The 230,686-nt window shown below is 61.1% G+C and carries 200 protein-coding genes, 4 tRNA genes, 2 pseudogenes and 1 riboswitch (2 of these 207 only partly in view); of the genes and pseudogenes, 94 read left to right on the forward strand and 112 right to left on the reverse strand.

Going from position 1 to position 230,686, the window contains the following annotated elements; all coding sequences use genetic code 11:
* The gene (locus ACYQ47_RS29985; protein ID WP_459909376.1) for an IS3 family transposase occupies positions 1–860 on the forward strand (it extends 339 nt beyond the left edge of the window). Within the gene, positions 1–860 belong to an annotated coding region that runs on past the window's edge; the region does not span the whole gene.
* A gap of 397 nt (positions 861–1,257) precedes the next feature.
* On the forward strand, positions 1,258–1,665 hold the full coding sequence (locus ACYQ47_RS29990) for a hypothetical protein (protein WP_244827705.1): 408 nt from the start codon (positions 1,258–1,260) through the stop codon (positions 1,663–1,665).
* Between the two features lie 1,384 nt (positions 1,666–3,049).
* On the opposite strand, the gene ACYQ47_RS29995 is transcribed toward ACYQ47_RS29990, so the two are convergent.
* The 14 genes from ACYQ47_RS29995 to ACYQ47_RS30060 form a co-directional block, all read right to left on the reverse strand.
* Positions 3,050–3,433, reverse strand: a complete 384-nt coding sequence (locus tag ACYQ47_RS29995; protein ID WP_244827704.1) for a MerR family transcriptional regulator — start codon at positions 3,431–3,433, stop codon at positions 3,050–3,052.
* 84 nt (positions 3,434–3,517) lie between these two features.
* The gene (locus tag ACYQ47_RS30000; protein ID WP_244827703.1) at positions 3,518–3,925 is read right to left on the reverse strand and encodes an integration host factor subunit alpha; all 408 of its coding nucleotides are present in this window, start codon (positions 3,923–3,925) and stop codon (positions 3,518–3,520) included.
* Between the two features lie 72 nt (positions 3,926–3,997).
* Entirely contained in the window at positions 3,998–6,430 is a 2,433-nt protein-coding gene (gene pheT / locus ACYQ47_RS30005; protein ID WP_459908354.1) for a phenylalanine--tRNA ligase subunit beta, read from the reverse strand.
* Between the two features lie 78 nt (positions 6,431–6,508).
* Entirely contained in the window at positions 6,509–7,522 is a 1,014-nt protein-coding gene (pheS, locus tag ACYQ47_RS30010; protein WP_244827701.1) for a phenylalanine--tRNA ligase subunit alpha, read from the reverse strand.
* A 202-nt stretch (positions 7,523–7,724) separates the two neighbouring features.
* Entirely contained in the window at positions 7,725–8,084 is a 360-nt protein-coding gene (gene rplT / locus ACYQ47_RS30015) for a 50S ribosomal protein L20 (protein ID WP_050454097.1), read from the reverse strand.
* Positions 8,085–8,113: 29 nt separating this feature from the next.
* Positions 8,114–8,311 carry a 50S ribosomal protein L35 gene (rpmI, locus tag ACYQ47_RS30020; protein ID WP_244827700.1) on the reverse strand — a complete coding sequence of 66 codons (198 nt, stop codon included), beginning with the start codon at positions 8,309–8,311 and terminating at the stop codon, positions 8,114–8,116.
* Positions 8,312–8,540: 229 nt separating this feature from the next.
* Positions 8,541–9,068 carry a translation initiation factor IF-3 gene (gene infC / locus ACYQ47_RS30025; protein WP_074168877.1) on the reverse strand — a complete coding sequence of 176 codons (528 nt, stop codon included), beginning with the start codon at positions 9,066–9,068 and terminating at the stop codon, positions 8,541–8,543.
* A 47-nt stretch (positions 9,069–9,115) separates the two neighbouring features.
* Positions 9,116–11,023, reverse strand: coding sequence for a threonine--tRNA ligase (gene thrS, locus ACYQ47_RS30030; RefSeq protein WP_244827699.1), 1,908 nt, complete (start codon positions 11,021–11,023; stop codon positions 9,116–9,118).
* A 284-nt stretch (positions 11,024–11,307) separates the two neighbouring features.
* A tRNA-Val gene (locus ACYQ47_RS30035) sits at positions 11,308–11,384 on the reverse strand.
* Between the two features lie 124 nt (positions 11,385–11,508).
* Positions 11,509–13,731, reverse strand: coding sequence for a RelA/SpoT family protein (locus ACYQ47_RS30040; RefSeq protein WP_250464417.1), 2,223 nt, complete (start codon positions 13,729–13,731; stop codon positions 11,509–11,511).
* 30 nt (positions 13,732–13,761) lie between these two features.
* Entirely contained in the window at positions 13,762–14,112 is a 351-nt protein-coding gene (locus ACYQ47_RS30045; protein WP_244827697.1) for a RidA family protein, read from the reverse strand.
* A 60-nt stretch (positions 14,113–14,172) separates the two neighbouring features.
* Complete coding sequence (locus tag ACYQ47_RS30050; RefSeq protein ID WP_459908359.1) at positions 14,173–15,093, reverse strand: alpha/beta fold hydrolase; 921 nt, start codon at positions 15,091–15,093, stop codon at positions 14,173–14,175.
* A gap of 173 nt (positions 15,094–15,266) precedes the next feature.
* Positions 15,267–15,908, reverse strand: a complete 642-nt coding sequence (locus tag ACYQ47_RS30055; protein ID WP_459908361.1) for a CoA transferase subunit B — start codon at positions 15,906–15,908, stop codon at positions 15,267–15,269.
* Positions 15,909–15,910: 2 nt separating this feature from the next.
* Entirely contained in the window at positions 15,911–16,615 is a 705-nt protein-coding gene (locus tag ACYQ47_RS30060; RefSeq protein ID WP_244827694.1) for a CoA transferase subunit A, read from the reverse strand.
* Positions 16,616–16,809: 194 nt separating this feature from the next.
* Between ACYQ47_RS30060 and ACYQ47_RS30065 the strand changes: the two genes are divergently transcribed.
* Positions 16,810–17,355 (forward strand): LuxR C-terminal-related transcriptional regulator, encoded by a 546-nt coding sequence (locus ACYQ47_RS30065; RefSeq protein WP_250464414.1) that lies wholly within the window; start codon positions 16,810–16,812, stop codon positions 17,353–17,355.
* A 10-nt stretch (positions 17,356–17,365) separates the two neighbouring features.
* Here ACYQ47_RS30065 and ACYQ47_RS30070 read toward each other — a convergent pair whose 3' ends face one another.
* Together ACYQ47_RS30070 and ACYQ47_RS30075 are read right to left on the reverse strand one after the other, a co-directional pair.
* Positions 17,366–17,797: an acyl-CoA thioesterase gene (locus ACYQ47_RS30070; RefSeq protein WP_250464412.1), complete on the reverse strand. Its 432-nt coding sequence runs from the start codon at positions 17,795–17,797 to the stop codon at positions 17,366–17,368.
* A 26-nt stretch (positions 17,798–17,823) separates the two neighbouring features.
* On the reverse strand, positions 17,824–18,597 hold the full coding sequence (locus tag ACYQ47_RS30075; protein ID WP_244827691.1) for an SDR family oxidoreductase: 774 nt from the start codon (positions 18,595–18,597) through the stop codon (positions 17,824–17,826).
* Positions 18,598–18,800: 203 nt separating this feature from the next.
* On the opposite strand from ACYQ47_RS30075, the gene ACYQ47_RS30080 reads away from it, so the two are divergent.
* Entirely contained in the window at positions 18,801–20,474 is a 1,674-nt protein-coding gene (locus ACYQ47_RS30080) for an electron transfer flavoprotein-ubiquinone oxidoreductase (protein ID WP_250464410.1), read from the forward strand.
* 136 nt (positions 20,475–20,610) lie between these two features.
* Here the strand turns inward: ACYQ47_RS30080 and aroC are convergent, their stop codons facing one another.
* The 3 genes from aroC to ACYQ47_RS30095 form a co-directional block, all read right to left on the reverse strand.
* On the reverse strand, positions 20,611–21,717 hold the full coding sequence (gene aroC / locus ACYQ47_RS30085) for a chorismate synthase (protein ID WP_459908365.1): 1,107 nt from the start codon (positions 21,715–21,717) through the stop codon (positions 20,611–20,613).
* Between the two features lie 52 nt (positions 21,718–21,769).
* The gene (locus tag ACYQ47_RS30090) at positions 21,770–23,713 is read right to left on the reverse strand and encodes an MFS transporter (RefSeq protein ID WP_459908367.1); all 1,944 of its coding nucleotides are present in this window, start codon (positions 23,711–23,713) and stop codon (positions 21,770–21,772) included.
* A 196-nt stretch (positions 23,714–23,909) separates the two neighbouring features.
* Complete coding sequence (locus ACYQ47_RS30095; RefSeq protein ID WP_244827687.1) at positions 23,910–24,362, reverse strand: CBS domain-containing protein; 453 nt, start codon at positions 24,360–24,362, stop codon at positions 23,910–23,912.
* Positions 24,363–24,601: 239 nt separating this feature from the next.
* Here ACYQ47_RS30095 and ACYQ47_RS30100 point away from each other — a divergent pair, with 239 nt between their 5' ends.
* The 3 genes from ACYQ47_RS30100 (at position 24,602) to ACYQ47_RS30110 (ending at position 27,426) form a co-directional block, all read left to right on the forward strand.
* Positions 24,602–25,954 carry an O-acetylhomoserine aminocarboxypropyltransferase gene (locus ACYQ47_RS30100; protein WP_250508892.1) on the forward strand — a complete coding sequence of 451 codons (1,353 nt, stop codon included), beginning with the start codon at positions 24,602–24,604 and terminating at the stop codon, positions 25,952–25,954.
* On the forward strand, positions 25,951–26,781 hold the full coding sequence (locus ACYQ47_RS30105) for an alpha/beta fold hydrolase (RefSeq protein WP_459908369.1): 831 nt from the start codon (positions 25,951–25,953) through the stop codon (positions 26,779–26,781). Before ACYQ47_RS30100 ends, ACYQ47_RS30105 begins: the two co-directional genes overlap by 4 nt.
* A 324-nt stretch (positions 26,782–27,105) precedes the next feature.
* Positions 27,106–27,426 carry an Mpo1-like protein gene (locus ACYQ47_RS30110; protein ID WP_244827684.1) on the forward strand — a complete coding sequence of 107 codons (321 nt, stop codon included), beginning with the start codon at positions 27,106–27,108 and terminating at the stop codon, positions 27,424–27,426.
* Positions 27,427–27,435: 9 nt separating this feature from the next.
* Here ACYQ47_RS30110 and ACYQ47_RS30115 read toward each other — a convergent pair whose 3' ends face one another.
* Entirely contained in the window at positions 27,436–28,743 is a 1,308-nt protein-coding gene (locus tag ACYQ47_RS30115) for a YihY family inner membrane protein (protein ID WP_404989076.1), read from the reverse strand.
* A 95-nt stretch (positions 28,744–28,838) separates the two neighbouring features.
* Between ACYQ47_RS30115 and wrbA the strand changes: the two genes are divergently transcribed.
* From wrbA to ACYQ47_RS30140, 5 genes are all read left to right on the forward strand, one after another.
* Positions 28,839–29,453, forward strand: coding sequence for an NAD(P)H:quinone oxidoreductase (gene wrbA / locus ACYQ47_RS30120; RefSeq protein WP_459908372.1), 615 nt, complete (start codon positions 28,839–28,841; stop codon positions 29,451–29,453).
* A gap of 27 nt (positions 29,454–29,480) precedes the next feature.
* Entirely contained in the window at positions 29,481–29,867 is a 387-nt protein-coding gene (locus tag ACYQ47_RS30125) for a DUF2069 domain-containing protein (RefSeq protein WP_459908374.1), read from the forward strand.
* A 147-nt stretch (positions 29,868–30,014) separates the two neighbouring features.
* Positions 30,015–31,475 (forward strand): FAD-binding oxidoreductase, encoded by a 1,461-nt coding sequence (locus tag ACYQ47_RS30130; RefSeq protein WP_459908376.1) that lies wholly within the window; start codon positions 30,015–30,017, stop codon positions 31,473–31,475.
* Positions 31,472–32,275, forward strand: coding sequence for a metallophosphoesterase (locus tag ACYQ47_RS30135; RefSeq protein ID WP_459908378.1), 804 nt, complete (start codon positions 31,472–31,474; stop codon positions 32,273–32,275). The genes ACYQ47_RS30130 and ACYQ47_RS30135 overlap by 4 nt, the downstream gene beginning before the upstream one ends.
* Before the next feature lie 30 nt (positions 32,276–32,305).
* Entirely contained in the window at positions 32,306–33,031 is a 726-nt protein-coding gene (locus ACYQ47_RS30140) for an SOS response-associated peptidase (protein ID WP_459908380.1), read from the forward strand.
* A 2-nt stretch (positions 33,032–33,033) separates the two neighbouring features.
* Here ACYQ47_RS30140 and ACYQ47_RS30145 read toward each other — a convergent pair whose 3' ends face one another.
* Both ACYQ47_RS30145 and ACYQ47_RS30150 read right to left on the reverse strand, forming a co-directional pair.
* Positions 33,034–33,183, reverse strand: a complete 150-nt coding sequence (locus ACYQ47_RS30145) for a hypothetical protein (RefSeq protein WP_309842543.1) — start codon at positions 33,181–33,183, stop codon at positions 33,034–33,036.
* A gap of 165 nt (positions 33,184–33,348) precedes the next feature.
* Positions 33,349–34,287, reverse strand: a complete 939-nt coding sequence (locus ACYQ47_RS30150; protein ID WP_459908382.1) for a LysR family transcriptional regulator — start codon at positions 34,285–34,287, stop codon at positions 33,349–33,351.
* Positions 34,288–34,453: 166 nt separating this feature from the next.
* Between ACYQ47_RS30150 and ACYQ47_RS30155 the strand changes: the two genes are divergently transcribed.
* Genes ACYQ47_RS30155 through ACYQ47_RS30170 form a run of 4 tightly spaced genes read left to right on the forward strand, consistent with a single transcriptional unit; the run spans position 34,454 to position 39,245 of the window.
* The gene (locus ACYQ47_RS30155; protein WP_459908384.1) at positions 34,454–35,983 is read left to right on the forward strand and encodes an efflux transporter outer membrane subunit; all 1,530 of its coding nucleotides are present in this window, start codon (positions 34,454–34,456) and stop codon (positions 35,981–35,983) included.
* Between the two features lie 11 nt (positions 35,984–35,994).
* On the forward strand, positions 35,995–38,148 hold the full coding sequence (locus ACYQ47_RS30160; RefSeq protein ID WP_459908386.1) for an FUSC family protein: 2,154 nt from the start codon (positions 35,995–35,997) through the stop codon (positions 38,146–38,148).
* A complete protein-coding gene (locus ACYQ47_RS30165; protein ID WP_250464390.1) occupies positions 38,138–38,338 on the forward strand; it encodes a DUF1656 domain-containing protein in 201 nt (66 codons plus the stop codon). Before ACYQ47_RS30160 ends, ACYQ47_RS30165 begins: the two co-directional genes overlap by 11 nt.
* A gap of 46 nt (positions 38,339–38,384) precedes the next feature.
* Entirely contained in the window at positions 38,385–39,245 is an 861-nt protein-coding gene (locus ACYQ47_RS30170; protein WP_459908389.1) for an efflux RND transporter periplasmic adaptor subunit, read from the forward strand.
* Positions 39,246–39,303: 58 nt separating this feature from the next.
* Here the strand turns inward: ACYQ47_RS30170 and ACYQ47_RS30175 are convergent, their stop codons facing one another.
* The 7 genes from ACYQ47_RS30175 to ACYQ47_RS30205 form a co-directional block, all read right to left on the reverse strand.
* Positions 39,304–40,116, reverse strand: a complete 813-nt coding sequence (locus ACYQ47_RS30175) for an ABC transporter substrate-binding protein (protein ID WP_459909379.1) — start codon at positions 40,114–40,116, stop codon at positions 39,304–39,306.
* 459 nt (positions 40,117–40,575) lie between these two features.
* Positions 40,576–41,595 (reverse strand): succinylglutamate desuccinylase, encoded by a 1,020-nt coding sequence (astE, locus tag ACYQ47_RS30180; protein ID WP_459908391.1) that lies wholly within the window; start codon positions 41,593–41,595, stop codon positions 40,576–40,578.
* On the reverse strand, positions 41,579–42,919 hold the full coding sequence (gene astB / locus ACYQ47_RS30185; protein WP_459908393.1) for an N-succinylarginine dihydrolase: 1,341 nt from the start codon (positions 42,917–42,919) through the stop codon (positions 41,579–41,581). Before astB ends, astE begins: the two co-directional genes overlap by 17 nt.
* A 20-nt stretch (positions 42,920–42,939) precedes the next feature.
* On the reverse strand, positions 42,940–44,412 hold the full coding sequence (astD, locus tag ACYQ47_RS30190; RefSeq protein WP_459908395.1) for a succinylglutamate-semialdehyde dehydrogenase: 1,473 nt from the start codon (positions 44,410–44,412) through the stop codon (positions 42,940–42,942).
* Between the two features lie 11 nt (positions 44,413–44,423).
* Positions 44,424–45,458 (reverse strand): arginine N-succinyltransferase, encoded by a 1,035-nt coding sequence (gene astA / locus ACYQ47_RS30195; RefSeq protein WP_250508881.1) that lies wholly within the window; start codon positions 45,456–45,458, stop codon positions 44,424–44,426.
* Positions 45,455–46,507, reverse strand: a complete 1,053-nt coding sequence (gene aruF, locus ACYQ47_RS30200; RefSeq protein WP_250464691.1) for an arginine/ornithine succinyltransferase subunit alpha — start codon at positions 46,505–46,507, stop codon at positions 45,455–45,457. Before aruF ends, astA begins: the two co-directional genes overlap by 4 nt.
* Before the next feature lie 12 nt (positions 46,508–46,519).
* Complete coding sequence (locus ACYQ47_RS30205) at positions 46,520–47,749, reverse strand: aspartate aminotransferase family protein (protein WP_459908397.1); 1,230 nt, start codon at positions 47,747–47,749, stop codon at positions 46,520–46,522.
* Between the two features lie 263 nt (positions 47,750–48,012).
* On the opposite strand from ACYQ47_RS30205, the gene ACYQ47_RS30210 reads away from it, so the two are divergent.
* Positions 48,013–49,986: a cytotoxic necrotizing factor Rho-activating domain-containing protein gene (locus ACYQ47_RS30210; RefSeq protein ID WP_459908399.1), complete on the forward strand. Its 1,974-nt coding sequence runs from the start codon at positions 48,013–48,015 to the stop codon at positions 49,984–49,986.
* Positions 49,987–50,085: 99 nt separating this feature from the next.
* Here the strand turns inward: ACYQ47_RS30210 and ACYQ47_RS30215 are convergent, their stop codons facing one another.
* The 6 genes from ACYQ47_RS30215 to ACYQ47_RS30240 form a co-directional block, all read right to left on the reverse strand.
* A complete protein-coding gene (locus ACYQ47_RS30215; RefSeq protein WP_459909381.1) occupies positions 50,086–51,069 on the reverse strand; it encodes a GlxA family transcriptional regulator in 984 nt (327 codons plus the stop codon).
* A 79-nt stretch (positions 51,070–51,148) separates the two neighbouring features.
* The gene (locus ACYQ47_RS30220) at positions 51,149–51,976 is read right to left on the reverse strand and encodes an ABC transporter ATP-binding protein (protein WP_370652102.1); all 828 of its coding nucleotides are present in this window, start codon (positions 51,974–51,976) and stop codon (positions 51,149–51,151) included.
* Between the two features lie 21 nt (positions 51,977–51,997).
* Positions 51,998–52,711: an ABC transporter permease gene (locus ACYQ47_RS30225; protein ID WP_244827664.1), complete on the reverse strand. Its 714-nt coding sequence runs from the start codon at positions 52,709–52,711 to the stop codon at positions 51,998–52,000.
* 15 nt (positions 52,712–52,726) lie between these two features.
* The gene (locus tag ACYQ47_RS30230) at positions 52,727–53,416 is read right to left on the reverse strand and encodes an ABC transporter permease (RefSeq protein ID WP_244827663.1); all 690 of its coding nucleotides are present in this window, start codon (positions 53,414–53,416) and stop codon (positions 52,727–52,729) included.
* Positions 53,417–53,660: 244 nt separating this feature from the next.
* On the reverse strand, positions 53,661–54,059 hold the full coding sequence (locus ACYQ47_RS30235; protein WP_459908402.1) for a hypothetical protein: 399 nt from the start codon (positions 54,057–54,059) through the stop codon (positions 53,661–53,663).
* A gap of 60 nt (positions 54,060–54,119) precedes the next feature.
* Positions 54,120–55,703: an EAL domain-containing protein gene (locus ACYQ47_RS30240; protein ID WP_250492198.1), complete on the reverse strand. Its 1,584-nt coding sequence runs from the start codon at positions 55,701–55,703 to the stop codon at positions 54,120–54,122.
* A 285-nt stretch (positions 55,704–55,988) separates the two neighbouring features.
* Between ACYQ47_RS30240 and ACYQ47_RS30245 the strand changes: the two genes are divergently transcribed.
* From ACYQ47_RS30245 to rpsU, 4 genes are all read left to right on the forward strand, one after another.
* Positions 55,989–56,537, forward strand: a complete 549-nt coding sequence (locus ACYQ47_RS30245; protein ID WP_250464381.1) for a GNAT family N-acetyltransferase — start codon at positions 55,989–55,991, stop codon at positions 56,535–56,537.
* Between the two features lie 7 nt (positions 56,538–56,544).
* Complete coding sequence (locus tag ACYQ47_RS30250) at positions 56,545–57,138, forward strand: IMPACT family protein (protein ID WP_459908405.1); 594 nt, start codon at positions 56,545–56,547, stop codon at positions 57,136–57,138.
* A gap of 11 nt (positions 57,139–57,149) precedes the next feature.
* The gene (locus ACYQ47_RS30255) at positions 57,150–57,458 is read left to right on the forward strand and encodes a 2Fe-2S iron-sulfur cluster-binding protein (protein ID WP_459909383.1); all 309 of its coding nucleotides are present in this window, start codon (positions 57,150–57,152) and stop codon (positions 57,456–57,458) included.
* A gap of 173 nt (positions 57,459–57,631) precedes the next feature.
* A complete protein-coding gene (rpsU, locus tag ACYQ47_RS30260; protein ID WP_006999077.1) occupies positions 57,632–57,844 on the forward strand; it encodes a 30S ribosomal protein S21 in 213 nt (70 codons plus the stop codon).
* Between the two features lie 382 nt (positions 57,845–58,226).
* Here the strand turns inward: rpsU and ACYQ47_RS30265 are convergent.
* Positions 58,227–58,303: transfer RNA gene (locus ACYQ47_RS30265), tRNA-Met, on the reverse strand.
* A gap of 55 nt (positions 58,304–58,358) precedes the next feature.
* Positions 58,359–59,888 (reverse strand): peptide MFS transporter, encoded by a 1,530-nt coding sequence (locus tag ACYQ47_RS30270; RefSeq protein WP_250492196.1) that lies wholly within the window; start codon positions 59,886–59,888, stop codon positions 58,359–58,361.
* Positions 59,889–59,995: 107 nt separating this feature from the next.
* Between ACYQ47_RS30270 and ACYQ47_RS30275 the strand changes: the two genes are divergently transcribed.
* A complete protein-coding gene (locus ACYQ47_RS30275; protein WP_459908407.1) occupies positions 59,996–60,232 on the forward strand; it encodes a hypothetical protein in 237 nt (78 codons plus the stop codon).
* Positions 60,233–60,294: 62 nt separating this feature from the next.
* Here ACYQ47_RS30275 and ACYQ47_RS30280 read toward each other — a convergent pair whose 3' ends face one another.
* On the reverse strand, positions 60,295–61,464 hold the full coding sequence (locus ACYQ47_RS30280; protein WP_459908409.1) for a porin: 1,170 nt from the start codon (positions 61,462–61,464) through the stop codon (positions 60,295–60,297).
* Between the two features lie 224 nt (positions 61,465–61,688).
* Between ACYQ47_RS30280 and ACYQ47_RS30285 the strand changes: the two genes are divergently transcribed.
* Positions 61,689–62,444: an SDR family oxidoreductase gene (locus tag ACYQ47_RS30285; protein ID WP_459908411.1), complete on the forward strand. Its 756-nt coding sequence runs from the start codon at positions 61,689–61,691 to the stop codon at positions 62,442–62,444.
* On the opposite strand, the gene ACYQ47_RS30290 is transcribed toward ACYQ47_RS30285, so the two are convergent.
* Entirely contained in the window at positions 62,384–63,118 is a 735-nt protein-coding gene (locus ACYQ47_RS30290; protein WP_459908413.1) for a ribonuclease HI family protein, read from the reverse strand. The genes ACYQ47_RS30285 and ACYQ47_RS30290 overlap by 61 nt on opposite strands.
* A 172-nt stretch (positions 63,119–63,290) precedes the next feature.
* Here ACYQ47_RS30290 and ACYQ47_RS30295 point away from each other — a divergent pair, with 172 nt between their 5' ends.
* Complete coding sequence (locus tag ACYQ47_RS30295) at positions 63,291–63,800, forward strand: PRC-barrel domain-containing protein (RefSeq protein ID WP_244827647.1); 510 nt, start codon at positions 63,291–63,293, stop codon at positions 63,798–63,800.
* Positions 63,801–63,826: 26 nt separating this feature from the next.
* Here ACYQ47_RS30295 and ACYQ47_RS30300 read toward each other — a convergent pair whose 3' ends face one another.
* Complete coding sequence (locus tag ACYQ47_RS30300; protein WP_459908415.1) at positions 63,827–64,069, reverse strand: hypothetical protein; 243 nt, start codon at positions 64,067–64,069, stop codon at positions 63,827–63,829.
* A 142-nt stretch (positions 64,070–64,211) separates the two neighbouring features.
* On the opposite strand from ACYQ47_RS30300, the gene ACYQ47_RS30305 reads away from it, so the two are divergent.
* Complete coding sequence (locus ACYQ47_RS30305) at positions 64,212–64,436, forward strand: hypothetical protein (RefSeq protein ID WP_244827645.1); 225 nt, start codon at positions 64,212–64,214, stop codon at positions 64,434–64,436.
* Between the two features lie 65 nt (positions 64,437–64,501).
* Here the strand turns inward: ACYQ47_RS30305 and ACYQ47_RS30310 are convergent, their stop codons facing one another.
* Both ACYQ47_RS30310 and ACYQ47_RS30315 read right to left on the reverse strand, forming a co-directional pair.
* Complete coding sequence (locus ACYQ47_RS30310; protein WP_459908417.1) at positions 64,502–65,167, reverse strand: DUF2968 domain-containing protein; 666 nt, start codon at positions 65,165–65,167, stop codon at positions 64,502–64,504.
* A gap of 397 nt (positions 65,168–65,564) precedes the next feature.
* Positions 65,565–66,146 (reverse strand): hypothetical protein, encoded by a 582-nt coding sequence (locus tag ACYQ47_RS30315; RefSeq protein WP_459908419.1) that lies wholly within the window; start codon positions 66,144–66,146, stop codon positions 65,565–65,567.
* 222 nt (positions 66,147–66,368) lie between these two features.
* On the opposite strand from ACYQ47_RS30315, the gene ACYQ47_RS30320 reads away from it, so the two are divergent.
* The 3 genes from ACYQ47_RS30320 to ACYQ47_RS30330 all read left to right on the forward strand — a co-directional run bounded on the left by ACYQ47_RS30320 (position 66,369) and on the right by ACYQ47_RS30330 (position 67,754).
* Complete coding sequence (locus ACYQ47_RS30320) at positions 66,369–66,656, forward strand: hypothetical protein (RefSeq protein ID WP_250464371.1); 288 nt, start codon at positions 66,369–66,371, stop codon at positions 66,654–66,656.
* 198 nt (positions 66,657–66,854) lie between these two features.
* Complete coding sequence (locus ACYQ47_RS30325; protein ID WP_459908421.1) at positions 66,855–67,274, forward strand: hypothetical protein; 420 nt, start codon at positions 66,855–66,857, stop codon at positions 67,272–67,274.
* A 102-nt stretch (positions 67,275–67,376) separates the two neighbouring features.
* Positions 67,377–67,754, forward strand: a complete 378-nt coding sequence (locus tag ACYQ47_RS30330) for a hypothetical protein (RefSeq protein WP_250492185.1) — start codon at positions 67,377–67,379, stop codon at positions 67,752–67,754.
* A gap of 301 nt (positions 67,755–68,055) precedes the next feature.
* On the opposite strand, the gene ACYQ47_RS30335 is transcribed toward ACYQ47_RS30330, so the two are convergent.
* On the reverse strand, positions 68,056–68,451 hold the full coding sequence (locus ACYQ47_RS30335; protein WP_459908423.1) for a DUF3597 domain-containing protein: 396 nt from the start codon (positions 68,449–68,451) through the stop codon (positions 68,056–68,058).
* A 447-nt stretch (positions 68,452–68,898) separates the two neighbouring features.
* Between ACYQ47_RS30335 and ACYQ47_RS30340 the strand changes: the two genes are divergently transcribed.
* Positions 68,899–69,222, forward strand: coding sequence for a tyrosine-type recombinase/integrase (locus ACYQ47_RS30340; protein ID WP_459908425.1), 324 nt, complete (start codon positions 68,899–68,901; stop codon positions 69,220–69,222).
* A gap of 232 nt (positions 69,223–69,454) precedes the next feature.
* Here the strand turns inward: ACYQ47_RS30340 and ACYQ47_RS30345 are convergent.
* The 6 genes from ACYQ47_RS30345 to ACYQ47_RS30370 all read right to left on the reverse strand — a co-directional run bounded on the left by ACYQ47_RS30345 (position 69,455) and on the right by ACYQ47_RS30370 (position 76,153).
* Positions 69,455–70,665 (reverse strand): IS3 family transposase gene (locus ACYQ47_RS30345; protein ID WP_459909386.1). Its coding sequence is split into 2 segments (ribosomal slippage): positions 69,455–70,347 and positions 70,347–70,665, totalling 1,212 coding nucleotides; the frame shifts between segments, so codons are not numbered across the junction.
* A gap of 131 nt (positions 70,666–70,796) precedes the next feature.
* A protein-coding gene (locus ACYQ47_RS30350; RefSeq protein ID WP_459909376.1) for an IS3 family transposase occupies positions 70,797–71,995 on the reverse strand; the annotation gives its coding sequence in 2 pieces (ribosomal slippage) (positions 70,797–71,680 and positions 71,680–71,995; 1,200 coding nt in all).
* Positions 71,996–72,047: 52 nt separating this feature from the next.
* Positions 72,048–72,266, reverse strand: a complete 219-nt coding sequence (locus ACYQ47_RS30355; RefSeq protein ID WP_459908427.1) for a hypothetical protein — start codon at positions 72,264–72,266, stop codon at positions 72,048–72,050.
* Positions 72,267–72,362: 96 nt separating this feature from the next.
* A complete protein-coding gene (locus ACYQ47_RS30360) occupies positions 72,363–73,271 on the reverse strand; it encodes a dienelactone hydrolase family protein (protein ID WP_459908429.1) in 909 nt (302 codons plus the stop codon).
* 117 nt (positions 73,272–73,388) lie between these two features.
* Positions 73,389–74,954: a hypothetical protein gene (locus ACYQ47_RS30365; RefSeq protein ID WP_459908431.1), complete on the reverse strand. Its 1,566-nt coding sequence runs from the start codon at positions 74,952–74,954 to the stop codon at positions 73,389–73,391.
* A 170-nt stretch (positions 74,955–75,124) separates the two neighbouring features.
* Positions 75,125–76,153 carry an MBL fold metallo-hydrolase gene (locus ACYQ47_RS30370; protein WP_459908433.1) on the reverse strand — a complete coding sequence of 343 codons (1,029 nt, stop codon included), beginning with the start codon at positions 76,151–76,153 and terminating at the stop codon, positions 75,125–75,127.
* 818 nt (positions 76,154–76,971) lie between these two features.
* Between ACYQ47_RS30370 and ACYQ47_RS30375 the strand changes: the two genes are divergently transcribed.
* The 3 genes from ACYQ47_RS30375 to ACYQ47_RS30385 are packed head-to-tail and all read left to right on the forward strand — an operon-like array spanning position 76,972 to position 82,542.
* Positions 76,972–80,778, forward strand: a complete 3,807-nt coding sequence (locus ACYQ47_RS30375; RefSeq protein ID WP_459908435.1) for a hypothetical protein — start codon at positions 76,972–76,974, stop codon at positions 80,776–80,778.
* Between the two features lie 13 nt (positions 80,779–80,791).
* Positions 80,792–81,970 (forward strand): hypothetical protein, encoded by a 1,179-nt coding sequence (locus ACYQ47_RS30380; RefSeq protein WP_459908437.1) that lies wholly within the window; start codon positions 80,792–80,794, stop codon positions 81,968–81,970.
* Entirely contained in the window at positions 81,967–82,542 is a 576-nt protein-coding gene (locus ACYQ47_RS30385; RefSeq protein ID WP_459908439.1) for a hypothetical protein, read from the forward strand. Before ACYQ47_RS30380 ends, ACYQ47_RS30385 begins: the two co-directional genes overlap by 4 nt.
* 44 nt (positions 82,543–82,586) lie before the next feature.
* On the opposite strand, the gene ACYQ47_RS30390 is transcribed toward ACYQ47_RS30385, so the two are convergent.
* The 5 genes from ACYQ47_RS30390 to ACYQ47_RS30410 all read right to left on the reverse strand — a co-directional run bounded on the left by ACYQ47_RS30390 (position 82,587) and on the right by ACYQ47_RS30410 (position 89,700).
* A complete protein-coding gene (locus ACYQ47_RS30390; RefSeq protein WP_459908441.1) occupies positions 82,587–84,185 on the reverse strand; it encodes a hypothetical protein in 1,599 nt (532 codons plus the stop codon).
* A gap of 290 nt (positions 84,186–84,475) precedes the next feature.
* Entirely contained in the window at positions 84,476–84,748 is a 273-nt protein-coding gene (locus ACYQ47_RS30395; RefSeq protein ID WP_459908443.1) for a hypothetical protein, read from the reverse strand.
* 107 nt (positions 84,749–84,855) lie between these two features.
* Complete coding sequence (locus tag ACYQ47_RS30400) at positions 84,856–85,599, reverse strand: hypothetical protein (protein WP_459908445.1); 744 nt, start codon at positions 85,597–85,599, stop codon at positions 84,856–84,858.
* 15 nt (positions 85,600–85,614) lie between these two features.
* The gene (locus tag ACYQ47_RS30405) at positions 85,615–88,602 is read right to left on the reverse strand and encodes a hypothetical protein (protein ID WP_459908447.1); all 2,988 of its coding nucleotides are present in this window, start codon (positions 88,600–88,602) and stop codon (positions 85,615–85,617) included.
* 573 nt (positions 88,603–89,175) lie between these two features.
* Positions 89,176–89,700 carry a TauD/TfdA dioxygenase family protein gene (locus ACYQ47_RS30410; protein WP_459909388.1) on the reverse strand — a complete coding sequence of 175 codons (525 nt, stop codon included), beginning with the start codon at positions 89,698–89,700 and terminating at the stop codon, positions 89,176–89,178.
* Positions 89,701–89,726: 26 nt separating this feature from the next.
* Here ACYQ47_RS30410 and ACYQ47_RS30415 point away from each other — a divergent pair.
* Positions 89,727–90,847, forward strand: a protein-coding gene (locus ACYQ47_RS30415; RefSeq protein ID WP_459904298.1) for an IS3 family transposase whose coding sequence is annotated in 2 segments (ribosomal slippage) — positions 89,727–89,985 and positions 89,985–90,847 — 1,122 coding nt in all. Because the reading frame shifts where the segments join, the coding sequence is not laid out codon by codon here.
* Here the strand turns inward: ACYQ47_RS30415 and ACYQ47_RS30420 are convergent.
* From ACYQ47_RS30420 to ACYQ47_RS30430, 3 genes and pseudogenes are all read right to left on the reverse strand, one after another.
* On the reverse strand, positions 90,809–91,231 hold the full coding sequence (locus ACYQ47_RS30420; protein ID WP_459908449.1) for a TauD/TfdA dioxygenase family protein: 423 nt from the start codon (positions 91,229–91,231) through the stop codon (positions 90,809–90,811). The two genes, ACYQ47_RS30415 and ACYQ47_RS30420, sit on opposite strands and share 39 nt — an antisense overlap.
* 47 nt (positions 91,232–91,278) lie before the next feature.
* A complete protein-coding gene (locus tag ACYQ47_RS30425; RefSeq protein WP_459908451.1) occupies positions 91,279–91,587 on the reverse strand; it encodes a hypothetical protein in 309 nt (102 codons plus the stop codon).
* 1,129 nt (positions 91,588–92,716) lie between these two features.
* A pseudogene (locus ACYQ47_RS30430) lies at positions 92,717–92,855 on the reverse strand (transposase); the annotation flags it as partial.
* Between the two features lie 295 nt (positions 92,856–93,150).
* On the opposite strand from ACYQ47_RS30430, the gene ACYQ47_RS30435 reads away from it, so the two are divergent.
* From ACYQ47_RS30435 to ACYQ47_RS30450, 4 genes are all read left to right on the forward strand, one after another.
* Complete coding sequence (locus tag ACYQ47_RS30435; protein WP_459908453.1) at positions 93,151–95,604, forward strand: hypothetical protein; 2,454 nt, start codon at positions 93,151–93,153, stop codon at positions 95,602–95,604.
* 830 nt (positions 95,605–96,434) lie between these two features.
* Positions 96,435–97,555, forward strand: a protein-coding gene (locus ACYQ47_RS30440) for an IS3 family transposase (RefSeq protein WP_459904298.1) whose coding sequence is annotated in 2 segments (ribosomal slippage) — positions 96,435–96,693 and positions 96,693–97,555 — 1,122 coding nt in all. Because the reading frame shifts where the segments join, the coding sequence is not laid out codon by codon here.
* 632 nt (positions 97,556–98,187) lie between these two features.
* Positions 98,188–99,398, forward strand: a protein-coding gene (locus ACYQ47_RS30445; RefSeq protein WP_459909390.1) for an IS3 family transposase whose coding sequence is annotated in 2 segments (ribosomal slippage) — positions 98,188–98,506 and positions 98,506–99,398 — 1,212 coding nt in all. Because the reading frame shifts where the segments join, the coding sequence is not laid out codon by codon here.
* 447 nt (positions 99,399–99,845) lie between these two features.
* Positions 99,846–100,643 carry a hypothetical protein gene (locus ACYQ47_RS30450; RefSeq protein WP_459908455.1) on the forward strand — a complete coding sequence of 266 codons (798 nt, stop codon included), beginning with the start codon at positions 99,846–99,848 and terminating at the stop codon, positions 100,641–100,643.
* A 25-nt stretch (positions 100,644–100,668) separates the two neighbouring features.
* On the opposite strand, the gene ACYQ47_RS30455 is transcribed toward ACYQ47_RS30450, so the two are convergent.
* Positions 100,669–101,793, reverse strand: a complete 1,125-nt coding sequence (locus ACYQ47_RS30455; protein WP_459908457.1) for a hypothetical protein — start codon at positions 101,791–101,793, stop codon at positions 100,669–100,671.
* Between the two features lie 53 nt (positions 101,794–101,846).
* Positions 101,847–103,247: a KAP family P-loop NTPase fold protein gene (locus ACYQ47_RS30460; RefSeq protein WP_459908459.1), complete on the reverse strand. Its 1,401-nt coding sequence runs from the start codon at positions 103,245–103,247 to the stop codon at positions 101,847–101,849.
* A gap of 199 nt (positions 103,248–103,446) precedes the next feature.
* Here ACYQ47_RS30460 and ACYQ47_RS30465 point away from each other — a divergent pair, with 199 nt between their 5' ends.
* The 3 genes from ACYQ47_RS30465 (at position 103,447) to ACYQ47_RS30475 (ending at position 106,825) form a co-directional block, all read left to right on the forward strand.
* Positions 103,447–103,896 (forward strand): hypothetical protein, encoded by a 450-nt coding sequence (locus ACYQ47_RS30465; RefSeq protein WP_459908461.1) that lies wholly within the window; start codon positions 103,447–103,449, stop codon positions 103,894–103,896.
* A 1,102-nt stretch (positions 103,897–104,998) separates the two neighbouring features.
* The gene (locus ACYQ47_RS30470) at positions 104,999–105,439 is read left to right on the forward strand and encodes a hypothetical protein (RefSeq protein WP_459908463.1); all 441 of its coding nucleotides are present in this window, start codon (positions 104,999–105,001) and stop codon (positions 105,437–105,439) included.
* 192 nt (positions 105,440–105,631) lie between these two features.
* Positions 105,632–106,825 (forward strand): Arm DNA-binding domain-containing protein, encoded by a 1,194-nt coding sequence (locus ACYQ47_RS30475; protein ID WP_459908465.1) that lies wholly within the window; start codon positions 105,632–105,634, stop codon positions 106,823–106,825.
* A gap of 48 nt (positions 106,826–106,873) precedes the next feature.
* Here ACYQ47_RS30475 and ACYQ47_RS30480 read toward each other — a convergent pair.
* The 4 genes from ACYQ47_RS30480 to acs form a co-directional block, all read right to left on the reverse strand.
* A tRNA-Ser gene (locus tag ACYQ47_RS30480) sits at positions 106,874–106,963 on the reverse strand.
* 43 nt (positions 106,964–107,006) lie between these two features.
* Positions 107,007–109,031: a sodium:solute symporter family protein gene (locus ACYQ47_RS30485; RefSeq protein WP_459908467.1), complete on the reverse strand. Its 2,025-nt coding sequence runs from the start codon at positions 109,029–109,031 to the stop codon at positions 107,007–107,009.
* Positions 109,028–109,381, reverse strand: a complete 354-nt coding sequence (locus ACYQ47_RS30490) for a DUF4212 domain-containing protein (RefSeq protein ID WP_459908469.1) — start codon at positions 109,379–109,381, stop codon at positions 109,028–109,030. The genes ACYQ47_RS30485 and ACYQ47_RS30490 overlap by 4 nt, the downstream gene beginning before the upstream one ends.
* A 267-nt stretch (positions 109,382–109,648) precedes the next feature.
* Positions 109,649–111,631, reverse strand: coding sequence for an acetate--CoA ligase (gene acs, locus ACYQ47_RS30495; RefSeq protein WP_250464367.1), 1,983 nt, complete (start codon positions 111,629–111,631; stop codon positions 109,649–109,651).
* Positions 111,632–111,934: 303 nt separating this feature from the next.
* Between acs and ACYQ47_RS30500 the strand changes: the two genes are divergently transcribed.
* From ACYQ47_RS30500 to ACYQ47_RS30540, 9 genes are all read left to right on the forward strand, one after another.
* Positions 111,935–112,834 (forward strand): DMT family transporter, encoded by a 900-nt coding sequence (locus ACYQ47_RS30500; RefSeq protein ID WP_459908471.1) that lies wholly within the window; start codon positions 111,935–111,937, stop codon positions 112,832–112,834.
* Between the two features lie 204 nt (positions 112,835–113,038).
* Positions 113,039–113,575, forward strand: coding sequence for a TIGR00645 family protein (locus ACYQ47_RS30505; RefSeq protein ID WP_404989359.1), 537 nt, complete (start codon positions 113,039–113,041; stop codon positions 113,573–113,575).
* A gap of 54 nt (positions 113,576–113,629) precedes the next feature.
* Positions 113,630–115,153: a fumarate hydratase gene (locus tag ACYQ47_RS30510; protein ID WP_244827627.1), complete on the forward strand. Its 1,524-nt coding sequence runs from the start codon at positions 113,630–113,632 to the stop codon at positions 115,151–115,153.
* Between the two features lie 195 nt (positions 115,154–115,348).
* Complete coding sequence (bfr, locus tag ACYQ47_RS30515; protein ID WP_244827626.1) at positions 115,349–115,825, forward strand: bacterioferritin; 477 nt, start codon at positions 115,349–115,351, stop codon at positions 115,823–115,825.
* A 13-nt stretch (positions 115,826–115,838) separates the two neighbouring features.
* Positions 115,839–116,723 (forward strand): glutamate racemase, encoded by an 885-nt coding sequence (gene murI, locus ACYQ47_RS30520; protein ID WP_459908474.1) that lies wholly within the window; start codon positions 115,839–115,841, stop codon positions 116,721–116,723.
* Between the two features lie 167 nt (positions 116,724–116,890).
* Positions 116,891–117,133, forward strand: coding sequence for a (2Fe-2S)-binding protein (locus ACYQ47_RS30525; protein ID WP_459908476.1), 243 nt, complete (start codon positions 116,891–116,893; stop codon positions 117,131–117,133).
* A gap of 292 nt (positions 117,134–117,425) precedes the next feature.
* Positions 117,426–118,163, forward strand: coding sequence for an energy transducer TonB (locus ACYQ47_RS30530; protein WP_244827623.1), 738 nt, complete (start codon positions 117,426–117,428; stop codon positions 118,161–118,163).
* 29 nt (positions 118,164–118,192) lie between these two features.
* Positions 118,193–118,939 carry a MotA/TolQ/ExbB proton channel family protein gene (locus ACYQ47_RS30535; protein WP_244827622.1) on the forward strand — a complete coding sequence of 249 codons (747 nt, stop codon included), beginning with the start codon at positions 118,193–118,195 and terminating at the stop codon, positions 118,937–118,939.
* Between the two features lie 13 nt (positions 118,940–118,952).
* Positions 118,953–119,378: an ExbD/TolR family protein gene (locus ACYQ47_RS30540; RefSeq protein WP_244827621.1), complete on the forward strand. Its 426-nt coding sequence runs from the start codon at positions 118,953–118,955 to the stop codon at positions 119,376–119,378.
* Between the two features lie 343 nt (positions 119,379–119,721).
* Here the strand turns inward: ACYQ47_RS30540 and ACYQ47_RS30545 are convergent, their stop codons facing one another.
* On the reverse strand, positions 119,722–120,684 hold the full coding sequence (locus ACYQ47_RS30545) for a LysR family transcriptional regulator (protein WP_250464354.1): 963 nt from the start codon (positions 120,682–120,684) through the stop codon (positions 119,722–119,724).
* Positions 120,685–120,832: 148 nt separating this feature from the next.
* On the opposite strand from ACYQ47_RS30545, the gene ACYQ47_RS30550 reads away from it, so the two are divergent.
* From ACYQ47_RS30550 to ACYQ47_RS30570, 5 genes are all read left to right on the forward strand, one after another.
* Positions 120,833–121,699 carry a pirin family protein gene (locus ACYQ47_RS30550; RefSeq protein ID WP_459908480.1) on the forward strand — a complete coding sequence of 289 codons (867 nt, stop codon included), beginning with the start codon at positions 120,833–120,835 and terminating at the stop codon, positions 121,697–121,699.
* A 152-nt stretch (positions 121,700–121,851) separates the two neighbouring features.
* Positions 121,852–122,250 carry an OsmC family protein gene (locus tag ACYQ47_RS30555; protein ID WP_244827618.1) on the forward strand — a complete coding sequence of 133 codons (399 nt, stop codon included), beginning with the start codon at positions 121,852–121,854 and terminating at the stop codon, positions 122,248–122,250.
* Positions 122,251–122,303: 53 nt separating this feature from the next.
* Positions 122,304–122,792, forward strand: a complete 489-nt coding sequence (locus ACYQ47_RS30560) for an SRPBCC family protein (protein WP_459908482.1) — start codon at positions 122,304–122,306, stop codon at positions 122,790–122,792.
* Positions 122,793–122,916: 124 nt separating this feature from the next.
* The gene (gene hemP / locus ACYQ47_RS30565) at positions 122,917–123,177 is read left to right on the forward strand and encodes a hemin uptake protein HemP (protein WP_459908484.1); all 261 of its coding nucleotides are present in this window, start codon (positions 122,917–122,919) and stop codon (positions 123,175–123,177) included.
* A gap of 334 nt (positions 123,178–123,511) precedes the next feature.
* Positions 123,512–124,783, forward strand: a complete 1,272-nt coding sequence (locus tag ACYQ47_RS30570; protein WP_370652123.1) for an IS256 family transposase — start codon at positions 123,512–123,514, stop codon at positions 124,781–124,783.
* A 73-nt stretch (positions 124,784–124,856) separates the two neighbouring features.
* Here ACYQ47_RS30570 and ACYQ47_RS30575 read toward each other — a convergent pair whose 3' ends face one another.
* The 6 genes from ACYQ47_RS30575 to uvrB form a co-directional block, all read right to left on the reverse strand.
* The gene (locus ACYQ47_RS30575) at positions 124,857–125,270 is read right to left on the reverse strand and encodes a GlcG/HbpS family heme-binding protein (protein ID WP_244827615.1); all 414 of its coding nucleotides are present in this window, start codon (positions 125,268–125,270) and stop codon (positions 124,857–124,859) included.
* A gap of 20 nt (positions 125,271–125,290) precedes the next feature.
* Positions 125,291–126,694 (reverse strand): 4Fe-4S binding protein, encoded by a 1,404-nt coding sequence (locus ACYQ47_RS30580; RefSeq protein ID WP_250508857.1) that lies wholly within the window; start codon positions 126,692–126,694, stop codon positions 125,291–125,293.
* Positions 126,691–127,542, reverse strand: a complete 852-nt coding sequence (locus ACYQ47_RS30585) for an FTR1 family iron permease (protein ID WP_244827613.1) — start codon at positions 127,540–127,542, stop codon at positions 126,691–126,693. Before ACYQ47_RS30585 ends, ACYQ47_RS30580 begins: the two co-directional genes overlap by 4 nt.
* Positions 127,543–127,609: 67 nt before the next feature.
* Positions 127,610–127,945, reverse strand: a complete 336-nt coding sequence (locus ACYQ47_RS30590) for a cupredoxin domain-containing protein (protein WP_250525675.1) — start codon at positions 127,943–127,945, stop codon at positions 127,610–127,612.
* An 81-nt stretch (positions 127,946–128,026) separates the two neighbouring features.
* Positions 128,027–128,572 carry an iron transporter gene (locus ACYQ47_RS30595; protein WP_370652099.1) on the reverse strand — a complete coding sequence of 182 codons (546 nt, stop codon included), beginning with the start codon at positions 128,570–128,572 and terminating at the stop codon, positions 128,027–128,029.
* Between the two features lie 366 nt (positions 128,573–128,938).
* Positions 128,939–131,035: an excinuclease ABC subunit UvrB gene (uvrB, locus tag ACYQ47_RS30600; protein ID WP_244827610.1), complete on the reverse strand. Its 2,097-nt coding sequence runs from the start codon at positions 131,033–131,035 to the stop codon at positions 128,939–128,941.
* A gap of 424 nt (positions 131,036–131,459) precedes the next feature.
* On the opposite strand from uvrB, the gene ACYQ47_RS30605 reads away from it, so the two are divergent.
* Positions 131,460–132,659, forward strand: a complete 1,200-nt coding sequence (locus ACYQ47_RS30605; protein ID WP_459908489.1) for an amino acid aminotransferase — start codon at positions 131,460–131,462, stop codon at positions 132,657–132,659.
* A 92-nt stretch (positions 132,660–132,751) separates the two neighbouring features.
* Here ACYQ47_RS30605 and ACYQ47_RS30610 read toward each other — a convergent pair whose 3' ends face one another.
* Positions 132,752–132,970, reverse strand: a complete 219-nt coding sequence (locus ACYQ47_RS30610) for a hypothetical protein (protein WP_250464340.1) — start codon at positions 132,968–132,970, stop codon at positions 132,752–132,754.
* 262 nt (positions 132,971–133,232) lie between these two features.
* Between ACYQ47_RS30610 and ACYQ47_RS30615 the strand changes: the two genes are divergently transcribed.
* Positions 133,233–133,856, forward strand: coding sequence for a hypothetical protein (locus ACYQ47_RS30615; protein ID WP_244827607.1), 624 nt, complete (start codon positions 133,233–133,235; stop codon positions 133,854–133,856).
* A gap of 83 nt (positions 133,857–133,939) precedes the next feature.
* Here the strand turns inward: ACYQ47_RS30615 and ACYQ47_RS30620 are convergent, their stop codons facing one another.
* Both ACYQ47_RS30620 and ACYQ47_RS30625 read right to left on the reverse strand, forming a co-directional pair.
* Positions 133,940–135,352 carry a lactate utilization protein B gene (locus ACYQ47_RS30620; RefSeq protein WP_459908492.1) on the reverse strand — a complete coding sequence of 471 codons (1,413 nt, stop codon included), beginning with the start codon at positions 135,350–135,352 and terminating at the stop codon, positions 133,940–133,942.
* Between the two features lie 15 nt (positions 135,353–135,367).
* On the reverse strand, positions 135,368–136,108 hold the full coding sequence (locus tag ACYQ47_RS30625; RefSeq protein ID WP_459908494.1) for a (Fe-S)-binding protein: 741 nt from the start codon (positions 136,106–136,108) through the stop codon (positions 135,368–135,370).
* A gap of 156 nt (positions 136,109–136,264) precedes the next feature.
* On the opposite strand from ACYQ47_RS30625, the gene ACYQ47_RS30630 reads away from it, so the two are divergent.
* Positions 136,265–137,059, forward strand: a complete 795-nt coding sequence (locus tag ACYQ47_RS30630) for an IclR family transcriptional regulator (protein ID WP_244827604.1) — start codon at positions 136,265–136,267, stop codon at positions 137,057–137,059.
* Positions 137,060–137,143: 84 nt separating this feature from the next.
* Here the strand turns inward: ACYQ47_RS30630 and pbpG are convergent, their stop codons facing one another.
* Positions 137,144–138,340, reverse strand: a complete 1,197-nt coding sequence (pbpG, locus tag ACYQ47_RS30635) for a D-alanyl-D-alanine endopeptidase (protein WP_459908497.1) — start codon at positions 138,338–138,340, stop codon at positions 137,144–137,146.
* A gap of 782 nt (positions 138,341–139,122) precedes the next feature.
* On the opposite strand from pbpG, the gene ACYQ47_RS30640 reads away from it, so the two are divergent.
* The gene (locus tag ACYQ47_RS30640; RefSeq protein ID WP_244827602.1) at positions 139,123–139,698 is read left to right on the forward strand and encodes a phasin family protein; all 576 of its coding nucleotides are present in this window, start codon (positions 139,123–139,125) and stop codon (positions 139,696–139,698) included.
* Positions 139,699–139,883: 185 nt separating this feature from the next.
* On the opposite strand, the gene lpdA is transcribed toward ACYQ47_RS30640, so the two are convergent.
* From lpdA to aceE, 4 genes and pseudogenes are all read right to left on the reverse strand, one after another.
* A complete protein-coding gene (gene lpdA / locus ACYQ47_RS30645; protein WP_309845202.1) occupies positions 139,884–141,626 on the reverse strand; it encodes a dihydrolipoyl dehydrogenase in 1,743 nt (580 codons plus the stop codon).
* A gap of 126 nt (positions 141,627–141,752) precedes the next feature.
* Positions 141,753–141,968: pseudogene (locus tag ACYQ47_RS30650) on the reverse strand (biotin/lipoyl-containing protein); the annotation flags it as partial.
* Between the two features lie 174 nt (positions 141,969–142,142).
* A complete protein-coding gene (aceF, locus tag ACYQ47_RS30655) occupies positions 142,143–143,810 on the reverse strand; it encodes a dihydrolipoyllysine-residue acetyltransferase (protein ID WP_250464331.1) in 1,668 nt (555 codons plus the stop codon).
* Positions 143,811–143,889: 79 nt separating this feature from the next.
* The gene (gene aceE, locus ACYQ47_RS30660) at positions 143,890–146,586 is read right to left on the reverse strand and encodes a pyruvate dehydrogenase (acetyl-transferring), homodimeric type (RefSeq protein WP_459908500.1); all 2,697 of its coding nucleotides are present in this window, start codon (positions 146,584–146,586) and stop codon (positions 143,890–143,892) included.
* A gap of 281 nt (positions 146,587–146,867) precedes the next feature.
* Here aceE and fixL point away from each other — a divergent pair, with 281 nt between their 5' ends.
* The 7 genes from fixL to ACYQ47_RS30695 all read left to right on the forward strand — a co-directional run bounded on the left by fixL (position 146,868) and on the right by ACYQ47_RS30695 (position 156,208).
* Positions 146,868–149,420, forward strand: coding sequence for an oxygen sensor histidine kinase FixL (fixL, locus tag ACYQ47_RS30665; RefSeq protein WP_459908502.1), 2,553 nt, complete (start codon positions 146,868–146,870; stop codon positions 149,418–149,420).
* Positions 149,417–150,058 (forward strand): oxygen response regulator transcription factor FixJ, encoded by a 642-nt coding sequence (gene fixJ / locus ACYQ47_RS30670; protein WP_244827597.1) that lies wholly within the window; start codon positions 149,417–149,419, stop codon positions 150,056–150,058. The genes fixL and fixJ overlap by 4 nt, the downstream gene beginning before the upstream one ends.
* A 207-nt stretch (positions 150,059–150,265) precedes the next feature.
* Positions 150,266–150,547, forward strand: coding sequence for a hypothetical protein (locus ACYQ47_RS30675; RefSeq protein ID WP_459908504.1), 282 nt, complete (start codon positions 150,266–150,268; stop codon positions 150,545–150,547).
* A 74-nt stretch (positions 150,548–150,621) separates the two neighbouring features.
* Complete coding sequence (locus ACYQ47_RS30680; RefSeq protein ID WP_309964052.1) at positions 150,622–151,884, forward strand: DUF3300 domain-containing protein; 1,263 nt, start codon at positions 150,622–150,624, stop codon at positions 151,882–151,884.
* Positions 151,885–151,925: 41 nt separating this feature from the next.
* The gene (locus ACYQ47_RS30685; RefSeq protein ID WP_459908506.1) at positions 151,926–152,831 is read left to right on the forward strand and encodes a DUF2950 domain-containing protein; all 906 of its coding nucleotides are present in this window, start codon (positions 151,926–151,928) and stop codon (positions 152,829–152,831) included.
* A 218-nt stretch (positions 152,832–153,049) separates the two neighbouring features.
* Complete coding sequence (gene folD, locus ACYQ47_RS30690) at positions 153,050–153,904, forward strand: bifunctional methylenetetrahydrofolate dehydrogenase/methenyltetrahydrofolate cyclohydrolase FolD (RefSeq protein ID WP_459908508.1); 855 nt, start codon at positions 153,050–153,052, stop codon at positions 153,902–153,904.
* Positions 153,905–154,102: 198 nt separating this feature from the next.
* A complete protein-coding gene (locus ACYQ47_RS30695) occupies positions 154,103–156,208 on the forward strand; it encodes a M3 family metallopeptidase (RefSeq protein WP_459908510.1) in 2,106 nt (701 codons plus the stop codon).
* A 50-nt stretch (positions 156,209–156,258) separates the two neighbouring features.
* Here the strand turns inward: ACYQ47_RS30695 and ACYQ47_RS30700 are convergent, their stop codons facing one another.
* From ACYQ47_RS30700 to ACYQ47_RS30730, 7 genes are all read right to left on the reverse strand, one after another.
* On the reverse strand, positions 156,259–157,533 hold the full coding sequence (locus tag ACYQ47_RS30700; protein ID WP_244827594.1) for an amidohydrolase family protein: 1,275 nt from the start codon (positions 157,531–157,533) through the stop codon (positions 156,259–156,261).
* Between the two features lie 312 nt (positions 157,534–157,845).
* On the reverse strand, positions 157,846–158,436 hold the full coding sequence (locus ACYQ47_RS30705; protein WP_250492143.1) for a GNAT family N-acetyltransferase: 591 nt from the start codon (positions 158,434–158,436) through the stop codon (positions 157,846–157,848).
* 277 nt (positions 158,437–158,713) lie between these two features.
* Entirely contained in the window at positions 158,714–161,455 is a 2,742-nt protein-coding gene (locus ACYQ47_RS30710) for a DUF4118 domain-containing protein (protein WP_459908513.1), read from the reverse strand.
* A 32-nt stretch (positions 161,456–161,487) separates the two neighbouring features.
* A complete protein-coding gene (kdpC, locus tag ACYQ47_RS30715) occupies positions 161,488–162,045 on the reverse strand; it encodes a potassium-transporting ATPase subunit KdpC (RefSeq protein WP_459908515.1) in 558 nt (185 codons plus the stop codon).
* An 11-nt stretch (positions 162,046–162,056) separates the two neighbouring features.
* The gene (kdpB, locus tag ACYQ47_RS30720) at positions 162,057–164,189 is read right to left on the reverse strand and encodes a potassium-transporting ATPase subunit KdpB (RefSeq protein WP_284507704.1); all 2,133 of its coding nucleotides are present in this window, start codon (positions 164,187–164,189) and stop codon (positions 162,057–162,059) included.
* A 14-nt stretch (positions 164,190–164,203) separates the two neighbouring features.
* Positions 164,204–165,985 (reverse strand): potassium-transporting ATPase subunit KdpA, encoded by a 1,782-nt coding sequence (gene kdpA / locus ACYQ47_RS30725; RefSeq protein WP_459908517.1) that lies wholly within the window; start codon positions 165,983–165,985, stop codon positions 164,204–164,206.
* Entirely contained in the window at positions 165,982–166,077 is a 96-nt protein-coding gene (locus ACYQ47_RS30730) for a potassium-transporting ATPase subunit F (protein WP_244827589.1), read from the reverse strand. The genes kdpA and ACYQ47_RS30730 overlap by 4 nt, the downstream gene beginning before the upstream one ends.
* A 369-nt stretch (positions 166,078–166,446) precedes the next feature.
* Here ACYQ47_RS30730 and xth point away from each other — a divergent pair, with 369 nt between their 5' ends.
* A complete protein-coding gene (gene xth / locus ACYQ47_RS30735) occupies positions 166,447–167,223 on the forward strand; it encodes an exodeoxyribonuclease III (RefSeq protein WP_244827588.1) in 777 nt (258 codons plus the stop codon).
* 16 nt (positions 167,224–167,239) lie between these two features.
* On the opposite strand, the gene ntrC is transcribed toward xth, so the two are convergent.
* The 3 genes from ntrC to glnA all read right to left on the reverse strand — a co-directional run bounded on the left by ntrC (position 167,240) and on the right by glnA (position 171,617).
* Positions 167,240–168,718: a nitrogen regulation protein NR(I) gene (gene ntrC / locus ACYQ47_RS30740; protein ID WP_459908520.1), complete on the reverse strand. Its 1,479-nt coding sequence runs from the start codon at positions 168,716–168,718 to the stop codon at positions 167,240–167,242.
* A 133-nt stretch (positions 168,719–168,851) separates the two neighbouring features.
* Entirely contained in the window at positions 168,852–169,994 is a 1,143-nt protein-coding gene (glnL, locus tag ACYQ47_RS30745; protein ID WP_244827586.1) for a nitrogen regulation protein NR(II), read from the reverse strand.
* 207 nt (positions 169,995–170,201) lie between these two features.
* Positions 170,202–171,617, reverse strand: coding sequence for a type I glutamate--ammonia ligase (gene glnA / locus ACYQ47_RS30750; RefSeq protein ID WP_244827585.1), 1,416 nt, complete (start codon positions 171,615–171,617; stop codon positions 170,202–170,204).
* 376 nt (positions 171,618–171,993) lie between these two features.
* On the opposite strand from glnA, the gene ACYQ47_RS30755 reads away from it, so the two are divergent.
* The gene (locus tag ACYQ47_RS30755) at positions 171,994–172,458 is read left to right on the forward strand and encodes a rhodanese-like domain-containing protein (protein ID WP_459908523.1); all 465 of its coding nucleotides are present in this window, start codon (positions 171,994–171,996) and stop codon (positions 172,456–172,458) included.
* A gap of 14 nt (positions 172,459–172,472) precedes the next feature.
* On the opposite strand, the gene ACYQ47_RS30760 is transcribed toward ACYQ47_RS30755, so the two are convergent.
* From ACYQ47_RS30760 to hrpA, 6 genes are all read right to left on the reverse strand, one after another.
* Complete coding sequence (locus tag ACYQ47_RS30760) at positions 172,473–173,168, reverse strand: copper homeostasis protein CutC (protein WP_459908525.1); 696 nt, start codon at positions 173,166–173,168, stop codon at positions 172,473–172,475.
* On the reverse strand, positions 173,165–173,977 hold the full coding sequence (locus ACYQ47_RS30765; RefSeq protein WP_459908527.1) for a competence/damage-inducible protein A: 813 nt from the start codon (positions 173,975–173,977) through the stop codon (positions 173,165–173,167). Before ACYQ47_RS30765 ends, ACYQ47_RS30760 begins: the two co-directional genes overlap by 4 nt.
* Positions 173,978–173,989: 12 nt before the next feature.
* On the reverse strand, positions 173,990–174,829 hold the full coding sequence (locus ACYQ47_RS30770; protein ID WP_459908529.1) for an EI24 domain-containing protein: 840 nt from the start codon (positions 174,827–174,829) through the stop codon (positions 173,990–173,992).
* A gap of 71 nt (positions 174,830–174,900) precedes the next feature.
* Complete coding sequence (locus tag ACYQ47_RS30775; RefSeq protein WP_310395477.1) at positions 174,901–175,920, reverse strand: sterol desaturase family protein; 1,020 nt, start codon at positions 175,918–175,920, stop codon at positions 174,901–174,903.
* A gap of 88 nt (positions 175,921–176,008) precedes the next feature.
* Positions 176,009–177,022, reverse strand: a complete 1,014-nt coding sequence (locus ACYQ47_RS30780; RefSeq protein ID WP_459908531.1) for a YVTN family beta-propeller repeat protein — start codon at positions 177,020–177,022, stop codon at positions 176,009–176,011.
* A gap of 150 nt (positions 177,023–177,172) precedes the next feature.
* Positions 177,173–181,939 (reverse strand): ATP-dependent RNA helicase HrpA, encoded by a 4,767-nt coding sequence (gene hrpA, locus ACYQ47_RS30785; protein WP_459908533.1) that lies wholly within the window; start codon positions 181,937–181,939, stop codon positions 177,173–177,175.
* A 22-nt stretch (positions 181,940–181,961) separates the two neighbouring features.
* Here hrpA and argA point away from each other — a divergent pair, with 22 nt between their 5' ends.
* From argA to proP, 3 genes are all read left to right on the forward strand, one after another.
* Positions 181,962–183,332 carry an amino-acid N-acetyltransferase gene (gene argA, locus ACYQ47_RS30790; protein WP_459908535.1) on the forward strand — a complete coding sequence of 457 codons (1,371 nt, stop codon included), beginning with the start codon at positions 181,962–181,964 and terminating at the stop codon, positions 183,330–183,332.
* Positions 183,333–183,397: 65 nt separating this feature from the next.
* On the forward strand, positions 183,398–183,670 hold the full coding sequence (locus ACYQ47_RS30795) for an oxidative damage protection protein (protein ID WP_244827576.1): 273 nt from the start codon (positions 183,398–183,400) through the stop codon (positions 183,668–183,670).
* Positions 183,671–184,337: 667 nt separating this feature from the next.
* Positions 184,338–185,813, forward strand: a complete 1,476-nt coding sequence (proP, locus tag ACYQ47_RS30800) for a glycine betaine/L-proline transporter ProP (protein WP_459908537.1) — start codon at positions 184,338–184,340, stop codon at positions 185,811–185,813.
* Positions 185,814–185,870: 57 nt separating this feature from the next.
* On the opposite strand, the gene ACYQ47_RS30805 is transcribed toward proP, so the two are convergent.
* Positions 185,871–186,344 (reverse strand): metallophosphoesterase family protein, encoded by a 474-nt coding sequence (locus ACYQ47_RS30805; RefSeq protein ID WP_250508840.1) that lies wholly within the window; start codon positions 186,342–186,344, stop codon positions 185,871–185,873.
* Positions 186,345–186,446: 102 nt separating this feature from the next.
* On the opposite strand from ACYQ47_RS30805, the gene ACYQ47_RS30810 reads away from it, so the two are divergent.
* Positions 186,447–186,531, forward strand: a tRNA-Leu gene (locus tag ACYQ47_RS30810).
* A gap of 206 nt (positions 186,532–186,737) precedes the next feature.
* Here ACYQ47_RS30810 and ACYQ47_RS30815 read toward each other — a convergent pair.
* Entirely contained in the window at positions 186,738–186,950 is a 213-nt protein-coding gene (locus ACYQ47_RS30815; protein WP_250464302.1) for a hypothetical protein, read from the reverse strand.
* Positions 186,951–187,082: 132 nt separating this feature from the next.
* The gene (locus tag ACYQ47_RS30820) at positions 187,083–187,358 is read right to left on the reverse strand and encodes a hypothetical protein (RefSeq protein ID WP_244827572.1); all 276 of its coding nucleotides are present in this window, start codon (positions 187,356–187,358) and stop codon (positions 187,083–187,085) included.
* Positions 187,359–187,540: 182 nt separating this feature from the next.
* Between ACYQ47_RS30820 and ACYQ47_RS30825 the strand changes: the two genes are divergently transcribed.
* Entirely contained in the window at positions 187,541–187,894 is a 354-nt protein-coding gene (locus tag ACYQ47_RS30825) for a hypothetical protein (protein WP_244827571.1), read from the forward strand.
* 69 nt (positions 187,895–187,963) lie between these two features.
* Entirely contained in the window at positions 187,964–189,187 is a 1,224-nt protein-coding gene (locus ACYQ47_RS30830; protein ID WP_459908540.1) for an MFS transporter, read from the forward strand.
* Here the strand turns inward: ACYQ47_RS30830 and ACYQ47_RS30835 are convergent.
* The 5 genes from ACYQ47_RS30835 to ACYQ47_RS30855 form a co-directional block, all read right to left on the reverse strand.
* On the reverse strand, positions 189,184–189,639 hold the full coding sequence (locus ACYQ47_RS30835) for a response regulator (protein ID WP_244827569.1): 456 nt from the start codon (positions 189,637–189,639) through the stop codon (positions 189,184–189,186). The two genes, ACYQ47_RS30830 and ACYQ47_RS30835, sit on opposite strands and share 4 nt — an antisense overlap.
* Before the next feature lie 45 nt (positions 189,640–189,684).
* On the reverse strand, positions 189,685–190,317 hold the full coding sequence (locus ACYQ47_RS30840) for a response regulator (protein WP_244827568.1): 633 nt from the start codon (positions 190,315–190,317) through the stop codon (positions 189,685–189,687).
* Between the two features lie 114 nt (positions 190,318–190,431).
* Positions 190,432–191,007, reverse strand: a complete 576-nt coding sequence (locus ACYQ47_RS30845; RefSeq protein WP_244827567.1) for a ferritin-like domain-containing protein — start codon at positions 191,005–191,007, stop codon at positions 190,432–190,434.
* A gap of 188 nt (positions 191,008–191,195) precedes the next feature.
* On the reverse strand, positions 191,196–191,357 hold the full coding sequence (locus ACYQ47_RS30850) for a DUF1328 domain-containing protein (protein WP_040048814.1): 162 nt from the start codon (positions 191,355–191,357) through the stop codon (positions 191,196–191,198).
* 61 nt (positions 191,358–191,418) lie between these two features.
* Positions 191,419–191,595, reverse strand: coding sequence for a DUF1328 domain-containing protein (locus ACYQ47_RS30855; RefSeq protein ID WP_132450940.1), 177 nt, complete (start codon positions 191,593–191,595; stop codon positions 191,419–191,421).
* Positions 191,596–191,768: 173 nt separating this feature from the next.
* On the opposite strand from ACYQ47_RS30855, the gene ACYQ47_RS30860 reads away from it, so the two are divergent.
* Entirely contained in the window at positions 191,769–193,256 is a 1,488-nt protein-coding gene (locus ACYQ47_RS30860; protein WP_459908544.1) for a sensor histidine kinase, read from the forward strand.
* Between the two features lie 150 nt (positions 193,257–193,406).
* The gene (locus ACYQ47_RS30865; protein WP_244827565.1) at positions 193,407–193,541 is read left to right on the forward strand and encodes an entericidin A/B family lipoprotein; all 135 of its coding nucleotides are present in this window, start codon (positions 193,407–193,409) and stop codon (positions 193,539–193,541) included.
* A 297-nt stretch (positions 193,542–193,838) separates the two neighbouring features.
* Here ACYQ47_RS30865 and ACYQ47_RS30870 read toward each other — a convergent pair whose 3' ends face one another.
* The gene (locus ACYQ47_RS30870) at positions 193,839–194,618 is read right to left on the reverse strand and encodes a DUF4397 domain-containing protein (protein ID WP_250464294.1); all 780 of its coding nucleotides are present in this window, start codon (positions 194,616–194,618) and stop codon (positions 193,839–193,841) included.
* Between the two features lie 381 nt (positions 194,619–194,999).
* Complete coding sequence (locus tag ACYQ47_RS30875) at positions 195,000–195,938, reverse strand: EamA family transporter (RefSeq protein ID WP_459908547.1); 939 nt, start codon at positions 195,936–195,938, stop codon at positions 195,000–195,002.
* 301 nt (positions 195,939–196,239) lie between these two features.
* Positions 196,240–196,379, forward strand: a riboswitch (TPP riboswitch).
* A 177-nt stretch (positions 196,380–196,556) separates the two neighbouring features.
* Between ACYQ47_RS30875 and thiC the strand changes: the two genes are divergently transcribed.
* From thiC to ACYQ47_RS30905, 6 genes are all read left to right on the forward strand, one after another.
* A complete protein-coding gene (gene thiC / locus ACYQ47_RS30880) occupies positions 196,557–198,488 on the forward strand; it encodes a phosphomethylpyrimidine synthase ThiC (protein ID WP_459908549.1) in 1,932 nt (643 codons plus the stop codon).
* A 220-nt stretch (positions 198,489–198,708) separates the two neighbouring features.
* On the forward strand, positions 198,709–198,921 hold the full coding sequence (locus tag ACYQ47_RS30885; protein ID WP_244827561.1) for a glycine zipper domain-containing protein: 213 nt from the start codon (positions 198,709–198,711) through the stop codon (positions 198,919–198,921).
* A gap of 207 nt (positions 198,922–199,128) precedes the next feature.
* Positions 199,129–199,674 (forward strand): hypothetical protein, encoded by a 546-nt coding sequence (locus tag ACYQ47_RS30890; protein WP_244827560.1) that lies wholly within the window; start codon positions 199,129–199,131, stop codon positions 199,672–199,674.
* Between the two features lie 643 nt (positions 199,675–200,317).
* Positions 200,318–201,919 carry an L-lactate permease gene (locus ACYQ47_RS30895; RefSeq protein ID WP_459908552.1) on the forward strand — a complete coding sequence of 534 codons (1,602 nt, stop codon included), beginning with the start codon at positions 200,318–200,320 and terminating at the stop codon, positions 201,917–201,919.
* A 97-nt stretch (positions 201,920–202,016) separates the two neighbouring features.
* A complete protein-coding gene (locus tag ACYQ47_RS30900; RefSeq protein WP_459908554.1) occupies positions 202,017–202,943 on the forward strand; it encodes a DMT family transporter in 927 nt (308 codons plus the stop codon).
* A gap of 119 nt (positions 202,944–203,062) precedes the next feature.
* A complete protein-coding gene (locus tag ACYQ47_RS30905; protein ID WP_244827557.1) occupies positions 203,063–203,587 on the forward strand; it encodes a hypothetical protein in 525 nt (174 codons plus the stop codon).
* 44 nt (positions 203,588–203,631) lie between these two features.
* On the opposite strand, the gene arfB is transcribed toward ACYQ47_RS30905, so the two are convergent.
* Entirely contained in the window at positions 203,632–204,039 is a 408-nt protein-coding gene (arfB, locus tag ACYQ47_RS30910; protein WP_250464280.1) for an alternative ribosome rescue aminoacyl-tRNA hydrolase ArfB, read from the reverse strand.
* A gap of 212 nt (positions 204,040–204,251) precedes the next feature.
* Between arfB and ACYQ47_RS30915 the strand changes: the two genes are divergently transcribed.
* Positions 204,252–206,864 (forward strand): FUSC family protein, encoded by a 2,613-nt coding sequence (locus tag ACYQ47_RS30915; protein WP_459908556.1) that lies wholly within the window; start codon positions 204,252–204,254, stop codon positions 206,862–206,864.
* Between the two features lie 9 nt (positions 206,865–206,873).
* Here ACYQ47_RS30915 and ACYQ47_RS30920 read toward each other — a convergent pair whose 3' ends face one another.
* Complete coding sequence (locus tag ACYQ47_RS30920; protein ID WP_244827554.1) at positions 206,874–207,107, reverse strand: hypothetical protein; 234 nt, start codon at positions 207,105–207,107, stop codon at positions 206,874–206,876.
* Positions 207,108–207,509: 402 nt separating this feature from the next.
* The gene (locus ACYQ47_RS30925; RefSeq protein ID WP_244827553.1) at positions 207,510–207,977 is read right to left on the reverse strand and encodes an Lrp/AsnC family transcriptional regulator; all 468 of its coding nucleotides are present in this window, start codon (positions 207,975–207,977) and stop codon (positions 207,510–207,512) included.
* A 132-nt stretch (positions 207,978–208,109) separates the two neighbouring features.
* On the opposite strand from ACYQ47_RS30925, the gene ACYQ47_RS30930 reads away from it, so the two are divergent.
* Positions 208,110–208,688, forward strand: coding sequence for a cysteine dioxygenase family protein (locus ACYQ47_RS30930; protein WP_459908559.1), 579 nt, complete (start codon positions 208,110–208,112; stop codon positions 208,686–208,688).
* A 13-nt stretch (positions 208,689–208,701) separates the two neighbouring features.
* Here the strand turns inward: ACYQ47_RS30930 and ACYQ47_RS30935 are convergent, their stop codons facing one another.
* Positions 208,702–211,245, reverse strand: coding sequence for a mechanosensitive ion channel family protein (locus tag ACYQ47_RS30935; protein ID WP_459908561.1), 2,544 nt, complete (start codon positions 211,243–211,245; stop codon positions 208,702–208,704).
* A 96-nt stretch (positions 211,246–211,341) separates the two neighbouring features.
* Positions 211,342–211,821, reverse strand: a complete 480-nt coding sequence (locus ACYQ47_RS30940; protein WP_459908563.1) for a hypothetical protein — start codon at positions 211,819–211,821, stop codon at positions 211,342–211,344.
* Positions 211,822–212,148: 327 nt separating this feature from the next.
* On the opposite strand from ACYQ47_RS30940, the gene ACYQ47_RS30945 reads away from it, so the two are divergent.
* The 6 genes from ACYQ47_RS30945 (at position 212,149) to ACYQ47_RS30970 (ending at position 222,913) form a co-directional block, all read left to right on the forward strand.
* Positions 212,149–212,514, forward strand: a complete 366-nt coding sequence (locus tag ACYQ47_RS30945; protein ID WP_250492116.1) for a hypothetical protein — start codon at positions 212,149–212,151, stop codon at positions 212,512–212,514.
* 531 nt (positions 212,515–213,045) lie between these two features.
* Positions 213,046–213,915: an IclR family transcriptional regulator gene (locus ACYQ47_RS30950; protein WP_250492115.1), complete on the forward strand. Its 870-nt coding sequence runs from the start codon at positions 213,046–213,048 to the stop codon at positions 213,913–213,915.
* A gap of 387 nt (positions 213,916–214,302) precedes the next feature.
* A complete protein-coding gene (locus ACYQ47_RS30955) occupies positions 214,303–215,676 on the forward strand; it encodes an MdtA/MuxA family multidrug efflux RND transporter periplasmic adaptor subunit (protein ID WP_250464269.1) in 1,374 nt (457 codons plus the stop codon).
* 28 nt (positions 215,677–215,704) lie between these two features.
* The gene (locus ACYQ47_RS30960) at positions 215,705–218,827 is read left to right on the forward strand and encodes an MdtB/MuxB family multidrug efflux RND transporter permease subunit (protein ID WP_250464267.1); all 3,123 of its coding nucleotides are present in this window, start codon (positions 215,705–215,707) and stop codon (positions 218,825–218,827) included.
* Positions 218,828–218,830: 3 nt separating this feature from the next.
* Positions 218,831–222,166 carry an efflux RND transporter permease subunit gene (locus ACYQ47_RS30965; RefSeq protein WP_244827544.1) on the forward strand — a complete coding sequence of 1,112 codons (3,336 nt, stop codon included), beginning with the start codon at positions 218,831–218,833 and terminating at the stop codon, positions 222,164–222,166.
* Between the two features lie 87 nt (positions 222,167–222,253).
* Complete coding sequence (locus tag ACYQ47_RS30970) at positions 222,254–222,913, forward strand: NAD(P)H-binding protein (protein WP_244827543.1); 660 nt, start codon at positions 222,254–222,256, stop codon at positions 222,911–222,913.
* Positions 222,914–222,928: 15 nt separating this feature from the next.
* Here the strand turns inward: ACYQ47_RS30970 and kdpE are convergent, their stop codons facing one another.
* The 3 genes from kdpE to ACYQ47_RS30985 all read right to left on the reverse strand — a co-directional run bounded on the left by kdpE (position 222,929) and on the right by ACYQ47_RS30985 (position 225,523).
* The gene (gene kdpE / locus ACYQ47_RS30975; protein ID WP_250464265.1) at positions 222,929–223,627 is read right to left on the reverse strand and encodes a two-component system response regulator KdpE; all 699 of its coding nucleotides are present in this window, start codon (positions 223,625–223,627) and stop codon (positions 222,929–222,931) included.
* A 54-nt stretch (positions 223,628–223,681) separates the two neighbouring features.
* The gene (locus ACYQ47_RS30980) at positions 223,682–224,656 is read right to left on the reverse strand and encodes a quinone oxidoreductase family protein (protein WP_459908568.1); all 975 of its coding nucleotides are present in this window, start codon (positions 224,654–224,656) and stop codon (positions 223,682–223,684) included.
* Positions 224,657–224,743: 87 nt separating this feature from the next.
* A complete protein-coding gene (locus ACYQ47_RS30985; protein ID WP_244827540.1) occupies positions 224,744–225,523 on the reverse strand; it encodes an SDR family oxidoreductase in 780 nt (259 codons plus the stop codon).
* A 283-nt stretch (positions 225,524–225,806) separates the two neighbouring features.
* Here ACYQ47_RS30985 and upp point away from each other — a divergent pair, with 283 nt between their 5' ends.
* The 5 genes from upp to ACYQ47_RS31010 form a co-directional block, all read left to right on the forward strand.
* Entirely contained in the window at positions 225,807–226,460 is a 654-nt protein-coding gene (upp, locus tag ACYQ47_RS30990) for a uracil phosphoribosyltransferase (protein WP_244827539.1), read from the forward strand.
* A 349-nt stretch (positions 226,461–226,809) separates the two neighbouring features.
* Positions 226,810–227,538 (forward strand): YebC/PmpR family DNA-binding transcriptional regulator, encoded by a 729-nt coding sequence (locus ACYQ47_RS30995; protein ID WP_244827538.1) that lies wholly within the window; start codon positions 226,810–226,812, stop codon positions 227,536–227,538.
* Between the two features lie 209 nt (positions 227,539–227,747).
* A complete protein-coding gene (purD, locus tag ACYQ47_RS31000) occupies positions 227,748–229,025 on the forward strand; it encodes a phosphoribosylamine--glycine ligase (RefSeq protein ID WP_459908571.1) in 1,278 nt (425 codons plus the stop codon).
* A 111-nt stretch (positions 229,026–229,136) separates the two neighbouring features.
* Positions 229,137–230,075, forward strand: coding sequence for an oxygen-dependent coproporphyrinogen oxidase (gene hemF / locus ACYQ47_RS31005; protein ID WP_459908573.1), 939 nt, complete (start codon positions 229,137–229,139; stop codon positions 230,073–230,075).
* Positions 230,066–230,686, forward strand: the 5' portion of a protein-coding gene (locus tag ACYQ47_RS31010; protein ID WP_459908575.1) for a nicotinate-nucleotide adenylyltransferase. 84 nt of this gene lie beyond the right edge of the window; 621 of the gene's 705 nt are visible here — the first part of the coding sequence; the start codon lies at positions 230,066–230,068; the stop codon falls past the right edge of the window. The genes hemF and ACYQ47_RS31010 overlap by 10 nt, the downstream gene beginning before the upstream one ends.

Raw genomic sequence — 230,686 nt, forward strand, 5'->3', positions numbered from 1 at the left:
CCCTTACTGCCCGGGGACGACCAATGAAAACGGTCTGCGATGTTCTCGGCGTGGCGCGCTCTGCTTTGGCAGTCAGAAAAGCCCGCTCTCCAGACTGGCAGGACGGCCGCCGCGCCCGACAGACCGACGACACGGAACTGGTCGCTGCAATCCACGAGCATGTGGCGGGCTTGCCGACTTATGGATACCGACGAGTCTGGGCATTGCTGCGACGTAGTCACGAATTGACCGGTGCGCCGTGCGTGAACGCCAAGCGGGTCTATCGCGTCATGCGTGACCATCAGTTGCTGCTCCGGCGCCTTGGCCAGCGACGCGATACCCGCCGACATGATGGACGCATTGCCGTTGACCAGAGTAACGTCCGCTGGTGCTCGGACGGCTTCGAGTTCCGTTGTGACGATGGCTCGCCGTTGCGCGTGACGTTCGCGCTGGACTGCCATGACCGGGAAGCTATTAGTTGGGCAGCGACTACTGGCGGCCATAGCGGCGACGTCGTGCGCGATGTGATGCTCGCAGCGGTCGAGCAACGCTTCGGCACGCCGCAGGCAGGCGCACCCATCGAATGGCTGTCGGACAACGGCTCTGCCTACATCGACCACCGTACGCGCAGCTTTGCCCGCGAGTTGGGTCTGGAACCGTTGACGACGCCTGTTCGTTCGCCGCAGAGTAACGGTATGGCCGAGTCGTTTGTGAAGACAATCAAGCACGATTACATTGCCTTTATGCATAAGCCTGATGTGCCAACAGCGCTCTCACATCTGGCTGGCGCCTTTGAGCATTACAACGAACGCCACCCGCATAAGGCACTGAAGTACCGTTCCCCCCGGGAGTTCCGGCGAACCTCTGCATCATCAACTTAACGGTGTCTGCGTGTCCTGAGTTACAGGGGCAACTCCACGATCCTAGCTGTACTCTCTTGTGCGGAATCGCCTTGCCCGTTATCGCCGAGCAGATCCTACTGCCAAAAATCATTTGACCCATGCGCTTCGATGCGGACAACCGCTTCTTCGCGCAATCTATCGACAAATCATCGGATCAGTTCGAGCGGCCACGATTGTTAGGCACACGCAGTTGTTTGCCGTTGCACCTTGATCGCCACCTGAAAGACTGCGAGGCACGCGAGTGTCATGCAAATCACGCCAAACTTTCGACAGGCCTGACGCTGATTGCGGCGTTTCGTTAAGTGGCGCACTCAACTTCTAACCAGACTGCCTCATATTCCGATCATGATCATTAAATAAAAAATCGGGGCGTGCCGTGTCAGCCATTCTCTCAGTTGTCGTCCGCGGTGCCACCGCCAGCCTCCACTATCTCGGGCGTCGAGACAAGAAGCCGGAGGTGACAGCGGATGCACTCGCACATGTCTATCGTGAAGTGCTCGGAACGCTCGCCGAGCTTTCGGGCGTTGTGTTCCGAGTCATGTATCAGACTGATCCTGAACGGCCTTGGCCCAAGGCCGTGCTTGAGGAACTAGAACGCAAGCACGCTGAAATCAAAGACCTGGCGAACACGTCCGGCCATCTGCTGCAAGTGGATGCCCTTGAGGCATTGCAATTCATCGCCAATGGCGAGGCACGTCAGGCAGGCATGCAACAGTTCCTGGAAGCTATCGACGCCGCACATCAGGTGGTCAGTCGACAGTGCCGTCTTGCTCAACAGAGCTGATCTAGCGATTGCAAGCGTTGTCGTAATGCAATGGTCACTCGGCGCGAGGCGCCTGTAGTGGTGAAGCCTCTTGCTCAGCGAATACCGTCCTTTGTCAATCGACCGTCGGACAGGGACCACCGTCGCACATCCTGGACTTTACGAATGCATCGCCGCCAGAGAATTGCCGTGCTGCTCGAGATGGGCCGACTCGTCGTGCGAAACCCGAGAGTTGCTTATCCTCTTCTGACCGTGCTCTCCCGCACGTGTGCAGAAAAATGGGCGGCAGTCGCCATGCCGAAGTTCATACGCGAAAATGCGCGCGCTAAAACGTTCAGATAGGTTCACGCGCTGCACGCAAAGCAAAAAACACTGAACTCGCGGCGTTCGCGATGATTGACCGTGCCTGCCTTAACGCGATTTTGACGCGACGCTTAACTACCGGTTCACCGCATAAAAAAGCAAGGCACCGAACCGGCGGTTAGAACCTCGACGGACTCATCCACCGTTAGTCCGCACAGAAGCGCTATTTTGTCCGGTCGATGCATCGCGATTCTGCGGCGTATGGATAACGACGAACAGTCGACGCATTTCACAATACTGTCGCCCTAATCAAACTTTCCGAAGCGCTATGGCACCGCTTGCTTCACAGCACTTGAAAACTTGTCGCTGCTTTTCTCAATTGCGCATGACTTTGCACGCTGAAAAGTAGTTCGAAAAGCAAACGTTTGCGGTATGCTCGCCGAAACCGTCAGGAGTTTGTTCCGAAGCGCTTGGATTCATCGGTTTTCACTGTAGATCAGAAACGAGAAAGTATCGTCTCCCTAAGGCAACTGCCCGCTTTTACTCAGACTTAAAAGGCACAAAAACCACTTGTAACTCAGGCCCTTAAGCTCTAATCTTAAAGTGACGTATAAGGAACGCCGCCTGATGCCTTCGCTTGCTCTCGCGCCTGTCGTTCAAAGGCAACCGCTGTCAGTCCGAACTTCCAGCTTGCGTCTCGAAGTCGCAAGATGGTTCGTTTCGGTGTCACCCGCGCGCGTTACACGGTTCGGCCGCATCTATCTGGGCGGGAGCCGCTATGTATGTGTGAGCGCATACAAGAATGGCGGGCGCTTTGCGCTGTACTTCTTCCATCACGGACCTGATGACTGGCGTATCTATCCGCCTATGGGTATGGGGCCGAGCCTTGTGTACTGGTCGGTTGGTGTAGAGGCTCCAAGCGCGAACCTGACCGTCGGCTGATAGATTCAACCCATGCTTTGTGATTCGCCATCGCGCGGGTAGAACGGCACCATACAGCCCATGTTCTTCGCGTAGTCGCACTCGGAACGCAATGCACCCAGACCAAAAAAATGCCGCGAGTCCGTCGCGGCATTGGTCATTCCTACAAGACAAGCGGCATTCAGCCACCGAGCAAATCGATCACCTGCGTGATCTCCTTGCGCAACTGATCGACATCGACGCCCGCTGAAGGCGCAGCCGCTACGCCCTCGATATCTTCGGCTTCGGCGTCATCGCTGATCGGGCGGCCTTGCGAATCAAGCCGATTACGCGCGCCGTTGATGGTGAATCCCTGCTCGTACAGCAGTTCGCGAATCCGCCGGATCAGCAGCACTTCATGATGCTGATAGTAGCGCCGATTGCCGCGCCGCTTGACCGGCCTCAGCTGCGTAAACTCCTGCTCCCAATAGCGCAGCACGTGCGGCTTGACACCGCACAGCTCGCTGACTTCGCCAATCGTGAAATAACGCTTGGCCGGGATCGGAGGCAAGACGACTTTTTCCATCGTCGATCAACCATCTTGGTGAGTGATGTCGATGAAGCACGGCAAGCAAAAGCGATTCGCGCGATGTTCAGCGCATGAGCGAATTCAACGTGTGAGACCTGACTCCGCTCCCGTTTCCACCAGCGCCTTCAACTTCTGACTTGCATGAAATGTGACGACCCGCCGTGCCGCGATAGGAATGGCTTCGCCAGTCTTCGGATTGCGTCCCGGACGCTGCGGCTTGTCGCGCAACTGGAAGTTGCCGAAGCCGGAGAGTTTGACGCTATCGCCGCTTTCGAGCGCGTCGCGAATGACTTCGAAGAAGGCTTCGACCATGTCTTTCGCTTCGCGCTTGTTCAAGCCGACATGGTCGAACAGCATCTCGGCCAGTTCGGCTTTCGTGAGCGTGGGCGTGTCATTGGACACGGCGCCCGAAGTCGGGATATCTCGGGTCATGGCGCTACGCTGCGCCGAAAGAAGGGCTTCGAAATCACTCGAGTTCATTTGGTTCATATGGGTAAAACGGCGGACGACGATGAAGACGGACTAAGCCAACTGCAGGCCAACTACATGCCCAACCGCAGGCTATCCGCGCAACCGCGCGCCGTGTACTCGAGCCAGGCGATCCACCAGCGTTTTGATGGCCGTATCGACCGTTTCATCCTGAAGCGTGCCGCCAGTATCTTGCAACGTAACACGGAAGGCAAGACTTTTCTCGTGCTCCGCCAACCCACCGGAAGTATTTGATTTTGGACGAAATTCGTCGAAAAGCGCAACCCTTGTGACGTGCTTGCAGGCAGGTTCGGAACGGGCATTTTCAAGCTCGTCGAGCAACGCCTGGAGCGGTACTTTCTGATCCACGACGACGGCGATATCACGCCGCACGGGCGGGAATTTCGACACTTCCGAAGGCGCCGGCAGCGCGCGATCCATCAACGCGTCCGCTTCGATTTCGAAGAGGATCGGCGCATGCGGCAGGTCGTACTTTTGCTGCCAGCGCGGATGCAGTTCGCCGATCCAGCCCACCGCCCGGCCCGCCACTTCGACACGCGCGCTGCGTCCCGGATGCAGCGCCGGATGCTCCGCCTTCACGAAGCGCGGTACGACGGGAGCGAACAGCGCTTCGACGTCGCTCTTCACGTCGAAGAAGTCGACGCTGCGCGACGGCGCGCCCCATTGCTCGTCGAGCGCGGGACCGTAGGCGAGACCGCCGATCATCTTCGGTTGCGCGAAACCTTCGACAGCCAATTCGCCCGCCGTGACCGATGCATCGCGCAGAAACACACGCCCTGCTTCGAACACGCGAATACGGTCCGCGCGTCGGTTCAGGTTGTAGCGCAGTACGTCGATCAGACTGCCGAACAGCGTCGTGCGCATGACCGAAAGCTGACTCGCGATCGGATTGATGAGCTTCACCGGATTGTCGTTGCCGGCGAAATCCTTCTCCCAGTCGGCATCGACGAAACTGAAGTTCACGGTCTCCGAATAGTCGCGCGCGGCCACGGCATGACGCAATGTGTGAATCGAGCGCCTCGTTTCGTTCGTGCGCCGCATTTCGCTGGCAGCAACCGGCGGGCGCGCGGGAATTTTCTCGAAACCGTAGATACGCGCGACTTCCTCGATCAGATCTTCCTCGATCTCGATATCGAAGCGATAAGCCGGCGGCGTCACGCTGAAGGTATCGCCGTCGCGCTCGAAAGCGAGATTCAGACGCGTGAAAATCTGTGCGATCTCGTCCACGCTAATGTCCACGCCGATAATGCGGTGCGCGCGCGACACGCGCATGGTCACCGGATGACGCTCGGGCACGTTGACGGTCTGATCGTCCACCGGGCCGGCCTCGCCGCCGCAGATGTCGAGGATCAGTCGCGAAATGCGTTCGATATGCTCGACAGTGGTCGAGTAATCGACCCCGCGTTCGAAGCGATGCGCGGCGTCCGTCGAGAAGTTGTATTTGCGCGCACGGCCGCGAATGGCGTCCGGCCACCAGAAGGCGGCTTCGAGATAGATGTTGGTGGTATCGAGCGTGACAGCCGTGCTGTCGCCGCCCATGATGCCCGCGAGGCTTTCGACCTGCGCGCCGTCCGCGATCACGCCGACGGTTTCATCCAGTTCGACAGTGTTGCCGTTGAGCAGCTTGAGCGATTCGCCCTTCTTGCCCCAACGCACTTCGATACCGCCGTGAATCTTGTCGAGATCGAACACGTGCGAGGGACGGCCGAGTTCAAGCATCACGAAATTCGAGATATCGACGAGCGCCGAGATGCTGCGTTGACCGGCGCGTTCGAGGCGCTCGACCATCCATTGCGGCGTCTTCGCGCGCGCGTTCACACCGCGAATCACGCGACCTGAAAAGCGGCCGCACAGATTCGGCGCGAGGATTTTTACTGGCAGCTTTTCGTCGAGCTTGACCTCGACCGGCGGCATGTCGAGCGACTTCAACGTCGCGCCCGTGATCGCGGCGGTTTCGCGCGCGACGCCAAAAACCGAAAGGCAGTCCGCCTTGTTCGGCGTGAGCTTGATCTCGAAGACGGTGTCGTCGAGATTGAGCGCTTCGCGAATGTCTTGTCCGATCGGCGTATCGGCCGGAAGGATCAGCAAGCCGCTATGGTCTTCCGAGAGCTTCAGTTCGCGCGCCGAGCACAGCATGCCCTGGCTTTCGACACCGCGCAGCTTCGAGAGCTTGATCGCGAAAGGCGCGCCACCGGCTTCGGCAGGCGGCAACTCCGCGCCGACCAGCGCGACTGGCACCTTGATACCGGGCGTCACGTTCGGCGCGCCGCACACGATGTTCAACTGCTCGCCCGTGCCGGCATCGACCTGACAGACGTTGAGCTTGTCGGCGTCCGGATGCTTCGCCACTTCCAGCACTTGTCCGACGACGATCTTCTTGGTCGGCGGCGCGACCGGCCGCAGGTCTTCGACTTCGAGACCGGCCATCGTGAGTGCGTGCGCAAGTTCGTCGGTCGTGAGTGCGGGATCGACGAAGCTTCGGAGCCAGGATTCTGGGAATTGCATGTGTGTCTACGTTCGAATGAGGTGGTGTCTCTCGCCCGGTTGCTGTTGCCAAACCGGGCTCCGCGGGCCGTGCGGCGTTTAAGCGAACTGGCGCAGAAAACGCAGGTCGTTCTCGAAGAACAGACGCAAGTCCTGCACGCCGTAACGCAGCATGGCGAGACGCTCGAGGCCGCTACCGAACGCAAAACCGATATAGCGCTCCGGGTCGAGCCCCATGTTGCGGATGACGGTCGGATGTACTTGACCCGAGCCGGAGATTTCCAGCCACTTGCCCGCGTTCTTGCCGTGTTCGAACATCATGTCGATCTCGGCCGACGGCTCCGTGAACGGAAAATACGACGGGCGGAAGCGCACGAGAATGTCGTCGCGCTCGAAAAACTTCTTGAGGAAATCGGTATAGACGCCCTTCAGGTCCGCAAAGCTGATGTTCTCTTCGATCCACAGGCCTTCGACCTGGTTGAACATGGGCGAATGCGTGGCGTCGCTGTCCACGCGATACGTGCGGCCCGGCACGATCACCTTGATCGGCGGCTTGTTCATGCGCGCGTAGCGCACTTGCATCGGGCTCGTGTGCGTGCGCAGCAACAGCGGACGGCCTTCGGCATCTTTACCATCGACGTAGAAGGTGTCCTGCATCGAGCGCGCCGGATGGTTCTCAGGGCTATTGAGCGCCGTGAAGTTGTACCAGTCGGTTTCGATCTCGGGACCGTCCGCGACATCGAAGCCGATCGTGCCGAAGATGCGCTCCACGCGCTCCCACGTGCGCATGACCGGATGCAGCGTGCCCGTGCTCGCGCCGCGTCCGGGCAAGGTAACGTCGATAGCTTCGGCGGCGAGCCGCTGGTTGAGGAGCGCGTCGGCCAGCGCCTGACGACGCGCGTTGAGCGCCGCTTCGACTTGCTGCTTGGCCACGTTGATCCGCGCGCCTTCGGTCTTCTTTGCCTCCGGATCGAGCTTGCCGAGACCCTTCAGCAGTTCGGTCAGCGCGCCGGATTTGCCGAGAAAGCGGGCCTTCGCGTTTTCGAGCGCGGCGGCGTCGGAGGCTTCTTCAAAGGCGCTTTTTGCGTCGGCGACAATCTGGTCCAGATCCATTGATCCCATCTTTTCAACGTCGAAGTTCTAACTGAATTACGGTTTGGCTTATGCGCACGATTGGTTCGTACGCCTCACATGCGATAAGCAAAACCGTCCGACCAACAAAAACGGGGCTCGGTGAGAGCCCCGTTTTCTACCTTCGCGCCACCCTGAACAACCGGACGACGCTCAGGCGAACCACGCAGTACTAATTTCGCAATTAGGCTGCAACGGCGGCTTTCACCTGATTCACGATCGCAGCAAAAGCAGCCTTGTCGAACACAGCCATGTCGGCCAGCACCTTACGGTCGAGTTCGATCGAAGCCTTCTTCAGGCCGTTGATGAACACGCTGTACGTCATGTCGTGCTGACGCACCGCCGCGTTGATACGCGTGATCCACAATGCGCGGAACACACGCTTCTTGTTGCGGCGATCGCGATAGGCGTATTGCCCTGCGCGCATTACCGCTTGCTTGGCGATGCGATAGACGTTATTGCGACGGCCGCGGTAACCCTTGGCCAGACGGATGATCTTCTTGTGACGGGCCCGTGCGGTAACCCCACGTTTTACTCGAGGCATGTTGCGCTCCTATGAGTGTCGGTTAAGGGTTAAGCGAACGGCAACATTGCGCGGACGGAGTTCAGATTTGACTCATGAACGGCCGTCGTGCCACGCAAATGGCGTTTGTTCTTGGTGGTTTTCTTGGTAAGAATGTGGCGCTTGAAGGCCTGACCGCGCTTGACGGTACCGCCCGGACGCACCACGAAGCGCTTTGCAGCACTCTTCTTGGTCTTCATCTTCGGCATGAAACTACTCCAGTTTATTAGATGGTCATGGGTGTGCGGATGATCCGTCAAACAAACATCGGACCCCTTGCCGCCCTTCGAAACCCACGCTCCACTTATGTGCGGACAGCCTTTTGTGGCTACCGCTTTTCATGAGCGGCGTCACCAAAGTGACGCCAGCCCTGAAACCACCTGCGATGCCGCGCTCACGCTTTTCAACGGCGCGCGATCCAACGCTTTACGACGCTCGTTACTTACCCTTTTTCTTCGGGGCAAGCACCATGATCATCTGACGCCCTTCCATCTTCGGCATTTGCTCGACTTGGCCGTATTCGTCCAGATCCGTCTTCAGACGTTCGAGCATGCGCATGCCGATTTCCTGGTGCGCCATTTCCCGACCGCGGAAACGCAACGTGATTTTCGTCTTGTCGCCGTCTTCGAGGAAGCGCGTGAGGTTACGCAGCTTGACGTTGTAATCACCGTCGTCCGTGCCGGGGCGGAATTTGACTTCCTTCACCTGCACGATCTTCTGCTTGAGCTTCGCCTCGTGCTGCTTCTTCGCTTCCGAGTACTTGAACTTGCCGTAATCCATCAAACGGCAGACAGGCGGTGAAGCCTGCGGCGCGATTTCGACCAGATCCACGTCGAGCTGTTCCGATTGACGGAAAGCCTCGGCCAGTTTCACGATTCCGAGCGGCTCGTTGTCCACTCCGACCAAGCGCACTTCCGGCGCAGTGATTTCACCGTTGATGCGATGTGACGACTTATCAGTAGCGATGTTACGTTTCCTCTAAAAATGAAAAAACAAGCCGCGCTGCGAGTGACTTACTTGAACGCCCGCACTTCCTGCTGCAGACGTTCGAGGAATGCGTCGACCGGCATCACGCCCAGATCGACACCGCCACGAGCACGCACGGCTACGGTTTGTGCATCACGCTCTTTGTCTCCGACGACCAGCAAATACGGAACCTTTTGCAACGTGTGCTCGCGTATTTTATAGCTAATCTTCTCATTGCGCAAATCGCTCTCAACTCTAAGCCCTTGTTTTTGCAACGATTGGGCCAGAGAAGCCGCATATTCGGCCTGACTTTCGGCAATATTCAGCACGACTGCCTGCACAGGCGCGAGCCACGGCGGCATTGCACCGGCATGGTGCTCGATCAGGATGCCGAGGAAACGCTCCATCGACCCGACGATCGCGCGGTGAAGCATGACCGGACGGCGACGGCTGTTGTCCTCGCCGACGTACTCCGCGCCGAGACGCTCCGGCAACACCATGTCGAGCTGCAGCGTACCGCATTGCCAGGACCGGCCGAGCGCGTCCTTGATGTGGTACTCGATTTTCGGACCATAAAACGCGCCCTCGCCCGCGAGTTCCTGCCACTGCAGGCCGCACGCGGTCAGCGCGTCACGCAGGCCTTGCTCCGCGCGATCCCAGGTTTCGTCGGTACCGGCGCGCTGCTCCGGACGCAGCGACAACTTGATGTCGATGTGATCGAAGCCGAAGTCCTTGTACACGCTCATCGCGAGCGTATTGAACGCGATAGATTCGGCGATGAACTGATCTTCCGTGCAGAAGATGTGCGCGTCGTCCTGAACGAAACCGCGCACGCGCATGAGACCATGCAACGCGCCCGACGGCTCGTTGCGATGGCACGATCCGAACTCCGCGTAGCGCAGCGGCAGATCGCGATAAGACCTCAGCCCGTGATTGAACACCTGCACGTGGCCCGGGCAGTTCATCGGCTTGATGGCATAGTCGCGCTTCTCGGACTCGGTCGTGAACATGTTCTCGCGATAGTTCTGCCAATGACCGGACGCTTCCCACAGCGAGCGGTCCATGACCATCGGGGTCTTGATCTCGAGATAGCCGGCCTCATTGATCCGACGGCGCATGTACTGCTCGACCTGCTGCCACAGCGACCAGCCCTTCGGATGCCAGAACACCATGCCCGGCGCTTCGTCCTGCAAATGGAACAGGTCGAGCTGCTTGCCGAGCTTGCGATGATCGCGCTTCTCCGCTTCTTCGAGCATGTGGAGATACGCTTCCTGGTCTTCCTTCTTGGTCCAGGCGGTGCCGTAGATACGCTGCAACTGCTCGTTCTTCGAGTCGCCGCGCCAGTACGCGCCCGCGACCTTCATGAGCTTGAAAACCTTCAGTTTGCCGGTGGACGGCACGTGCGGACCACGGCACAGGTCGGTGAAACCGCCGTGCGAATAGAGCTTGATTTCGTCCGAAGCCGGGATTGATTCGATGATCTCCGCCTTGTACTTCTCGCCGATGCTCTTGAAGTACTCGACCGCTTCGTCGCGCGACACCACGCGCCGCGACACAGGCTCGTCTTTCTTGACGAGGTCCTGCATGCGCTTTTCGATCTTCTCGAGGTCTTCGGGCGTGAAGGGACGGCTGTACGCGAAGTCGTAATAGAAGCCGTTGTCGATGACCGGCCCGATGGTCACCTGCGCCTCGGGGAACAAGTCCTTGACCGCGTAGGCCAGCAAGTGCGCGGCAGAGTGACGAACGACATCGACGCCTTCCGGGTCTTTGTCCGTGACGATGGCGAGCGACGAATCCTGGTCGATGACAAACGACGTGTCGACGAGCTCGCCGTTGAGCTTGCCGGCAAGCGCGGCCTTGGCGAGACCCGCGCCGATCGATGCCGCGACTTCCGCGACGGTCACCGGGTGGTCGTATTGACGGACCGACCCATCAGGCAAACGTACCGAAACCATTTCGTTCTCCAAGACGCCAGCTCACGCCAGGCGAGTTCGACTAAAACATGCCGCTCGATACCGTGCAAAATCCGAGAGACAAAAAAAATGCGGCCCCGCTATCGAGGGGCCGCATTCACTTTTCACACATACCGCAAACAGATTGGCAGAAGGCGAATTAGGTCCTCGACTAGCGTCGCTCCGAAGTTGTTTCGGTCAACGTTCGACGTGCCATATTTTTTCGCCTTGTGCGCAATGCGCTTCTTGCGGATTGAAGACTCGGCGGACCGAGGCTTCGTTTTCGTTGGTAGGCTCGATTGGACTCGAACCAACGACCCCCACCATGTCAAGGTGGTGCTCTAACCAGCTGAGCTACGAGCCTGAAAGAAGTGAGATTATATGGAGCGTTTCGATTTTTGGCAAGTGCATCTGTGCGATGAATCGAAAAATTATTCGTCGATCCGTTCAACTTTTCGCGCAGTGACGCTCCCGGCCGTAGCTAGCGTTCAGGCTCGACGCGCCGCGCGGATCACGCCCACGACTTCCCCGAGCAAGGTGCACGCACGTTGAATCTGCATTGCGTTGGACACTTCCACGGTGAACTGCATGTAGGCTACGTTGCGCCGGCTTTGCGTCTTCACGCCTATCACGTTGATTTTCTCGCGCGCGAAGACTTCCGTGATGTCGCGCAATAGTCCCTGCCGATCCGCCGACTCGACCGACAAATCCACCGGATACACCGACGACCCGCGCCCGTTCATCACCTGCGCCGACCACGTCGTATGCAGCACGCGCTCGGGCGAACGCTGCGCCATGCGCTGGAACGTCGCGCAATCGGAACGATGAATCGACATGCCCTTGCCGCGCGTGACGAACCCCGCAATAGGGTCCGGCGGCGCCGGGCGGCAGCAACGCGCGAGTTGCGTGAGCAACGCATCGACGCCGACGACCAGCACGCCCGTCGATGCCCCGAGCGCCACGCTCTGTCCGCTGCTGCGCTTTTCGAACTGCTCGGGCGTCTCGAGTTCGGGCTCGGGGGGCGGCGTATCGCTCAAGGCCTGTTCGATATTGCGCAGGCTGAATTCGTCCTTGCCGACGACCGAGTAGAGATCCTCGGGCGCCTTGAAGCCGAGTTTGCTCGCGAGCTGATCGAGATTGACCGAGGTCTTCCCTTCGCGCTGCAGCGTCTTTTCGACGATCGCGCGACCTTCCGCGATGTTCTCCGCCGCATCGATCGTGTTGAACCACGCGCGCACCTTCTGCCGCGCGCGCGGGCTGTGCAGATAGCCGAGCTGCGGATTGAGCCAGTCGCGCGACGGGCCGCCCTCCTTCACCGCGACGATCTCGACCGTCTGCCCGTTCTGCAGCGGCGTGTTGAGCGGCACCATGACGCCATCGACACGTGCGCCGCGACAGCGATGCCCAAGCTCGCTATGCAGGTGATACGCGAAGTCGACCGCTGTCGCGCCGTGCGGCAACGCGATCACGCGCGCCTGGGGCGTCAGCACATAGATGTGGTCGTCGTCGAGCGTGGCGTCGCGCAACTGCTGCCAACCGGGCTGCTCGCCTTCGACATCGTCCTTCCAGGCAAGCAACTGGCGCAGAAAGGCGATTTTCTCGTCGTACTTCTCGCTTGCCGTGACCTGGCCCGCATAGCCGCGCGTGCCCGCTTCCTTGTAGCGCCAGTGCGCCGCCACGCCATACTCGGCAAACTGATGCATCTCGTAGGTACGGATCTGCACTTCGAACGCGCGCCCGTCGTCGCCGATCACGACCGTATGCAGCGACTTGTAGCCATTCGGCTTGGGCCGCGAGATGTAGTCGTCGAACTCGCGCGGCACCGGTTGCCACAAGTTGTGCACGATGCCGAGCACGGTATAGCAGTCCTTGATGTCCCCGACGATCACGCGAAACGCGCGTACATCGTTCAGTTCGGAGAAGTCGAGATGCTTGCCGCGCATCTTCTTCCAGATGCTGTAGATGTGCTTTGGCCGGCCGCTGACTTCGGCCTTGATCTGCGCGGTATCGAGTTCAGTTTGCAGCCGCGCGATGGCGTCCGTGACATAAGACTGGCGCTCCACGCGCTTCTCGTCGAGCAACTTCGCGATGCGCTTGTACGTGACCGGGTCCTCGAAGCGGAACGACAGGTCTTCGAGCTCCCACTTGAGTTGCCAGATGCCGAGACGGTTTGCGAGCGGCGCGTAGATTTCCATGGTCTCGCGCGGCACATCGGGCGAGGGATCGATCTTGTTGGCCGCGTGATAGCGCAAGGTTTGCAGGCGCGACGCGAGGCGAATCAGCACCACGCGAATATCCTGCGCGAAAGCAAGCAACATCTTGCGCAATGATTCGACTTGCGCGCGCCGCGCGGCCTGTGCGTCGCGCGTGTTCTCGGGCAAGTCCGCGAGCGTGGCGCGCGAACTGACGGAGCCGAGACGCAAGAGCTTGCGCACATCGCCGACGAGCCGCTGCACTTCCGCGCCGAAGCGCTCCTCGATGACCTTTTCCGGGTCGTCCAAATGCGGCGTCAACACGAAGAGCGCCGCAGCGGCGATCGCGTGAGCGTCGACGTTGAGCGTCTGCATGATGCGCGCCGTGCCTTCCGCGTGCTCGGTGAGCAGTTCGCCCGTCGAGACGCGCGCATCCTTCGCGTGCTCGCGGATGAACGCGAGCGCATCGTCGATGGATGGCTCCGGCAAGGTGTCGGCGATAACGGCGGACTCGGTCATGCGCGAATGACTGCTCTTTGGCGAACCTGCTTAGCGCTGCGCCGCCACGACGACGACTTCCACCAGGCATGCGGGGTTCGCGAGCTTCGCTTCGACGGTAGCGCGCGGCGGCGTGTTGCCCGCGGCGACCCACGAGTCCCACACGGCGTTCATAGCGGCGAAGTGCACCATGTCGGAGACGTAGATTTGCACCGACAACAGATGCGACTTGTCGCTGTTCGCTTCTTCGAGCAGACGGTCGATATGGCCGAGCACTTCGCGCGTCTGGCCGGTGATGTCCTGGTCGGTGTCCTCGGCGATCTGGCCCGCGAGATACACGGTGCCGTTGTGGATGGCGATTTCCGAAAGCCGTGCGCCGACGTGATGACGAGTAACTGCCATATGCGTTCCTGTTCGATGAAGATGCAAATTGGGATAAAGCGCCAGGCGCTCAGCCTGATATTATGCCGCGCCCGCGTCATTTCCGAGAAAGAAGGCGCGCGCGGTGGCGATCTGGTCCGCCGCGAGGAAGGCCGGCGCGTGTCCGGTATCCGCCACTTCGACGCTCGTGACCGCCTGCCCTTTCGACACCATTCGCTTGACCGTCTCGCGCGACAGCAAGTCCGAATGCTCTCCTCTCACGACGAGCACCGGCGTCTTGAACGAGGCCAGCGCATGCCACAAGTACGCTTCACCCGCCGCGTTCTGTTCAGGCGTCGACGCCTTGAACGGCTTCGCGATGTCCGGGTCGTAGCGGAAGCGCCACGCACCATCCTTCTCGTGCAGAAGCGGCGTATTGATGCTTGCCCACTCCTCGTCCGTGAGATTGCCGAACGAAGCCGCAAGCGCGGCGGCGTGCCGCACGCCTTCATCGAGCGAGGCGAAGCGCGTGGGCTTGCCGAGATATTCCCCGATACGCGTGAGCGCGATGGGTTCGATATGCGGTCCCACGTCGTTGATGAGCATCTTGCGAATCGGCGTATTCGGCAAGCCGCCGAGCGCCATGCCGATGAGTCCGCCCATCGAGGTGCCGAACCAGTCCACCGTTTCCACGTTCAGACGCGCGATGAGCGTCACCATGTCCGCGACGTACTGCGGCACGCCGTAATGGCGCGGGTCGGCGAGCCAGTCCGACAGACCGCGCCCGACGACATCCGGACACACCACGCGATACTCGTTTGCGAGCGCCTGCGCCACCTTGTCGAAGTCGCGCCCCGAGCGCGTCAGGCCATGCACGCACATCAGCACGCGCGGATTGGCCGGATCGCCCCATTCGGTGTAGGCCATGCGATGCAGGCCGGCCGGGCTCGCACACTGCACGAAACGCTGGCGCGGCACGGCGGCCGCCGGATGTGGCGCTTCGACGACGATGGATGTGGTCATGGGTATTCCTCGCAGGAAGATGTCGAATCGATTGTAAGCGCCGCGCGCGAAACCGACTGAACATCGGCCGAACGGACGACCCCTTGACCACGGTGATCAAAAACAAAGCGGGCGAAGCCTCGCAGCTCCACCCGCCTTTCCACGTCGAAAGACGCCGCTTTACTTCAACCCGATTACTTCACGCCGCTGACATCCAACGGCGCGCCGGTCTTTTGCTGAATCTCCTCAGCACTGACGCCATCGGCCAGTTCGACGAGCTTGAGACCATTCTCGGTCACGTCGATCACGCCGAGGTCCGTGATGATGCGATCCACCACGCCCACGCCCGTCAGCGGCAGCGAGCATTCTTCGAGAATCTTGTGCTGGTCGCCCTTCGCGACGTGTTCCATCAGCACGACGACCTTCTTCACGCCCGCTACGAGGTCCATCGCGCCGCCCATGCCCTTGATCATCTTGCCGGGAATCATCCAGTTGGCGAGGTCGCCCGTCTTGCTGATCTGCATGGCGCCGAGAATCGCCAGGTTAATGTGGCCGCCGCGGATCATCGCGAATGAATCCGCCGACGAAAAGATCGACGAGCCCGGCAGCGTGGTCACCGTCTGCTTGCCGGCGTTGATGAGATCGGCGTCCACTTCTTCTTCGGTCGGCGACGGGCCGATGCCGAGCAGGCCGTTCTCCGATTGCAGCCATACTTCCACGCCGTCCGGCACATGGTTGGCAACGAGCGTCGGCAAGCCGATGCCGAGGTTCACATAGAAGCCGTCCTGCAATTCCTTCGCCGCGCGCGCGGCCATCTGATCACGAGTCCAAGCCATGGTCATTCTCCTTTCGCGCGGACGATACGTTGCTCAATGCGCTTTTCAGGGTGCGCATTCAGGACGAGCCGCTGCACGAAGATGCCCGGCGTATGGATGTGATCGGGATCGAGCTCGCCTACTTCGACGATCTCTTCCACTTCGGCCACGGTGATCTTGCCGGCCATGGCGCACATTGGATTGAAGTTTCGCGCCGTGCGGCGATAGATAAGATTGCCCGATTTGTCGGCTTTCCATGCCTTCACGATACCGACGTCCGCTGTCAGCGAATGCTCGAGCACGTAATGGTTTTCGCCGAACTGACGCGTTTCCTTGCCGTCCGCGATCACGGTGCCGAAGCCCGTGTTCGTGAAGAACGCCGGGATGCCCGCGCCGCCCGCGCGCAGTTTTTCGGCGAGCGTGCCTTGCGGCGTGAATTCGAGTTCAAGTTCGCCGGCCAGATACTGCCGCTCGAATTCCTTGTTTTCGCCCACGTAAGACGAAATCATTTTCTTGACCTGACGTGTTTCGAGCAGGAGGCCGAGCCCGAAGCCGTCGACACCCGCGTTGTTGCTGATGCAGGTGATGTCCTTCACGCCCGAGTCGCGCAACGCCGCGATCAGCGCTTCGGGAATGCCGCACAGCCCGAAACCGCCGACGGCGAATGTCTGCCCGTCCTTGACGATGCCATCGAGCGCCGCCTTCGCGCTGGGATAGACCTTGTTCATCTGATTGTCCCTTCCATTTGTGAACCCGACTGAAAACCGGCTTTTCTTGGCCGCCGTGGCATGCAAGGCGGCGTTTAGACTTGGGCAAAGATTACGCTTAGCGATCCATCCGGCACAATACGCAAAAATACATAAGTCTTTGCCCGCGCCCTTTGGTTCCGTCCGGGAGCGAAGCACGGGCGCACCTTTTCCTCATGCCTGAACTGGACTACCAAACCGCGTTTCATCTCGCGCCCGTTGGCCTCGTGCTTTCGCGCGAGCGCATCATCGAGGACTGCAACGAGCAGGTCTGCGCCATGTTCGGCTTCGAGCGCGCGGCGCTCATCGGCGAGTCGTTTCAGGTGCTTTATCCGAGTCCGGACGAGTTTGCGCGCATCGGCGAGCGTATTGCCGCGCATATCAGCACGCAAGGCACCTACAGCGACGATCGCATCATGAAGCGCTCGGATGGGGAAATGTTCTGGTGCCACGTCACCGGCCGCGCGCTGGAGCGCGACGCACCGCATGCGGCAGGCGTCTGGACTTTCGAGGATTTGAGCGCGACGCGGCGTGTGGCCATAGAACTGACGCCGCGCGAAAGGGAGATCGCCGCGCAACTCGTGACCGGCAAGACGAGCAAACAAATTGGCCGCGTGCTCGACATTAGCCCGCGCACGGTCGATATCTACCGCGCGCGGCTCATGCGCAAATACGATACGGGCAACGCGACGGAGTTGCTGCAGCGCCTGCTCGGCAACTGAGCGCGCACGCTCATAGTGCGGGCGCAGCCGTCTCGATGATCTGACGAAGCAAGTCCGGCAGCGGCACGGACTTGCCCGCCTTGTAATCCACCCACACGATCTTGGCCGCGCCCTTTGCAAAGAGCTCACCGGGCGCGTCGTCGCGATACAGCTCGAAGTGCGTTTCCAGGCTGCTGCGTCCAGGCTTGCCGACCGACATGCGGCCGATCACGTTGCCCGGATAATGCAGTTGCTGCAGGAATTCCATCGACGCATTGACGATCACCGGCCCTTGTCCCTCGGCGTTCGATCCGACGATGCCGAGCTCTTCGAACCACGAAATTCGCACCTGCTCCATGTAGCGGAAGTAGACGGTGTTGTTGACGTGCCCGAAGGCGTCCATGTCACCCCAACGGATAGGCATGGAAAGTTCGAAGACGGTATGAAAAGGGTTGTTGCTCATGTTTGCCTGGTCAAGATAGCGCGCGTTCAGAGCGAAAAACCGTCGTCCGCCGAGATGACCGCGCCGTTCATGAACTGCGATTCGTCGGCGGCGAGCAAGAGCAGAAGGCCGTCGAGGTCGCCGGGCGAACCCACGCGGCGGCGCGGCAGCATCGACACGAGCTTCTGGCCTTGCTCGGTTTTCCAGTGATGGTGATTGATTTCGGTGTCGATATAACCCGGGCAGATGGCGTTCACATTGATGCCGTGGCGGCCCCATTCGAGCGCCATGGCCTTGGTCATCTGCACGACCGACGCCTTGCTCATGGCGTAGAGGCCGATCTGCGGAAACACGCGCAGTCCCGCCACCGAAGCCACGTTGATGATGCGATACGCCGGCTTGGCCGCGCCGCTGCCGCGCATGATCATGCGCTTGGCTACTTCTTGCGCCACGAAAAACGCGCCGCGCACATTGGTGCCGAAGACGTATTCGTAGTCGGAGGGCGTGACGTCGGTCAGCTTCTGCGTGGTCGACACACCCGAATTATTCACGAGGATGTCGATGGTACCGGCTTCCGTCTCCGCATGCGCGACCGCGGACTTGATGCTCTGATAGTCGGTCACGTCCAGCGACACGACATGCGCCGCGCCACCCGATGCCTCGATTTCCGCGCGCAATTCCTTGAGACGCTCGGTGCGGCGGCTCGCCAGCACCACTTTCGCGCCGGCTTGCGACAGTACTTGCGCAAAACGCTTTCCAAGTCCACTGGACGCGCCGGTAATCAGCGCGACCTTGCCTTCCAGATTGATCGAACGGCCCATTGTGCTTCCTTCTTTTACGGTTGATTCGGCCTTACGCGGCACGCGGCATGCGCCAGTCCGCTAGTGGCATCGACACCGATTTCGCGGCGCCGTCTAGAATAGTACGATCGTACTCGATCAGACAAGGTCGGTTGCAGCCTGCCTGACGTTCGCTGACAATACGCGATCTTAAAAGGCCATTCTAACGGTACAGAGGAGCATTGATGACCCCGGCGAGCCTTATCGAGCAGTACGGTCCCCGCGAATCGATGGAATACGACGTCGTCATCGTCGGCGGCGGGCCAGCCGGTTTGTCGGCGGCTATCCGGTTAAAGCAGCTTGCGCAAGAAAAAGGCGTCGAAATCGGCGTGTGCGTGCTGGAAAAAGGTTCGGAGATCGGCGCGCACATTTTGTCGGGCGCGGTCATGGACCCGCGCGGTCTGTCCGAACTCATCCCCGACTGGAAGGAAAAAAACGCACCGCTCGACGTCGAAGTGACCGAAGACCGCTTCCTCTTTCTCACGCAGGACAGCGCGAAGCAGGTGCCGAACTGGCTGCTTCCCGACAACTTCAAGAATCACGGCAACTACGTCGTGAGTCTCGCCAACGTCACGCGCTGGTTGGGCGCGCAGGCGGAGGAACTGGGCGTCGAGATCTTCCCGGGCTTTCCGGCCGCCGAAGTGCTGTACAGCGACAGTGGCGCGGTGAAAGGCGTCGTCACCGGCAATCTGGGCATCGGCAAGGATGGCGAGCCGACCGAGAACTTCCAGCTCGGCATGGAATTGCACGCGAAGTACACGCTCTTCTGCGAAGGCGCGCGCGGGCATCTCGGCCGTCAGTTGATGGACAAGTTCAAGCTCAATCAGAATGCCGATCCGCAGGTATATGGCATCGGCATCAAGGAATTGTGGGAGATCGATCCCGTCAAGCACAAGCCGGGGCTCGTTATCCACACGGCGGGCTGGCCGCTCGATCCCGACACGTACGGCGGCTCGTTCCTTTATCACATGGACAACAATCAGGTGATGGTGGGCTTCGTGGTCGGGCTCGGCTATTCAAACCCGTACCTTTCGCCGTTCGAAGAGTTTCAGCGCTACAAGACGCATCCGGCCATTCGCCCGTTCCTCGAAGGCGGCAAGCGCATTTCCTACGGCGCGCGCGCCATTACCGCGGGCGGCCTGATGTCGTTGCCAAAGCTCGTGTTTCCGGGCGGCGCGCTGGCCGGCGACGACGCGGGCTTTTTGAACGCATCGCGCATCAAGGGCAGCCACGCGGCGATCAAGTCCGGCAAGATGGCCGCCGAAGCCGCCTTCGACGCGGTGCAGGCGGGCCGTCAGAGCGACGAGTTGAGCGCGTATCCAGAAGCCTTCGATACTTCCTGGCTCAAGACCGAACTGCATCGCGCGCGCAATTTCAAGCAGTGGATGAGCAAGGGCCTGTACCTCGGCACGTTCATGGTCGGGCTGGAACAGAAGGTCATGGGCGGCAACGTGCCGTGGACGCTGCATCATCAGCATTGGGATCACGAGATGCTGAAGCCCGCGTCGCAGAGCAAGCCGATCGTTTATCCGAAGCCGGATGGCAAGCTGACGTTCGACAGACTTTCGTCGGTGTTCATTTCGAACACGAATCACGAAGAGAATCAGCCGGCGCATCTGACGCTGAAAGACCCGAGCGTGCCGGTGAACGTGAATTTGCGGACCTATGCAGGTCCGGAAGGACGTTATTGCCCGGCAGCGGTGTACGAGTTCGTGAAGACGGACGATGGCGGCGAACGTCTGCAGATCAACGCGCAAAACTGCGTGCATTGCAAGACATGCGATATCAAGGACCCGACGCAGAATATCGTGTGGGTGACGCCTGAAGGCGGCGGCGGGCCGAATTACCCGAATATGTAATCGGGTGAGATGGTGGGCCGCGCGTGGGCGCGGCTGTCGTACGGCGCCGGTCTTGAACCGGCGCCGTGCTTTTATCGGCGAGGATAATGCCGTCGCGGTCAAGCCTCCCGTTCAGAAAAGCGCAATCAACGCGCGATCAACTAGCCGGCGTATGCGCCGCAATCTTCGGCGTGCCGACGACGACATCGCCGTTCTGCGCACGATGCCTCAGCGCGTGGTCCATTAGCACGAGCGCAAGCAGGGCCTCGGCGATAGGCGTCGCGCGGATCCCCACGCACGGATCGTGACGGCCGAAGGTCTCGACAGTCGCGGGCGCGCCCGATTTGTCGATCGACTGACGCGCCGTGCGAATGCTCGATGTCGGCTTGATCGCAATCGACACGGTGATGTCCTGCCCGCTCGAAATGCCGCCGAGAATGCCGCCCGCATTGTTGGTCGCGAAACCTTCGGGCGTCATCTCGTCGCCATGCTGCGAACCGCGTTGCGCCACGCTCGCGAAGCCCGCGCCGATCTCGACGCCCTTCGCTGCATTCAGGCCCATCATCGCCTTGGCGATGTCGGCATCGAGTCGATCGTAAAGCGGCTCGCCCAAGCCGACCGGCACGCCGCTCGCGACCACTTCGATGCGCGCGCCGACCGAGTCGCCGTCGCGCCGCAAGTTGTCCATGTACGCCTCGAGTTGCGGCACCACGTCGGCATTCGGCGCGAAGAACGGGTTCTCGCGCACATGTTCCCAACCGACGAACGGAATGGGAATCTCGCCGAGCGCGCTCATGTAGCCGCGCGTTTCCACGCCGAACTTTTCGCGCAACCATTTCTTCGCGACCGCGCCTGCCGCGACTGTCGGCGCCGTCAGACGCGCCGACGAACGGCCACCGCCGCGATAGTCGCGCACGCCGTATTTCTGCCAGTAGGTGTAATCGGCGTGACCGGGGCGGAAGGTTTCGACGATATTGCCGTAGTCCTTGCTGCGCTGATCCGTATTGCGGATAAGCAGCGCGATGGGCGTGCCGGTGGTCACGCCTTCGAATACGCCCGAGAGAATCTCGACCTGATCCGCTTCCTGGCGCTGCGTCACGTGGCGCGACGTGCCGGGACGGCGGCGGTCCAGTTCGACCTGGATATCGGCCTCGCTCAGGGCCATGCCGGGCGGGCAGCCGTCGATCACGCAGCCGATCGCCGGTCCGTGCGACTCGCCGAAGTTGGTGACGGTGAAAAGCGTGCCAAGGGTATTGCCGGACATGAGCGTCGACCTTAGAAAAGTGCCGGGGAAACCGACATTATGCCAGTGGCATCTAGCGCCGCGCCCCGCGCAACGCCGTCACGATCTGCTGCAAACGTTCCGGCGTCGCCTCGTCCGGCGCGATCGGTTCGCCTACCGCCAGCGTCAGGCGGGTCATGACGCCGCGTTGGATAGGCCGCGGCCAGCGCGCATCTTCATGACGCGAAAACACGCTGCCCCACAAGCCTCGCAGCGCGACCGGCACGACCGGCGCCGGATGCCGCCGCAGGATCTGCGAAATGCCGTGCCTGAACGGATTGATCTCGCCCGTACGCGTGAGTTTGCCTTCGGGAAAGATGCACACGAGCTCGCCCTCTTCGAGCGCTTCGGCGCATTTCTGGTACGCGCGTTCGAGCAATTCCGCGTCTTCGTGCGCGGGCGCGATCGGAATGGCCTTCACATGGCGGAACAGCCAGCCGATCACCGGCGAGCGAAAGATGCGGTGATCCATCACGAAGCGGATCGGGCGCGGACTTTCGGCCATGATGACGACGGCATCGACGAAACTGACGTGATTGCACACCAGCACCGCCGCTCCGCGCGATGGAATGCGCTCGGCATCCACGAGACGAATGCGGTAGAACGTATGCACCAGCACCCAGGCCATGAAGCGCAGCAGAAACTCCGGCACGAGCGAATAAATGTACGCGGCGACAACCACGTTGAGCAGCGCGGTCGCGAGAAAGAGCCCGGGAATGCCGACGCCGAGCGCCGTGAGCCCGAGCGCCATCAACGCCGAGACGATCATGAAGAACGAGTTCAGGATATTGTTCGCGGCGATGATGCGCGCCCGATGCGTCGGCTGGCTGCGCGCCTGAATTAGCGCGTAGAGCGGCACGCTGTAGAAGCCGCCGAACATGGCAAGGAGAAAGAGGTCCGCGAGAATGCGCCAGTGCGGCAACGCGAGCAGAAACTCCGCAACGCCGAGCAGATGCCCCGCCGGCGCAATCCGATGACTGGCAAAGAACAGATCGATGGCGAACACGCTGATGCCGATGGACCCGAGCGGCACCAGTCCGATCTCGACGCGCCGCTTCGACAGCTTCTCGCACAAGAGCGAACCCGTGCCGATGCCGAGCGAAAACGTCGCGAGGAGAATGGTGACGACATCGGGGTTCGCGGAGAGCACGTCCTTCGCGAAGTTGAAGAACGACGTGAGAAAAGTCGCGCCGACGAACCACAGCCATGAAATGCCGAGCAGGCTCAGGAACACGGTACGGTCGGCTTTCGCGAGCTTGAGATTGCGCCACGTCTCCGAGACCGGATTCCAGTTGATGCGCAAGTCCGGCTGCGACGCGTTGGACTTCGGAATGAAGCTCGATACGACGCGCCCGATGATCGCGAACGCGAGACACGCAGCCGCGAGCACCATCGCCCCGTGTTCGACCGCACCCGCCGCTGCCCCGCCGACGATCGTGCCGATGAGAATCGCGACGAATGTGCCCATTTCCACGAGCCCGTTGCCGCCGACGAGTTCGGAAGCCTCCAGATGCTGCGGCAGATACGCATACTTCACCGGCCCGAACACCGTGGAGTGCACGCCCATCAGAAATGTGCAGACGTATAAAAGCGGCGCGCTATGCAGCACGAAGCCGGCGCCGCCAATCAACATGACGAGAATCTCGAAGCTCTTGACCAGGCGCGCGAGCGTGGCCTTGTCGTATTTGTCGGCGATCTGGCCGGAGGTCGCGGAGAACAGCACGAACGGCACGATGAAGATGGCCGAAATGAGGAACGCGGCCGTGCCCGGATCGACGCCGGAAAAGCGCGCCGCCTGAAACGTGACGAGCGACGTGAAGCCGACCTTGAAGACGTTGTCGTTCATCGCGCCTAGAAACTGCGTCCAGAAGAACGGCGCGAAACGGAGTTCGCGCAAAAGACCGAACTGGCCTTTCTCGTCGTGGCGTGCGGCGCGGGATGCGCGCGACGAGGCACGCGACGGATTTTTACTACTCATGGCTATCTACAAAAATTGATCCGGAGTTGATCGCGAACCGGGCTTGGATGGCGCCGCGCGATCGAATGCGGATGTCACGGGAAAAGAAGCTCGAAGCCTGCAAAGGCGTTCGAGCCGGACGAAAAAAAGCGCGCCACCGGGGCGCGCTTCCATGGGGTGTCACGCGAAGCGTCGAAGCGTTGGATCGGGCAGGTGCTCAGCGCGCTTCTTCCTGTTGCTCAGGCCAGTCGCGTATATACGCTTTCAGCATGCGATTCTCGAAGCCTTGTTCCTCGACGACCGCGCGCGCGACATCATAAAACGAGATCACGCCCATCAGCGCGCGATTCTCCATGACCGGCAAGTAACGCACGTGATGCTCGAGCATCATGCGCCGCACTTCGTTGACGTCCGTTTCGGGCGTGCAGGTGAGCGGATGGTCGTCCATGATCTTGCGGATGCTCGTTGTGCCGACGCTGCCGCCGTTGTCGCGCAAGGTGACGATGATTTCGCGGAAGGTAAGCATGCCGGCCAGATCGCCGTATTCCATGACGACGAGCGAGCCGATGTCATGCGCCGCCATGGCGTCGATTGCTTCGGCGAGCGGCGTGTCGGGCGTGACCGTGAATAGCGCGTTGCCCTTTACTTTCAGAATGTCGCTGACTCGCATGACTGTCTCCTCGCGAAATGCCTGTTCAATTGCCGAACGTTCTTGAAACCATGTTTCGATGCTATCGGAAAGGCCCGCAAAAAGAAAGCAAAGCAGCCGTGTCTAGCCATTCGGATAAGGCTTTGCGGGCCGATTCCCCATTCGATGTGCGCGTGTTCGCCCTCGGTTTTCCCGCGCGAGGCGGATGTTACGATGATCGACCGCTATTTTCCTGACCTGCTCCACACAGGCCGCCAACCATGCCCGCCAACCGCTTCGACACGCTCGCGCTGCACGCGGGCGCCGCGCCCGACCCCGTGACCGGGGCGCGCGCCACGCCGATCTACCAGACCACGTCGTTCACTTTCCGCGATACCGATCACGCCGCCGCGCTCTTCAACATGGAGCGCTCGGGGCATGTCTATTCCCGCATCTCGAACCCGACGGTGGCGGTTTTCGAGGAACGCGTGGCGGCGCTGGAAGGCGGCGCGGGTGCAATCGGCACGGCGAGCGGCCAGGCGGCGCTGCATCTGGCCATTGCCACACTGATGGGCGCGGGCTCGCACGTCGTGGCATCGAGCGCGCTGTATGGTGGCTCGCACAATCTGCTGCACTACACGCTGCGGCGCTTCGGGATAGAGACCACCTTCGTCGCGCCGCACGATCTCGATGCGTGGCGTCGAGCGGCCCGTCCGGAAACGCGCCTCTTCTTCGGCGAAACGCTCGGCAACCCGGGGCTCGACGTGCTCGATATCGCGGGCGTCGCGGAGATCGCGCATGAGCACGGCGCGCCGCTGCTCGTGGATTCCACCTTCACCACGCCTTACCTGCTGCGACCGCTCGAACACGGCGCCGACCTGGTCTACCACTCCGCGACCAAATTTCTGGGCGGTCATGGCACGACCATCGGCGGCGTGCTGGTGGATGGCGGCACGTTCGACTTCGCGGCGAGCGGACGCTTTCCCGAATTCACCCAGCCTTACGACGGCTTTCACGGCATGGTCTTCGCCGAGGAAAGCACGGTTGCGCCGTTCCTGTTGCGCGCGCGGCGCGAAGGGCTGCGCGACTTCGGCGCGTGTCTGCATCCGCAGGCTGCGTGGCAGTTGCTTCAAGGCATCGAAACCTTGCCGTTACGCATGGATAGGCACGTTGCTAATACGCGCAAGGTGATCGAATTCCTGCTGAGTTCGCCGGCAGTCGAAGGCGTGGCTTATCCCGAACTGCCGACGCATCGCGACCATGCGCTCGCCAAGAGGCTTCTGCCGCGCGGCGCGGGCGCGGTGTTCAGCTTCGATCTGCGCGGCGGCGTGCCGGCGGCGCGCAAGTTCATCGAGTCGCTGACGCTGTTTTCGCATCTCGCCAATGTCGGCGATGCGCGCTCGCTCGTCATCCATCCCGCCTCGACCACGCACTTTCGAATGGACGCGGCGGCGCTCGCCGCGGCGGGTATCGGTCCGGGACGTATTCGTTTGTCTATCGGACTGGAAGATGCGGACGATCTCATCGACGATCTCAAGCGCGGGCTCAAGGCAGCGCAAAAGGCGGCCGAAAGCGCAGAGAGCGGCAAAAGCAGCGAAGGCTCACGCGCCGCGCCGCTTGGGAGCCGCGCATGATGTTCGATATCGCCGGGCGCCCGGCCTACGCCTACACCGGCGGCAAACCGTTCGATGCCGCCAGGCCAACGATCGTCTTCCTGCACGGCGCGCAGCACGATCACAGCGTTTGGGGCTTGCAGACGCGTTACTTCGCGCATCACGGTTTCGGCGTGCTCGCGCCCGACCTGCCCGCGCATGGCCGTAGCGCCGGGCCCGCGTTGAGCACCATCGCCGCGCTCGCCGACTGGACGATTCACCTTCTCGATGCAGCCCATACGGACAAGGCCATTTTCGTCGGGCACAGCATGGGTTCGCTGATCGCGCTCGATGCCGCCGCGCGCCATCCGGCCCGCGCGCTCGGACTGGCGCTCGTCAGCACGGCCGCACCGATGGCCGTCTCCGACATGCTTCTCGATGCCGCGCGCGAACACGAGCCGGAAGCGATCGATATGGTCAACCAATGGTCGCATTCGACCATCGCCGCGAAACCGTCGGCTCCGGCGCCCGGATTCTGGTTGCGAGGCGTCAACCAGCGCCTGATGGAACGCATCAGCGCTCAAGGCGAGGCGCAGCTTTTTCACACCGATTTCAGCGCGTGCGACGGTTACGCGGATGCGCTCGAACGCGCTGCAACGGTGCAGTGTCCGGTACTCGTACTGAGCGGCAAGCGCGATGTAATGACGCCGCCGCGCGCCTCCCGCCCGCTCGTCGAGGCGATGAAGCGTGCGGGCGCAACGGTGAGCGCGGTCGAATTGGACGGCGGTCATGCGCTGATGGCCGAGCAACCGGATGCCGTGCTGGACACGTTGTTTGCGTTCGCGCTGAAGTGTGCGGGGGAACGGTAAGCGCTTTCGAACCGATTGACGATTCTGCGCTGTTGGCCGAGGAACCGGACGCGTCGTTTGTCTTGGCGCCGAAATGTGTGGGGAAGCGGTAAGCGCTTTAGGTCCGAGTGACGATTTTGCGCGGATAGCCGAGTAACCGGACGCGTCGTTCGTCTCGGCGCCGAAGTGCATGGAAAAACCGGTGAGCGCGTGGTCTGCAAGAAGTTGAACGCCTCACGCGTATCAAAGCCTTGCATCGCTTGCACCACCACGCGCGCCGTCGCAGAATGAATCTTGCTGGCGCTTTCGTCAGGTGGAAGGCACCGCATCGACCGGGAGGCGATCATGGCGCAGACGACACACGGAGAACACTTCGCGAACTTCGCCGAGTTCTATCCGTACTATCTGGACGAGCATCGCAATCTGACATCGCGCAGGCTGCACTTTTTAGGCTCACTCGGCGTGATTGGCTGCATTGCCATGGCCATCGCCACCGGCGACTGGCTCTGGCTGCCGGCCGCCGTGATCTGCGGCTACGGCTTTGCGTGGATCGGCCACTTCTTTTTCGAAAAGAACCGCCCTGCCACCTTTCGCCATCCGGTCTATAGCCTGATGGGCGACTGGGTAATGTTCAAGGACATCTGCATCGGCAGGATCTCGCTTTGAACCGCGCACTCAGGCCGGTTGCTGCGGCATGGAAGAACGCGGTGTTTCGAGCAGGCGCGGGTTTGTGAGCGCCGCCGCGCGCGCCGCAACGAGCGAGTTGAGCGTGGCTTCGAGCCTGTCGTTTTCGAGCGCTTCCATCAGCGCCGTACGATCGAGATGCGTGGCATCGAGACGCAATTGATAATCCAGTTCCTCCCGGTCGATCACGAACTGGTCGAACAGCATGGTCATGGTGATGTGCGCCGGGTTGGCGATCAACACGAAACGCGGCATCTTCGAGTCTTCGAGCCGGCCGATCCAGCCGAGCGCATCGAGCCGCGTGATCAGGCGCGTGGAGGTATCCAGATCGCAACGCGCCATCTTGGCGAGTTCCATCGCCGTGTAGCCAGGCTTGCCTTCGTCGCGCAATTCGACGAGTCGCGCGAGTATTTCGAGCGCGTAAAGCAAGTCGCTGCCCGGAAAGTCGCGCCGATGATATTGCCCGATGCGAATGGCCGGCAACGCGGACGTCACCATTGCTCCGACGAGTGCGATCATCCAGCAGAGATAAACCCACAGCAGAAACACCGGCAGCGCGGCGAACGCGCCATACACGGCGGTGTAAGTGGGAATACGCCGCACGTAGTAGCCGAAGCCGCGCTTGCCCAGTTCGAACGCCACCGCTGCAATCAGCCCGCCAATGACGGCATCGCGCCATTCGACCTTGCAGTTCGGCATGAACACGTAAATGATGGTGAAGGCAAACACCGTGAGCGGCAACGAAACGCCCGTGAGCGCCCATTCGACGATAGGCGGCATGAGATTGTGCGACCCCGCGAACGCGATCGAATGCGCGAACACGTAGGACGAGATGGACAGACTGCAGCCGAAGAGAATAGGCCCGAGTGTGATGATGGCCCAATAGACCATGACGCGTTGCGCGAACGGGCGCGCCTTCTTCACGCGCCAGATGACGTTGAGCGCCGATTCGATCGTCATCATGGTCATCACCGAGGTGACGAACAGGATAATGAGGCCGACCGTGGTCAAGCCCTTCGCTTTCGCGGCAAACTGGTTCAGATAATTGAAGATCTGCGTGTTGATCTGCGTCGGCATCAGGTGCGCCGCCAGGAAGTCCTGCAACGACGACTGGAACGAACCGAAAATGGGAAACGCGGTGAAGAGCGCGAACGCGACGGTTGCGAGCGGCACGACGGACAGCACGCTCGTGAACGTGAGACTGCCCGCCACCTGCGCGACGCGATCCTCGCCAAGACGCCGCGCGACGAAACCGGCGAGACGCTTGACTGCCGCGAGATCGATGAAAACGTGCCGCAAACGCATTCTCCCAAGCGAGGCCGCGTGCGGCTATCGCCCTGCGCGCCCCTAAAAACAGGCTAATCCCTATAATAGCCGTTCACTAAAAAAGCCTTATGAACGACATCCTCGTGCTCTACTACAGCCGCCACGGCGCGACCCGCGAGCTTGCGCTCGCCATCGCCCAGGGCGTCGACAGCGTTCCTGGCATGGCCGCGCGGGTGCGCACGGTGCCGCCGGTGTCCACCGTCTGCGAAGCCACGCAGCCCGACATTCCCGCCGACGGCCCGCCTTACGCCGAGCTGCGCGATCTGGAGGAATGTGCGGGTCTTGCGCTCGGTTCGCCCACGCGCTTCGGCAACATGGCCGCGCCGCTAAAATATTTCCTCGACGGCACCACGCCGCAGTGGCTGTCCGGCGCGCTCGCGGGCAAGCCGGCGAGTGTCTTCACCTCCACCGGCAGCCTGCACGGCGGCCAGGAAACCACGCTGCTCTCGATGATGCTGCCGCTTCTGCATCACGGCATGCTGATCGTCGGCATTCCTTACACCGAGTCGCGCCTGACTACCACGCAAAGCGGCGGCACGCCTTACGGCGCATCGCATCATGCGCGCACGGGCGACGCCAGCCACCACGGCATCACCGCCGACGAGAAAGCGCTCGCCGTCGCGCTCGGCACAAGGCTCGCGCGCACCGCGCTCGACCTCGTGCGTGGCGCGAAGGCCGCTTAAGTCCGTTTGAGCCCGCTTAAGCCCAACATGACCGCACCTTCGCTGACCGAGCCGCGAACGAACGCGCCGCTTGCCATCGGTGCGCTGACGAGTCTTGCCGCGCTCATCGTGCTCTCGCTTCTCTGGGAGCTGTGGCTCGCGCCGCTGCGTCCCGGCGCATGGGTACTCGCGTTGAAAGCACTGCCACTTGCATGCGCGCTGCCCGGTGTCATCAAGCGCAACGTCTATACCTTGCAATGGGCTTCGATGCTCGTTTTGCTCTACTTCGCCGAAGGCATCGTGCGCGGCATGACCGATACCGGCCTCTCCGCGCGCCTCGCCTGGCTCGAAACTTTGCTTGCGTTCGCATTCTTCGTCTGCGCGCTCGGCTTCGTCGCCCCCTTCAAACGTGCGGCGCGTGCAAGAAAACGCTAAATCGTTCGCTTTTTTCCATACGGACGTGATGCTTTTTAGCACGGATCGAAACGCTGCGCGCGGCCTATGCCATTCGGCCGAGGCGCAAGCCGCGCCCCGCTGCGCGATACTGTCGACTACGCTACACGGTCCAATCTGCCCTCATCCATGACTGCCTCTCACGCCCTGTTCATCGCCGCCTGCACCGAACTGCTCGGCGCGTCCCACGTTCTCACGCACGATCACGACACCGAGCCGTTTCTCGTCGACTGGCGCAAGCGCTATCGCGGCAATGCGTGCGCCGTGCTGCTTCCCGCCGATACCGCGGAAGTCGCCGCCGTCGTCGGACTCGCGCATGAACACGGCGTGGCCATCGTGCCGCAAGGCGGCAACACGGGACTCGCGGGCGGCGCAACCCCCGACGAGAGCGGCGCGCAAGCGGTGTTGAGCCTGCGCCGCCTGAACCGCATTCGCGGTATCGATCCGCATAACAACACCATTACCGTCGAAGCGGGCGTCGTGCTCGCCGAAGTCCAGGCACGCGCCGAAAGCGCACAACGTCTCTTCGCGCTGAGTCTCGCGGCCGAAGGCAGTTGCACGATCGGCGGCAACCTCTCGACCAACGCGGGCGGCACGGGCGTTCTGCGTTACGGCAACACGCGCGAGTTGTGCCTGGGCCTCGAAGTCGTGACGCCGCAAGGCGATATCTGGGACGGCCTGCGCGGCTTGCGCAAGGACAACACCGGTTACGATCTGCGCGATCTGTACATCGGCGCGGAAGGCACGCTCGGGATCATCACGGCGGCGGTGATGAAATTGCATCCCGCGCCGGTCGCGCGCGTGACAGCGCTCGCGGGTCTAGCCTCGCCGCACGCCGCACTCGATTTCCTGGCAATGGCGCAACGTCACGCAGGTGCGCTCCTGACCGGCTTCGAGCTCATGTCCGACTTCTCGATGCGCCTCGTCGGCCGGCATTTTCCGCAACTTCGGTATCCGTTCGGCGAACCGCACGCGCAAACCGTGCTGCTCGAACTCTCCGACAGCGAAAGCGACGAACACGCCCGCGCGCTCTTCGAAAGGCTGATGGAACAGGCTATGGAAGAAGGTATCGTCAAAGATGCCGTGGTCGCGGAAAGCCTCGCGCAGTCGCAGGCATTCTGGGATTTGCGCGAGCATATCCCGCTCGCGCAGGCGGAGGAAGGGCTGAACATCAAACATGACATTGCGGTGCCGATCTCGAGCATCGGCCGCTTTATCGAGGAAACCGACGCGATCATCGCTCGAGCCACGCCCGGCGCGCGCATGGTGACCTTCGGACATCTAGGCGACGGCAATCTGCATTACAACGTGCAGGCGCCCGAAGGCGTCGATCAGAAGCAATTTCTCGAAGCGTTCCAGACGCCGATCAACGCGCTCGTCTACGACCAGGTGCATGCGCATCGCGGCAGTATCAGCGCGGAGCACGGTCTCGGGCAACTGAAGGTGGACGAAGCGATGCACTATAAATCGGCCGTCGAGGTGCGCCTCATGCAAAGCATCAAGGCCGCGCTCGATCCCGAGAATCGCATGAATCCGGGCAAGGTCGTGCGCTGGGCGCAAGCCGGGACAAGGAAGGAGAACATCGCATGAAGATACGCGTGCTGTCGGACCTGCATCTGGAAAACGACGAGCCGCTCGCGATTCCTTATGCCGAAGCCGATCTCGTCGTGCTGGCGGGCGATATCCACAATCACGCCGAGGGCGTGCGTTGGGCGGTGGAGAATTTCGGTTCGGATGTGCCTATCGTCTATGTGCCGGGCAATCACGAGTACTACGACGCCGAATTCGGCGCGATGGAAGTCGCCATGCTCGACGCGGCGCAAAGCGTGGACAACGTGCATTACCTGAACAACGCGGCGCTCGTCGACCGGCGCGGCGCGTGGCGCGTTCTCGGCACGACGCTCTGGACCGACTTCGCGCTGTTCGGGTCGAGCGACGAAGAAATCGGCCGCGCGCAGGAAGCGTGCATCAAGGTCATGCTGGATTATCGAGGGCTGATCCAGCTCGCGTGGCCGGAGCAAAACGGCGAACCCCGCGCGTTCGCACCGGAAGATTCCCTCGCGCTGCACGAGCAAGCGCGCGCGTGGCTCGAAAACGAATTGGCCAGACCGTTCGCGGGCCAGACGATCGTCGTCACGCATCACGCGCCGTTGCGCGAAAGTCTGTCCGAGCGGTATGCGACGGATATCGTGTCGGCGGGCTTCGTCAATCATCTGCCGACGCTCGCCCGCACGCCCGCCGCGCTTTGGATTCACGGCCACACGCATACGTCGTTCGACTACACGGCGAATGGGACGCGCGTGGTCTGCAATCCGCGCGGCTACTTCGACCGTCGCTCCGGGCGCTGGGAAAACGAACAGTTCGCCTGGGACAAGGTCGTCGAAATCTGACGGAGCAACGCGAATAACAGGAGCCAAGCCATGTGCGGCCGAATCAGCCAGTACCGACTGCCGATGCATTACGCGCAACGTCTGCATCTGAAGAACCCGTTCGTACTCGTCGATGCCGCCGACCGGCGGCCCGGCTATAACCTGTCGCCGGGCACGCATCCGCTCGCCGTCTATCCCGACGAATCGATTCGCGCCGTGCATTGGGGATATTGCCCGCCGTGGGCGATACAAAAGAAGCTGCCGCAGACCATCAACGCGCGCGTCGAGACGGCGTCGACCAGTGCCTATTTTCGCAATCTGTGGAAAAAAGCGCGCATTCTCGTGCCGGCGGATGGCTGGTTCGAATGGCGAATCGAGCCGCGTCCGGGCGAATTGTCGACAAACCCCGCCGCCGCGAAGCCCTTCAAGCAACCGTATTACATTCGACGCGCCGACGGTGAGCCCATGTTCCTCGCCGCGCTCACGAGCGTCACGCGCGAGGAGGACGCCGCGCAGCCCGGCGCAGGCTTCGTGATCGTCACGGCAGCAGCCGACGAAGGCCTCGTGGACGTCCACGACCGCCGCCCGCTGGTTTTCTCCGCAGCCACGGCGCGGCGCTGGCTGGACCCGGACGCATCAGCGGAGGATTTGGCGCGGCTCGTGAAGTCCGACGGCATGCCGGCTTCGCACTTCGTCTGGCACCGCGTTTCAACCGATGTGAACCGCGCCACCACGGACGAAGCGCGGCTCATCGAGCCGCTGGAAGCGCTTTTTTAGATTCAGCGGGTGCGCCGGTCGCGGTTGCTTTCGACGCGAATCGGGATCAGGCGCTTTCTTGCCTCTTCTTCCGACTGGGCACGCATGGCATTGAAAAGCTCGCGCGACGCCGGAACGGCGATCAACGACACAAGCGCGGCAAGAGCGAACATAAGTGGCGTGCTCATCAGACGAGTCCCCAAGATAAATGCAGTGAACGTGGACAGACAGTAGCAAATGCGGGTGAATCAGGAGTAAGCAAGTGTTGCGCCGCAGCTTATTTCGTAACCGGACTTCGGTCAGCGCGCCGGAGCCGACAGCACTGACGGCAAGCATATTCAGCCTACTACGAACTCCTTGAGCGACTCGGAATCGGCGGCGAGCGTGTCGGGCAGCGCCGCGCGCAGAAACTCCACCCACGTGCGGATCTTGGCGTCCAGATACTGGCGCGACGGATACAGGGCGTAGACCGTCAGTTCCTGCATCGTGTATTGCGGCAGCACACGCACCAAAGTGCCTGCGCGCAAGGCGGGCAGCGCGGAGGACGTCGGCAATACGCCGATGCCCATGTTTTCCCGGATCGCCGTCACCATGGCGTCGGCCACGTTCACCGTGAAGGGCGAAGCGCCGAGACTGACCGTTTCCTGCCCGTTCGGACCGTCGAAGACCCAGCGGTCGGGCGGAAACACGGGCGTCATCAATTGCAGACAGGTGTGGCGCACCAGATCGGACAACACATGCGGCGTGCCGTGCTTCTCGATATACGCCGGTGACGCACATGCAATGCTGAACACCGTGCCGAGCCGCGCCGACACCAATGCGGAATCCGGCAACTCAGAAGCCAGCACCACCGACACGTCGTAACCCTCGTCCAGTAGATCCGGCACGCGTTGCGCCAAAGTCAGCTCGACCTGCACGGACGGATGACGCTGCTGATAGCGCGAGATCATCGGCACGACATAGTGCACGCCGAAGCTCGTCATCGAATGCACCTTGAGTTTGCCGGCCGGGCGCGCGTGGGCGTCGCTGGCTTCGGCTTCGGCCTGATCGACGTAAGCGAGAATTTGCTCGCAGCGTTGCAAATAGCGCTCGCCCGCCTCGGTTAGCGCGATTCGGCGCGTCGTGCGATTGAGCAGCCGCGTGCGCAGATGCGCTTCGAGGTCGGACACGGCGCGCGACGCGTAGGCGGTGGTCGTATTGAGATGCTGCGCGGCGGCGGTGAAACTGCCCGCCTCGACGACGCGCGCGAACACGCGCATGTTTTGGAGCGTATCCATGACGCTTTCCCGTTTTTCGGCGTTTGTGCAGATCGAATTGTTACATGACCAGTAACAGCGATTATCGCAATCTCAGTAAGAATGCTTTACATCGTTACTGGTTATTCGACAATCCCTGCAAAAATATAATTCACTCTCAAATTCTATTCAATTTTGGGAGGGAATCGTGCGGAGCCGGTCGTTCAGCTATGCCGCTTATGCCGCGGTTCTTACGGCATTTTTAACAATCGCCGGATGCGCAAGTACGGGCAAGGTCGCGCCGCAGGATCCGCTGAAAGACGTGGCAACGCTCGATGTCGGCAACGCCATTCGCGCCGCCAATGCGGACGCCGCGTGGCCCGGCCAGGAATGGTGGCGCGCGTATCGCGATCCGCAGCTCGATGCCTGGATTACACGCGCAACCGGCGGCAACCCGACACTGGCGATGGCCGCCGCACGCGTTCGCGAGGCGCGCGAGGAAGCCGGCGTGGCGCGCTCGGCGCTTTTGCCGCACGTCGATGGCGCGATGAGCCTGCAACGCAAGCACTGGCCGGAGAACGACTTCTACGGCCCCGGCTACTACGGCGGCACGACTACGTGGGACGACACCGCCGGCCTTTCGCTCTCCTATGACCTCGATCTCTGGGGCCGCGACGATAACGCCGCCGAACGCGCGCTCGATGTCGCCCACGTGCGCGCCGCCGATGCCCGCGCCGCCCAGCTCGAACTCGAAACCAACGTGGTGCGCGCCTACATCGGCTTTTCGCAGGCGTTTGCGCTGCTCGATATCGCGCAACAGACGCTCGCGCAGCAGCAGCGCATCGCGGATCTCACAGAGCGGCGTTTGAAAGGCGGCATAGGCACACAGCTCGAAGTGAGTCAGGCCGAAACGCCGTTGCCCGAGTACGAGCGTCAGGTCGATATCCATCAGGAAGAGATTGAGCTCGCGCGCCATCAGCTCGCCGCGCTTGCAGGCGAAGGTCCCGGCGCGGGCGATGCGCTCACGCGTCCCACGCTCGCGCTCGCGACGCCGCTGCCCTTGCCCTCGTCGCTGCCCGCCGAACTCGTGGGTCATCGGCCCGATATCGTCGCGGCGCGCTGGATGGTGGCGGCGCAAGCGCGCGGTATCGATGTCGCGAAGGCCGAGTTCTATCCGAACATCAATCTCGCGGCGTCGCTCACGCAGACTTTCGCGGGCGGCGCGCTGCTCAGCTTCCTCACGAGCAAGGCGACGGGTTATACATTCGGCCCGGCGCTGTCGTTGCCTATCTTCGAAGGCGGACGGCTGCGCTCGCAACTCGGCGCGGTGTCGGCGCAATACGACGTGGCCGTCGATCACTACAACGCGACGCTCGTCGCCGCGCTCAAGGACATCGCCGATCAGGTCGTGCGCGTGCGTTCGCTCGACACGCAGCTGGAAGCGTCGGGGCGCTCGGTCGCCGCCGCACGCAAGAACTACGACCTCGCCAACGCCGGTTATAAGCGCGGCCTGACCGATTACGTCAACGTGCTGATCGCGCAAGCGCAATTGCTGCGCGCGCAGGACGGCGAAGCACGCGTGCGGGCGCAACGGCTCGCAGCCTATGCGACGCTCACCTCCGCGCTCGGCGGCGGCATCGACGATCCCTCGAATGGTCCGCAAGAAACGGCGCTCGCGCCCGCGAAGCATATCGGCCCGTTCGGTTCGTCGCTCGGCGCGTCGTCCTCGGTGAAGTGAGGAGAACGTTCATGGCCACTGTTCTCATCGACAAGCGCGCATCGCTCGTGAACGCCTTCGCGGATTGGGCGCGCACCGACGGCCTCGCGTGGATCTACATCTTCAAGGCGGTGCTGGCGGCGCTGATCGCGCTATGGATCGCCATGCGGCTCGACATGCAGCAGCCGCGCACCGCGATGACCACCGTCTTCGTCGTGATGCAGCCGCAAAGCGGCATGGTGCTCGCGAAGAGCTTCTACCGTTTCTGCGGCACGATGGTCGGTCTCGTCGTCATGCTCGCATTCATCAGCCTGTTCTCGCAGCAGCCGGTGCTGTTTCTCTCGGCGACGGCGCTCTGGGTCGGCATCTGCACGGCGGGCGCGGCGCGCAATCGCAACTTCCGCTCGTATGGCTTCGTGCTCGCGGGATACACGGCGGCGCTGATCGGCATACCGGCGGCGCAGCATCCGGATGGCGCGTATCTGTCGGCCCTGACGCGGGTGGGCGAAGTGTCGCTCGGCATCGTGTGCGCGGGCGCCGTGAGCGCGCTCGTGTTTCCGCAACTCGCGGGCGAGCAGATCCGCACCACGGTGCGACGGCGCTTCACGCAATTCGTCGATTACGTCTGTCACGCGATGTCCGGCAAGCTCGAGCGCGCGCAAATCGAACGCACCAATCTGAGCTTCGTCGCGGATATCGTCGGCTTCGAGGCGGCGCGCAGTGTCGCGATTTTCGAGCATCCCGAATCGCGGCGGCGCGGCGGGCGGCTCGCGCGGCTGAATAGCGAATTCATGAGCGCATCCACGCGTTTTCACGCGCTGCATCAGTTGATGAACCGGCTGCGCGCAAACGCGTCGGGCACGACCATCGATGCGCTCGAACCGTTCATTCACGAAGTGCCGCCGCTGTTGCTGATTGCGGGCGAGCCGGTGCGCAACGCTGCCGACGCCGCGCACGCCGCCGCGCAATTGCGCGACTACAAGGCCGCGTTGCCCAAGCGCGTGCGCGCGACGCGTATCTCGCTCGAAGCCGCGCCCGGCTTCACCGCACTCGAATTCGATACCGCGACCGAGCTGCTTTATCGTTTCGTCGACGACATGCTCGCGTATGCCGACACCTACGCGTCGCTCGCGGCGCCGTCGCATGAACGCGAGCGCTGGGTCGCGCGTTACGTGCCCAAGACCAATCTGCTCGCGGCCGCGGTTTCCGGCCTGCGCGGCGCGGTCGTGATGTTCGTCCTGAGCGCGTTCTGGATCGCGAGCGCGTGGCCGAGCGGCGGCACGATGGTGCTCAACGCCGCTGCCGTATGCGCGCTGGCGTCGTCCTCGCCACGGCCGAAGCAGATGGCCGCGCAAATGGCTATCGGCACGACGCTCGCGAGCATCACGGGCATGATCGTCGTGTTCGGCGTGTTTCCGCATATCGACGGCTTCGTGCTGATGTGCGCGGCGCTCGTGCCCGCGCTCATGCTCGGCGCGTTCTTGACGACGCGTCGCTCGCTCGCGGGCGTGGGCATCGGCTACTGCATCTTCTTCTGCTTTCTCGCGGGGCCGGACAACCTCGTGCATTACGATCCGACCGGCTTCATGAACGACGCCATCGCGCTCGTCTTGTCGATGATCGTCTCCGCGATCGCCTTCGCCGTGCTCCTGCCGACCGATGCGCCGTGGCTGCGCCGTCTGCTGCTCGCGGACCTGCGCCGCGAAGTAGTGAGCGCGCGGCGCGGACGTCTCGCGCAACTGACGACGCATTTCGAAAGCCGCACGCGCGACCTGCTTTCGCAGATCAACGCGCTCGCTTCCGACGAGCCCGCGCTGCAACGCGAGGCCTTGCAGTGGCTCTTCGCGGTGCTCGAATTCGGCAATGCGGTGATCGATTTGCGACGCGAAATGGCGGGCTTCGAACGCGTCGTGAACCCGACGCTCGATGCGGTGGCGCGGCTCTTCGATCGGCCACGGCAAGCGCGTTTCGATGGCGCGCTCGTCGCGACGGAACACGCCATCGACGAGATGCAGGCCAGGCTTGCTTCGCAGGCTTCGGATTCGGATACGCCGCGTGAAGAGCGGCATCGGCTGCAACGCATCGTGAGTCATCTGCATTTCATTCGTACCGCACTGCTCGACCCGGAATCGCCGTTCGCAGCGTTCCAACCGATTTCGCCTGAAGGAGCGTCCCATGCCGCGTGATACCGCGATTCTCGAAGCTTACGTGCCGACGCTGCTTTTGCTGTGCCTCGCGGGCGGGCTTGTCACCTGGATCATCGACCGCGTGCTGGCGCTGACAGGACTGTATCGCGTGGTCTGGCATCCGGCGCTGTTTCGCGCGAGCCTGCTCGTCTGCGTGTGCGGCGTGCTGGGTCTCGCGGTGTATCGATGATTCTCGACCGCTTCGTCGCCAACAACATATTCAAGAGAGTTGCATCATGCTGATCAGAAAACTCGTCGGCTACGTCATGACGATAGCCATCTTCGCTGCGGCGCTCGTCATTGGCCGCATGCTGTGGGTGCATTACATGAACGATCCGTGGACGCGCGATGGACGGGTGCGCGCCGATGTGGTCAACGTGGCGCCGGACGTGTCGGGCGCGGTCGTGCAGATGCCGTTGCACGACAATCAGTTCGTGAAGAAAGGCGACTTGCTGCTGGAGATCGACCCGTCGCATTACCAGATCGCCGTCGAGCAGGCGCAGGCGAACGTCGCGGCGCGCGCGGCCGAGTTGCGCATGCGCCGGGCCGATGCGGCGCGTCGCGCGGACATGGACGCGCTGGTCGTCTCGAAGGAAGCACGCGAGAACTCCATGCAGACGGCATCGACTGCCGAGGCGCAGTTGCAGCAGGCGAATGCCGCGCTGGATGCCGCGAAGCTCAATCTGGAACGCACCAAGGTGTTTTCCCCGGTGGATGGCTATGTGACGAATCTGAACGTGTATCGCGGCGACTACGCGACGGCGGGCGCGGCGAAGCTCGCCATCGTCGATAGTCATTCGTTCTGGGTTTATGGCTATTTCGAAGAGACCAAGCTGCCGCATGTGAAGATCGGCGACAAGGCGCAGATTCGTTTGATGAGCGGCGGCGAGCTCACGGGTCACGTCGAGAGCATTTCGCGCGGCATTTACGATCGCGACAATCCCCAAAGCCGTGAGTTGCTCGCGGATGTGAACCCGACGTTCAACTGGGTGCGGCTTGCGCAACGCGTGCCTGTGCGCGTGAAGATCGATGATGTGCCGGAGGGCGTGCTGCTCGCAGCGGGGACGACTTGTACGGTGGTGATTGGGGCGATGTAAGGTACGAAAGCCCGTTCCGCTTTCGCCAGAAACGGGCTTTCTCAAGCAAGACCAAGCCTTACTTCAAAACCACTTTCACATCGAAGTACTTGGCCGCGAACCGGTCGATGCTCCCATCGTCCTTCAACTCCTTCAGCGCGCGATTGAGCGCATCCTTCAGCGCCTTATCGTTCTTGCGCACGCCGAAGCCGACGCCTGATCCGAGCAGCTTGTTATCCGACACCGCCGGTCCCGCGAACGCGAAACCCGCGCCTTGCGGCTGCTTCAAAAAGCCCTTCGATGCCGCCTCGGCATCTTGGAACGCGGCATCCAGACGGCCCGTCGCGAGATCCGCGTAGATCTGATCCTGCGCCTGATACGACTCGACATCTATCCCCGCCGGCGCCCATTTCGCCTTCGCGTATGTCTCTTGAATCGAGCCTTGCAGCACGCCCACGCGCTTGCCCTTCAGACCATCGACGCTCGGCAGGATCGTGCTGCCCTTCTTCGCGACGAGCTGGTTGGGAATCGTATAAATGGGATCGGTGAAGTCGATCGCGACGCGCCGCTTGTCCGTGATCGTCATGTCCGAGTTGATGGCGTCGAACTTGCGCGCCTGCAAGGCCGGAATCAGGCCGTCGAACGAATTTTCGACCCACACGCATTTCGTCTTCAGCTTCGCGCACACCGCGTTGCCGATGTCGATATCGAAGCCCGTCAGTTCACCCGACGGCGTCTTGGATTCGAACGGCGCGTAAGACGCCTCCACGCCGAAGCGCAGTTCCTTCATGCTGTCGGCGGCATGCGCGTCGAGCGTTGCCATGCCTGCCGCCGCGGAAACGCTCACGAGCGCGAGCGCGGCAAACCTGCGATTGAGCCATTGCAGTTTAATCAAGTCCATCTCCTTCCAGGTCGATTCGTTCGTCTCTGTTAGATGCCGCATGCCGCCAGCGTCCGAAGCATCGCTGCACGGAAAGCCATGCTCAAACGTCTCGGCGATGATCGCTGCGCCGCATCAAACACAGGGCCGCGATTGTAGCGCGGTCGCGGCAACAGACTGTGGAGATAACGTGGACGGGGAAGTTGCAAGTGGTGGTCGCGTTCATGCAAGTACAAATGGACGGTCGGGTGCGCGGTCAAGTGCATGCGGCAAGTTCAAGCTAGAGCCCAAACGCAAATGCACGGGCAAGCCCACGCACAAGTGCAAACACGCGACAGATCGCGAAGGCGTGCCACCCACCTCGATAGAAATGTCGGCAATGTGCCGCCCAATAATCGCGACTGATGTGCCGGCCACAAGCACGACTCGACGCTCGAACAAACGTGCAAGCGCCACCGCAAACGCCAGCGCTCAATCGAGCGCAGCCAGCGTAGCCTCGGTCGTATCGACGACCATCAGCCCCGCGCGCAATCCCGCCTTGACCCGAGCATTGGGAAACACGATCCGCTCTTCATCGTGCGATACGCGATACCGGTAATCCCCATCATGCGCGAGTTCGGTGCCCGCTGGAAACGCCGTGAAATTCGGCACGTCGCCAGCCACGTTCAGCACGAACGCATCGCTTTGCTTGTCGATCTGCGCGACCACGGAAAATACGCGCAAAGGCGCATCCGCGTCCGGCCGCTCACCGCCTACCAGACGACGCAACGCCGCATCCGATGCCGCAAAACGCGTGAGATCGTTCGCGCCGAAAGGACGCACCTTGCCGAGCTCCAGCGTGCAGGCAAGCGCGTTGCAAGCCTGCGCCGTGAAATATGAGAACGTATTGTTCTTCTCGCGATGCAAAAGCACCGCCTGCAAGCGCGCATCGCGCAGCCAGTCGAACATCGCGCGTGCGAGCGGTGCGCCGGTGTGCGGCAGCAAGGCGAACTGCTCGAATACCGAGGCGCGTATCGCCGTGTGCATGTCGATATGCCATCGCGCATGCGTGACGCCCTCGAAGAACGCCAACGCACTCGCTTCGAGCGACGCCGCGCGCGGCGCTTCCCGGCTCTGCGTGAACTTCGCATGGCGGCCGCTAAAAAGCCGATTCAGATCGTCGTCGATATACCGCTCACCCGCGCGCATCGCCTCGATGTTGCCGAGAATCACCAGCATGCGCGCGGCAAGTGGCGCCGCGCCGCTCGCGATATCGGCAACAAGCCGCGACAGCATTTCGATGGGCGCGGTTTCATCGCCATGAATGCCCGCCGATGCAATCACGCTTTGCGATGCCTCGTTCGCCGCGGGTTCGAGTAACAGCACGCCATCGTCCTGCCAGGTCCAGCGCACGCCCGAAGGCGCGACGCCGAAGGTTTGCGACGGCTGCGCGCCCGACAGCGTGAAGCGCAAGAAATCGTTCAGCAGCAAGGCATCAGCGCTGGAAGTCATAGATCGATCCGAGCGAGAGAATAGACGTCAATTCATCGAGCGCGGTGCGCGACTGATCGAGCAATTGCGGATCGGCGAGATCGGCGGCCGCGAGGCGATCGCGATAATGTGTGTCGATCCACGCATCGAGGCGGGTGAAGAGCGCGTCGTTCATCCAGACATCGCGATTGACGGCCGCGTGCTCCACGTCGTTCAGCACGACGCGCAAGCGCAGACACGCCGGGCCGCCGCCGTTTTTCATGCTCTCGCGCAGATCGAAGACGAGCACTTCGTCGATCGGCGTGGATCGCTCGCCCAGCGAATCCAGATACGCGGCCACGCGCTCGTTCTCGCGGCATTCCTGCGGCACGACGAGCACCTGCTTGCCCTGAACGTTCGACAGCAACTGACTGTTGAAAAGATACGACGAGACCGCATCCGCGACGCTCACTTCGCTCTCCGGCACTTCGAGCGCCGTGAAGACCGCGCCACGCGCCGCGAGCTTCGCGCTCAGTTCGTCGTACACGCTGTGTTGATCGACGAACGCGCGCTGATGGCAAAACAGCGTCGTGCGATTGCCGACCGCGATGACATCGTTGTGGAACACGCCGGCATCGATCACATCGGGCGATTGCTGCGCGAAAACGGTCGCCGACTCATCGAGTTCATGCAGACGCGCGACGGCCCGGCTCGCCTCCAGCGTCTGCCGCGCGGGATAGCGTTGCGGCTGCGGTCCCTGCGCATATTCGCTGCGTCCGTAGACAAAGAACTCGACGCCCTTCTCCCCATATTCGCGCGCAAAACGCGTGTGATTCGCCGCGCCTTCGTCGCCGAGCGCGGGCGTGCCGGGCAGCGCGTGATGAATGCGAAAGCGCGCTTCGTCGACGAAGATCGCGGCGAGCGAACGGCGCGTTTCGCCATGCTCGATCGCGCGATGCAGCTTCGCGGCGAGATTCGCGGGCGTGAAGTGGACGCGGCCATCGGCGGTATCGGCGGAAGGACTGACGGTCGCGGCGTTGGCGGTCCACATCGCCGATGCGGAACTGGCCGCCGCCAGCAGTTCGGGCGCTTCGCGAGCGGCGCGCGCGATGACCGTGGCATCGTCGCCGGAAAAGCCGACGTCGCGCAGAAGACGCACGGAAGGCCGTTCGAGCGGCGGCAAGACGCCTTGCTTGAAGCCGAGGTCCGCCAGCCGCTTCATCTTGCGCAAGCCCTGCTTCGCGGCGGCCTTCGGGTTCGCCACCGACTTCTCGTTGCTGCGCGACGCGACGTTGCCGAACGACAGCCCCGCGTAGTTGTGCGTCGGGCCGACCAGCCCGTCGAAGTTCGCTTCGAATGAAGACATCCTTGATCCTTCGCGGTTCTTTAGAACGTGAGTCCCGGCGACACGCTCGCGGGCATCTGCAATTGCGCGCTTTCCACCGATGCCATCGGGTACGAACAGTAATCCGCCGCATAGTACGCGCTCGGCCGCTGATTGCCCGAGCGCCCGATGCCGCCGAACGGCGCCGCCGACGAAGCGCCATTGGTCGGCCGGTTCCAGTTGACGATGCCCGCGCGAATGGTGCGCTGAAAGTGCGTCCACGCGGCTTCGTCGTCGGCGAGCAAGCCCGCCGAGAGACCGTAGGCCGTATCGTTCGCGCGTTCGATGGCCTCGTCGAAAGTCCGGTAGCGCGTGACCTGCACGAGCGGCCCGAAATGCTCTTCGTCGGGAACGTCGGCCGCGTGGGTCACATCCAGGATAGCCGGCGTGACGAAGCCCAGATGCGCCGCGCGCTGCTTCATCTCGAGCACGGGCGCCGCGCCCGCTTCGATCAGATGCGCCTGCGCCTTGACGAGCCGCGCCGCCGCGCGCGCCGAGATCACCGCGCCCATGAACGGCTGCGGATCTTCGTCGTAAGCGCCAACGCGAATGTTCGCACTCACTTCGGCGAAGCGCTGCATGAAGCGCTCGCCGAAGGCATCGTCGGGAACGAAGAGACGGCGCGCGCACGTGCAACGCTGTCCCGCCGACAAGAACGCCGATTGAATGGTGTGATGCACGGCGGCGTCCACGTCGTCCGTATGCGCGACGACGAGCGGATTGTTGCCGCCCATTTCCAGCGCGAGCACGATCTCCGGCCGCCCACCGAACTGGCGATGCAACAGCGTGCCCGTATCCGAACTGCCGGTGAAGAAAAGCCCGTCGATTTGCCGATGATTCGCCAGCGCCACGCCCGTGTCCTTCTCGCCCTGCACGAGATTCAACACGCCGGCGGGCAAGCCTGCTTCGCTCCACAAAGCGACCGTCGCTGCAGCCACGCCCGGCGCGAGTTCCGAAGGCTTGAACACGACCGCGTTGCCCGCGATGAGCGCCGGCACGATATGACCATTGGGCAGATGCCCCGGAAAGTTGTACGGCCCGAACACGGCGACGACGCCATGCGGCCGATGCCGCAACACGGCGACGCCATCGGCCATGGGTGCGCGCTTCTCGCCGGTGCGCTCGTGATAGGCCTGCACGGAGATATCGACCTTGGCGGCCATCGCAGCCACCTCGGTGCGCGCTTCCCACAACGGCTTGCCGGTCTCGCGGCCGATGGCGTCGGCGAGCGCTTCCTTGTTCTCGTTCAACGACGCGGCGAAGCGGCGCGCAATGGCGACGCGTTCATCGAAACTCACCGCCGACCAGGACGCAAACGCGCGCCGCGCCGATGAAACCGCGCGCTCGACATCGTCGGCCGAAGCACTGTTGCCTTGCCAGACGACCGAGTCCGTCGCCGGGTTGCGCGAGGCGAACGCCGCACCCTTGCCTTCCACCCACTCGCCGCCTATATACAACTGATTCTGGATAGTCATGTCGTTTCTCTTTACTTGGCCCGCGGATAAGACGTGAGCACGCGCACGGCATCGCCTGCGGTTACGCGCAGGGCATCGGCTTCTTCCTGAGTCAGCAGGAACTCGCCGTCATCGACCGCGCCGACGGTCGCGCCGCAGCGGAACCCTTCGAGCAGCGTGTTCGACACGAGACTGCGCGCATCGCTTTCGATGGCGGCATCGCGCACGCCGATCCTCACTTCGGCCAGCACGCTTTCACGCACCGTGCGCAAATCCGCGACGTGACATTCGAGCACGGGACCGGCATCGAAGATATCGACGTGATTCTCGTAGCGCAGCCCTTCGGCTTCGAGCATCTTGCGCGCGGGCGCGGTATCGCGATGCGTGATGCCGACCGCATCGCGCGCGGCATCGGGCAACAAGTCGAGGTACACGGGATAACGCGGCATCAGTTCCGCCACGAACGACTTCTTGCCATGCGAGCTGAGATAGTCCGCTTCGTTGAAATCGATCTGATAAAAATGCGAGCCGACCGCGTTCCAGAATGGCGACTCGCCGTTGTCATCGAAGTGACCGCGCAACTCGGCGCACAGACGCTGCGGAAACCGCGAAGTGAATTGCGCAATGAACATGAAGCGCGAGCGCGACAGCAAACCGCCGACACCCGCCGTGCGATAACGCGGGCTCAAAAACAGCGAGCACACTTCCGCGTAACCGGTGAGGTCGTGCGAGATGTTGAGCAGCGACATACGCGTCCATACGCCCAGATCCTTGCTCGCATGCACGACCGTTGCCACGCGATAGTTGTAGAACGGCTGCTCTAGTCCGACTTCCGTTTCGATGCCGCAAACGCCCGCGATATCGCCCGTCGCGGTGTCTTCCATCACGAAGAGATAGCCTGCCTCGAAAGCCTCGGCGGCATCCGCAAGCGTGCGGCGCGCGCGTTCGACGCGCGCGGCGAGCGCCTCGCGATCCGGCTTGAAGGTGGTCAGGCCCGGACCCGTTTCGAGGGCCAGCGCGACGAGTGCGTCGACATCTCGCGGCCGCACAGAGCGCACGACGATCATTGCAATTCTCCCGAAGCCTGATGCAAAGGCACGGCACGCACCGTCTCTTTCTCCTGCACGCCGAGCGCCGCGCGCGCGTCGGCGCTCAAGGCCGCGCCGTCGGACCGCGTGCCCGCCAATGGTGCGACGATCGCGCGAAATTCGTGCGCGCCGCCCGCGGCCACGAGATACGGCGCGGCGCGTGAACCGGCAAGCGCGCCATCGCGCACCGTGCGCAATTCGCCCGAACTCGCCGATGCGCTCTTGTCCACGGCTATCGTCAACACCGGGCCAGCGTCGAAGATATCGACGAAACGGTCGGGCTCGAAGCCCTCTTCCAGATGGATGTCGTATGCAAGGAGCGTGCTTTCGTTCGGCTCGCCGAGCACGCGCTGCGCTTCGCCCGGCAGGAGCGGTACATAGATGGGATAACTCGGCATGACTTCGGCAATGAACGTGCGGCTGCGTCCACCCGATTCGAGTTCCACCTGCTCGAAGTCGCGGCTGAAGAACTTGCGTCCCACTGCTTCCCAGAACGGCGACGCGCCGGTGTCGTCGCTGACGCCGAGCATCAGCGAGAAGACTTCGCTCGAAAAGCGCTTGCGGTTCGCGGCGATATACAACATGCGCGAGCGCGACAGCAAATGCGCCGCCGCTTCGCCTTCGGGCGTGCGCAGCGACGGATCGATATAAAAGCCCGTAAGACGGCTCTTGCCCGTGAGTTCGTGCGACATCGTGAGCGCGTGAATCTTGCGATTCACCTTGAGTTCGCGCGATGCGTGGATCAGCGCGTCGTTACGAAACGCGTAGAACGGCTCCGAGTACCCTGCCGACGCGACGATGCTCGATGTCCCGAGCAGCTTGCCCGTCGCCGAATCCTGCATCACGAAGAGATAGAACTCCTCGCCGGGCAAATCCACCTCGGCGCGAAACGAATCTTCCGAGAGCGCAACGCGCGTTTCGAGCGCGCGGCGGTCGCGCGGCAGCGAATGCAGCACGGGTTGCGCCGCACGCGCCATCCGTTCGAGCTCGTCGAGATCGGAGAGTCTTGCGGGACGAACGAATAGCATCATCGGGTCCTATTAGCGAGTGACGGCGGACGCGCCCACGAGCTGGCCGATTGCCTGCTCGATACGCGCGAAGCCTTCGTCGAGATCGGCCATCGGCATGATGAGCGACGGCGCGAAACGCAGCACGTTGGGGCCGGCGATCAGCATGATCACGCCATTCGCCGCTGCCGCATTGAGCACGTCCTTCGCGCGGTCCTTGTAAGTGTCGTTGAGTTCCGCGCCGATCAGAAGACCGCGACCGCGAATCTCCCTGAACATGTTAAAGCGCTCGCCAATCCGCTGCAGATGCGCCTTGATCGCGCGGCTGCGCGCTTCCACGCCTGCGAGCACCTTTGGATCGCTGATCAGTTCGACGACCTTTTCCGCAATCGACGCGCCAAGCGGATTGCCGCCATACGTCGTGCCGTGCACGCCGACCGAGAAATGGCTTGCGATCGCTTCGGTGGTCAGCATCACGCCGATGGGAAAACCGTTGCCCAGCGCCTTCGCGCTCGTGAGAATGTCGGGCGTCACGCCATACTGCATGTATGCGTAGAACGTGCCCGTGCGGCCGACGCCCGTCTGCACTTCATCGAAAATCAGGAGTGCGCCGTGCTTGTCGCAGGCTCGGCGCAGACCCTCGAGGAACGCGGGATCGGCGGGCAGCACGCCGCCTTCGCCTTGCACCGGCTCGACGATCACCGCGCACGTGTCCGGACCGATGGCTTCGACGGCCTTCGCGAGATCGTTATACGGCAAATGCCGAATGCCTTGCGGCTGCGGCCCGAAGCCTTCCGCGTATTTCGGCTGGCCGCCCACGCTCACCGTGAAGAAAGTGCGGCCATGAAACGATTGCGTGAACGAGACGATGCCGATCTTCTCCGGACCGAATGTGTCGATGGCATAACGGCGCGCGAGCTTGAGCGCGGCTTCGTTGGCTTCGGCGCCCGAGTTGGCGAAGAACGCGCGATCCGCGAAAGTGAGGTCCGTGAGGCGTTTCGCGAGGCGCAACACCGGCGCGTTGGTGTAGCCGTTGCCGATATGCCAGAGCTTTTCGCCCTGCTCGTGCAAGACCTTGAGCAGTTCGGGATGCGCATGACCGAGCGCCGTGACCGCTATGCCGCCCGCGAAGTCGATGTAGTCTTTTCCTTCGGTATCCCACACGCGCGAGCCGCGGCCTTTTTCCGGCACGAAACTCGCCGGCGAAAACACCGGCACCATGACTTCGTCGAACGTATCGCGGCTTACCTTGATCTCGCTCATGCTGTGCTCCTCGTCTGCCATTGCAATGTCTCCGATATTAGGCAATCGCGCGCCATCCGTCTTGCGCGTTCGCGACATGCTTCGAGGGCTTTTCGCGGAACGGCGCGTCCAAGACCGCAGCGCAATGCCTTGGAGCACGCTTCCCTATCGCAGGATTGCGCGATTTATCCGGCGCATTGATCGCGTATCACCCCTGCCGGACCTCATCTCGTACGCTCGAGCTGTAACAAAAGGATTGACCACAACTCGTTGAGGAGGTCCATATGCAGGTGAATTCGCAAACTGGGTATATGTACGGCGTATCGAATGATGAACTGACGCAAGATACGAGCGGCTTGCCGCCGGAATCGCTGATGCCGGCCGGTACGAGAGCGCTGGCGGCCCCGCCGCCCCGTGTGGGAAGCGCAAATACTTCGCCTGGGGGCGCAAGCACGACGGGAGGCCCGCAAACGCCGTCAACAACGCCACCCAAGTTTCACGGGCAGGACGTATTCACGCGCTATACGCCAAACGGATATTCTGTCTCCGCGAAGGGAGGAAGCTGGATCACGCTTCGCCCCGACTTGGTCGCGCAGACAATCACCAATCGATTCGGCATGCTGGGAAATAACGTTCTCGCGATAGAACGCAAATTGCAGGCTCATCAGGATCTCACGGCGGACGAGGTCGTCTCTCTGAGGCGGTTCGCTGTCGCAACGGAATATCTTGCGCGTATCGATCCCGCGCTCAATAGCATGCTGGACACACCGTCCACCCATACTCAAGACGAAGTGCAGATCAGATATGTAGGCGGCCCGATTATCCGGACGGACTATACGCAAGCCGAAGTTCTAGAAATGACGTCCGAGGCTCTCAAAAATCCCTTCACGTCCTTCGTGAAGAACGCGCATGACCTCGGTAAGAAGCTGGCAAGAGGAGAAGCGCTTACTCCCGAAGAGGCATCGACCATAGAATGGTATACCGGCATTTTAGACCAGGCCAACGCATTGACGCCTGCTGGCAGGGTCATGAAAGTCGCCGGTGTGTTGACTGGCGGCTTGAATCAAGTCCAGGAAGGAAAGCCACTCACGAAAGAATCGGCGCACGAGCTGCTCGACGTGCTGAACGTGCGGCCGGACTTGGGAGCCGTGCAAAGCGCACGAAACGAGACGCCGCCTGCAACACCTTCGACGCCGTTCGTCAAGCGGCCTGTACATCTCCAGGACGGGCGCATCGGGTACCTGTTGGGGCCGACCAAACCACCGCGCATGCGCCCGGAACAACCCGGTACCTCCGGCGTTTCGACAGCCGGGGGCGGCAGCACGACACGGCCGCCTGCCCGCCAGCTCGGCCAGCGCGATGTCGAGAAATTGGCCGGAAAAGGCCCGCTCAAATTACGTGCACCCACCGATCAGGCGGCCGAACAGCAACGAATGAATTCGTTGCGCGTCCGGTTCGAATACTATCGGCACGACAGAGACGTCTCCGACATGGCCGCGCCGATGGACGCCACCGAAGCGCGATACGATCAACGTCGCGACGTGCTGAACGTAGGCGAGACAAAGGATGCGACCTCGTACGACAGCAAAATGAAGATGTTCACCGGCACTTATTGGGACAAGAAAGGCGTTTCGCTCAAGAACACCGATCAGATCATCAGTATCGACAATGGCCGGGAGGGAGTCGGTGCGATCGCGGTGCCGTACTCGAAGATTCCGCGCGGGGGAACCGTCCTCGTGACTACAGGCACCCTGTCCGGATGTTCCGTGGTGATGGCATCGGACGGACGGAACTTTTATGCTTACCACGCCGGCACCAATCGCGCGGGTCCAGGATGGACGACCTCTGCGGACGGCGCCGCTGAAATCGTCCGAGCGCACAACGCAATGCGCCCAGATAGCCCGGTCGTTGCTTCTGCCTCGCCCGGCGGTCAAGACCTGATGAACGTCGGCAATAAGTATCCATTCTCGGTGATCGTTTATAACGGCAAATCGGGAAGCCTGACGAATCCGAGTACTGGCAACTCCGCTGAACGAATGTCGATGTTCGACTACTTCGAACCCGACAACTCGAAGAGCGTGGTAGGCACTGGAGAAGCGGTCATCTCCAAGGACATGAACGGCACCGTCTCGGTCCGCGTCCTGGCGGAAAAAGGAACGTTGAGCGATCCCAAGTCGGGGCCGGACGGAATGACGACCAAGTACACGATGCAAATGAGAAAAACGAGCGTCTATACCTTGCCGGCGGCGACTTTGTAAAAAAAGCGGCGGTGCAAAACTTCGTGATTCGCTCGATGCGTCCATTGACCGGCGGACAGGCTCCGTTTCGGTCGATGGCGTGCGCCGCGAGGCACCTCGTCAATTATGCTGGCCGCTGTCATCGGGCGGTTCGATGAGCGCGCCGCCGCGCGGTTCGTCGACCACGCCGCCGCGCTGCTTCTCGATCCAGTTGCGGCGCTCCTCGCGCGGCGTCACGCCGAAACGGTCGCGATAAGCATTCGAAAAATGCGCCGCCGAAGAAAAGCCGCATGCGAGACTGATCTGCACGACCGACTTGCTCGTGCGCTGCAATTGCGTGCGCGCCTTGGTGAGCCGCAGATTGAGGTAGTACTTCGATGGCATCGCGCCGAGGTATTGGCGGAACAGCCGTTCGAGCTGCCGCCGCGAAATGCCAATGAGGTTCGCGATTTCATCGGTGGCGAGCGGGTCTTCGATATTCGCTTCCATGAGCTGCAAGGCGTCGTTAAGACGCGGATGACGCTCGCCCGGCGCGGTCACGAACGGAATGCGCTGCCGCTCCGTGCCCGCGCGCAACACGCCGACGCCGAGCGAATCGGCAATGCGTTCGGCAAGATCCTGGCCGTGATCGCGCGCGATCATCGCCAGCATGAAGTCGATGCTCGCTTGCCCGCCCGCGCAGGTCGCGCGATTCCGGTCGATCTCGAAGATCTGCTGCGAGACGATGGCGCGCTCGAACTGCTCGGTGAATTGCTGATACGTTTCCCAGTTCACCGCGACGCGATGCTGCGCGAGTTGTCCCGCCATGGCGAGCCACCAGACACCGTGATGGATGCCGGAAACGAGCGGCGTGCGGGGCGCCACGCGCGCGAGACTTGCCAGAAAGAGGCGGTAGTCGGCGAACTGCTGGTAGCGCTCCGAGATCACGATGAGCCAGTCGCACTGCACCGCGTCGTTGAAGGCGCAATCGGCGGGCATGTGCGCGCCGCCCGAGAGCGGCACCGGCCGGCCGTCCCACGAACAGATCCGCCATTCGTAAAGCCTGTGCCCGTCGATCTCGTTGGCGAGCAGAAGACTGTCGATGATCGGCGCGATGCCGCTCATGGATACCGGCGGCAGCGCCACGATCACGACCTGCAACGGCCCGGACGAGCCCGCGGAACCCGGCGGCGACAGCCCCACCTTACTTGAGACTGCCGGACAGGAATTGACGCAGGCGGTCGCTTTTCGGCGCGCTCAGCACATCGGCGGGTGCGCCCTCTTCCTCGGTGCGTCCCTGATGCAGAAACATCACGTGATTCGACACGTTGCGCGCGAAGCCCATCTCGTGCGTGACGACGATCATCGTGCGGCCTTCCTCCGCGAGCTTCTGCATGACCTTCAGCACTTCGCCGACGAGTTCGGGATCGAGCGCGGACGTAGGTTCGTCGAAGAGCATGACATCGGGATGCATGGCAAGGGCGCGCGCAATCGCCACGCGCTGCTGCATGCCGCCCGACAAATGCGACGGATACTGCTTCTCCACGCGCGGCGGCAAACCCACTTTCTCCAGATACGTACGCGCGCGGTCCTCGGCTTCCTTCTTCGACAAACCGAGTACGTGGATGGGCGCTTCCATCACGTTTTCGATGGCGGTCATGTGCGACCACAAATTGAAGTGCTGAAACACCATCGCGAGTTTGGTGCGGACGCGCTGCAACTGCTTGTGATCGGCGACATCGAGATTGCCGGCCTTGTCCGCCTTCGTGCGCACGGGTTCGCCGTCGACCACGATCTGCCCCGCGTTGGGCTTCTCCAGAAAGTTGATGCAGCGCAGGAACGTGCTTTTGCCCGAACCGCTCGCGCCGATGATGCTGATGACATCGCCCGCGCGCGCCGAGAGCGACACGCCCTTCAGCACTTCGTTGTCGCCGTAGCGCTTGTGAATGTCACTGGCGACGAGCTTGGTCGCGACGTCTTTGGCGGTAGGCTCCAACGCTTTCTCCTCGGATGATGGCTTGTCGTGATGCATGGCTTCGGATTTTACCGCTCGTCAACGGCTCGCCGGTCTCAAATAGCCGAGCCAGCGCCGCTCCGCGCGCCGGAACGCGGCCACGAGCGCGAACGAAATCGCGAGATACAACAGCGCCGCAATGCCGAACGATTCGAACGACTGATACGTGGCGGAGTTGGCGTCTCGCGCGACCTTCAGGATGTCGGGCACGGTGGCGGTGAACGCGACCGTCGTGGCATGCAGCATCAGGATCACCTCGTTGCTGTACAAAGGCAAGGCGCGGCGCAGCGCGGATGGCAAGATTACGCGGCGATACATCGTGAAGCCGCTCATGCCGTAGGCGCGCGCCGCTTCCACTTCGCCGTGCGGAATCGCGCGAATCGCGCCCGCGAAGATCTCGGTCGTGTAGGCGCAGGTATTGAGCGCGAAGGCGAGGATCGCGCAATTGAAGCCGCTTTTGAAGAACGCTTCGAGAAGCGACTGCGAGCGCACGAATTCGAGGCTGTACATGCCCGTGTAGAGCAGCAGCAACTGCACGTAGAGCGGCGTGCCGCGAAACACGTAGGTGTAGAGACGCACGGGCGTCGAGAGCCAGCGGCGCTTCGACACGCGCGCGCAGGCGAGCGGCACGGCGGCGCAAAAGCCCGTCGCGATCGATGCCGCCAGCAGCCACAACGTGACGACGAGACCCGACGCGCGCATGCCGTCGGAGTACAGGAACGGGCGCCAGTATTCGGCAAGGATCTGGATCATGGCGAGCGTGAGTGGTCAGAGTTCGGCGTGCCGCACGCCAATGGAATAGCGGCGTTCCAGCGCCATCAGCACCAGATTCGAAGCGCTCGTGATCGCGAGATAGATGAGCGCCGCGACGAGGATGAAGAAGAACATGTCGAAGGTGCTCTTGCCCGCATCCTGCGCCGCCTTGACGACATCCGCGAGCCCGATGATCGACACGAGCGCGGTCGCCTTCACCAGCACCTGCCAGTTGTTGCCGATGCCCGGTAACGCAAAGCGCATCATCTGCGGAAAAAGAATGCGGCCGAACACGCGCATGCCGCTCATGCCGTAGGCGCTACCCGCTTCGAGCTGGCCGCGCGGCACGGCGAGGAACGCGCCGCGAAAGGTCTCGGTGAAGTACGCGCCGTAGATGAACCCGAGCGTCAGCACGCCGGCCGTGAAGGGGTCCATGTCGAACTGGTCCCAGCCGAAGGCATCGGTGACGCGATTGATCGCGATCTGAATGCTGTAGAACAAGAGCAGCATGAGGACGAGATCGGGAACGGAGCGGATGAGTGTCGTGTAGGCGGTGGCGATAGCGCGCAGCGCCCCATGCCGCGACAACTTGGCCGTCGCGCCCGCAAGTCCGAGCAGCACCGCCACGAGAAGCGACAGCACCGCGAGCGCGAGCGTTTCCCTGGCGCCCGCCCATAGGAGCGGACCGAAACCGTGTAAAGACAAGGAGCGCCTCCAATTTGTTCTTCGATTGGCGGCGATCCTCGCAAGCTAAAAATAATCGCTCAAAGCGCAAGCTGGCTTATAGTGCGATGCAGCATCCGTGTGTGAAGGCAGTCGAGACGCCGCTGCGTACGCGAGCGCGGATCGGAACCCACGCACGCATGAGGTTGAAAAATCGCGCTTTCAGGTCGCATTTTCGATAGACGCGTCGGCGTCCAGACGATGACCTATCGTGGCCGCGTCGCGTTCAATCCGCTGGCAGCGCGCGCACGAGTTGCGCGACCTGGCCGTTGGCCACCGCGATATCGGCGCTTTCCTGCAGCAGCGGCAGGAAACGTTCGGCGAAGGCGGCGTCGCGAGTTTCGGCGCGGAACATCGCGGCCACCGCTTTCGCGTGCTCGATGCGCGCCTCGGGCGTGGCTTCACGGTCGTCGAGGACGTCGTCGATGGCGGCGATCGCGGCCGACAAGGGCGAGAGCCATTTATAAGCCGAACCGTTGATCACGATCTGCAGGAACTCGCCGGGCGACACCGCGCCGAACTCGGCCTCGTGGCGCGCGCGCATGTGCGCGAGCACGCTGCGATGAAGCGTGAGCAGCGGATGACGGACATCGCGAAGAAAAGCGCTTGCTGTCTGGTCGTTCATGGTCGTGGCTCCTTGAGGTCAGCCCACCAGATGAGGACGATACCGGCGATTCCAACCCGCTCAGTGTCCGCGCGTCCTGCTTGCGTAGCGGATGAACTCGGCAGCCGAGAGCGGCGGCGAGAAGAGCCAGCCCTGACCGAACTTCGCGCCCCGCGCTTGCAGATACGCCGCCTGTTCCTCGCGCTCGATGCCCTCGGCGATCACCTGCACGTCGAGCGTCTCGGCCATGTCGACGATATGCGAGGCCACGCTGCTCGATGCCGCGTCCTGACCGATGGTATCGACGAACGATTTGTCGATCTTCAGGCCATCCACGCGAAAATTCTGCAAGTGGGACAGGCTCGAATAACCGGTGCCGAAGTCGTCGAGATAGACCGCGTGCCCCGCATCGCGGAACGCGCTGATGACTTCCTTCGCGGCGGCGGCATCGAGGAAACTGCGCTCGGTCGCTTCGATGCGAATCTGCTGCGGCCGCACGCCGACCCGCGCCACCGCCGGGCGCAGCACGTCGAGAAAACGGTGCGTCGTGAGATCCGGCACGGACAGATTCACGGACACGTAGTAATCGCGATAGCGCTTGAGAAACTCGCCGAGTTCGAAGAGCACGGTGTCGAGCACCTGATCGGTGATGGCCTGGATCAGCCCGCCATGCTCCGCGAGCGGAATGAAGTGATCCGGCCGCACGATCCGGTCATGATGCTTCCAGCGCACGAGTGCTTCCGCGCCGACGCAACGCCGCGTGGTGAGATCGACGATAGGCTGATACGCGACGATGAACTGATGCCGCCGCACCGCGTCGCTCAACTGACCGCGCGGCGAGAGCCTTCTCACGATGAACCATGCGGCCCAGCCAGCGCACGCGAGACCCGCGCCCATGCCGCCGAGCAGCCATCCCCACGGCAAGGTGGAGACACGCTGCCTGAAGGTCTGATGCGGCGCGCTCACGACCACCGCGAGCGGCAGCGACACGGACCGGCGCACGACCCACGACGCGCAGTCAGGCCCGGGCGATGGTGTGCGATAAACGGCGAGGATGGCGGCGGTATCGGTGGCGGGCGTGCGCGCGATCACGCGGCTCGCTTCGGTGTTGATGACCGCGAGACTCGCGGGCGCGCTCGCGTTGTCGCGACCATCGAGATAGAGCGAAGGATCGGCGGCGACGTAGAAACCGTCGCGGCCCATGACCAGCGACTCCTTGCCGCCCGGCAAACGCGAGAGCGCATACCAGGCGCTCACGCCGTCGCGCGAACGCCAGTCCGGAGCCGGTAGCGTGAGCCCTTCGAGCGTGCCCGCCGACACCGCGCCCAGAAGCGACGAGCATTGCCAGCGGCCGTCGTGATCGTAGGCGCCCGCATCGCGCACTTGTGTATGTGTCAGCGCAATGCGCCTGAGTTCGTGGAGATAGATCGTCGAGCATGGCGTGGCGCTCACCTTGCCGATTTCGCCGAGCGCGCCCGACAGACGGCGCGTTACGTCTTCCGCCCGAAACAGCGCGGCGGCGGCGGCGGTGTTCAGCAATTCGACTCGCTCCTGCCGGCGGCTGCGCTCCGCCAATAAAAAGCCGATGCCCGCCGGTGCGAGCGCCGCAGTCACCACGATGACGATCAGAAGCGCCGCCAGCGCCCCACGTTGGAATTTGTTCATTGCATGTTATGGTCCGCGGCGCGTTGGGTGATACTGGTCTTACGCCGCACGCGCTTTGAGCGCGTTTTTCGTTCGGATGCTCGACTTGGCGGGGCGCGCGCAGGGCAGCGCCGTCCGCCGTCCCGGACAGACGACTAAGTGTAGGGGGCAGCGCCCGCCCGGTTCAACGCTTTCTTTAACCTATAAGTCGCCGGCTTGGTGGGTTGGCGCACGGCCCGCAGGCCCTTTTTTTGCCTCGGCCGGTCGTGCGAGAATCCGCTTATCACTTTTGCTCCAGAAACGACGATGAACGCACAGAGCGCCACCGCGCCGATCATTCGCGACGCCGCATCCGGCGATTTCGACGCCATCGCGCGCATCTATGCGCATTACGTCGACCATGCGCTCGCCACCTTCGAGGAAGTCCCGCCATCGCCCGATGAAATGCGTTCGCGTCAGGCGGCCATCGTGGCTGCGGGCTTGCCTTATCTCGTCGCCGAGATCGATGGCGAAGTGGCCGGATATGCCTATGCGTCGGCGTATCGGGCGCGCTCGGCGTATCGGCATACGATCGAAGACTCCATCTATATCGCCGAGGGCTTTCATGGCCGCGGTCTCGGCTACACGCTTCTCAGCGCGCTGATCGACCGATGCGAGGCCGGGCCTTGGCGTCAGATGGTCGCGGTCATTGGCAACAGCGGCAACGCGGCGTCGATTGCGCTGCATACGCGTCTCGGCTTCGGACATGTGGGCGTGCTGCGCGATGTCGGCTTCAAGCATGGCCGATGGGTCGACTCCGTGCTGATGCAACGTGCGCTCGATGCGTCGGCGCCGGTCATCGACGGGAAGAGTTGAGCACGCCTTGCCGACCTACACACTCGCCTCCGCCGTCAGCGCTGACATCGATATCCGCAAAAGCCGCTTCATCGCGCTCGCGATTCCCGTCGCCGACCGCGACGCGGCCATGCGCGAACTCGAACGGCTGCGCGCGGAGCACCCATCGGCGACGCATGTCTGCTGGGCGCTCTTGGCGGGCGGCCAGTCGGGCATGTCCGACGACGGCGAGCCATCTGGTACGGCAGGCCGCCCGATTCTCGAAGTGCTGCGCCATCACGAAGTCGATGGCGTGCTCGCCGCCGTCGTGCGCTATTACGGCGGCATCAAGCTCGGCGCGGGCGGGCTCGTGCGCGCCTACACCGATGCCATCGCCAGCGCCATGCAACTGGCCGAGCGTGTGGAGCGCATCGAGCAAGGAGTCGTCGAGATCGACATCGATTACGCCGATGAAGCGCGCGTGCGACGCTGGATCGAACAGAACGCCGCCGAACTCGTGGAAAGCGCCTACGGCATGCGCGTGCGGCTCGTCGTCAAGATGGCGGCCGTCGCACGCGAACCCGCTGCCGCCGAATTACGCGACCTCACCCATGGCCGCGCGAATGTCGAGGTGCGCACTTGAGCGCGTTCGTAATGCGCGTCGAGCCGGCCGGGTTCGTCGTCTCGGTCGATGAAAACGTCTCGCTGCTCGAAGCCGCGCAAAAGGCACGCGTGGCGCTGCCGAGTTCCTGCCGTAACGGCACGTGCCGCGCGTGCATGTGCCGCCTGATCGAAGGCGACGTGCGGTATCGAATAGAGTGGCCAGGGCTCACGGCGGAAGAAAAAGCCGAACGCTGGGTTCTGCCGTGCGTGGCGCTTGCGACGTCGGATGTGGTGATCGAGCAGCCCGAAGCGCGTGAGATCGTGCCATCGCCGCGCCCTTCACGCTCGCGCGGATTCTGACTCCGCGAACCCGGGTATTCCGGGATTGTCGTCTTGATTCAACGACCTACGATGAACATCCCGAGCCGCCGCCAAGCATGTCCGTGTGGAAAGAGGATGCAGGCCGGCTCTCAAAAAGTGTACAATTGCGCTTTGCCCTAAATTCTGGCAGGGCCAGATCAACCGAGAATTCAATGACAAAAGTACTGCTGAAAGAGAATGAGCCTTTCGACGTCGCCATGCGCCGTTTTCGCCGTACCGTCGAGCGCACGGGCCTGATTCAAGAACTCAAGTCGCGCATGGCGTATGAAAAGCCGACCACCGAGCGCAAGCGCAAGAAAGCTGCTGCTGTCGCTCGCCTGCGCAAGCAGATCCGTCGCGCGCAATTGCCGAAGAAATTCTATTGATCGACGTGGGGCTTGAGCCCTCGCCTGCATCAAAGCTATTTGGAGTCGTTTGAGTTGTCTGGTACAGCGGCCCGATAGCCGGTCATAGCCTGAGTCTGATTAGTCGCGGTTTCGCTTTTGAGTGGCCGTCTGGTCATCGGTGCGAAAGCTCGCGGGTGGTACGCGCACTCGACGTGCGTCCTTCGGACAACGGCTGGCAAGAATGCACAAAGCCTGCATGAGTTAATGCTCATGCAGGCTTTTCGTGCTTGTCGGAAAAGAATTTTTCGACGCGGAATTGTGTTTTGGTTTTGCCTTGCAATCAGGATAACGGCGCACAAAAGCCAAACAAACGCACAAAAGCAAAGAGCCCGGCTTTAACCGGGCTCTTTGCTTTGAAACTTGGTTGCGGGGGTAGGATTTGAACCTACGACCTTCGGGTTATGAGCCCGACGAGCTGCCAGACTGCTCCACCCCGCGTCTGAAGAATTGAATTATAGGCGCAATTTGCTCGCTACGTCAAACGGAGTTTTCATCAAGTCGATGAAACACGCAGAAGTGTTTCGCTTGCGTGCGTTTCTTCGCCAGACTGCAACGCTCGATGGTGCTCCCGCGAAAGTTTATTGAGCAATGGCAGCAAGATGAATGCGATGGCCGCGCCGGCCGTCGCAAGCCATCCCAGTCCGAAGAACAGATGCGTATAAAGCGGCAACGACTGCACCGCATCGAGATTGCCATTCGGCATGCGCGCCAGATTGGCGACCACGCTGCCGAGATACTGCGACACGCCCGTCGCCACGAAATACGCGCCCATCATGAAGCCGCTCATGCGCGCCGGCACGTAACGCGCGATCATCGCGAGACCAAGGCCCGACACCAGCAACTCGCCGAGCGAGTAGAGTCCGTACCCCGCCACCATGAACCACGACGACACGCGCCCTTCCACCGCGTAGCGCCCGCTCAATCCGAAGACGAAAAAGCCTATTGCCACGACGACAAAGCCAAGGGCGTACTTCGCCGCAACGGAAATGTCGCGGCCGCTACGCCCGAGGCGCGTATACGCCAGCGCGAGCATTGGACTCAGCAGCATGATCCAGATCGGATTGAGCGCCTGAAACTGCGCCGCGCTCCAACTGAAGAGATGCTGGCCTGCAATGGAAAACGAAGGATCGACATTGCGCAGGGCGAACAGCGTGAGCGACGTCGACATCTGCTGATAGAACACGAAGAACAGGATGACCTGAAACACGAGGATCAGCGCGGCGACGAGTCCCGCGCGCTCGCTACGATCGCACACGCTCAGCATGTAGCCGAAGATCGCGAGAATCGCGACGCCCGCGCCATACACGCACGTCACGGCCACGGCCTTGTGCTGCAGGATGAACACTGTTGCCAGCGCCAACATCACGCCGCCGCCGATGACCGCGAACAAGCGCCTCCAGTTCAAAGGCGCTTCGTCGGGCGCCGAGCCGATATGCGCGAGCGTGCGTCGCATCAGCGCAAAATTCAGAAGTCCGAGCAGCATGCCGCCGCAGCACACCGCAAAAGCCGCGTGCCAGCCCCAATGATCTTTGATCCACGGCGTGGCGAGCATCGAGAAGGTCGAGCCGATATTCACCGCCATGTAGTAAATGGTGAACGCACTGTCGATACGTGCGATATCGCCTTCGTAAATACGTCGCACGAGATTCGCCGCATTCGATTTGAAAAGCCCATTACCGACGACGATCACGCCAAGCGACGCATACATGAACCCGAGCGCGTCGTATGGCAGCGCCAGCATGAAATAACCGAGCGCAAGCACGATTGCGCCAAGCGTCATCGTGCGCCGCGCGCCGAGCACTTTATCGCCAATCCAGCCGCCTATGGACGGCGCGGAGAAAACCAGCGCGGTAAATGCGCCCCATGTGAGATTGGCGTGCTCGTCGGCGAAACCAATCTTGTCAATCATGAACAGTACGAGCAACGCAGCCATGCCGTAATAACCAAAACGCTCCCACATCTCGATCAAAAAAACCGTGGTGAACGAGCGCGTCTCAGACGTGCCGGGCGGGCGAGTAATCATCGATAAATCCTTGAACAACGATGGGCGAATCAGCGGCGCGAGAAACGTCGCTTCAAAGGGTGATCAGGAAAAAGTCAAATAACTGTAAGGCGAGTTCGAGCGGGAAAATGGGTGATTATCGCAAATCCGCGATGTGGATCATGGGGGAAATTGAGAAACAGGCTATTGCGCGAGTCGCCGCAGCGGATGCCGACAAAACTCCGACGCACCGGTATTGCATGGCAGACCAACGGCGGATTGCACGACATTCTCTTGCCAATCTCGCGCTGCACGACAACCGCTGCAATTTTAATTGCGCATATCGCCATGAATCCTTGGGGAAACAAGACTTTGCGATGTCATAAACAGCATCGCAATTACGAGCGTAATAATCGTTCGAATTACGTAAAAATGTGCAGCACCACATTTAAAAACGATGCCGAATTCCCGTCGTGAACATCAACTGATTTCGGCCGCTCGACGGATCATTGCCATAAACCACCGCTGGCGCCTGCGACGATGATCTCTGGTAAATCGATTCGAGATAAACATCGGTGCGTTTCGACAGCAGATAATCCACCTGCAGCGCGCCCTCATGCCAGTGCGCACCGCCGCCGCTGGTATAAACATACATGCCCGCTATCGCAATGGACTGCGTGAGCTTGTAAATGCCGTTGATCTCGTAGTTGTTCAGCCCGAGCGATGGCATGACGTTGCCGGTGTCGGCATCGGTTACGCCAGAATTGACGGTGCGTGAAAAGGCGCCGCCCAGCGTGACCGCACCGAGTTCATAGTTTGCGCCCACGCCGAAAGTATTCTGCTGCTGAACGTTCGCCGAGTAGACCGTGCTGGCCGCGCCGGGAAGCGCCAATGCGTCGTACGCGCCGCTCGTGGTGTCGCCGCGTCCGTTGTTATGCAGATAGGCAGCGCCCGCGCTGAACGACCCGAGCGAATAGTTCGCGCCGATGCTGTACGCGCGATTCTCCGCAAACTGGCCGGCGGCATTAGAGAACGCGTACAACCCGCCGAAGCTCAGGCCGCCATAGGAAGCGCTCGTGTACTTCACGGAATTCGCGGCAAGGTACGAATTGTTGGCGTTGTCGTTATCGAGCAAATGGGCGAACGCGGTGCCGCCAGTGCCACCTGTCAACGTGAATGGCGCGAGGTAATCGTGGATAGAATCGTATTGATGCCCGAACGTCACCGTGCCGAGCGTGTCGGTGCCGAGTCCGACGTACATCGGATGATCGTTCAAGCCCTCTCCCGATACCGACGAGAACCCGCGCTCCAGCCGGAAGATGGCGCGCGCGCCGCCGCCGAGGTCCTCCGAGCCTTGCAGCCCCCAATAGCTGCCATCGATCGTGCCGCTCGTCAGCCGATACTGCGACTTCCCGCCCACGTTGCTGACATAAGCCACGCCGGTGTCGATTTCGCCATAGAGCTGCACCGAACTTTGCGCCCAGGCCGCCGACGGCGTCCCGACGACTGCGATGATGGTTGCCACCGCCGCCTGGACGCCGAACAGCGCGCTCGATGGCGTCGGGCCAGCATCGACGGCCGAAGAAGTATCGCGGCAGTTTCGCGGACGGATTGGCATGAATAGCTCCGATAGTTCGTTTTGATTCTGAGAGCGATTGTCGATTCTGCAATCGAGGTTGTCAGGTCGAAAAGCGTCAGCAAAGCCCTCTGTGACCTTGAACCAACGAACGCGCTTTTTTCTGCTTTATTGAGGTTGCGGATTTCGCCCTCTTCAGCATAGTCAGCGACCCGTGTTGCTTGCCGCTAGAATCGAGGCGCTCACGGACAACCGGATCACGCCCCATGTCGAAAAACACCATCGCAATCGTGACGGGCCACACGCGCGGCCTTGGCGCGGCGCTCGCCGAAACGCTGCTCGCGCGAGACATTCGGCTTCTCGCCCTCTCGCGCAACACAAACGCCGCGCTCGCCGCGCGCTATTCCGGCAAGCTCGAAGAGGTGGAACTGGATTTGACCGACTTGGATGCCCTCGGCCGCTGGCTGGAAGGCGACGCATTGCGCGCGTTCATCGGCGACGCGGACCAGGCGCTCCTCGTCAACAATGCGGGCATGCTGGCACCGATCGGCGCGCTCGCGGATCAGAACGCCGCGACCATCGCGCGCGCGGTCAGCGTCAACGTTGCCGCTCCGCTGATGTTCGCCGCAGCCTTCGCCGCACAGGCTGGGCACGTTACGGACAAACGCATTGCGCATATTTCGAGCGGCGCGGCGCGCAACGCCTATCCCGGTTGGAGCGTGTACTGCGCGACCAAGGCCGCGCTCGATCATCACGCGCGCGCGGTCGCACTGGATTCGGAGCAAGCCGGGGATCGCACGCTGCGCATTTGCAGCGTCGCGCCGGGTGTCGTCGATACGGACATGCAGGCCGAAATCCGCTCGACCGGACTCGAACGCTTTCCGCTGCGAGAACGTTTCGATGCCCTCAAGCGCGACGGTCAGCTCGCGACGCCGCGACAATCGTCCGAGAAGCTGATCGCCTACTTGTTGAGCGATGCGTTCGGCAGCGCGGCCATAGCGGACGTGCGCGAGCTCGGCTGAGCGTCGTGCGTGTCCATTTGAATCGACGCTCCGTCGAGCGCCCGACGCGACAGCACGTCCGCGCTCGCATTCCGTTCGCGCGGAATCCACGTGAGGCGGACCGCGCCGATCCGGGCGATGAGCGCACGCGCCTCGCGCGCAAAATGAGTCAGGGAGCGAATGCCCGCGCCTTCGCTGGCGTGCATATCGTCGATCACGACGCGGCTGTCGCCGTGAATCGCGATCTCCGTCGCGCCTTCGCGCAAGGCGGCTTCCAATAGCGCGATGAGCGCGCGATATTCGGCAACGCTGCTGTCGCCGCGTCCCGCTTCCGCGCTGATTTCGACGACCTCGCCTTGCGGGCTCTGCAATACCGCGCCAATGCCGACGCGCCCCGGATTCGGCAGCGCGGAGCCGTCGAACCAGCCGCGCCAGGCGGGCGCATCGGTGACCACGGGTTTCCGGTTCGCGCGGCTCGCACGCTCGGCCTCGCGCGTTCGTACGGCATCGGCGAACTTCCGCTGCGCTGCACGTCGCGTCGCGATCAAATCGGCGAGGCTTTGCGAACCGGCGACTTTCGTCATCGTCCTGATGAGCGCTTCGTGCTCGGACAACGAAGCGCCTTTGGACAGCCGGCGGCTCCGTTCACGTTCCTTCTTATAGGCAACCGCAAGCAGTTCCTCGACATCGATCATGGGCTAAGGAGGCATCGGGGAAAAGAAGCCCGAGCTTAGCAGACGCCATTAGCGCGCATTCGAACAGGCATCGATGGGAACGAACGTTGCTTCTTAGTTGAAGAAAAAGAGCGGCTCATGCACCTTTGAAAACCGACACCGCGCAACGTTTTTCACGCGTAAGGAGCGAATCATGAACCAACCGATGGAACCCGCCTCAGGCGGCGCGACGATCATAGGCAAAGGCGCCGCGACCGCCGCCGGACCTGGCCCGGACGTGATGGCCGCGAGTACGCTCGATGGAAATTCGGTGTTGTCGAGCGACGGTCACGACGTCGGCTCGCTGAAGGAAATCATGCTGGATGTGAGCAGCGGACGTATTGCGTATGCGGTGCTGTCGAGCGGGGGCTTTCTTGGCATTGGCAACAAACTGCTGGCCATTCCGTGGAGCGCGCTGACGCTGGATACCGACAATCGCTGCTTTCGGCTAACCGCGACTGCCGAGGAAGTGCGCAGCTCGCCCGGTTTCGACAAGGATGCGTGGCCTTCCATGGCCGACCGCGTCTGGGCGACCACGGTGCATCAGCACTACGGACGAGAGCCTTATTGGACCAATGAGACGCGGCCGGACGATGTGAGTCCGACGGGCGCGATCCCGCCATCCGGCGTCGACGCGCCCGAGGCGGGCGGCGTCAAGCTCTGAGGGGCGGACGGATTTCGGCGAGCCGCCTAGTCGCGGCGGCGCTCGCTGACGTGGACGTCGACGCCTTCGGTCTCGCCCATCAGCGCCTTCAGGACATCGCCGGCGAAGTCTTCGATGGCGAAATGCCATTCGAGCGAGCCCACGGGGAAGTCGTTGGGATTGCATTTGCCTTGTGCACGCCGGATGGCTCCGACCGACAGGCTCAACGCACGAGCGTGTTCGAAGTGTGGATCGCTCGAATCCAGAAACGGTATCTGATCTTTATCCATGACACTCTGTCGGCCCCGGCCGCGGCGGTTGCATGAAATCGATAACGGCTGACGCCGGCAATACTTTAGGATCACGCGCGCTGTCGGACTCGCATTACACGGCCACACGGCCGCGCCAGATCCAGCATGCGGGAAACTACTCATGCAGCCTTATGCAAATCTTTCGGGCAAATCGGGCATTGCGGCTTTCGAAATCCTGCACGACGGCATAAAAATACGCTTCGTCAACGGCGGGACCTATTTATACGACTATTGCACGCCGGGGCGTACGACAGTCGAGAAAATGAAACGGCTAGCTAGCACTGGACGCGGGCTGAGCACCTACATTTCGCGATACGGCGGCGAGTATGCCGAAAAAATTAGCTAGCCGCCAAAACCGCCATTTTAGCTTATTGCCGCCAGCACTCTTTTTTTGCCCCACTATGGAACAACTCAACGACGCGACGGAAGGTGCGGGACGACTTCGTTGCAGGTCGTTTCGAGTTGATGAAGCTGACGTTGAAGCTTGCTGAGCTGCACCTGTGCCGAGACTCGCCGGCCTTCTAGTTGAGCAAGCTCGCGTCGTATTTCCTGCTGTCTGGCTGCGACTTGCTGATCCTGACTATTGCCACGCTGCAGATCGACCCGCACACGCTCGACTTGCGCTTCGGATTCTGCAATCAACCGTGTGTACTGTTCGTTCTGTGCTTCCAGGTATGCGCGCCGCATTTCGGCTTCGGCGAGTCGCATGGCTTGCTCGACGAAGTGACGGAACGCGGCTTCAGCGGCATCGGCATCTTCTGCTTTCAGGACTCGCCACACAGCGTCGTCGTGGAAAAGCACCGAATAGTACGTCAGGTCACGCGGGTAGAACAGGAGAGTGGTCGAAAACGCAAAACTTTGAAAAGCGCGAAACGTCGATAACGATGATTGCTGAATCAGCCATTCGACTTCTGCTATTTGAGCAGCCTGCAACGCTTGCGAATTGACTTGCTGCGCCGATGCGCCTATCGGCCGAAGAGGCGTGACGCGCGTTGCTTGCGCGGCGGATGTATTGGCGACGGTAGGCGGCTCGGCACCAGTGTCATCGTCATCGTCATGCGGCTGAGGGGCGTGCATTCGAAAGGAATCAGGCGCTTTTGGCCGTAAGAGAAACGATGGCGCATTATCGAGTAAGGTGCCTCTTCTGCTGAGCAGACTCTTCACATTGACTCCCCGGCTGCCCCTCGCTCCGATCGCCAGATGTCACGCGATCCGTATTCGAAGTTCGCGACTTGAAATTGCTTCGCGATGAATTGCGAGCTTGAAGATTGAAACGCCACTAATATGCATCGCTCAGTGACGCTTTAATCTTCAATACGATTGAACTGCGGAAAACTTAGTATAGCCGAGGCGTCGGTAGATTCAATCGACGCCTTGAAAAGGCCAAGGCTTCTCATGTATCTCGTAGGAGTGACTCGTGACGTTTCCGTGAATGCAATTCCGTGAAACGCCGTGACTCTTCCGGCGACGCTAATCACATATGGCGGTAGATTGCCTGAGTTCCACTCATGCGCAACTTGGCTAATTGCGCGGACCGTGCCTTGGACATTAAAGCAACCATGCGCATGATTCGAATGCCCTGTACGCCACATGTAATGCCGGGCGTCTTGGCGACGCTGGCCTCAAGCGTGGACATGTGGCGATACAAATGTTCGATGGGCGCAACGCCATGTACCAGCGAAGGTGGTGCAGCGTGCGTGGACGCGGACAGACGACTGACGTTTTCGACGGCAACCGGCGTATTCACCGGCGGTTCCGGAAGCGGCTCGGGCGCTGGTATATCGGCACGGATGGTGCCTTCGTTTCGGCCGACGAAAAACTGATAAACCGCTTCCAGACCATCGGCAGGCGTTTGCTCGACACGTCGCGCAGTCGCGGCGCACACATGCAAGCGCCAATTCTCACGCTCACTTATTTTCGAGATGAGATCGGCAATGCGCAAGCGCAATTCGCTATCGCGGCGCGCAATCATGGTCTGAAGCATTCGCGCTTCTTCGCTCGATGGATCGGGCATGCGTGCGCTCCATGCCATTAATTCGTTCAGGGAAATCGACATGGAAAACTCCGTAACATTCTGTTGATTGAAACGGATTTCGATCCGTTCCAGATCTTCTGGACCACGAATTGTAACGAACCAACAGCGGCTTTTGCCCGTCCATAAATCCTAGTCTTTGCGAATGATTTAAGACAAGAAAGCCGCCGTTTCGACGCGGCACGCGCGATGCTTATGAAGTCGGCACACGGCGCACCTCTCGCGCCGGACTTCAAGGAGACAAACATGAAATCTACCGCATTGATTGCCGGCGCTCTCATCGCCTTAGTCAGCACCGCCACGCTGGCGCAGGAGATGTCGCGCGATCAGTTGAATCAGCGTCCTTCCCAAATGCAGCAGGTGCAACCTGGCGTCTCGCCGGGCAAGAACATGAACGACTCGGCCCAGGGCGGCGTGCCGTCGGGCACAGCGGGGAGCGGCACGCTCATGCAACAGCGCGAGAAGGGCATGGCGCCCGATGCGACGCAGGCGCCCGCAAAGGGCGCGAATTCTACTGGGACGATGAAGCAGTAGTCGTGCGTGACATAGAACCGCGCGCCGCGTATTCATGCGGCGCGCTGACACGCGCGTTTCTGGACAAAGCGTCCATAACTGTTGGCGGCTTGGGCGCGACACTCGCGAACGGTCTGGCGTGGTCGCCATCGGACCTACCAAACGTTAATTATCGTCTCCGTCACAACGATTAAGAAATGTCCGAAGGTTTTTTGCAGCGTGAGTCGCTTAAATGCATACCTCCTACAAACCATAAAGAGGCTCACAATAATGAAGGACCTGCAAGTTTCCGTCGACTCCAACGGCCGCGTCACCACTTCCCACTCCATGGCTATCGGCGAGCATTGCGCCAATCGTGCGCGCCTGCTGTCATCGCTCGTCAACATCGTCGCAGCGCCGGGCGGCTTCGAACACTTTTGCTCGTATCCGGAAACCATGCGTCGCGACATCCTGAGCTTGCTCCACTCCGTCGCAGAAGAACAGATGCCGTTGATCGCCGCGCTCGAAGAGCACACGGCTCGCGCGTCCTTTGAAAAGGGCGTTCAGACGGCGCGTGAATTCATGGCGCAGGAACAGGCGGCAAACGCCGCATTGCATTTCGACGCAGAGCAGGCTGCGCAAGCAATGCTCGCTCACTAAGCGACTTAACCGCGAGCAAAAGCACGCGGTATCGAGTCGAGCGACTCACAGCCCCGCACGCGCGGGGCTTCTCACTGCAACGATTTCAACCGTTACGCGCCCATGTCCACGTACCAGGCAGCGTCATGGTGCATCCGCCAATTGGAAAACAATCACGAAATCATGCGAACACTTAGCGCTCTTATTGTTTCATTCGGATTCCTGGCGTTGACCTGTGCATCGTCGGCCTTCGCGACCTACAGCGAAGAATGGGTTAGCAATACGGCGGGCGCGCGACAAAGCACGCCGCAACATGCGGCGAAGACGGTGTCACCAAAACGAAAAGTGGCGGATACGTCACAGCACGTCGATACCGCAAACCAGTCCGATCCTATCGCCGCGTTCGCGCGACCGGAGTCATCAGCCAGGAAACGCGAGGAAAAAGCGGCCGCGTCGCGCGATCCGATCGAGGCTTTCGCGACTGCGCCGCGGCAACGGTAAGCACGGAGCGTACGTTTCTTCGGCAATTTGACGATGAAACGTTTGCAGAAACACGATTAATCCGATATCGACACCGGAGCAGGATCGACTATTCTTCTGGATGTCGTAAGAGATGGATACACGGTTGGCCCCGCCCTGCCATGTGCGCGATTCAATCGAGCATTATTAGAGGCCTGGCCTTGCCGTCGTAGCCATCGTTCTTACGGCGCCCCCTTTTCCCCGTGTCTGTCCTAAGAGAAAGCCCGCTATCGGAAATGACTCCAATAGCGGGCTTGTTCTGCTGACTGTCCTTTGCTTGCGTTTAAGCGAGCATATCCGACGGCAGCTTGCCACCATTGGCAGCCAATGCCTGCATCAGTTGCTTGTGCAACCAGATGTTCATCGTCGCCGAGTCGTTGGTGTCGCCGCTGTACTTCAGCTCGGCGGCCAACTGCTTGCGATGGTAGAGGCTGCTGTCTACTTGCAGAAGTTTCATCAGATCGACGATCGATACGCGCCAGTTGAGCGTCTGGCCGCTTTCGCGCGCCAAGCTGTCCATGACGGCGGCCACGTCGATGTCTGACAGTGCGGCAGGAGCCGGCGCCGCGTCGGCTTGTGCGACATCAGCCGGGACCGGTTGCGCTTCGACTGCGGGCGCTTGCTCGGCGGGCTTTGCCTTGTGGAAAATCTTGTTGACGATGTCACCGAAGATGCTCATGTTTCAATTCCTTGAGTTGATAGGGAGTTGCAGCGCGTGAACCTTAGCGCGGAGTACCGTCGATGGTTAGTCTTTCCAGCATCGAGTGATGCGAATTTGACTAAATTTTTCAAGGACGTACGCTTAGGAGTGCGGCTTTTCCCCGCGGATGAGAACTTCCGGTTGGATCGCGCGTGAGAAATGGCGATCGCTTGTGTTCCGTGAAGTGCATCGCTTGGGGAAAATGAAGACAACCCTTTGATTTTCATAAAGGATTGCGGAATTCGTTGGAACATGCTGGCCTGCATACAGGCGGTCCCTCTCCGCCACAATTTCAAGCCCTTGATTGTTTGAGGGCTTTTTCTTTTGCAGCCGTTATGTTCGCCTTGCTCGATTCTCATCACGACAACGTCCGCGTTCCAGACGCTGGCGCGCGTCAGGCGGTTGAAGGAGCAGAAGCTCCATGTAATGCTTGTATTCCCTTCGCCACGCGGCAAGGTTCTAAGCGATATTGTTCTTACGTCCTTCCTGCGCCGCGTCAGTGCGAAGAGCGACACGCCTGGACGTATCGCCACGGCGCACGGATTCCACAGCAGCTTCCGCGATTGGGCCAGCAAGAACGGCTACGCCCGTGACCTCGTGGAACGCGCGCTGGCTCATACCGTTGCGAACAAGGTTGAAGCGGCTTATCACCGAACCGATTTGCTAGAGTTGCGCCGCCCAATGATGGAAGCGTGGGCAAGACACGTTTGCGCCACGCCGGCTGGTTGCGCCAACCAGTCCGACTGCTAGCAAACCTGTTTAACTGTGCCGCCAGACACCGGCTGGACTGATACTAGATCGGGCGGATGACATACCAAACTAGAGCTGGCACTTCGCGCAAGACGGAATAAGCGTCCCGCGCCTCCCAGAATCGCGGATATGCACCACTAACGTTGCTCACACCAAAGCGCTTAAGCGTAAGCATCGTTCTTGGAAGATGAAAATACTGCGTGGATTTGCCCCCGTAGTTCCGGACACCATCTCACACCAAGGTTGATGAATCGGCTTTACGTCGGAACTCGCGCGGCGAGCGGTATTTCAGCGCGCTATGCGGGTGTTTGCCGTTGTAGTGTTCGAATGCGACGGCCAGATTGCGCACGGCGGTCGCCGCGTCCGGCTTCGGCATGAACGCAACGTAATCGCGCTTCATCGTCTTGACGAAGCTTTCTGCCATGCCATTGCTCTGCGGGCTGCATACGGGCGTGGTCAACGGCTTGAGACCAATATCCGAAGCGAACGCGCGGGTCTTTTCGGCAATGTAACCCGAACCGTTGTCGCTGAGCCATTCGATTTGCGCGGGCGCTTTGCGAACGTTCCCGAAACGATGTTCGACAGCCGCCAGCATGACATCGCGCACAACGTCGCCGCTATGACCGCCTGTCGTCGCTGCCCAGCTGATCGCTTCGCGGTCACAGCAATCGAGTACGAACGTCACGCGCAGCGGCGCGCCGTTGTCGCAACGAAACTCGAAGCCGTCAGAGCACCATCGCTGATTGCTTCTGGGCACCGCCACCGTACCTTCATGCCGACGCTCGATGCTCGGCCTCGCAGGCCTCCTGTGAAGCAACAAATCGTGCTGGCGCATCACGCGATAAACACGTTTCGCATTCACTGGAGCCTCACACCGCAATTCCCGCTCGCTTCGCAGCAGGCCCCAGACGCGTCGATAGCCGTAGCTGGGCAAGTCAGCAACGAGCAAACGGATTTCGTCGACAATGCCAGCATCATCCGTTTTGCGTGCGCGCCGGCCATCCTGCCAGTCAGCAGTCCGGGCGAGCTTTACCGACACATTTGAGCGCGCTACACCGAGAACGTCACAGACCTGCTTCACTGGCCGTCCCCCGGTAATGAGGGTGAGCGCGCAATCCATTTTCGCGACTTCATCACCTCCACGGCTTCCCGGAGAATCTCGTTCTCCATGGTCTTCTTGCCCAGCAGGCGCTGGAGCTCCTTGATCTGCTTCAGTGCGTCGCTCAACTCGGACGCCGGCACAACTTCTTCTCCAGCGCTCACTGCCGACAGGCTGCCGTCCTGATGCAGCTTGCGCCACTGAAACGGCTGATTCGGATTGACGCCGTGCAGCCGAGCCACCATCGAAACTGTCTTGCCGGGCTCGAACGTCTCCCGAACCATCGCCAGCTTCTCATCAGCCGACCAGCGCCGTCGGCGCTCAGGTCCCGTCAACACTTCCATTACTTCGTTCTTGTTGTGAGTCATATACACAGTCTATGCCTACCCGCTATTGTAAGTGGGAGACTGTGTCCGGTCTTTCAGGGGGCTGTTCCACTGGAGTTGCCCCTGTAACTCAGGACACGCAGACACCGTTAAGTTGATGATGCAGAGGTTCGCCGGAACTCCCGGGGGGAACGGTACTTCAGTGCCTTATGCGGGTGGCGTTCGTTGTAATGCTCAAAGGCGCCAGCCAGATGTGAGAGCGCTGTTGGCACATCAGGCTTATGCATAAAGGCAATGTAATCGTGCTTGATTGTCTTCACAAACGACTCGGCCATACCGTTACTCTGCGGCGAACGAACAGGCGTCGTCAACGGTTCCAGACCCAACTCGCGGGCAAAGCTGCGCGTACGGTGGTCGATGTAGGCAGAGCCGTTGTCCGACAGCCATTCGATGGGTGCGCCTGCCTGCGGCGTGCCGAAGCGTTGCTCGACCGCTGCGAGCATCACATCGCGCACGACGTCGCCGCTATGGCCGCCAGTAGTCGCTGCCCAACTAATAGCTTCCCGGTCATGGCAGTCCAGCGCGAACGTCACGCGCAACGGCGAGCCATCGTCACAACGGAACTCGAAGCCGTCCGAGCACCAGCGGACGTTACTCTGGTCAACGGCAATGCGTCCATCATGTCGGCGGGTATCGCGTCGCTGGCCAAGGCGCCGGAGCAGCAACTGATGGTCACGCATGACGCGATAGACCCGCTTGGCGTTCACGCACGGCGCACCGGTCAATTCGTGACTACGTCGCAGCAATGCCCAGACTCGTCGGTATCCATAAGTCGGCAAGCCCGCCACATGCTCGTGGATTGCAGCGACCAGTTCCGTGTCGTCGGTCTGTCGGGCGCGGCGGCCGTCCTGCCAGTCTGGAGAGCGGGCTTTTCTGACTGCCAAAGCAGAGCGCGCCACGCCGAGAACATCGCAGACCGTTTTCATTGGTCGTCCCCGGGCAGTAAGGGCGAGCGCGCAATCCAGTTTTTTGAGCGGCCATACTCGACTGCTTCCTTCAGGATTTCTGCCTCCTGCGTCTTCTTGCCAAGCAGACGCTGCAGTTCCCTGATTTCCTTCATCGCTGTGGCCAACTGCGAAGCGGGTACCACGGCTTCTCCAGCCTTCACCGCAGCCAGGCTGACTTCCTCGTATTGCTTGCGCCACGCAAACACCTGGTTTGGGTTGACCCCGTGCCGCCGGGCAACCGCTGAAACCGTTGCTCCCGGCTCCAGGGTTTCCTGCACGATGGCCACCTTCTCCTGGACCGAACGTCGACGACGGCGCTCCGGCTCGGTCAGAACTTCAATGCTTTCCACAATTTGCCTAGGCTTGAAACTAGTCACAAGATTCCCTCTTATTTTAAGGGGTGTCTCGTGTCCTGAGATTCAAGGGGCTACTCCAGCCGCCCTGCTTACACTGGCGCGGATAACGAATCTGTTCGATTTCGCCGAGCAGCCCGGCGGCATGCCACGGCCAGCGCGGATCGTCATTGAAGGTGTGGCCCAGCGCGACGCAGTCTGCCTGGATTGCCGAAAGAATCGACTTGGCTTGCCTGGCATCGGTGATCAGACCGACCAACCGCGTGACAATACTGGCCCTACGTTTCACCGTTAGAGGAGCCAATGCGACGAACGCGACTAACGCCCAGCTCCACAGATGCCCTCGGCGCGCCTCTCACACGGTTGATGAGGAAAGGTTTCGCCTGAGAAAGTCGACCACTTTCGTGAAGGCAATTCGTGTCGAATTGTCAGCCTCATTGGCCTGCTCGAACTTTGCGAGATCATATTCCTTCGTCAACAAGGCATGTGGGAAGTCGCGCTCGTTATCCATCGGCCTCGGATCCGCGTATTCATCAAGCGTCGCATTTTCTCCGAACGCTTGCTTGATGCGCTCGACGCGTGGGTGAAGACTGATCTGGTCATGAGTGAAACGCTGTATCACGAGCGGCACGGCGTCGCGCTTGCTGCGCTGTGTCGCGGCCTGGAAGTCTTCATCAGATACATTGACCTGATGCATCCACTCGCCCTCGCCCGTTCGAAACACCGAGTAACGCAACGACAAAGGTATCGCCGGCTGTGAAACGACGCCGGCTCGCACATTCGGCTCGATGACCATTGGAATGACGAAGGCGCCAGTAAGACACATGCCGATCACGCCTATCCGCGCACTCGGGTTTTCCTCGCCGAGGGATCGCGCGAGCGCACGCAGCCAGTCACACACGGGTGCGGACTGGTTGGCTTTGAGATGACCGAATTCCTTGCTGATGCAAAGTCGCGCATAGTTGAGATTAGGCGCTTCCCAAAGCATTGGGCCAAACAAATGCGGGGCATGCACGCGAAAACCCGCTTCGGACAATCGATCAATGAATCGAACAGTGTGTTCGTCAAACCCGGGAAGCTCGTGCATGACGATCACATCGGGTCCAGTGCCTTTGACATAGACGACGTGCTCATAGCTTTCGTCGCTGAACAGATAGCTCGAGAACCTCAGTTTCTGCATGGTCTGATCCGGCAAGACCGACCTGGCCGGCTCCGCGCGGCCTTTGACGCCGACCAGCAGCGGCGTGCCCGCGGCGAGCTTCATGAAGTTGCGTCTTGCTTTGCATCGCATGGCATCTCCCGACAGCAGGTCTTCTCGTTCCGACATGGGCGGCGTTATCGGCCGACTCGCGAATTGCCAATCGTCGCTTGCCGCAAGTGACTAGTCAGCTTGCGCCTGGCTCCGCGCAGTCCCGGCGCCACGCTCCGGATTCATCGAGACGGCTCGCCGGAGCGCCTTCCGACTATCGTCCGTATCACTGAAAATCTGCCGGACTACTTCGAGCAAGGCGGGATTCATCACATTGCCGTGTCCATCGATGATCGTACTCTCCGCTTTGATGTTCCATACCACGGTATCGATGTTTCCTGTACCGGTGCCCTCCGCGACCTCAAGCGTCGCGCCGCCGCAGAACGTTCGCGTCCAGCGCTCGTGCTTGCGCTGCGAGCGCGCGACCGATTCAATCTGCTTATCGGCCTGCTCGTTTTCGAGCGACTTGTTCATACTGACCACCTTGTCGAGCTCGCCGTTCTTCATCGTCAGCAGATCCTGGGTTTTGGTCCAGCCGTGGCAAGGCTCGGTGAATGTTCCATCGACAGGCTTCTTGAGTTCGTGTGTCACATAATCCGCCATGTTTCCAGGCGTTTGCTTGATCGCGCTAGCCTGCTGATCCGAGGATGTCGGCCGTTCGAAGAGTGTGTTGAAGAAACGTCCCGCCGGAAAGGCAAGACGCGTGGCATCGTCCGTGGCTGAGGTGATCGAAACGAGCACCGGCGCTTCGTAACGCCCTGCGGAAGTCCGGCGCTGCGCTACCGTGTAGAGCGTCTGAAAACGCGAAGCCTCGAAAGCGGGATTGACGAGGACGATCATGTCCGCCACTCGATCGACGGATTCGAACGACTGATTTTCATCGTCGCCCAGCGTAAAGTTGAGCTTCGGTTGACGAAGCCCGGCCAGATCGGTCTTCGACGTGAGCGATTCGATCAGGGGCCCCGATGTCGCCGTGTAAAGTATCAATCCGCCGAAGCTATGGCCGATCATCAGCGAGCGCACGGGAGGCACGGGATCGTTATTTTGCAGCGCCATGATGTTGTAGTACCTGCGCATCGATCTGAGCCGCGCGAACAGTTCCCGCACGGATCCGCTAGCCACGCGCGAAGCCGCGTCCTTGCGGGTCCAGAAGGTCGCATTCAGAAGCGGATTGTCATTGTCGAAACTCGATGGATTGCCTCGCCATCCGACATAGATGCCCACCACCATACGCCTGGGATCATTCTTTCCCTCGTGATAAAGCTCGTCCGCCGCGGCGCGCTCCAGCAGCCTGCGGAAGTCGCGGACGTTGTCATCGCGAACCCATGCGTTGTGCTTCCAGCCATGGACGAACAATATGATCTTCACTTTCTGTCCGCCCGAGAGCAACGTTCTCAAACGGAGCATGAGCTGGTCGATCTGTGGCGAAGGGTGCTCATTGGCCGTTGCCGTCTTGTCGGCGAAGCTCCAACCCTGATCGTCGAACTCGACGAAATGCAGTTCATATTTATCTTTCGAGATTTCAGGCGTGACATGCTCGCAGTCTTTGGAAACATAACCCTCGGTGTCTGCACGACAGTCCGTCCGCGAGGCTTCCGCATATCCAACGTTCGTCCGATAGGCATCATGCGTTGCACAACCGCCCATTACCTGCATCAGGGTCACTGCAATCAGGAGCGATGCGATGCGAGCGACCATAGATCACCTCGTCGACTGGAAGCGCGCATGGAGTTTGCGCAGCGGAGCTACGTAAGTTACTCAGACTAGTTGCAGGAATCGCGATTCCAGTTCGGATGGCCGGCTCCGAATTGATCTTGGCCGAATACGCCTTGAGCATGCACCCGGAGCTGAAACAGTTCTATCGGCACTCAACCCCTCTGCTCGCAGCCCGCGCCAGGTCCCGGATAAGAAGGCACCGTGGACTTGGCGTCGAATAGCATCACCTTCTGTTGACCCTGCATGATTCCCATGCGGATGTTGTCCTCGTGAAGACGGCCGCGCATGTATCGCAAGGTCGTATTGGCGCCGGGCAAAGCCGGCAATCTGCCAGAAAGCGGCACGAAGAAATAGTCCCAATGCACCGGAATGACGAGCGAAGGACGCGTGCACCGAATCACGTTGTCGTAATAGCGGTCGTGATAAGCGATGCTGCGTGTACCGATCGCTCCGATCGAGAGAAAGACAACCTCTGCGTGAACGCCGTAGAGTTCGCCTCGCTCATAGTTGGCCGATGAGACTACCAGCATGCGATGGTTTCCATGCACGATCAGAAAGTCGTAGGTTCCGCCCTCCACAAAGGCGCTTTCCCGTTGCGGTTGTTTCAGGGGAGCGCGAATCTCTTTCCCGAGATTGTCATTGATGAAGGGATAGGCTGGAGAATGCCGCGAAGGAACAGGCGTGACTTCGAAGTCGCCCACACTCACCGGCTGCCACCGGACCAGCGGTTTGAGCTGCGCATCCGGGAGACCCGCACCGCGGCCGATGTAGAGCGTGCTTTGAGTTCCAAACAACGGCGCTTTTGTCCGTTGAGCGATATATCCGGCATCGAACGCGTGATCGTAGTGCGAATGCGAGACGAAGACAGCCTGGACCCGGTCCGCCTTCGCTTCATCGAGAACACGCTCCACTTCGTTGCGATCGGTCTTGATGCGAGCAAATTTAACTTTCGCGACAGGCAGACGCGAGAGAAAGGCGTCGACGAGAATTTGCGTGACTCCATCATCGAATAGCAAAGTGGTGGTGCCAAGAAACGTGACAGTCAGCGTTGACGGAGGCGTATCGCCAGCCGATTCCGGAAGCCGTTCATCATCGAAAGCAGCAAGCGAGATCGCATGCGCAACGGAGCAATCCATCACGCATGCAAACATCAGCATCAGCATCAGCAGCGTCGATTTCATCGCGTCATCCCAAAGGCGCCGGCAGGTCGTTAAGCGCAGTATTCGGAATCGTCAAGCTTCGTCGGGCTCATTGAGCAAACTCGTCTCGATGGAAACGTTGCTGTAAGGATAGGCAAAACACCCGACAACGCATGCATCGCGTTTATCCCGATTGATCTCGACGTAGCGGCTTCCGAACACTTCAGATCCATCGACGTTTCTTCTTTTGACGACTCTCCTTCGTTCGCAATCGCCTCCAGTCATTTTTGAGTACTTGTTTCGTTTTGCATAAGAACTTCTTATGCACGCATGCGTCGGATTCCTATGAAAAATGCAGGCGATCAAATACAGGGTTCACCCTGATTTAACTGCGCGCGTCGACTTCTATGATTTTCTTTGAATCGGCGTCATGATCTCGGCACAAAAAAGAAGCAATACATCGGGATCGGGGTTGCATCGCCGGGTCGGCTATTGCCAGTACTTCGCATCGAAACATAACGATCTCTGAGCGTCGAGGAGCCGATCATGCAACCGCTTTCAAGTCGATGCGTCATCGGTGCAATCCTTCCGCGTCGTCCAGTCAAAGCATTCGCCCGTCAGCTCGGTCCGCCAGAGCGAAGTGCCCGGTTGATTCGGACGATATAGGCCTGGCGTCGCCCGACACCATTCCAGATTCGACCGCGTCCGTCGCGCCCTGAAACATGGACGCGATTACCCCGCCTGCGTCCACGCGCGCTCGCTGGGGAAAGCGCATGTCCACAGGATGTGGACATGCGCTTCAGCTTCGCCGTCGATACTCCGACGCCGCGATCCGAAAAGCCGTTGATCACGAGGCGGACATGACCCGGAAATCGAAGACGCAAACTCACGACGTGCTCGAATTCGATCCAAGGCGTGCGCTGGCCCGGGCTCTGATCACCGAAAGCCCACCAAAAACCGGCCGCATCTTGCGCCTGCTTACCGGTCTCGGTTCGGACCGCGAAAGCGTTTATACCGGGCTGTTCACGCCGTTTCTCGAAGGTGCGTATCGCGCGGGCGAGACGTATATCGGACGGGGCTATGGGGCATCGAGTGACGAAGAGGTGCAGCGCATCGTAGAGCATTGTCATTCCAGGAAGCTGATGCAGAAGGCAGCATTGCAGAAATCCCGCGCATTCCTGGATGCCCCCAAGAGTCGTCATGTAGCCGCACTTGTCGATCAAGGAAAATTCGACGCCTATCTGCGCCGGACATTGCTGCCGCAACTGCACGAGGAAGTCGCCTCGTGGTTCAGTCCAGTCCCCGTGACGCAATCGGCTGTCTCGAACCGCCGCCTCAGCGTCTTTCGCAATCTTCCGCAAGAGGTCCAGGTCATCGTTCTCTATCTGGCATACCGTGTCGGCAGTCGTCATCACGACGGATTGCGCTGGCTCGTGACGATGCTGGACTGGGATTACCTCGCGCGCGTGCTGCGACATCCGAAGCTCGTCGCTCGCTATCACGTTGGCGCCATGCAGGCGGCTATGCAGCTCAAGCTTGTATTGCGCAGCGGGACGCGGGATTTCCTCGTGCAGGCGCTGACGGATCAACCGACCGTTGGACAACGCGCGCTTGCCGAGGAATATGAACATATCGTCGGCAAGCGCATGTCCTACAAGCCGGCGTCGGACGTTCAAAAGACCATGCTCGATCACACCGACGCAGACAATGTCGGACTGAGCGCACTCTGCCTGTCAGGCGGCGGCATTCGAAGCGCATCGTTCTGCCTTGGCGTGATTCAGACGCTGGCCACCTATCGGCTGTTTGGCCGTTTCCATTACCTGTCGACGGTGTCCGGCGGCGGCTATATCGGAACGGGATTGACGCGCTGGATGGCCGGCATCGCCGAGTCCGATTGCAAGCCAACCGACGATTGCAAGGCTCAACACGCTCTGCAGTACGCCGAGGAGCAGTTGTCACGTCTGCGCCGCGCAGATTACATCAAGGACCGCATGAGCGGCACCACGTTCGAGCACGAAGGCCCGCTTACATGGCTTCGGATGAACAGCAACTATCTGGCTCGGCAACTGTCTCTGTTTTCCGCCGATGCATGGACAGTGGTCGCAACGTACCTGAGAAATCTCGCGGTCACCTGGCTGATATTCTGGCCGTGGTTCGCGTTGTTCCTCGCACTGCCCTGGCTTGCGGTCTTGTTCGGACAGCAACACGCATTCATTGGACTCGACGGGCCTTTCGACCTGGGATTTGCGACCATCTGCCGTGCTTCGATGGCGGGTCTCGTCGGGGCCTTGCTGGGCGTCGTTGGCGCGTCCTACTATTTCCAAGGCTCGCCGAATGGATCACCATCCGTCGGGAAGGTGTACGCCAATAAACTCCGCTGGCCAGGAGATGGGGACGCACGCGCGGCGTTCGGCGCGTTACTGCTGATAACCGGATGCATCCTTCTCTCCAGCATGATGTGGTCCGATGTCGATGACGGACTGCTAGGCGACTCCTTTCCAATCCTTGCGCGGTTCTGGACCGCTCTCGTTGCCGCGTTGAGCGCAAGTCAATTACCCTGGCTGCGCGATCTCGGGCACGCGCTTTCCGGGGATTCACTCGCCCTCCTCAGGCATTTCTGGCACTACATGGCGGCGGCCGCAGCAATCGTCGGCACCCAAATGGTACTCGCCACGCTTAACGTCGACCCGAACAAAAGCCGAAGCCGTCTGGTGATGCCGAGCGCAGCATTTCTTGCCGCCCTCACACAGATAGGCCTCGTTCTCTGGATTCGTTGGGGTCTTTCGAACTGGAGCCCCAACAAGATCGACATCGAGCGGCTGGCGCTGTCCACTACCGTGCGCGCATTGGCTACCCCACCCTTGTTGCTTCTTGCGCTGCTGATCGGCGAGGCGGTCAAGGCTGCGGTGCGCTCGTACACCGAACCTGCGGATCGCCGTGAACATCAGGCGCGGGCGCATGCCTTCTCCTTCATGCTGATGACGGCATGGATCGTATGCGCGGTTCTGGTCATCGCAGTTCCTGCTCTGCTCAGTTTTCTCGGTGATTCAGTGCCAGGCGCCACCGCCGCAGGAAGCGGCCTTTCCGTTGCGCTGAGCGGTTGGTTCGGCTACCGCAAGTCCACACCGGGCAAGCCTGAAACACGTACGCCGATCAGCATGACGCTGGTGGGTGGCATCGGCATGTTGCTTCTGGCCATTCTTCTTTCCCTTGGCGCATGGAAGACCTTCGAGCACACAGCCATGTTTCCCGGATGGCAAATGCCTGTCCGTTGCCAGTGCATGAATCTCAAGCCGGACGAGCAGCTAACCGTTGCCTCGCCGAAATACGATCTCCCGGGTTTCAAGCTGCCGGTCTCCGACAGCATCTGCAAGATCCCCAAGGCGCAGTGCGTAGACCGTTCGTTCGTTTCCTACTTCAACGCCCTCGTCGGCCAGTTCGACACCGAGAGACTGTCGACCGTGCTCTCTATTCTTCTCTTCACCGCCCTTGTCGCGTTTGGCCTTGGCTTTGTGATCCGCATGAACGAGTTCAGCCTCCACGGTTTCTACCGCGATCGTCTCATTCGTGCCTTCTATGGCGGCTTTCGCAGTCTGAACGACCCGCGAAAGCCTGCCCTCTTCACCGGCTTCGATTCGAAAGACGACATTCCTTTTTCGCACGTCAAAGATGCGCTCTACAAATGTGCAAAGAAATTCGACTCGAATCATCAGCCGAGCAAGCCGCCGTTCCTTGTCGTCAATACCGCACTCAATCTCGTCAAGGGCACGGAACTGGCGTGGCAGGAACGTAAAGCCGACAGTTTCACGATGACCGCATTGAGGGCGGGCAACTATCGGCTGGGTTACCGCGACATCCACCGCTTCGCCGATAACGTCAACCTCGGCACCGCCATGGCGATATCCGGGGCTGCCTTCAATCCGAACATGGGGTACAACAGCAGTGGTCCACTGGCGTTCCTGATGTCGGTGCTCAACGTGCGGCTAGGCTGGTGGCTCGGTAACCCCAAGTTTGCCGACTGGATCAGGAAAGATCCGTCTTCTTCGAGCTGGCGGCTTCTACAGGAGGCGGCGGGCCAAACCACCGACACCGATCACTGGATTCACCTTTCCGACGGTGGCCATTTCGACAACATGGGTCTCTGGGAAATGGTGCATCGGCGCTGCAGATTCATCCTCCTCGTCGATGCAAGCCAGGATGCACACTTCGCAATGGAGGACCTCTACAGCGCCATTCGCAAGATACGTATCGACATGGGTATAGAAATCAGCGCAGAGCAAGAGCCGGTCATGCTCTTCCCGCGCTCGGCCCGCGCAGTGGGCTTATGCCATGCGCGCTTCACGATTCGCTATTCGGGCTTCGACAAAGACAGCCCCACTCCCGGCCCCAATGGACAGCTGATCTATCTCAAACCCTGCATTTACGGTTCGGAGCCGCCGGACATCGAGCAGTACGCCCAGAAACACCCGGACTTTCCGCATGAACCCACGGCGGACCAGTTCTTCAACGAATCGCAATTCGAAAGTTATCGAAAGCTCGGCGAGTGGGAGATGCTTCAGCTCCTCATGTACGCCACTGGGGCAAGGTCGCCAGGCGAACTCGCTGAATCGGATGGTATCGAGCTGGTTGCGAAAGGCAAGCGGCGCGGATTGTTCACCAAGGTGTAGCGAGGGCTGCACGATGCGCGCGCAGATCGCCGTCTTCTTCCTTCTCATCACGCTGCTCGCCGACGCGCCGGAGAAAGGACGCGCTGCGGCTGGAGGCATGCCCGCCGCGCCGGTTCTCATATGTCACGCCGATCCGCTTGGTCAGTGGCAAAACACGCATTGTGCTGACGGCGTCGACTGCACGGCCACATGCACTGCCTATCCTCACTGCGATGCCGATTCCATCAGGCAAACGCTCGCGGAATGCGCGAGACGGAACAACTGCACACCGCTCGTTCTGCACCGAAAGATGAGCCGGCTCGGCTGCCACTTCGCTGCCGATGCGTTCTGGGTCAATTCCAATGCAAGGCCTGCACGCGAACTAAAAACCAATAGCCGCACGGGACGGCGGGTCATCGATTTCGGGCAGTCGTCGTGTCGGGACAGCGACCAGAGCGCGCTGGAAAGCGCCCTCAATGAAAAGAGCCTCTTCAGTTGCTCGTCCGGCGGACGCCACAGGGCATACGCGCTATTGCTGCGTCACGGATGCAACGTCGACCTCGACGGCATGGGCCCGGACGGACCCTACACGCGCATTACATTGCGCAGGGAGAAGCGGGAACCGGTCGATGCGGCTGGAATCGCTCCGCAGCCGCGCCTGCTGGTCCACTTCGAACCGGAGCTGACATCGTCGGTGGTAATCCATTCCCCGTGTGATGGCCAGGACTGCCTTCCGATCGGAGCCCCGCTGCCGGAACACATTGCCCCGATTTGCGAAGGGCTCGCCCAACTCGGCACGGCGCATCGGCTTGCCGTGTGCTCATCCATGCGAGGTGATTCCGACATCAGCATTCGCATACAGCTGAGCGACAGCGACACCTCGACCTACACTCAGAACGTCGAGATCGTGCGCCCGCCCTCTCCGCCCTACCCACCACCGCCTGTATCGCCGGCAACAACAATCCCTCCTACGATCGCGATTGCAGGCGCCGCCGGTTCCCTCGGCCTCGGCGCCTTGCTCGCCGCGCTTGGACGATGGCTATTCACGCGCGCGACGAAGAAAGATTCTGACGGCGTCGCCGCGCCCGGTATCGCCAGGCATGACATACAGGACGTCCATGTCGCGGTTGCTTTTGCCGGAAGACCGAAGATACGTGTGCGCAGGGCAGGACATCCGTCACGCGCATCCATCATCAGGAGACGCAGACCATGAGCATCGACGTTGTCCCTTATCCACGTTCGATCCCGCCACAGCCGACCGTTGCATGGTTTCTGCGCGATCTGGTGCCCGATGGGCTATGGAATGAGTTCGACATTGGCAAAGCGTCCGCTCCGCAACTCGCCCGCGTCCGCTTGAACCTAATCAGGCACGGAGGCCGCGACGCGTGGTTGCGATTTGTCGCCGAAACGCGCACTGCCCTGCCGCATCTCTTGTCCCTGTCACTCTTCGACATGCTTCAGCGAGCGCTCGGTAACACGCGAGTCTTGCCCGACGAAGTCGCGCTCACGTGCTATCCCTTGCTGACCGCCTATGCAGGCGGCCGCATGGTCACGCCGCGCATCAAGCTGCATTGCCACGTTCGTCTTAAGTTCTCCGATGCTGGACAAACTCGCGCAGACAATCACGTAGCCGTTGTGACCGAAGTCACATTGCGACTGGGCGATGTGTGTCTGATCGAGCGCGTGCGAGGCCGTTACTTCGTGCCGGCTCCACCGTGCGGGACCTCGTGGCGGGCACGTGGAAGGAGATGGCGTAGGTGGTCCTATCCGGCCAATACGCACTAGTCGCTCTCTGCGCATTCCCGCGATGAGACCGTTCGCCGCCCCACCTAGTCCTCGGCCACCGAGACGTCGGCCGGGCCTCCGTCATCGCCGGCCGTGTGTCCGTTGTCCACCCGGACCGACACGGGCCTGATCGGGCACGCCGCGCCATAGCTTGTTAGAAACAGCACGCGCTCCGTAATCTTCCGGGCATTAACGCCTGCAAGCGTTTCCAGCATCTGCGCGATGAGTTCGTTGTTCGACGATGCCATCGCGAAGCCCCGCACCAGTACGCCGGTGCCCGTCGTCGCCAGCGCCTCCGTACCGGAAGCGAGCATGTCGATCTGTTGCAACTTCTCATCGGCCGGGTCAGTGGCAATCAGGCACTCCGACGCATCGAAGAGTTTCTGGCTCGCCTGGCATGCGGTGGAATTGGGTGCGCCTTTGAGATGCCTTCCATTCGCGTCGAAGATTGCCTCGACGAATACCCGTATCATCTGCGGGCCGAACTGCGACAGCTGTGGATAACTGTGCGTGAGTCCCACTCCGCCCTTATCCGCGAATGCATACGAGATTCCCGCGAACTGGACACTCAGCCCCGCACGCGTAACGAACGCGCTAGATCCTAATCTCGGCCCGCACGCGCCCGACTTCGTGCTGACGCTCTTGCACAAATCGTCGAATGCGGGAGATATCAGCTTCTGAATGTCGCCGGCCGACATTCCCGTCTTGACCTTGCCTGCGATGCTGCCGGACAACGACGTAACGAATGACGTCTCGTCGATATCGAACTGGATAAACTGGCCGCCCCGGAAATAGGCGTCGAAGTAAGCCGACAGATAGCGCGCGACGTTGAACAGGCGAACCTGGGTTTCGAGCGCGTGCTGATCGATGTTATCCGTCCCTCGGAGCATCTCGTGGATATGCGCCGCGCTCAAGAGCGCCATCAGATGAAACGCCCGGAAAGATGCGAGGTCGGTCAACTTGCCGAACAGGTCCCCCTTGCCTGCGGTCGTGAATGTCTTGAGTGGAACTTTCGATCCCGCTGTTGCAGTCGGTTTGAATTCGCCCGGCTGCGTGGCGGGCTTCTCCCTCGTTGGGAGGAGCGTGTTGAGATCAGCTCGCGCGGTACTTGCAATCGATATCTCGTCGACAATCATTCGGGCCCGCCGCACCAAAGTGGCAAGACGTTTTTGAAGTTGCTCGTCGGGCTTGATTCCGGTTTCACTTGCCCACGGCAGCTTATCGAGCAGCATGCCTTCGACCTCGTCGGGTCGCATGGCTAACGGCACATCGACCTGGCCTTGTGGTACGGCGATGTCCTTCTGCACGCCCTGTGCAGGGCCAGCCACTTGAGCCGCTCTCCCGGTCTTCTGCGCCTTCGCTTTTACGACGAGGAGCCACGCCTCATCGAATTCGGCCTTGAAGCTGACCAGCTCGATTCGTCCAATAGGCCCGAACCAGGTCTCCTCTCTCACTGTCGCAAAGGCGCTTTGCAGTCGCGCGGCGGCAGCGGATGTCGCAACGGGTGAAGCAGCGGACGCGATCTTGACTGGAGCGTCCGATGCGCTACAACCCGGATCGGCGTCGGGATTCTGCGCCGGCGTGGCAACGAGCGGTGCGAGACCGCTTCTGTTGAACAGCGAACAGCCGGAAACGACCATCATGACGATGCATATGAGCGCGAATGCGTAGAGGCGGGCGCAGGACGACTTAGAGCATGCGTTCATGACGCTCTCCTCTTTCTTGTGAAGGCAGTTGTCTCTCGGCACGAATCGCTGTGACTGAACGAACAGGTGACTCACGCGTATCGGCCTCTTCAATACAGGCCGGCTTGCTCCCGAGATCTATTCAAGGTAGAACACATGCCCGCGTCAGTCCGCCAAGATAGCCTCCAAAATCGCCTTGAACCCGATTTGGATCAGCAGTGGGAATGTCTTTCCGATGCAGCGCGCTTTCATTTGACCGCAACGGGCGCGTTATCGGTGTTGAGCTTGTTTGCAGCAGTCGCTGCACTGCTGTGAAACGCCGAACAGGTCACTTCATAACGCATGCCCTTCCGGCTCAGATAACCTTCGTTGCACAGTGCGATCAAGAAGCGGTTCAATTCGCCGTCGTCCTGAGGCGCTTCCTTGAGGTTGTTCTCGACCACGCGAAGTTTGGTCTCCCAACGTTTAATCGCCGAATCCGAGAAGCTCCAGATAAAAACGCCTTCGGCACTGTGTCCCATGACAAAGTGAAACAGGAAAACACCAAGCCAGCGCTGTGCTGTCCGTTCAGGCGGTTTTGAACATGCGAATAGCGCTCCTGGCCATTGGACGATCGAATCCTTGCATGTCAGGCCGAGCTTTCATAAAGACTTCCTTCTTCTCCCTCTGCAAGCAGGGCAGCGAGCTCGGCGTACCGTCCTTGTTCCCAGACACGAATGAAGACTACCCTCGTCCACCATATTGCGTTCACGGCCCCGTTGAGGACAAAGAATTGGAACTTCAACGCGGAAACCCAGGCGACCCGGCTGAGCTCTGTGTCGGAAGGATTTGGCAAGCCTTGGGAGCGAGGTTCCATATACGCGAGGATCCAAAAGTTCTCGACGTGGTCGGCGAGTGCGCCGAGCAAGGCGAGAACGCAGGTGCATGTGAGCGCCAACCGCCAAAGGGCCATCGGCTCCGACCTGACGCCTGTGAGTTTCTTGTACGCAAGCCCGGCGGACGCAATGAAGAAAAGCGTATAGGCATCGACGAACAGATTGTCGATCCACATGAGAGCGGCCGGTATTGTGACCTCAAAAAGCGGTCGGGGCTCTGCGTCATTGCGAGGCACGCTGTAGATTGCGTGCTCCAGGTTTTTCCTGCACTGTGTGGCGTCCGACGTCTGCGCAAGCGCGTAGCTGATGCAGGGACCAGCATTGGTGCCCAGAGAACTCCTGTTGAAGTAACCAGCACTTCCGATCCAAATTACGATGACGGTGCCGAGAATCGCCAGCCAGCGTCGCTTCGCGAAAGCGATTAACCGGGAGCGCTCGATGCCCGCTGTTCCTGACGGAGTCGGGACCCCCTCATGGTTTGCATCTGAGGTATCCAACTTGAGCTCCCCGGTTCAGTGAAGCGGAAACGCCGGATCTTGCAGGCACCTGATCGCGATGAGTTCCCCAAGCCTTCGATAACTCTCGAACTGACTTTCTGAAAAGAACTGGTCGACCGTGCTCTGCTGCGGAAAGCTTTCGCTGGTCCTCGAATAACCAAAGACGTCAACGCCCAGATCGGCGAGCGCGATCAACGTCGGCTTGATGATTACGATTGTTCCCAAGAACCCCTTTTCATCTGCGGTGTCGACATTGCCGAACATGGATGAGTGTCGCCTCGTCGGATACCAGATCCATCCCACGACGAAGCCTTTGCTCGTGCTCTGCTGAGACCTCGAGGTGCCTAGCTCCGACAAGTCGAAGTCGATGTCCACGCCGAAATCGACACGGCACTTTCGTACGATGTCCGCCAGATCGCCCATCGCTCGCTCCACGTCCGCAGTGGCATCCACGGCGACGATTGTCTTGCAGCGTCGACGCACGAGCTCGTAGACACCCGTGTTGTCAAAGTGTCCGCCATCCGACAGATAGACATACTTACTGGCTTCGGTGGCATAGCCGAACAGCTCCTTCAGGAGGCAGAGAAGTCCCCATGAGGGTCCTGAACGTGTCCACCCCTTCGTCCAGAGCGGATTCGGCGACCATCTGCCGAGCCTCGCGTTGAAGATTGTCATGATGAACCCGAGCATGGGACGCGTATTCTTGCCGCTGATCGAACTGACGGCGGCGCCTGAGATCGTCATGGCGGTTCCGAGCGTGAACTTACGCCGGCGCTCACCGCGCTCAACCTCATTCTCCCGCGTCGAAGCCCATCGGTCCGAGTTTCGGTACCCGCCTGTGCGCATGCCACTCGCGCCGGGCACAAGCGAGACGTCTGCATCGCCTGTGCTCGGCCCCATTTCGAAGCCGCAGTACCAAGGCGTGAACGTGAACGACGCCGCCTTGCGCTCCTGCCACGCCAGGTTCCGGCCATGCGTGATGTTGAGCGCCGCGTTGAGAATATGCACCGGCCCCTCCAGTTTCCCGCTGACCTCGCATCGGCCCAAGTCGGCGATCGGCAAGTCGTCTGCTTCATCGAAACCCGTGAAGGGATGCGCCCTTCTCTTGTCATGACGGCTGGCGCCGAGATAACAGCGTATGAGCCGGTTCTTGTACATGTTGTGCAGAGAAAACTTGTTCACGTCCACGCGCCAACCGAACGTGAAGAGCACAAGCGTGCATACGGCAAACATCAGCCAATCGATGGGTAGATGGAAGCCCTCGCGGCATTGATCGGCTTTACCGAAAGTGAATTCCAAAGTGGAGAACTTGAAGCACTGAAACGATCCTTTTTCCTGAAGCTCAAAGCTCTTTTCGAATTGCGAGGCGTACGACTTTTCGGGTGACGGCTCTTCAGCGAGCGAAATGTTTGCCGGCTTTCCCTGTTTGCCTTTTACCTCAAGGACGACTGTGGCCTCCGCAGTTGCTTTCTTGGGCTCTGGATTCGATGAGTGTTTCGACGCCGTTGGCTGAGGCGTGCTGTTTTCTGGAGGAGCGGCCAGTCCTTCATAAGTGAGGCCGACTCCCGCTGCCACGCCGAACAAGATGCCAACCACAACGATTGCCAACGCAACATTCAATGCAACCTCTTTGACGCGGTTGCGGAATGTTCGCTCACCCTCCGGCGCACGCTTGGCGACAAGGGTCGATATTAGGCTTCCGATCCAGCCAGCGCCCGCCACGGGGGTGATCCAGGTCAACCCTGCATGGTATGCCCATCTCGCGATCGACGCGCTGTAGAAGGACAAGGCAAACAGTCCGACCCACACCAGTCCGACGATGACGACCCAGGCGTTCATGCGCGCCCACCATTCGCGCGTCCGCTCCCGATAAGCTCGCCCTACAAGACCGACTATCACCCACCCGACGACACCGAATGTAATCAGGAGGGCAGGCGGTCCAAACGAAAGCAACGCCGCGCTGACGATACTGTCAGAATATGGAGGCTTGCCCACGTCCCCTTTGAGCAGCGCAAAGCCTTGCTGAAATCCGACCACCAGGCCCAATCCTATGACAATCGTGATACCGTACGCCATGAGGAATACAAGCGCCTCACCTACGGTGTCGACCAGGCGATGCTTCTCAGCGAGCATGTAGACGAACCATAGCGATCCCGAAGCGGCGAGAAGCGCGAGCGCAACCGCCGCGAGCCTCAGCAGATTCGGAGCGCGAAGCCCGGGGTGGCTCGTCATGGGCGAGAACAGGGGAAAGGTCGCCAACAGCGCGGTCAGCACGCCAGGAAGAATGACCAGGAGCAATACACCCCAGGTTCTGTTCACGAGTTCGATCTGTCCATCCATGTTCTTGCTCATGACTTTGGACAGGTGCAGCGAGATTCCTGTTGGAAAAAGAAAGAATCCAAGCCATGCGGACGCGTAAGCAAGCTCCTCGACGTAGTGATGCATTGCTTTCTCCGCGGGCCAGACGAGCAGCCGCGGAATAAGAAAGCAGATAGCAAGAAACGCGATGAAAATGAAGAGATTCAACAAGACATTGCGAAGCCAGGTGGCGACAAGCGTCATCGAGTCGGCGGACAGCATGCCCAGCTTTGGAGCCAGATAATTGCTGTAGCTTCGTAACCAGCTCACCTCCGGGGCTTCGACGTATCCGCCGTCGCGCGGCGAGTTGAGCTTGAGTGCCTGATTGACGACGCTGAAGCCCTTACGGTGAATCCACGCAGAAAGCCACGATCCTATATATCCGCCACCCGAAACCGTGGAAAGGTAAGTGACGTCCTTGAGCTTGTCGCGTTGGGCAAATGCTTGAATGACGCCAAGGCAGAAGGTCGCAGACCGAATTCCGCCTCCCGAAAGCGCCAGACCCACCCGATCCCCGCGGTCCGCAACATCGCCACCTTGAGTGGCTCGTGCGCTTTTCGACTTCTCTTCCTCTTTTTCCAAAGCCACATTGGCCCGGACGACGCGCGCGGATGGCTCAACAGGTTCATTGTGAGTCGTAGTCACGATCGCTCCGCTTGTTGCATCACCTCCGGACAGCCGAGGCCATGTCGGTTGCCATGCCGGTCTGACGACAGCGCAGAACCGCGCTCGCGGCGATTGTCCAGAAAGCGCATTGCAATAATTCGCCCGTACGCACGCGTGCGAAGGCGGTGACGGCATGGGCGGAAAGCCTGTGTTGAATCGCTCCGCTCACGGCAAGAGCGGAACCAGAGCGTTCAGTGGTCTAACTCAACGTGGCGGGGAGAGCTGGCGCGTGCGAAGCCGGGCCGTGCGGAAAGGGAGCGCTTCCGCGTTGGCGCTAATACGGCGCATGGACTCGTGCATGGCGGTCCCTTTCTCAGACGAATTCGTTATTGACTTCGTTGCTTGCAGTGGACTGTGGCTTATGGACACGCAAGGAGTTCAAAGAAGAATAGAACCGTGCAACAGCAATTGTATAAGGGTCATCCCGTATCGGTACGATTTCGATTCGCATGACCTATGAACTTTGGTTCGCACGCTTGCCCAGCGTCCGTGAACCGAAAGTGTTCAGTGGGGCCCAGCCAGCATCCAAACGACTCGCGGCGCAAAGCATGTCTAACGGCCATATGCTTCTACATTTTTAACGAGCAGGTCTTCATTCAGCGTGATCCGATGCATCACCTGCCCGAACCTGTGATAACCGTTCACACGGTTGTGCTGCGCCGAGCAGTTGTCCCAGAATGCAACGGCAATTGCTGTCCACGCGAAGCGGCAGCTGAACTCGGGCTTCACCTGATGCCGGAACAGAAAGTCGAGCAGTGGCGCGCTCTCGTCGCTCGTCATGCCGTCGATGCCCACGGTATGCGCGACACTTACATAAAGGCTTTTACGGCCCGACTCCGGATGCGTGCGCACGATTGGATGCAGCGACACCAGATCCTTCGGCTTTTCGCCGCGCCCGTTCGTGCGGATGCAGTCCTTGCGAGTGCGCGACACGTCCGCCTTCGCCGACGAATTGATCCCTTTCAATCCTTCGAGCAAGCGCTTCATCGTGTCGGAGAGGGCATCGTAGGCGAGCTGCTGATTCGCGAACAGCGTGTTGACCTGCCCCGGTAACTTGAGACCGAATTGATCTAGGATAACGGCGCATCCATACGGAGCGCGTCATGAAGAAGAGTCGATACAGCGATGAGCAGATTGTTCGGATCTTGCGGGAGGCGGACAGTGCGCCGATTGCCGAGGTGGCAAAGCGACACGGTGTCAGCGACGCGTCGATTTACGCGTGGCGCAAGCGATTTGGCGAAATGGTCAGTTACGACGTCAAGCGATTGAAGGCGTTAGAGCTCGAGAACAATCGACTGAAGAAGCTCGTGGCGGAGCGTGACCTGGAAATCGAGGTCATGAGGGAGATTTCCGCAAAAAAATGGTAAGCGCACAGGCACGCCGCGAGCAAGCCCGCTATGCCATTTCGCGCGGGCTGAGCCAACGACGTGCGTGTGCGCTGATTCACGTCAGTCGCGCCAATCTCGGTTACATCAGCCTCATGCCGGGCAAGAACGGCCCGATCGTGGAGATGATGCGACGCCTCTCGGGTGATTATCCCCGCTTCGGCTCGCGGCGCATCCGCATCATGCTGGGCCGCGAAGGGATCGTCATCGGCAAGGAGCGGTGCAGCCGGTTGTGGGCGCAAGCCGGTCTTCAAGTGCCTCGCAAACGACGCCGACGCCGCGTTGCCGGTTCGCGTCCTCGACCGCTTGCTCCGAGCGCTCGCAACGCCGTATGGAGTTACGATTTCGTCTTTGACGCGTGTGCCAACGGCCAGCAACTGAAGTGTCTGACGGTCGTCGACGAGTACACGCGTGAATGTTTGGCCATAGATGTGTCTGGCTCGATCCGATCGGCCAGAGTCATTGAGGTGCTGAGCAAGCTAATCAGCGTTCACGGCGCGCCACGCTATATGCGAAGCGACAACGGCCCCGAATTCGTCAGCGCAGCGTTGCTCAAGTGGGTGGTATCGGAGAAGATCGAATCGGCGTTAATCGATCCCGGCAAGCCATGGCAGAACGGCACGAACGAAAGCTTCAACGGTAAATTCCGTGACGAATGTCTTGCTATGGAATGGTTTCGCAATCGGATTGAAGCCAAGATCGTGATTGACGACTGGCGACGGCATTACAACGAGGTTCGACCGCATTCGAGCTTGAACTACGACACGCCGCTGGCGTATCGCCAGCGCTTAGAAACCAATTCAACCCAAGCCGTTATTGCTAGAACGCAGTGGTCTTAGAAAAACGGGCAGGTCAGTGTCGCCACCATACGGCGGAATTTCGCGTGAAAGCAGCATCGAGCCCATTGGGGGCACCTCGAGATATGTCGTATCCGAAAACCATATCCCGCAGAAATTCACGCGCTCCGTCTCCAGCTTCTTCACCTCGATGATCGTCGGATAGCCCTCAATGCCCTTCACGAATGAATATTCGATCGGTTCGCCCGTAGCATTTGCAAAGTCCAGAAACTGCTGCGGACTCAGGTCTTGCTCGCGCAGAAAGATCACGAGATGCTCGTTAAATGCGCCGCGCAACGCTGCCGCCTGTTCACGCGACACGCCACGAGCCAGGTCGAGGCCGGATATCTCCGCGCCCAACGAGCCGGACAGCTTTCGTATTTGCATGAGAACTCCTTGAGGCACGCTCGAAGCGTCCGAGAAGCGCGTGCGAATCAGCCAGCGCCGAGCAGCATCGTCGATAACGAGGGAAACACGCCGATCAGCGCGAGCACGGCCATCATGACGAATATATAAGGCAGCGTGCCCAATACGATGGCCGAAGAGATCACCACGAGAATCAACATGCCGCTCTGCGCCGCGTTGCCGAGAATCTGCCGGAACTTGCTCCACGACACTTCGCGATACACGTTTGTGGCGGACTTGGCCTGCTCATGCCTCGCGAACCTAGGGTCGCGGACAGTCGCGTGTGCGTGTTCGGCGCGCACGGCATAGGCCGTCCCTTGCCGCCGAGCGTGGCTCAAGCTAAGCGTCGATCACAATAAATCTGCCACTACCCTCGCCTCATAGCGGCGGGCTCAGGCGCGATCGCGGTGACAGCTTTGCTTCCATTCCGAGCGCAATGGAAGTGTCAACTCGCCTCGGTCCAGATTAAGTCATTCACTTCGCGTCGAGGATCACGAATTCCCCTTTTATCCCATTGATTCGACGAAGCATTCGATACTTGAAAGGACGATTGATCGGGGTCATCATGGTGCGCAGCCCAATTTTCGGAGGGCCAGTCACATTCGAGAACGTCGCTGTTGCGATAACTCTAATTCTCTCAATGGCTCACATATGCAACCAACTTTAAAATGCACAATCACGATCTATATGTATGCCTTAATACCTTCTCCATCGAGTGGCATCAACTTGCTCATGGCCAGAATCAGTAACCTTGGACGCATCTAAGCAAGGACTGTTGATCGGCCTTTGGCGACATTCGCCATTCGGTCGTCGGACGGCTGCTACATGTCACACGACCGTCGTTGACGATGCGGTGCGGTTGATGTCCGCTTCCGGGAGTGGCCGACGAGTCTAAACGGTTAAGACACTATGGCTTTCGGGAGACAGAGCTAGCCCACCCGTGACGCGAATGGCACCAATCTCGCGTTTGGGGACCTTCGACGAACGATTGTAGATCTATTCGCGCGAGGCGAGCGTGTTGAGCCGGCCGACGGAGGCAGTGACAAAACTGGCGATCCTACCCAAGCGTCTTGGGCCTGCAGAGCAAGCGCGGCGTGTGTTTACCGCTGCTGTCGAAATACCAGCCCAACGAGCTGCGGGTAGAGACTGCTTGGAGCTATCGGCACCTTGCACGTGTAAGGCCCAAATTCAGCAACGGCATGAAGGATTTTCCAAGGGCAACATCGATCGAGAGTGAGATGCGCGGGTTCGACTCTGCCGCCCGGTCTAGGAGGCTCGCCACGCCTGCAAAAGAATTCCCACGCCACCATTGCAGCCGCCGCTCGTGAAATATGCACCGGAGTGCCGCCAGACGAAAGTCGTTCGACAACGACCCGGCTCGTGTAGTTATGGCATGAGTTTGAACGCCTGCCGAGCACGACGAATCGTTCCCAGATTTGGGCGGCGCACCGGAGTGGCGAACAGCTACAGCCCAGAGTGCCGTATTCGATAGCCCCTGGCGGCTGCACGTGAAGCAGGAAGCGGCGCATGAACTCTCCAATATGGAGCGTCATGGCCTTGTTTCGGGTGCGGCCCTTCGCAGGAAGTCACTGCATCGGAAGGTCAATTGCGCGTCCGAAATGAGTCAACGCCGGCGATCCAGCCGGACCGGGCCTACTTGCGGCGTGACAAACATCATCAAAAAACTCCATTGGGAGAGGTGAACATGACAGTGCCCCGACTGGGCTTTTGGCGCTCATGTGGATTTTTTCAAGCGGTTCTTTAGCTTGCCTGGGGCGGGATCGGGAAAGCACCGATAACCCTTTCGCCGCACCCATTCCTAACATACAAAACCACAACGTGAACATCCTCCTCTTGAAACTATTGCCCTAGTCGGTCGGCGAATTATTGGGGACGAGACAATGCAACTTGCAATTTTGTGTGCATCCCTGCACGTGTTGTTGCTTGCCGGATGCGCCGTTGGGGGAGTCACGCCGCTCATAAACGACGCTCTTAAGAAATGTGACGACGACCGGGATATCGATTGCATCATCGAGGAAACGTCGGGTACGGACGGGTCGGGGGCGGTTCGCGAGCTAAAGCCCAGTAGCAAGGATCTTCCTAGCATTGGTTTGGCTATGTCTGGAGGAGGATCTAAGGCAGCGCCCTTTGCAATGGGCGTACTGAAGCGTTTCATAGACGGGGATCCAACCCCATGGATTTTCAGGACCGAATACCTCTCCTCGGTGTCTGGCTCAGGATACAGTGCATTTTATATGTATTCCAAAGCGTACATTCTTGCCACAGACAAGAATGTGTCCAACGGTGAAGAGGAAACGAGGCTGCGACGATTCTTTGTCGATGCACGCTATTCGGCATCGAAGCAGCCCTACAACGTGGAGATTCGGTCAATCGACGCTGGAGATGAGGGCATTGTCTTTAGCCTCCCTGACATGGCGGATGACGCTTGCTATCACTTAACAACGCCGAGCTATGCACCTTTCTCTGGAACGTACGAACCGACGAAAATCAGTTCGGACCTGAAGGATGGCGTACATCAGGGATGGGTAGAGTGCTACCAGGATATCCTGGTCTCGTCCCGCTCCGTCAATACGGCGGATGATCGTGATACTGGAAAGCTCGCGCGGTCGTTCGGAACAATGGCAGCCGAGTCGTTAATGGCAGCGCCTATTCACTACTTTTCCAATCTTGTTTTTGATTGGCGCAAACGCCTATCCCCTACCCAGTACGACTATCTGTTTGGAATCGTCCGAACGTATGGTTACGCTCCTGAGCCAGGTAAGATGCTGCCAGCCGGGTCCCGAGACCCTGCGTTCGAAAAGATCGTCGACTGTTTTACTTTTTCGGATCTCGCAGAGATATACACTCAGCCCCATGACGAGATCAAGAGAAAAATCGGCGGTTATCTTCCTAAATGGATACTGCAGGCAACGGGAACTTCTGGCAACGTCGGCGTTAATTTGAGTCGCGAGGCGTACAACCTTCCCACTGACGTTTTTGAGATCACGTTCGATGAGTTTGGTTCTGGACGTTACCACTACGTGCGAGGCTCCCCGGACCTTGTGGGACTAACGGTGCCCATGGCAGTGCTTTCGTCCGCGGCCTTCGCGGACACCGCCCAGCGCTCGTTGCGCTATTCAAGGGCTACTGTCAATGCCGTGCTCCAAGTACTAAATCTCCGATGGGGCTTCGACATAATCAATTACAACACGAGCAACTGGTCAAGGGTGAAGCACTCGTTCCTTCCGTGGCCATTCTACTTTTACGACGATCCCGACACAGGGCACGAAGGTCCGACAATCCATCTTTCTGATGGGGGACAGTCTGGTGACAATCTTGGGATGGTTTCGCTGCTTCGTCGGAGCGTTCGGCATATCATCGTTGCGAATGGCGAAAATGATTGGCACCGCGATCCCAACTCGGACGGCTTTATGTCAATGTCTTCCCTTTGCTCCGTTAATTATTACCTTGTACAACACGGCTACACAATGACGTTCAAGGGCGATCCTCGCAAAAAAGAGGAATCACAAGATAGATTTGACTTCGACCTTTCCGAGCGCTGCACCTGGGACAAAGACCATAGGTTCATATCAATCCAATCGGTTGAGGCGTCTCGAACCAACGATGTGAAGGCAAGTCCCGTTGAAGACAGTGAAAATATCACTCCATTTAACTGGAAGCGGCGCGTATGGTTGGGCGAAGTGCGGATGATCGAAGATCCAAGCAAAGATCCGAAGTTAACAAGAAAGCGAATAGATCTTTTAACTCGAGGTGAGAACTTGCTAGATCACAAGGAACTTTTCCCGAAGCAACTCGATGGGATCAAGATTTATTACATGATGGCCGCGCTGGACAAGGACGAGTGGACCAACATAACCCAGGAGGTATTCCGTCGCACGGGTGGCGAAGAGTCGAACGGCAAAGCAACGCCATGCCTCGGCGCGTATCCACGAGGTTTTGCGGACGGGAAGAACGCGGCGTATCCCTGTGGGCTAATTCAATACGTCCATGACACCATTGTCGAACCGCCCGGCGCCCCAGTCTTGACCAAAGAGGAGCAATCGGAAGCCGACAAGGCGCGCAAATGGGTCTTCCCTCAAAACAGCACTACCTTCACAACGTACAGCAATAGTGTGGAATTGTTTCGTGCCTACCGGGATCTGGGGTGGGCTTATGCGAACAGTCTTCCGGCCTCCGATCCCGAGCTAGCAGCGCTCCTTACAGGAGCCGAGAACGAACAGCCCCAAAATTACAAGGCGTTCTATGATCGAGGAAAAGTCATTCGTACGCGGCCGCCGATATGCGCTCCGTTCGACGCCTTCAGGGCCGATTCAACAATGGTTCAAAGAAACTGAACAAATAAAGGAGGAAAAACATGTTAATCGCGCCTCAGGTCTTCGACGACATTGCTCATGCCGGATCAAACCTGTCGGTCGACGCGACTTCGGTTCCGTCAAATCGACTCCCTGCCATCGCGCGCTTATGGGAGACCGCGTCCGGGACCTTGACTATTCGGAATGCCGGAACTCTCCCACCAGCTTTGCTTGCCGGGATTGCACGTGCCCTCGGACCTCGAGTCACCTTTGTTGAGTCGTAGGCTTCGTCCAGCGCGACTAGCCCGTTCCCCTGTTCGCGCATCGTATCGACTGGGGAGAGCCGGAAGTCATTCAGCGACTCGGAAAAGCACTTCCAGAGTCGTTTTATAGAAGGTCGTCAAAGGTTAGGAATTTTTAAAGGACGATTGAAAGCTCATACGCCAAGTAACGTTCGTATCGAATACAGCGGCGGGCGTGTAGCCTGCGACCGGTTAACTAGTGAGTCCAAGGCTCGTGCACACCGAGCACTTACTACGATTGAAGAGTGACTGTACGCTCGCCTTCCAATTCTAATAGTTTCGGACGAAGCTACAGTCTTTAAGCTATAAGCACTTCAGTCAAGCGCGACTGACCCGTCATGCGGTTTTCGCTGAACGCCCACGTATCTCGCGCTTCACGCTGTACGCCAATACTTGGAGACTCATTTCGGGCCTGCCCTGTGCAAGCGTCCGGAAAGGAACTGTTTGATAACCATGTAGCTTGAGGTACCCGTTGGGGCTGGGCGGCTTTTGCTGAAGTCAACGTGACCTGCCCCGGTAACTTGAGACCGAATTGATCTAGGATAACGGCGCATCCATACGGAGCGCGTCATGAAGAAGAGTCGATACAGCGATGAGCAGATTGTTCGGATCTTGCGGGAGGCGGACAGTGCGCCGATTGCCGAGGTGGCAAAGCGACACGGTGTCAGCGACGCGTCGATTTACGCGTGGCGCAAGCGATTTGGCGAAATGGTCAGTTACGACGTCAAGCGATTGAAGGCGTTAGAGCTCGAGAACAATCGACTGAAGAAGCTCGTGGCGGAGCGTGACCTGGAAATCGAGGTCATGAGGGAGATTTCCGCAAAAAAATGGTAAGCGCACAGGCACGCCGCGAGCAAGCCCGCTATGCCATTTCGCGCGGGCTGAGCCAACGACGTGCGTGTGCGCTGATTCACGTCAGTCGCGCCAATCTCGGTTACATCAGCCTCATGCCGGGCAAGAACGGCCCGATCGTGGAGATGATGCGACGCCTCTCGGGTGATTATCCCCGCTTCGGCTCGCGGCGCATCCGCATCATGCTGGGCCGCGAAGGGATCGTCATCGGCAAGGAGCGGTGCAGCCGGTTGTGGGCGCAAGCCGGTCTTCAAGTGCCTCGCAAACGACGCCGACGCCGCGTTGCCGGTTCGCGTCCTCGACCGCTTGCTCCGAGCGCTCGCAACGCCGTATGGAGTTACGATTTCGTCTTTGACGCGTGTGCCAACGGCCAGCAACTGAAGTGTCTGACGGTCGTCGACGAGTACACGCGTGAATGTTTGGCCATAGATGTGTCTGGCTCGATCCGATCGGCCAGAGTCATTGAGGTGCTGAGCAAGCTAATCAGCGTTCACGGCGCGCCACGCTATATGCGAAGCGACAACGGCCCCGAATTCGTCAGCGCAGCGTTGCTCAAGTGGGTGGTATCGGAGAAGATCGAATCGGCGTTAATCGATCCCGGCAAGCCATGGCAGAACGGCACGAACGAAAGCTTCAACGGTAAATTCCGTGACGAATGTCTTGCTATGGAATGGTTTCGCAATCGGATTGAAGCCAAGATCGTGATTGACGACTGGCGACGGCATTACAACGAGGTTCGACCGCATTCGAGCTTGAACTACGACACGCCGCTGGCGTATCGCCAGCGCTTAGAAACCAATTCAACCCAAGCCGTTATTGCTAGAACGCAGTGGTCTTAGAAAAACGGGCAGGTCAGCGGCACTTAATTGGAAGAGTTTATCTCGCGTCGAGTTAGATAGCACCACTTGCAGCGTACGCCCGAGCAGCATAAGCGGCCAGAGAAACAAGCATTGGCAGAGCATCCCGTAAGCCCCGCCGTCCGCGAGTGGCTTTCCGCCCCCGTTGTTCCAACTCGCTAAGGGCCACCCGCCCCATAACAACGCGAACACGACCAAGGCCGCGCCAACCGAGAGGTAAAGCGCAAGCCAATGCTCACGAAGCAGGGTTAGAAGGTTCATGGCGCGGCGGCTGAAATGGAGATAAGAATAATAGCCGCTTTGGCCCGCAAGAAGCCGGAAGCAAGAGCTAAGGTCCTTTCTTGCTGCTTTTATTTGGACTTAGCGTTGTTTTGCAACTGGCCGATCGGTGTCACGCGGAAATTGCCTAATATTTACGCATACCCCCGCCTTTTCTATGATTATCGGCTTGTCAATAGCCGAGTTAGCGATAATCATTGGTATAGTCACAACAGTTAATGGTAATGCTCAAAATATAGGCTGGAACAGCCCCCTGAAAGACCGGACACAGTCTCCCACTTACAATAGCGGGTAGGCATAAGACTGTGTATATGACTCACAACAAGAACGAAGTGATGGAAGTGTTGACGGGACCTGAGCGCCGACGGCGCTGGTCGGCTGATGAGAAGCTGGCGATGGTTCGGGAGACGTTCGAGCCGGGCAAGACAGTTTCGATGGTGGCTCGGCTGCACGGCATCAATCCGAATCAGCCGTTTCAGTGGCGCAAGCTGCATCAGGACGGCAGCCTGTCGGCAGTGAGCGCTGGAGAAGAAGTTGTGCCGGCGTCCGAGTTGAGCGACGCACTGAAGCAGATCAAGGAGCTCCAGCGCCTGCTGGGCAAGAAGACCATGGAGAACGAGATTCTCCGGGAAGCCGTGGAGGTGATGAAGTCGCGAAAATGGATTGCGCGCTCACCCTCATTACCGGGGGACGGCCAGTGAAGCAGGTCTGTGACGTTCTCGGTGTAGCGCGCTCAAATGTGTCGGTAAAGCTCGCCCGGACTGCTGACTGGCAGGATGGCCGGCGCGCACGCAAAACGGATGATGCTGGCATTGTCGACGAAATCCGTTTGCTCGTTGCTGACTTGCCCAGCTACGGCTATCGACGCGTCTGGGGCCTGCTGCGAAGCGAGCGGGAATTGCGGTGTGAGGCTCCAGTGAATGCGAAACGTGTTTATCGCGTGATGCGCCAGCACGATTTGTTGCTTCACAGGAGGCCTGCGAGGCCGAGCATCGAGCGTCGGCATGAAGGTACGGTGGCGGTGCCCAGAAGCAATCAGCGATGGTGCTCTGACGGCTTCGAGTTTCGTTGCGACAACGGCGCGCCGCTGCGCGTGACGTTCGCACTCGATTGCTGTGACCGCGAAGCGATCAGCTGGGCAGCGACGACAGGCGGTCATAGCGGCGACGTTGTGCGCGATGTCATGCTGGCGGCTGTCGAACATCGTTTCGGGAACGTTCGCAAAACGCCCGCGCAAATCGAATGGCTCAGCGACAACGGTTCGGGTTACATTGCCGAAAAGACCCGCGCGTTCGCTTCAGATATTGGTCTCAAGCCGTTGACCACGCCCGTATGCAGCCCGCAGAGCAATGGCATGGCAGAAAGCTTCGTCAAGACGATGAAGCGCGATTACGTTGCGTTCATGCCGAAGCCGGACGCGGCGACCGCCGTGCGCAATTTGGCCGTCGCATTCGAACACTACAACGACAAACACCCGCATAGCGCGCTGAAATACCGCTCGCCGCGCGAGTTCCGACGTAAAGCCGATTCATCAACCTTGGTGTGAGATGGTGTCCGGAACTACGGGGGCAAATCCATAGGCAGTCTATAACCCTTCTCGTGCTTTTAATTCTTATTTTTATTTTCTACATTAATAATTACAGATTGTAGGAGTTACATGGACCAACCAAGGATAGACCCACTATGGTACGAGGAGCTACCTAACGACTTCTGGACTTGGTACGAGTCCGTTAGGATTAAGGCCAATGACATAGTGAGCTTAACAATAAGGGTTAAACGTGCATCCATATCAATGGACTACATAGACCTCCAAGGTAGGCCTAAACGGGCCAAATATTGGAGAGGCCGAGCATCGAATTGGCCGAGCAAATTTGCTGAAAATCTGCTGTAAAACAGCAATTCTAAAAAGCCCAAACCCATATGGGACAAGGCTCTCCAGCATTCTGCCTAATATATAGAAAGCGATCCTCACGGAGGACTCCACGGGTACCCTATGACACTCAACTTGGACCAAGTAATTGCGGATGCTGCGGCTAATGCAATTGACCCGGATAGGTTTAAATATCCTCACCTATTTACGGAATACAGATTTACTCAAGAGGAGATAGATAAGCATCATGCTACTTTCAAGGAGCAACCTGCTAGCGTAGATCATCCTTATCAGTATCTTGGTAAGCTAGCCAATAACCGTCCTAAATACATTAAGTTGGAGGATTCTAGATACATTCCTTGGTCTGGTAGATATAAGGTGGTTCCTAGGCCTAGGCTTAAGCGTGCGGGTTGGATTATTAACAAGCAAGCCGAACGCTCCACCGTTACATACCTGGAGCCTGATACTTGGCTTGATACAACTACAGGAGAGCTAATAACGAAGCAGTCTGCTCGTAAGGACGGTATCCGCATTCCCTTATCCAAATCCATATCAGACCGGATGATAGACACAATCGGCCGGATTAAGCAGTGTGCTCCTAAAGAGCGCGCATTTATTGCCTATATGCTCAAGATGCGTAACCGAAGGGGTGGCTTGGTAGTTGATCTTAACACAGCATTAGAGCTATGGATTAATCATACTTACCCGGAAACGCGGAGCACAGATAAGTCCCGGCTTAAAAAACGCCTAGCCAAAATTCTAGAGCGGCGGCGCATTATGATTAATTCTCAGACCTTGGCTAGCGACTTGCAGATGTTAGGCAACCCCACTAAGCAGGAGATTATCGAGGAGTCGGCCAGAGTTTTTGAGGTACTCAAGCCGAGAGCCATGCATGGTATGGGCGCGTTAGCTTTTAAATAATCCTCGGTTGATTTAGTCAAAACAATCAAAATGGAAAATCCTCGTCAAAGACGCATTCAACTTCAGACCTATAAACATCCTTGATTGCCGTCTTCGCTGCATCCAAGTAAGGCTTTTGGTTGAGCTTTTCTAAATCAAGTGGCTCGTCGTCCGTTGGTACTCCAATAGTGAAGGTATTGGAATCATTGCGCGACCATATGTTGGCCTTTCTCAATGCCTTATAGTAGCTGGACCCAAGATTGCCTTGCACCCTAACCGCAGCTAAGTGTAACTTATTTCGGAAATCGTCAATTAACACCACTCGTCGAGCGTAGTCTTCAAGTACGCCATCGTAAGGTGCGGCGTTGGTTTCCCTCATCACATTGACATTGGCCCGATGAAGGCGATCTAAATCGTCCAAGAGCTCCTTTAGATTATCCTTCGTTGAAAAGCATACTCTAGCAGACACGTCTTCGCGCTTTGCGATATACCGTGCGATATGCGACATTGAATCAATCTCATCGCCTTTAATCTCTTCACCATCAAAATGAAGTTTTATAAACTTGCCGTCTGTTAGGCATACAGAGTTGAACTGGTACACTCTCGGCTTGTTACGGCGTTTATTGCCACGCGCCGATTTCTCATATAGCAAAGCTTTGATCGTTGATTGTACCGAAGCGAAAATGCTTGCGTCACCGCGACTTACACCTAATTTTTTCGGTTCCGTCAAAAGCTCTTGCATCGCAAATACTTCGTGATCAGGCACCGTCATTGTCTCTTTAACTCCAAGTTTCCGCACACTACTATGATACATTTCTTCCCATGTGTCGCGAGACAACTGATATGCAAGCGGCTTGTGATCCGTGTAGTAGTGGAACGGCTGCCAATTAGAATTTGGATCATTGTGGTTTGCGGCGCGCGTGAGGAACGCCCAATGCGCGGCCTCACTTTTCTTACAACTAATAATAACCGCCGTTCTCAAATCAAAATCAGGTAAAGTGGACGCTTTGTAAGCAAGTATATCAATTTCGCGCGGCTTATTTTCATCGTCATCCACATAATATCGATTAGAAATGATTTGCCACTTGTGCTCACGAAGTTTTTCAGCAACAAAATTTTCAAACGGAAATCCTGTGGCTCTTACCCCCGCAATAAACGGTTCAAAATCCATAACGTCCCCTTTACTTTGCGGTTGCGATCACACTTCGATTGTCACTTCTTTCTTCACATACTGAAATGCCCCATACCAGAAACTAAGTCTTGGTACTTGCGAAGGTCGGCTAACTCTGTTTTGCTGTTAATATTTTGTATTGCATACTGGACTCCCATCCAGTCATCCGAAAAGTTATAAATATCGTCGGTCCAAATTCCGCGCAAATAACGCAACGACCAATCTATAATTGCCGCTTGCCTTACCAACTGGGAATTTGAGGCAGCAACGGTTTCCTGCACCGTGATACGCATATCGCCTCTTTCTTTCAAATACTGTTGGACGGCAGCGGGCCCCGGGTCTTGGAGGTACCGGTCGAACGCATCCGAATGGCCAACATATAGCATGGTTAGCAGCGCGAGCAAAAAGAGATTAAGGTCCTGTTTCCGAGTGACTCGTATTGAATCTACGATGTCGATAGATCGTTGAAAGTCTCTAGTCGTCAGCCGGAGAGCTTGCGCAAGCAGAGACAACACACGAGGGCTCGACTCGCGCGAATTGGAATGAACAAAAACGTTGACAAGACGTTCGTCGTTTAGCATATTGCGCTGCTGGAATATAGCAGCAGCTAGATCGTCGTACGATGGACTATCGAGCCGCGATTCATGGTCAAAAAATCGTCGAAGATATTTCTTCGAATCAAATTTCTGACCGTAAATCGCGCTGATAGAATGAGCTAACTGCGTCGAGTCAGTGGCAATGATCGTGTAGACGTTCGGCACTCTAAAGATATGTTTTATATTTTCGAGTAGCTCTATTGCAAACGAAGGCCGGCAACGATCTAATTCATCGACCATTAGAAAAACTGGCAGAGATGCATTGTTTTCGTCTCTCGCGGAGAGCGCAAAATCCGCCAGCGCAGACTTGAAATTTGTAATCGCAGAACGCACGTCCTTGTTTTCTTTTTCTAGGTCACGCTTAATTGCCGCTGTGACGTCGGGAGATGATTTCTTTGCAGCCTCAATTAGTTTGTCCGCGTCGATCCCGGTAAAATTTTTAACGATTGCGAAACCAATCGAAGGTGCCGATGCCTTTATTACGCGGGCTCCCTTCTTTATCACATTGCGTGCTTTCGCACGCACATTTTGCTTTAACGTCATTCCAGCAGTCAGCTGACCTTCAATCTCGGCCATGAAGCCGACAAACGGATCGCTTGAAAAGTCATTCTCCCAAGCGTCGAAGTAGACTACGGGATGGCCGTGCTTGCGAAGCATCTTGGCCCACTCCATAAGGAAGTACGTCTTACCAAGGCCCCACTCGGCATTAACATTCAAGACAAAGCTCTCATTGCCGGGAACGCTACCGGCGACGCGATGCCGCCCTACCAGAAAGTTAGTTAGGAACTCGGCCGCAGCTTTTCGACCAAGCAAATCCCTCTCGAAGGGCGATGATTCATCAATTGCGGTGTTTGTCATCTGAGAGCATATGCATTTCGATACCGTAAATGATAGAGCATCCGGCTTATAATGTGGGCAACCCACTCTGTTGAATTCAGGTTATATGTAAATTCTCTAGGATCATCTAGGATGCGGGACAAGACCCTCGAATCACCCGTTCAGCATCGATCGAGGAGGCCGCCGCTATCGGCCCGGATACGCGCTTTGCGCGCGTCGAATGCAACACACCCCGCCCAATACGGGCATCGCTTACGCCTGTCTAGCTGTTTTCTATATGCTTGGCAAGCATGCACTAATAAACCTGCTCGGAGAGACAGTACCGCGCGAAAAGGTAGACCTGGTTTTTGAGTTGAGCGGCCCGAACCACCCGCCGCGCGTAGCGGAGGACGGAACTAAGATTCCGCACCGCATTACGGTCAAGGAAACCAAGAGCCCTAACGAGAAAGCCAACTTCTATAAGTTGTTTGCGGCCATGAACGCAGCGCACGGCGGCGGTGCTACCCACTTGGTGCAAATGCTCGGCAAGCTATTCCGCGTCGAGGTATCCCACAAAAAGAGCGCGGACGGCAAGGCTACGTTTGCAAACCTTAAGGGACCAAATGGCTATAACGTGCGCGGCGTGACGTACCAAGACGAAGACGAGCGAGACCAAGACGGTAGCCGTTGACCCCGCTATCACAGAGCTTAAGGCGTTCGTGTGGGACCTCGCTAATAAGGCCCTTTGGGACAGCATCTACATTCCGGGCAAGTACGGGGAGCGCAAGAACGGTAAGGGCGAAGTTACGTCCCCCGCCAAGAGCAAGAGCGTTCAACAATAGCGCATTATGGCCGCCGCTAACTTTGCGGAGATTAAGGACCTCGTAGGCGTGGCGGACAGGAGCCAGACTGGCTAGCGTAAACTACTCCCGCTACCAGAATAGCGCTCTTCAAACCCGATTCTTACGGGTTCGAACCGAAACACTTAATTGCACAGTCGATGACGTCCCCTACGGCCGCGTGTCCGTGCTTACGTAGGCAGTCGATATACTCCTGCGGCGTAATGCGCGAACGGTAGCAATCGATCAACGGCTTTACCACGGCGGCACTGGCACATGCTACAAGACACGCTGTTAGCGGATCATGCAAACCAAATGCGTTAAGTTGGACCGTATCGTTTCCGAAGTCGGTAGATGCTCCTACCTCCAGAGCACGCTGCAAGGCTGGGCTTCGTAGAACAAGGCCGAATGTCATGCTTACATCATAAGCCGTTTCGTCGTATCGATAATCCAACGTCAGATCGAGCGGCGTCCCCGCGACCAACGCCCCAATGCTAAAAATCTGTCCGGATACCATGCGGTTTCTCCTGAGAAATAGACCCAACGTGCGGTATCGCTGCTAGCTAGCTTATCCATTTGATCTGAACGATCTGTCTGTGATCGCAGCGTGTTCACCTGCAAGGCAAGACTTCATCTAAAGATAGAACACAGTCTTTTGTTACGGAGGATCATTTTGGCCGACCCAAACCAACTATCAGAGCAAGTGAAGGCTGTACGAGCACAAATCCTCAGACTTAAGGATGAGACCGAGCGGCTAGCTAATCGGTCCGCCTGGGTTCCGTGGGCCCAAGCGGTGGCGTTCTTTGGCGCGACGTTGCTCATCGCCTATGGTTTATAGGGTATTTATCTTTATGGATTGGAGACGTTTTCTGTCAACGTAAATAACCATTAACTGACAGCTTGATAGCACCCGCTTCTTATGTCCTAGACTGGATATTTTCCAGTGGAGGTCTTATGAGCACGCCTGATATCAACTTAAACCTTCTTTTTGACACCAGGAAGTTAAGAAAAGCCGTAGATGACTTATTGGCCGATCCAGGCTTATCTGAGGAAGAGAAGATCAAATTAGAGTTAGAGACGCAAACTGGATTGGCTAGACACAACGCGATATCAACTATTTTTCAGCCATTAACGGAGGCCTACTACAAAGACCGTCGGAGGAAAGATAGATCTTACGACCCTGAGAAAGATACTACATTCAAATACACACATGAGTTAGTACACGGTGTTTTAGACCGGCTCTGGAGTGAGATTGAGCCTAGGCACGAACTCAGAAAGCGTATATGGGCAGCAAATCACGCAAGGCATTACATTGGGCAGTATTTTCTTGAATTTTTGAAGGTCTACGACCTAGCATTCCCTGCCAAGGAACCACAAAGGAGAAAACATGAATGAATCTATGCACCTGTCGGTGCGTTCGGGTGAGTAATTCGGACTGCGCTACGTCACTATCTCCAAATTCGCGGAAATGTCGGGATTTTCGGAGCATGCGATACGCAGCAAGATAAGCAAAGGTTTTTGGTTGCCGGGCGAGGTAGTAGTTCGAGCGGGCGGACGACAACTGATAGACGTTAAAGGATATGAAAAATGGGTAGAGACGGGCGGGGAGTTAGGAAGGTTTCAGACAGCAGTGTACAAATCTCCTTTACCTACAAGGGCGTAGTCTGCCGAGAGCGCTTGCAGATCAAACCAACTACGGCAGGCCTCAAGCAGGCCGAGCGAATCCGGGCCGAGATTCTCCTCAACATCGAACGCGGCATTTTCAATTATGCCAAGGCGTTCCCGGACTCGGCCCGGGCCTCGATGTTTGCCGAGTACAAGGGCGAGGTCAAGGCCGTGGCCGATTACTTGGAGGCTTGGCTGGATAGGCAGAAGAAATTCCTTAAGTCCAGCACCGTAGACGGCTACCGCAAGATTATCGAGTACCTCCTTATCCCACGTTTCGGCAAGAGCACCCTAGCCGACCTCTCGCGTACAGCGTTTCGGGATTGGCTCGATAAGATGGACTGCACGAACAAGCGCCTCTCTAACATTCAAAGCGTTGCACGCAAGGCACTGGACGACGCGGTACAAGACGGCCTTATTGCCACCAATCCTCTCTACGGTTGGACGTACCGCAAGAAAGAGCCGCCCAAAGAGCACGACGACATAGACCCATTTGACGCCGAGGAGCAGCGGGCGGTTATTGCCGCCCTACCCGCTCAAGCCGCGAACATGGCCCGGTTTGCTTTCTGGTCTGGTTTGCGAACTTCGGAGCTTGTGGCTCTGGACTGGTCAGACGTGGATTGGGTTAAAGGCGTTGTCGTGGTAAGGCGCGCGCTGACTCAAACCGCCGAGGAAGCGGAGGACACAAAGACCAAGACAAGCCGCCGCGAGGTTAAGCTCCTGCCACCTGCCCGGGCCGCGTTGGAGGCGCAGAAGGAACATACGTACCTAGCGAATAAAGAGGTATTCCAAGACCCGCGTAACCTCGCCCGTTGGACCGGAGATTCACCGGTTCGGATAGTTTGGACGAGAGCATTGCGCAAGGCGCAGGTACGTTATCGCAAGCCGTATCAAACGCGACACACGTACGCATCTATGATGCTCTCTGCGGGTGAACACCCCATGTGGGTAGCTAGGCAAATGGGCCACGCAAACCAGAACACGACAGTGCGTATCTATGCTCGTTGGATGCCGAGCGCGGACCCTAATGCAGGCGGTAAGGCGGTAGAGAAATTCGCTGCGGAGGCGCTGCGATTAGCGTGCGATTCGGAGACGAAACATGCCGAAAATAGCTGAATAAATCGCACTGGCGTGAAACTAAGCACTTGATTTTTAACGTTATTCTGGCGGAGAGAGGGGGATTCGAACCCCCGATAGGTTTTACCCTATACACGCTTTCCAGGCGTGCGACTTAAACCGCTCATCCATCTCTCCGGAAGACCGCGATTATACCAACTTCCCGCCGCCCCGCCACCCCCTACGGATGTCGAATGTAATCGACGAGCGCGCGCGTGTAAGCATCCGGCTTCCGGTCGAGAAGACTCACGACGATCGCCACCGCAAAACCGGCCGGCACACCGAAGACGCCAGAACTGATCGGCTCGATGCCAAGCCAGCGATGCCCAGCGAAGCCGGTCAGTTGCACGAAGAACGGATACGTCGACACGATGTAATACACACACACGACAAGCCCAGCAATCATCCCGGCGACCACGCCGCGCTGCGTGGTGCGCTTCCAGAACACACCGAGCACCAGCGCTGGAAACAAACTTGATGCCGCCAGCGAAAACGCGGCTCCCACCAGAAAGAGAATATTTCCCGTATTGAGCGACGCCACCCACGATGCCAGCAACGCCACGCCCAGCAACAAGATCTTGGAAATGGTGACGCGCCGCTGACTGGTCGCGTTCTTATCGACCATGCAGTAATAGACATCGTGCGAAAGCGCATTCGCGATGGTCAGCAGCAAGCCATCCGCCGTCGAGAGCGCGGCCGCCAGCGCGCCCGCCGCGATCAATCCCGATATCACGTACGGCAAGCCCGCGATCTCCGGCGCGGCAAGCACGACCATGTCGGGCTGCATCTGGATTCCCGCCCAACGCACGATGCCATCGCCATTCACATCGCTGATATGGATGAGATACGGCTCCACGCGCCGCCATTGCGTGACCCACTGCGGCAGGTCCGCGAACCGGTGGCCGACAATGCCCGTCAGAATCTCGTGCTTGATGAGCACCGCGAGCACCGGCACGGTCAGATAGAACAGCGCCACGAAGAACAAGGTCCAGCCAACTGAGCGCCGCGCCGATGCCACCGATGTGGTCGTGTTATAGCGCGTGAGGATGTGCGGCAGACTGGCCGTGCCGATCGACAGGCACAGCAGCAGCGACAAGAAGTTGAGTTGATGCGAGCGCGGCGTCTCATCGCTCGCGGAGTCCGGCGCGAAGGCTTCGACCATCGAAACCGGAGCCGCGACGCGCTCGGTCAGAGCATCGCGTTCGCGCGCCCACTTGACTTTCGCATCTGCGGGATCGCGGGGGAACGAAGCCAGTTCGCGCTCGCGCTCGTTGATTTCGCGCAGCGGTCCGTTATGCCGGCGCAGGTCCGCGACTTCGTTGACGAGACGGCCGTGTTCGTCGAAGAACGACTTCGGCAGCGCGTCGATACGCTGCTGCATTCGCGCCGCCTGACGCCGATAATCCATCCGCACGCGCGCTTCGTCGGGTGACGCCGCGACTTCACGCTCGAGTGCTTCGACTCGCTCCATCACGCGGCCATAGTTGAGTTGCGGCAGCCAGCCGAGGCCTTCGCGATGCGCGATCATCGACACGGGAATCAGCATCGCGCTGATCAGAATGATGTACTGCGCGACCTGCGTCCACGTCACCGCGCGCATGCCGCCGAGAAAGGAGCACACGAGAATGCCCGCGAGCCCGCAAAAGATGCCGATGGAAAACTCGATGCCGATAAAGCGCGACGCGATCAATCCGATGCCCTGAATTTGCGCGACGAGATAGACGAACGAGCAGAGTATCGCCGCGATGGCCGCGAGCGCGCGCACGAGGTTGCTGGAAAAGCGCGTGCCGAGGAAGTCGGGAATGGTGTAGCGCGCGAGTTTGCGCACGTACGGCGCGAGCAGGAACGCGACGAGGCAGTAGCCGCCGGTCCAGCCCATCACGTAGGCGAGGCCGTCGTAGCCGCTTGCATAGATCGATCCCGCGAGTCCGATGAACGACGCCGCCGACAGCCAGTCCGCCGCGGTCGCCATGCCATTGAACGCCGACGGCACGCGCCGGCCCGCGACATAGTATTCGACGAGATCGGACGTGCGCGAAAGCAGTCCGATGACCGCATACACCGCGATCGGCACGAACAGGAACACGTAGCCTATCCACATGCCCGGCCCGGTCGTGCGCTCGACGCGCTCCATCAGAAAGATAAAGAGCAAAAAACCGAGCGTATAGAGCGCGTAGGCGAGGATCAGCCGGTTCGTGAGCTTCATCGCGCGGCCGCGTCCATTGCGTCTTGTCTCGCCGATAACGCGGCCGCGCGCAACAGACGCGCATCGGCAATCTGCATCAGCACGATATAGACGAGGATCAACGCGACATAGACGAGTATCGCGCCTTGCGCCCCGAAGTAGAACGGCAGCGGAAAGCCCGCGACGCGCACGTGCGCGAGACGCTGCGCGAAAAGCGGCCCGCCGAACGAGACGACGAAACCGATCGTGAGCAGCACGCCGATCAACGCGATATTGAAGCGCCAATACGCCCGATGCGCGCGCGCCATTGCCGCCGGCACGAGCGGCGGAGCGGGAAGCGTGGGTGGCGCGGAATCGGCGGGCGGCGGCATGACCATGCGGTTATTTACCAAAACCGCATGGTATCGGCAATCGGGGACTACAGCGGGATGGGATGGGCGGACGCGGATCGAGTTCGAATCTAACTGCGTTTGCCCTGGCTGGACAAGTCCGCTGCCGAGACGACCGAATGGAATGGCACGGAGACGGAGAGGCTCACGTACCTGCCCTCGTCGATCGAGCTGAACCGCAATCACGGCATGCGGCTAAACGCGATGCGGCGCGCGCCTTGACGTGCGCGACACATCGCAAACCGTCCCTCAACGCGCCTCGCCGAGCTGATCCAGAATAGCCGGATTCTCGAGCGTCGAAACATCCTGCGTGATCTGCTCGCCCTTCGCGAGCGAACGCAGCAGACGCCGCATGATCTTGCCCGAACGCGTCTTCGGCAAATTCTCACCGAAGCGAATGTCCTTCGGCTTGGCAATCGGTCCGATCTCCTTGCCAACCCAATTGCGAAGCTCGTTCGCAATCTGCTTCGCTTCATCGCCCTCAGGACGATCGCGCTTGAGCACGACGAACGCCACGACGGCTTCACCGGTCGTGTCGTCCGGACGGCCGACGACTGCCGCCTCCGCGACCATCGGGTTCGCAACCAGCGCCGATTCGATCTCCATCGTCCCGAGCCTATGACCGGAGACGTTCAGCACGTCGTCGATACGGCCCATGATCGTGAAATAACCGGTGTCCTTGTCGCGCACGGCGCCATCGCCCGCGAGATACAGCTTGCCGCCGAGTTCCTCGGGAAAGTAGCTCGACTTGTAGCGGTCCGGGTCGCCCCAGACGTTGCGCAGCATGGACGGCCACGGACGCTTGACCACCAGAATGCCGCCTTGTCCGTTTGGCACGTCCTGGCCGGTTTCATCGACGATAGCGGCCATGATGCCCGGCAACGGCAACGTGCACGACCCCGGCACGAGCGGCGTCGCGCCCGGCAGCGGCGTGATCATGTGGCCGCCGGTTTCGGTCTGCCACCAGGTGTCGACGATAGGACACTGCCCGCCGCCCACGTTCTCGTGATACCACATCCACGCTTCGGGATTGATCGGCTCGCCGACGGTGCCGAGAATGCGCAGGCTCGACAAATCGAAACTCTTCGGATGGACCTTCTGATCCGCTTCCGAGACCTTGATGAGCGAGCGGATCGCAGTCGGCGCCGTGTAGAAGATCGTGACCTTGTGGCGCGCGATCATCTCCCAGAAACGGCCCGCGTGCGGATACGTGGGCACGCCTTCGAACATGACTTGCGTCGCTCCAATGGCGAGCGGCCCGTACGCAATGTAACTATGTCCCGTGATCCAGCCGATGTCCGCCGTACACCAGAAGACATCGCCCGGCTTCATGTCGAAGGTCCACTTCATGGTCTGCGCGGCCCACAGCAACACGCCAGCCGTGCTGTGCTGGACGCCCTTCGGCTTGCCCGTGGAACCCGACGTGTACAGAATGAAGAGCGGATGCTCCGCGCTCACCCATTCCGGCTCGCACGTCGCCGGTTCATTCTCGACTACGTCGTGCAGCCAGGAGTCGCGTCCTTCGGTCCATTGCACCTTGCCGCCCGTGCGGCGATACACGATGACGTTCTTCACCGCCTCGCAGCCGCCGGCCGCGAGCGCTTCATCGGCGATGCTCTTGAGCGGCAACGCCTTGCCGCCGCGCATCTGCTCGTCGGCGGTGATGAGCGCGACCGCGCCGACATCGACGAGACGTTCGTTGAGCGACTTCGACGAGAAGCCGCCGAACACGACCGAATGCGTCGCGCCGATCCGCACGCAAGCCTGCATGGCGACCACGCCTTCCACCGACATCGGCAGATAGATCACCACGCGATCGCCCTTCTTCACGCCGCGCTTTTTGAGTGCATTGGCCAGACGGCATACGCGGTCGAGCAAGTCCTGATACGTGACGTTGGTGACCGTGCCGTCGTCGGCTTCGAAGATGATGGCGTTGTCGCCGCCGCGGCCCGCTTCGACATGGCGATCCAGACAGTTATACGAAGCGTTCAACTCGCCGTCTTCGAACCACTTGTAGAACGGCGCCTTGGATTCGTCGAGCACGCGGGCAAAGGGCTTGTGCCATGACAGCGTTTCGCGCGCGAGCCGCGCCCAGAAACCTTCGTAATCGCGTTCGGCTTCGGCGACGAGCGCCTTGTAAGCCTCCATGCCGGAGATGGCCGCGCCCGCCGATGCTTTCGCAGACGGCGGGAACACGCGTTTTTCCTGAAGAACCGATTCGATCGCAGACATCGACAACCTCTCTGATGGTGATTCCAAAAGCCGGCGGCGCGCTTCGTTGCTATCGCGTGCCGCATGTTATGAAGTTCGAAAGCCGGAAAGCGTGCTTCGTTCCCGGCCGAACCTTGTCTCCTTTGCAGAAACGGCGTCGCTCGTAAAGCGCTGCCATCCCGCATGTACTCCAAGATATGCCGTTCAACTTACCCGCTTCTTACGCGCGCCGGTCAAGAGGCACGGGGTATACGCGGAGTCGCGGCGGCTTCGATTACAATGCGTCCCCACAATCGTAACTGAACTCGCAGTGCGGATTCCAGCTTGAATCGCTACGCCTTTTTACTCATCGCAGCCATGCTGCTCGTCGGAAGCAACGTCGGTATCGGCAAGTCCATCGTCGCGTCCGTTCCCGTTCCGCTCTTCGCGCTTCTGCGCTTCGTGATCGCCCTCTTGGTCCTTTGGCCGCTCTTCCGGCTCCCCAAGATGAGGCAGGTCGCGCGCGGCGAATGGATCAACCTCTTTCTGCAGGCATTCTTCGGCACATTCGGCTTCACGCTTCTGATGTTGAATGGCGTCGCACGCACGAGCGCGGTCGCGGCGGGCGTCATCACGAGCACGATTCCGGCTGTCGTCGCGCTCTTCTCGTGGCTCTTTCTCAAGGAGAAGCCGAGCGGACGCGCGTTCGCATCGATCGCGCTTGCGATTGCGGGCGTGCTCGTCATCAACGTCGCGCAAAGTGGCGATGCCTACGCCGACGGCAGCGCGGGCTCGCTCACGGGCAATCTGATGGTGCTCGGCGCGGTGTGCTGCGAGTCGCTCTATGTGATCCTGTCGCGGCGTCTGACGCAAACGCTGCCGGCCATCGACATCTGCGCTTATACGCATGGCATAGGCTTCGTGCTGATGCTGCCGTTCGGCGCGGCTTCGTTTGTTGCGTTCGACTGGCGCGGCGTCGAACCGCTCACCTGGGCGCTCGTACTCTGGTATGGACTCTCGGCGAGCATCTTCTCGTTCTGGCTGTGGATGAAAGGCATCCGCCATGTCGACGGCAGTCTCGCCGGCGTGTTCTGCGCCGTGCTGCCGATTGCCGCCGCGATCTACGGCATCGCGTTTCTCGGGGAGCGGCCGAGTTTCGCGCATGGCATCGCACTCGCCTGTGTGGTCGCGGGCATCGGGCTCGCGAGCATGAAGACGCGCGCGGCGGTATCGGTTGCCGAGTAGTCGCGCCGACACGCGCGCATTTTGAAAGCCGGGCGGATCGTCACATACAACTTGCTACAATGGCGGGCTTCCTGAGCGCGGGTCCACGACCCGCGCGCGTTTCCTGTTCGTTGCTTCTTCCCTTTCCTCGTCCGACAGCCGACCGACAAGCCGCCCATGCCCGCTTCCAAGCACACACCCGACTCGCGCGTCCAACCCGGCTCGATGAAGGCGCTGCCGAAAATCATCTTCATGAGCCGCTGGCTGCAGGTGCCGCTGTATCTGGGCTTGATCGTCGCGCAAGGCGTGTACGTCGTGCTGTTTCTGAAGGAAGTCTGGCATCTCGTCACGCACGCAATGACGCTCGATGAAACCAACATCATGCTGGTCGTGCTCGGCCTCATCGACGTGGTGATGATCTCGAACCTGCTGATCATGGTGATCGTCGGCGGCTACGAAACCTTCGTGTCGCGTCTGGGCGTGGAAGGTCATCCCGACGAGCCCGAATGGCTCGACCACGTCAACGCGGGCGTGCTGAAGGTCAAGCTCTCGATGGCGCTCATCAGCATCTCGTCGATCCATCTTCTCAAAACCTTCATCAACCCGGACCAGCATACGTTTCATACGGTGCTGTGGCAGGTGATCATCCACATGGCCTTCCTGTTCTCGGCGCTCATCATGGCGTACGTCGACAAGCTGACCACGCATACGCATCCCGCACATTTTCACAGCGAAGTCGCGCCCCGAAGCGCGCTCGACTGAGCCTCAGGCGTCATCAGAACGCACAAATATATTCGTCCCCGAAAAGCCCAAGCCATGACCGTCATCAAGCAGGAAGACCTGATCCAGAGTATTGCCGACTCGCTGCAATACATCAGCTATTACCATCCGCTCGACTACATTCAGGCGCTCGGCCGCGCCTACGAGCTGGAGGAAAGCCCGGCCGCGAAGGACGCCATCGCGCAGATCCTGACCAATAGCCGCATGTGCGCGGAAGGCAAGCGTCCGATCTGCCAGGACACGGGCATCGTGACCGTGTTCGTCAAGGTTGGCATGGACGTGCGTTGGGACGGCGCGACGATGAGCGTCACCGACATGATCAACGAAGGCGTGCGCCGCGGTTACCTGAACCCGGACAACGTGCTGCGCGCGTCCATCGTGAGCCCGCCCGAAGGCGCGCGCAAGAACACGAAGGACAACACGCCCGCCGTGATCCACTACGAGATCGTGCCGGGCGACAAGGTCGACGTGCAGGTCGCGGCCAAGGGCGGCGGCTCGGAAAACAAGTCTAAGTTCGCGATGCTGAACCCGTCGGATTCCATCGTCGACTGGATCATCAAGACCGTGCCGACGATGGGCGCGGGCTGGTGTCCGCCAGGCATGCTCGGTATCGGCATCGGCGGCACGGCGGAAAAGGCGATGCTGATGGCCAAGGAATCGCTCATGGACCCCATCGACATTCAGGACGTCATCGCGCGCGGACCGCGGGACTGGATCGAAGAACTGCGCGTGGAACTGCACGAGAAGGTGAATGCGCTTGGTATCGGCGCGCAAGGTTTGGGCGGGCTTGCCACCGTGCTCGACGTGAAGATCATGGCGGCGCCGACGCACGCGGCGTCCAAGCCCATCGCGATCATTCCGAACTGCGCGGCCACGCGTCACGCTCACTTCACGCTCGACGGCTCGGGCGCGGCGAAGCTCGAAGCGCCGCCGCTCGACGCGTGGCCGGACGTGACCTGGGCGCCGAATACGGAAACCAGCAAGCGCGTCGATCTGAACACACTGACGCCGGAAGAAGTGGCTTCCTGGAAGCCGGGTCAGACGTTGCTCTTGTCGGGCAAGATGCTCACGGGCCGCGACGCGGCGCACAAGCGCATTGCCGACATGCTCGCCAAGGGCGAAAAACTTCCGGTCGATTTCACCAACCGCGTGATCTATTACGTCGGCCCGGTCGACCCGGTGCGCGACGAAGCCGTCGGTCCCGCCGGCCCGACCACGGCCACGCGCATGGACAAGTTCACGGAGATGATGCTCGCGCAAACCGGCCTCATCTCGATGATTGGCAAGGCCGAACGCGGGCCTGTCGCCATCGAGGCCATCAAGAAGCACAACGCGGCGTATCTGATGGCCGTGGGCGGCGCGGCATATCTCGTCTCCAAAGCCATCCGCGAAGCGAAGGTGCTGGCGTTCGAAGACCTCGGCATGGAAGCCATCTACGAATTCGACGTGCGGGACATGCCGGTGACGGTCGCCGTCGATTCGCAAGGCACGTCGGTACACAAGACGGGTCCCGCCGAATGGCAGGCGAAGATCGGCAAGATTCCCGTCGCGACGGTCTGATCGATCGAGGCCGCGCGGATCGCGGCCAATGAAGAGCCGGACCGCGCGTCCGGCTCTTTTGTTTTGGAGAAGCGGTATCGAGAAGGATTTCCATTCTCAGTTTTATCGCAATCAAAAAAGATTCACTCATCCTTGGCAGAGCCGTTAAGAACGTTTATCTTTGCGGGATGCCCCACGCTATGAAAAGGAACAATCATGAAAGGCGACGCTAAAGTCATCGAATATCTGAACGCGCAGTTGAAGAATGAACTGACCGCGATCAATCAATACTTCCTGCACGCGCGGATGTACAAGCACTGGGGCCTGGAAAAGCTCGGCAAGCATGAGTACGACGAATCGATCGGCGAAATGAAACACGCCGACTGGCTCATCCAGCGCGTGTTCATGCTCGACGGTCTGCCGAACCTGCAAGACCTGCACAAGCTACTTATCGGCGAAGAGACCAAGGAAATCCTCGAGTGCGACCTGAAGCTCGAACAGATTTCGCAGTCCACGTGCAAGGAGGCGATTGCCTATTGCGAATCGGTGCGCGATTTCGTCTCGCGCGATATCTTCGACAAGATCCTGAACGACACCGAGGAACACATCGACTGGCTGGAAACGCAACTGGATCTGATCGACAAGGTTGGCATCCAGAACTACCAGCAGACTATGATGGGCGAAGGCGAGTAAAGATCTGTCCGCAATGTCAGTAGTTGTCGTACCCACAATCATGCCGAACGCGCGTGCTCCGACAAACGCGAGCGCGCCGGTCGGCATTTTCGATTCCGGTCTCGGCGGCTTGTCGGTGCTGCGTGCGGTGCGGGCGTTGCTTCCGCACGAGCGGCTCGTCTATGTCGCGGACTCGCTGTACGCGCCCTACGGCGAGCGCGATGACGATTTCATCGTCGACCGCACCATGGCTATCGGCGAATGGCTCGTCGCGCAAGGCGCCAAAGCGCTCGTCGTCGCATGCAATACGGCAACCGCGCAATCCATCGCGCTCGTGCGCGAGCGGCTTTCCATTCCGCTCGTGGGCGTCGAACCGGGCGTGAAGCCCGCCGCCGCTGTTTCCAAGACGCGCGTCGTCGGCGTGTTGGCAACCGCGGTGACCTTGCGCAGCGCGCGCTTCCAGTTGCTGCTCGAACGTTATGCGGGCGATTGCCGCTTCATCTGCCAGCCGGGACACGGTCTCGTGCAGGCCGTCGAACGCTGCGATACGTCGTCGCCGGAACTCATGGCGCTGCTCGAAGGCTACCTCGCGCCCATGCTCGAAGCCGGCGCGGATACTCTGGTGCTCGGCTGCACGCACTATCCGTTTCTCGACCGCGCCATTCGCGAGATCGCCGGCGAACGGCTGCAACTCGTCGATACCAGCGTCGCCATCGCGCGCCAGCTCGACCGTCTGCTGGAAACGAACGCGCTGAAAAACTCATCGGCTGCGGTGGAATCCATGCCGCGCTTCTGCTCGACCGCCGACGGCGAATCCCAGCGTCAGCTTGCGGCATCGCTTCTGCATCTCGACGCCAGCGTCGAGCACGTGCTGATCCCTTCGCGACGCACGCGCCTTGCCGAACCCGACATCGTCTAAGGGTTTTTCCGGGGCGTCATAGCCGTCGGAGCCCCGCCAGCAAACGCTCCTAAGCAATAAATCGGCTAACACACGCGCTGTGTTACAAAAAACACAGAACCCGGCTTGCCAAGAGCGTCTTACTGAATGATAATAATTCGCATTAACGCAAGCTATCGCGAACGACCATGATCGTCTGTGTCTGCAAAGCAGTTTCCGACCGTAAGATCCGCTCCGCCATCGCCGATGGAATGAAATCCTTCGACGAGCTCCAGTTCGAGCTTGGGGTCGCGCTATGCTGCGGGAAGTGCGAAGCAAGCGTGCGCAACGTCATGGCGACGAGCGGTGTCTGCGCGTCGCGCTGTGGAATGGAACAGCGCGAACATGCGCCAGTCGCGCCGCTCACGTTCTACGAACGCCAGGCTGCCTGAAGTTACGCGGGCGCGACCGAGATAGCGCTCGGCGCCCCGCTGTCGGCGAAGCGCGCCGCTTGGTTTCTTGATCGCTTATCGCAAGCCAGGTTCCGATCACCTACGCCAGCCACGCAACTCTTTGCCCTTAAGGAGGGAAAGATGGAATTGCTGATTGGTTTCGTGGCCACTCTATTCATATCCCTCATTATTTTCAGAAAATGATGTCGTTTGGTTTCTTCCGCGCCGAACCAGCGAACCTACGTAACTTCGATGGCCGCGCTACTGGCAACACCGCAAGCAGCGAATAAGAATGCAGTCCCCGACAACCTCCCCCGCTGTATTCGACACGACGACGCCGAGCAATTTGAACCCGCGCGTGGTGGCCGCGTGCGTCGCCGTGCTGGCGATTCACGCCGCGCTCTTCGGCGTGGCGCTCACCATGCATCGCGAGCCGCTGCCGCGCCCCGTCGAAGCGAAGACGATCACCGCGCAGCTGATCAGCGAAACGCCGGCGCCCGCGCCGCAGCCTGTCGCCGTGCAGTCGCCACCGACTCCCGAGCCGCCGAAACCGGTTCCAAAGCCGCAGCCCAAACCGAAGGTCAAACCCAAGGTCGAGCCGAAGCCCACGCCGATGCCGGTGCGCGAGACGCCCTCGCAAATCGCCGCGCCCGCGCCCGATCCCACACCGCCGGCCCCGACACCGCCCGCGCCAGCGCCCGCCGCGCCGGCCGCGCCCGCGATCGGAAAACCGACGATGGATCTGGCCGCGCCAAAGAACGTCGCGCGTCTGAGCTGCAACATCGCGCAGCCGGATTATCCGGCGATGTCGCGGCGTCGCGGCGAAACCGGCACCTCGCTCGTCAAGCTGACGGTCGGTATTACGGGCAAAATCGAGAATGTGACGCTGCAAAAGAGCAGCGGCTCGCAGCGCCTCGACGACGCGGCGCTCGACGCCGTGCGCAGCAGCGCGTGCAGTCCTTACAAAGAGAATGGCGAAGCCATTCGGGCAACCGCCACGGTGCCATTCGTATTCAGTCTGAACGACTGACCGGCTTTTTATAGAAACAGGAACTGGAAATGAACAACTACGGGATTGCGCACGTCTGGGCGCAAGGCGACTTCGTCACACGCGGTATCGCGCTGGCGCTCGTCATCATGTCGGTGCTTTCGTGGACCGTGATCGTCGTCAAGGGATGGAACGTGCTGCGTCTCAAGCGCCTCACGAAGAACGCCGATCAGGCCTTCTGGCATTCCGACGACTTCAACGACGGTATCAAGAAAATCAGCAGCCAGTCGTCGAATCCGGCTGACAACCCGTACCTCGCGCTGGCGCTGGCCGGTCAGGAAGCGTCCGAGCATCATCATCAGACGCAGCCGCATCTGCACGACCGCATGGATGTGTCGGAGTGGATCACGCGATGCCTGAAAGACGTCATGGATGAAAGCGTCGGCCGCATGCAAGCAGGGCTCGCCGTGCTGGCATCGATCGGCAGTACGGCGCCGTTCGTCGGGCTGTTCGGTACTGTCTGGGGCATTTATCACGCGCTCCTGACAATTGGCGCGACGGGCCAGACGTCGATCGACCAAGTGGCGGGTCCGGTGGGCGAGTCGCTCATCATGACGGCCTTCGGTCTCTTCGTCGCGATCCCTGCCGTGCTCGGCTACAACGCCCTCACGCGCGCGAACAAGAGCGTCGTGACGAAGCTGAACCGCTTCGCGCACGGCTTGCATGCCTTCTTCGTGACCGGCTCGAAGCTGTCGTCGTCCAAGCGCACCAAGGACGCCACGTCCGAAAGCCTGCGTCTCGCGACGCGCGCATCGTAAGCGGAGGTTCAAGATGGCCATGAGCCCTTTCGCCGGCGATGAAGACGACGGCATGATGAGCGAGATCAACATGACGCCGCTCGTCGACGTCATGCTGGTGCTCCTCATCATTTTCCTCGTGACCATCCCCGCGATGCATCACGCCGTGAAGATCGACCTGCCGCATGCAAGCAGCCAGCCGCAAGACGAAAAGCCGTCGCATGTGGATGTCGCGATTCAAGCCGATGGCACGATCGTCTGGGACGAGCAGAAAATCGACGACGCGACGCTCAAGGCGCGCATTGCGCAGGCTTCGCAGCAAAACCCGCAGCCGGAGATTCATCTGCGCGCGGATCGCAAGGTGGCGTACGAACGCGTGGCCGATCTCATGTCCGCGGCCCAGGCGGGCGGACTCACGAAAATCGGCTTCGTGACCGAACCGAAAGCCGGCGGCAATTAAAGCAGCGCGCAACACAGCCGCAAAAAGTAAAAGGCCTTCATCGTCGGATGAAGGCCTTTTTTATTGCGCACTCGGCGCATTCGGGCAAGGCAATTACTTGGGACTCGAATAGCCCGAGCCGGAAGAATCGCCACATGCGGCAGCCGTCGTTGACACGGACAGCGCGATCAGCCCTATCAGGCTAACTATCAGAGTAGCCGTCAGTTTCCGCATAAGAAGCTCCTTAGCGAAAGGAATTTCAATATAACGCCGGCCATTCCCGCAAACAAGGTTTCGGCGATTGAATCTGTCCATCGCAAGCGCGCGCTTCAATGACATAAATGATGCCGCGCGCCGATTGCGATCAAACCGTTTCGCGTTCCGGCTGTTCGTTGACAGGACATTCTCCGGGGAAGCGTTTGCCGCCTTCGATCGACTCCACCAGAAAATCGACGAACGCCCGTACGGCCGGGACCATGCCCTGCCGCGTCAGGAAAACCGCATAGAGTTGCGGCGACGGAAACGTCCAGCCGGGCATCACGGGCGAAAGCTGGCCGGTTCTGAGCGGCGCGCCGTACATCATCTCGGGCAGCGCCGCGATGCCGACGCCGCGCATGACGGCTTCGCGGATCATCGAGAGATCGGCGGTGACGAGACGCGGCTCGTGCTCGAACTCGTGACGCGTGCCATCGGGCGCGATCAGTCGATACACATGGCGGCCATCCGCCGATGGCACATCGAGCGTGTCGTATTGCGCGAGTTCGGCGGCGGTCATCGGTGGCGCGTTCGATTTGAGAAGCGAAGGCGCGGCGACCAGCATCTGCTCGGTGCGCCACAGCGGGCGCGCGACCACGTTCGAACTCACGGGCGGCTCGGAGCGCACGCGCAAGGCGACATCGATCGCGTCTTCGAACAGATCCACCACGCGATTGGTTACGCGCAGCACGACCCGCACTTCGGGGAAACGATGCATGAAGTCGGGCATCACCGCCGACAGAAACGTCTGCGCGATGGTCACCGGGACGCTCACGCGCACCGTGCCACGCGGTGAGTCACGCAGGCTTTGCACCACGTTGACGGCGGCCTGCGCCTCCACGAGCATTGCCTGACAGTGTTGATAGAAAAGCTGCCCCGCCTCGGTCAGCGCAAGCTTGCGCGTGGAGCGCTGCAAAAGGCGCACGCCTAGCGACGCCTCCAGCTCCGACACGCGCCGCGACAAGCGCGACTTGGAGATGCCCAGCACGCGCTCGGCCGCCGAAAAACCGCCGTGTTCGACGACGTGCGAAAAGTACATCAGATCGTTCAGATCGTGCGAATCGACTTTCATGGGACGTTCGGTTCGTTCGAGTTCGTTATCCGTGGCGGGACAATCCATTGCGCCACGAGGTCTTTTATCGCTAAATCCGGCACATATAATATCCCCACGTTCTACAAATATCGCTATTTCCCTTTTGGTGACGCGAGGCATTCCGATCATGAGCCGTACCATTTCCAGCATCATTCCCGCAACGCGCACGGTTGAAGGCGGCGGATTCGTCGTGCATCGCCCGTTTCCGACGCGTCTTCTGATGGACTTCGACCCGTTCCTTCTCTTCGATGAAATGGGCCCGACCGATTACGCTCCGGGCGAAGCCAAGGGCGCGCCGGATCATCCGCATCGGGGCTTCGAAACGGTCACCTACATGCTCGAAGGCGAGTTCGGTCACAAGGATTCGGCCGGCCATTCCGGCACATTACGTCCGGGCGACGTGCAGTGGATGACCGCCGGCGCGGGCGTTATTCATAGCGAAATGCCTGGCGAGGAATTCACGCGACGCGGCGGCCGCGTGCACGGCCTGCAACTGTGGGTGAAGTTGCCGAAGCGCGACAAGATGACGACGCCGCATTATCAAGAGATCGCGTCGGCGCAGATTCCCGTCGCGACGAGCGACGACGGCAAGGTGCGCGTGAAGGTCATCGCGGGCGAAGCGCTCGGCGTGAAAGCCGCCATCGAAACACGTACGCCGATTCTTTATCAGCACTTTTCGCTGCAACCTGGCGCAAGAGTCGAGCATCACGTGCCGCGGGATTTTCGCGTGTTCGCGTATCCGTTGTCGGGCGTCGGTCTCTATGGGCCGCAGGGTCAACCGGTGCGCAAGCAGCAGATGATCTCGTTCAAGGACGATGGCGACACGATCATCCTCGCCGCCGGCGATGAACCCGTCGAAGTGTTGCTCATCGGCGGCGTGCCGCTCAAGGAACCTGTGGTGCGCTACGGTCCGTTCGTCATGAACACGGAAGATGAAATTCGCCAGGCCGTGACCGACTATCAGACAGGCCGCATGGGCGCGATCACGCACTAGGCACACCGAGCGGTATTCATCGCTGAACCATATCGGCACGATGAAACGGCGCGGCACGAACGGGCGCATTGCGTCACAATGACCGTTCGTGCCGCGCCGCTCTTATTCGAGCCGCTATTCTTGCCGTACATCGCCATTCATAGGAGCGACGCATGTCTTCCGGATCTTCCGTGACCGCCAGCATCGGCGCTGCCGACTATCAGGTGCAACTGCGCGACGGCACGCATGGCTGGGTCGCCGATGAGCCCGCAAGCCTCGGCGGCGCGGATACCGGTCCGGAGCCCGCGTCGCTGCTGCTATCGAGCCTGGGTGCGTGCACCTCGATCACGCTTCGCATGTACGCGAAGCGCAAGGGTTGGCCGCTCGAAGCGGTGCACGTCGAATTGTCAATGAAGAGCACGGCGGACGGCACGATCATCGACAGGCAGATCGCGCTCACGGGCGCGCTCGATGCCGAACAGCGGGAACGCCTCTTGCAAATCGCCAATGCGTGTCCGATGCACAAGGTTCTGTCCGGAGCGGTGCGCATCGACTCGGGGCTCGCTTCCTGACTTCCTGAAAACAGCCCGCACGGGTACATCGAACTATCCAGGGAAACGTCGTTTTGAATTTCGAACATCTCATCCAGATCAACGATCCGACCAATCCGCTCGTCGAGTCGCTCACGCGCGAACAACTGTGGGAAGGACTCGTGCTGCGCGCCGAGCAGCCGCAACTTTTCGTGCTCGGCCTCGATAGCTGCGACATCCTCTCGCGCGAGGGCGACGTCATGGAGCGCGAGTTGCACTACGGTCAGGCCGTGGTGCGGGACCGCGTCACGCTCACACCGGATAGCAGCGTGCGTTACGACATCCTGCCGACTGCCGAACATGTCGGCGGCTCGTTGACCATGGCGATCGAGCAGCCCGACGAGTTGCAACTGTTTCTGCGATTCACGTACAGCACTACCCTGCCCGAAAACGACGACGCGACGCCTGACGATCGCCAGACCAAAGAGATCGTCAAGTCGGCTTATCGGGAATCGGATATCGACACGGTGCGGCTGATTCGCCAGTATGCGCACGGGCGCCACGACGAAACACCCCTGCACTAGAAAGTTCAAGTACTACATGAAGCGCGGCTATGGCGGCCGCGCATCCATAGGAAACTCTAGTTGCAAATAGGAATAGTTATCATTTACTATAGACCCATCGAATCAACGAACGCACTCAAACGACATGACCGACACGCTGCGATCCACCACGCTCAGGCTTCGCCGTCCGGCAGTTCGCGATGCAGCCATCACGCGCCCGAAGACGGCTGCCGTGACGTCGGTGAGGGCATCGACGACATCGACGGATTCAGCCGATGCAGCCGGCGATCGTTCGTTGCGCAGCGATACGTTACTGCAGGGGCGCAGTCATATCGCGATCGTGCATAACGGGGAGACCTATCAGTTGCGCGCGACGCGTCTGGGCAAGCTGATCCTGACGAAGTAAGCGGCAAAGAGGTAAGGCAGAACAGCAGTACCGTGTATTGTGGGGACCACCTCGCCAAAGAGGTGTTTGGCCTTAGCCAGCGAGGACGACTTGCACGCGAGAATTTAGACCCCTTCGTGCAAACACCAGCCAGTCGTCGATAGCAAGCGAAGCCGCTTTTTTTGGTTCCCGCCGATGTCATGTGCCCGAACGAGGCCATGCATTTTGATTGATCGAACGGCACGCCTTCAATGCGAAGGCGTGCCGTTTTTATTGTGCGCGGGCTATGGCAAAAATTTGGACCTATCCGTAATTCTGTGGGCGAGGCATATTATGAGAGGTAAAAGTCATGGATATGCCGATGAAGAAGAAACGCACCGTCGCTTCTCAGGCAGCGGCCCGAGGGCCGCTGCCTGCCCTTCCGGAAGGTCTGCTGGATGACCTGGTCAAAGGCCCGATGACGCCCACCGAGGTCCAGGACCTGATGCTGGCGTTCAACAAGGCACTCATCGAGCGCGCAATGGGCGCCGAGATGAAGATGCATCTGGGCTACCTGGCGGGGCAGCCGAAACCCGACGGCCAGGACAACGAACGTAACGGCGCCAGCGGCAAGACGCTCATCACCGATTATGGCCCGCTCAGGGTCGATCTGCCGCGTGATCGTGACGGCAGTTTTGAACCCATCCTGATTCCGAAACACGAGCGCCGTTTTACCGGTTTCGACGAGCGCATCATCGCCATGTACGCGCGCGGCATGAGTGTGCGCGAGATCCAGGCGTTTCTGGCCGAAGCCTATGGCACCGAGGTTTCGCCCGATTTCATCAGCTCGGTCACCGACGAAGTCATGGCTGAAGCGCTCGCCTGGCAAAGCCGTCCGCTTGAGCCGATGTACCCGGTGGTGTTCTTCGACGCGCTGCGTGTGAAGATCCGTGGCGACGGCGTGGTGAGCAACAAGGCGGTGTATCTGGCGCTGGGCATTCAGGCCGACGGCCAGCGCGATGTGCTCGGCCTGTGGATCGAACAGACCGAAGGGGCGAAGTTCTGGCTGAAAGTGTTCAACGAACTGAAGACCCGGGGCTGCCAGGACATCCTGATCGCGGTGGTCGACGGCCTGAAGGGACTGGCTGAGGCGATTGGCACGGCGTACCCGCGCACGGCCGTGCAGACCTGCATCGTGCATCTGATCCGCAACAGTCTGGAGTACGCCAGCTACAAGGACCGCAAGAGCGTGGCCGCAGCGCTGCGGCCGGTCTATGCCGCCGCGAGTGAACAGGCCGCTCAGCAGGCCCTGGAGGCCTTTGCCGAAGGCCCGTGGGGTGCGAAGTATCCGACTATCGTGCAGTCGTGGCGACGGGCGTGGGAGAACGTCACACCGTTTTTCGTGTTTCCGCCGGACATACGCCGTGTCGTCTACACCACAAACGCCATTGAGAGTCTGAACATGCAACTACGCAAGATCATCAAGACACGCGGCCACTTCCCCAATGACGAGGCCGCCATCAAGCTGCTGTGGCTGGCATTGCGCAACGTGCTGGCAAAGTCAGTACGCGCGGCGTTCGACTGGTCGTCCGCGATGAACCAGTTTGCCATCCTGTTTGGAGAGCGTTTCACCAACGCACGCGGGTGACTCCGCTAACCGCCTCGCACACAAAAATGCGGACAGGTTCAAAAATTCGAACGCGCGCTTCGACGTTCTCGCTTCAGACGTTTTCGATGCCAAGCGCCGCAATGCCCGCCCGCGCGATCGATGCATCCTGATCCGATTTCACGCCCGACACGCCCACCGCGCCGACGATATCCGTTCCAACGAAGATCGGCACGCCGCCTTCGAGCATGGCCGTCATGGGCGCGCTCAGAAACGCGGTGCGGCCCTGCTTGATCGTGTCTTCGTACACCTTCGTTTCGCGCCGGCCGAGCACGGCGGTGCGCGCCTTGCCAGTCGCCATCTCGACCGTGCTCGCGCCCGTCCCTTCGAGCCGATGCAGATGCAGCAGATGCCCGCCGTCATCGACGATGGCGATGGTCACGTTCCAGTTGTGCGCCTTGGCGTGCGCCTCGGCGGCGGCGGCCATCAGCAGGACGTCTTCGTCGGTCAGTACGGGTTTGGTTCTCACTTGATTCTCACCTAATGGCGTTATCGGCTGAAGCCCCAGAACATCAGATACCAGGCGCTATCCGCGACGGCGAGCGCCGCGACAAACCATACCATCGTGAGTGCGCGCGGAACAAGCGTCGAGGAATAACGAGCCGAGACGCGCCACGCGAGCCAGGCACTCCACAAGTTGGCGACGCCAAGCAGCCCGAGGCGCAGGTCCGTCACCCACCACAGCGGCAGATGCTCCGCGCGCAGGAGCGAGACCGTGGTCGCCGACAAGCCGAGAAACACGCCGCATCCCGCGAGCGGAATCAGCGAGAGCGTCAGGTGATGCAGCCGCGCCGCGTTCATCTTGCCGAGCATGCGCGTGCCGAGCGCCAGCAGCGCGAGCAGCGCCGTGCCGTAGACGAGACCCGTCGCGACGATATAGCCGATCACCATCGTGCCGTCGAGCCAGGAGAACACGTCGTTCTGCTCGGGATAATGCGTGAAGAGGAACCACGGCGCGTTGGTATCGAGCGGCCAGAGGATGTTGTGATCGATCAGCCAGCTCGCGAAGATCTGCTTGAGATCGACGAACCATGTGCTCACGGTCCAGTGGAACGCACCGATCGCGATGCCGAGCAAGCCGTACAGAATCAGCGCCGTGTCCCACGGATTCGCCGCCTTGTTGCCGAGCTCGACCACTTCCTCCGACGGCGAGCGCCACGTGAGCGCGATAGCATCGCGATGGCCGCTGCATCGGCCGCACATGTGGCAGTCGGCGGCGCCTTCCATCTTGCGCAGGGGCACGAGCGGCGCGCAGTTGATCGGAATCACCCGATGCCCGTGCTCGCCTTCCTTGTACGAACGGCGCCACGCGTCTTCGCTGACTTTGTAGTGAAACGGCGCAAGCCGTGCGAGCAGCGAGAACACGCCGTTTACCGGGCAGAGGTACTTGCACCACACGCGCTTTTCGCGGCCATACAGCACGCCGACGATCATCGCGCCCACGGTCGAGCCGCCGAGCACGAGCAGCACGGCTTTCGGATATTGATAGACGCTCACCATCTGTCCGTAGATGGTCGTGAGTCCGAATGCGACGAACGGCCAGCCGCCCCAGCGCATCCAGCGCGGAATCGCCCAACCGCGGCCGAACTTGCTCGCGAACTCGGTGAGCGCGCCTTCCGGACACAGCACACCGCACCACACTCGGCCGAGCATGACCATCGACAGCAGCACGAACGGCCACCAGATGCCCCAGAACACGAACTGCGCGGCAAGCGTGAGGTTATTCCACAAATGCGCCGAGCCATCGGGCAGCGGCATGACAGCCGGCACGAGAATCAGAAACGCGTACACGGCAACCACGACCCACTGAATTCCGCGGATCGCGTTGCCGTGCCGTTGCATCCATTGACCGGCCTGTTGCAGCCGGCCGGGTCGTTGCAGAACAGAGCTCATGCTGGACGGCTCGCCGCCTTTTGTTTTTGCGCCATCTGATGATTGGAACGGCGCAGGAGAAGATAGATCACGATCCAGTAGACCGCGTAGGCAACCAGGTTCATGCCCGCCGGATGCGCGCGATAACCCGTGAGGGTGGCAACGAGCGAACCGAAGGTGCTCGAGTCGTCGAGCAGCGCGGACGAGTTCCACACCTGATTGACGATGACCGGCAGCACTTCCATGTCGATCAGTTTGTCGACGCCCGTCTCGAATAGGCCGGCGGCGAGGAACAGCAGCATGATTTCGGTCACGCGAAAGAACGAGCGCCACGAGAAGATCTTGCCGCCGAGTTGCAGCACGTAGAACGTCAGGAGCGCGAGCGCGAAGCCGAGGATGATCGCGAGATACTGCGAAGCATCGACGTGTCCCGATTGCCCGAAGCCGACGCCATACAGAAACACGGCCGTCTCGCTGCCTTCACGCGCGATAGCCAGCGCAACCAGCACCGCGATGCCCCAGAACTGTCCGTCCTGCGTGCTCTTTTGCAGCGAGCTTTCCATGTCGCGCTTGAGCGTGCGGCCGTGACGCTTCATCCACAGGACCATCTGCACAATGAGCACGCACGCGATCAGCACCATGCCGGTCTGGAAGTAATCCTGCGCGTTGCCGGACAGCACTTCCGTGAAGCCGATGAGCGCGGCGCCCAGCGCGATGGCGGCAACCAGCCCCGCAGCCACGCCGAACCACAGATAAGGCAGGCCGCGACGCGCCTGCTGGTCGCCGTTCTTCAGCCATGCGTACAGAATGCCGACGACCAGCAAAGCTTCGACGCTCTCACGCCAGACGATGAAAAGTACCTGCCCCATTTGAACCCCTTTGCGTTGCTTCACTTGCCCGCGCGGGCGCACCGAAACACGCGCGCGGCACAGACATTTACTTGGCGACGATCACGCCTTGCGCGGTCTGATGAAAGTCGTCGAAGAACTTGTATTCGCCCGGATCGAGCGGCGCGATCACCACGAACGAATCGGCACCCGGCGCGAGCACCTTCTCCTTGCGCAACTGCACGCTTTCGAACTCGGCCGCGCCCTTGCCGACGTTATGCACTTCGATCTTGATGCGCTGCCCCGCCGGTACTTCGATGCGCGCTGGGTTCAGCTTGCCGTCGTTCATTTCGAGCTTGAAGGTCGGCAGATCGGCGGCGTGCGCCACGCCAAGACCCGCTGCGACCGAGAGCAACATCGCCATCAGCTGGCTTTTCAATTTCATGCGGACTTCCTGATTGGTACGCGTCCGGCGGCGCAGCAAACTGCAAACCCCTGCCGGAACGCGCGAACGCCGTGCGCGAGCTTAGTACCCGCCCTTCTTGCCGATGCCCGCGAACGGGAAGTCGTATTCGATCGTGAACGGCTTGAACCACGGACCCACGCCGGTTTCCTTGTCGACGTGACGGCCGAACGCCATGTGGCCGGTTTCGGAAGGCGGCGAGATATGCAGCTTGAGGTGATATTTGCCCGGACCGAAGAGCTTGACGTTGTCGCCGTAGTGCGGGCCGTCGCTTGCAACCATCGCCATCAGGTCGCCCTTGACCGACTGCGTCGAGCCGGTTTTCGTGAGTTCATACGTCACGTTCAGATAGGGCATCCAGTCGCCTTCGGCGAAACCGGTCGGGTTGTTCTTGACCGCGTGAATGTCCGCTTCGAGGTGGATGTCCGAATCCGATGCCTTGCGCATGATGCCTTCCGGCGCCATCGTGATTGGCTGCAGATAGACGGCGCCCGTTTCCATGCCGCCTTCGATATGCTGCTTGCCGATCGGATACTCAGCAGCGGAAGCCGCCATCATCGCCGTGAGGCCCGCGGCGGCAACGAGGCCGCGCATCAACGTTGAACCCATCAAACACTCCTGTTGTTATCGATGGCGCGCGTGACATTGGCGCGCCCTTTCCACCGAACTCCGGCGCTCTAAAAAGGCGCGCCGGCGCAAAAAAATGACTGTGGTGCCGGTTCGTTAGCGCGAAGCAGAAAACCGCTTCCAGAATCTGGAAAACGTTAATACGAACCATTCTCAATGTTCGTCAGTTTAGCACCCTTCACCACTCGGGACAAATTAGCGCGGGCTTACAAAAGCCTGCTGCGGCAAGGCTCCGGCGGGCTTTGCAGCCAATTCGCGGTCCATTCGCGGCCGATAAAAAAACGCGGTGCGCCTTCCGGCTCGCCGCGTCGCTTGAGACAGAACGATGAAAACTTTCTTTCTTTCGCCTTACTTTCCGCCGATGCCGGTGATGTGATCGCCCACGTTCGCGCCGAACACGCGTTGACGTAACAGCGCCAATTGGTCGCGGGTCTGCGCCGCCTTTTCGAATTCGAGATTCTTGGCGTGATCCATCATTTGCTTTTCCAGCCGCTTGATTTCCTTCGCGAGCTGCTTCTCGGTCATGTCCTCGAACTTCGCGCGCGTCTGGGCTTCCTTCAGTTCGGCGCGTGCGTCGTCGGCGTTGTAGACGCCATCGATGATGTCCTTGATGCGCTTTTCCACTCCGCGCGGCGTGATGCCCCGCTCGAGGTTATGCGCCACCTGCTTGGCGCGGCGCCGCTCGGTTTCGTCGATGGCGCGTTTCATCGAGTCCGTCATGTTGTCGCCGTAGAGGATCGCCTTGCCGTTCACGTTGCGCGCCGCCCGTCCGATTGTCTGGATCAGCGAGCGCTCGGCGCGCAGGAAGCCTTCCTTGTCCGCGTCGAGAATGGCGACGAGCGACACTTCAGGAATATCCAGACCCTCGCGCAACAAGTTGATGCCGACGAGCACATCGAACGTGCCGAGCCGCAGATCGCGGATGATTTCCACGCGCTCGACCGTGTCGATATCGCTGTGCAAATAGCGCACCTTCACGCCGTGATCGGCGAGAAATTCGGTCAGCTGTTCGGCCATGCGCTTGGTGAGCACGGTAACGAGCACGCGTTCGTGCACCGCGACGCGCGCGTTGATCTCGGAGAGCACGTCGTCGACCTGCGAGCGCGCGGGCCGCACCTCGATTTCGGGATCGACGAGACCCGTCGGCCGCACGAGTTGCTCGGCCACTTGCCCCGCTTTCTTCTGTTCGTAGTCGGCGGGCGTCGCGGAGACGAACACGGCCTGGCGCATCTTGCGCTCGAATTCGTTGAACTTGAGCGGCCGGTTGTCGAGCGCGGACGGCATGCGGAAACCGTAGTCGACGAGATTTTCCTTGCGCGCGCGGTCGCCGTTATACATGCCGTTCAACTGGCCGATCAGCACGTGCGACTCGTCGAGCAACATGATGGCGTCGGGCGGCAGGTAGTCGACGAGCGTCGGCGGCGGTTCGCCGGGCGCCGAGCCCGAGAAATGCCGCGAGTAATTCTCGATGCCCTTGCAGAAACCCAGTTCCTGCAGCATTTCCAGGTCGAAGCGCGTGCGCTGTTCGAGCCGCTGCGCCTCGACGAGTTTGCCTTGGCTATGGAAAAACTCCAGCCGCTCGCGCAGTTCCAGCTTGATGGTTTCGATCGCGCGCATGACGGTGTCGCGCGGCGTCACGTAATGCGACGACGGATACACCGTGAAGCGCGGAATCTTGTTGCGCACGCGGCCGGTGAGCGGATCGAAAAGCTGCATCGACTCGATTTCGTCGTCGAACAATTCGACTCGCACCGCCATTTCCGCGTGTTCCGCCGGAAAGATGTCGATGGTGTCGCCTCGCACACGGAACGAGCCGCGCTGAAAATCCGCCTCGTTGCGCGTGTATTGCATGGCGATCAGCCGCGCGATGACATCGCGCTGGCCGAGCTTGTCGCCTACGCGCAGCGTGAGGATCATCTTGTGATACTCGGACGGATTGCCGATACCGTAAATGGCCGACACCGTCGCCACGATCACTACGTCGCGGCGTTCGAGCAGGCTCTTGGTCGCCGAGAGCCGCATCTGCTCGATATGCTCGTTGATCGACGAATCCTTCTCGATGAAGAGATCGCGCTGCGGCACATACGCTTCCGGCTGGTAATAGTCGTAGTACGAGACGAAGTACTCGACCGCGTTGCGCGGGAAAAACTCGCGGAATTCGGCGTAGAGCTGCGCGGCGAGCGTCTTGTTGGGCGCGAAAACGATGGCGGGCCGGCCCAGACGCGCGATGACGTTGGCCATCGTGAAGGTCTTGCCCGAGCCGGTCACGCCGAGCAGCGTCTGGAACGAGAGACCGTCGTCCACGCCCTCGACGAGCGTCTTGATGGCCTCGGGCTGATCGCCCGCGGGCGGATACGGCTGATAGAGCTGAAACGGCGAGCCTTCGAACGTGGCGAACTTCGATTCGTCCAGTGCGTCGGGCGTTTCGATAAGGGTATCGGACATGGAGAGGGGAATCTTCTTAGTCGGCGCCGGAGCAAACACCTATTCTAGCGGCTGCGGCGAAAGTGGCGCGGGCGGCCTCACGGAGGCGGAATCGAGCAGGTTGGGACCGTTGGGTGGAAGTCAAGCAATGGCGCGCGAGGCGGCGCCGCTGTTCCGTCGATGCCGTCCAATCGAGGCTTGCGCGCATGCCGGACAAGGCGTTCAACCGGCCAGCGCCCATGCGCTTATTCTTGCTCGCGAGAAAAAAGCGCGTACATAGAATAAGGCTCGATCCGAAATGCAGCGCCGGATTCGATACAATATGCGACTGGGCTTCGAGGGGGCGCCCCGCACGACCGCGCCGCCAACGACGTCAGCGCCGCTTTTTCGAGCGCCCAAGCATCGTTCTTCCCGCCGCACGTCTTCCTTCCACTGCCGATAGATCATGTCTCTTTTCTCTGCCGTCGAACTCGCTCCCCGCGACCCGATTCTGGGCCTCAACGAAGCCTTCAACGCCGACCCGCGCCTGACCAAGGTCAATCTGGGCGTTGGTGTCTACACCAACGAAGAAGGCAAGATTCCGCTTCTGCGCGCCGTTCGCGAAGCTGAAAAAGCACGCGTCGATGCAGCGCTGCCGCGCGGCTATCTGCCTATCGACGGCATCGCCGCGTACGACTCGGCCGTCCAGACGCTGCTCGTCGGCCGCGACTCGCCGCTGATCGCTTCGGGCCGTATCGTCACGGCGCAGGCGCTGGGCGGCACGGGCGCGCTCAAGATTGGGGCGGACTTTCTGAAGCGCGTGAATCCGGGCGCGAAAGTCGCGATCAGCGACCCGAGCTGGGAAAACCATCGCGCGCTCTTCGAAGGTGCGGGCTTCGAGGTCGTCAACTATCCGTATTACGAAGCGGCGACGCATGGCGTGAACTTCGCGGCCATGCTCGACGCGCTGAACGGCTACGCGGCCGGCACCATCGTCGTGCTGCACGCGTGCTGCCACAACCCGACCGGCGTGGATCTGACGGACGCGCAGTGGGCGCAGATCGTCGAAGTCGTGAAGGCGCGCAACCTCGTGCCGTTCCTCGACATCGCGTATCAAGGCTTCGGCGAAAACATCGAAGCCGATGCCGCCGCCGTGCGCCTCTTCGCCGCGTCGGATCTGAACGTGTTCGTGTCGTCGTCGTTCTCGAAGTCGTTCTCGCTGTATGGCGAGCGCGTTGGCGCGCTGTCCATCATCACGTCGAGTAAGGAAGAGTCGTCGCGCGTGCTGTCGCAATTGAAGCGCGTGATTCGCACCAACTATTCGAACCCGCCGACGCACGGTGGCTCGGTGGTCGCGGCCGTGCTGGCATCGCCGGAACTGCGTGCGCTGTGGGAACAGGAACTGGGCGAGATGCGCGATCGTATCCGCGCCATGCGTAATGGCCTCGTCGAGCGTCTGAAGGGCGCTGGCGTGGATCGCGACTTTTCCTTCGTCGACCGTCAGCGCGGCATGTTCTCGTACTCGGGCCTGACCGCGCCGCAAGTGGACCGTCTGCGGGAAGAATTCGGCATCTATGCGGTCAGCACGGGGCGCATCTGCGTGGCTGCGCTGAATCTGCGCAATATCGATGTCGTCGCCAACGCAGTGGCAAGCGTGCTGAAGTAAGGCATTGCACGCGCGTTTGCTGCAAAAGAAAATGGCGTCCTTCTCATGAAGGGCGCCATTTTTGTGGCCTGTGCGCGGCGTTTCGCCGGCGTCTATATCGATTCGGGACGTGCCGGCGCGTTGGGTCTTGCGTCGTCGTCATCGACTAAGCCGTAGGAAATTGCGCGCGCCAATTCCGCGCTCACGCTTGCCACGCCCGAACGCCCGTGACGGTCGACGGCTAACCGGGGCTCGCCCGCGTGCATGCAGAACGTCAGTACGAGCGGCAACAGGATCGCGGCCGGCCAATAGGTCGATATTGTTTTTTTCATGGGATTACCTCTGTTCGTCGTCGCATCAAGCGCATGAATGATGCCCACTAAGCGACTATCGAATTTTACGGAATCGCCGACATCTTAAAAAGACGCTGAAAAGCAAAGCTTCGTTGCGTGGCGGCCAACGAAAGGTAGTCAACCCACGGCTTGAAATTGCAACAAGAACGGGCCAATCGTCATAAAACCTTACAAAGTTCTTGGGGACATCGGAGCACACCGGGTGTCTTATTGTTATCACTGCAACGAACTAATCAACGACATGAAATCCGCAGTTGCTGGACTTTTGATCGCGTCATCGGCTTTGGTACTAGGCGGCTGCGCGGTCTATCCCGATGGATCATCCTACGGTGGCGGATATCCCGCCGCGGGCTACGCCGATCCCGGCTATGGCTACGACGCGTACGGCGCGCCGGTGGTCGTTCAGCCCGGCGTAGCGGTGGGCGGCGGCTACTACTCCGGTCCTGGCCCCGCTTACTACGGTCCTGGCCCCGGCCGCTATTGGGATGACGGTCCAGGCTGGCGTCGTCCGCCATCGGGCAACTGGAATCGCGGGGACTATCCACGTGGGCGCCCGCCGCAAGGAAATAATCAACCGCAACAAGCGGGCGGCGGACATCAGCCGGGTGGTGGTCAGCCACCGCAAGCCGGTGGAGGCCGTCCGGTGGGCGGACCGCCGCCTCAACAGGCAGGCGGAGGCGCGCCGTTGCCGCGAGCCGTCGGCGGCGTCCCGCCAGGACGTCCGCAGGCGCCCGCCGCGAATCCTGGCGGAAACGGTGGCGGCAATGGCGGCTACCATCGCGGTGGCGATCAAGGCGGTGGCGCCGGTGGCGGTGGCGGACACGGCGGCAACCAGCGAAGCTCGCTCGGGCCGATCGGCGGATAACGCGTCGATTGCGCGGAGCGCTAAAAAGCCGTGCCGGGTCGAACCGGCGCGGCTTTTTTCACGTCGCTTTCATGGAAACACGCTTACCCGAGATGGGTGCCCTTCGCCTTGTACAGTTCGCGGAAGGTGCGCCCGACCGGTGCGGGCATATCGCGTGTTTCGGTCCATCCGGCGCCGAATGGCATGCGCGATATCGTCTTTCTCTTTCCGCCCATGACTTCAAGCACGCGCACCGCGAGTTTCGTAAAAAGCGCATAAGCGACTGGCCGAAGCGCGAAGTAACCCCACACGGCGAGCGCCACGCGTTCGGTCCAGGGGCGCAGATCGCGTTCGGTCTGCTTTTCGCGCAGTTTACGTAGCAGGTCGGACAGCGGAATGCCCACCGGGCACACGCTGTTGCATTCGCCGCATAGCGTTGCGGCTTGCGGCAGATCGAGCGCCTTGTCGATGCCCACATAAGCCGGCGTCAACACCGAACCCATCGGTCCGGGATAAACCCAGCCATACGCATGACCGCCGATCTTCTGATACACCGGGCAGTGATTCATGCACGCGCCACAGCGAATACAGCGCAGCATCTCCTGAAACTCGCCGCCGATAAGCCCGGTGCGCCCGCCATCGACGAGCACGAAATACATATGCTCGGGCCCGTCCTGCTCGGCCGCCGCGCGGGGGCCGGTCAGCAGTGAGAAGTAATTGGAAATGGTCTGCCCGGTCGCCGAACGCGGCAGCAGACGCATTGCGGTGGCGAGATCTTCGAGCGTCGGCAGAATCTTCTCGATGCCTGTCACCGCGACATGCACGCGCGGCATCACGGTACACATGCCTTCGTTGCCTTCGTTCGTGACAACTGCCACCGAGCCGGTTTCCGCGATCAAAAAGTTGCCGCCCGTCACGCCCATATCGGCGGACATGAAATGCGGGCGCAGCACTTCGCGCGCCTCGCGGGTCATGTCGGGAATGTCCGTGAGACGCGGCTTGCCGTGCGTCTTCGCGAAGAGATCGGCGATCTGCTCCTTGTCTTTGTGAACCACGGGCGCAATGATGTGGCTCGGCGGCTCGTTGTCGTTGATCTGCAGGATATATTCGCCGAGATCGGTTTCGATGGACTGCACGCCCATTTCGCCGAGCACGCGATTCAGTTGCATCTCTTCCGAGACCATCGACTTGGTCTTGATGACCTTTTTCACGCCATGCGCGCGCGCGATGTCCGCGACCAACCGCGCCGCATCCTGCGTCGATTCCGCGTAGAGCACGGTCGCGCCACGGCGCGTCGCCTCGCGTTCGAAGGTTTCGAGCCATACGTCGAGGTTGTCGAGCGCGCGATTGCGGCGCTCCTTTAGCGCGGCGCGCGTCGCCTCGAAGTCGATATCGAGCACCGCGCTCGCCCGCGCGCTCACGAATTTGGTCGAGAGCTTGGTGAGGTTCTGCTGCAGACGCTCATCGGCGAGTTTGCTGCCGGCGCGCGCCTTGAAGTGCATCGTCTGGACTTGCATGGGCTCGCTCGTTCGTCAGTTGCGGATGGAGTCGGATGCGTCGCCGGCAAGCACTTGCGCGATATGCAGCACACGCGTGCTCGTGTCGCCGGTGCGCCTCAAGCGCCCTTCTATATTCAGCATGCAGGCGAGATCGCCCAGCACGACGGTAGCCGCGCCGCTCGCCTTGATGTTGGCGCATTTTTCATCGACGATGGCCGTCGAAATGTCGCCGTACTTCACCGCAAACGTGCCGCCGAAACCGCAGCAATGTTCGCAGCCCGCCATCTCGGTCACGGGCACGCCCGCTTGTGCGAGCAATTCGCGCGGTTGCGCCTTCACGCCGAGTTCACGCAGGCCCGAGCAGGAATCGTGATAGGTCACGGCGCCTTCGAACACACCGGGCTCCATGCGCGCCTTGGCAACATTCACGAGAAAATCGGTGAGTTCGAAGACGCGCGGTTGCAGGCGCGCGAAGCGATTCATGAGTTGCGGATCGTCGCGGAAGAGATCGCCATAATGCGCGCAGATCATTCCGCCGCACGAACCCGACGGCACCACCACGTAGTCGAATTGTTCGAATTCCCGCAGTGTCTTTTCGGCGAGATCGCGTGCAAGTCTGCGATCGCCGGAGTTATACGCGGGCTGGCCGCAGCAGGTTTGCGCGGGCGGCACGCTCACCGTAAAACCCGCGCGCTCGATCAGCTTGATGACCGAAAAGCCGATCTTCGGCCGCATCATATCGATGAGGCACGTGACGAATAGTCCGACTTGCATGGTGGAGCGTTTCCTGTTTTATCGAGATTTTCTAAGACGCACGCCGATTATCCGCGAAGCGGCGGTGGTTCGGACACTCCCCAACCGCCGACCGCGTTTTCACATTATGAGATACAATTGCGCATCCGTAGTTTGACGCATCAACCGATTTCCACGATGAGCGATACGAACCCGGAATCCAAAACCTCCATTCAGGTGATCGAACGCATGATGCGTCTGTTGGACGCGCTTGCCGGCCACACCGATCCCGTCAGCCTGAAGGAACTCTCCCAAAGCACCGATCTGCATCCTTCCACGGCGCACCGCATCTTGAACGACATGGTGCTGTGCCGGCTGGTGGACCGCTCCGATCCAGGCACGTATCGGCTTGGCATGCGTCTGCTCGAACTAGGCAATCTGGTCAAGGCGCGCCTTTCGGTGCGCGAGGCCGCGATGCCGCCGATGCGCGAACTGCATCGGCAAACGGGACAGACGGTCAATCTCTCGGTGCGTCAGGGCGATGAAATCGTCTATATCGAGCGGGCTTATTCCGAACGCTCCGGCATGCAGGTCGTGCGCGCGATCGGTGGACGCGCGCCGCTGCATCTGACTTCGGTCGGCAAACTCTTCCTCGCCGCCGACGAAACCACGCGCGTGCGCGCCTACGCCATGCGCACGGGTCTTTCGGGCCACACACAGAACAGCATCACCGATCTTTCGAAGCTGGAACGTGAGCTGTCGTTCGTGCGGCAACAGGCTTGCGCGCGCGATAACGAAGAACTCGAACTGGGCGTGCGCTGTATCGCGGCGGGCATTTACGACGATACCGGGCGGCTCGTCGCGGGCTTGTCGTTGTCGGCGCCGGCCGATCGTCTCCAAGACGCGTGGCTCAAGCAACTCAGTCATACGGCGCTGGAGATCTCGCGCTCGCTTGGTTATCACCCCGAGCCGGTTGCTGCCGCATCACGCTGAATCTTGCGTTAGAAACGCTGCTTCAAAGACAAAAAGCCGGACGGGTCGAGAGACCCATCCGGCTTTCTGCTTATTCAAACGTGCTTAGGGGTTCGTGCCGCTACCCATGTCCGCACTCATGATGCGCGGTTCGCCGAGCGTATCGAGGAACGAACGCAGGCGGCCGGCATCCGCGAAACGCGAATACTTGCCGTAGGAATCGAGCAGCACGATCACGACCGGGCGGCCGTTGACCGTTGCCTGCATCACCAGGCACTCGCCCGCTTCGTTGATGAAGCCGGTCTTCTGCAAACCGATATCCCATGACGCATTACGCACCAGCGCGTTCGTGCTGTTGTAGGCGAGATTGCGCTTGCCGGTGAAGACTTCGTAGCTGCGATCCGTCGAGAACTTGCGGATGAGCGGATATTGATACGCCGCGTTCACCATCTTCACGAGATCGCGTGCGCTCGAAACGTTGAGGCTCGTGAGACCCGTGGAGTTCTCGAAATGCGTGTCGGTCATGCCGAGCGACTTCGCTTTCGCGTTCATTGCCGCGATGAAAGCCGGCCGGCCACCCGGGTAATAGCGCGACAACGCGGCCGCCGCGCGATTTTCCGATGCCATGAGCGCGATATGCAGCATATCCTCGCGATTGAGCTCCGAGCCGACGGCAAGCCGCGAGCCCGTGAACTTCTCGTAATCGCGATCTTCGTCGGTCACCGTCATTTCGTCGGTGAGCGGCAAGTGCGAGTCGAGCGTGACCATGGCCGTCATCAACTTGGTGATGGACGCGATAGGCACGACCGCGCGCGAATTCTTGTCGAAAAGCGTTTCGGACGTGTTCTGGTCCACCACATAGGCCACGCTCGAACGCAGCGCCAGGCTGTCGGGCGTTTCATGCAGACCGAACGCCGAACCGACCGAGGTGGCACGCGGCTGATACGCCACCGAGTGCACTGCGGCGCGGCGCGAGCGCGGGTCCATGCGGTAATTCACTCGACGCTTGCGGGAAGCCCGGGGTACGTCGTCGTCTTCGGCGGCGACCTTGGCTACGCGGGCGGCACGGCCCGATTTCGCCGATGTCTTCGCCACACGAGCAGGCTTTTCGGCCTTCTCGGCGGAAGCAGTGGACTTCGCGGATTTCTTGACGGATTTGGTTGCGGTGGCGGTTATTGCGAGGGCTTCAGCCGGAGCCGCTGCAAAGGACGTCGCTACGGCGATGGAAATGGCGATCGACAACGCGGAGCGCAGCGCTACGCCATGAACCACCTTAAACGACGAAAACATTTCGGTTTTCATTAGTGTTCTGTTGGGCGGCTGGAGAGTACCGCCAAGTGTAGTGAAGCTACGAAATTTAAGCAATATTAAGCACTTATCCGCACTCGTTAAACCGAGTTGTAAGCCACGATTGCTTATCGTTACACAACGCGCGCTTTGATCGGAAAAAACGATCGCGCATTGCAGCAGTGCTGCCCACAGTGCGCTTTTATACGGGACGACAAGCGCACTATCGGCAAAACTTTCTGCAACTTGAGCCAGGAATCGCGGATTCGGGTCTGGAAGACAGCGAAGCGAAAATTCGAAGAAGGCTGCGTGCGGTGGACGGATGCGGCGTCAACACAACAACAACGCAACCGACAGTCGAAATGTTAACGTCTCTTCAACAATTTGGTGTACGGCGTCATCCTAAAAATAGGACTTACTACAGAAACATCTCATCTTTCTTGCCGATGCGAGTTTCCAGCATGTGCATCGACGGGACATGATTCTGTCTTCCTAGCGTGCCTTCATAACGCTCCTTTCCGGTTAAGAGCGTCTCGCAACGCCACGCCCTGCGGCGGTGCATAGGGTTTTCACCACGCAGCAGCGCATGCCAGTGAGATCTAACTTAAGCCATTGTTTAACAAGATCTTTCGGCCTATTGTGCAATGCACAAAAAGCGCTTGACATCTATCGGAATATCTCTAAAATGGCTTCATGTTGCGACGCACCAATCGCACTTTGCAGTAACCGGCCGCAACGGCGCGCCGGATCTACCAAACCACGACCCGCGTTGATGGGTCGACTATCAGGAGCCTGAGATGACCCTGTTGACCCCCGAGCAAATCGCCGCCGCACAAAAAGCTAACTTCGACACGCTGTTCGGCCTCACGAACAAGGCATTCGAAGGTATCGAAAAGCTGGTCGAACTGAATCTGCAAGTCGTGAAGTCGACCCTGGCCGAAAGCCAGGAGAACACCCAGCGCGCGCTGTCGGTCAAGGACGCACAAGAACTCCTCTCGCTGCAAGCAAGCCTCACGCAGCCGGTCGCCGAGAAGGTTCTGTCGTACGGCCGTCATCTGTATGAAATCGCATCGTCCACGCAAGCTGAATTCGCTCGCGTTGCTGAAGCTCAGTACGAAGAGCAAAACCGCAAGGTGCAATCGCTCGTCGACAACGTCGCGAAGAACGCACCGGCTGGTTCGGAAACCGCAGTCGCAGTCATGAAGTCGGCCATCACCGCCGCCAACACGACGTACGAAACGGTTCACAAGGCAACGAAGCAAGCTGTCGAAATCGCTGAAAGCAACTTCAACGCAGCCGCCACGGCCGCCACGAAGGCCGCTACGCAAGCGACCGAACAAGCTACGCGCACCGCCAAGAAGACGGTTGCGTAAGTTCGAAGCCGGGTTCGCCCGGTTGACGAAGCAAGAATCACGAAAAACCCGGCCTCGCGCCGGGTTTTTTGTCGTCTGTTGGTTCGGAAAAACGGCTTTCGCTTCACGCATTCGAGCGGGCAGTTCAAAGCAAAAGCGCGCTTCCGTGAAGAAGCGCGCTTCGCTCGACACCCTCTTGCGGCCGCTTACTTCTTGCGCTGCGGCGGCAAGTCCGTACAGACGCCTTCGTACAACTCCGCCGCCATGCCGATGGATTCGCCCAAGGTCGGATGCGGGTGGATGGTCTTGCCGATGTCCGTGGCATCCGCGCCCATCTCGACCGCGAGACACACTTCGCTGATCAGATCGCCCGCGTTCAATCCGACGATCCCGCCGCCGATCACGCGATGCGTCGCTTCATCGAAAATCAGCTTGGTGAAGCCCTCGTCGCGACCATTGGCGATCGCGCGGCCCGAAGCGGCCCACGGGAACACCGCCTTGCCGTACTTGATGCCTTCGGCCTTGCACTGGTCTTCGGTCTTGCCGGCCCACGCCACTTCCGGATCGGTATAAGCCACCGACGGAATTTGCAGCGCATCGAAGTACGCCTTCTCGCCATGCGCCGCTTCCGCCGCGACGTGGCCTTCGTGCACGGCCTTGTGCGCGAGCATCGGCTGGCCAACGAGATCGCCGATCGCAAAAATATGCTCGACGTTCGTACGCAGTTGCTTGTCGACGTTGATGAAGCCGCGATCCGTCACCGCGACGCCCGCCTTGTCCGCGCCGATCTTCCCGCCGTTCGGACTGCGGCCCACGGCCAGCAACACGAGGTCGTAACGCTGCGCTTCGGTCGGCGCCTTGTCGCCCTCGAACGTCACGTAAATGCCGTCGTCCTTGGCTTCCGCCTTGGTCGTCTTGGTCTTCAGCATGACGTTGGCGAAGCGCTTCGCGTTGTACTTCTCCCAGACCTTCACGAGATCGCGGTCGGCGCCCATCATCAGACCGTCGAGCATTTCGACGACATCGATTTCGGAGCCGAGTGACGCATAAACCGTCGCCATTTCCAGCCCGATGATTCCGCCGCCCACCACCAGCATGCGCTTCGGAATCTGACGCAGTTCGAGCGCGCCGGTCGAGTCGACCACGCGCGGATCGTCCGGGAAGAACGGCAACTTCACCGCCTGCGAACCCGCCGCGATGATCGCCTTCTTGAATTTGACGACCTTCTTGCCGCCGTCGCCCTGCACTTCCATGTGGTTCGGATCGACGAACGTACCGACGCCCGTCACCACCTGTACCTTGCGCGCCTTCGCCATGCCCGCGAGACCGCCGGTCAGCTTCTTGACGACGCCTTCCTTGAAGCCGCGCAGCTTGTCCAGATCGATGCTCGGCTTGCCGAACGTGATGCCGTGCGATTCGAGATGCTTGGCTTCGTCGAGCACGAGCGCCGTATGCAGCAGCGCCTTCGACGGAATGCAGCCGACGTTCAGACACACGCCGCCCAGGGTCGCATAGCGTTCGACAAGCACGGTGCTCATGCCGAGATCCGCTGCGCGGAACGCCGCCGAATAGCCGCCGGGGCCTGCGCCGAGCACGAGCATGTCGCACTCGACATCCGCGCTGCCCGAATAACTGCCTGCCTTCGGCGCGGGCGCGGCGCTCGCCTTTTCGGCGGGCTGCGGTTGCGCGGCCGTCGGCTTGGTCGGCACTTCGCTCACGCCTCCGCCCTGACCTTCGAGCGTCAGAATCACGCTGCCTTCGGAGACGTTGTCGCCCAGCTTCACCTTCAGTTCTTTCACGGTGCCCGCGGCGGGCGAAGGCACATCCATGGTCGCCTTGTCGGATTCGAGCGTGACGAGCGATTGCTCCTTCTCGACCGTATCGCCCGGCTTCACATGGATCTCGATGACCGGAATGTCCTTGAAGTCGCCGATATCCGGCACCTTCACGTCCTGTGCGCCGCCGCCCGACGCCGCGGGCGCGGGTGCAGCCGGCTTTGCGGACGACGCTTCCTTCGGCGCTTCGGCCTTCGGTTCTGCAGCGGCGCTCGCGCCTTCGGTCTCGATCATCGCGATGACCGAGCCTTGCGAGACTTTGTCGCCTTGCTTGACCTTCACTTCCTTGATCGTGCCTGCCTGGTCGGCGGGCACTTCCATGGTGGCCTTATCGGTTTCGAGCGTGATGACGCCCTGTTCCTTTTCGATGGCGTCGCCGGGCTTGATATTGACTTCGATGACATCGACATCGGAGAAGTCGCCGATGTCGGGTACTTTTAGTTCGACGAGACTCATATTTGTCCCCTATGTCGACCAGAGCCGGTGCCTGAAGCGCCTGACCCGGGTCCCATGCAAGATGATGGCGAAGAAGAGCGGTTGGAGCAGGCGCGCGCACCGAAGCACGCGCCGGTCCCAGCGTCTCACGTGTCTTGCCCGCACAATCGAGCGAGGAAGACACGCGCCACTTTTTTAGAGAATCACCCGGCGGAAGTCCGCCAGAATGCCCGCGAGATAGGCGTTGAAGCGCGCCGCCTCCGCACCGTCGACGACGCGGTGGTCATACGACAGCGACAGCGGCAACGTAAGGCGCGGCACGAACTGCTTACCGTCCCACACCGGCTTCATCGCGCCACGCGACAGACCCAGGATGGCCACTTCCGGCGCGTTGATGATCGGTGTGAAGTTCGTGCCACCGATGCCGCCCAGCGAAGAAATCGAGAAGCAGCCGCCTTGCATCTGGTCCGGCTTCAGCTTGCCTTCGCGCGCGAGCTTCGAGAGATCCGTCATCTCCTTCGCGATATCCATCAAGCCTTTCTTGTCGGCGTCGCGGATCACCGGGACGACGAGGCCGTTCGGTGTATCGGCCGCGAAGCCAACGTGGAAATACTTCTTGAAGACGAGGTTGTCGCCGTCGAGACTCGCGTTGAAGGTCGGGAATTTCTTCAGCGCGGAAACCACTGCCTTGATGACGAAAGCCAGCATCGTGATCTTGATGCCCGACTTCTCGTTTTCCTTGTTCAGCTTCACGCGCAGCGCTTCGAGCTCGGTGATGTCCGCTTCGTCGTTGTTCGTGACGTGCGGGATCATCACCCAGTTGCGATGCAGGTTCGCACCCGAGATCTTCTTGATGCGCGACAGCGGCTTTGGATCGACAGGACCGAACTTCGTGAAGTCGATCTTCGGCCACGGCAGCAAGTTGAGGTCGCCACCGCCGCCAGCCGGTGCGGCAACCGCGGCGGGCGCTGCTCCCTGACCCGACATGACGCCCTTCACGAACGCGGTGATGTCGCCTTGCGTGATGCGGCCTTTCGGACCGGAACCGCGCACACGCGTGACATCGACGCCGAGTTCGCGCGCGAACTTGCGCACCGAAGGCGACGCGTGGCTCGACGTGCGTGTGCCATCGCCTGCGGGAATAGCGGGCGCCTGTGCGAGCGCGGACGGCTGGGCGGGCGCGGGCGCGGGTTTGGCGGGCGCATCGGGCGGCGCTTCGACCGGCTTCGGCGCTTCCTGCTTCGGCGCTTCCTGCTTCGGCGCGGAAGCGGCCGGGCTGCTTTCGCCGCCTTCGAGAATCAGAATCAGCGTGCCTTCTGACACCGTATCGCCGAGCTTGACCTTCAATTCCTTGACGGTGCCGGCGGCAGGCGAAGGCACATCCATGGTCGCCTTGTCGGATTCGAGCGTGACGAGCGACTGCTCCTTCTCCACCTTGTCGCCAACCTTCACGCCGATTTCGATGACCGGGATATCCGTGAAGTCGCCGATATCCGGCACCTTCACTTCCACCGATCCGCCGCCGCTCGAAGCCTGAGCGGCTTGCGCGGGTTGCGACTGCGTGGTCGTGCCGGCCGGCGCTTCCTGCTTGGCGGGCGCGTCGGTTTTGGCGGGCGCGGAAGCGCCGCTTTCCAATACGACGATCAACGTGCCTTCCGACACGTTATCGCCCACTTTGACTTTTACTTCCTTGACCGTGCCCGCGGAGGAGCTCGGTACATCCATGGTGGCCTTGTCGGATTCCAGCGTGACGAGGGACTGTTCCTGTTCAACGACATCGCCCACCTTGACCAGAACCTCGATCACGGGAATGTCCTTGAAATCGCCGATGTCCGGCACTTTGACTTCGATCGCTTGACTCATTATTAGTGTCTCCTGTGTTGCATGCGGCGCGCCCCCGCTTCGGGAGCGCGCCGCATCACAACGCACGGGGGCGATGCCTTTAGACGGTCATCGGGTTGGGTTTAGCCGGGTCGAGGTTGTACTTCTTGATCGCCTCAGCGACGACCTTGCGCTCGATCGTGCCTTCGTCGGCGAGCGCGTTGAGCGCGGCCAGCGTGACCCAGTAGCGGTCGACTTCGAAGAAGTGGCGCAGTGCTTCGCGCGTGTCCGAGCGGCCGTAGCCGTCGGTGCCGAGCACCACGAACTTGTTCGGGACATAGGCGCGAATCTGGTCGACGAGCGCGCGGATGTAATCCGTCGACGCGATCACCGGACCTTGCGCGCCCTTGAGCAGCTTGGTGACATGCGGCACTTGCGTTTCGTCGGCCGGATGCAGCAGGTTCCAGCGGTCGATTGCCTGACCTTCGCGAGCCAGTTCCGTGAAGCTCGGCACGCTCCACAGGTCGGCGGCCACGCCCCAGTCGTTCTTGAGCAAGTCGGCGGCGGCGATCACTTCGTTGAAGATCGTGCCCGCGCCCATCAACTGGACGCGCGGACCCTTTGCCGCGCCTTCGGCCTTCCTGAACGCGTACATGCCCTTGATGATGTCCGCGGCAACCGATTCACCTTGCGGAATCGCCGGATGCTCGTAATTCTCGTTCATCACGGTGATGTAGTAATACACATCTTCCTGGTCGGCGACCATGCGGCGCAGGCCGTCCTGCATGATGACCGCGAGTTCGTAACCGAAGGTCGGGTCGTAGCTCACACAGTTCGGGATCGATGCTGCCCACAGCAGCGAGTGGCCGTCTTCGTGCTGCAGGCCTTCGCCGTTGAGCGTCGTGCGCCCAGCGGTGCCGCCCAGCAGGAAGCCGCGCGAACGCATGTCGCCCGCCGCCCAGGCCAGGTCGCCGATGCGCTGGAAGCCGAACATCGAGTAGAAGATGTAGAACGGGATCATGATCTCGCCGTGCGTCGAATACGACGTCGCGGCCGCGATCCAGTCACACATGCCACCGGCTTCGTTGATGCCTTCCTGCAGAATCTGCCCGGTTTCCGATTCCTTGTAGAACATCAGCTGGTCGGAGTCTTCGGGAATGTACTTCTGGCCGTCTTGATTCCAGATGCCGATCTGGCGGAAGAGGCCTTCCATGCCGAAAGTACGCGACTCGTCCGGCACGATCGGCACGATACGCTTGCCGATGGCCTTGTCCTTCAAGAGGATGTTGAGCACTCGCACGAACGCCATCGTCGTGGAGATTTCGCGGCCTTCGCCCGTGCCCTTGAGCAGCGGCTCGAATGCCGACAGTTCCGGCACCGGCAGCGACTCCGCCTTCTCGCGGCGCGACGGCAGATAGCCACCCAGTTCCTGACGGCGGGCGCGCATGTATTCCAGTTCCTTCGAGCCTTCCTCGAAGGTGAGATACGGCACGTCGGCAATCTGTTCGTCGGTCAACGGCAGACGGAACTGGTCGCGGAATTTCTTCAGCGTGTCGATCGGCAGCTTTTTCTGCTGGTGCGTGATGTTCATGGCCTGGCCGTGTTCGCCCATGCCATAACCCTTGATGGTCTTGGCGAGGATCACGGTAGGCGAGCCCTTCGACTTCTGCGCCTGATCGTAAGCTGCGTAGATCTTGTGCGGATCGTGGCCGCCGCGGTTCAGGTTCCAGATGTCTTCATCGGACCAGTCGGCCACCAGCGCCTTCAGTTCCGGCGTGTTGAAGAAGTGCTCGCGCACGAACGCGCCCGATTCCGACTTGTAGGTCTGGTACTCGCCGTCGACCACTTCCATCATGCGGCGCATGAGCGCGCCGGTCTTGTCGCGTGCGAAGAGCGCGTCCCAGCGGCTGCCCCAGATCACCTTGACGACGTTCCAGCCCGCGCCACGGAATTCGCTTTCGAGTTCCTGGATGATCTTGCCGTTGCCGCGCACCGGACCGTCCAGACGCTGCAAGTTGCAGTTGATGACGAACACGAGGTTGTCCAGACGTTCGCGCCCGGCCATGCCGATTGCGCCGAGCGATTCCGGCTCGTCCGTTTCGCCGTCGCCGAGGAACGCCCAGACTTTGCGGCCCTGCGTCTTCACGATACCGCGCGCTTCCATGTACTTCATGAAACGCGCCTGATAGATGGCCATGATCGGGCCGAGGCCCATGGACACCGTCGGGAATTGCCAGAAGTCCGGCATCAGCCACGGATGCGGATACGAGGAGATCCCCTCGCCGCCCACTTCCTGACGGAAGTTGTTGAGCTGCGCCTCGGTCAGACGGCCGAGCAGGAACGCGCGCGAGTAGACGCCCGGCGACGAGTGACCCTGCACGAACACGAGATCGCCGCCATGTTCCTTCGACGGTGCGTGCCAGAAGTGATTGAAGCCGACGTCGTAGAGCGTCGCCGCCGAAGCAAACGAAGCGATGTGACCGCCGACATTGGTGTCCTTGCCCGCGCGCAACACCATGGCGATGGCGTTCCAGCGCGTGTACGAACGAATGCGGTGCTCGATGTCCTGGTCGCCCGGAATCTTGGCCTGCCCGGCGACGGGAATCGTATTGATATAGGGCGTATTCGCCGAAAACGGCAGATGCTCGCCATGCACACGGGCGAATTCGATCTGCTTTTCGATCAGGTAGTGCGCGCGATCAGGACCGACTGCCGAAATGACGCCGTCGAGTGCGTCGAGCCACTCGGCGGTTTCCTGAGGATCGTCGTCTTTGGCATTGGCGACATATTTGAGAACTTCGTCGGGTACAGCGGACATGCTCGTCTCCTGATGTGAGGATCGCTCTAAGAACCGCCGACAGTCGCCCGCCGAAAACCGGGCACTGGCCGCGTGCCGGCAATTCTAAATAGGGTCCAGACTTTGTAGCAAGGAATTTTTCGAATCATGAGAGATGATCTCATAATGCGGAAAATTGCTGCAATGCACCGTCCGATAAGGCTTTTTTAATCAGACTTTTCTCCTCCTTTTCCCGCAATTGAGCCGTCTCTAGCACCTTTTTACGCTAATTAACAATCAGACGCTGCGTTACAATCGCTTCCATGTTGACCGATCGGCTTCTCGCACGCTCGGCGCGGGTCGCGCGCAAGCCGACCGACTCGTCGCCCACCCGCTGGCACCACGGACCGTGGTGGTCGAACTCCTATTTACTCACGCCGCTCATCTCGATCCTCGTTTTTCTGGTCGTCATGAGCCTGATTCTCTGGAGTCTCAACCGCCGCGAGCAGCAGCAGCAGGAAGACACGCTATATCGGAACGTCGCCTGGGCCCAGCAACAGATTCGTCTTTCGATGACGGGTGCGCAAGAGCAGATCCAGGCGTTATCGCGAGACATCGCAAGCGGTCATGGCGACCCTCAGACATTCCAGACGTCTTCCACCGACATCATGCAGGGGCATCCCGAGATCCTCTACATGAACTGGTACACGAGCCAGCACAAACCGCGCTGGCCCAATACGCCGCTGCCGGTACTCGGGTCGCGGCTCGCCAAACCCAACGACACGCAGATGGACGAAGCGGTGCAGGCCGCCTTCGAGGAAGCGCGCACGACGCGTCGCCAGGTTTATTCGCCCTTACTCTACGACGACCTCGGCAACGGCTACATCACCTTGCAAACGCCGGTGTTTCGCGACCGCGAATTCCTCGGGTCCATCGCGGCGGTGTTTTCCATCGAAGGCATTTTGAAGCACGACATTCCGAGCGAGCTGTCGGCGAAGTACAAGATCTCCATCACCGATCTGAACAATCGCGAACTCGCGACGACATCGAGCCGTCCACGCCTGCCGCGCGACATGTTTTACGATCTGCCGCTCGATCCGCCCGGCCAGGGGTTGTCGGTGCGCGTGTATTCGTATCCGCAGCTCACGAACTTCACGAACAACACGCTGGTGTGGCTCGTCGCCGGCCTGTCGTGCTTCGTGCTCTGGAGCTTGTGGAGTCTCTGGAAGCACACGCGTCAGCGCTTCGAGGCGCAACAGGCGCTTTACGCCGAAGCGTTCTTCCGCCGCGCGATGGAAAACTCCGTCTTGATCGGCATGCGCGTGCTCGACATGCACGGCCGCATCACGCACGTGAATCCCGCGTTCTGCCGCATGACGGGTTGGGACGAAAGCGATCTCGTCGGCAAGAACGCGCCGTTTCCATACTGGCCGCGCGATGCCTATCCCGAGATGCAGCGCCAACTCGACATGACGCTGCGCGGCAAGGCGCCCTCTTCCGGTTTCGAGTTGCGCGTGCGCCGTAAGGACGGTTCGTTCTTCCACGCGCGTCTTTACGTGTCGCCTTTGATCGACAGTTCGGGCCGCCAGACCGGCTGGATGTCGTCGATGACGGACATCACCGAACCCAAGCGCGCGCGCGAAGAGCTCGCCGCCGCCCACGAACGCTTCACCACGGTGCTCGAAAGTCTCGATGCCGCCGTCTCCGTTCTCGCCGCCGACGAAGCCGAACTGCTGTTCGCGAACCGCTATTACCGGCATCTCTTCGGCATTCGTCCGGACGGGCACTTGCAGCTTGCGGGCGCCGGTTTCGATAGCGCTTCGGGTTCCTCGGAGCTGAGTTCGTCGGACACCATCGACATGGTCGATACCTACGCCGGACTGCCTGCCACCGCGCTGACCGAAAGCTCGGCCGACGCGCAGGAAGTCTATGTGGAAGGCATCCAGAAGTGGTTCGAAGTGCGCCGCCAGTACATTCAGTGGGTGGACGGCCATCTCGCGCAGATGCAGATCGCGACCGACATCACGCAGCGCAAGCAGGCGCAGGAACTCGCGCATCAGCAGGAAGAGAAGCTGCAGTTCACGAGCCGTTTGATGACGATGGGTGAAATGGCGTCGTCGCTCGCGCATGAGCTGAATCAGCCGCTCGCGGCCATCAACAACTATTGTTCGGGCTGCGTCGCCTTGGTGAAATCCGGGCGCATGACACAGGAATCGCTCTTGCCCGCGCTCGAAAAAACCGCGCAGCAGGCGGTGCGCGCAGGCATGATCATCAAGCGCATTCGCGAGTTCGTGAAGCGCAGCGAGCCGAAGCGGCAGGCGACGCGCGTGGCCGATATCGTCGCGGATGCAGTCGGTCTCGCCGAAATCGAGGCGCGTAAACGCAAGATTCGCATCGTCACGGAAATCCGCTCGCGCATGCCGGTGATCTATGTCGATCCCGTGCTGATCGAACAAGTGCTCGTGAATCTGTTGAAAAACGCAGCCGAAGCAATGCATGATGCAAAACCGAATGCCGTCGATCCCGTCATCCGCGTGATCGTGCAGCGGCTCGACGGCGGCGTGGTGTGCATCAGCGTAGTCGATCAGGGCCCGGGTGTGGATGAAGCCACCGCCGAGCGTCTCTTCGAACCGTTTTACAGCACCAAGTCCGATGGCATGGGCATGGGGCTGAACATTTGCCGTTCGATCATCGAATCGCATCGCGGCCGCCTTTGGGTCGTGAACAATGTCGAATCGGACGGACACGTGACCGGCGCGACTTTCCATTGCAGCCTGCCGATCGGCGAAGTGGATGGGTCGGGCACGGACTCGGGCGGCAACGCCGGGTCGCAAAGCGAACATACGAGACAACAAACAGTTACGGGAGAACTATGAGCAGTCCAGTCACCACTCAGGAAACCGTCTTTGTCGTGGACGATGACGAAGCCGTGCGTGATTCGTTGCGCTGGCTGCTCGAGGCGAACGGGTATCGCGTGCAGTGTTTTTCGAGCGCGGAATCGTTCCTCGACGTCTATCTGCCGATCGCGCATTCGGGCGCCATTTCGTGCCTGATTCTCGATGTGCGCATGGCCGGCATGACCGGCCTCGAGTTGCAGGAAAAGCTGATCGCCGAGAATTCGCTTCTGCCGATCATCTTCGTGACCGGTCACGGCGATGTGCCGATGGCCGTCTCGACGATGAAGAAAGGCGCGATGGATTTCATCGAGAAACCTTTCGACGAAGCCGAACTGCGCAAACTCGTCGAGCGCATGCTCGAAAAAGCGCGCAACGAAAGCAGCAGCGTGCAGCAGCAACGCGCGGCCGCCGAGCGGCTTGGCAAGCTCACGGCGCGCGAGCATCAGGTGCTGGAGCGGATCATCGCCGGGCGGCTGAACAAGCAGATCGCCGACGATCTCGGCATCAGCATCAAGACGGTGGAAGCGCATCGCGCGAACATCATGGAGAAGCTTTCCGTGAATACCGTTGCCGACCTTCTGCGTCTCGCGCTTTCAAACAAGCCGCAGCAGCAATAACCGTAGTTCATTGCCTAAAGGCAACCTTCAACCATACGGCCGGCATTCGATGCTGGCCGTATGCGTATTTGCGCTTCAATTCACGCGCCCTTCTCTCGGCATTCCTTCGTTGTCCGCGCATGCAAAACGTGATATTTCGTGGATCACGTTGACACATTACAAGGGCGGCCCGTAACTTGACCGCACCCTCCTTACGGGAACGAGGTCATGCACGACAACGCATTCGTCGCCTTTTCAAACGGTGCTTCGGCACGCGGGCAAACGTTTGAATTGAGTGCTGCCAAAAGCAGCGTGATTGCCTCGGTGCTTGCTTCGCGCCATTGCCTTTCATCGGCTTCGCTCTTACTTTTCGTACAGCCAATCCATCCCGCTGGTTCACGCTCATCTCTCGCGCGCATGTCGCGTCATGCGGCGGCGTGTGCGTGTCTGTCGGGCGCCAAGGTCGCGCCCGAAGCATCGAATACCGTGCAACGGAGGAACTTAAATTGACCGCTCATCGCACCCGTTTGACCCGGCCCGCGCGGCAAGTCCGCATGCTCACGCTGTGCGCGGCGCTTGCCGCCATGCCGCTCGCCGCGCTGCATTGCTCGTCCGTGCTTGCGCAGACTCAAGGCGCGGCCAGTACGGCACCCAAGCTCGGCAATCAGCAACTCGACGCGCTCACCGCGCCCGTCGCGCTTTATCCCGATGCGCTGCTCGCGCAAGTGCTGATGGCGTCGACGTACCCGCAAGAGGTCACCGAGGCCGCGCAATGGTCGAAGACCAACTCGAACATCAAGGGCGACGATGCCGTCAAGGCCGTGCAGTCCGAGCCGTGGGACCCGAGCGTGCAATCGCTCGTTGCTTTCCCGCAGGCGCTCGCGACGATGGCATCCAAGCCCGACTGGATGACGCAACTTGGCAACGCGTTCATTGCGCAGCCGAGCGACGTGATGGACTCCGTGCAGCGCTTGCGCCGCGCCGCGCAGACAGCGGGCAATCTCAAGAGCACGGAGCAGCAGAAGATCGTGGTCGAGCAGCAGACTATTCAGATTCAGCCTGCCAATCCGCAGGTGGTCTATGTGCCGACCTACAACCCGACGGTCGTATACGGCGCGTGGCCGTATCCCGCGTATCCGCCGGTGTATGTGCCGCCGCCGCCCGGCTATGCGATCGCCACCGGATTCGCGACGGGGCTCGCGTTCGGCGCGGGCATCGCGGTTGCGAATTCGTTGTGGGGCAATTGCGACTGGAACCACGGCAATGTGAACGTGAACGTCAATCGGTACAACAACATCAACGTGAACAATCGCCTGAACGCGAACAGCAATAACGTGAACTGGAACCGCAACGACCCGCAGTTCAACCGGAACAACGTCGCGAACCGGCAAAACAACTTCAACAATCAGAATCTCGGCACGGCCAACCGCGATCAGTATCGCGGCCGTAACGACGCCCGCGCGCAGGCCGCGCAGACGCTGCAGCAGCGCACCGGCCAGAACCTCAACCAGAATGCGAGTCAGCGCGTGCAGAACATTCGGCAAGGCGGCGGTCAGAACGCGCTCGACAACAACGACGTGCGGCAGCGTGCGCAGAGCGTGAATCGCGATAACGCGCTGCGCGGCGCGGGCGACGGCAACACGGCCCGGCAGGACGCTCAGCGCGGGCAAGCGAGCAGGCAGTCGTTCGCGAGTCAGCAGAATCGCGTGGGCGGCAACGGCGGCGGCGTGCAGCGCCCAGGCCTTGGTGCGGGCGGCGGCGGCGTGCAGCGCGAAGGCGGCTTCGGCGGCGGAGGTTTTCACGGCGGTGGCGGACTTGGCGGCGGCGGAGGTTTTCATCGCCGTTGATCGTGTCGCGCCCATGTCCCCATCCGCTACAGGAGCCTGAGATGACGTTTAACCAAGCACTCGCACTTTCACGCGCCTTCTGCGCCGCACTCGCTTTCATGTCGTTGTCGGTGCCCATGCTCGCGCACGCGCAGGCCATTTACCCGTCGCCAGAAGCCGCTGCGGAGGCGCTCACCGATGCCATCGCCTCCAACGACGAAATCGCGCTTTCCAAGGTGCTCGGCAAGGACCACGCGCAGTATGTGCCGACCGACAGCATCGGCGAGCAGGATATCTATCAGTACCTTGGCTCGTGGGCCAAGGGGCATCGCATCGTCGAAGATGCCAAGCCGCTCGGCGGCCGTCGCAGCGCGCACGTGGAAGTGGGCGACAGCGGCTGGACGCTGCCGATCCCGCTCGTGAAGGCGGCCCAGGGCTGGCGCTTCGACATGCCCGCCGCGCGCGATGAAGTGCTGACGCGGCGCATTGGCCGCAACGAGCGTTCGGTGATCCAGGTCGCGCTCGCTTTCGTCGATGCTCAAAACGACTTTCGGAAGCTCACGAACCACTACGCGCTGCGCTTTCTGAGCACGCACGGCACGCACGACGGCCTTTACTGGGACGCCGCGCCCGGTGAACCCGAAAGCCCGCTCGGCCCGCTCGCCGCCACCATGCCCGACAAGACCGACACGGCCGATGCCTACTACGGTTACCACTACCGCATTCTCACGGCGCAGGGGCCGCATGCGAAAGGCGGCGCGATGAACTACCTGCAGGACGGAAACCTGAGCCGGGGTTTCGCCATGATCGCGTGGCCGGCAAAGTATGGGCAGACGGGCGTGATGTCGTTCATCGTCAATCAGGACGGGCAGGTGTACGAGAAGAATCTGGGCGCAGCGACGCCGCGCACGGCGGCGGCGATCAAGTCGTTCGATCCGGATTCGTCGTGGCAGCCGGTCGCCCAGTGAGAAGGCCGGCCTGAACGATGCGCGCGTCGCCGAATCGGAGCGGCGACGCGCACCGCCCAGAACGCCACGAAGCCCTCGGCGGTATAATTTCGCCCTTCCCCAGGGTGCGAAGACACCCGGCGATGCCCGCGAACAAACGCGGCATCATCGCGCCGGGCGCTGCGAGTCCGACGCCCGGACATCTCTCTCGCCCATCCTCGATCCGAATCCGATTCGCCATGACTGCCCAACTTATCGACGGCAACGCCCTCTCCAAGACTCTTCGCGCCGATGTCGCCCGGCGCGCCGCCGCCCTCACCGTTCGCGGCCAAAAACCCGGCCTCGCGGTCGTGCTGGTGGGCGACAATCCGGCAAGCGAGGTCTACGTGCGCAACAAGGTCAAGGCGTGCCACGACAACGGCCTGCATTCGGTGTTCGACCGCTTTCCCGCGACGCTCGCCGAGAACGAATTGCTCGCGCACATCGACAAGCTGAACGCCGATCCCGCGATCCACGGCATTCTCGTGCAATTGCCGCTGCCCGCGCATATCGACAGCCATAAGGTGATCGAAGCGATCGCGCCGCAAAAGGACGTCGACGGCTTCCATGTCGCCAACGCGGGCGCGCTCCTGACGGGCAAGCCGCTCTTTCGTCCGTGCACGCCCTATGGCGTGATGAAGATGTTCGAGGCGCACGGCATCGACCTGAAGGGCGCGAACGCGGTGGTGATCGGCCGCTCGAATATCGTCGGCAAGCCCATGGCGCTCCTGCTCCTCGAAGCGGGCGCGACCGTCACCATCTGCCACAGCAAGACGCGCGATATCGCCAGCTTCACGCGCAACGCCGATGTCGTCGTGGCCGCCACGGGCCACCGCAATATCCTGACCGCCGACATGGTAAAGCCGGGCGCGACGGTGATCGACGTCGGCATGAATCGCGACGATGCCGGCAAGCTCTGCGGCGACGTGGATTTCGCGAACGTGAAGGAAGTGGCCGGCTTCATCACGCCGGTGCCGGGCGGCGTCGGACCGATGACCATCACCATGTTGCTTGTCAACACCGTCGAAGCGGCCGAACGCACGGCGCTCGACTGAGCGGTCAAGCGACCAAGCGACCAAGCGGCCGGATCTGGTACGAAAAGAATTTCATCCATTAATCGGCCCCTTAAAAACAAACCATTGGATTTTGCCCACGCCGCCCTTAAATAATGCTCGAATAGAGCAAACGAACGAAGGTTTGGGCGCCTCGCGCCCGCACCCGAATCAGCATGTAATAGCAAGTAAGGGAGAGTCATGAGCGATACCATCCAAGCCACCACGAACGCCGCAGCCAATCCGCTGCTCGATTTTTCCGACCTGCCGCGTTTTGGGGACATCAAGCCCGAACATGTGACGCCCGCGCTCGACGTGCTGCTCGCCGCCGCGAAAGGCGCCGTCGATCGCGCGAGCGCGCCCGAGACGCCCGCCACCTGGACGGATATCGTGGAGGCAGTTGAACTCGAATCGGAAAAGCTGTCGCGCGCGTGGGGTGTCGTCGGCCATCTGAACGCGGTGGCGGACACGCCCGAACTGCGTGCCGCTCACGCCGCGAATCTGCCGCGCGTGACCGAGTTCTCGGCGAGCGTCGGTCAGAATCTCGCCCTCTACGAAAAGTACAAGGCGATTGCGGCCGGCCCCGACTTCGAGAGCCTTTCCGCCGAACGCAAGAAGATTCTCGAGAACTCGCTGCGCGACTTCCGTCTGTCCGGCGCGGAGCTTTCCGAGGACCGCAAGCCGCGCTTCGCCCAGTTGCAGGAAGAACAGGCCGCGCTCTCGAAGGCGTTTTCGGATCACGTGCTCGATTCGACCAACGCATATGCCTATTACGTCACGCAGCAAAGCGAACTTGCAGGCCTGCCCGACGACGTGATCGAAGCGGCACACGAAGCCGCCCAGCGCGAAGGCAAGGAAGGCTGGAAGTTCACGCTGCACTTCCCGTCGTATTTCCCGGTGCTGCAGTATTCGGAGCATCGGCCGATGCGTGAGGCGATGTATCGCGCGTATGTCACGCGTGCGTCGGAACTCGGCGAGACCTACGGCAAGGGCCGGGCCGAGTGGGACAACACGCAGAACATCGTGGAGAACCTGGCGCTGCGTCTCGAAGAAGCGCGCACGCTCGGCTACCAGAACTTCGCGGAAGTGTCGCTTGCACCGAAGATGGCCGAGTCGCCCGCGCAAGTGATCGCGTTCCTGGAAGACCTCGCAAAGCGCGCGCGTCCCTATGCCGAAAACGACTGGATGGAACTGCGCGCGTTCGCCGCCACCGAACTCGGCATGCCCGAACTGCAACCGTGGGACATCGCGTTCGCGGCGGAGCGTCTGCGTCAGAAGCGCTATTCGTTCTCCGAGAACGAAGTGAAGCAGTACTTCCCGCAGGAAGCCGTGCTCAAGGGGTTGTTCAAGGTCACCGAAACGCTCTTCAACGTCTCGATTCGCCGCGACGAAGCCGCCGTCTGGAACAAGGACGTGCGCTTCTTCCGTGTGGAAAACCAGGACGGCACGCTCGTCGCGCAGTTCTACCTCGACCTGTACGCGCGCGAAGGCAAGCGCGGCGGCGCATGGATGGACGACGCCCGCTCACGCCACAAGCGCGCGCAAGGCGGCGTGCAGACGCCGGTCGCCTATCTCACCTGCAATTTCTCGGCGCCCGTCGGCAACAAGCCTGCGTGCTTCACCCACGACGAAGTCATCACGCTGTTCCATGAATTCGGCCACGGTCTGCATCACATGCTGACGCGTATCGAGGAAATGGGCGTGTCGGGCATTAACGGCGTCGAGTGGGATGCGGTCGAATTGCCGTCGCAGTTCATGGAGAACTTTTGTTGGGAGTGGGACGTGCTGACCGACATGTCGTCGCACGTCGAAACGGGCGCACCGCTGCCGCGCGAACTCTTCGACAAGATGCTGGCGGCCAAGAATTTCCAGAGCGGTCTCGGCACCTTGCGGCAGATCGTGTTCTCCATGTTCGATCTCGTCCTGCACACGTCTTACGATCCGGCGGACAGCACGCAGAACGTCAACGACCTGGCACGCGAGATCAACGAGAAGTTCCACGTGATTCCGCAAACCTCGTTTTCGCGCTGGCCGAACACGTTCAGCCATATCTTCGCGGGCGGTTATGCGGCCGGCTACTACAGCTACAAGTGGGCCGAAGTGCTTTCCGCCGATGCCTACGCCGCGTTCGAGGAAGCCGCGAAGCTCGCGAACGGTTCGGTGCTGGATGCACAGACGGGAACGCGGTATCGCCGGGAGATTCTCGAAGTCGGCGGCAGCCGTCCCGCGATGGATTCGTTCAAGGCGTTTCGCGGACGCGAGCCGAACATCGACGCGCTGTTGAGGCATAACGGCATGGAGGGATAAATCGAAAAGGGGGCTTCGGCCCCCTTCGTTTTTACCGCTTTCTTGTCCGCCTAGCGCCAGAGTTTGAAGTCGACGCTTGGCGGCCGTCCCTCCAGCGCAAGCGTTGCGCGCACGGCGGGACTTCGGCTCACGACCTTTCCTCGCCTCACCACGGCCACGCGCGCCGCGCGCAGGCGAATGGCTTCGATCGGATCGCGTGCGTCGAGCACGACGCAATCCGCGTTGCATCCCACTTCCAGCCCGTAACCTTCGATGCCCAGAATGCGCGCAGGCGTCGTCGTCACCGCATCGAACGCGGCGCGCATGCCATCCTGGCTCGTCATCTGCGCGACGTGCAATCCCATGTGCGCCACTTCAAGCATGTCACCGGAGCCCAGGCTGTACCACGGGTCCATCACGCAGTCGTGTCCGAAGGCAACATCGACGCCTGCCGCCATCAGCTCGGGCACGCGCGTCATGCCGCGCCGCTTCGGATACGTATCCGATCTGCCTTGCAACGTGATGTTGATGAGCGGATTGGCAATCGCCGCGACGCCCGACTCGCGAATCAGCGGGATGAGCTTGCTCACGTAGTAGTTGTCCATCGAATGCATGGACGTAAGATGCGAGCCGGTCACGCGGCCTTGCAGACCGAGCCGGTGCGTTTCGGCGGCGAGCGTTTCGATGTGACGCGACATGGGATCGTCCGATTCGTCGCAGTGCATGTCGACACGCAAACCCTGCTCCGCCGCGTATTCGCACAGCAGTTTCACGGACGCCGCACCGTCGGCCATGGTGCGTTCGAAGTGCGGAATGCCGCCGACCACATCGACGCCGAGCGCAATCGAGCGCTTGAGATTTTCGAACGCGCCGGCGCTGCGCAGCACGCCGTCTTGCGGAAACGCGACGAGTTGCAAATCGAGATACGGCTTCACACGCCGCTTGACTTCGAGCAAGGCTTCGACCGCGAGCAGACGCGGATCGCAGACATCGACGTGCGTGCGAATGGCGAGCAAGCCGCGCCCGACCGCCCAGTCGCAATATTGCATCGCGCGTTCGACGAGCGCTTCCTGCGTGAGTTCGGGCTTGAGTTCGCCCCACAGCGCGATGCCTTCCAGCAGGGTGCCGGACGCGTTCACGCGCGGCAAGCCGTAGGAGAGCGTCGCGTCCATGTGAAAGTGGGCATCGACGAAAGGCGCGGTGACGAGCGAACCGTCGGCGTCGATTTCCTCGCGCGCGGTGGCGCTCAAATGCGGCTCGATGGCGACGATGCGCCCCGCTTCCATGCCGATGTCGACCAATTCGCGACCGCGCACGAGCGCCGCGCGGCGAATGATGAGATCCATGTAAGAACCCTCCGCTGTAAGGCTGTTCGTCCGATTGTAGCGGGACAGAAAAGCCGTGCGGGCTTGTTTGGATGACGCGCAAAACGCGCTAGTGGGCTGTGCGTTGCGATGTTGCGGCGTTTGGAGGACAGATGCCACGTTAAGACGACGTGCCGACCTTGCCGGATGACGCGCGTTACAAGCGCGTGCTCGTCTCGCGCGGCAGAGCGGCGTACTAGCGAAAAGGCGCATCGCCGTGCATGGCAAAGCGCACGCGACGACGCGCTCACGCACCGCTTCGTCGCCTTCATGCACGCGCGGAGAAAGACCCCGCTACGCCTGGCCTTCGAGCTTGGCAAGCAACGTCGCTTTGACGCCGGGCCATTCGTCGTCGATGATCGAAAAGCGCACCGAGTTGCGCTTGCGGCCATCGGGCATGATGCGCTCGTGCCGCACGATTCCTTCCTGTTTCGCGCCGATGCCGAGTATCGCCGCGCGCGACTTCGCATTGAGTTCGTCGGTGGTGAACTGCACGCGCACGCACTGCATGGTTTCAAACGCGTGCGTAAGCAGGAGCAGCTTGGCTTCGGTGTTGATGCCCGTGCGTTGCGCCGATGCCGCGAGCCACGTATGACCGATCTCCTGCTTGCGGTTCGCGCGATCGACTTTCCAGAAGCGCGTGCTGCCGGCAACCTTGCCCGTATCGCGGCGCACGATCACGAATGGCATGACGGTGCCGGCATCGCGACCGGCGAGCGCGGCATCGATATAGCGGGCGATGGTGTCGGCGTTCGGCACGACGGTGACCGCGAGATTCCAGAGCTCGCCGTCGGCGGCGGCATCGAGCAAGGCTTGGGCGTCATCGCGTTGCAGCGGGCGAAGCTGAACGCGCGGTCCTTCGAGCGTCGGTTGAGGATCGGTCATGGCGTTTTTTGAGCGTGGCGGCGAATGGCATGATCGCATGGAGGCGCGGGCTTCGGCACGCCGCCAGACGGCCGAGGCCTACAGAAAGCCGAATGTGCCCGCTGATTCATGGCATTCGTGAATGGCGACGACCCTATTGAGCCGGGCAGCACCGCTCGTCGTCTGCGCGTCCGATATCGTGAGAACCCGTCCGGTTCGTCTACGGAGCCGCAAGGTATTCGTTAATCGAAAGACCGCGCCCGACATGCGAGATTTCCGGCTCGAGCCATCCCACCGCTCAACCCGCCATATCGCCATCCCGCTGCGGCGCTTCAGCCTCCTCGTCCTGCGGCATGTCCCTAGGCATCGCCTCCTCCACCGGCAACGTGAACCAGAACCGCGCGCCGCCATCGGCACGATTCTCCGCGCCGATGCGCCCGCCATGCGCCTCGACAATCGCCCGGCAGATCGCAAGCCCAAGCCCGATGCCCGGTTTCGCCGACTCCTTCTCCCCACGCGTGAACTTCTCGAACAAGCGCCCTTCGCTACCGGCAGGCACGCCCGGACCGTCGTCGTCGATACACACGCGCACGACGCGGCCATCGCCATCCCGCTCGGCCGCCGCGCTTATGCGTATGGCGGAACCCGCAGGCGTGTACTTCGCCGCGTTCTCCAGAAGGTTCGCGAAGAGCCGCTCCATCAGCACGGCATCGAGCATGAGAAGCGGCAGATCGGCGGGAACGCGCACCTGCACCGGACGGCCGGCGAGCGTCCTGCGCATGACGTTGAGGGCCGCGCCGACGGTCTCCTCGAGCATCGACCATTGACGGTTCAGCCGCACCGCGCCCGCCTGCAAACGCGCCATGTCGAGCAGGTTCGTCACGAGCCCGCTCATGCGCAACGCTTCCTCGTGGATCGCATGGATCAGTTCGCGCGACGACGCTTCCGACGCCCCGCCCTCCAGCAACGACGCAAAGCCGACGATCGATGTCAGCGGCGTGCGCAGATCGTGCGATATCGCGGCCAGCAAGGCATTGCGCATGCGCTCCGATTCCATGTTGACGAGCGCGTCCTGCGCGATCTCCACGTAGTGCACGCGCTCCAGCGCCAGCGCGATTTGCGCCGCGAAGGTTTCGATCATGCGCCGCTGCTCCGGCACGGCGAATTCGGCCTCGCGTCCCGTGACGAGCGCGAGCACGCCGCGCGTGCGCATCGGCGCCTTGAGCGGCAAGTAGAGCGCCGCAGCGGCCGGCAGCGTTTCCGCGCCATGTCCCGCCGGCTTTTGCTGATCGTAGACCCATTGCGCGATATCGATATCCAGACGCGCGGCATCAAGCGCTGTGTCGGGATTCGGCTCGCCCACTTTCTGGCGCACTTGTTCGGCGGCATCGGGCAGCAGAATCGCGACCTTCGCCTGGAAAATCTCCGCGACATGGCGCGTGCCGATCTCGATGATCTGTTCGGTCATCAACGCGGCCGCAAGCTCCTTGGTCATCGCGTACATGGCGCTCGTGCGCCGTTCCCGTTGCGATGCAATGCGCGCCTCGCGCCGCAAACTCGACGTGAGATGGCTGATGGTGAGCGAAGTCAGCAGCATCACGATGAAGGTCAGCAGATACTGCGTGTCCGTCACGGAGAACGACAGCGTCGGCGGCACGAAGAAGTAATCGAACGCGGCGACGGAGAGAAACGAGAGCATGACGCCCGGCCCGCGTCCGAGCCGTACCGCCGCGAAGATCACGCCCAGCAGATACAGCATCACGAGATTGGTGATCGCGAAATGGCGCGCTTCCAGGAAGTTTGCGACGACCGTAATGGCCGCACCGATGACGAGCGCAAGAAGGTACGCATGCGGCGGCGAATGCGCGGTGAACGACATTGCGTAGTTCGTGCGCGGTTCGTCGCGTGGACCGGTGGACACGAGCGTCACGTCGATATCCGCCGCCTGCCGCACGATGCGCTCGGTCATCGGCGTATCGAAGAGGCGGCGCCATCCGCCGGGCAAGGACGCACCCGCCACGAGCTTCGACACGTTGCGCATGCGCGCATAAGCGATGAGCGTGGCCGCCGCATCGGCGCCATCCAGCGTGACGGTTTCCGCGCCGAGTTCGGCGGCGAGCTTGAGGGCGTCGAAGGTGCGTTGACGCTTGTCATCGGGAAGGCGTTGCAGGCGCGGCGTCTCCACGTACACCGCGAGCCAGTCCGCCTTCAGCGCACTCGCGAGCCGCGCCGCCGCACGCACCAGCGCCGCGCTTTCCGGGCCCGGACCGATGCACGCGATCAGCCGTTCGCGCGCGCGCCAGATACGCTCGATGGACTGATCGGCACGATACTCGCGCATCTGCGCATCCACGCGATCGGCGGTGCGCCGCAACGCCAGTTCGCGCAGCGCGATGAGATTGCCCTTGCGAAAGAAGTTGCGCACCGCATGCTCGGCCTGTTGCGGCAGATAGACCTTGCCGTCGCGCAGACGGTCGAGCAACTCTTCGGGCGGCAGGTCGACGAGCGTGACTTCGTCGGCGCGATCGAACACGCGGTCGGGCACCGTCTCCCATACGCGAATGCCGGTGATACGCCCGACGATATCGTTGAGACTTTCGAGGTGCTGGACATTGACCGTGGTGTATACGTCGATGCCCGCATCGAGCAGTTCCTGCACGTCCTGCCAGCGCTTCAGATGCCGCGAACCTTGCACGTTCGCGTGCGCGAGTTCGTCGACGAGGATCAGTTGCGGCTTGCGGGCGAGCGCGGCGTCGAGATCGAATTCGGCGAGAAGCCGCCCGCGATACTCGATGCGCGCAGGCGGCAGAACGTCGACTCCTTCGAGCAGCGCAAGCGTCTCTTTCCGCCCATGCGTTTCGACGACGCCCGCGACCACGTCGACGCCCTCTTCGCGCAAACGCCGCGCGGCCTGCAACATGGCGAACGTCTTGCCCACACCCGCCGATGCTCCGAAAAAAATCTTCAGCCGGCCGCGCTGACGCTGCGCTTCCTCACGTTGCAGTTTGTCGAGGAGTTCATCGGGAGTGGGACGGATCATCGTGGGCGGCGGATTGCTTCAAGCGTGATCGATCATCGAACATCGTCGAGCGCGAGATTCAATTTAAGCACATTCACTCGCGGCTCTCCGAAGAGACCGAACTGTCTACCGGACGTTGACTGCGCGACGAGCGTTTCGACCCGTGCGCGCGGCAGGCCGCGCGCCTTCGCCACGCGTTCGACCTGATACGCCGCCGCTGCCGGACTGATCTCGGGATCGAGCCCGCTGCCCGACGACGTCACGAGGTCGACAGGCGCGGACGCCGGATCGTCGAGCGCGGTGATCCGCGACTTGATTTCATCGGCGAGCGCGGGGTTCGTCGGACCGAGGTTCGAGCCGCTCGAAGCGCTCGCGTTATACGGGTTCGGCGTGGTCGCCGAGAGACGGCCCCAGAAGTAGCGCGGGGCATCGAATTGCTGGCCGATCAGTTCCGAACCGACCGCTTTCCCATCTCGCTCGATGATGCTGCCGTTCGCCCGATGCGAGAACGCCGCCTGTCCGAGCGCCGTCACGATGGCCGGATAAAGCAAGCCGGTCACGACAGTCAGCGCGAACAGCAGCACGATCGCGGGACGCAAGAGGTTCTTCATGTTCATCTCCATTATTGCCAGCCGAGTGCGCTGATGGTCATGTCGATCAGCTTGATGACCGGAAACGGCAACACGATGCCGCCCAGCCCGTAGATCAGCAAATTACGCCGCAAGAGCGAAGCTGCGCCGAGCGCACGATACTTCACGCCCTTCAACGCGAGCGGAATCAGAAACACGATGATCAGCGCGTTGAAGATCACCGCCGAGAGAATCGCCGACGACGGGGACGCGAGATGCATCACGTCGAGCACGCGCAATTGCGGATACGTCGTCGCGAACGCGGCCGGGATGATCGCGAAATACTTGGCCACGTCGTTGGCGATGGAAAACGTGGTGAGCGAACCGCGCGTCATCAGCATCTGCTTGCCGATCTCGACGATCTCGATCAGCTTGGTCGGATTCGAATCGAGATCGACCATGTTGCCCGCTTCCTTCGCGGCCTGCGTGCCGGTGTTCATCGCGACGGCGACATCGGCCTGGGCGAGCGCGGGCGCGTCGTTGGTGCCGTCGCCGGTCATCGCCACGAGCCGCCCTTCGGCCTGATGCGCGCGGATGGTCGCGAGCTTCGTCTCCGGCGTGGCTTCGGCGAGATAATCGTCGACGCCCGCTTCGGCGGCAATCGCGGCGGCGGTCAGGCGGTTGTCGCCCGTCACCATCACGGTCTTGATGCCCATCTTGCGCAGTTCGGCAAAGCGCTCGCGAATACCGCCCTTCACGATGTCCTTCAGCTCGATCACGCCGAGCGCGCGCGCGCCGCCTTCGAGCATGCGTTCCGCGACGACGAGCGGCGTGCTGCCGCGTCGCGCGATTTCATCCACGGCGCTCTGCACTTCCTGCGGAAAACGCCCGCCGTGTTCCTCAATGTACTTCTTCACCGCGAGCGCCGCGCCCTTGCGAATCTCGCGGTCGGGAAGATCCACCCCGCTCATGCGCGTCTGCGCGGAGAACGCCAGAAACGTCGCGTGCAAGCTGGCCATGTCGCGTTCGCGGATGTTGAAGCGTTGCTTGGCCAGCACCACGATGCTGCGTCCTTCCGGCGTTTCGTCGGCGAGCGAGGCGAGTTGCGCGGCATCGGCGAGTTCGCGTTCATCGACCCGCGGCGCGGGCGCGAACGACGACGCCTGCCGGTTGCCGAGCGTGATCGTGCCGGTCTTGTCGAGCAGGAGCACGTCGACATCGCCGGCGGCTTCGACCGCGCGGCCCGAGGTCGCGATGACGTTCGCCTGCATCATGCGGCTCATCCCCGCCACGCCGATGGCGGACAGGAGGCCGCCGATGGTCGTCGGGATCAGGCAGACGAGCAAGGCCACGAGCGCGGTGATGCTCACTACGTGGCCCGCCTTCGCGGCATCGACGGCGAACATGGAGAACGGCAAGAGGCTCGCGGTGGCGAACAGCAAGACGAGCGTGAGCGCGACGAGCAAGATGGTGAGCGCGATTTCGTTCGGTGTCTTCTGACGCTTCGCGCCTTCGACCATGGCGATCATACGGTCGAGAAACGCCTCGCCCGGATTCACGCTCACTCGCACGACGATCCAGTCCGACAGCACGCGCGTGCCGCCCGTCACCGACGAGAAGTCGCCGCCCGACTCGCGGATCACGGGCGCGGATTCACCCGTGATCGCGGATTCATCGACCGATGCCACGCCTTCGATCACTTCGCCATCGGCGGGAATCGCGTCGCCGGCTTCGACGAGCACGACATCGCCGCGCCGCAGATCCGTCGATGCGACGATGCGGATCGGCGACTTCGGATGCGGCTCGTTGAGCTTTTTGGCGACCACGTTGTGCTTGGCGTTGCGCAACGACGCCGCCTGCGCCTTCGAGCGCCCTTCCGCGAGCGCTTCCGCGAAGTTGGCGAAGAGCACCGTGAACCACAGCCATAACGCGATCGCGAGGATGAAGCCCGCGGGCGCTTCGGCCTGGCCCGCGAGCGCGGCGATCCAGAGCACGGTCGTGAGAATGCTGCCGACGTACACGCAGAACATCACGGGGTTTCGCAACTGCGTGCGCGGCGCGAGCTTGACGAACGAATCGACGATCGCGGGCTTCACGAGCGCGGGATCGAACATCGAACGGGCCGCCGTGCGCGTCTGCCCGGTATTGTCCGGACGATGCAGCGGCGCTTGATTCATTTGATTCATGCTTTCCTCGAGATTCAGTGGCCGGCGATCATGCCGAGATGCTCGACGACCGGCCCGAGCGCGAGCGCGGGGACGTACGTGAGCGCGCCGACCAGCACCAGCGTGCCGAGCAGCAACACGACGAAGAGCGGTCCGTGCGTGGGCAGCGTGCCCGCCGTCACCGCGAGGCGCTTCTTGGCCGCGAGCGATCCCGCGATGGCGAGCACCGGAATGATCGAGCCGAAGCGGCCGAACCACATCGCGATGCCGAGCAGGACGTTATAGAACGGCGTGTTCACCGAAAGGCCCCCGAACGCGCTGCCGTTGTTGTTGGCGGCGGAACTGAAGGCATAGAGCACTTCGGAGAAGCCGTGCGCGCCGGGATTGGCGATACCTGCCGTTCCCGCCACGCTCAGCACGGCGATCGAGGTGCCCGCGAGCACGATGAACGGCGTGAGCAAAATGGTGATCGACACCATCTTCATCTCGAACGATTCGATCTTCTTGCCTGCGTATTCGGGCGTGCGGCCGATCATCAGCCCCGCGACGAACACCGCGAGCAACGCGAACACGAGCATGCCGTAGAGCCCCGACCCGACGCCGCCGAAGATCACTTCGCCAAGCTGGATGAGCAGCATCGGCACGAGCCCGCCGAGCGGCGTCAGCGAATCGTGCATGTTGTTGACGGCGCCGCATGAGGCCGCGGTCGTCGCCACCGTGAAGATGCCCGATTGCGCAATGCCGAAGCGCGTTTCCTTGCCTTCCATGTTGCCGCCCGATTGCAGCGCGGACGCGGTCGTATCGACATGCAGCGACGCATAGACCGGATTGCCCGACTGTTCCGCCGCGATCTCGCTCCAGCAGGCCGCGGCGAACGCGATGGTCATGGCCGCGAGCACCGCATAGCCTTGCCGCTTGTCGCCGACCATGCGCCCGAAGACGACGCATAACGCCGCCGGAATGACGAGCATGGCGAGCATCTGCACGAAGTTTGCAAACGGCGTCGGGTTCTCGTACGGATGCGCGGAGTTCGCGTTGAAGAAGCCGCCACCGTTGGTGCCGAGCATCTTGATGGCTTCCTGCGACGCGACGGGGCCCATCGGCAGCGTTTGCTTGTCGTTCTTGAGCGTTTGCGTGACGGCCTTGCCTTGCGCGTCCGTCGACTGCGTCTGATACGTCGTGACTTGCAGCGTCGAGACGTCCCGATACGCCTTGAAGTTCTGGATCACGCCCTGACTCACGAGCAACACCGACACCACGACCGCAAGCGGCGCGAGCACGTACAACGTGGTGCGCGTAAGATCGACCCAGAAGTTGCCGATGGTCTGCACCGAATGCCGCTTGAAACCGCGAATCAGCGCGATGACGACAGCAATGCCCGTCGCCGCCGAAAGGAAGTTCTGCACGGTCAGGCCGAGCATTTGCGCGAGATAGCCGAGCGTGCTTTCACCGCCGTAGTCCTGCCAGTTCGTGTTGGTCACGAAGCTCACGGCGGTGTTGAAGGCGGCGTCGGGCGTCATCGCGCCGAAGCCTTGCGGGTTGGCGGGCAGCAGATGCTGCACGCGCAGCAAGCCGTACAACGCGAGCGTGCCGAGCGCGTTGAAGAGCAGCACGGCGAGTGCGTAGTGCTTCCACGACATTTCCGCTTCGGGGTCGACGCCAGCCATGCGATAGATGAATCGTTCGACGGGTCGTGTCTTTCTCACGATCACCGATGAGCCATCGAGCACGTTCGCGATGTATCGGCCGAGCGGGATGGCGAGCGCGATCAGCACGACGATGAAGAGTGCTGTCTGCATCAGCGAATTGGCGTTCATTCGAGGTTCTCCGCGTCGAGAAGCGCATAAACGAGGTACGCGAAGAGCAGCAGCGTCGAGGCGGCGGCGAGCCACATCATCCAGGCGTTCATGCGCGGCCTCCCTGAACGCGGTTGCGCAGTAGCGCGCAGCCACGCGTGAGGGCCACGCACAGGGCCCAGAACAGGGCTATGCCGGCGAGGTAAAGCAGGTCCATTGAGACGTTCTCCCCTATCGGTTTTCGGATAGGGTGGAGATTAGGGGAGGACGCGTAAAGGGTTGGATAAGGTTGGAGGGGGCGGTGTAAAAATGGTGTAAAGAGGCGCTTCGACCGCAGCTTTGCGAAGCACGCGCCAGGCTGCCGAAGCCGATCCGCCATGACATGGCGGTATCATTCGGGATGGCTATCCGCACTTGAATTGCCTTGCGCACGAAGTCCGGCGCACTCGACCTCACCAGAACCAAAGATAATCGTCGTCCCCATGAAAATCGCCACCTGGAACGTCAACTCGCTCAAAGTCCGCCAGCAGCACGTCATCGACTGGCTGGCTTCCTCCAACGTCGACGTCCTGTGTCTTCAGGAACTCAAGCTCCCCGACGAAAAGTTTCCGCGCGCCGAACTCGCGGCTGTCGGTTTCAAAAGCTGGTTCGCGGGACAGAAGACCTATAACGGCGTCGGCATTTTGGTGCGCGACGGCATGGAAGTGGACGAGGTGAACGTCATTCGCAATATCCCCGGTTTCGAGGATTTGCAGCAGCGCGTGATCGCGGCGACGGTGGAAGGCGTGCGCATTGTGTCGGCGTATTTTCCGAACGGCCAGGCGCCCGGCACCGAGAAGTTCGCCTACAAGATGCGCTGGCTCGACGCGCTGCGTGAATGGCTGCGCGGTGAGATGGCGCATCATCCGAAGCTCGCGTTACTCGGCGACTACAACATCGCGCCAGACGACCGCGACGTGCACGACCCGAAAGCGTGGGAAGGACAGAATCTCGTATCGCCCGAGGAGCGCGCGCACTTCGTGCAACTCGTCGAACTCGGCCTGACCGATGCCTTCCGCAAGTTCGAGCAGCCCGAAAAGCTCTACACGTGGTGGGATTATCGAATGATGGCCTTCCGCCGCAATATGGGTCTGCGTATCGACCATATCTTGTTGTCGGCGGAACTCTCGGCGCTATGCACTTCATGCGAAGTCGATAAAGCGCCGCGCAAATGGGACCAGCCATCCGACCACGCGCCGGTGATCGCGACGCTCGGCTGACCCCATTTGCTCCAAATCACGCGTCCAGATGCAGTTCCTGAATCTTGCGCGTGATGGTATTGCGGCCAATGCCCAGACGCTCGGCCGCTTCTACTTTCCGGCCGCGCGTGAAGTCGAGTGCTTCGCGAATCACGGCAGCCTCGAAACGGCGCGCGAGTTCCTCCATGACGTCGGCCGAATTCTCACGCAAAAGGCGCGCGACTTCCGTGCGCAAGCCGTTCTCCCAAACGCCAGCCGGCGTTCCGGCCAACGGCGCCGCGACGCCGTTGGTGACTGCGGGCCCCGCCGTCATCGCGCCATCGGGCAACACCGCAATGCTCTCCGCCGACGCATAGTCCTGTCGCGGCGTGAGGTCGGGTGGCAAGTCCTTCTGCTCGATGACTTGCGCGGGCGCCATCACCGTCAGCCAGTTGCACAAGTTCTCCAACTGGCGCACGTTGCCCGGAAACGGCAGCGACGCCAGGTAAGCAATCGCTTCGTCCGAGACACGCTTAGGCTCGACGCCCAAATCACGCGCGCTCTTCTGCAAAAAATGCCGCGTGAGCAAGGGAATGTCTTCGCTGCGTTCACGCAACGCGGGCAAGCGCAGGCGAATCACGTTGAGCCGGTGATACAAGTCCTCGCGAAACAAACCCTGCCGCACGCGCGATTCGAGATTCTGATGCGTCGCCGCGATCACGCGCACGTTCGCCTTGAGCGGATTGTGTCCGCCCACGCGATAAAACTGTCCATCGGAGAGCACGCGCAGCAAGCGGGTCTGCAAGTCGAACGGCATGTCGCCGATTTCATCGAGAAACAGCGTGCCGTTTTCCGCTTGCTCGAAACGCCCTTGCCGCATGGCCTGCGCGCCGGTGAACGCGCCGCGCTCGTGACCGAATAGTTCGGATTCCAACAGATCCTTTGGAATCGCCGCCGTATTCAGCGCGATGAACGGTCCGTTCGCGCGCGGGCTATGTCGGTGCAAGGCGCGCGCGACAAGCTCCTTTCCGGTGCCTGATTCGCCCGTGATGAGCACGGTCGCCGCCGAATGCGACAATCGGCCGATGGCGCGAAACATGTCCTGCATGGCCGGCGCTTGGCCGAGCATCTCGGGCGTTTCCGTCACGCGCTCGTCGAAGGCGGACTCGCCACGCATGGACTCGTCGACGGCGCGGCGGATCAGCTCGACGGCCTTGTCGACATCGAAAGGCTTCGCGAGATATTCGAACGCGCCGCCCTGGAATGCGGCCACCGCGCTATCCAGATCCGAGAACGCCGTCATGATGATGACTGGCAAGCCCGGCAAGCGGTCACGCACCGTTTGCAGCAATTCGAGGCCCGAACCGCCTGGCATGCGGATGTCGGAGACGAGCACTTGCGGGCTGTCGTGCTCGAGCGCGGCGAGCGCATCGCGCACGCCGGAGAAACTGCGCGTCGTGAAGTTCTCACGTGCGAGTGCTTTCTCAAGCACCCATCGGATTGATTGGTCGTCGTCTACTATCCAGATCGGCTTCATATCGTTCGGCGAGAAGTCTTCGTGTGGTTCGGTGTGAGCCCGTCGAAACGGTCAGGCTTCAAGGCTTGGAGCGCAATCGCGTCGTAAATTGGCGGCCAGGAATGTGCGTCGTTTGGATTCAGGTCGATGATCCTCAGTTTCCGAATGGCAACAGCATGGCGAACTCGGTGCAACCGGGCTTGCTCTCCACTTCGATCAGCCCGTCGTGCTGATGCACGAACGACTGCGCGAGCGTAAGACCCAGACCGCTGCCATCTTCCCGGCCCGACACGAGCGGAAAGAAAATCCGGTCGCGAATCTCACTAGGAATGCCGGGACCGTTGTCAGTGATATGCAAGTCCAATGCCAGTTTGTGCAGCTTTTTGCCAATGGTCACCTTGCGCGCAATGCGCGTACGCAGTTCGATCTTCGCGTCGCCTTGCGAGATGCGCTCTCTCAACGCTTCGGCCGCGTTGCGCACGATGTTGAGGAGCGCTTGTATCAGTTGTTCCTTGTCGCCGCGCAGGTCGGGCACGCTCACGTCGTAATCGCGTTCGATGGTGAGGCCGCGCGGAAACTCCGCGAGGATCACCGCGCGCACGCGCTCGCAGACTTCGTGGATGTTCACATCGCCCACGATATGCGGATGCCGGTGCGGTTCCAGCAAGCGATCGACGAGCGTCTGCAGCCGATCCGATTCCTTGATGATGACCTGCGTGTATTCGCGCAACTCGTCGCGTTCGCGTGCGCCGAGTTCGAATTCGAGCAGTTGCGCGGCCCCGCGAATGCCGCCGAGCGGGTTTTTGATCTCGTGCGCGAGGTTGCGGATGAGCTGCTTGTTCACCGCCGTGAGATCGTGAATGCGCTCTTCGCGGTCGGTGCGCAAATGCCGTTCGTTCTCGAAGAGTTCGAGCAGCACGTAATCGGTGGCGACTTCCAGATACGCGACGATCGCATGCACGTGAAACGCCTCGCGCCCGGGGCGTTCAAGCATGGCATCGAGCCGCGTCGCGTTGAAGCGGTTTTCCGCGATGGATGCGATGGTCGTCGCCAGTTCCTCGGAGTTGGCGAAGAGATTGGGCCAGTGCGTCTGCGTGAGTTGCTTGCGCGACATCTCCAGCATCGACTCCGCCGACGGGTTCGCGTACGCGATGCGCTGCGTGCGTTTGTCGAGCACGAGCACGACGGTCGGCAACGCTTCGAGTCCCGGCAGAAGACCGGTTCCCGCGAGTTGGGTGTCGTCGGAGAGTGCGTCGGCATGCCCTTTGCGGGCCTTGATCAGATTCTTAAGCACCATCGAGCTTTAAAAAGGGTGGCCAATGAGGTCGCTCGTGAAACTCGATCTTCTTCTTTCTTTGTGACTGCATGTGACGCGCGTCAGCCACGCGGCGATTAAAAAAAGGGACGGCGCGCCGTCCCTTTTTCGTGTTCGCCTAGGGCATGCGCCGCGCGCTTCATCGACCAGCCGTCTACGAAGCGCATCGACGTCATGCGTTGGCGGCGCTTACAGCGAGTAGTACATCTCGAACTCGACCGGATGCACCGACTGACGATAACGTTGCAGCTCGTTCGTCTTCAGTTCGATGTACGCGTCGAGCATCGAATCCGTGAACACGCCGCCGCGCGTCAGGAACTCGCGATCCGCGTCGAGTGCGTCGAGTGCCTGATCGAGGCCGGCACACACGGTCGGGATCTTTGCATCTTCTTCCGGCGGCAGGTCGTACAGATTCTTGTCCGCGGCTTCGCCCGGATGAATCTTGTTCTGCACGCCGTCGAGACCCGCCATCATCAGCGCGGAGAAGCACAGGTACGGATTCGCGAGCGGATCCGGGAAGCGCGTTTCGATACGGCGGCCCTTCGGATTGCTCACGTGCGGAATGCGGATGGATGCCGAACGGTTGCGAGCCGAGTAAGCCAGCTTCACAGGCGCTTCGAAGTGCGGCACGAGACGCTTGTACGAGTTCGTACCCGGGTTCGTGATCGCGTTCAGCGCGCGTGCATGCTTGATGATGCCGCCGATGTAGAACAGCGCGAATTCCGACAGCCCCGCGTAGCCATTGCCCGCGAACAGGTTCTGACCGTCCTTCCAGATCGACTGGTGAACGTGCATGCCCGAACCGTTGTCGCCGACGATAGGCTTCGGCATGAACGTCGCCGTCTTGCCGTACGTATGCGCCACGTTGTGGATGATGTACTTCATCTGCTGCAGCCAGTCCGCGCGCTGAACCAGCGTCGAGAACTTGGTGCCGATTTCGTTTTGGCCCTGGCCCGCCACTTCGTGGTGGTGAACTTCGACCGGAATGCCGATCTGTTCGAGCAACAGGCACATTTCAGAACGCATGTCCTGGAACGTGTCGACCGGCGCGACCGGGAAATAGCCGCCCTTCGTGCCCGGACGGTGGCCGGTGTTGCCGCCTTCGAATTCCTTCGCCGACGACCACGGCGCTTCTTCCGAGCCGATCTTGACGAACGTGCCCGACTGATCCGTGTTCCATTGCACCGAGTCGAAAATAAAGAATTCCGGCTCCGGACCGAAGAACGCGGTGTCGCCGAGACCCGAGCTCTTCAGATATGCCTCAGCGCGCTTCGACAGCGAACGCGGGTCGCGCTCGTAGCCCTTGCCGTCGGCCGGCTCGACCACGTCGCAGGTCAGAACCAGCGTGGACTCTTCGTAGAACGGGTCGATGAACGCGGTATCCGCATCGGGGATGAGCAACATGTCCGATGCTTCGATGCCCTTCCAGCCGGCGATGGACGAACCGTCGAAAGCGTGGCCGCTTTCAAATTTGTCTTCGTCGAATGCCGAGACCGGCACGGAAACGTGTTGTTCTTTGCCGCGCGTGTCGGTGAAGCGGAAATCGACAAACTTGACGTCTTCGTCCTTGACGAGCTGAATGACGTCGGCCACGGATTTACTCATTACCTATCTCCTGATTAACAAAAGTCGGCGAAAACCTTTCGCCGCCCCGACCGAATCCTGTACCGCTGAAACAATCGTGGTTTGAAAAGCAGCTTCCATGCCAAGCGCACCAAACTTGCGCTAAGCATTTGAAGCGGCGCGCGTTTTTTGTGAAACGATGATGCTTTATCGAGCCGGCCGCTTAGTCGTAAGCCGACCGTTCGCACTAATTCGGTGCGCGACAATTCGGATCTACCGAGGCGCGCCCGATTTTCGTGCATTCGTCTTATCTTGCACCAATTTGACGCAGTAAGGTTGTCGCGATTCCAGCCCTCGGCACCGCTCAGAGTCTGGCACGCTAAAATGAATTTTTGCGCTTTACCGGAGACTACGCGCCATGAGCACGCTCGAACAACTTTATGGCCAGGCCGCGAAACGGGCCACGGAAAACAAGCTGACCTACGCGGGCGCCTTCCTTCCCGCCGAAGCCTTCGAACTGCTGCAACTCGACCCGCGTACGCGTCTCGTCGATGTCCGCACACGCGCCGAACTCGACTGGGTCGGACGTCCCGCTGTCGATGGCGCGCAGTACGCGCATATCGAATGGATTCGCTATCCCGGCTCGGTGCCGAACGGCGAGTTTATCGAACAATTGCGGCAGGTCGCCACTCCGGATACGCCGGTGCTCTTTCTGTGCCGCAGCGCCGCGCGCTCCAAGCTCGCCGCGGTCGCCGCGCAGAAAGAAGGGTTCATGAAAGCGTATGACCTGCTCGAAGGTTTCGAGGGAGACAAAAACGGGCAAGGGCATCGGAAGACGGTGTCGGGATGGTGCTTTCGCGGCTTGCCTTGGATGGGCGCATAAGCGTCGCCGTTCGTTCACTCGCCTGCGTCGAGCAACACCCGCACGCGCGCCACGCGTAATTCGTCGACCGGCTCCGAGCCTTTTCCATCCACGCGCACGCCAGAGCCGAAATGCACGGCCTTCACGCCTGTCGCGGCGGCGAACGGTGCGACCGCATCCACGATGAAACCAGCGCCCGCGAGCACCGTGCAATGCGTTTCCGCCGCTTGCGCGACGAGCGCCTTGATAACCGGTCCGGCTTCCAGCACGGATGGCTTGCCGCCCGATGTCAGCAAGTTCGTGACGGCGTCGAAGCGCAAAAGCGTCTCGAACGCAGCGGGTAAATCGCGGGCTTCGTCGATCGCGCGATGGAAGGTGAGCGGCAAACCGTCGGCGGCATCGATTACGCGCTCTAGCGCTTCGGTGTCGACATCGCCATGTGCGTTCAACATGCCGACGACGATCGCGTTGGCGCCCGTCTTCGCGATTGCGCGGACGTCGCGTTCGATGACCGCGAAATCGTCGGCACCGTAGACGAAAGAACGGCTGTGCGGCCGCACGATGACGTTCACCGGAATGCGCACCGCCTCCACCACCGACTCGATCAGGCCGATGCTCGGCGTCAACCCGCCCTCGCCGATCGCCGTGATCAGTTCAAGCCGATTGGCGCCGCCACGCTCGGCGGCGCGCGCGTCGGAAACGGTCGTTGCGATGACTTCGAGCAGAATCACGCCGCGTCCTCCGGCGGCGCTTCGACCACTTCGCCGCCCAGGGCGAGCACGCCCTCGCGCAACACTTCGAACGCGGCGTTGGCCTGATCCGGCTCGCCCTTCACGCCGAGGTCGATATGCGAACGCGCATAGAGCGCGCCGCGCGCGGCATCGCCCACGCTCGGCAGGCTGAAGGCGCGCACGCCGTCGAAATCGCGTTCGATTGTCACCATGAGCGGCGTGATGCGCGACTCCGGCAACCCGAACACGAGCAACGAGCGCTCGATATAAGGCGTCGCGTGATGCAGATGCGCGTACTTGGTATCGAGCACCCATTCGATCATTGGCCACGCCATGACGGGAAAGCCCGGCACGAAATGATGATCGCCGACGGAAAAGCCCGGAATCTTGTTGTAGCTGTTCGGAATGATCGCCGCGCCCTGCGGAAACGTCCCCATGTTCAGCCGATGCAGATTCTCCGGCGAATCGAGGTCATACGGTTTGTCGCCGGCCGTCTCGCGGATGCGCTCGCGGATCAGTTCCGCCGCTTCCGGTTGCAGTTCGAGCGGCCGGCCGAGCGCCTTGGCCGCGCATTGACGCGTGTGATCGTCGGGTGTCGCGCCGATGCCGCCGGTCGAAAACACGATATCGCTCGAAGCAAAGGTGCGCGCGAGCGTCGCGGTGATACGCGCGGGATCGTCGCCGAGGTATTCGGCCCAATCGAGCGAAAGCCCGCGCGCGCTCAGCAATTCGATGATTTTCGGCAGATGCTTGTCCGTGCGCCGGCCTGAAAGAATCTCGTCGCCGATGATGATGACGCCAATGCCCATGAATGCTCCTTCTCAGAATGGAACGGTGATGGCCGGCACTTGAGGCGCCGCATTCGCCCGTAGTCGTTCGAGCGCGTGCAGGCAGTAATGCGCGAACCAGAGCGCCGAAAACACCAGAATGAATGCGTATGCCCAGATGGTCGCAGCCGCGACCACGGGAAAGAGTGGCAAGAGCCATACCGACCAGGCCCACAACATGGTCGGCACCGAACCGAGCAGGCCGCTCACGATGCCAATGACAAGCAGCGGCCAGCGCGCATCACGCACGATCACACGGCGTTCCTCGGCGCTCGCGTGCACGGCGAGCGCATCGTAAGTCATCACGCGATAGGTGAGCCAGCCCCACAAGAGCGGTGGAATCAGCGCGAAAAACGGTGGAATGAGCCACAGCGGCAACGTGACGACGAGCGCGATCAGGCAAACGAGCGTGGTGATGACCGAGTGCCCGAGACTGCCATACCACGAGCCGCCGTGACGCTCTTCGAGCAGCGCGTAATGACCGCCCGGCCGGCGCGTGAGCAGCTTGATGACGCCTGGCATGGAGAGCGTGGCGATCAGCAGCAGCACGGTCACGAAGATCAGCGGAATCGCCATGATGACGACGAAAAACGGCGCGATCACCGCATGCAGCGAGGAGAAGCCGACGGCATCGAACAGGCGGTACATCGCGGCGGTGAGCGCCCAGCCGTCGAGCCAACCGGTTGCCGCGCCTGTCAGCGTCTGCCAGAAGAACCAGAGCACCGCGCCCCAGCTCAGCGTGGCGACCGCAAATGGCATGAAAGTCAGCCAGAGCATGCGTGGGTGAAAGGCATGCGCAATGGCGCGCACGAACGAACGCAGCAAGTCATTCATGCGTGATTCGACGAAGAGAGTAGAAACGACAGCATAAACCAGCGCACCGAACGGGCGCTGGTGATGGAGACTCAGACAGCCGCCGAGCTTTTGTCGGAAGCCGAACTCGCGCGACGCGAAGACAAACGCGCGCCGATCCGCTTGAACGCGAGCCAGTGCTGTTCGACGAAGCCGTCGCCGTAACGCACGGGCGCGACGCCCGGCGCGCCGAGTTGATCGCGAATACCGGTCGGCTCCACGGTGCGGTCGAACGAAGCCGAGCGAAAGAGAATGTCCCAGAACGCGAACAGCACGCCGAAGTTGCAGCCGTACGCCGTGCCTTCGTGGCCGAAGCCGATTGCATGATGACGACGATGAAACGCCGGGCTCACGAAGAGCCGGTCGCCCAGCCAGCCGTAATGCAGGCGAATATTGGCGTGCTGCACGCTTTGCATGAGGTTCGTAATGGCGACCAGCACGACGAACTGCGACGGCTCCACGCCGATCACGAGCGCGACAGTGGCGAAGAACCCCGCCTGCAGGATGTCGTCGAGCAGATGGTTACGGTCGTCCGACCAAAGCGACATTTGCTGCTGGCTGTGATGCACCGCGTGCAGTTCCCACCAGATGCCGATGCGATGCTCCAGCCGGTGATACCAATAACCGGCGAAATCCAGCAGCACCAGATAGATCACGAACGTGACCATGGGTTGCGTGGTCACGCCCGGCCAGAGATTGTCGATTTCCAGATTCGGGATGTCATGCAGGCGCAGCCAGCTTTGCAGCGAATCGAAAACCGGCTGGAACGTAAAGAAGAAAAAGAGGTTCAGAATGCCGAGCTTGACGATCCACGTATAAAGCACGTCGATACGCACGCCCTTGCGATCCTGCCATTCCTCGGCCGGGCGCAGCGCTTCGAGCGGGCGCAGCACGGCGTACATCGCGAGCACTTCCAGCACGCCGACGATCACCCAGTAAAGAGCGTCGTAGGTGTCTTCGTCATAGTCCATGAGGCCGACCTTGAACAGGAACGGCTGGACCACGTCCACGTAGAGCATGGTCTGCAGGGCGGAGACGAAGCTGTCGAGCGACGAAAGAATGGAATGAAACATGATGCTCCGTGTGACTCAATACGGCCTGACTCAATCGTAATACAGGGCGCCCGCAAGCGCCCTTTTCCCTCTGCTTTCGCGGGCAGCCTCAGGCGCCGTTAGGCGAGGTCACCGGCGCGCGATTGAAGAAGTAGATTCCGTGCGGCGAACGGCCAACCTTGATGGTTTGGATCAGCTTACGATCCGCAAGGTCGATCACGCCGACATGCTTCGCGAAACGGAACGTTACCCAGAGATACTTCTTGTCGGCGGAAAGTTCCATGTCATCCGGCCCCGGCAAGAGGCCCGTGATATCGCCGACGTTCGTGAGCGTGTCTTCGTCGATGATGCTGATGGTGTTCGCCACCCGGTTCGACACGGCCACATGCTTGCCGTCCACGAGCGAGCGGAAGTTATGCGCACCCTTGCCGGTCGTGATGGTCTTGACGATCTTCTGATTGCGCCAGTCCACCACGGCGACGTAATCCGCGCCCGTCATACCAACGAGCAAATACTTGTCGCCCGGCGTGAACCATACGCCCGCGGGCGTCGGGCCGACTTTCATCTTCCACTTGACCGTCTGCGTCGCCAGGTCGATCGCGGCGATTTCGTTCGACACCTGCAGCGAGATGAACGCGGTCGTGCTGTCGTTCGAAAACGCGATATGGCTCGGCATGGTGGCGAGCGGCAAGCGCTTGGCCACGGTCAAATTCTTGCCGTCGAAATGATAGATATCGAGGCGGTCGAGCCGCAGACCCGTCGACACGAACCACTTGCGATCCGGCGAAAAGCCGATCTGATACGGGTCTTCGATATCCTGCACCCAGCGCTGCACGGCGCCGGTTTTCGGATCGACGAACATGAGATTGTTCGATACCGAATTCGCAACGATCAGTGACGACGCGTCCGGCGTGGGCATCAAGTGATGCGGTTCCTTGCCCGTGGGCACGGTGCCGACGACCTGGCGCGTGTTTTCGTCGATAAGACTCAGCGTGGCTTCAGCCGAGTTCAGGACAATGACGTTATTGGCGAATGCCGCAGTGGCGATGAAGGCCGCGCCGATAGCGAGCGCGGCACGTGTGGCAACCGCCCGAAAGCGGCCAGACAGAAAAGATGAGCGCATGAAAAAGTAGACGTCCGAAGGCAGGCGTCATTGTAGAACGTTTGCGCTTGTCGTCGCGTTGACGAAACGCCTGTTTTTGCGCAATTTCGTTTAACGGCGCAAGAAATGCCGTTTTTTTGGCGAAAAAATCGGCATTGCGCGGCTTCGTCTTTAGCGCTGCATCGATTCCCAGACTTTATGCAGGCGCTTCACCGAAATGGGCATGGGTGTACGCAGTTCCTGCGCAAACAGGGACACGCGCAGTTCCTCCAGCAGCCAGCGATATTCCGAGAGCCGCGCGTCCGCCACGCCGCCGCGTTGCGCGAGCGCGCGCTGATATTGCTGCACGAGCGGATGCAGATCCGTGGAAATACGCGCATCGCGAGCCGGATCGGCCTTCAGCTTGTCGATTCGCAGCCCGATGCCCTTCAAATAACGCGGGAAATGCGCGAGTTGCGCGTAAGGCGTGTCGATCACGAAGCGCTTGCCGATGAGCGCGTTCAACTGCGACTGGATATCGGCGTAAGCCTGGGCGAACGGCTTCGCCTGCGCGAGCTTCCTTAGAAGCGCCGCGTATTCGCCGAGGATCGCGCCGACCAGCCGCGCGATCTCCTGCGCGAGCAGCGTGAGCCGGCCTTTCGCGGCATCGCGGCGAGCGTGGAAGCTCACGTCGTCGTCGGGTAGCGGGTCTTGCAAACATGCGCAATCCAGCGCCGTATCGACGATCTGATCGCGCAACTCGTCGGCGGTGCCGAGCGCCATGAACTGCATCGACATTTCGCGCAGCCCCGGCAGATTCTTTTCCAGATAGCGGATGGGCTCGCGCAATTGCAGCCAGAAGAGCCGCCGCAAGCCCGCGCGATGAATCCGCGCCGCCTCCTCCGGCGAATCGAACACTTCGACGTCGCAATGCGCGCCGCGATCGACGAGCGCCGGATAGCCGAACAGCGTCTGCCCGCGACGTCGAATTTCCAGCAGCTCGGGCAGCTTGCCGAAATTCCACGTCGTGAGGTTTTCATAGAGCGCGGTGCCGGTGGACGCGCTCGCGGCCTGCGTCTGCAGCGCGTTTGGCGAATCGGCGGAAAGTGCATCGAAAGCCGCGCTTGCCGTCAGCTTCTGGAAATGCTGCTGCGCCTGACCGCCGAGTTCCGCGCGCAATTGCGCGAGATTGCGGCCCATCGCGAGCTGGCGGCCGTGCTCGTCGATCACCTTGAAGTTCATGAAGAGATGCGCAGGCAGCGTTTCGAGCTTGAAATCCGCGCTCTTCACGGCGACTTGCGTCTGCTCCCGAATATCGGCGATGAGCGCATCGACCAAGGCACCCGCGCCGAACCTCGGCCCCGCGTTGCGCTCGGCAAAGCCCGCCGCGTAATCCGGCAAGGGCACGACATGCCGGCGCAGCTTTTGCGGCAGCGACTTCAGGAGCAGTTGCGTCTTTTCCTTGAGCATGCCGGGCACGAGCCATTCGACGCGGCGCGCATCGATCTGATTCAGGCCATAAAGCGGCACCGTGAGCGTCACGCCGTCGCGCGGCGCGCCCGGCTCGAAGTGATACGCGAGCGTCATTTCGATGCCCGACATCGTCATGCGCTTCGGGAACAGGTCGGTGGTGACGCCGGCGGCCTCGTGACGCATCAGGTCGTCGCGCGAAAGGAACAGCAGTTGTTTGCCGCCCTCCTTGCGCTGCTCGTCGCGATACCAGCGTTCGAACGCCGCGCCGGTCCAGATGCCTTCGGGCACGAGCGAATCGTAGAAGCCGTGGATGAGTTCGTCGTCCACGAGCACGTCCTGACGGCGCGACTTGTGTTCCAGTTGCTCGATGTCCGCGACCAGCTTGCGGTTGTGCGCGAAGAACGGCAGACGCGTGTCGAACTCGCCTTCCACCAGCGCGCCGCGAATGAACAACTCGCGCGCGTACTTCGGGTCCTGCTGGCCGTAACTCACGCGCCGCCGCCCGTAGACCGTGAGACCGTAGAGCGTCGCGCGTTCATACGCGACCACTTGCGCGGCCTTCTTCTCCCAATGCGCCTCGGAAAGCGACTTGCGCAACAGATGCGGCCCGACCGTTTCCAGCCATTCCGGCTCGATCTTCGCGATGGTCCGCGCGTACAGCCGGCTCGTCTCGACGAGTTCGCCCGCCATCACCCAGCGGCCCGCTTTCTTCAGCAGCGCGGAACCCGGCCACAAATGGAACTTGATGCCGCGTGCGCCGAGATAATGCGGCTCGTCGTCGGCCTTCATGCCGATGTTGCCGAGCAGCCCCGTGAGAAGCGAAAGATGCACTTGCTCGAACGTCGCGTCGGATTCGTTCAGACGCCAGCCATGTTCGCGCACGACCGTGAGAAGTTGCGAATGCACGTCGCGCCATTCGCGCAATCTCAGATGCGAGAGAAAGTTGGCGCGGCACGCATCGGTCAACTGTCGATTCGACTTCTTGTGCGCAATGGCTTCGTCGAACCACTTCCAGATGCGCGTCCATTGCAGGAACTCGGAGCGCTCGTCGACGAACTGCCGATGCGCCTGATCCGCCTGCTCCTGCGCTTCGATCGGACGATCGCGCGGGTCCTGCACCGACAACGCCGACGCGATGATCAACACTTCCGTCAACGCGTTATGATCGCGGGCGGCGAGAATCATGCGGCCCACGCGCGGATCGAGCGGCAGCCGCGCGAGTTCGCGGCCAAGCGGCGTGAGCGCGTTGTCGTCGTCGACGGCGCCGAGTTCGTTCAGCAACTGGTAACCGTCGGCGATCGCGCGACCCGGCGGCGGCTCGATGAACGGAAAGGTTTCGATCGCCGTCAGATGCAGCGACTTCATGCGCAGGATCACCGCCGCGAGCGACGAGCGCAGGATCTCGGGATCGGTGAAGCGCACGCGCGACTGAAAGTCGGCTTCGTCGTAGAGACGAATGCAGACGCCGTCCGCGACGCGCCCGCACCGGCCCGCGCGCTGATTGGCGGCGGCCTGCGAGATCGACTCGATCTGCAACTGCTCGACCTTGTTGCGATACGAATAGCGCTTCACGCGCGCCATGCCGGTATCGACGACATAGCGAATGCCCGGCACCGTCAGCGACGTTTCCGCGACATTGGTCGCGAGCACGATACGCCGCGCGTTCGACGCCTTGAACACGCGCTCCTGTTCGGCAGCGGAAAGGCGCGCGAACAGCGGCAGGATTTCCGTATGCGGCGGATGGTGCTTACGCAGCGCCTCGGCGGCATCGCGAATTTCGCGCTCGCCGGGCAGGAACACGAGCACGTCGCCGGGACCGACGCGGCAGAGTTCATCGACGGCATCGACGATGGCTTCCATCAAATCGCGGTCCGCCTTGCGGTCGTTGCGCTTTTGCAGCGTGCCTTGCGCCGATTTGACGGCGGCGCTGTCTTCCTCCACCGGCCGGTAGCGCACCTCGACCGGATACAGCCGCCCGCTGACCTCGATCACGGGCGCGGGCTTTTCGTCGCTGCCGAAGTGGCGCGCGAAGCGTTGCGCGTCGATGGTCGCGGACGTGACGATCAGCTTGAGGTCCGGGCGCTTCGGCAGGATTTCCTTGAGATAGCCGAGCAGGAAGTCGATGTTCAGGCTGCGTTCGTGCGCCTCGTCGATGATGATCGTGTCGTACGCGCTCAGCAGCGGGTCGGTTTGCGTTTCCGCGAGCAGGATGCCGTCGGTCATGAGCTTGACCGATGCGCCCGGCGCGAGGTTGTCGGTGAAGCGCACCTTGTAGCCGACCACTTCGCCGAAAGGCGTTGCGAGTTCCTCGGCGATACGCCGCCCCGTCGCCGATGCCGCGATCCGGCGCGGTTGCGTATGACCGATGAGACCGCTGCCGCCCGCGCCGAGACCGCGTCCGAGCGCGAGGCAGATCTTGGGGAGCTGCGTGGTTTTGCCGGAGCCGGTTTCGCCGCTCACGATCACGACCTGATTCCCTTCGATCGCGCGCGCGATCTCCTCGCGACGGGCGGAGACGGGAAGTGCCTCGGGAAAGGTGATCGGCGGGATGGGGTTGGGGGTGACGGCGCGCCCCTCGCGGCGCGGTGGGCGTACGTTGTGTTGCCTCGCGGGCTGAACTGCGGAGACTTCGCCTTGTTGCTTGGCGCGTGGTTCGCTGGCTCGCGCCGCGCGCGCCTCACGTGGTGAACGCTCGTCGCTTACGTGGCGAACCTGCCCGGCTTGCGCGTTGCGCGCACTCGAGTGCGTTTGCGCTGCGGCCTGCTCTCGATGGGATCGGTTGTCCGGTGGTGCGCTTCGATCGACTTGCCGCGCCTCGGCCTTGTGCCGTTCGTCGCGCGCGCTGTGTTCGGCACGCGTAGTCTCCGCGCGAGAATCGTTTTTTGAAGGTCGGGTGCCTTGTGCCTCGACCGGCCGCGCGGTTGAAGCAGAAGTCGTTTGGCGCGCCTGCGTGCTGCGCTGTTCGCCGCGAGCATCGTGCGAACTACTTGCATCGCGCGAAGAGGAAGGTTTGGCGATATCGCGTGCGCTTGCCGGGCGCGCGAGCGACGTGTTCCGATCAGCCGATGCATCCAGCTTTCGCGACGACGGTTCCTGCGGCGCTTTGCGCTCCACGCGACTTTGCGGTGCGACTCCTCGCGACTCCTGCGTGACCGGAGACTGCGGCTTCGGCTTTTGCGACTTGGCGGCAGCCCCTCCGGCCGCTTGCTGCGCGCCGCGCCGAGGCTGCGAAGCCACCGGCGTCGGCGACTTCGCATTCTGCCCGTGCGAACCCGAAGTCCCAACCGCGCCCTCAACCGCACCGCCGCCCGCAAATCGCCGCGCGGCCAGTTCCTTCTTGCTGAGACCGGCAGCCTCGTCCTCGCCTGTCTGCGCGTCGCGCAGCAAGCTTTCGCGCAGTTTCTTCAACTGCTCCTGGGTATCGAGCGACTTGTCGGCGGATGGCGGCTTGCCGCCTTGGGTGGGGCGTCTGGAAACATTCGGCATAGCATCGCATTATAATCCCGGCATGAATTCCCCTACCGACCTCGCCATCCCGTCGCAGCCGGCCGCAGTCGAAGCCGAAGCGCCGAATCCCCACGCCCAGTTCGTCGACTGGATGCGTTCCGTTGCGCCCTATATTCACGCGTTCCGAAACAAAACCTTCGTGGTCGCGTTTGGCGGGGAACTGGTGCAGGAAGGCCGCCTGAATGCGCTCGTCCAGGACGTCGGACTGTTGCACGCCATGGGCATCCACGTCGTATTGGTGCACGGCTCGCGTCCGCAACTCGACGAGCAACTGAGTCTGCACGGCGTCGAATCGTCGTTCTCGCACGGGCTGCGCATTACCGACGCGCGCGCGCTCGAATCCGCGAAGGAAGCCGCTGGCGAAGTGCGCCTCGACATCGAAGCCGCCATCAGCCAGGGCTTGCCGAACACGCCGATGGCTCACGCGCACATCAGCGTGGTGTCGGGCAACTTCGTGACGGCGCGGCCGGTCGGCATTCTGGATGGCGTCGACTTCCAGCACACGGGCGTCGTGCGCAAGATCGACGGCGATTCCATCCGCCAGTCGCTTGCGAGCAACAAGCTCGTGCTGTTGTCGTCGCTCGGTTTTTCGCCAACTGGCGAAGCGTTCAATCTGTCGATGGAAGACGTCGCGTCCGCCGCGGCCATCGCCTTGCGCGCCGACAAGATCATCTTCGTGACCGAGATTCCCGGCCTCGAAGATCAGGAAAACGAACTCGTGCGGGAAATGTCGCTCGACGACGCTTACCGGCTTCACGAAAGCGGCGAGCCTCAGGGCGATACCGCGTTTTATCTCAAGCACGCCATTCGCGCCTGCCGCGGCGGCGTGGCGCGCGCGCACATCATTCCGTACAAGCTCGACGGCAGCGTGCTGCTCGAACTCTTCCTGCACGACGGCGTCGGCACGATGATCTCCTACGAGAATCTCGAAAGTCTGCGCGAAGCGACGCCGGACGACGTCGGCGGCATTCTCACGCTGATCGAGCCGCTCGAATCCGACGGCACGCTCGTGCGGCGCGGACGGCATCAGATCGAACGCGACATCGACCACTTCTCGGTCATCGAGCACGATGGCGTGCTCTTCGGCTGCGCGGCGCTTTATCCGTACACGCAGGAGCGCATCGGCGAGATGGCGTGTCTGACCGTCGCGCCCGAGGCGCAAGGTTCCGGCGATGGCGAGCGCCTGCTCAAGCGCATCGAACAACGCGCGCGCGCTCGCGGTCTCACGCGCATTTTCGTGCTGACGACGCGCACCGAACACTGGTTCCTCAAGCGCGGTTTCGTGAAGGTCACGGTGGACGATCTGCCGGAAGATCGCCGGCGACTCTACAACTGGCAGCGCAAATCGCTCGTCCTGATGAAACAGCTTTGAACCGACATTGCACGCGCCGTGCGCACGAACGCACGCGCTCCGCTACTCAATAGGAGAAACAGACGATGGCCCGAATGATCCAATGTGCAAAGCTCGGCAAGGAAGCCGAAGGACTCGACTTTCCGCCGCTGCCGGGCGAACTCGGCAAGCGCATCTATGAAACGGTGTCGAAGGAAGCGTGGCAGGGCTGGCTCAAGCAGCAAACCATGCTGATCAACGAAAACCGGCTCAATATGGCCGACCCGCGCGCGCGCCAGTACTTGCTCAAGCAAACGGAGAAGTACTTCTTCGGCGAAGGCGCCGACACCGCGACGGGATATGTGCCGCCGCAAAGCTGAATTTAAGCCTAATTGGCTCTCAAAAACCGGTCCGAGTGGCCGGTTTTTTGTTGAGCGCTCGTCCTTTTCAACAAGCGCTTAAGGACAGATTCGACTAAGCGTAATCCTAAGCCCAGCAAGGGATTGCGCGTTTTCAAGCGAGCGCCCGGACAGGCTGGTTTGCGCTTCGTCTGTCATCGTGTTATCATCTTGCTCGTTATCAACAGCAATTCACCATCATTCGCGCGGTCAGTTCGAGCTTAAAACCTGAATCCGAACGCGGCAGTGACAGTTTCATACAAAGAGGCTTGTCGGTTTTCGAGCGACATCAAAACGTCGCGCCGGCCTTTTTCGTTTCAAGCCTTGGTTTTCGCCGACGTCGCGGCCCACCCGCGGCAACTCACTGAGTTCGCCGTCCGCACGTCAAATTCGTTTGCTATTTCCCGAGTGCAATTTCGCGACTTCTTCCGCGAGGCACCGGCACCGCATTTGCTACGCACTTTTCAGCGCTGACTTCATTCAGGGCTGCGCGGAGCCATCGATTTCGGCCATTGGCTGAAAGTACGCATGCGGCGCCGTCGCGAAACTGCACTATTCCGGCCGATATCGGCAGTAGTCGCCGCCCTCGGAGCGGCGCACCCGGCGCTGGCATCGCGCGCGCGGGGTTGAACACGGAGTCTCTCGCACTATGAATGCTTCACATGACGGCCTCTGGCGCAAACGAGGCGCATCGAGCCAGGCGTCCGATATGACGCTCGACGACATCACCATCGTCGATCAATCGCTTCTCAAGCGCGCGGTCGGCGCCATGGCTATCGGTAACGCGATGGAATGGTTCGACTTCGGCGTGTACAGCTACATCGCCCTGACGCTCGGCAAGGTCTTTTTTCCGTCGAGCAGTCCGGCCGCGCAGTTGCTGGCCACCTTCGGCACGTTCGCGGCCGCGTTTCTCGTGCGCCCGATCGGCGGCATGGTGTTCGGTCCGCTCGGCGACCGCATCGGTCGCAAGCGCGTGCTCGCGATGACCATGATCATGATGGCCGTCGGCACCTTCTGTATCGGTCTCATTCCGAGCTACGCGACCATCGGCGTGATGGCGCCGGTGCTGCTGCTCGCCGCGCGTTTGTTGCAAGGCTTTTCGACGGGCGGGGAATACGGCGGCGCGGCGACGTTCATTGCCGAATTCTCGCCGGACAAGAAGCGCGGCTTCATGTCGAGCTTCCTGGAACTCGGCACGCTCGTGGGCTATGTGCTCGGCGCAGGCGTGGTCGCGGTGTTGACTGCCGCGTTGTCCGAACAGGCGCTCCTCAGCTGGGGCTGGCGCATTCCGTTCATGATCGCGGGTCCGCTCGGGCTGATCGGCTTGTATATCCGGATGAAGCTCGAAGAGACGCCCGCGTTCCAGCGCGAGGCGGAAAAGGCCGAAGCCGTGTCGCACGAAACGACCAAGCAGCAGTTTCGCGAAACGCTCGTGCAGCAATGGAAGCCGCTCTTGCAGTGCGTGGGCCTCGTGCTCATTTTCAACGTGACCGACTACATGGCGCTGTCGTATCTGCCGAGCTATCTCTCGGCGACGCTCAAGTTCAACGAGACGCATGGCCTTTTCATCGTGCTCGTCGTGATGGTGCTGATGATGCCGCTCACGCTGTTCGCGGGCCGTCTGTCGGATACGATCGGCCGCAAACCGGTGATGCTCGCGGGTTGCGTCGGCTTGTTGCTGCTGTCGATCCCGGCGCTCTCGCTGATCCGCCTCGGCACCGTGCCTTCGATCTTCGCGGGCATGATGATTCTCGGTGCGCTTCTGTCGTGTTTCACGGGCGTGATGCCGTCGTCGCTGCCGGCGCTGTTCCCGACTAAGATTCGTTATGGCGCGCTCGCCATCGGCTTCAACGTGTCGGTGTCGCTGTTCGGCGGCACGACGCCGCTCGTGACGGCGTGGCTCGTCGACAAGACCGGCAATCTGATGATGCCCGCGTACTATTTGATGGGCGCGTCGATCATCGGCATCGTTTCGGTCCTCGCGCTGCGCGAGACGGCCAAAAAGCCGCTGAAGGGCTCGCCGCCCGCGGTGGCATCGCATTCGGAAGCGCATGCGATTCTGCGCGGTCATCGCGAGGCAGCAGAGATGGATGGCTCGTTTCCCGAGAATACCGTTCGGGCTTGAGCATCGAGGTTGAGTCGTTAGAACAAAAGCCGGCGCGTGCAAGAGCGCCGGCTTTTTTTATTCGATGAGCGTAACGATGCGCGCCTTTATGTCCGTGTCCTCAGAGTCACCCGTCTCGCCGATTTCGAGCAGACCGACCGTGATCGGCAACTTGAACCTTCGCGGCCCCGCGCTACCCGGATTCACGAACAGCACGCCATTGCGCTTCTCGACGAGCGGCTTGTGCGAATGCCCGGTCACGACGACATGGACGCCATCGAGTGCTTTCGGCACATCGGCGATATCGTGCACGACATGGATTGTCGCGCCCGCCAAGTCGATGCGCGCGTGCTCGGGCAACATCGCGACATCGTCGCCGATATCGTTATTGCCGCGCACGACGGTCAGCGCAGCCAGTTGCGCCAGCGTATCGAGCACTTCGCGCTTGCAGATGTCGCCGGCGTGGATGATGTGTGCAGAGCCGCGCAGGGCCTCGAGCGCTTCGGGGCGAACGAGATTGTGCGTGTCGGAGATGAGGCCGATGAGGGTCATGTTTTCTCGTCGATATGCGCTCGGAGCGCGGGCCATTCACTTGCTGTCGTCGCGCTGTTTTGGCGCGCTGCATGGCAGTGGTAGAATTCGCGTCCGCCCTCTGCCGGGGTGATGAAATTGGTAAACATAGCGGACTTAAAATCCGCCGCCTAACGGCTTGCCGGTTCAAGTCCGGTCCCCGGTACCACTCGCCCATGGTTTCACGCTGAATCGACAGCATAAAGCCAGTCGTCTTTTATCGCGGCGCGCGCTGTTTCCGTTCAGACTTGAACGACCACGAACACAATTGAAACCACCACGCGGGTAATAGCGCAGCGGGCCGAGACCGCGCCCCGCTGCGGGATCAACCCCGTTGCGCTTTCCTTCGCCTGCCTGCTGCATCGATATCGCGGATCACACCGCATTCAACAAGCGTTCTGCATCCCTCACTGCATCGAACAAGGCTTCGATCGGCGTTTCGCGGTCGAGCAGGCAGAGATGCTCGATATCGAACGGCAACGCATCCACACCGATAAACCTCACGGTGCCTCCAAAACATTCACGTCCTCTTCCCCGGCGAACCGAGGCGATATAGTTCGGCGTGACGTAAAGCGCAACGGGCGTCATGGCAATCTCCGCAAACTGGCTTGAGCCGATCGGCGCAGGACCGAGCGGTAAGGCCAAGTCTAGCGGCCGATAATTCGCGCGCGCACCCTCGCCTCGCGGGGACGACATCCCTCCCTGCGCCGCCACCCGCCGTTACAACCCGTGCGCCAATACGCGCGCGATGTAGTGGCGCCCCCACGCCTCGCCATGCGCGAGGGCTCCCGCTATCGTCTCGAACGGACCGTGCGGGCCGATCATCTCGCCGGAATCATCGACCAACCGCGAGCCGTGCACCGCTTTTCCGTCGATGCGCGCCACCCGCACACGAACCGCATAGCCCGCGCCGGACTCGTTTTCGCTTTCTTCCGCGTTGAGCGCCAGCAGATATTCGCCGGCTTCGATATCTTTGCGCATGACGATGGCCTCCACAAAACGAAACGCTATTCGCCGATTGTGCTACCGCCGCGCGCCGCATGCACGACAGGCAAGCACGCCAACGAGCACGACGCCGATGCGGTCACGCAAGCCGCGCCCGCATGTTATAAAGCTCGCCATCCCCTGATTTCGCTCCGATGCGCCCTCGCGCGGCCGAGCATTCACCCTGTTCACCAATGATTACCCGTTCCCGCCTCTTCTTGCTGGTCTGCCTTCCGCTCGTGCTCTTGTCCGGCTGCACTTCCTATTACCGCAACGTCGAAACGTGCAAGGACCGCGTGCGCGCCGAGTATCCCGACGCCGCAAGCGCGCCACTGAAGCTCACCGGATCGGGCGCAAGCTACCACGGTTCGCGCGTCGTCGTGCGCGGCGAATTCCCGACGCAGCCCAAGCCGCCCGCCACGAAAATCGTCCAGACGCCCGCCGCCGCCGAATGCACGTTCGCCGAGAACACGCTGACCGGCTTTCAATGGCTCGCGCCCGCCAGGCTCGTGAAGAAGCCGCAGCCCACGGACGATGCCGCGCAGTAAGGCGGGCGACCGGAAGCGCGCATCTCCACGGCGGCTCGCCGCCGTTCTCGCGCTCAACTCAAGGCAACCATGACCGCTTCGTCCGATTCCTCGAGTCATCATCAGCACTATTCGCGCGCCACGCTCTGGCTGCTTGCGACCATCGCGGGCGTATCGGTCGCCAACATCTACTTCAATCAGCCGCTGCTGGGCGATTTCCGTGGTTCGTTTCCCGGCAGCGCGTATCTGATCGGCGCGGTGCCCGCCGCGACGCAACTCGGCTACGCGCTCGGCATGCTCGTGCTAGCGCCGCTCGGCGATCGCTTCGACCGGCGGCTTCTGATCCTGCTCCAACTGGCCGCGCTCGGCGTGGCGCTCGTGGTGGCGTGCGTCGCGCCGACGCTCGCCGTGCTGATCGCCGCGAGTCTTGCCATTGGCGTCGTCGCGACCATCGCGCAACAAGCCGTGCCGTTCGCCGCCGAACTCGCGCCAGCCGCCGAGCGCGGTCATGCCGTCGGCACGGTGATGAGCGGTCTATTGCTCGGCATCCTGCTCGCGCGGACGGTGTCGGGTTTCGTTGCCGAATACTTCGGCTGGCGCGCGGTGTTCGGCGCTTCCGTGGTCGCGACGATCGTGCTGGCGGTCGTCGTCGTTGCGCGGCTGCCGAAGAGCCGTCCGACGTCTACCTTGCCCTACGGCAAGCTGCTCGTGTCGATGTGGCATCTCGCTGTCGAGAATCCCGGGCTTCGCGAAGCGTCGCTCACGGGCGGCGCGCTCTTTGCAGCATTCAGCGCGTTCTGGTCGCTGCTCACACTCCTGCTCGCTGGCGAGCCGTTTCACATGGGACCGCAGGCCGCGGGACTATTCGGTATCGTCGGCGCGGCGGGCGCGCTCGCGGCGCCGCTTGCGGGCAAGTCGGCGGACCGGCGTGGGCCGCGCGCGGTGATCACGTTGTCCATCGGGCTCGTTGCGCTGTCGTTCGTGGTGTTCGCGTTTTCGGCGCGCAGCATCGCGGGGCTGGTCATCGGCGTGATCGTGCTCGATATCGGCGTGCAGGCCGCGCAGATATCCAACCAGTCGCGCATTTACGCATTGAAGCCGGAGGCGCGCAGCCGCGTGAATACGGTTTATATGGTGGCTTACTTTATCGGCGGGGCGTTGGGATCGGCGCTGGCGTCGCTCGCCTGGCACGCAATGGGATGGACAGGCGTTTGCGTCGTCGGGCTGGCTGCGACGGCGCTGGCGGCGTTCAGTCACTGGCGCGGGCGGGAAGCGGCAGATTCGTTGGCGGGCTCCGGCGGCGGGGATCGCTAACCGCGCTCACCTTGTCTTTCCCGCGCGTGCCGGCAAAGCGCATCCAGCACCCGATCGAACTCCAGCGATTTATCGAAGAAATGGCGCACGCCATATTGCTGGCAGCGCTCGCGATACGTCGGCAACGCGTGATTGGTGAGCACCGCGACAAAGGCCTCGTCGTGTATGGATGCCTTGCCGCTCTCCTGCAACCACGCCAGTACCTCGATGCCCGAGCCGTGCCTGAGTTGCAAGTCGATGATCACCGCATGGAACCGCTGCGACGACAAGAGCGCGATGGCTTCGTCCGGAGCCTCGGCGAACGCGGTCACGCGCCACGGACCGAGCGCGTCGATGGCTTCGGTCAGGCTGCGCCGGATCAGCGGCGAATCCTCGATAAGCAGCACCGCGAGCGGCGTGTCGCGCGCTTCGCGTTGCTGCGCACGGTCGTCGGTGATGATGTGCTTGCCCACTTCGGGCGCCCTCCGGTTCAGCTTGCCGTCCGACTGCGCGTCGCGCTATTCGATCAGGCCGTTCTTGATTGCGTAATACGTGAGATCCGCGTTGTTCGCCAGCCTCATTTTTTCGAGCACGCGCGCGCGGTACGTGCTCACCGTCTTCACCGACAGATGCAGTTCTTCCGCGATCTCAGTCGGAATACGCCCGGCCGCGAGCTTGCAGAAGACCTGAAACTCGCGCTCGGACAACGCCTCGTGCGGGCGTTCGGCGGCAGGCTTGTCGAGCTTGTCGGCGAGCGCGTCGGCGATGAATTCCGACAGATACCGATGCCCGCGCGCCACCGTGCGAATCGCCCGGACGATTTCTTCCGGCGCCGCGTCCTTGTTCAGATAACCGTTCGCGCCCGCCTTCAACAAGTTGATCGCGTACTGACTCTCGGGATAGCCCGACAGCATCAGCACGCCCTGCTCCGGACGAATCTGCTTGATGACACGCAAGGTATCGACGCCGTTCTTGTCTGGCATCGCGATGTCGAGCAACACCACGTCGAACGCCTGAACGCGCACGTGCGCGATGGTTTCGTCGCCAGTGGAGGCTTCCGCCGCCACTTCCATATCGGGTTCGTCCGCGACAAACTGCTTGAAACCGCTGCGTACGATCGCATGGTCGTCGGCTATCAGGACTCGGATCATTCGCGCTTGAAATCAGGGATGAGCCGCCATTGTACGCATGCGCCCACGCAAAAGATGCGCGGTCTCGGACGAGTTCCGCGCATCGCGTGACGTCATGCCGGCATGCCCTGCTATTTAGCCGTTACGGCCTTCCAGCAGATCGGCCATGTCGTCGGCGTGCTCTTCTTCCACCGCCAGGATGTCTTCGAAGATACGGCGCGTGGTGACATCCTTGTCGCCGAGATAGCGAATGATCTCCCGATACGTATCGATCGCAATCCGCTCGGCGATCAGATTCTCGCGGATCATGTCGATCAGGTCCGAGCCTTCCTTGTACTCGGAATGCGAGCGCGACTTCAGGCTGTCGGGTGCGAAGTTCGGCGCCCCGCCCAGTTGGACGATGCGCTCCGCGAGCGTATCGGCGTGTTCCTGTTCCTCGTTGGCGTGTTCGAGAAACTCTGCCGCCACAGCTTCAGAATGAATGCCCTTGGCCATGAAATAGTGACGCTTGTAGCGCAGCGTGCAGACGATTTCTGTCGCGAGCGAGTCGTTCAGCAGCTTGAGCACGACTTCGCGGTCCGCGCCGTAGCTCGGCGTGACCGGGCCCTCGTCCATGTGCGTGCGCGCATCGGCGCGGATCTTTTCCACGTCGAGGACGAATGCGTCCCGCGATTGAGTCGGCGCGGCTTGTACAGCAGACGATTTGGACATTTGGTTCGCTCCTTGATATTTGATGAAAGACGTTCGCTGGAGCAGGCCTACGCGTGCCGCTTTGTTCATAGGGCCCTGCTATCCAATCAAAAAGCTCCGATGCACGCGCCATGCCTGCTCCCACCAATGCTTCGCAAAAGGCGCGGGCCGCGCGAGCGGCCCGGTGCAGCAAGGCTTTCAGGCGTACGTCAGGTTCGGAACACGCCCAGCAGCAACGTGACGACGAACACCACCAGGAAAATGTAGAAAAGGATCTTGGCGATTTCCGCGGCGCCCGCGGCAATGCCGGTAAAGCCGAACACGGCCGCGATTATCGCGATGACGAAGAAAACGGCAGCGTAATGAAGCATGGAATCCCCCTGACTTGCTTTTGATGGTCTGATTCAGGTTCGGGCGCGAGTGAGTTGGTCGCTAATCGACTATTTTCTTGGTGACGACGAAACCGAGTACCAGGAACACGACGCACAAAATCAGGAACAGCACGAACAAGAATTTGGCGATGGTCGCAGCGCCCGCCGCCACACCCGTGAACCCGAGAAGACCGGCGATCACGGCCACGATCGCGAAAAACAATGCCCACTTCAGCATGATCGTTCCCCGTTGGAATGATTGAAAAATGATGACGAACCCATGCTAGCCGGGCCTTTAGGCGCGCGCATCCGGGCTGGCTCCTTTTTTGCTGTGGGAATCCACCGACATCCGCTTTCAAACGGCTTTGCCGGCGTGGCTCACGACGCCCGCCGGAACCGCAGAAACACACCATGAGCCACGTTCTAAAAGACGCCGCGCCGGCAGCATCTGAAACTCCACAGGGACTCGCCCGGCGCGCGACGCATATCAACGAATGGATGCATCGCTATAGCTGGGCGGTCGCGATGACGGTGGCTATCGTCATTACCGTCGGCGGGCTCGTGATTCTGGAATCGGGGCGCATGCGCATCGCGGCCGAGTACGAGACCGCGCTCGATGCAAAAAGCGCCACCGCGCAGTTATCGTCGCTGGCGGCCGATATCGCCACGCTCAGCGCCGAGGAACGCGGTTTCGCGCTCGCCGCCGACGACACCTACAAGAGCCACTTCGCGCAAACGGCCGGGCGCGTGCGCCGCGCGTTGACATCGCTCGATAGCTATTACCGCCGCATCGGCGATGACGCCGCGCTTGCGAGCTTCGCGCAGATTCGCGCGGCGGCCGACGAGAACATCGCGCAAGGTGAGGCGCATCTCGCCGATCTGTCGAAGACGCCCGCGGATGCGGAAATGCGCGCCCGCGTCGTGGCGACGCCGTCGCCCGACACCAGCGCCACGCTCGATGCCGCGCTCGCCCTCTTGCGGCTGAACGAAGAGCAACGCGCGCAGCACGCGCTCGATGCAAGCCGCGCCGATCAGCGCATTTCCACGTTGTGCGTCGGCGCGTTGTGCGCGCTCAACATCGTCCTGTTCCTGCTGCTGTTCCGCAATCTCGGTATCCAGTTGGACAAGCAGGACCGCGTGCAGAAGAAGCTCATTACGCAGCAGGAGGAACTCGACCGGCTCGTGTTCGAACGCACGCGTCAGCTCGAAGCACTCGCGTGGCATTTGCAATCCGTGAGCGAAAACGAAAAGACCGAACTTGCGCGCGAACTGCACGACGAACTCGGCTCCATTCTTACCGCGAGCAAGATGGATGTCGCGTGGGTGCGCGGCAAGCTCAGGACGAGCGAACCCGCCATGTCCGACAAGCTCGCGCGCGCCATCGGCAATCTGGACCAGGGAATTGCGCTCAAGCGGCGAATTATCGAAGACATGCGGCCGACCGTGCTTGCCAACTTCGGTCTCGTGACCGCGCTGCGCTCGCTCGCCGATGAAGCCGCGCAACGCAACGGCTGGAGCGTCGAATTCGATCTTCCCGGCGACGATGTAAAGCTCGGCGAGGCTATCGAGATCGCGCTCTTTCGGGTGGCGCAGGAGACGCTCACGAACGCGGCGAAATACGCGCGCGCGAACCGCATCGAAATCGCGCTCGCGCTCGATGGTGACGACGTTGCGCTCGCTATCGCGGATGACGGCATCGGCATACGTCCGCAGGATTTGAAGCGCACGCAGACGCACGGACTGGTCGGCATGCGTCAGCGCGTGTCGGCGCGCGGCGGGCGCTTCGAGATCGAACGCGTGGCGCCGCATGGCACGCGCATCAGCGTGTCGATGCCACGCGAGCGCAGCGCGGGCACGTTCATCGATGCAAGCGCGCCGGCGGCCGTTCCGCTTGCCTGATTACGTAGGACGATACTTACGCCAATAGCAGAGACGGCCGACACCAAAAACCCGTGTGCGCCTACAGCGGCGACTACGCCGCTTTTTTATGATTGATCACAACGGAAGCCTCGAAGGGCTACCCGAATTTCTAATTCAAGGGGAACACACATGACTCGAATCATCGCTTTGCTGCTGATCGCCGGCACCGCCGCGCTCGCGGGCTGCAATACCATGTCGGGCGCGGGCCAGGATATCTCGAAGGGCGGTCAGGCTATTTCGAATTCGGCCGAAGAGCATAAGTAAATTGGCCGCGGCGCGGTGAGCCAGGCGCTCATCGCGTTGATGTTTCGTGCTGATTTTCTGTCGTCCCGTCATGTTTTTTGGCGGGATTTTTTTCGTTTATCTTTAGTACGTGAGAGAGCGTGGATGCGTGGCGCCTGAGGCTTGCTTGCCTCGCGTGATCGGCGACGTTCGCACGTAGGTAGGCGGCCGGATGTCTGCGAGGGTCATAAACCCGCTCCTCTTCGAATGAAAAAACCCCACGCGTGTGGCAGCGTGGGGCTCGTCAATAACTGCGCCCTGTTACCCGGGCGCTTCAACTTACAGCGTGTCCGGCAACTCGATTGCAGGCGTCGTGGTATTGCCGCCCTGTGCAACGAGCACGCGAATCTTGTTCGGGATCACTTGCGACAGCGCGTTGCCTGAAGGCAGCGTCGTCACGAGCCAATCAGCGTTGTTGCTCAGATTGAACGATGCCGACGCATACACCGGCGTCTTCGAACCCGGCAGCGTCGCGACCAGCTGATACGTCCCGCCGTTGACGTAGAGCGAGTCTTGCGTCGTTGCCGGCACGGCGTTCTTGAAGCCGACGCCCGCCATCGTCGGATTGACGGTCGCGATGTTCGTCCCCGGTGCGACCAGATACAGATCGAGAGTCTGCGCATTCGCCGACGCATTGAAGCCGCGCACCCGCGCGCTGTTCGAGAGCAGACCCTTGTCGAACGGATCGTCGATCACGGCGATGGACGGCAGGAAACCCGCGTCAGGCAGCGCGATCACCGTGTACTCGTGACCCTTGGCGGCATTCGAGATGCTCGTGTCGGTCGCGAGTTGCGTCGTCGTGTTGACGGCGGCGTAGGAGAAGTTCTGCTGGCCCGTATCGATGTTTGCGAAGTTCGTCACCGTCTGGTAGCCGAGATTCGCTTGCAGCACCTTGCCGTTGTCGTAGAAATCGACGTTGGGGGCACTCGGGATCGCGTGGATGAAGTGGACTTCTGGATTCGTGAGTCCGAGTTCCTTGCCTACGTCGTCGGAGCCGCCACAAGCGGACAGGAGCGAGGCGACAGCGGCAAGCGCGGTGACTGTGCGGATGAGCTTCATGTTTCCACCTTCCTTAGCTTTAATCATTGATTTTGTTGTCCGGTCCGCGCTGCGAGCACCACGCTTAAGTGATCATGCGTATTGCCCGGCGCGCCTCGGAAGACCCCTTCTCTCTTTTGCTTCTATTCCCTTGAACGACAGGCTTTCGTGTCATGCCGATGAAACTGTCGTTCGAGGGTGACGGCATTGAGCAATGCGCATGCCCTGCATCGGTGCGCAGAGGCGGCAGATATGACGGGAAGCCTTGCGCCGCAAGGCTTTGTTATTCGTTAGAAGAATTGCTCGGGCCGAGCTGGAAGGCCGACTAAAGCGGCGCCGGATACGAGCGAATGCAGCGCGCGGAGGAGGTTTTTACAAAAGGAAAGGCGGAAGGCGTGCAGCTCAAATCAACCCGCGCCGCCGATAATCAAACCAGAACGACAACGCAACGCTCATCAAAATCACGACCGTGGCGACAACCGTCCACTGCGTGATGATTTCCCCGAGCAACAAAGCGCCCAATAAAACCGCGACGACCGGATTCACGTAAAGACAACTCGTCGCGACAATCGTGCTCGTGTTCCGAATGAGAAAGTTATAAGCGACATACGCGGCCATCGAACCGATCACGACGAGATACAAGAACGAAAACCCCGCGCCCATGCTCACTGGGCCAAGGCGCTCGCCTGACACGAACGCGATGACAGTCGCGATAAGCCCGCCAAGCCCGATCTGCAACGCAGTCGACATCAGCAGATTGGAAGGCTGCGAGAGACGGCTTGCCAGATGCGCCCCGCCCGCCCAAAAAATTGCCGCGCACAAGATGGCAAGCGTGCCGACGGTCGAGCTCGGCGAGGGATCGCCATGATTGAGCAACACGATACCCACGAGACCCAGCGCCACCGCAAACCATTCGCCCTTCGCCACACTGCGCCCGGCAAGCGCGGTGAAGATCGTCGCGAAGAGCGGCACGGTAGCCACCATCACGGCAGCCGTGCCGGTTCCCACCGTGCGCATGCCGTAAGCCATCATCCCGCTCGACAAACCTTCGAGCAAAGTCCCGACGATCGCTGCATTACGTACTTCACGCGCCGTCGGCCACACCGCCTTGCGATGCACGGCAATCACGAAGAGACCGACGCCAGCGCACAGGTTACGCAGGCCGCCGAGCATGAGCGGCGGAAACGATTCGAGCGCCAGGTGAATGCCGAGATACGTCGATCCCCACACGAGATAAACGACGGCCAACGCGAGCGCGACGCGTCCCTTGAGGCTGCGAGGAGCGCGAAACGGAAAGCGGTCGGGAAAACCGAGCGGCAGACGCGGAGGTACGGCAGACATGCATTACTCCGCGAAGCGCGCCCGGATCGGGGCAAGAGACTTGCAATGGGGACTGCCGCCAATCGACCGAACGGGGCATGAGCTTGAAGAACGCGCGCGCCAGGTGACGAACGAGGCGGGACTGACGATGGACGGCATGACGGAGCGAAAGAAGTGCGGAAGCGACAGGCGGGGCGACTGCTGACGACATCCGGGTAAGTACCGAAAATCGCGCGCTCGCCATTATGCAGTAAGCGCCTGCGCTTCAGCGCAAACTTCGCGAACGGTTGCCAAGATGCCACGCCACGATGTATGGTGACGCCTGCTAACGCGGGGGTCCTGCGTTGCACATCGCGATTCGTCCGGCTGCGTCGACTGAATGGCCCGTGCAATGTGGGTGAGAAATACCCTTTGAACCTGATCTGGATAATGCCAGCGCAGGGAAGCGTTCGGGCCTCGGCGCACGGTATCTCTCTCACGCGCCACGTCTTCTCGGGCCCGCACCTTTCCATCTCGTTCCTCCCTGTCTAGCTCCTGAATCAGCCGAGCTCGCCGGCGTTCGTTTGTTCGTCGTTCATTCGATCGCCCGCGTGCTCGCTGTCAATTACCGTCCCTGCGACTGAAAAGGAGAAACAGCACATGAATGCGAATCCCAAGTTCCTGTCCGAAAACGCCATCGTCGATGCAGCCGCCATCGCGCCGCTGCCCAACTCGCGCAAGGTCTACGTGACGGGTTCGACGCCCGACATCCGCGTGCCGATGCGCGAGATCACGCAGTCCGACACGCCCGACAGTTTCGGCGGCGAAAAGAATCCGCCGGTGTACGTGTACGACACGTCCGGCCCCTACTCCGATCCGGACGCGAAGATCGACATCCGCTCCGGTTTGCCCGCGTTGCGCGCCGGCTGGATCGAAGCGCGCGGCGACACCGAGGAACTCGCGGGTCTTTCGAGCGAATTCGGCCGCGAGCGCGCCGCCGATCCAAAAACGGCCGAGCTGCGCTTCCCGGATCTGCATCGTCATCCGCGACGCGCGACGCCCGGCAAGAACGTGTCGCAGATGCATTACGCGCGGCAGGGCATCGTCACGCCGGAGATGGAATACATCGCCATTCGCGAGAATCAGCGCCGCGCCGAATACCTCGAAAGCCTCAAGACGAGCGGTCCGAACGGCGCAAAGCTCGCCGCGATGATGGGCCGTCAGCATCCCGGCCAGTCGTTCGGCGCGGTGCCGTTCGACAAGGACGCCCTGAAGGCCATCACGCCCGAGTTCGTACGCGATGAAGTGGCGCGCGGCCGCGCGATCATCCCCGCGAACATCAATCACCCGGAAAGCGAGCCGATGATCATCGGGCGCAACTTCCTCGTGAAGATCAACGCGAACATCGGCAATTCGGCGGTGAGTTCGTCGATCGGCGAGGAAGTCGACAAGATGACCTGGGCGATCCGCTGGGGCGGCGACACGGTGATGGACTTGTCCACGGGCAAGCACATTCACGAGACGCGCGAGTGGATCATCCGCAATTCGCCGGTGCCGATCGGCACGGTGCCGATCTATCAGGCGCTCGAAAAGGTCAACGGCAAGGCCGAAGACCTGACCTGGGAAATCTTTCGCGACACGCTCGTCGAGCAAGCCGAGCAAGGCGTCGATTACTTCACCATTCACGCGGGCGTGCGCCTGCAATACGTGCCGCTGACGGCCAACCGCATGACGGGTATCGTCTCGCGCGGCGGCTCGATCATGGCGAAATGGTGTCTCGCGCATCATCGGGAAAGCTTTATCTACGAGCACTTCGAAGACATCTGCGAGATCATGAAGCAGTACGACGTCTCGTTCTCGCTCGGCGACGGCCTGCGTCCCGGCTCCATCTACGACGCGAACGACGAAGCCCAGCTCGGCGAACTGAAGACGCTCGGCGAACTCACGCAGATCGCGTGGAAGCACGACGTGCAAGTGATGATCGAAGGCCCCGGCCATGTGCCGATGCAGCTCATCAAGGAGAACATGGACCTGCAGCTGGAATGGTGCGACGAGGCGCCCTTCTACACGCTCGGGCCGCTCACCACCGACATCGCGCCGGGCTACGATCACATCACCTCGGGCATCGGCGCGGCGATGATCGGCTGGTTCGGCACCGCCATGCTTTGCTACGTCACGCCGAAGGAGCATCTCGGACTTCCGAACAAGGACGACGTGAAGACCGGCATCATCACGTACAAGCTCGCGGCGCACGCGGCCGATCTGGCGAAGGGTCATCCAGGCGCGCAGGTGCGCGACAACGCGCTATCCAAGGCACGCTTCGAGTTTCGCTGGGAAGACCAGTTCAACCTCGGCCTCGATCCCGACAAGGCGCGCGAGTTTCACGACGAAACCTTGCCGAAGGATTCCGCCAAAGTCGCGCATTTCTGCTCAATGTGCGGCCCGCACTTCTGCTCGATGAAGATCACGCAGGACGTGCGCGACTTCGCGGCCAAGCAAGGCGTCTCCGAAAGCGATGCGCTCGCCAAGGGCATGCAGACCAAGGCCATCGAGTTCGTGAAGAAGGGCGCGGAGATTTATCAGCCGACCTGAAGCAAACGCTGACTGTACGCAACGGCCTGTGCTTCCTTGCAGGCCGTTTTTGCATGGCGCGCGCGTGCACCGTTTCGGGCATCTTTCCTGCTGATAAACGAACGAACCGGCGAAAAAAACGTTGCGGCGTCCGTCGATGAAAGCCAGATCGTGATCGAACGGCAGGACGCGTGGGCAAAGCCGCGGCCGTTTCATTGATCAATCGTTCTGGAGAGTCGACATGAAAATCATCAAACAAATCGGCGCCGCAGCAGTGGTCGTTTCCCTTCTCGCCGGACTCACGGCCTGCGACAACATGACGACGCGTCAACGCGATACGGCTGTTGGCGCTGGTGTTGGCGCCGCGGGTGGGGCCGTGATCGGCGGAAGCGCGTTATCGACGTTGGGGGGCGCGGCAGTAGGCGGGGTTATCGGCAATCAAGTCGGGAAGTAAGCGGGCGATCCACAGTCATCTTATGCGGCAAGCAGCGATGCTTGCCGCCGCTTCGATCGAGGGCTGTTTCAGGATTGATACACGCCGAGGTTTGTTAGCGGACGCGCGACGCGCACGCCGCAACGATCGAGTAAGCTCCTTCTTAACGGACCCTTCCTCGCAATCGCATAGGTAGAGTCCGGCAAGCCGCAAGCAAGGAGCAGCATCATGATTTCCCCGCGCATCATCTTCGGTTACAGGGCAGCGGCCGCTTCGCTTGCTGCCGGATTGCTTCTCGGCGGATGCTACCTGCCGTATCCCGACTACCCCGCTTATTACTATCCGCCGGTTCCCGCTGCCTATACGCAACGTGAGTTCGCGTTACCGGCGCAAGGTGCTTCGGGCGTCAGTGCCGCTAACGCGCCGTCGCAAGCTCAGTACGCAGTGGCCGCGCCGACAGTCGACTACTCGACGATCTATACGAGCACGCCGTATGCGCCGGCTTATCCCTATCCTTACGCGTACGCACCTTATCCCGCTTACGCCGCTTATCCCGCATATGCTGCTTACCCCGGTTATTACGGCTACGGTTATCCGTCGGTGTCGATCGGCTTCGGCTACTGGGGCGGCGGCGGATGTTGCTGGGGACGCGGCTATGGCGGCGGATGGCATGGCGGCGGCGGTGGATGGCACGGCGGTGGCGGCGGATGGCACGGCGGCGGTGGCAGTTGGCAAGGCGGCGGTGGACATGGCGGTGGCGGCCATGGCCATTGAATAAGGAAACACCACGCTCGAATGCGGCGTCGATGTCGCACTCTGCGCCGCTATTACCGACAAAAGTAACAACTCTGAAACATTTTCCGGCAATGCAGACGCAATTCGCTTGCCTTGCCACTCTGTACGATCGGCCACTTTCCTTATCCGACAAGGCCCTGGCGGATTACGCCGGTGCTTTGGCACGATTATCGCTAAATGGTATCCCTACTTATTGGACCGCGCGGGTGTCAGCCCAAGCGTTACCTATCGTTCTCGGGGATTGGACATGATGGCCTTCGCTTTTTTCCTGCTGTGGATGGTCGCATCCCTTGGGCTGCTCGCGCTCTGGGTATTTCGCCAAGTGCCGGCATCGCGTCTTGATTCCAGCGCCGCACAACGAACAACGGCTACTCCAGCGACCGTCGAGAGCTGAGCGCCGCATCCCGCGAAACGCGTGACCAACCGTCCGAACGGAGCAGATGCGTCACGTCCCTTTCCGCTTCCATCCGGCATCCTTACGCCAATATTCAAGCCTTGACGAGGGCCATCCTCGCCCTATTCTTAGTGAGCGCGTTATGCGGTTGCTTAAAGTCTTCGATACCACTCGAACCAGCAGCGAAGACCGCGGCATCCATCCAAGAATAGAGACACAGGAGACCCGATGTTCCATCAGATCCTCACGCCTATCGCGGGTTCGCTCGCGCTCTCCTTCATCGTTGCCGCGTTGCCTATCATCGTCGTACTCGTCATGCTCGGCTGGGCGCGCCGTCCCGCGTGGCAGGCTTCGCTTGCGGGACTGATCGTCGCGTTGATCATCGCGATGGTGGGCTGGCACTTCCCGCTTGGACTCGCGCTCGACTCCATCGCGGCCGGCGCCGTGTTCGCGCTCTGGCCGGTGATGTGGATCGTGTTCTCCGCGATCCTGCTCTACAACGTCGCGCAACGCTCGGGACGCTTCGAAGCGTTTCGCGTGTGGATGATCGACAACCTGCCGAACGACCGGCGCATCGTGCTCGTGGTCATCGGCTTTTCGTTCGGCGCATTGCTCGAAGGCATCTCGGGCTTCGGCACGCCGATCGCCATCACGAGTTCGCTCTTGATCTTGCTCGGCTTTCCGACGCTCGAAGCGCTCACGTTCACGCTGATCTTCAACACGGCGCCAGTCGCGTTCGGCGCGCTCGGCGTACCGATCACCGTGCTCGGCGCGGTCACACACTTGCCCACCGATGCACTCGCCAAGATGGTCGGCCGCCAGTTGCCGTTCTTCGCGTTCTTCCTGCCGTTCTATGTTATCGGTATCTACGCGGGCTTTCGCAACATGCTGCGCGTGTGGCCCGTGCTGCTCGTCTCGGGCGGCGCGTTCGCGCTGACGCAGTACGTCACGTCGAACTACATCAGCTATTCGCTCACCGATGTCCTCTCCTCGCTCGTCTCGCTGATCCTCACCATAGCGTTCCTGCGCGTCTGGAAGCCCGCGCCCGACGAACGCTTCGCGGTGAACGTCGATCGCCTCGCCAACGCGCGCGGCAACGTCTCGGCCGCTCAGGGATGGATGCCGTGGATCGTCGTCTCGGTCGTGGTGATCGTCTGGACGGTAGCCAAGATATTCCTCATCGGCGACGTGAAGGTCCCGTGGCCAGGGCTCGACAAGGCGGTCTACATCACGCTCTACAATCAGCCCTACGGCGCGATCTGGGACTTCCAGCCGCTCGCCACCGGCACGGCGATTCTCGTGGCGGCTATCATCACCGCGCTCCTGGTAAAGCTGCCGGCAAGCGAGTTCGGCCACGCTATCGTCGATACCTGGGTGCAAACGCGCATTGCCATCTTCACGGTGGCGACCATCGTCGGGCTCGCGTATCTCATGAACTACTCGGGCATGAACTACACGCTCGGACTCGGGGTGGCCTCGGTCGGGCCGTTCTTCCCGCTCGTGTCGGCCTTTCTCGGCTGGGTGGCGGTGTTTCTCTCAGGCAGCGATACCTCGGGCAACGCGCTCTTCGGCAACCTTCAGGTGGTCGCCGCTCATCAACTCAATCTCAATCCTGTGCTGATGGCCGCGACCAATTCGTCCGGCGGCGTGATGGGCAAGATGATCTCGCCGCAAAACATTTCGACGGGCGTCGCCACGACCGAACTCAAGGGCAAGGAAGGACTCGTCTTCGCGCGCACCTTCAAGCATTCGATTCTGCTCACCATCATTCTCGGCATTCTCGTGTGGCTGCAGCAGAACGTGTTGACGTGGATGATTCCGCCACATTGATTGTTCCTTGCGGTCTCATCGGCGCGATGACCGACGGCGCACGGCGCGGTGCTAACATGCGCGGACTTTTCCTTGGAACACTGAAGTCCGCATCGTCATGTCACCCGTCAATTTGTTGCAACTCGTCTGTCTCGCCGCGCTCTGGGGCGCGTCGTTTCTCTTTATCCGCGTGGGCGTCGCCGAGTTCGGCGTCGCGCCGCTCATGGCCTTGCGCGTCGGCATCGGCGCCGTGTTTCTCGTCGCCATGCTGCTCGGCCGCCGCCAGTTTTCGAGCAGTCTCGCGATCATGCGCAAGCGTGCGCTACCGCTACTCATCGTCGGCATTCTCAATTCGGCCGCGCCGTTCTGCCTATTCGCTTATGCTGAGTTGACGCTTTCGGCTGGCGCCACATCCGTCATCAATGCGACGACGCCGCTGTGGGGCGCGCTCGTCGCCTATCTCTGGCTGAAGGACCGGCTCACGACCTTGCGCACTATCGGTACGGCGATCGGTTTCGCGGGGGTGCTGCTGCTCGTGTGGAATCAGATAGAAGGCTCGCCCGGATCGGCGGGATCGGGCGGGGCGGGCGTGCTGGCGGCGGCCGCGGCGCTCGCGGCATCGGCGCTATATGGTGTTGCGGGCAACTTCGCGAAAAAGTATCTGATGGACGTCGATGCCATGACCAACGCCGCGGGCAGCATGATCGGCGCGACGCTCGTGCTCGCGCCTATCGCCTTCGTCACGTGGCCCGCCGCGCCGGTCTCCGCGCCTGCATGGGCGGCGGTGCTCGCGCTGGGCGTGGGTTGCACGGGTATCGCGTACTTCATCTACTACCATCTGGTCGCGGTCGTCGGTCCCGCGCGCGCGATGACCGTCACTTTCGTCATTCCGCTCTTCGGCATTCTGTGGGGCGCGTTGTTTCTGCATGAGCGGGTGTCGCTCGTCATGCTCGAAGGCTGTGCCGTCGTCCTTGCGGGCACCGCGCTCGCCACCGGCGCGATCAAGCGCCTGCCGTTTTCAGGACGCCGCAAGCTCGTAGGCTGAACTAGACTGCAAACAGCGCAGCCGCTGCCGCAGTGCGAGATTCATCGAATTGTTCAGATGCGCGTTGCATTTCGTGCAACGCGCCGGCATGCGCATCCATGCGTTTCCTGGAGCAGACCATGCACGACTTTTTCGCGAAGGCCAGGCACGAATTGATGAAGATGCTGCCGCCCACCTTGTTCTTCTTCGTCGTGCTGCACGTGGTGATGGTCGTGCACGCGCTCATGGTGAAAGGCGCCGGCCTGTCGATTCCCGCGTCGGCATCCGTGCTCGTCGCCTCGCTCATTCTCGGCAAGGCGGTTCTACTCGCCGACATGCTGCCGTTCATCAATCGCTATCCCGAGCGCCCGCTCATCTGGAATGCGGGATGGAAAACCGTCATTTACACGCTCGTCGCGCTGGTGCTCCATTACCTGGAGCGCTTGTTCGAGTTCTGGAAAGAGACGCATAGTCTTGCGGCCGCGCACCAGGACTTGCTGGACCATCTGAACTGGCCGCAATTCTGGGCCGTGCAGATTTTGCTCGTCACGCTCGTCTTCAACTATTGCGTCTTCGCGGAACTCGCGCGCGTGCTCGGACGCGGCAGGCTTAAGACGATCATGCTCGGGCCGCTCGATGTATCGCCCGCGGAGCAGCACGGCTGACGCGCCGCTTCAACTCCCGCTCGAATCCCGCTTGAATTCCCGCTTCAGTCGCCGTGCACCGGCCCGCGCCCAGCCTTGATCGCCCCGCGCCTGACCTTGCCTTCGACGCGCCGCACTTGCGAACCGCGCGTTGGCTTGGTCGCGATGCGCTTGCGGCGCACGATGCTCACGCTGCGAATCAGCTCGTCGAGCCGCGCGAGCGCCGCCGCGCGATTCATGTCCTGCGTCCGATATTCCTGCGCCTTGATGACGACCACACCATCGCGCGTCACGCGGCTATCCGACAGCGCGAGCAGCCGCGCCTTGATGTGCTCCGGCAACGACGATGCGCGGATGTCGAAGCGCAGATGAATGGCGCTCGATACCTTATTGACGTTCTGCCCGCCCGCACCCTGCGCGCGCACGGCCGTCAGCTCGATCTCGTGCGGCGGCACGGCGATGCTGTCGCTCATCGGTGGGCTCCCTTGAAGATGTGTTCGGCGCTTTTCACGTGAGCATAACAAAGGCCGCGAGGCGCCGAAAAGCTGGCCATTCGGACGAGTTCCGAACGAAGCGCAAGTGAGTTATAAGTGCATGACAAGTGCGATAGACTCAACCCGCCTGACCGCCTGGGTCCGGAGCGTGCTTCGCCCGTGGTCATAACGAGCGTCAAACCAGGAAGTCGATGCGCTATTCGTTCGAAATCAGGAAGTTCATTTACAGCCAGTATTTCTTCGGCGGCTTGCGGATCGCTCTGGGCGTGTCCCTGCCCGCCGTGCTCATGCTCATCGTGTTTCACAATCGCGAGCTGGGCTTCACCATCGCGACGGGCGCGCTTGGCGCGTGTGTCATCGACATGCCGGGTCCGCTCAAATACAAGCACAACGAGATGCTCGCGTGCACGGTGATCGGCTTCTTCTCGGCGCTCGCCACGGGCATTGCGACGGCGCATCCGTTGACGCTATGGCTCACGGTCGTGCCGCTCACCTTCGTGCTCTCGCTGATCGTCGTCTATGGCAACCGCTGGCCGCAGATCAGCTTCGCCACGCTCTTCATGATGGTGGTCACGCTGGAAGAGCACTTCACGCCGATGCAGGCGCTCGTCAACGCGTCGTGGATCTTGCTGGGCGGCCTCTGGTACACGTACTGGGCCACGCTCGTGAGCCGGCTGCTCGTGTATCGCATCGAACAGCAGGCGCTGGCGCAGAGCATCTTCAGTTGCGCGGAATATTTGCAGGCGCGCGCCGAGTTTTACGACAACGACGCCGATCTCGACGAATGCTACCGAAAGCTCATCGAAAAGCAGATTGCGGCGGTGGAGCAACAGGAAGCCGCGCGCGACATCGTGCTGCGCAATCTGCCGAAAGTAAAAAGCCGCAAGCTCGACGCGCGGCGCGCGCGGCTTTTCAATCTGTTCATCAACGTGGTGGATCTGCACGAGTTCTTCGTCGGCGCGCATACGGACTATCCGCTCGTGCGCAAGACGTTCGCGGGCTCGGACGTGCTGATCTTTTATCGCGACCTGATGCGCAAGGCGAGCGCGGATCTCGAAGAAATCGGCTTGGCCGTATTGCAGAACAGTTCCGCGCCCAGGCAGATCAGCATGAAGGCGGAGCTGCGCGCTATCGAGTACGAACTCGAACTCATGCGCAAGCACGGCATGCCCGAGAAGAACGCCGAAGCCTACGCGGCCGCGGCGGCGGTGTTCCGCCGTTTGTGGAGCGCCACGCGCCTGATCGACAAGATGCGCCGCCGCACGCGCGATGACGCGAGCCTGATCGAAACCGAAGTGCAGATCGACCATGCGTTGTCGCGTTTCATATCGAGCCGGCGCGTGCCGTTCATGCAGATTTTCTCGAATCTCACGATGGCCTCGCCGAGCTTCCGGCACGCGCTTCGGGTCACGATCGCGGTGGGCATCGGCTTCTGGCTGGGACGGCTCTTGCCGCTCACGAACGCGTACTGGATCGTGATGACCACGGTCATCATTCTGAAGCCCGGCTATTCGCTCACGAAGCAGCGCAACACGCAGCGGATCATCGGCACGGCGATAGGCTGCGCGCTGACCATCGCGCTGATTCTGCTCGTGAAGGAGCCGCACATTCTGCTCATCGTGATGTTCGCGTCGATGGTGATGAGCTACAGCCTGCTGCTCTTCAACTATGCGGCGAGCGTGGTGTTCACGTCGTCGTATGTGCTCTTGATGTTTCATCTGCTCGCGCCGGGAAGCATGCGGCTGATCGGCGAACGGGCTATCGATACGGTGGTTGGTTGCGCGATTGCAATCGCGGCGAGCCATCTGTTCCCGTATTGGGAATATCGGCTGATGGGCAAGCTCGTGAAGGATCTGCTTGGCGCGACGCGCAATTACCTCGAGGCGAGTTGGTGGTGGAAGGCCAAGAGCGCGAGCGCGGGGCAAGCGGAGAGTAAAGCGCGTGGCGGTGCGGGTGCGGGTGCGGGTGCGGGTGCGGGTGCGGGTGCGGGTGCGGGTGCGGGTGCGGGTGCGGGTACAAGCACCCGCATGCAAGATTCGATTGCACCGGCCGCCGTCGCCACGGCCACCGCGACACAGACGCTAGACGACGCCGCCGTATCGACCATCGTGATCGCGAAAGAAGCCGCCAACGAATCCACCGTCGACACTCCCGCGCTCGATCCGAATCTCGTGACGGCATCGGCGGTACGTGCCGCGAGCGCAACGGCGGAAAAGCTGTCGTCGGTGAGCATCGGCGAGAGCACGGCGGCGACCACCAGCAAGGGCGCATCGGCTGCCGCGACCGTCGCCGCCACCGCGCTGGACCGCGACTTCCGCTACCGGCTCGCGCGCAAGAACGTGCACATTGCGTTCGCCAATCTCGCGCAAGCGTTCCAGCGAATGATGCTGGAGCCCAAGGCGCAGCAAAAATACGTCGCCGAACTCAACGATCTGCTCGTGCAAAGTCACGTGCTCGCGTCGCAGATCACGGCAGCGGCGCCGCTTCTGCAAACGATCAACGAAGCCGAAGGTCAGGCGTTCGAACCGTTGCAACGGACTTTCGGAATCGTGCGCGACAATCTGTCCGATGCACAGGGCGCGCTGCCGGAGCCCGCGCGCGAAGAAGCGACACCGGCGAATGCGGACGACATCAAGGAACTGCGCCGTGAACTCGACGCCATGGTCACGAACGCCGAACGCACGCAGGCGTTGCCCGCCGATACCCTTCACGATCTCAAACTGCTTGCGCATCAATGCAAGCAGATGCTTACGGCTTCCGCGCTGATCAGCAAGGATGCGGCGCAGATTCGCTTGCCGGTTTGAGGGGCTCGGCTACTGCGACGCTCCGATCGCCGGCACGGCCGGCCGCGCATCGCTCGCTGGCGAAGGCGTCGCGTTTTGTTGATCGAAGTCGCGCTTCTCGCGAATCGCGTTATACGCGAGCGTGCCGATCACGAGCAACACCACGACGACGATAAACGCGCCGACGCCGAATGTCGGATTCTTCTTCTTGGGCGCGCCGTTGCGGGTGCTGTCCGGGCGGCGGTCGTTGCGGTCATCGGTCATGGCGGATGTTGCGTCTCCTGGCGCGTTTCGTCATCAACCCGTGATAGTACCCGCACTGGTTTTCAGTTGCGTTGCGCCGACCGTTCCTCGATCTGCCGCATGTCCACGCGCGCCGTTTCGGAAGACGGCCAAGCACCGCGAAATTCTTTGCTGCACGGTCCCGCTTGAGGGGCACCGCGTCACCGGCCATACTTCCTTCGATTCCATGCGCGTCTGATTCCGGCCGGGGCAGTAAGGGCTAGACCGGAATACCTAGTGACTGGACGCGTTACGCCGCCCTCCACGGGCGGCTTTTTTTTGGCGAATCGATCATGCCGCGCCTTCCACAGGCAGGCGCTTGGTGCGGACCGAAGTGGCATGGCGCGGGCAAGCGCCAACCGCCATCTGAAAACAAGTCACGCCTCAGGATTCGAGCGTGGGACGCACCGGCAATGCGGTCGAATACTTGATCTGCTCCATCGCGAAGCTCGAACTGACATCGTAGAGCGGCACGGCGCGAATGAGCTGCTTATAGACGCGGTCGTAATCGTCGATATCGGATACCACCACGCGCAGCAGATAGTCCGTCTCGCCACTCATCCGATACACCTCCACGACCTCCGGAATGTCGCGCACGGCGCGCGTGAAGTCCTCGGCCCAGATCTGCGTGTGCTGATTCGTGCGTACCGCGACAAACACCGTGGTGCCGACACCCAGCTTCTTCGGATCGCATAGCGCCACCTGTGCGCGGATCACGCCGGTTTCCTTCAAGCGCTGCACGCGCTTCCAGCACGGTGTCTGCGAAAGATTCACGCGCTGCGCAAGCTCGGCGATAGGCATCGTCACGTCGGTCTGCAGCAATTCCAGCAGCTTGCGATCGATAAGGTCCATTCCCACAGCGCACCCCCGATAGGAAATTATTCTATTTTTGGTTCTTCGAGCGGAATTATATGGAAACTAATTCTGGGCGCAAGCCGGTATAAATGTTGTTCGCGAAACACAACGAAAACCGGTGCCGTCATCATGAAATTCGAAGCGTTCAGCCGCCTTTCGCGGCCTCGGGATCAAGCGCCGGCGTCGCCACGCGGCGGTTCGGCGCTAAACCGGCTCTGCGATGAAATCGATGCCGCCTTCCATTCCGCCGATGCCTTGTCGTTCGGATCGCGCGTGCGTGCGGCTCTGCGGCGCGCTTCGTCCGATACGAGCCTGCTGCGTCTCGATCAGCGTGAGAGCGGCGCGCGCGGCTATCGCCGTCATCTGCTGGCGGCCGATCCGCTTGACCGCTACGCCATCGCCGCGCTCGTCTGGGAGCCGGGACAGGCGAGTCCGGTGCACGGTCATCGAACGTGGTGCGGCTATGCGGTGATCGACGGGACGCTTGAAGAGACGCTTTATCGCTGGGACGCGCCTTCGGCATCAGCCATCGAAACGCGGCGTCACGCGCGCGATGCCGGCGACGTCTCCTTCGTGCAGGCGGGCCGAGGCGCCATTCACCGCTTGGGAAATCCCGCCGATGCCACCGCGCGCGCGATCTCGCTGCATATCTACGGCGTCGCGGGCGACGAGATTGCCACGCACGTGAACGACTTGCTCGCGGCCTGATGACGCGTTTGCCTCAACCTTTGCCCGGCTCCGCCGTGGGAATCTGCGGCGGAATTTGCACGGACTGGTCCGTCGGCGGCGGCGCGGGACGCGGTTCGTGCGAGACATCGCGGGCCTTCGAGGGATCGGCATCCACGAATTCCTCGTCCTCGAGCAGCCGCTCTTCGCCCGTCCAAATGCGCTGCGCGCGGCCATCGGCGTGCGGCTCGAACGCGGCATGCAGGTCGGTGCGGCTCATCTGCACATGCATCCGCGGCACGGGAATCTCGATGCCCGCCTCGTCCATCCGCCGCTTGATGCGCAGATTGAACGCCCGCGCCACACTCCATTGCTGCAGCGGCCGCGTCTTGATCTGCCCTTTCACGACCATCCAGTTCGGATCGAAACGGTCCAGTCCCCAGACCTCCACCGGACCCAGCATCTCGCGCCGGTAGCGTAGATCGTCCATCAGCTCGACTCCGACTTCGCGAATCATTTGCGTGATTTCGTCGACATCCGCCGAAAACGGCATGCGCACTTCGAACACGGCGTAGGCGAAGTCGCGCGACAGGTTCTTCACCGTCTTGATCTGCGAGAAGGGAATCGCGTGGATTGCGCCCTGGCCGTCGCGCAGGCGCACGGTGCGGATCGTCAGACTTTCGACGATACCCGCGTGGCCGCCTTCCACCTCGATCGAATCGCCGACGGAAATGGTGTCCTCGATGATGATAAAAAGCCCCGTGATCAGATCCGCGACCAGCGATTGCGCGCCGAAGCCGACCGCGAGCCCGATCACGCCCGCGCCCGCCAGCAAGGGCGTGACGTTCAGGCCGAGATTGGCCGCGGTGACGATGCCCGCGATCATCAGCAGCACGACGAACACGACGTTGCGCACGAGCGGCAGCATGGTGCGCGCGCGCATGCTCGGGCCGCGCGTGCCGCGCCGCGTGGAATCGGGCCGCAACGTCTCCTGGATGGCGGTATCGATCAGGATCCACACCAGCCAGACTATGAAAAACGTCAGCACGATCATGGCGAACGCGCGCGTGATGCCGCGTGCCGCGACGCTCTCCTCGGCCATGTGCGCGAGCGAAAAACCCCAGAAGCGCGACGACAGTTCGAGGAATACGAGCCACACGCCGGTCACGATCATCGTGCCGGCGAACTTCACGAGCCGCCGCACGTAAGCCGACTGGCGGCGCGGCTTCTGCGACTTCGGCCGCGTGATGCGGATCACGATCGCCGACAGGAAGAACGCGACGACGAGCAGTCCGGCGGTCGCAATCGCCATCTGCAACACGTTCTCTGATGTACCGATGCCCGCGAGCGTCGCCACCACCGACGCCGACGCCAGCAGCAGCAACGGCACCTGCCACAACGAAGCGACCACTTCGAAGGTCTCGGTCGCGGCCTTGCGCGTGTTGCGCTGCTCGTAGGTGCGGCTGCGGATCAGATGCGCGACCGGCCGCTGGAACGCCAGCGCGAAATACGCGGTAAGCGCCGCCGCGCCCATGTTTGCGAAGGTCGAGATCAGGGCGGACAGATTGGTGCCGAGTTGCTGCGCGACGTCGTAGTTGGCGGCCGCGTCGCCGAGCGCACCGAACGTGCCGATCAGGAACAGGAGCCGCCGCGCGCGGATGATCAGCACGTTCACCGCCACACGCCGGTGTGCCGAGCCGAACAGCGAAAACATGATGAGGCAGATCGCCGAGAACACCGCGCCCGCCACGATGGCGTAGGCCGTGACCATCGCGAGCGTGCGGCCGAGCGAAAGCGGCATCATGCGCACGAAGGCCAGCGCGACGAGAAACGCGAACAAATAAGGCGCGACGCGCCGCAGCGCGAAGAGCAGCAATTCGCGCGTGGTCGGGTTGGAATGCAGTCCGGCCTGGATGCCGTAACGCGCGTGGACCTGCCGCTGCACATAGACGAGGACGAACGCGCACGCGCCCCAGCCGACGAGCATCGCGAAGTAATTGAAAAGCGTGCGGCCAAACGGCTCGCGGCTCTGACTCGTGACGATGGTGAAGAGTTCGTTGCCGGCCGCGTTGAAGCGCCCGCCCCAGTACGCGATCGGCGTTTTGCCGCGCTTCACGTCGGCTTCGATGTTCGTGAGCGCCGATGCTATCGCGCCCAGCAAGCCCGCGTTCTGCACCATGCTCGCCACGACCGACGATGCCGTCGACGGCGTGGCCGCGGGCGCGCTTGCGCCTGACGCAGCGGCTGAATCGACCGCGACCGCGCCCGGTGCCGCGCCAGCCGTCTCGGCCGCGCGCTTGGCTTCGCGCAGTTTCTTCAATTGCGCGACGAGCGCGCCGCGTTGACGATCGCTGTCGAGCGTCGAGATGACCGTATCGAGCGAGCGCACCATGTCGGCATCCGATACGGCCGGGTCTGTCACGCCGGAAGCCGCATCGGGAGCGGATGCGGGTGCGGCGGGCTTGATCAGTTCCTCGAACGAAGGCAGCGTGAGCGCCGGAGCCGCGAACGCGGCGGGCGAGAAAAGCGCAAGCGCGGCCATCCAAAATATCGCGACGATCGCCAGCGCGCCGTCATGCGCGAGCTTGCGTGACTTCATAACTGTCTCGATTTCCGAAAGACCGCCAGTTTAGCGGCTGCGGTGAAGGCATCGGCCGAATCGGACGTAACGGAATGTTAAGTCGACGCCGGCTGCTTACTTGTCCATTTCCGTGCGGGCGCCGCTCGTGTCGGTGGTCGGGCTCGCGCCCGAAGTGCCCGACGTACCCGCGTTACCCGACGTGCCCGATGCGCTTCCATCCTTCGACCAGTCCTGCAACTTGCGGCCCGCGTTCTGCAAACCGGCGCCCGTCGCGCTGGCCGCGTCGGTGATGGCGGCGTTAGTCGCGCTCGCCGCGTTCTGCAGATTCGCACGCGCCGTCGCCGCGACGCTGCTCGCGGAGATATCGGGCATCGAGCCGGCGTTGTCGATGTTCTGCTGAGCTGTCTGTTTGGCGGAATCGACCTTCTGGTCGACGTAACTCGCCGCCTGATCGAACTTTTGCTGGGTCTGGCTCGCGAGGTTGTTGAGCGCGCCCGCCGCCTGTCCTGCCGATGCATCGTGCTTTTCGCACGCGGCAAGTACACCGAGCGCGGCGAGCGCGATCCCGATTCGGGTCATGGGCGAAGTCTGCATGGTCGTTCCTTCCAGATGTGGTGCCTGAGTGCTGCATGAATCTCGATGCGAAGTCCGCACGCCTGAGCGCGATTTGTTCCTCTTGGAAGTGGCGCTCATCATACGCTGACCCTGGATGGCAACGTTTTGAGCGCATTTTGCCTAAGCGCGAAAGCTCGAATTGGCACTTGGATAAGAAGCGTTTTGTAAAGCTTGCATCACGAGGGAACCTTGGAAAACCCTTACCGGCTCTTCTCGGCTTTGCCTAACTTTTGAACACCCTCTAACTCCCCGCGAATGTAATAGAGTTTTCCCTCTACATTTAGGACACTTCTGGTTTTGAGAGGCATGGGACTCGCATATATTCGCCGCCAGTCCACATCTCTTCGCGCCAACGTTGCCCCCATGCTTTATATGAATTTCGTCGTGGCCCTCTTCGCCGGGGTCCTGCTTTTCGAGCCTTTCACCCGTCCTCCTGTCTCCCGCTTTACCACGCACCAGATGCGCCGCAGTCTGGCCAAGCGCGCCTACTACCAAGCGGCGGCGGCATTCTTCGCGGCGCTTTTGATCGCCACCAGTCAGCCAGCGCCCGAACGCATTTCGCCGGTATTCGTTTTGAGCGTCGCGTTGCTTTTGTTACTTGCGAGCGTGTACTGGATCATGCGCGGCAAGCGCCTGCTTCGGCAGCGCCGTGTGTTCAACGAATTCGATTGAATCGACTCACCGGGCGGCGCATCGCGCGCCGCTATCGGTCCACGCGCCCGGCCTTCGGGCGCGCGCCTCGCCCTCTTCCAGCGTCTCCGCAACCCTTCGCGCCGAAGCAAACTTGCTTCCAGTCCGACGCCATTTCTGCTTTCAGCGTATATTCAGTGCGTTTGTTACCGCAAACATAGGGCGAAAAAAAAGGCGCTATGTTTCCATAGCGCCTTAAAAGTTCTAGCCATTCCGAGGGCCGTGCTAGAACCTGAGAGCCGGTCATTCAAGCGGGGAGCGGAAAGCAACTGTGCACGTCGCCCCACCAGTTTCGAAATTCGGTTCCATTTTTTATGGGATTGCTGCCCAAGTCAAGCAAAATCTCCGGCGCAGAACTTCTGCCCAAGGTAATCTTTGCAAACCCCTATCAAGAGAAATGTTTCATTCCGTCTGCTGCTTATCGATGAGAGGCTTGCACCGCTTGCAAGTTTAAGTGGCATCCGGGTTATTTAGCGTCAGTCCGCATCCGAAACTACGTTTCAGAAAATAAGAATGCACACATTAAAAAGCCGGCTACCAGACCGGGAAAAACCGAGAGAAAGAGAGGGCGAAGAAGTCACGGCGCTTGCGCGCGGTCTGGACGTTCTACGCCGTATCGCTGCCGCCGATGCCCCTGTCAGCAACCGAGAGCTGACCGAATGGACCGGCATTCCCAAACCTACCGTGTCGCGTATCACAGCAACGCTCGTCGGCGCAGGCCTGCTGCTGCGGCTGCCCGACAGCGAGCGTTTCGTGCTGACCGCCTCGGTTCTGGAATTCAGCAACGGATTCTTACGCAATTTCGATATTCGTGCTCGGGCGCGCCCCTACCTCATCGCGCTCGCCGAGGAAACCAGCCTGTCGGTGCATCTGGCGGTTCGGGACCGGTTGGAAATGGTCGTTATCGATGCCATCCGTCCGCGTTCGGCCGTGCTCGTCTCACGTCTCGAAGTGGGCGGAAGGATGGACCTCACCCGTACCGCCGTGGGGCGCGCGTACTTGTCCGTGCTGTCGCAGGCGGATCGCGAAACGCTCATCGGTAGTCTGCAGATCGCATCCGGCGACGACTGGCCGCTCATCGCGATGGGACTTCGGCACGGTATCGAAGACACGCATCGCAATGGCTTCGCGGTTTCGATCGGCGAATGGCATCTGGGGCTCAACGCGGTCGCGGCGGGCTTCATCGGTCCGTCGGAGGAGCGTTACTCCGTGAACTGCGGCGGCGCGGCGCATCAGTGTCCCGAAGAGACGCTCATCGAAATAGTCGCGCCCGCGCTGCTGCGCTGCGTGAGCCAAATCGCGCACGAGATCGGCGGCACGTCCGGCGCCGCATCGGCGGCCATCGCGATGGCTGCCTCTACGGACTTGCGCGCCACCGAGTAGACTTGACACCCCTGACGTATTGGCCGGCCGACCCATCGACGGGTTCGGCCGGCCTGCGCTCGCATCGTGCGAAAGCCATGTCAGGCCGCGTGTAACACTCGTAATCAGCCGAAAGAAAGGTAGGTGGACGGGCCTCGATGCGGGACGTAGCATCATGCTTCGCACGACCGCGCGGCGTTGGTGCGGCTTGTATGCGTCGTGTCTCTTCGTTGCGGTTTCGTCATGCGCGGCAGCGCTTCGAACGCGTCGCGAAAAAGCTTCATGTGCTCATCGCCCGCTTTCAGGTCCTGGCCTCGATGCGGCTTGCAGATTGCGCTGTCCTGCCTGGCGTTCGCGCGCCGCCTTGGGCGCTCCAACGAATCACTTGAAATACCAGCCACAGAACCGATGGACGACCAAAAGAATTCTCCCGGACAACCGCAGAAACCGTCCAACTCGCCTGATCGACCTGCCACGACCACGCTCGGGGAACGCCCGCCAAGGCGGCGCAAGCTCGTCCCGCTCGTGATCGCTTTGCTGATTGTCGCGGGAGCCGTCGCCTGGTGGCATCCGTGGAGCCGCAACAGTGCCTCGGGTCAACCACAGGATGCACGTCAGGGCGGCGGCCGTCGCGGCGGCGGCGCGAACGCGATGAATCAGCCGCAGCCCGTGCATGTCGCGACCGTCGCGCAAGGCGAGATGCCGGTGGTCATCAATTCGCTCGGCACGGTCACGCCGCTTGCCAACGTCACGGTCAAGACGCAGCTCAATGGCACGCTGATGGACGTCGCCTTCAAGGAAGGCCAGATGGTCAAGAAGGGCGACGTGCTCGCGCAGATCGACCCGCGTCCTTATGAGATTTCGCTGCGTAACGCCGAAGGCACGCTGGCGCGGGATCAGGCGCTGTTGCAGACCGCGAGGCTCGACTTGCAGCGTTATCAGACGCTGCTCTCGCAAGACTCCATCGCCAAGCAACAGGTCGACACTCAAGGCTCGCTCGTCAAGCAGTATGAAGGCGCGGTCAAGTCGGACATGGCCAACGTCGATACCTACAAGCTCGATCTCACCTACGCGCGCATCACGGCGCCCGTGTCGGGACGCGTCGGCCTGCGTCAGGTCGATCCCGGCAATTACGTGACGACGGGCGACACCAACGGCGTCGTGGTCATCACGCAATTGCAGCCGATCAGCGTGATCTTCACCACCTCGGAAGACAACCTTGCCGCCATCCTGAAGCCGCTGCATGCGGGCACGAAGATGTCGGTGACGGCATATGACCGCGCCAATACGGTTGCGCTCGAATCGGGCTATCTGGAAACCCTCGACAACCAGATCGACACCACCACCGGCACCGTCAAGCTGCGCGCGACCTTCGACAACAAAGGACTCGGGCTCTTTCCGAACCAGTTCGTGAACACAAAGCTGCTCGTCGATGTCATCAAGGACGCGCTTATCGTTCCGACTTCGGCGGTGCTGAATGGCTCGTCGGGATCGTTCGTGTATGTCGTCAAGCCGGACAATACGGTGACGGTGCGCAACGTGAAAACCGGTCCCGTCGATGGCGAGCGCACCAGCATCAAAACCGGTCTGCAGGCCGGCGAGCGCGTGGTGATCGACGGCTCCGACCGGCTCAAGGAAGGCGCGAAGATCACGATTCCGGCGGACAAGGCCAAGGGTGCTTCGGGCGCATCCGGCGCTTCAGGTGCATCGGCGGCGGCTGCCGCGTCGGCAGCTTCGGGTGCGCGGCATGGCGGGCATCGTCGTCAGCAACCGCAGCAGTGACAGTTAAGCCAAGAGCAACCAGAGCCGCATGAATCCATCTCGCCTTTTTATCCTGCGTCCGGTCGGCACGGCGCTTCTGATGGCGGCGATCATGCTGGTCGGCCTCGTCGCGCTACGTTTTCTGCCGCTGTCCGCGCTGCCCGCGGTCGACTATCCGACCATCCAGGTGCAGACGTTTTACCCCGGCGCGTCGCCGGATGTGATGACCTCCAGCGTCACCGCGCCGCTCGAAAAGCAGTTCGGGCAGATGGCGAGCCTGAACCAGATGTCGTCGCAGAGTTCGGCGGGCGCGTCGGTCATTACCTTGCAGTTCAGTCTGGATTTGCCGCTCGATATCGCCGAGCAGGAAGTTCAGGCCGCCATCAACGCGGCGGGTAATCTGCTGCCGTCCGACCTGCCCGCCCCGCCGATCTACGCGAAAGTGAACCCCGCCGACGCGCCGATCATCACGCTCGCGATCAGTTCCAAGACACTGCCGCTCACCAAGGTCCAGGATCTCGCCGACACGCGCCTCGCGCAGAAGATTTCGCAAGTCGCGGGCGTGGGTCTCGTGTCGATCAGCGGCGGCAACCGCCCCGCCGTGCGCATTCAGGCGAACACACGCGCGCTGGCCTCGTACGGGCTGAATATCGACGACTTGCGCACGACTATCGCCAACCTCAACGTCAATACGCCGAAGGGCAATTTCGACGGCCCGTCGCGCAACTACACCATCAACGCGAACGACCAGTTGACCGATGCAAGCGCGTACCAAAGCGCGGTGGTCGCATACAAGAACGGCCGGCCGGTCATGCTCACCGATGTCGCCACGGTCGTCGAAGGTCCGGAGAATACCAAGCTCGGCGCGTGGGTCGACGCGACGCCCGCCATCATCCTCAACGTGCAGCGTCAGCCGGGCGCGAACGTCATTCAAGTGGTGGACGGCATCAAGAAGCTGCTGCCAGGCTTGCAGCAATCGCTGCCGGCGGCGCTGGACGTGCGCATCGTCACGGACCGCACCACCACCATCCGCGCGTCGGTGCGCGACGTGCAGTTCGAACTCGCGCTCTCTGTCGTGCTGGTCGTGCTGGTAATTTATCTGTTTCTCGCCAACGTCTACGCCACCATCATCCCGAGTCTTTCCGTGCCGCTGTCGTTGGTCGGCACGCTCGCGATCATGTACCTGTGCGGCTTTTCACTCGACAATCTTTCGCTGATGGCGCTGACCATCGCGACAGGCTTCGTCGTCGACGACGCCATCGTCATGATCGAAAACATCGCGCGCTATGTCGAGGAAGGCGACCCGCCGCTCGAAGCAGCGTTGAAAGGCTCGAAGCAGATCGGCTTCACCATCATTTCGCTGACGGTTTCGCTGATCGCGGTGCTTATCCCGCTGCTCTTCATGGGCGATGTGGTTGGCCGTCTGTTCCACGAGTTCGCGATCACGCTCGCCGTGACCATCGTGATCTCGGCTATCGTCTCGCTCACGCTCGTGCCGATGATGTGCGCAAAACTCCTGCGCCACACGCCGCCCAAAGACAGCAAGCGCTTCGAGGCGCGCGCCCACAAGTTCATCGACTACGTGATCGGCCGCTACGCCGTCGCGCTCGAATGGGTGCTGGAGCGGCAAGCCGCGACGCTCGTCGTCGCCCTGCTGACGCTCGTTTTGACCGCCGTGCTGTACATCTTCATTCCGAAGGGCTTCTTTCCCACGCAGGACACCGGCGTGATCCAGGCGATCACGCAAGCGCCGCAGGCCGCGTCGTATCAGGCCGTGGCCGAGCAGCAGCAGGCGCTCGCGCAAAAGATTCTGCAGAACCCGGATGTCGAAAGCCTGACTTCGTTCATCGGCGTGGACGGCACCAACATCACGCTGAACAGCGGGCGCATGCTCATCAACCTGAAGCCGCGCGACGACCGCAGCAACACGTCGAGCGACGTGATCCGTTCCATTCAGAGCGACGTCGCGGACATTCCCGGCATCAAGCTGTATATGCAGCCGGTGCAGGACTTGACGATCGATTCCACCGTCAGTCCGACACAATATCAGTTCATGCTGACCGACCCGAACCCGTCCGAGTTCGCGGAATGGGTGCCCAAGCTCGTCGAGCGGCTGCAACATACGTCCATTCTCACGGATGTGGCGACCGACCTGCAGCAGAACGGCCAGTCGGTGTATATCGAGATCGACCGGCCGACGGCGGCGCGCTTCGGCATCACGCCCGCGACGGTGGACAACGCGCTTTACGACGCCTTCGGCCAGCGCATCATTTCGACCATCTTCACGCAGTCGAACCAGTATCGCGTGATCCTTGAATCGGAGCCTTCGGACGCGCACTACAGCGAGATCCTGAACGGCATCTATCTGCCGTCGTCCACTTCGACGACGGGGCAGGTGCCGCTCAACACCATCGCCAAGTTCCACGAGCGCGCAGCGCCTTTGCTCGTCACGCATCTGGGCCAATTCCCGGCGACGACCGTTTCCTTCAACCTGGCCAAGGGCGAATCGCTTGGGGCGGCGGTCAAGGCCATCGAGCAGGCGAAGAACGACATCGGCCTGCCCGCGTCGTTCCAGATTCGCTTTCAGGGCGCGGCGCTCGCGTTCCAGGCTTCGCTTTCGAACGAACTGTTCCTGATCCTCGCGGCCATCGTCACGATGTATATCGTGCTCGGCGTGCTGTACGAGAGCTTCATCCACCCGATCACCATTCTCTCGACGCTGCCGTCCGCAGGCGTTGGCGCGCTGCTTTCGCTGATGGTCACCGGGCACGATCTGGACATCATCGGCATCATCGGCATCGTGCTCTTGATCGGTATCGTGAAGAAGAACGCCATCATGATGATCGACTTCGCGCTCGAAGCCGAGCGCGATCAAGGCAAGTCGCCGCGCGACGCGATCTTCCAGGCGTGTCTGCTGCGCTTTCGCCCGATTCTCATGACGACGATGGCCGCGCTTCTCGGCGCGCTGCCGCTCATGATCGGCTGGGGCGCGGGTTCGGAGCTGCGGCATCCGCTCGGTATCGCGATTGTCGGCGGTCTCATCGTCTCGCAGTTGCTCACGCTCTTCACCACGCCCGTGATCTATCTGGCATTCGATTCGCTCGGCCGCCGGTTGCGCGCGCGCTTCGGCGGCGGCATGCACGAGCCGCGGCCCGCCGCCGACGCGGAGTAAGCCATGAACATGTCGCGCATTTTCATCGACCGGCCCGTTGCGACGACGCTGCTCGCGGTGGGCATTGCGCTCGCCGGCATGTTCGCGTTCGTGAAGCTGCCGGTCGCGCCGCTGCCTCAAGTCGATTTTCCGACCATCTCCGTGCAGGCGCAGTTGCCGGGCGCAAGTCCCGAAACCGTGGCGACGAGCGTGGCGAGTCCGCTCGAACGGCATCTCGGCTCCATCGCCGATGTCAGCGAGATGACTTCGCAAAGCGCGGTCGGCACCACGCGCATCACGCTGCAATTCGGCCTGAACCGCGACATCGACGGCGCCGCGCGCGACGTGCAGGCCGCCATCAACGCCGCGCGCGCCGACTTGCCAACCGCGCTGCGCAGCAACCCGACCTACCACAAGGTGAACCCGGCGGACGCGCCCATCCTGGTGCTCGCGCTCTCCTCGCCTACCCGAACCGCGGGCGCGCTTTACGACTCCGCGGCGACCGTGCTGCAGCAGACGCTTTCTACCGTGCCGGGCGTCGGCGAAGTGGACGTGAGCGGCTCGGCAAACCCGGCCGTGCGCGTGGAGCTCGAACCGGGCGCGCTGTTTCACTACGGCATCGGGCTGGAAGACGTGCGCGCGGCGCTGGCATCGGCGAATGCGAATAGTCCGAAGGGCGCAATCGAATTCAAGGACAACCACGTCCAGCTCTACACCAACGATCAGGCGAGCAAGGCGTCGCAATACAAGGATCTGGTCGTCGCATATCGCAACGGCTCGGCGGTGCATCTTTCGGACGTCGGCGAAGTGGTCGATTCCGTGGAAGACCTGCGCAATCTCGGCCTCATCAACAACAAGCACGCGGTGCTCGTCATTCTGTACCGTCAGCCGGGCGCGAATATCATCGAGACGATCGACCGCGTGAAGGGCATGCTGCCGCAACTGCAAGCCGCCCTTCCCGCCGATGTCCTGATCACCCCGACAGCGGACCGCTCGACCACCATCCGCGCCTCGCTGCACGACACCGAACTCACGCTCGTGATCGCGGTGGCGCTCGTCGTGATGGTCGTGTTCCTGTTCCTGCGCAACTGGCGCGCAACGCTGATTCCAAGCGTCGCCGTGCCGATATCGATCATCGGCACCTTCGCGGCGATGTATTTGCTCGGCTTCTCGCTCGACAATCTCTCGCTGATGGCGCTGACCATCGCGACGGGCTTCGTGGTGGACGACGCCATCGTCGTGCTGGAGAACATCTCGCGGCATGTCGAGAACGGCGTCCCGCGCATGCAGGCCGCGATACTCGGCGCGCGCGAGGTCGGCTTCACGGTGTTGTCCATCAGCATTTCGCTCGTTGCCGTGTTCCTGCCCATCCTGCTGATGGGCGGTATCGTCGGGCGCCTGTTCCGCGAGTTCGCGCTGACCTTGTCGCTGGCGATCGCCGTATCGCTCGTGGTGTCGCTCACCGTCACGCCCATGATGTGCTCGCGTCTGCTTCAAGAGCCGCATCAGAAGAAGAAAGAAGGCCGGCTCGCGCTCTGGCTCGAACGCCAATTCGAGCGCATGCAGCGCGGCTATGCGCGAACGCTTGGCTGGGCGCTCGGGCACCCGCGGCTCATCCTGCTCATTTTGCTCGCGACCATCGGGCTGAACGTCTACCTGTACATCATCGTGCCGAAGGGCTTTTTCCCGCAGCAGGACACGGGGCGTATCGTCGGCGGCATTCAGGCGGACCAGAGCACCTCGTTTCAGGCGATGAAAGGCAAGTTCTCGGAGATGATGCGAATCGTCGAATCGGACCCGGCCGTGGACAGCGTCGCCGGTTTCACGGGCGGGCGCACGACCAATTCCGGCTTCATGTTCATCTCGCTCAAGCCGAAGAGCGAACGCAAGGTGTCGGCGGATCAGGTCATCAACCGTCTGCGCAAGCCGCTTGCCGATGTCGCGGGCGCGCGCACCTTCCTGCAAGCCGTTCAGGATATTCGCGTGGGCGGGCGGCAGTCGAATGCGCAGTATCAATTCACGCTGCTGTCCGACACCACGAGCGACCTTTACACGTGGGCGCCCAAGCTCACAGAAGCGCTGCTCAAGCGCCCCGAACTCACCGACGTGAATTCCGACCAGCAACAAGGCGGTCTCGAAGCGATGGTGACCTTCGACCGCGCCACGGCCGCGCGTCTGAACATCAAGCCAGCGCAGATCGACAACACGCTCTACGACGCCTTCGGCCAGCGCCAGGTCTCGACCATCTACAACCCGCTGTCGCAATACCACGTGGTGATGGAAGTCGCGCCGAAATACTGGCAGGACCCGGAGATGCTCAAGCAGATCTACATCAGCACGTCGGGCGGCACGGCGAGCGGCACGTCATCGACTAATTCGACCACCACTTCCGGCGCCAACTCGACGGCGTCCACCTCGGCGACCGGTTCGACCGGCGCGGGCGGCTCGTCCACCAGCAGTTCCGACACAGCCGCCGCGCTGGCGCTCGCTTCGGTCAAGAATTCGGCGACCAACGCCATCGCGGCGAGCGGCAAGTCGAGTTCGTCGTCAGGCGCGGCGGTTTCCACATCGCAGGAAACGATGGTGCCGCTTTCGGCCATCGCGAAATTCGGGCCGGGCAATACGCCGCTTTCCGTCAATCACCAGAGCCAGTTCGTGGCTTCCACCATCTCGTTCAATCTGCCGCCGGGCAAGTCGCTCTCGGAGGCCACCGCCGCGATCTACGAAACGATGGCGGAAATCGGCGTGCCGCAGACCATCCACGGCAGTTTTCAGGGCACGGCGCAGGCGTTCCAGCAGTCGATGAACGACCAGCCCATCCTGATTCTCGCGGCGCTCGCGGCCGTGTATATCGTGCTCGGCATTCTGTATGAAAGTTATATCCATCCGATCACGATTCTCTCCACGCTGCCGTCGGCGGGCGTCGGCGCGCTGCTTGCGCTGCTGCTGTTCAAGACGGAGTTCAGCATCATCGCGTTGATCGCGGTCATTTTGCTGATTGGCATCGTGAAGAAGAACGCGATCATGATGGTGGACTTCGCTATCGAGGCCACGCGGCACGGCGCCAAGACTTCGCGCGATGCCATCGAGGAAGCGTGTCTCTTGCGCTTTCGCCCGATCATGATGACGACCGCCGCCGCGCTGCTCGGCGCGCTGCCACTCGCGTTCGGAACTGGCGAAGGATCGGAGATGCGCGCGCCGCTTGGCATCGCAATCGTCGGCGGGCTGATCGTAAGTCAAATGCTGACGCTCTATACGACGCCGGTGGTTTACCTGTATATGGACCGCTTCCGCGTGCGCGCAGAGGAACGGCGCGCGCGGCGGCGTGGCAATGCGCGGCCGGCAAGCGCGGTGGAGTGACGCGAGGCCGCGCAAGCACGGATAGCACAAGGCGCCGAAATCGCCTACTTTGATTGTCGAGCCGGCCACCGCAAGGGAGCGAACTCAATGAAGACGATGAAAGTTCTGCTGATCGGCGCGCACGGCCGCACGGGCCGGCTTATCGCGCAAGGTCTTCATGACCACGCCGCGCCTTTTCGGGCGCTGCTTCGCAAATCCGCGCACAAGAGCGAGTTCGCGGCGCTGGGCGCGGAAATCGTGCTCGGCGATCTCGATCAGGATTTCTCGCATGTCTTCGACGACATCACGCACGTAATCTACGCGGCGGGGTCGTCCGAGAGCGAAGGCGTGCACGAGGAACGCGCGATCGATCGCGACGCCGTCATGCGCACCGCCGATTACGCAAAGCGCCGGCGCGTGCGGCAACTCGTCGTCGTAAGCGCGCTGACCGCGTTTCATCCGGAGCGCAATCCGCTTTCCCTGCGTCATTACTCGCGCATGAAACGCGAAGCCGATGCCTACGTCATGCGGCGCGGCGTGCCTTACGCGATCCTGCGTCCTGGCCCGCTATCCGACGAACCCGCGCGCGGCACGATTGCGCTCGCGGACGAGACCACGGTCGAGATGCCCGACGTGTCGCGCGAGGATGTCGCGCGCATTGCGCTGCGTTGCGTGGCGCTTGGCGTGCGGGATCGGGTCATCGGCTTCGTCGGCGGAAACGAACCGCTCGACGCCGTGCTCGATACCTACGCCGCGGTCACCGCGTAATTCGAACGACGCACGTCACACGACTCCCACGAGCCGATATCCCACGCCCGTTTCCGTGACGATATGCTCGGGCTGCGCCGTATCGCGCTCGAGCTTCTGCCGCAGATGCGCCATGTAGATGCGCAGATAATGCGGACTCTCCACATGCGACGGTCCCCACACTTCCTTCAGCAATTGCCGATGCGTCAAGACGCGCCCCGCATGCCGCACGAGCGTGGCAAGCAGGCGATATTCGATCGGCGTCAGATGCACGCTCTCGCCGTTTTTCGTGACGCGCCGCAACGCGAGATCGACGGTGACATCGCCGAAACGCACGGCCGGCGTCTCGCTGCCCGCCGCCTGATTGCGCCGCCGCAAATGCGCGCGAATACGCGCCATCAACTCGGAAACGCCGAACGGCTTGGTGAGATAGTCGTCGGCGCCGGCATCGAGCGCGGCGACCTTTTCCGCTTCCTGCGTGCGGGCCGAGAGCACGATCACCGGCAATTCGGTCCAGCCGCGCAGTTCGCGAATGACGTCGAGGCCATCGGTATCCGGCAGACCCAGATCGACGATCACGAGATCGGGCTTGCGCGTCGCCGCTTCGATCAGACCTTGCTGGCCGGTCTCCGCTTCGTGCACGGTCATGCCCTCGGCTTCCAGGGACACGCGTACGAAGCGGCGAATCTGCTTTTCGTCCTCGATCAGGACGACGGTGACGGACGGCTCGCTCATATCGATGCTGTTCTATTTCTTAGTTTCAGTGAGAATCCGTCACGCGGGAAAGGCTCAAGGCAAAAGAATGGTCGAGCCCGTCGTCTTGCGCGCTTCGAGGTCTTCATGCGCGCGGGGCGCGTCGGCCAGCGAATAACGTTGCCGCACGTTCGTCCTGACCTTCCCCGACGACACGATTTCGAACAGTTCCGCCGCCATGGCATCCAGATCGGCGCGCTTGGCGATATAGCTGAAAAGCGTCGGACGCGTGAAGTAAAGCGAACCGCGCCCGGCGAGTTCGGATGAATCGATAGGCGGCACCGGACCCGACGAATTGCCGAAGCTCACGAAGTATCCAAGCGGCGAGAGGCTGTCGAGCGACGCGATATACGTGTCCTTGCCGATGGAATCGTAGACCACCGGCACGCCCGCGCCGTTGGTGATCTCGCGCACACGCTGCGTGAAGTTGTCGCGCGTGTAGACGATCGCGTGATCGCAGCCATGCGCCTTCGCGATCTCCGCTTTCTCGTCCGAACCGACCGTGCCGATCACCGTCGCGCCGAGCGCCTTCGCCCACTGCACCGCGAGCAGGCCGACGCCGCCCGCCGCCGCGTGGATCAACACCGTTTCGCCCGCCTTCACGCGATAGGTCCGGCGCAGCAGATATTGCGTGGTCAGTCCTTGCAGCATGATCGACGCGGCATCTTCGTAGCTGATCGCATCCGGCAGCTTGACGACGAAATCCGCCGCCATCACGCGTTCCTCGGCATAAGCGCCCGGCGGACGCGACGCATACGCCACGCGATCGCCCGGTTTGAATTGCGTGATGCCCTCGCCCACCGCCGTGACTTCGCCCGCGCCTTCCATGCCGAGCCCGTTGGGCAGCGGCATCGGATAAAGCCCGGTGCGGAAATACACATCGATGAAATTGAGCCCGACCGCGTGATGCTTCACGCGGATTTCACCCTTGCCCGGCTCGCCCACGTTCACGTCGACCCACTTCATGACTTCGGGGCCGCCTGTCTTGTCGAATCGGATTGCCTTGGTCATCGCTTGAATGTCTCCGTCGGTTCAGTTCGCCATGTGTCGAGAATCAAGTGCGCCTTTCGCGCTGATGCGCGCGCTGCGCGGCTGCGTTCAGTACGTGCCCGGATAAGCGCCGCCATCGATCAGCAGATTCTGCCCGGTGATGTAGCCCGCATGCGCGCTGCACAGGAACGCGCAGGCCCGGCCGAACTCGTCCGGCTCGCCGAAGCGTCCAGCGGGCAGCGCGTCCGCGCGACGCTTGCGCGCCTCGTCGATGCTGATGTTCTGCGCCTTTGCCTGCGCTTCGAACGTCACAGCGACGCGGTCGGTGTCGAAGGTGCCGGGCAGCAGATTGTTGATGGTCACGCCCGTGGACGCCACCTTGCGCGCCACACCCGCGACGAAGCCCGTGAGCCCGGAGCGCGCGCCGTTGGAGAGCCCGAGCACATCGATCGGCGCCTTCACCGACGAGCTCGTGATATTGACGATGCGTCCGAAACCGCGCCCAATCATCCCGTCGATGGTCTGCCTGATGAGTTCGATCGGCGTGAGCATGTTGGCTTCGAGCGCCTTGATCCACATGTCGTGCGTGAAATTGCGGAAGTCGCCCGGCGGCGGCCCGCCCGCGTTGTTGACTAGGATGTCCGGCTGCGGACACGCGGCGAGCGCGGCGGCCTGGCCCTCGGGCGTGGCGATGTCGCCGGCCACGGTCTTCACGTCCACGCCATAGGCCGCGCGGATGGCGGCGGCCGTCGCTTCGAGCGTTTCCGCCGTGCGCGCGGTGATGACGAGATTGACGCCCTCGGCTGCGAGCGCCTCGGCGCAACCGCGCCCGAGTCCCTTGCTTGCCGCGCAGACGAGCGCGGTGCGCCCTGCGATTCCCATGTCCATCGTCCATCCTCCAGAGGTTGTCTCGACTGTTTCAGTTCGGAGCGCGTGAGATGACCGTCACGCCTTCCGCGCAATTCTAAGAGAATCGGGGCGGCAACGTCGGGCGGCCCATGCGGCTTGCCGATAAACGCGGCAAATGTTCTTAGGCAACGGCGGGGTTTTCGGTAAACTGTCGCCACTGTCCGCCCGGCGCGCGGCGTGAGCGCAGCGCTCACGCATCGCCCATGACGGCACCCCATCACACGAGCAGCACATCAGCAGGACGCGCGAACGCGCGAGACCCATGAAACAGGACAGCCGTTTTCCCAATCTCTTCATCACCGATCACCCGCTGATCCAGCACAAGCTCACCCACATGCGCGACAAGGACACGTCCACGCGCACGTTTCGCGAACTGCTGCGGGAAATCACCTTGCTGATGGGCTACGAGATCACCCGCAATCTGCCGCTCACGACCAAGCGCGTGGAAACGCCGCTCGTCGAGATCGACGCGCCCGTGATCGCGGGCAAAAAGCTCGCCATCGTGCCGGTGCTGCGCGCGGGCATCGGCATGTCGGACGGGCTGCTCGACCTGATCCCCTCGGCGCGCGTCGGTCATATCGGCGTCTATCGCGCGGAAGATCACCGGCCGGTCGAGTATCTCGTGCGCCTGCCGCCCGACCTGGAAGAGCGCGTCTTCATTCTGTGCGATCCGATGGTCGCGACCGGCTACTCGGCCGTCCACGCCGTCGACGTAATGAAGCGCCGCAACGTGCTGTCCGAGAATATCGTGTTCGTAGCGCTGGTGGCGGCGCCCGAAGGCGTGAAGGTGTTCCAGGACGCGCATCCGGACGTGAAGCTTTACGTCGCCTCGCTGGATTCGCATCTGAACGATCATGCGTATATCGTTCCCGGTCTCGGCGATGCAGGCGACCGGCTGTTCGGGACGAAGAACTGATCGCAACCCGTTTTCGCAGATCAAGTCTCGAGACCGCCGCGCGACATGCGCGGCGGTTTTTTTATTGTGCGATGGCTTTTGCGCGGCGCACTTTCCCCGAATCCGCCTTCGCCCGCTCGTTTTCCCCAATCGACGCAAGCCGCCTGCCAAGCCATCCCAGCATGATAAAATTTCGGTCTGTTCCTAAGCGGATCTTGCCGCGAGCCTGACTGGCTTGCCTTCGGGCCGCGCGCCCGACGCACGAACCCGGCTGCCGTTTAAAAAGACGCAGCAGCGCATCGAACAGACATCTACAGCATCACAGCAAACCAAGGCGCGGCACGACGTCCGCGCGCGATGGAGAAAGGTAATGGCGGGTCACTCGAAATGGGCCAACATCAAGCATAAGAAGGCCGCAGCCGATGCAAAGCGCGGCAAGGTCTGGACGCGCCTCATCAAGGAAATCCAGGTCGCGGCCCGCATGGGCGGCGGCGAAGTCGACTCGAACCCGCGGCTGCGGCTTGCGGTCGACAAGGCGTACGACGCCAACATGCCGAAGGACAACATCAACCGCGCGATCCAGCGCGGCGTCGGCGGCGTCGATGGCGCGAGCTACGAGGAAATCCGCTACGAAGGCTACGGCATCGGCGGCGCGGCGATCATCGTCGACACCATGACCGACAACCGCACCCGCACGGTCGCGGAAGTGCGCCACGCGTTCTCGAAGTTCGGCGGCAACATGGGCACGGACGGCTCGGTATCGTTCATGTTCGACCATGTCGGCCAGTTCCTGTTCGCGCCGGGCACGCCCGAGGACAAGCTGATGGACGCCGCGCTCGAAGCAGGCGCGGACGACGTGGTGACGAACGACGACGGCAGCATCGAAGTGATTAGCCCCGCCAACGACTTTCAGAAGGTGAAGGACGCGCTCGAAGCCGCCGGCTTCAAGGCGGAACTCGCCGAAGTGACCATGAAGCCGCAAAGCGAAGTGGAATTCAGCGGCGACGACGCCCTGAAAATGCAAAAACTGCTGGACGCTCTCGAAAATCTCGACGACGTGCAGGAAGTCTATACAAACGCCGCCATCAACGACGAATAAGCGCCGCCGTTGCGCCCGTCCGCCGCGCTCGGCGGGCCGCGATGCTGGAACGGCTTTCGCTTGATGAGAAGGCAGGTGACGCAGCCTGAAGTCCGCGCGAGCCGCCTTCGACCTGTCATGCCGGTGACGGCGTGGACTCCGGCATTGGCCTGGTCCGCCCGGCGTCAGCGCACGGCTACTGCTTTCACTCAAGCTTTTCGGGGATTCAAATGAAGTTACTCGTCGTTGGTTCCGGCGGTCGCGAACATGCGCTGGCCTGGAAGCTCGCCCAGTCGCCGCGCGTACAGATCGTCTATGTGGCGCCCGGCAACGGCGGCACCGCGCAGGACGAGCGCCTGCGCAATATCGACATCACCGAGCCTTCGGCGCTCGCCGATTTCGTCGAACGCGAGCATGTCGCGATGACCGTCGTCGGACCGGAAACGCCGCTCGCCGCGGGCATCGTCAATCTGTTTCGTTCGCGCGGGCTCAAGATTTTCGGGCCGACAAAGGAAGCCGCGCAGCTCGAAAGCTCGAAGGACTTCGCGAAGGCGTTCATGAAGCGCCACAACATTCCGACGGCCGACTACGAAACCTTCACCGACGCCGCCGCCGCGCATGCCTACATCGACACGAAAGGCGCGCCGATCGTCGTGAAAGCGGATGGCCTCGCTGCCGGCAAGGGCGTGGTGGTCGCGATGAGCGCAGAGGAAGCACACGACGCGATCGACTTCATGCTCGCCGACAACAAGCTCGGCAACGCAGGCGCGCGCGTGGTGATCGAAGAGTTCCTGTCCGGCGAGGAAGCGAGCTTCATCGTCATGGTGGACGGCAAGCATGTGCTGCCGCTCGCGTCCAGCCAAGACCACAAGCGTCTGCTGGACGGCGACAAGGGCCCGAACACCGGCGGCATGGGCGCGTATTCGCCCGCGCCGATCGTCACGCCGCAACTGCACGCGCGCGTGATGCGCGAGATCATCCTGCCGACCGTGCGCGGCATGGAAAACGACGGCATCCGCTTCACCGGCTTTCTGTACGCGGGCTTGATGATCGACGCCAACGGCACGCCCAAGACGCTCGAATTCAATTGCCGCATGGGCGACCCCGAAACGCAGCCGATCATGGCGCGCCTCAAGGGCGATTTCTCGAAGGTCGTGGAGATGGCCATCGACGGCAAGCTGGACAGCGTGGAGCTCGACTGGGACCGGCGCACGGCGCTGGGCGTCGTGCTCGCGGCTCACAACTACCCGGAGACGCCGCGCAAGGGCGACCGCATCAACGGCATTCCGCCTGAAACGGACAACGCCGTCACGTTCCATGCGGGCACCACGCTCGCGGACGGCAAGCTCACCACTTCAGGCGGGCGCGTGTTGTGTGTCGTGGGTCTGGCGGATTCCGTGCGCGGCGCGCAGTCCGTGGTCTACGATACAGTGAATCAGATTTCGTTCGATGGCATGCAGTATCGCCGGGACATTGGCTACCGGGCGTTGAACCGCAAGCACGGATAAGGCTTTTCGCCTGAAGTCGAGCCGTTTTTCCCGCGCTGCCGGACCTCCGCGTCCGGCAGCGCGTTTTTAGAGAATCCACATAACGCCTGTCATGGCGCATTGCAGCAATCGATGAATGAAACGAACCAGCACGACGCAGCCCACGATATCGCCGCCGTTCGTCAATACCTGACGGGCTTGCAGACGCGTATTGCCGATGCCCTCGGCGCGTTCGACGGCAGTTCGTTCGCGACCGACGCCTGGACTCGCGAGCCCGGCGCGCATCTGCGTGGCGGGGGCGTGACGCGCATTCTCGAAGGCGGCGAGTTTTTCGAGCGCGGCGGCATCGGCTTCTCGGACGTGGCGGGCGACGCGCTGCCGCCCTCCGCTAGCGCCGCGCGTCCGCAACTCGCCGGGCGCGGTTTCGAGGCGCTGGGCGTGTCGCTGGTGATGCATCCGAGAAATCCGCACTGCCCAACCGTGCACATGAACGTGCGCATGCTCACGGCGGTCAAGCCCGGCGAAGAGCCGATCTTCTGGTTCGGCGGCGGCATGGACTTGACGCCCATTTACGGCTACGAGGACGACGCGCGGCATTTCCACCGCGTCTGCCGCGACGCGCTCGACCCGTTCGGCGTGGAGTTGTATCCGCGCTTCAAGACGTGGTGCGACGAGTACTTTTATCTGAAGCATCGCGACGAGCAGCGCGGTATCGGCGGCATCTTTTTCGACGATTTCTCCGAGCCCGGCTTCGAGCGTTCGTTCGCGATGATGCGGCGCGTCGGCGACGCGTTTCTCGAAGCGTATCTGCCGATCATCGACAAGCGCCGCGACACGCCTTACGGCGAGCACGAACGCGCGTTTCAGGCGTATCGGCGCGGACGTTACGTCGAGTTCAACCTCGTGTTCGATCGCGGCACGCACTTCGGTCTGCAAAGCGGCGGGCGCACCGAATCCATTCTCATGTCGATGCCGCCGGTCGCGAACTGGCGCTACGACTGGGCGCCCGAGCCCGGCACGCCGGAAGCGCGACTCTATTCCGACTTCCTGGTGCGCCGGCAATGGCTGTGATCGCGCCGGGCACACCTTGCAAAAAGCGCGTCGGCATTTTGGGCGGCACCTTCGATCCGATTCACGAAGGGCATCTGGCGCTCGCGCGCCGCTTCGCCGCGCTCTTACGCCTGACCGAACTCGTGCTATTGCCCGCGGGGCAGCCGTGGCAGAAGGAAGGCGTATCGGCGCCGCATCACCGGCTGGCGATGACGCGCGCGGCGGCGCGGTCGCTGCACATCGAGGGCGTGAAGATCACCGTCGCCACCGATGAAGTCGAGCGCGAAGGCGCGACCTACACGGTGGAGACGCTTGCGCGCTGGCGCGAGCAGGAAGGCGCCGAGGCATCGCTTGCGTTGCTGATCGGCGCGGATCAACTGGTCAAGCTCAATACCTGGCGCGACTGGAAACGGCTCTTCGAATTCGCGCATGTCTGCGTGGAGACGCGTCCCGGCTTCGATGTCGCGTCGCTGCCCGCGCCCGTCGCCGCCGAACTCGAAGCACGCGAGGCATCCCCGGAAGTCTTGCAGGCCAGCACGCACGGTCACATGCTGATCGACACCACGCTTCTCATCGACGTATCCGCCACGGCGATCCGCGAGGAAGCGAGCGCATCACACGAAGGCGCACGA

The sequence above is a fragment of the Caballeronia sp. HLA56 genome (genome assembly GCF_054655155.1).

Coding starts and splice junctions, on each gene's coding strand:
- ACYQ47_RS30950 (WP_250492115.1), top strand. CDS start 213,046: ATGCACACATTAAAAAGCCGGCTACCAGACCGGGAAAAACCGAGAGAA.
- aceE (WP_459908500.1), bottom strand. CDS start 146,586: ATGTCCGCTGTACCCGACGAAGTTCTCAAATATGTCGCCAATGCCAAA.
- ACYQ47_RS30275 (WP_459908407.1), top strand. CDS start 59,996: ATGGGTGATTATCGCAAATCCGCGATGTGGATCATGGGGGAAATTGAG.
- ACYQ47_RS30585 (WP_244827613.1), bottom strand. CDS start 127,542: ATGGGGCAGGTACTTTTCATCGTCTGGCGTGAGAGCGTCGAAGCTTTG.
- ntrC (WP_459908520.1), bottom strand. CDS start 168,718: ATGAAGCCGATCTGGATAGTAGACGACGACCAATCAATCCGATGGGTG.
- hemP (WP_459908484.1), top strand. CDS start 122,917: ATGACCGACACGCTGCGATCCACCACGCTCAGGCTTCGCCGTCCGGCA.
- ACYQ47_RS30940 (WP_459908563.1), bottom strand. CDS start 211,821: ATGCAGACTTCGCCCATGACCCGAATCGGGATCGCGCTCGCCGCGCTC.
- fixJ (WP_244827597.1), top strand. CDS start 149,417: ATGAGCAGTCCAGTCACCACTCAGGAAACCGTCTTTGTCGTGGACGAT.
- ACYQ47_RS30465 (WP_459908461.1), top strand. CDS start 103,447: ATGCAACACACCCCGCCCAATACGGGCATCGCTTACGCCTGTCTAGCT.
- ACYQ47_RS30870 (WP_250464294.1), bottom strand. CDS start 194,618: ATGAAGCTCATCCGCACAGTCACCGCGCTTGCCGCTGTCGCCTCGCTC.
- hrpA (WP_459908533.1), bottom strand. CDS start 181,939: ATGCCGAATGTTTCCAGACGCCCCACCCAAGGCGGCAAGCCGCCATCC.
- astA (WP_250508881.1), bottom strand. CDS start 45,458: ATGATCGTCGTGCGCTCTGTGCGGCCGCGAGATGTCGACGCACTCGTC.
- upp (WP_244827539.1), top strand. CDS start 225,807: ATGAAACAGGACAGCCGTTTTCCCAATCTCTTCATCACCGATCACCCG.
- pheS (WP_244827701.1), bottom strand. CDS start 7,522: ATGGATCTGGACCAGATTGTCGCCGACGCAAAAAGCGCCTTTGAAGAA.
- ACYQ47_RS30460 (WP_459908459.1), bottom strand. CDS start 103,247: ATGACAAACACCGCAATTGATGAATCATCGCCCTTCGAGAGGGATTTG.
- ACYQ47_RS30135 (WP_459908378.1), top strand. CDS start 31,472: ATGAAGATACGCGTGCTGTCGGACCTGCATCTGGAAAACGACGAGCCG.
- ACYQ47_RS30075 (WP_244827691.1), bottom strand. CDS start 18,597: ATGGGCCGTTCGATCAATCTGGAAGGCAAGGTCGCGCTGATTACCGGC.
- thrS (WP_244827699.1), bottom strand. CDS start 11,023: ATGGTTTCGGTACGTTTGCCTGATGGGTCGGTCCGTCAATACGACCAC.
- ACYQ47_RS30925 (WP_244827553.1), bottom strand. CDS start 207,977: ATGGACCTTATCGATCGCAAGCTGCTGGAATTGCTGCAGACCGACGTG.
- ACYQ47_RS30385 (WP_459908439.1), top strand. CDS start 81,967: ATGAGCATCGACGTTGTCCCTTATCCACGTTCGATCCCGCCACAGCCG.
- ACYQ47_RS30985 (WP_244827540.1), bottom strand. CDS start 225,523: ATGGACATGGGAATCGCAGGGCGCACCGCGCTCGTCTGCGCGGCAAGC.
- ACYQ47_RS30270 (WP_250492196.1), bottom strand. CDS start 59,888: ATGATTACTCGCCCGCCCGGCACGTCTGAGACGCGCTCGTTCACCACG.
- ACYQ47_RS30205 (WP_459908397.1), bottom strand. CDS start 47,749: ATGAGCGAGATCAAGGTAAGCCGCGATACGTTCGACGAAGTCATGGTG.
- ACYQ47_RS30145 (WP_309842543.1), bottom strand. CDS start 33,183: ATGTTCGCTCTTGCCGCGCTTGTGTCGTTGATCGCCGTTCCGGCGTCG.
- argA (WP_459908535.1), top strand. CDS start 181,962: ATGAATTCCCCTACCGACCTCGCCATCCCGTCGCAGCCGGCCGCAGTC.
- ACYQ47_RS30285 (WP_459908411.1), top strand. CDS start 61,689: ATGTCGAAAAACACCATCGCAATCGTGACGGGCCACACGCGCGGCCTT.
- ACYQ47_RS30775 (WP_310395477.1), bottom strand. CDS start 175,920: ATGTTTCATTCCATTCTTTCGTCGCTCGACAGCTTCGTCTCCGCCCTG.
- ACYQ47_RS30475 (WP_459908465.1), top strand. CDS start 105,632: ATGGGTAGAGACGGGCGGGGAGTTAGGAAGGTTTCAGACAGCAGTGTA.
- ACYQ47_RS30640 (WP_244827602.1), top strand. CDS start 139,123: ATGACCCTGTTGACCCCCGAGCAAATCGCCGCCGCACAAAAAGCTAAC.
- ACYQ47_RS30965 (WP_244827544.1), top strand. CDS start 218,831: ATGAACATGTCGCGCATTTTCATCGACCGGCCCGTTGCGACGACGCTG.
- ACYQ47_RS30510 (WP_244827627.1), top strand. CDS start 113,630: ATGACCGTCATCAAGCAGGAAGACCTGATCCAGAGTATTGCCGACTCG.
- ACYQ47_RS30620 (WP_459908492.1), bottom strand. CDS start 135,352: ATGCAAGTCCAGACGATGCACTTCAAGGCGCGCGCCGGCAGCAAACTC.
- ACYQ47_RS30295 (WP_244827647.1), top strand. CDS start 63,291: ATGAACCAACCGATGGAACCCGCCTCAGGCGGCGCGACGATCATAGGC.
- ACYQ47_RS30550 (WP_459908480.1), top strand. CDS start 120,833: ATGAGCCGTACCATTTCCAGCATCATTCCCGCAACGCGCACGGTTGAA.
- ACYQ47_RS30815 (WP_250464302.1), bottom strand. CDS start 186,950: ATGACGCCCGTTGCGCTTTACGTCACGCCGAACTATATCGCCTCGGTT.
- ACYQ47_RS30890 (WP_244827560.1), top strand. CDS start 199,129: ATGATTTCCCCGCGCATCATCTTCGGTTACAGGGCAGCGGCCGCTTCG.
- ACYQ47_RS30225 (WP_244827664.1), bottom strand. CDS start 52,711: ATGATCCAGATCCTTGCCGAATACTGGCGCCCGTTCCTGTACTCCGAC.
- ACYQ47_RS30875 (WP_459908547.1), bottom strand. CDS start 195,938: ATGTCTGCCGTACCTCCGCGTCTGCCGCTCGGTTTTCCCGACCGCTTT.
- ACYQ47_RS30210 (WP_459908399.1), top strand. CDS start 48,013: ATGCAGGTGAATTCGCAAACTGGGTATATGTACGGCGTATCGAATGAT.
- ACYQ47_RS30435 (WP_459908453.1), top strand. CDS start 93,151: ATGCAACTTGCAATTTTGTGTGCATCCCTGCACGTGTTGTTGCTTGCC.
- ACYQ47_RS30370 (WP_459908433.1), bottom strand. CDS start 76,153: ATGAAATCGACGCTGCTGATGCTGATGCTGATGTTTGCATGCGTGATG.
- ACYQ47_RS30215 (WP_459909381.1), bottom strand. CDS start 51,069: ATGAGCGGCATCGCGCCGATCATCGACAGTCTTCTGCTCGCCAACGAG.
- ACYQ47_RS30755 (WP_459908523.1), top strand. CDS start 171,994: ATGAGCACGCTCGAACAACTTTATGGCCAGGCCGCGAAACGGGCCACG.
- bfr (WP_244827626.1), top strand. CDS start 115,349: ATGAAAGGCGACGCTAAAGTCATCGAATATCTGAACGCGCAGTTGAAG.
- aroC (WP_459908365.1), bottom strand. CDS start 21,717: ATGTCCGGCAATACCCTTGGCACGCTTTTCACCGTCACCAACTTCGGC.
- ACYQ47_RS30805 (WP_250508840.1), bottom strand. CDS start 186,344: ATGACCCTCATCGGCCTCATCTCCGACACGCACAATCTCGTTCGCCCC.
- ACYQ47_RS30455 (WP_459908457.1), bottom strand. CDS start 101,793: ATGGATTTTGAACCGTTTATTGCGGGGGTAAGAGCCACAGGATTTCCG.
- glnA (WP_244827585.1), bottom strand. CDS start 171,617: ATGAGTAAATCCGTGGCCGACGTCATTCAGCTCGTCAAGGACGAAGAC.
- ACYQ47_RS30365 (WP_459908431.1), bottom strand. CDS start 74,954: ATGGTCGCTCGCATCGCATCGCTCCTGATTGCAGTGACCCTGATGCAG.
- ACYQ47_RS30680 (WP_309964052.1), top strand. CDS start 150,622: ATGCCGCTCGCCGCGCTGCATTGCTCGTCCGTGCTTGCGCAGACTCAA.
- ACYQ47_RS30330 (WP_250492185.1), top strand. CDS start 67,377: ATGTCCACGTACCAGGCAGCGTCATGGTGCATCCGCCAATTGGAAAAC.
- proP (WP_459908537.1), top strand. CDS start 184,338: ATGAATGCTTCACATGACGGCCTCTGGCGCAAACGAGGCGCATCGAGC.
- rpmI (WP_244827700.1), bottom strand. CDS start 8,311: ATGCCGAAGATGAAGACCAAGAAGAGTGCTGCAAAGCGCTTCGTGGTG.
- ACYQ47_RS30240 (WP_250492198.1), bottom strand. CDS start 55,703: ATGAACAAATTCCAACGTGGGGCGCTGGCGGCGCTTCTGATCGTCATC.
- astB (WP_459908393.1), bottom strand. CDS start 42,919: ATGTCTTCATTCGAAGCGAACTTCGACGGGCTGGTCGGCCCGACGCAC.
- arfB (WP_250464280.1), bottom strand. CDS start 204,039: ATGAGCGACAGCATCGCCGTGCCGCCGCACGAGATCGAGCTGACGGCC.
- ACYQ47_RS30380 (WP_459908437.1), top strand. CDS start 80,792: ATGCGCGCGCAGATCGCCGTCTTCTTCCTTCTCATCACGCTGCTCGCC.
- astD (WP_459908395.1), bottom strand. CDS start 44,412: ATGACTATCCAGAATCAGTTGTATATAGGCGGCGAGTGGGTGGAAGGC.
- ACYQ47_RS30845 (WP_244827567.1), bottom strand. CDS start 191,007: ATGTCCAAATCGTCTGCTGTACAAGCCGCGCCGACTCAATCGCGGGAC.
- ACYQ47_RS30955 (WP_250464269.1), top strand. CDS start 214,303: ATGGACGACCAAAAGAATTCTCCCGGACAACCGCAGAAACCGTCCAAC.
- ACYQ47_RS30245 (WP_250464381.1), top strand. CDS start 55,989: ATGAACGCACAGAGCGCCACCGCGCCGATCATTCGCGACGCCGCATCC.
- ACYQ47_RS30960 (WP_250464267.1), top strand. CDS start 215,705: ATGAATCCATCTCGCCTTTTTATCCTGCGTCCGGTCGGCACGGCGCTT.
- pbpG (WP_459908497.1), bottom strand. CDS start 138,340: ATGAAAACCGAAATGTTTTCGTCGTTTAAGGTGGTTCATGGCGTAGCG.
- ACYQ47_RS30235 (WP_459908402.1), bottom strand. CDS start 54,059: ATGAACGACCAGACAGCAAGCGCTTTTCTTCGCGATGTCCGTCATCCG.
- ACYQ47_RS30395 (WP_459908443.1), bottom strand. CDS start 84,748: ATGGGACACAGTGCCGAAGGCGTTTTTATCTGGAGCTTCTCGGATTCG.
- murI (WP_459908474.1), top strand. CDS start 115,839: ATGTCAGTAGTTGTCGTACCCACAATCATGCCGAACGCGCGTGCTCCG.
- ACYQ47_RS30450 (WP_459908455.1), top strand. CDS start 99,846: ATGACACTCAACTTGGACCAAGTAATTGCGGATGCTGCGGCTAATGCA.
- ACYQ47_RS30290 (WP_459908413.1), bottom strand. CDS start 63,118: ATGATCGATGTCGAGGAACTGCTTGCGGTTGCCTATAAGAAGGAACGT.
- ACYQ47_RS30505 (WP_404989359.1), top strand. CDS start 113,039: ATGAAGGCGCTGCCGAAAATCATCTTCATGAGCCGCTGGCTGCAGGTG.
- ACYQ47_RS30485 (WP_459908467.1), bottom strand. CDS start 109,031: ATGAAGCTCACGAACCGGCTGATCCTCGCCTACGCGCTCTATACGCTC.
- ACYQ47_RS30070 (WP_250464412.1), bottom strand. CDS start 17,797: ATGAGCAACAACCCTTTTCATACCGTCTTCGAACTTTCCATGCCTATC.
- kdpE (WP_250464265.1), bottom strand. CDS start 223,627: ATGAGCGAGCCGTCCGTCACCGTCGTCCTGATCGAGGACGAAAAGCAG.
- ACYQ47_RS30105 (WP_459908369.1), top strand. CDS start 25,951: ATGATGTTCGATATCGCCGGGCGCCCGGCCTACGCCTACACCGGCGGC.
- ACYQ47_RS30530 (WP_244827623.1), top strand. CDS start 117,426: ATGCAGTCCCCGACAACCTCCCCCGCTGTATTCGACACGACGACGCCG.
- ACYQ47_RS30090 (WP_459908367.1), bottom strand. CDS start 23,713: ATGAGTAGTAAAAATCCGTCGCGTGCCTCGTCGCGCGCATCCCGCGCC.
- ACYQ47_RS30340 (WP_459908425.1), top strand. CDS start 68,899: ATGCTTGTATTCCCTTCGCCACGCGGCAAGGTTCTAAGCGATATTGTT.
- ACYQ47_RS30920 (WP_244827554.1), bottom strand. CDS start 207,107: ATGACCGATGACCGCAACGACCGCCGCCCGGACAGCACCCGCAACGGC.
- ACYQ47_RS30310 (WP_459908417.1), bottom strand. CDS start 65,167: ATGCACGCCCCTCAGCCGCATGACGATGACGATGACACTGGTGCCGAG.
- ACYQ47_RS30865 (WP_244827565.1), top strand. CDS start 193,407: ATGACTCGAATCATCGCTTTGCTGCTGATCGCCGGCACCGCCGCGCTC.
- ACYQ47_RS30630 (WP_244827604.1), top strand. CDS start 136,265: ATGAGCGATACGAACCCGGAATCCAAAACCTCCATTCAGGTGATCGAA.
- ACYQ47_RS30595 (WP_370652099.1), bottom strand. CDS start 128,572: ATGGGTTCAACGTTGATGCGCGGCCTCGTTGCCGCCGCGGGCCTCACG.
- ACYQ47_RS30555 (WP_244827618.1), top strand. CDS start 121,852: ATGTCTTCCGGATCTTCCGTGACCGCCAGCATCGGCGCTGCCGACTAT.
- ACYQ47_RS30545 (WP_250464354.1), bottom strand. CDS start 120,684: ATGAAAGTCGATTCGCACGATCTGAACGATCTGATGTACTTTTCGCAC.
- ACYQ47_RS30850 (WP_040048814.1), bottom strand. CDS start 191,357: ATGCTTCATTACGCTGCCGTTTTCTTCGTCATCGCGATAATCGCGGCC.
- fixL (WP_459908502.1), top strand. CDS start 146,868: ATGTTGACCGATCGGCTTCTCGCACGCTCGGCGCGGGTCGCGCGCAAG.
- ACYQ47_RS30095 (WP_244827687.1), bottom strand. CDS start 24,362: ATGCGAGTCAGCGACATTCTGAAAGTAAAGGGCAACGCGCTATTCACG.
- ACYQ47_RS30255 (WP_459909383.1), top strand. CDS start 57,150: ATGCGCGTCGAGCCGGCCGGGTTCGTCGTCTCGGTCGATGAAAACGTC.
- acs (WP_250464367.1), bottom strand. CDS start 111,631: ATGTCTGCGATCGAATCGGTTCTTCAGGAAAAACGCGTGTTCCCGCCG.
- ACYQ47_RS30705 (WP_250492143.1), bottom strand. CDS start 158,436: ATGACCGATCCTCAACCGACGCTCGAAGGACCGCGCGTTCAGCTTCGC.
- ACYQ47_RS30390 (WP_459908441.1), bottom strand. CDS start 84,185: ATGATGGTCGTTTCCGGCTGTTCGCTGTTCAACAGAAGCGGTCTCGCA.
- ACYQ47_RS30855 (WP_132450940.1), bottom strand. CDS start 191,595: ATGCTGAAGTGGGCATTGTTTTTCGCGATCGTGGCCGTGATCGCCGGT.
- ACYQ47_RS30160 (WP_459908386.1), top strand. CDS start 35,995: ATGGCCACTGTTCTCATCGACAAGCGCGCATCGCTCGTGAACGCCTTC.
- ACYQ47_RS30675 (WP_459908504.1), top strand. CDS start 150,266: ATGCACGACAACGCATTCGTCGCCTTTTCAAACGGTGCTTCGGCACGC.
- hemF (WP_459908573.1), top strand. CDS start 229,137: ATGAATGAAACGAACCAGCACGACGCAGCCCACGATATCGCCGCCGTT.
- pheT (WP_459908354.1), bottom strand. CDS start 6,430: ATGCAATTCCCAGAATCCTGGCTCCGAAGCTTCGTCGATCCCGCACTC.
- ACYQ47_RS30065 (WP_250464414.1), top strand. CDS start 16,810: ATGCCTGAACTGGACTACCAAACCGCGTTTCATCTCGCGCCCGTTGGC.
- rplT (WP_050454097.1), bottom strand. CDS start 8,084: ATGCCTCGAGTAAAACGTGGGGTTACCGCACGGGCCCGTCACAAGAAG.
- ACYQ47_RS30695 (WP_459908510.1), top strand. CDS start 154,103: ATGAGCGATACCATCCAAGCCACCACGAACGCCGCAGCCAATCCGCTG.
- ACYQ47_RS30490 (WP_459908469.1), bottom strand. CDS start 109,381: ATGCCGCCGCCCGCCGATTCCGCGCCACCCACGCTTCCCGCTCCGCCG.
- ACYQ47_RS30110 (WP_244827684.1), top strand. CDS start 27,106: ATGGCGCAGACGACACACGGAGAACACTTCGCGAACTTCGCCGAGTTC.
- ACYQ47_RS30700 (WP_244827594.1), bottom strand. CDS start 157,533: ATGGATCTCATCATTCGCCGCGCGGCGCTCGTGCGCGGTCGCGAATTG.
- thiC (WP_459908549.1), top strand. CDS start 196,557: ATGAATGCGAATCCCAAGTTCCTGTCCGAAAACGCCATCGTCGATGCA.
- ACYQ47_RS30860 (WP_459908544.1), top strand. CDS start 191,769: ATGAGCCACGTTCTAAAAGACGCCGCGCCGGCAGCATCTGAAACTCCA.
- ACYQ47_RS30535 (WP_244827622.1), top strand. CDS start 118,193: ATGAACAACTACGGGATTGCGCACGTCTGGGCGCAAGGCGACTTCGTC.
- ACYQ47_RS30995 (WP_244827538.1), top strand. CDS start 226,810: ATGGCGGGTCACTCGAAATGGGCCAACATCAAGCATAAGAAGGCCGCA.
- ACYQ47_RS30970 (WP_244827543.1), top strand. CDS start 222,254: ATGAAGACGATGAAAGTTCTGCTGATCGGCGCGCACGGCCGCACGGGC.
- ACYQ47_RS30470 (WP_459908463.1), top strand. CDS start 104,999: ATGAGCACGCCTGATATCAACTTAAACCTTCTTTTTGACACCAGGAAG.
- ACYQ47_RS30795 (WP_244827576.1), top strand. CDS start 183,398: ATGGCCCGAATGATCCAATGTGCAAAGCTCGGCAAGGAAGCCGAAGGA.
- ACYQ47_RS30300 (WP_459908415.1), bottom strand. CDS start 64,069: ATGGATAAAGATCAGATACCGTTTCTGGATTCGAGCGATCCACACTTC.
- ACYQ47_RS30730 (WP_244827589.1), bottom strand. CDS start 166,077: ATGAACGCCTGGATGATGTGGCTCGCCGCCGCCTCGACGCTGCTGCTC.
- ACYQ47_RS30125 (WP_459908374.1), top strand. CDS start 29,481: ATGACCGCACCTTCGCTGACCGAGCCGCGAACGAACGCGCCGCTTGCC.
- ACYQ47_RS30170 (WP_459908389.1), top strand. CDS start 38,385: ATGCTGATCAGAAAACTCGTCGGCTACGTCATGACGATAGCCATCTTC.
- ACYQ47_RS30220 (WP_370652102.1), bottom strand. CDS start 51,976: ATGCATCACGACAAGCCATCATCCGAGGAGAAAGCGTTGGAGCCTACC.
- ACYQ47_RS30050 (WP_459908359.1), bottom strand. CDS start 15,093: ATGACCACATCCATCGTCGTCGAAGCGCCACATCCGGCGGCCGCCGTG.
- ACYQ47_RS30570 (WP_370652123.1), top strand. CDS start 123,512: ATGCCGATGAAGAAGAAACGCACCGTCGCTTCTCAGGCAGCGGCCCGA.
- rpsU (WP_006999077.1), top strand. CDS start 57,632: ATGACAAAAGTACTGCTGAAAGAGAATGAGCCTTTCGACGTCGCCATG.
- ACYQ47_RS30825 (WP_244827571.1), top strand. CDS start 187,541: ATGATTACCCGTTCCCGCCTCTTCTTGCTGGTCTGCCTTCCGCTCGTG.
- ACYQ47_RS30305 (WP_244827645.1), top strand. CDS start 64,212: ATGCAGCCTTATGCAAATCTTTCGGGCAAATCGGGCATTGCGGCTTTC.
- ACYQ47_RS30055 (WP_459908361.1), bottom strand. CDS start 15,908: ATGGCTTGGACTCGTGATCAGATGGCCGCGCGCGCGGCGAAGGAATTG.
- ACYQ47_RS30080 (WP_250464410.1), top strand. CDS start 18,801: ATGACCCCGGCGAGCCTTATCGAGCAGTACGGTCCCCGCGAATCGATG.
- ACYQ47_RS30060 (WP_244827694.1), bottom strand. CDS start 16,615: ATGAACAAGGTCTATCCCAGCGCGAAGGCGGCGCTCGATGGCATCGTC.
- ACYQ47_RS30580 (WP_250508857.1), bottom strand. CDS start 126,694: ATGAGCTCTGTTCTGCAACGACCCGGCCGGCTGCAACAGGCCGGTCAA.
- ACYQ47_RS30945 (WP_250492116.1), top strand. CDS start 212,149: ATGGGACTCGCATATATTCGCCGCCAGTCCACATCTCTTCGCGCCAAC.
- purD (WP_459908571.1), top strand. CDS start 227,748: ATGAAGTTACTCGTCGTTGGTTCCGGCGGTCGCGAACATGCGCTGGCC.
- ACYQ47_RS30770 (WP_459908529.1), bottom strand. CDS start 174,829: ATGAATGACTTGCTGCGTTCGTTCGTGCGCGCCATTGCGCATGCCTTT.
- ACYQ47_RS30710 (WP_459908513.1), bottom strand. CDS start 161,455: ATGATCCGTCCCACTCCCGATGAACTCCTCGACAAACTGCAACGTGAG.
- folD (WP_459908508.1), top strand. CDS start 153,050: ATGACTGCCCAACTTATCGACGGCAACGCCCTCTCCAAGACTCTTCGC.
- wrbA (WP_459908372.1), top strand. CDS start 28,839: ATGAACGACATCCTCGTGCTCTACTACAGCCGCCACGGCGCGACCCGC.
- ACYQ47_RS30615 (WP_244827607.1), top strand. CDS start 133,233: ATGAAATCCGCAGTTGCTGGACTTTTGATCGCGTCATCGGCTTTGGTA.
- ACYQ47_RS30830 (WP_459908540.1), top strand. CDS start 187,964: ATGACCGCTTCGTCCGATTCCTCGAGTCATCATCAGCACTATTCGCGC.
- ACYQ47_RS30900 (WP_459908554.1), top strand. CDS start 202,017: ATGTCACCCGTCAATTTGTTGCAACTCGTCTGTCTCGCCGCGCTCTGG.
- ACYQ47_RS30000 (WP_244827703.1), bottom strand. CDS start 3,925: ATGAACCAAATGAACTCGAGTGATTTCGAAGCCCTTCTTTCGGCGCAG.
- aceF (WP_250464331.1), bottom strand. CDS start 143,810: ATGAGTCAAGCGATCGAAGTCAAAGTGCCGGACATCGGCGATTTCAAG.
- glnL (WP_244827586.1), bottom strand. CDS start 169,994: ATGGTGCTTAAGAATCTGATCAAGGCCCGCAAAGGGCATGCCGACGCA.
- kdpA (WP_459908517.1), bottom strand. CDS start 165,985: ATGAACGCCAATTCGCTGATGCAGACAGCACTCTTCATCGTCGTGCTG.
- ACYQ47_RS30045 (WP_244827697.1), bottom strand. CDS start 14,112: ATGGCAGTTACTCGTCATCACGTCGGCGCACGGCTTTCGGAAATCGCC.
- ACYQ47_RS30895 (WP_459908552.1), top strand. CDS start 200,318: ATGTTCCATCAGATCCTCACGCCTATCGCGGGTTCGCTCGCGCTCTCC.
- ACYQ47_RS30840 (WP_244827568.1), bottom strand. CDS start 190,317: ATGATCCGAGTCCTGATAGCCGACGACCATGCGATCGTACGCAGCGGT.
- ACYQ47_RS30590 (WP_250525675.1), bottom strand. CDS start 127,945: ATGAAATTGAAAAGCCAGCTGATGGCGATGTTGCTCTCGGTCGCAGCG.
- ACYQ47_RS30140 (WP_459908380.1), top strand. CDS start 32,306: ATGTGCGGCCGAATCAGCCAGTACCGACTGCCGATGCATTACGCGCAA.
- ACYQ47_RS30150 (WP_459908382.1), bottom strand. CDS start 34,287: ATGGATACGCTCCAAAACATGCGCGTGTTCGCGCGCGTCGTCGAGGCG.
- ACYQ47_RS30130 (WP_459908376.1), top strand. CDS start 30,015: ATGACTGCCTCTCACGCCCTGTTCATCGCCGCCTGCACCGAACTGCTC.
- xth (WP_244827588.1), top strand. CDS start 166,447: ATGAAAATCGCCACCTGGAACGTCAACTCGCTCAAAGTCCGCCAGCAG.
- ACYQ47_RS30625 (WP_459908494.1), bottom strand. CDS start 136,108: ATGCAAGTCGGACTATTCGTCACGTGCCTCATCGATATGATGCGGCCG.
- kdpC (WP_459908515.1), bottom strand. CDS start 162,045: ATGAAGAACCTCTTGCGTCCCGCGATCGTGCTGCTGTTCGCGCTGACT.
- ACYQ47_RS30605 (WP_459908489.1), top strand. CDS start 131,460: ATGTCTCTTTTCTCTGCCGTCGAACTCGCTCCCCGCGACCCGATTCTG.
- ACYQ47_RS30525 (WP_459908476.1), top strand. CDS start 116,891: ATGATCGTCTGTGTCTGCAAAGCAGTTTCCGACCGTAAGATCCGCTCC.
- ACYQ47_RS30765 (WP_459908527.1), bottom strand. CDS start 173,977: ATGGGCATTGGCGTCATCATCATCGGCGACGAGATTCTTTCAGGCCGG.
- ACYQ47_RS30360 (WP_459908429.1), bottom strand. CDS start 73,271: ATGAAGCTCGCCGCGGGCACGCCGCTGCTGGTCGGCGTCAAAGGCCGC.
- ACYQ47_RS30315 (WP_459908419.1), bottom strand. CDS start 66,146: ATGTCGATTTCCCTGAACGAATTAATGGCATGGAGCGCACGCATGCCC.
- ACYQ47_RS30375 (WP_459908435.1), top strand. CDS start 76,972: ATGACCCGGAAATCGAAGACGCAAACTCACGACGTGCTCGAATTCGAT.
- ACYQ47_RS30540 (WP_244827621.1), top strand. CDS start 118,953: ATGGCCATGAGCCCTTTCGCCGGCGATGAAGACGACGGCATGATGAGC.
- ACYQ47_RS30100 (WP_250508892.1), top strand. CDS start 24,602: ATGCCCGCCAACCGCTTCGACACGCTCGCGCTGCACGCGGGCGCCGCG.
- ACYQ47_RS30935 (WP_459908561.1), bottom strand. CDS start 211,245: ATGAAGTCACGCAAGCTCGCGCATGACGGCGCGCTGGCGATCGTCGCG.
- ACYQ47_RS30610 (WP_250464340.1), bottom strand. CDS start 132,970: ATGAAAAAAACAATATCGACCTATTGGCCGGCCGCGATCCTGTTGCCG.
- aruF (WP_250464691.1), bottom strand. CDS start 46,507: ATGCTATTCGTTCGTCCCGCAAGACTCTCCGATCTCGACGAGCTCGAA.
- ACYQ47_RS30280 (WP_459908409.1), bottom strand. CDS start 61,464: ATGCCAATCCGTCCGCGAAACTGCCGCGATACTTCTTCGGCCGTCGAT.
- ACYQ47_RS30905 (WP_244827557.1), top strand. CDS start 203,063: ATGCACGACTTTTTCGCGAAGGCCAGGCACGAATTGATGAAGATGCTG.
- ACYQ47_RS30930 (WP_459908559.1), top strand. CDS start 208,110: ATGAAATTCGAAGCGTTCAGCCGCCTTTCGCGGCCTCGGGATCAAGCG.
- astE (WP_459908391.1), bottom strand. CDS start 41,595: ATGACTTCCAGCGCTGATGCCTTGCTGCTGAACGATTTCTTGCGCTTC.
- ACYQ47_RS29995 (WP_244827704.1), bottom strand. CDS start 3,433: ATGGAAAAAGTCGTCTTGCCTCCGATCCCGGCCAAGCGTTATTTCACG.
- uvrB (WP_244827610.1), bottom strand. CDS start 131,035: ATGTCCGATACCCTTATCGAAACGCCCGACGCACTGGACGAATCGAAG.
- ACYQ47_RS30420 (WP_459908449.1), bottom strand. CDS start 91,231: ATGCAAATACGAAAGCTGTCCGGCTCGTTGGGCGCGGAGATATCCGGC.
- kdpB (WP_284507704.1), bottom strand. CDS start 164,189: ATGAATCAAATGAATCAAGCGCCGCTGCATCGTCCGGACAATACCGGG.
- ACYQ47_RS30040 (WP_250464417.1), bottom strand. CDS start 13,731: ATGACCGAGTCCGCCGTTATCGCCGACACCTTGCCGGAGCCATCCATC.
- ACYQ47_RS30885 (WP_244827561.1), top strand. CDS start 198,709: ATGAAAATCATCAAACAAATCGGCGCCGCAGCAGTGGTCGTTTCCCTT.
- ACYQ47_RS30335 (WP_459908423.1), bottom strand. CDS start 68,451: ATGAGCATCTTCGGTGACATCGTCAACAAGATTTTCCACAAGGCAAAG.
- ACYQ47_RS30685 (WP_459908506.1), top strand. CDS start 151,926: ATGACGTTTAACCAAGCACTCGCACTTTCACGCGCCTTCTGCGCCGCA.
- ACYQ47_RS30165 (WP_250464390.1), top strand. CDS start 38,138: ATGCCGCGTGATACCGCGATTCTCGAAGCTTACGTGCCGACGCTGCTT.
- ACYQ47_RS30915 (WP_459908556.1), top strand. CDS start 204,252: ATGCGCTATTCGTTCGAAATCAGGAAGTTCATTTACAGCCAGTATTTC.
- ACYQ47_RS30320 (WP_250464371.1), top strand. CDS start 66,369: ATGAAATCTACCGCATTGATTGCCGGCGCTCTCATCGCCTTAGTCAGC.
- ACYQ47_RS30780 (WP_459908531.1), bottom strand. CDS start 177,022: ATGCGCTCATCTTTTCTGTCTGGCCGCTTTCGGGCGGTTGCCACACGT.
- ACYQ47_RS30980 (WP_459908568.1), bottom strand. CDS start 224,656: ATGACCAAGGCAATCCGATTCGACAAGACAGGCGGCCCCGAAGTCATG.